The sequence below is a fragment of the Microbulbifer mixtoriginis (SeqCode) genome, assembly GCF_052466865.1.
On record NZ_CP174293.1, the window covers coordinates 4,753,272 to 4,952,500 of the forward strand.

Sequence of the window (199,229 nt, forward strand, 5' to 3'; positions counted from 1 at the left end):
TTCCGCCACGATACCAGCGCTCTGCTCTTCAAGAATATGCAGGACGCGCTTGGCACGAGCATTAACAATGGTGTGCATCAGTACAGTGGGGATAGCCACACACAGACCGAGAACGGTGGTGATCAAGGCAGAGGAAATACCACCAGCCATTGCGCGGGGGTCACCAGCACCAAAGATGGTAATTGCCTGGAAGGTTACGATCATACCGGTAACGGTACCCAACAGACCCAGCAGCGGAGCTACCATGGCAATAATCTTCAGCAGGTTGAGGCCGGACTCGATGGCCGGGCGCTCTTTCAGGACCGCCTCTTCCATCTTCAGCTCGAGAGTTTCACCGTCGACACCTTTGTTCTCTTCCGCAACAGCCAATACACGACCCAGCGGGTTATTGGTGTTCGGGGTAGAAGAGCGCAGCTGAGCACTTACCTTGGCACTCACGCCAGTCAGTACGATCAGGCGGAAGATAGCCAACAGCATGGCGAATACACCAACGGCAGTGATGATATAGCCAACGATGTCACCCTGGTGCCAACGCTCAACAATATCGGGGCTGTTGATCATGGCTTTCAGGTAGGAGCCGCCGGTAGGACCAGTCGGGTCGATACCAAAAGCACTGAAGCCTGCGGTAGAGGCCTGTAAACCTTCCGCCATCTTCTGGAAGCTGGCATCTGGCTGGCGAATCAGCTCGGCCAGCTGGTAGGCGTCGTTCATTTCCAGGTATTTGCCGCTGGAAACCAGGTTGAAGTTACCAACACGGACAACTTCCTGCTGAACCTGCTCACCGTTGGGCTTGATCACGGTAGCGTTGAACTTAACTACTTTGCCGGATTCCACGGTTTCGCGCTGAACCTCAAACCACAGGCGCTCGATTTCCTCGATTGTCGGCAGCTTGGTAGCGCTGTTCATCTTGGCCAGCAGACCGTCGATAAATTCGGTACGGTTGGGGTACTGGGCGGAAACCAGGGAGGAACCGATATTCGCACGCAGATCTGCCGCAGTAGAAGACATATGGCCGAACAGCTCTTTCAGGGAGCCCAGGCGCTCGTCCAATTGCTGGCGTTTCTGATCTACAGCAACTTCCTGCTCCTGGTATTTCTTTTCCAGTTCAGCAGAGCGCTTTTCTTCTGCAGTGCGAGTGTCTTTAGCCTTTTTCAGCAAAGATTGCTGATTGGCCTTTTGGCGACGGAACTCAGCTTCACGCTGCTTGTGCTCTTTGGATTCAGCAACCTTGGATTGTTGAACCATTTTCAGCAGGTCATCGAGAGAAGCTGCTTTTTCCTGGGCGACAGCAGAGAAGCTGATCAGGCCAGCCGCTGCTGCAACTAGTACGCGTTTGGCGATAGAGGATTTCATTGCGCTGCCTCCGGAGCCGCGATCGGCATAGTCATGATATCGATAGTGGCCTGCTTCTTGGCGATTTTCAGACCGTTCATGAGAGCGCGGCGGTATTCGCCAGCATCGATCTCAACCCAGGCTTTCTGGCCTTTGTCATAGGCGAGGGAGATCGAGGAGTCGGTGGTCTGAGCCAGCAGGGCGATACGGCCGATCTGCAGCACGTTCACCTGGCGCTCTTGGCCATTTACGTTCAGGGTATCGCCGTAAGTGTCGATCTTACGCGCGTATTCCGCTTCGAAATTGTACAGCTCCAGTACCTGGCGGAATTTCTCCGCAACAGTAATATCGGAACGATCCATATTGTTCTTAACGCCTTCGAGGTTGGCCATACGCTCGTCCAGCTTGAACGGTGCGTCCAGTTCGATGAACTGCTCCAGGCCGTCCAGCATACGCAAAATCAGCGGCTGGATCTGACGTTCGATTACAGTAACGTTGGCAATGGACTCGTCCAGCTCATTGATCACTTCGAGCTGGTTGGCCAGCTGCTTTTCCAGCTGACGGTTGTACACTCGCAGACCATCGATTTCTTTATTGACCACCTTGAAGTCCTGCAGCAGGCTGCTGGTTTCTTCGGCAATCTTGTCGATGCGTTTTTGCGATGCCTGGGCCGCAGTGGTTTTCTGCTGGCCGACGGCGAGTACGTTATCGAGAGTATCCGCAGTGGCTACGCTGCCGTAGAGCGCGCCGGCAGACAGCGCAGTGGTCAGCGCCACAGCCATGAATCGCTTGGTTTTCATTAGACCCCCCAGTGGGTTCAATATTTCACAACATGGTCGCGATGAGATAGCTGCCACAACGCGGTGTCCTTTTGTTTTAAAAACATTGGTTAGAAGACAGCTAAGAGCCGCACATTGTAAACAGCCGATTTGATTATTCAAATGCCGATTGCCAGCATCGGCCCGCGTGGGTAGCAAAGTAACAACCGGGTAACAAGACCGGGTCGCTTGCACACATTGACGGCGCTATTCCCTGTGTTGGCTGTCGCAGAATTTAACAGATTGATCAACTTTTAATCAAATTGTTTTTATTTAAATCTGTCGTACTGAACTAATGCGTAGTTATACTCATTCTTGTCGCAAGCAGGGTAACACTCTCGTGCAACTTCGACCCATGAGTCATTAACTTCAGGAAAAAATGCATCTCCCGCCACTTCAGCATCTACTTCGGTAACATAGAGCCGCGCGGCATAGGGCATACTGAGGCGATAAATCTGTGCCCCGCCGATCACCATCAGCTCGCCGGCCCCTGCTTCCTGTGCGTGCTTATCGGCAAGTTCCAGTGCGGCTTCCAAGGTGCTTGCCACCTCAACACCGTCGGCCTGCCAATCAGGGTTGCGGGTAATCACGATATTGACACGTCCAGGTAGCGGGCGGCCAATCGACTCAAAGGTCTTACGTCCCATCACCACAGGCTTGCCCATAGTAGTGCGCTTGAAGAACTGCAAGTCGCCAGAAAGACGCCAGGGCAACTCGTTATCTCTGCCAATGGCACCGTTACGGGCCACAGCCGCGATTAAGGCAATCGGGGTATCCACAGTGTCTCTCCTATTCAAACCGCAACTGGAGCCGGAATATGTGGATACGCCTGGTAATCCTGCAGATCGAAATCCTCGAAACGGAAGGCGAACAGGTCTTTGACATCCGGATTGAGGTGCATTGTCGGTAGGGGGTGTGGTTCCCGTTGCAGCTGCAGATCAACCTGCTCCAGATGATTGGAGTAGAGGTGGGCATCGCCAAAAGTATGAATAAACTCACCTGGCTCAAGGTTACACACTTGAGCCAGCATCAACGTTAGCAAGCTGTAGGAGGCAATATTGAAAGGCACCCCAAGGAAGATATCCGCACTGCGCTGGTACAACTGGCAGGATAACTTGCCATCCGCCACATAAAACTGGAACAAGGCGTGGCAAGGGGCGAGCGCCATGCGCCCTTCACGGGCATTTTCCGCCGGGGAGACGCCCTCATCGGGCAGGCCCGCCGGATTCCAGGCACTGATTATCAGACGGCGGGAATCTGGACGGGTTTTCAACTGCTGCACCAGCTCTTCCACCTGGTCAATTTTACGACCATCAGGCGTGGGCCAAGAGCGCCACTGGTGGCCGTAAACTGGCCCCAAATCCCCATCTTCGGTAGCCCATTCATCCCAGATTCGCACCTTGTTTTCCTGCAGGTAGCGAATGTTGGTGTCTCCCTGCAAAAACCACAGCAGCTCGTGAATGATGGAGCGCAAATGACACTTCTTTGTAGTGATTAAGGGGAAACCCTCTGCCAAGTTAAAGCGCATCTGGTGGCCAAATACGCTCAGGGTGCCGGTGCCGGTACGATCCCCTTTTACTGTGCCGTTTTCGCGCACATGGCGCATTAGATCGAGGTACTGCTTCATTTCTAACTAGGCTCCGCCATTTACTTGAGAACGGTTTTCTTTGTTTCCACCCTTGCCTCGCCCTTCGGGCAGCGGCTGGGTACGATAGCTCCAAACCAATAGAGCGATACCGGCAATAATCATCGGCAGACTCAAAAGCTGGCCGCGAGTCATCCAGCCGAACAAGTCGAAGCCGATATGACCGTCCGGCTCCCTGACAAATTCCACCAGGAAACGGAAAATACCGTAGAGCAACACAAACATACCGCCAACGGCGAGGCGCGGGCGCGGCTTGCTGGAGAACCACCAGAGCACCGCGAAGAGCACTAGCCCTTCCAGGAAGGCCTGATATAACTGCGACGGATGCCTGGCCAACAGTTCCGGGTCCTTGGGAAAGACCATTCCCCAGGGCCCTTCTGTTGGGCGGCCCCAGAGCTCCTGACCAATAAAGTTACCCAGACGCCCCAGTCCCAGGCCGATAGGTACCAGTGGGGCGACAAAATCAATCAGTGCGGGAAAAGTTGAACCAATTTTTCGGGCATAAATGACGGTGGCCAACATCACGCCAACCAGGCCACCATGGAAACTCATGCCCCCTTCCCAGACTTTGAACAGAGAGAGCGGATTCTCCATCAACTGCGGCAAGTTGTAGAAGAACATGTAGCCGAGGCGCCCACCGACCACCACACCGATAGCGCAGTAGAGAATCAAGTCCTCCACTTCCGATTTAATAACTGGAGACCAGGGCCGAGTGCTACGCCGCAGTGCCAACCACCAGGCAGCAACGAAACCGAACAGGTACATCAGCCCGTACCAATGTACTTTTAAAGGGCCTATAGCAATGGCCACCGGATTGATTTCTGGATAAGTCAGCATGGGGGAATCGAGATTGTTGGCGAAGAGCGTATTATGGTCGCAAAGCGCCCCCCAGCGAAAGAGGCGCGCTAAAAGCCCACCTTCAGGAAAACACTATGTGTCTACTGTTGTTTGCCTACCGTTGCCATCCCGACTACCCGCTGCTACTTATTGCCAATAGGGATGAATTTTATGCTAGGGAGAGTGCCCCCGCCGAACCCTGGAAGAGTGGGCAAAAGGGGAAGCAAATAGTCGCTGGGCGGGATCTGCAGGCTGGCGGAACCTGGGCAGGGATCTCTGCGCGGCGGGTGGCCGCAGTGACCAATATCCGCGAGCCCGGAAGGGCAGAGCCCGAAAATGTCCTATCTCGCGGGGAAATTCCTTATAAATTCCTAACCGGCGATGATTCCCCCGAGCAGTTCGCAGGAGAACTCGAAGGACAGCACTATCGGGGCTTTAATGCGCTGCTATTCGCACTGGATAAAGCCCCCCCCCTCTACTGCGCGGGCAATAGGCATAAGCCCTTCGCTTTCTCTGCCGGAGTACACGGTATCTCCAATGGCGCACCCGATGCTCCCTGGCCTAAGGTGGAAAAGGGCAAGGCGGAGCTGGCACAAATTACACGGCAAATTGAAGGCCCCATTGGCCGGGAGAACTTTATTGAACCGGCCTTCAACCTTCTGCAGGACAGGGCCCCCGCTGCAGATGCGGAGCTGCCAGATACCGGCGTGAGTTTGTCAATGGAGCGCGCCCTGTCGCCAATATTTGTGCAGATATCCCAGAGAAAGAATCAACTGCCAGGCGGGCAAGATTTAAGCGACACTCAGCAAGGCTATGGCACTCGTGCCAGCACCCTCATAGCAGTTCACAGGGATGGCCAGACCCAGTTATGGGAACAGAGCTTTTCCCAGGGCAATCCGTATGGGCCAATTCGCCACTTTTCCATCCCCTGAATCCTTTATCCCAAGCCCCTGAAATCTGTAGGGTTTTTAGGGGTTATTGAAAAAATTGGCCGTATCTAATCGCCCAAGCCCCGAAGCCATAGCAGACAAATTTCTGTCAATAACAGAACCATATCGCGGTAAGGGCTAAGATTTGCGTGCCTTCATCACAGATTACCAAGCCTCATATCCTCAGAGGAAAGAAACGCCAAGCAAATTCCGCATTTATTGCCATACTTAGTTTCACAGGCTGGAATTGGTTGAGTTTCGCGCAAGCGTGACGCCAATTGTGGTCTTACATTAGAGGAAGTCGCGCGGGACGCATGACAAGTGCGAGTCAACGCTAGACACCTAACAGTCTCTGGATGGGCTCGCCACAGGTTCGGAAGGTATGAACGATCTGGCGTCCGGCATTATCCACAAGACAACACCGGGCCCCTGCAGTATCGCTGAGGTACCATGTCTTACTTCAACCCAGAGCAGCGCAAACGCAAATCATTACTGCCCCTGCTGGTGCTAGGCAGTCTCTGTGTCTCCATCCTCTATTACGCCTTTTCCGCTAACCAGAAAACGGTGCCAGTATTGCCGGAGAGTGCAGTACGCCCACATTTGGTGCACTGGCTGGAGGAAAACCCAGACGCATGGCCGGCCCAAGATCCCATTTTCAACCCGGCGGCAGTGCGCAGGATTTACCAGCGTACTAATTATCGTCTGCTGTGGTTTGATAATTACAACCTGAGTGACAGCGCCAATGATCTCCTCAAGCAGCTAACAGCTGCCAGCTCTGGCAATCCAAGCAGCATGGTGGATTATCGTTACCACCTGGGGTACTTCGACCGCACCTTGCGGGACACTCCCCAGCGCCTGCAAATGGCCGCAGTATTGGATATTCTGCTGACAGACGCCTTCGTCTCTTACGCACAGGATACCCAGCTCGACAGAATCACCCCCAAGAGCCGTCCGCGCCGAGGAATTACACCGGTTCTGCGGGAGCACCAAGGATTTCGCATGGTCGCCTTCGGCAATGCCCCACAGCAGGCATCCAACGAGCCCAGCGGACGCAAGTACTTTCGCGGCTATGATCGGGCGCGCATGATCGGCAGTAAACCACGCAGTCGCTATTACTCCCGCGACTACAACACTGACAACGAACGCAGCTCTTCAAGGCCTTCCGACACTCGTCGCTATCGCACGCGCTACAACACCTCCAGTGACAGTGGTTCCTCTGGAGCGACGAGAGGCGGCAGCAGGGTTTACTACAATCAGGGCCGCAATAGTCATCCCCAGGAAAGAACCAGGGCAGCTCGCTCAGAAAACAGTGAGGGGCCCTATTTCGAAGAAAACACGCCTTACGGTAGCGACGTCTATGCCCTGCGAAACGAGCTGGAACGCCTGCGCAGAATCTCCGACAGTGGCCGCTGGCGCCCGATACCTCCGGGGCCGGTGATGACGATGGGTGCTCGCCACCCCCATGTGGCCCGCCTGAGAGAATTGCTCACCCTCTACGGGGACTATCAGAGCCGCTACAGCTATGGCGGAGGAGACCCCAACCGCTTTGACCGGGGCCTGCATGAAGCGCTATTGCGCTTCCAGAAGCGCCACGGCCTTAAGCCTGACGGAATTGTGGGCCGCGGCACACGCAAGCGACTCAACTTATCCCCCTCAGCGCGAGCAAAAATTGTTGAGATGAATATCCTGCGCAGGGAAGAGCTTCCCGCCAGCCTTGGGGATCGCTTTATCCAGGTGAATATACCCGCGTACCGCCTCCAGTATGTGGAGAACAACCGGGTAAAACTGGCCATGAATGTGGTCGTGGGCAAGAAGAAACACGCTACTCCCGAGATCACCACCCGGGTCAGCAAGGTGGTATTCAACCCCACCTGGACAGTGCCACGCAGTATCCTGGTGAATGAAATTCTGCCCAAGGCACGCAAGAATCCTGCGGGCATGGAGAACATGGGTTACCGAGTCGTCAATGGCAGAGGGGAACACCTGCCGCTGACCGCTAGTAACTTGTCAGCCGCCGGAGCTGGGTCTTTCCTTATGCGCCAGATGGGTGGAGAGGAAAATATTTTGGGGCGAGTGAAATTCGAAATTCCCAACAAGCACGATATTTACCTGCACGATACTCGCGCCCGCACTCTCTTCTCTCTCACAGACCGGGATTACAGCCACGGCTGTATCCGCCTGGAAAAACCCCGCCACCTGGCTGAGGCTCTTCTGCGCCCTCAGGGGGACTGGGACCAGTGGCGCATCGACCAGCTCACTGTCGGAGAGAAGACCACCGAGGTCGACTTAGTCCGCTTGGTTAAGGTCTATATCACCTACTGGACTGCCTGGGTGGACGGAAAGGGCCGGCTGAATTTTCGCCCCGATATCTATCGCAAGGATGGTTTGAGCGACAATCAATTTTGAGCAAGTATGGGGCGGCCTTCGGGGCCGTCCCTTAGCCTCCAATAATAACCCCCCATAGTCTTTTTCCTTGGCGCATAGCCCCGATCCATTCCTCAAAATTATTTAGGGCTCAAGAGTCACAAGTTACCAATGTGAGCAGGGTGATCAGTCTCTCTGATCCGATTTCGCTTACTGGGGTGACTTATGGGTGCTGGCTATCTCTCCTCCTTGCAGAGCAAATCAATCCACAGTGGCACCATGGCTTTTATATTGGCCCTTGTGCTGGGGTTTGATAGCTCCCCATCCTCGGCGAGCGCAGGGGCAGACCTTGATTTGCCTGTGCCAGGGAGAGATCCCTTTTCCCCCTATGGCAGGCAGTACACTCTTCTCAGTGAGGAGCTGGCTCGCTACCAGACACTGGCCGAGGGGGATCATTGGCAACCGCTGGATGGCGGACAGCCAATCACTCCGGGAAGCCGGGGACCGAGAGTAGCTCAGTTGCGCAGCTTATTAATGCTTTACGGCGATTTCCGCCCCAGGGATTTTCCCAGCAAAGGTTCCAAAGAAACACTTACAGGTGACGTCTACGACAAGCCCCTCCAAGAGGCTGTGCGCCGATTCCAGCGCCGCCACGGCCTGAAAGGGGATGCCCTGGTGGATGAGCGCACCCGCAGTCGCCTCAACACTAACCCGGATAAGCTGGTTCGGATTCTGGCAGCCAATATTAAACGCTGGGAAAACCTCCCAAAGGATTTAGGGCCCCGTTATATCGTCGTTAATGTTCCCGAGTTCAACTTGCGCTTGATCGACGACGAGCGCGAGCAATTCCGTATGAAAGTGGTGGTGGGCAAGCCCAAGCACAAGACCCCACAGTTGACCACGCGCATGACACGCCTGGAATTCAATCCAGTTTGGCGAGTCCCCCCCAATATCGCCTTACGGGAGCTTCTGCCAAAGGGCAGCTCGGCGCTGAGTGCCAAGGGCTACCGCTTAATCAATCATCGCGGCCGGGCAGTACCTTTCACCCGTGGAAATGTCGCCGCAGTGCGCCGGGGCCAGGTAACCCTGCAGCAAAAAGGAGGACCGGGAAATGCGCTGGGGCGGGTCAAATTTGTGATACCCAACCGTCACGCCATTTACCTGCACGATACCAACAGCAAGCACCTGTTCAAGAAATCTCAGCGCGCTTTCAGCCACGGCTGCATACGCCTGGAAAAACCCCTGAAATTTGCTCGCATGATGCTCGCCCAACAAAACCGCTGGAACAACGCCCGCATTGAACGAGCGCTGATGAGCGGTCGTACCCATGGCGTAGCGCTGAAAAACCCTTTACCGGTATACATCGCCTACTGGACTGCCTGGGTGGATGAAAACGGCCAACTGCAGTTCCGCCCGGATATCTATCAACGGGACAAAGCCGGAAAAGGAACCAATCGTGGCTGAGTATCATCAATCTGGTGGGAGTTCACTATGGCTTGGTATCCCCGCCATCTAGGGTTAGCTGCCCTCCTGACAGTGGCCATTGCCTCGGCCGCCTCAATAAGCGGCGGCCAGTCTTCCAAGGGTGCTGCAGCTCTGGATATTGCCCTTATGGGAGACCAGCTTCGCAGCGAAGCCCTGCATTACAGAAACCTAGCCAAACATTGGCGCCCTATCCCCCAGGGTGGCCCCCTGCAAGCCGGAGATAAGAATGAGCGGGTGCTGCAATTGCGAAAACTGCTCGAACTATACGGCGATTATCGTGGACAACCCGGCCCGATATCTTCTCCACAGAAGGACCCTATGCGCTTCGACAGCGCATTGCAGTCGGCACTTGAGCGCTTCCAGCGCCGCCACGGCTTGGTGCCAAGTGGTGTTGCCGAGGGAGAAACCCTCACGGCCCTGTCGGTTTCCCCCATCGAGAGAGCTGAACAGATGGTTAGAAATGCACAGCGTTGGGACAAGCTCCCCTCTCAGAAAGAAGGGCGCTATGTGCTGGTAAATGTGCCCAACTACCGCCTGCAATTGGTGGAAGATGGACGTATCAAGCTGGATATGAAAACCGTGGTGGGCAAGAACAGCAGCCGCACACCCAATTTACACACCCGCATTACCAGTGTGGTATTCAACCCCACCTGGACAGTGCCGCGCAGTATCCTCATCACAGAGTTACTCCCCAAAGCACGGCACAACCCTGCAGCCATGCACCGCCGCGGTTATCGGGTCATCCAGTATCGCGGTGGCAAAACTTCCCCGATCACCGATGAAAGCTTGGAGAGGGCCGCAGGTGGCCACGCCACCATGCGCCAGGTCAGCGGGCCAGATAACACCCTAGGTAAAGTGAAGTTCGTTATTCCCAATAAGCAGGCCATATTCCTACACGACACCCAGGCGCAAAGCCTGTTCACGGAGCACCATAGAGCTTTTAGTCACGGCTGTGTGCGCCTGCATCAACCCGAGGAATTGGCCTATAACCTGCTAGAAACCCAGGGGTGGGACAGGACCCGCATCGCCGAGGCCGCAACCGGGGACGAACCTCTAAAAGTAGCCATCAAACCCGCCCCTAAACTCTTTATCGTTTATATGACAGCTTGGATAGACGCCGAAGGGCGCCCTCAATTCCGCCGGGATATTTATCACAGGGATAAATAGGTCAATGCCCCAGGCGCCCCCCAAAAAAGTGCCCCTGCTTTAGGAAAAAAACTGAATAGTCGCAAAAAAAATGATTTTTTAAGCATGCCCACTGAATGACAACGCTGTCTCCTGTTTCTAATGCTAATTCCCCCGCCAGCAGCTACGAGAACGCAATGGGAGTAGCATCCGTAAAAAAATTTACCAACGAAAGCCTTCAAATATTTCCTAATTAGCAGGTCACAATTTGTAACAAATGGTTATTTTTTGTACATTTTCCGCCGTACCCGGATGCGCTCAATCAAGGGCACACCGAAGAGATTTAACGACGAGGCGGAATTATGAAGAATCCATCCAGACGTCGATTCCTGGCAGTGACCTGCGCAACTGCGGCGGCGGTCAGCGCCGGACCGACTTTCGCGAAAGTAGGTAGCTCCCGCACCCTGAAGATGCGCAACCTGCACACAGGGGAGAAGCTGGAGGCCGCCTACTGGAGCAACGGAAACTACAGCAACGGTGGTTTGAAACAGTTCAATAAGCTGCTGCGGGACCACCGAGCTAACGAAGTGACCCGCATGGACCCGAAACTATTTGATATCGTGTATAAGCTGAAGGAAAAGTTCAATTACACCGGTACCATCGAGATTATCTCCGGGTACCGTTCGCCCAAGACCAATGCGAAGTTACGCGCTGCGGGTCGGGGCGTGGCCAAGCGCAGCTACCATACCCGCGGTATGGCCTTGGATATCCGCATGCCCGGTGTACCCCTGTCAAAACTGAGGCAGGCGGCGCTGAACCTAAAGGCAGGTGGTGTCGGCTATTACCCGAAGAGTAACTTCGTGCACGTGGACACAGGCCCTGTACGTCGCTGGTAAGCTTATAGACATCTTACAAAAAACCCCGGCTATTGCCGGGGTTTTTTATTTCCTTTAGCCCTCAACGGCCGGTAAAGACACCGGCATCACATCCTTCTCCGATACTGGCACCTCTGTGGTACCAGTCATCAAACCTGCCATCCGCTCCAGCAACTTGCGCGCTTTGGCCAGCTGCCCAAGCTCTGCCAACTCGAATGGATCCTCCATCTTTAACAATAGGGCCTCAAAATCTGAAAAGGCCTCCTCCAAAGCATTGACCTGATGGCGGTCAAGAAGCACCTCAGCCAGACCACCACCTCCGGAGGGGATCCAGTTAGACTGCAAGGTCGCCATAATTGCCAATAGCGCCTGCTTCGAGTCTGCCGCGCGGCCACTTTCCACATCACTCTCCGAGCCCTCGGGGAGACGGCGTAAAAGCTGCTCATCAATCACCTGGGTATGTGCCGCGCGAATCTGCTGCAATCGCGCTACCGGTCCTAGGGCTAGGTACTCACGGGATAGGTTATTGGCCGAAGTGGGCCAGCGACGTGCCAGCCCGGCCATATCTTCTTCAATCCCCTTGGCAATCAGACTGGTTAGTTCACGGCGACGATTGGCCGCCAGAGCCTCCGGCCTCTCCCCTTCGCTAACAGCCACAAAGTCCTCCGCCATGCGCTCACTTGTGGGGCCCCAGAGCATCACTTCAAGTGCGTGAAAGCCGGTGCTCGCCTCTTCGTGTGCAGTGAGGCGATGTTGTTTGCGCAGGTTTGTCAAAGTCAGTTCGATAGCGGTGTCGTTGACGATGCCGCTATCAGAATAACCCGGCACGGTATCAAGATAACCTGGCTGGGCGGGCCAGCTATCGAGTGCCAATAAGAGCTTGCGACCTTGACTGCGCAGGTCCGAGGGCGAAAAAGCCAGTTGGATATAGGGCAAAGTTGCTGCGAACTCGCGGTGCGCATCCAGCCAGGCGAGCCTGGCCTCCTCCAATTGCTCCTCATCGGGCTGGGCAAGCAAGGCATCGACAGCTCTCCGCAACGTTTCCACGGAGGCATGAGCGTGCAATACCTGAGCCTGTCCCGCCTGCCAGATTGCCAGCGAGAGATCCGAGGCCACCTTTTCATCAACCTGTTGGGCCTCTGGGGCACGCTTCTGTTCCTTTAAAGGCTGAGAGGTTCGCTGTTCGCAGCCAACTACGATAACCAGTACTCCCAGCAATAGGGTTGTGGCCAGAGACCGAAGGCAATATCCGTTCACTCACTTCCTCTTTTCATCTTTTCCAAGGTCGCACTTTTCTCTTGGCCAAAATCGCCATTTAGCCCTGATCGCGCAAGCTAATAATTGGCCATCCACGCACTTGCGCCTCTGCTCGCAGTTGGGCATCTGGGTCAACCGCCACCGGATGCTCCACTTCCGTGAGCAGAGGCAAATCGTTGATGGAATCGCTGTAGAACCATTTCTCCCTACCCGCGTATTCAGGGTTTTGCGCCAGCCATTGGCGCAGGCGCAACACCTTGCCAGCCTGATAACAGGGCTCTCCCACGACACGGCCGGTGAAGTGACCCTCGTGCTCTTCAGGCTCAGTCGCCAACAGGGTATCCACCCCCAGGCGGGCGGCAATCGGCTCCACCACAAAGCGGTTAGTGGCGGTAATAATCATGATGTGGTGTCCTTTGCGACGATGTTCACCGATTAGCTCTTGCGCTGCCGGTAGCCACAACTCACTGATCACCTCCTGCATAAATTCACTTTGCAGATTCTCCAGTTGACCCCGAGAAATTTGTGACAGCGGCTCCAAGGCAAACTCCAGGTAGGCAAAGATATCCAACTCACCCCGCTGGTAGTCCTGATAGAAGCGATCGTTGCTCAAACGATAGCGTTCGCTATCCACATGCTCGCGCTCCACCAGAAACTCACCCCAGGCGTGATCGCTGTCTCCGCCGATCAGCGTGTTGTCGAGATCAAAAATTGCCAAGTGCATCGCCAACTCCCCCGTAAACTATAGATTCGCAAAGGCTATTTCACCGCCAGGGTAAAGCAACCACCACTAGAGTGGCGGTCGATTTTACCGCGCACTCGCCCCTATCACACGGACTGCGTCACTGAATTGCTGTAAACCCACCTCTGTGGAACAATGCGGGACAAGTAAGTGCAGCGCACGGCCGCACACAAAAGTATTGAGGACGGTATTTTGGGCGACGGCAAACCGGCACCTGCCGGGCGAAGAAACCGCCGTAAGCCTGCCAAGCAGTCAAATCGCAGCGACAACCCCAGTAGCAACAATCGCAACCGGGGACAGGGTGGCGACAACAGCAGCAATATAGACTCAGAGGGCTTTCGCCCCAATGTCGGTATCATTGTGCTGAATGCCCGCGGTCAGGCACTGTGGGCTCGGCGGGTAGGTGGCAAGGACGCCTGGCAATTTCCCCAGGGCGGTATAAATCCGGGCGAAACTCCCGAACAGGCACTATATAGGGAGCTATACGAAGAAGTAGGGCTTACACGCGATCAGGTCAGTCTTATCACCTGCACCCGCGGCTGGCTGCGCTATCGCCTGCCGCAGCGCCTGATCCGCCGGCGCTCTGAACCCCTGTGCATTGGCCAGAAACAAAAGTGGTTCTTACTGAAGTTAGAAGCCGAAGAGTCTTGCATCAGCTTCGACAACGGCTATAAGCCCGAATTTGACCACTGGCGCTGGGTGAGCTACTGGCACCCACTCAGTAAAGTGGTGACCTTCAAGCGCGAGGTTTATCGGCGCGCGCTGGCCGAACTGGCCCCACAACAAATTCAGCTGGAAAGGCGCTGGTTGCGCGAGCGGGGCGAGTAATTCCGCAGCATCAGCTGCACTCCAGCACCACCAAGCCCAGGCTCTCCTGGGCCTAATTCATTCTCCGTTGACTGGCGAGGAAAGGCCATTGCTCGGATCTTTGCGCAGTATCGTTCAGGAAGTTAACTCCGCCAGGGACCTGCCGGCGGTGCTTGAAATCATTGTGCGGCGAGTGCGCGAAGTGATGCACACCCGTGTCTGCTCTGTTTACCTTCGCGACAAAGAAACCGGCAACTATGTCCTGATGGCCACCGATGGCCTGCTACCAAGTGCCGTGGGCCAGGTGCAATTAGCACCCGATGAGGGCCTGGTTGGTAATGTGGTCACCCGCGAAGAGCCCATCAATCTAGAAAAGGCCGAGGCACATCCCGCCTACCAATATTTTCCCTCGACCGGTGAGGAGCGATTTAGCGCTTTCCTGGGCACACCGATAATCCACCACCGCGCAGTGCTCGGTGTCCTAGTTGTCCAGCAGGAAGAGCAGCGACGCTTCGATGAAGGTGAAGAAGCTTTTCTCGTCACCCTCTCTGCCCAGCTTGCCGGGGTGATTGCCCACGCCGAAGCCACTGGCATGTTGGCTACCATCCGCCGGCAGCGCCAGGAAACCCACTTCTCCGGTATTCCCGCCTCGCCAGGTGTGGCCATAGGTCGTGCCCATATCGTCACCCCCAGGGCCAACTTGGCTACCGTGCCCTACTCCCTGTGCCTGGACATCGAAGAGGAATTGATTTTGTTCCGGCAAGCGCTCACCTCCGCCAGAGAGGAGATTCGCGAAGTGGGTGAGCGCCTCAAAGACGAACTCAACCGCGAAGAACGCGCACTTTTCGATGCCTATATCAGTATGCTCGACGACGACTCACTCGCCGTAGAGGTTTGCGATCGTATCCAACAGCAGCTGAGCGCCCCCAGGGCCTGGGCCGAAGTCATGCTCGAACACGTACGCCGTTTTGAGGCCATGTCCGACTCCTATTTCCGCGACCGCGCCGCCGACGTGCGAGACCTGGGAGCCCGTGTTCTCACCCATTTACACCAGCAACAGCAGAGCGAGCGCGATTATCCAGACAACACCATTCTGGTTGGGGAAGAGCTCACTGCCGCGGTGCTGGCCGAAGTGCCGCGGGAGAAGCTGATCGGTGCTGTTTCCGTAAAAGGCTCCTCCAACAGCCACATGGCCATCATTGCCCGCGCTATGGGGCTGCCGGCGATTATGGGCGTGCAAGACCTGCCCTACGAAACTATCGACGATGTGGATATGGTGGTGGATGGCTACCGCGGCGACCTGCACATTCATCCTGGCGTAGAGCTCAAACGCCGTTACGACGAGATCGTCGCCGAAGAGCAACAGCTCGCCCACAGTCTGGATCACCTGGCAGAACTACCTGCTGAAACTGCCGATGGACACCGGGTTCACTTGCTGGTCAACACCGGCCTGATGGCTGATGTCACTCGCTCCCTAGAACGCGGGGCCGAGGGTGTCGGCCTGTTCCGCACCGAGGTCCCCTTCCTTCTGCGCGACCGCTTTCCCTCCGAGGAGGAACAGCGGGAAATCTACCGGGAACAACTCGAAGCCTTTGCCCCCATGCCGGTAACCATGCGCACCCTCGATGTAGGCGGCGACAAAGCACTGGCCTACTTTCCCATTGAAGAAACCAACCCATTCCTGGGGTGGCGCGGCATTCGCGTAACCCTCGACCACCCGGAAATTTTCCTGGCGCAAGTGCGCGCCATGATGAAGGCCAGCCAAGGGCTCAACAACCTGCGTATCATGCTGCCCATGATCAGTGGGCTCAATGAACTCGAAGCCGCACGCAAACTGATCGAACGAGCCTACCGGGAACTTCTGGAAGAAGATTATGAAATTGAGATGCCGCCGCTCGGGGTCATGGTGGAGGTGCCCTCGGCGATCTATCAGATTCGCGAATTAGCCGAGCGCGCTGATTTCATCTCAGTGGGCAGCAATGATCTGACTCAGTACTTACTGGCTGTGGATCGCAATAACAGTCGCGTTGCCAATATCTACCACGCCCTACACCCCGCAGTGTTGCGTGCTCTGCAAGAGATTGTCAGCACCGCGCACGCTGAGGGCACCAGAGTCGGCATCTGCGGAGAATTAGCAGGAGAACCCGGGGGCGCCCTGTTGTTGGTGGCCATGGGCTACGACATGCTGTCGATGAACGCCACCAATCTACCGCGAGTAAAGGCAACTCTGCGCGCGGTACGCCAAGCAGATACCAAGTTACTACTGCAACAAGTGATCCAAATGGATTGTGCTGAGGAAATCGAGCACACCGTCGGCGCATTCCTACATAAAATAGGTCTGAAAGGCATCCTTCACCCGGCAAGTACCGAATAAACACCATCTATAAACAAAAAACCGCTGCCAATAGCAGCGGTTTTTGCACTCAGTGAGCGTGAGGAATTAGTCCTCAGACTCCGAGCGATAGGTATCGGCATCCAGCATATTGTCCAGCTCTTTCACATCGCTGGGCTTGATACGGAAAAACCAACCGTCATCGTAAGGAGAGGAGTTCACGGTCTCCGGGGACTCTTCCAGAGTTTCATTCACCTCTACGACCTCACCGGATACCGGGGAGTAGATATCGCTAGCGGCCTTAACAGACTCAACTACACCGGCCTCGTCGCCGGCAGCCAGAGTGCTGCCCACTTCGGGGGTTTCAACATATACCACATCACCCAGAGCGTCCTGGGCATGGTCACTGATGCCGATAGTAACTGTGCCATCCTCTTCCAATCGCGCCCACTCGTGGCTGGAGAGGTATTTTAATTCATTGCGGATTTCGCTCATGCTGTGATCCCTTGATTAAGCATCTGTATATATTGTCTGAATGGCGCTGACACCTGTGGTGCGGCGCTTAAATAACCGATTTGCCGTTGCGCACAAAGCAGGGCTTAACCACCTTGACCGGCTGCAGTTTCTTGCGGATTTCCACTTCGGCGGTATCGCCGACGCTGGCCGGTACCCGCGCCAGGGCGATGGAGTAACCCAGGGTAGGCGAGAAGGTTCCGCTGGTGATGATACCGCGCTCTTCGCTACCGTCCACCATCACATACTGGCCCCCACGCAGAACACCGCGTTCCTCGAGAACCAGCCCGACCAGCTTGTGTTCGATGCCCTTAGCCTTTTCTTCTTCCAGCATTGCGCGGCCGATAAAATTGCGGCTCTCCGGCGCCCAGGCGACGGTCCAGGACATATTGGCGATCAGTGGAGAGGTTTCCTCATCCATTTCATGGCCATACAGGTTCATACCCGCCTCAAGGCGCAGAGTATCCCGCGCACCCAAGCCACAGGGGGCAACGCCAGCCTCGGCCAAAGCGCGCCAGAAACCACTGGCATCTTCGCCGGGCAGCATGATTTCCAGGCCATCTTCACCGGTATAGCCGGTACGCGCCACAAACCACTCGCCGCGGGCCACGCTCTGGAACACTTTCAGCGCATCAATCGCCGCAGTCCAGTCGATGCCCAAAACTTCTTTAGTCTTGCTAAGAGCGTTAGGGCCCTGGATAGCGATCATCGCCAGCTGAGGCCTCTCAGTGAGAGTGACCTCAAAAGATTCCGCCTGCTTGTTCATCCAAGCCAGGTCTTTTTCGCGGGTTGCGCAGTTTACCACCACGCGATAACCGGGGTCGCGCAGGTAGACGATCAGATCGTCAATCACGCCGCCCTTCTCATTCAGCATGCCGGTGTAAAGTGCCTTGCCGGGATTGCCATCGAGCTTGGCCACATCGTTGGCCAGCAGGTAGCGCAAGTAGTCGCGGGCGTCAGCGCCATCGACATCGACCACGGTCATGTGGGAGACATCAAACATTCCCGCATCGGTGCGCACCTTGTTGTGCTCATCCAGCTGCGAACCGTAGTGCAGCGGCATATCCCATCCACCGAAATCCACTATTTTGCCGCCCATAGCGACATGTGTGTCATACAGAGGCGTTCTGTTTCCCATTTTAAAATCTCAGTCCGTCAGGTTCCGAAGCGGCGTATTCTAGCGGCTTGGGCACAGACCTTGCCAGCAGGCAATGGCCTGCGACATATCTGCACAGAAGCCTAGCAGCCATCGGAATCAAAACCTGTAGAGCCCGCCGGAGGCCGTCAAAGATTCCGCCGGGGCCACCGGCAGGGAAAGCACAAGCTATCAGATGTAGAAATTAGCTATCGCGCCCCTCTCGGCCATCACGACCTTCACCAGCCTCCTCAGTATCCTGCTCCTGCTGCGCAGATTCATCCACCTTGAGACCGTATCTCTTTGAGCGCCAGCGCCACAAGCGCTTGGCCAGCTCCTGGCGATCCGGAGTTTTATCCGCTTCATCGACAATCTCTTCGCCGAGCAGAGTCTCGAGAAGATCTTCAAGGGTAACCACCCCTTCCAGGCTGCCGTATTCATCCAATACCGCACTGATCTGCACCCGGCGCGACAGCATTTTCTGGAAGACCTGATATATAGTGGCGGTTTCCGGCAGCATCAACATTTCGCGGCGGAACTCGGACAATTTACGTTCGCCCTCCCCCTTCGCATAGGCGAGCAGTAGTTCCTGTTTAAGTACAAACCCCACCACACAGTCCTGATCGCGGTTTTCATATACCGGGATACGGGAGAAGCGCCCCCTTTCCACCTCCTCGTAGACCTCAGCCAAAGTGGCGTCCTCGGGCAGGGAAAATACCACAGTGCGCGGCGTCATCACCTCGCGTACAGAATGGTCGCGCAGGGTAAAAAACAGGTTGCGCAGAATACTGGACTCACGCTGCTCCAGCTGGCCCTCGGCCTCCCCGATCTCCGCCATAATCGCAAACTCATCGCGGCTGAAGCCCGTAAGGGTGGGTCCGTGCGATAAGCCCCGTGTGAGCCACTCGGACATTTTCACAAAGGGGTAGAGCAACCACACCAGTCCGCGCAACGCGTAGGCAGTAAATGGAGCCAGCTGACGCCAGTAAACCGCCCCTAGGGTTTTAGGAATAATTTCCGAGAACACCAGAATCAACAAGGTGAGGATTGCGGAGGCAATACCCAGGTACTGGTTGCCAAAAACCGCTGCAGCCTGGGCACCAGCACCAGCGGCACCAGCAGTATGGGCAATAGTGTTCAGGGTAAGGATCGCGGCCAGGGGCGCATTGATATCCCCTTTCAGCTTGCGCAACAGAGGCCCCGCTTTGTGCCCTTCCCTCTCAAGAAGTCTCACATAGGGCGTGGTGACGCTGAGAATGACCGACTCGGCAATCGAGCACAAAAAGGAAAAGCCGAGAGCGATAAAAATATAGGTAATTAAGAGAAACATATATCCCTGGTTACAGCAGAATTAGAGCTGAATTCTTGCGCACTGTCCGTGACACAACAAGCCCAGAAAGCATCAAAGCCGCAATAAAAATGAATTTAACCGGCCAATCTTCCCTTGAGAGTAAGGCATTGGCCAGAAAAGCGTTTTATCCAGGACTTATTGCGTATACCTGGAGCCTCATGCCGTTACCGACAGAGGCTCCAGGACAAACCAAGTGGAGAGAAAGCCAACTCTCTCCAGTTGCCAACGAGCTTTACTTCGTTACATTGGCAGAGGCTTCGGTGCCTCTATTAGGTGCGGCAAAGCGCTCAACCCACTCACGCACCTGTCCGTACCAGTGCAACGAATTATTCGGTTTTAGTACCCAATGGTTTTCATCGGGATAGTAAATCAGGCGCGATTCAACACCGCGCTCTTGCAAAGTGCGAAACAACTCGAAGGATTGGCCAACCGGCACTCTCAGATCGTTTTGACCGTGAATAACCAAGCTCGGCGTCTTGAATTGAGCCGCATAAGTATGCGGTGAAATTGAGGGGTAAATCTCCGGGCTCTGCCAATATTCGCCAAAGCGAATCCCGTGTACCGAAAAATCTGCTGCCAGCATGGAGTAGAGGTTATACACCGGAGCATGAATTACCAGGGCATTAAATGGATGTTCGCGACCCAACAGAATACTCGCCAAATAGCCACCGTAACTGCCTCCCGCTGCCACTAACTGATCCTTGTCTATCCAACTCTGCGATTTAAACCAATCGGCTGCAGCGATGGTGTCGGTATACGGCCGACTGAGCCAGTCTGGATTGATGGAATCTGCAAATGCCTGACCAAACCCGGAGGAGCCATGGAAATTAAACCAGGCGGTAACATAGCCCCAAGAGGCAAAGGTTTGCGCATTCCAGCGAAAATGAAAGGTATCGGTGACGGCATTGTGTGGACCGCCGTGGAGTAACAGCATTAATGGATACTTCTGATTCCGATCAAAGCCCGGTGGATAATGCACCCACATCTGAATATCGGCGCCTTCCGCTCCGGTAAATGTCACCGACTCGTAAGTTCCCAGATCGATATTGGCAAATAAATCATCATTAAAGCTATCCAGCCGCTCCACTCCCCCATTTCTTGCATCAATACTGACCACCCTTGGCGGGTAGAGAAAGCTCTGGTTAATACCTACCAGAGTACCATCACTGGCAACAGACAAATTACTAAAGTCGGTCGAATCGGTGATTACTCTTGGGTCGCCATTACCGACGGGCAGATAGTAAATTCGCCGAGTGCCCTGGTCGTCGACTGCGGCATAGAGACCACCCCCACTGGGTGCCCAAACCATACCATCTGTGGATCTATCCCATTCCTCATGTAAAACAGTGTTCTGCCTAGAGCGCAACCTGTGTACCACCAGGCGGCGCGTATCACCATAAAAACCCGATATAAGCTGGCGATTAAAGGCTAACAAACGGCCATCCGGTGAAAACTTTGGATTGAAGTCTGGCGCCTCATTGGCCAAGGTCAAATTTCTGGCTTTAGGGGAACCGGGCTCCAGCAGGAACACATCGAAGTCTGGGCGAGTACCACTTTTCTTGGAATCGGCCACAATAGCGAGGTGTGACTCGTCGGGCGATACGTCATAACTTTCTGCCCCCTGGATCCAGTTGGGAAGCTCTAAACCCGTCCTCAAAGTCAGATTTTCTACCGCACCGCCTTTGGCTGGGATTCTGAATACATGTGCCTGCCGCTGCTCATCTATCCAGCTATCCCAAAAAGAAAAAGGCAATGCGTTCCAGACATAGGCAGACACCTTTTTCTCTTTTTCTTCCTTAACTCGGTCAGCCATTTCTTCCGGCGCTTTATCCGGCCAAATACGCGAGATAAAATAAAGGTGGTCCCCCACCCACTTTATCGATGAGACACCAGCCGGTACCTCACTCAAACGCACCGCCTCTCCGGGAGCAGCCATAGGCAATATCAAAATTTGCTTGATATCGTCATCACTTCGTTTGCCAATAAAAGCCAAATGTTTACCATCTGGGGAAAATACCGGCTCCGAAACACTGAGCCCAACAGCCGTTAATGGCCTCTGGATATCACCATCAGTAGAGAGCAACCACAAGCGGGTTTCCCCCTTATCCTGTTCAAGATCAAAAGTTGTCACAGGGGCTACTACCTGTTCACCAGAGGGAGAAATCACTGGAGTGCCCACGCGCTTTATTTTCCAAAGCACTTCGGCTGACAAGCGCTGAGCCTCTTCAGCTCCAGCAGCCATTGTTAGTAAAAGCGAGGATATCAGTACGAAAATACATCTCATAAGAGTTCCTTCCTGGATTTATTGATATTTTCGGAGGTATATGGGGAACGCTTAGGGCAAGGCGGCGAGAGAGAAAATACCGACTCTTAATCTCAACATTAACAGTCCATGCCTAATGCTGAGTAACAATGCAGAGAGATATTTTATGCCTTTTATATCAAACGCACCCTGGGGAAGATAGAGTACGCAATTATCCACTGGCCCACTATTCCGACCAGCTCTCAGGCCACTCAGCTCGTCTCAATCAATAAGAAAAAAAAGGTTGAATCAGACCAATTCATTGGAACAAAGATTGGGTACTTTTTGTTAATTTTTCCATCCTGAGCCTGAATTCAGATAAACATTAACGATCCCAATAAGACATTTCGATAACCATAAGAGATCGCACTACGCGATAATGGCTTATCATCTCGCTATATTTAAACTATCTACGCGGAGGCAAATCTTCGCGGACCTCCTAATGCGCTGTACACAAGAGCAATTATTAAGCCACTGAGTAACCCACCGATATGAGCGGCGTTAGCTACCCCAACGCCAGTTAATAGAGTCACAACACCCAGAGCGCACAATAACAGCCACACCAGGGCTACAGTGAGAATTCCTGCAGGTATATCCCGCCACAGAGGCTGAAAACGCTGTAAAACCAAGGCGAAACCGACCAAGGCATAAACGACGCCAGACATACCGCCAAAACGAATCCCAGGCTGCCAAAAATACTGGGCCAGATTGGAGGCGGCGGCGCCGAGCAGCACCAATACAACAAATAAAATACTGCCACCACGGGCCTCTATTGGCCTGCCCAGAATCCAGATCCCCAGGGCATTAAACAGTGCATGGGGCAGGGAGAAGTGCACAACTGCTGGCGTGAATATTCTCCACCATTGCCCCCGCTCCAAATGCCAGACCAGTGAGGATTGTGAAAAAGAGTCCGCAGCATTTGGATCGGGGTAAATTAATAAGCCACTGGATAAATTATTAACCTGTAAAAACCAGCCGAAAAAACACAGCGCAATTAATAAAAGGCTGAGTGGAGTCCTGTCCAACGGAAAACTTGGCAGGACAGAGACCGCATCACTATGTTTTTTACCGGGATTATCCCCTGTATTTCCAGGCTGGCTGTCAGTTGCAGCCGCAGAGGTTTGCCCCCCTTCACTGCCAGGCTCTCGCTCCTCTGGCCTCTGCATTTGTACCTGATCGAGATCCAGCTCACCAGAATCCCAACGCTGCAGTAGAGGCTTAAGCATTTCTGCCAAACCAGCATCCGGGCAGAGTAGTAACTGCTGATTTTTTTCCTCGGTGATACGCAAAGGTAACTGGTGGCGCTGGATAAACCGCGCCAGCGCACCGAGATCCTTGGAGAGGGGGAAACTGTAAACAAAAATCCACTGACTCAATTCGGGAAACCCTTAATTCCGGCTTGTGCTACGGAGGTAAATTATCAGCTGGCAGGCAGGCTGCTCTAACGGTTTTATTGATATACCCATCGGCCAGCTTTGGTCTGGCCGATGGGTAATTTAAGACAGATCCGATTTAAACCGCCATGGCCCGCAAGATAATACGCTTCTTTAGCATGGGACTGGCGTCCACCATACTCAAGCCGGTATTACGCAGCCAGCGCCAGTGCAAATCTCCAGCACCAAACAGGGATTTAAAGGCGCTCATGGCCTTTAATGTCGAGGCATTATCTCCACGGCGGCGGCGTTCATAGCGCGCCAATACCGAGGTATGTGCCGGCTCCAGGCCGCGTGACAAAGCGCGATCTATTTCATCGGTGAGTACGCGTACGTCCTGGAAGCCCAGGTTAACCCCCTGCCCCGCAAGTGGGTGAATACTGTGAGCGGCATCCCCAACCAGCACCGCACCGGGTCCGTGGTAGCGCTCTGCATGGCGCGCGCGCAGGGGGAAAGAGAAACGCTCACTGACGGATTCCACTTTACCGAGGCGGCTCTCAATGGCCTTTTCAAGATTGAGGGCAAACGCCTGGTCATCCAGCATCAGCAATTCACGCGCGAGAGAATCATCTGCCGACCAAACCACGGCACAGTGGTTGTCGTCTCCGAGACCGGCCATCGGCAAGAAGGCCAAGGGGCCGCTTTGCATGAAGCGTTGCCAGGCGGTGTGTCGGTGGGACTTCTCACAGCGGGCTACACAGACCAGAGCGGTCTGGTGGTAATCGGTTTCCTGGCAGCGGATGCGCAATAAATCACGAACCTTGGAACGAGCCCCATCAGCGCCGATCAGCAGGCGTGTTTGCACTATCTCAGCCTGCTCGCGCAAACCTTCGACCCCATCATCAGACTGCTCGCCCCGCGGCTGTAAATGCCAAAGTCCACAGTCGCGCCACCAGCTCTCCAAGCGGAAGCTGTTAACCAGCTCAACATTGGGCAGGGCCTCTAGCCGCGCGCGTAAAGCGGCGACGATAATATTGTTCTCGACGATATGCCCCAGATTGGGCAATTGCACATCGCGGCTGTTAAAGCGCACCGAACCAGTACCATCAGCATCCCAAACGCGCATCTCCACGTAGGGGCAGGCCCGTTGCGCGGAGATATCCTCCCAGGCTCCAACCTCTTCGAGCAACTCACGTGACGCCTGGGTAAGCGCCACAACCCGCGGCTCGTAGCTATCGGATTGCTGCACAGTGGTCTCTGGAGAAGCCTCCAACAGCGCCAAGCGCATATTTGGGTGGCGCACAGCGAGCAGTGCTGCCTGAGCCATACCCACCATTCCCGCGCCGACAATGGCAAAGTCCAAACGGTGTCTATTCATATCTAGCCAATTCCACTGTTGTGCCAAATTTAGCGCCCATCGCGGTGCAACGCTTGAAACCCCGCCATTTTGGCTTGGGGTTAAAGCCCAAATCCTGCCGCCTGCCCGGCAAACTGCTGCCGCAGTGGCGGTACCAGTGTAAGGCCAAGCATCCCCAGTTGGCGTACTACTTGCTGGAAAGGGTTAGCCGAGGAAAACAATGCCGGGATTCGGTCACTGAAACCTACGGTTAACTGCTGGTCGAGCCTTCGGTTTTCCCCATAGGCCGCCAGCCACTCCAGCTGCCCCACTGAGCCACTCTGCACTTGCGACCGCGCCAGTGACTGGGCCAGGGCATAACAATCGCGCAGGGTCAGGTTAAACCCCTGACCCGCCACCGGGTGCAAGAAGTGGGCACAATTACCCAACAAAACCAGGTTACGACGCCACTGCTCACGAGCCAGAGAAAGACTGAGAGGATACCCTTGTAGGGCCCCAGCTCTGATAAATCGACCGGCTCGCCACCCAAATTGCTGTTGCAAGCGCTGCAAGCGCTGCTGCTCTGGCAGCGCACAAACTACATCGGCCTCCTCTTCGGCACAGGCCCAAACCACAGCGGCGCGGTGTACTCCCTCACGACGAGGTAGAGGCAACAGCGCCATGGGGCCGGATGCAGTGAAGCGCTCATAGGCAACGCCATCGTGGTCCCGTTGTAGAGCAACAGTAGTGACCAACGCCCTCTGTTGGTACTTTACTGTGTCAATTTCCATGCCCAGCTGCTTGCACAGCGGTGAATCGACACCGTCAGCAACAACCAACAGGTCACATTTCATTACCTGTTCCGAACCGCCATCCACGGCTGTCCAACACAAGTTAGCGCCCTCATTATCCATCTGCACCGAAGTTACCCGAGCTGGGGAGATAAGCCTGACCGCAGTGTCATTTAGAGCATTGTGCAGGATGGGCCCCAGCGCCGCATTTTCGATGACGGCTCCCAGCATTCCAGCAAAACTGGCCTGCTTCTGTGCGCCTGCAGAGAGGGCCGCGCCAAAGGCATGGCCGCGATCACTCACCTGGATACGTTTGATTGGAGCACTGTACTCCCGCACTGCCGGCCAAAGACCCAGCTGCTCAAACAGCTGCAGACTGCCGGCAGCAATCGCTGTGGCGCGGGTATCAAAGCTGGGCAATTGCACACTCGCTGAGGCATTGGGCAGAGACCTCTGCTCCATTAACTGGACACTGAGGTGAGGACAGAAATGTGCCAGCATCAGTGCCAGACTGGCACCGGCCATACCACCACCAACAATGGCCACATCTACCCGCTCTAGCGGCTCACTCATGGAAACCTCCCCTTACCCAGTGGTCTAAATAGCTCTGCCCACTGAATAATAAAATCTCAAATTAAATTAGCGGGTCAGTAAATCCCGCCCATGGCGCATGGTGTACTCAATGTCTGCCACGGCTTTTGGAGCACCCTCAGACAAAACCCTCACACCTTCGGCAGTGAGCGCGACATCGTCTTCAATACGAATCCCCATACCGCGAAATTCCAGAGGTATGCGATCATCGTTTGCCGGAATATAAATACCGGGCTCTATAGTCATCACCATGCCCGCTTTCAATTGCCGCCAAGCGCCCTGTACCCGATAGTCGCCCACATCGTGGACATCCATACCCAACCAGTGCCCAACACGGTGCATATAAAAACGCTGATAGGCACCCGAATCGATCAGTTCACGAAAGTCTCCTTGCAACAGCCCCAAGTCCAGCAAGCCGCGTGTGATTACCTCAACACTGGCACCATGAGGCTGATCCCAGTGGTTGCCGACACAAACCTGCTCCATTGCTGCCGCCTGCGCCGCCAAGACAATTTCATACACTGCTTTTTGCGCATCACTAAAACGGCCATTGACCGGATAGGTTCGGGTAATATCGGCGACGTACCCCCGGTATTCACAACCCGCATCGACCAATACCAAGTCGCCATCGCGCATCCGTGCCTTATTGCTGCAATAGTGCATAATCAGGGCATTGCGACCGCTGCCGACTATTGTCGGGTAGGCAGTTTCCCGGGCACCAGCATCCATAAAGCTATGTAAGAGAGCCGCCTCCAACTGGTATTCGTAAAGTCCCGGCTGGCAGCGCACCATGGCGCAGTGATGTGCAGCAGCGCTAATTTCCCCTGCACGGGCCATCAAATCCAATTCCCGTTCGCTCTTGAGCAGACGCAGCTCGCGCAACTGATAATCCAGGTCAAGCATTTCCGGCGCCCCCTTGCTGGAGGGCGCCTCCTGTATCGCCTGTAGATAAGCGCGCAGCCGTCGATCCAAATGGGCATAGCGCCCCATAGGGAAGTAAATACGCTCTCGCCCTTCCATTAATCCGGGCAGAATATCGTCGAGGTCGCCGATGGGAAAAGCATCCGAAAGACCAAATTGAGCTACTGCGCGTTCTGGTCCCAGACGTGGCCCATCCCAAAGTTCCTTCTCTTTATCGCGCTCGCGACAAAACAGCAACGTGTCTCCCTGACTGCGGCCGGGTAGAAGCACCAGTAATGATTCCGGCTCATCGAATCCGGTTAAATAGAGAAAGTCGCTGTCCTGTCGAAAAGGAAAGTAGGTATCGCGGGAGCGCAGCTGTTCCCCAGCCGATGAGATGATCGCCAGGCTATCCGGGGCCAACCCCGCCATAAGCCGGGCGCGTCGCAGGGCATATTCCGCCCCGCTAATCAGCGGATCTTTTGCGCTTTCGCTGCCGCTCATCAGTGGACGGTGGGGCCGCTGCCGGAGTGGCTGCCGCGCACTTCGGTAAATATGTTGAGCACCGCAACCCGCACATACTCCTGCAACTCAATTAATTGCTGTTCAGCTTCTTCACTCTCTTCAACGTGATCAGCATCAACTTGGGAGATAGCTCCAATATCTTTGAGCGCCTCTTCACTGGTGGGCTGCATCTTTACTTCTGCTCCACCGATGCCAAACCCGTGTAAAAAACCCTCACACCAGTGCCCCAGGGCCAGAGTGCGGCTGACAATATCTTCATCGTCGCAGAGGAGCAGCTGAAAAGAGAAATCCGATCCACCCAGCTGCTTGCGGCTTTCCTCCGCCAATTGCAATAAGTCCCGATCCAGATCTGCGGGTACCGCCTCAAGGTCGAGTAACTCCGCCAGTTCTTTTTGCCAGCGTTTTTTATCCGGTTCGGCGCCAGCAGCCAACACGCCACAGGTAAAGCCGTGTAACTCACTCGGGTCCACCTGACCACCCGCGGAGAGAATGGCATTGGCGAGCTGCTCAAATCGGTTGTTTTCTGAAGTCATGATTACCGCACAGTTTTTCTTAATCGGGATGGATTCGATGCGCTGCGGTGGCAGCAGCAGGCATGAGAATCGGGGTTCTAAGGACAATTTTGTGATTGTCCACGCAGGTGGAGCGATTGACCCACCATTTCGCCGGCAATATAGTAGCGGAATCCCTCGCAGTCTGTCGTGTTGCGAACTCAGACGTAGACCTCAAACGCAGGAAATATGGATAAGCTGCAAGCGTTAGAAAGCACCGTGGATTCACTGATCGCCCGCTGCCAACAGCTGGCTAATGACAATCGTGAACTGCGCCGGCAGGAAGCCGACTGGCTGCGCGAACGCCAGCGCTTAATTAAAAATAATGAGGCCGCCCGTTCGCGGGTTGAAGCCATGATTAATCGTCTCAAAGGGCTTACGCAAGAATCCTGATGGCAGACTCTGCATTAACTTCTGAAACCGTCACCGTTTCCATTCTCGGCAAAGAGTACCGCGTTGCCTGTGCCGACGGCGAGCGTGCGGGACTACAGGCTTCCGCTCAATTACTTAATGAGCGCATGTCTCGAATCCGAACCACCGGCACCGTTATTGGCGTAGAGCGTATTGCCGTGATGGCCGCGCTCAATATTGCCCACGAACTTATCCAAGCGAAAGCGGAATTAAGCAGTATTCCCCTGCAGAAAGAAATCCTGGAACGGCTTCAAAATAAGATGCAAAACGCCCTGGGGGATACCGACCCAGAAAGCGAGGCCCAGTCATAACTTTGCCAGCAGTGCCGCAAAACATCCCAATTTGCGGTTAACAGCCCCCCTTTCAACAAGTTATAATTAGTACATACCCTGGGGTGTTGGCCAGCAGACTATGTCCTTGAGCCGATAATCTTACCCTGGTGGTTTCCAGCGGGTGCTGGTGTGCAGGTCCGCCATGTAGCGGAAAGCCTTATGTACCCCGGAGACTGCCACCTTGAACCTTACGGTTCAAGGCTCCGTCTACAGCCGCACACTCGGGGTTTCCATTTCTTTTTCTATTACTCCCCCAATTCATGAGCGAAAATAAAACGCAGCTGCGACGGCGTATGCGCGCGGGGCGGAGGCAGCTTAGTGCCTACCAACAGCGTCTGCATGGCCGCTCTGCCATCACTTTGCTGAACCGAATTCCGCAGATGAAGCGCGCCCTCCATATTGGTATTTACTGGCCAATGGATGGTGAGTTAGATGTTCGCCCTCTATTACAACGCTTTCCGAAGAAGCGCTTCTACCTGCCAATACTACCGGTGGAACCACACCCACACCTGGGCTTCAAGCAGTGGAATGGCAGCCCGCTACCTTTTCGAAACCGTTTCGATATTCCTGAGCCAGTGCGAAGCCCCAGCCGGGCCGCAGGCATATTAGACCTAGTGCTGGTACCACTGGTGGCTTTCGATCCCAATGGCGCCCGTCTGGGGATGGGCGCGGGTTTTTATGATCGTACCTTTGAACACAAACAATTGCTGCCCGGTAGTGGACCACTGCTAATTGGCGCCGCCCACCAATTGCAATGTGTGGATCAGCTGCCAACGGATAACTGGGATATTCCTCTCGATATGGTGGTGACAGAGAAGCGTATCTATCGTTGCCGGTAATTCGTGAGCAACAACTCTCTGACAAACATCACATAATGCCAAAGTTTTTGAGCACTCACCGGCCTATAAAAAACTAGCTAGGCGCAAAAGCACAAACAAAAAAGGCCGGACACCATAGGTATCCGGCCTTTTTTGTTGTGCTTGGGCAGAGCGCCCCCCGGCATCAGCCTAACGGGTAACCACTCCCTCTTGCAGAGCAGCTGGCGGTTCTTTTTCCGAGGCAAATACCTCGGTCAAACCACTAGTACTCAGCAGAACGCCCGCGACAAAGACAACCACGGCGATTGTCAGCGCATCGGCTTTCATTGGGACCATCCTGTACGATCAATTTTTTTGTTATATGCGTTTCACCCCGCTTATGACCTAAGCCATAGCAAAAGTTCCACGACAAAAGAAGATACTGAACAATCGTCGGAATAGTAACCGTTTATTGAATAATTTCTGCGTTTTTTGTCGCATTTTTGCTCAAGGGGGTTCGACAAAACTTAAACCCTGGTCTACCCGAAAAGAAAGTGAAGAGATACCTTTCTCGCCATGCCCCCAAATTGGGATCAACTACCCAGAAAGAAGCTGTAAGCGGGATTTTCAGTTTCATCCCAAAATGGAAACTGCAGTTGCTCCAACAGATCCAATAACTCCTCGCGCTCAGAGGGGTCAACCTGCATACCCGCTAGGACCCGGCCGTAAGCGGCACCGTGATTGCGGTAGTGAAACAGGGTGATATTCCAGCGGCCTGCTAATTGCTCGAGAAATTTCCGCAGCGCACCGGGGCGCTCCGGAAACTCAAAGCGGTAGACCACCTCGTGGCACAAGCCCGGAACTCTCCCACCGACTAAATGGCGGATATGTAATTTGGCCATTTCATTATCGGTAAGATCTGTCACGCTATAACCTTTGCGCTCCAACTCTTCTACCAACTGGCTGCGGTCGCTGCCGGCAGAAACCTGCAAGCCGACAAAAATATGCGCCTCACCATCGCCTGCATAACGGTAATTAAATTCGGTGATAGCACGGTCCCCAAGATCGCGACAAAAGCGCAGGTAGCTGCCCGGTCGCTCTTCAATACGCACGGCCAGCACCGCTTCGCGTTTCTCACCAATTTCTGTGCGCTCACTGATATAACGCAGCCGGTCAAAATTAATATTGGCGCCACTACACACCGTCGCCAGAGCCACATTGCGGCCACCACTCTGCTCTGCATATTTTTTTAAGCCGGCCAAGCCTACTGCCCCGGCCGGTTCGGCAATTGAGCGAGTGTCTTCAAAAATATCCTTGATCGCCGCGCAAATTTCATCGGTACTAACCGTGATCACGTCATCCACTGTTTCGCGCAACACACGGAAGGTCTCCTTGCCAATTTGTGCCACCGCAACGCCATCGGCAAACAACCCTACCTGCGGCAAGCAGACACGGTCACCACTCTTCAGGGCCGCTTTAAGACAAGCCGCCTCCTCTGGCTCCACGGCATAGACACGGGTCTCCGGCCTCACATATTTAATGTAAGCCGCCATGCCCGCAGCAAGCCCGCCGCCGCCTACCGGGATAAAAACCGCCTCGAGATTACCCGAATGCTGGCGCAATAACTCCATGGCTACGGTGCCCTGTCCGGCGATCACATCCGGATCGTCATAAGGATGTACAAATACCAAGTCGCGTTCATGCACCAGCTGGCGGGCACGGCCGGCCGCCTCATCAAAAGTATCCCCGTACAGCACCACCTCAGCACCGCGCATACGAACGGCGCTGACCTTAATTTGCGGGGTGGTCTTTGGCATCACAATAGTCGCGCGCACCCCCAATTGTGCGGCACCCATTGCCAACCCCTGGGCATGATTTCCCGCAGAGGCAGCAATTACTCCGCGCGCACGTTGCTCCGGGGGCAGTTGCAGTAACTTGTTATAGGCGCCTCGAATCTTGAAGGAAAAAACCGGCTGCAGGTCTTCCCGCTTGAGCAAAATTCGGTTTCCCAGACGGTGGGACAACTGGCACATTGGCTCCAAAGGCGTCTCAATGGCGACATCGTAAATGCGCGCGTCTAAAATGCGCTTGATATAGGACTTGGGCATGGCGTGTATCAACTGCCGTTGCGGTTAATTTCTGTGCGCGACTCAGGCAAGCGTAGTAGCAGGAGTGGGCGGTCATGGAGCCGCCGCAAGCGCAACACCGGCAGGCCAGTCTAAACCTTGATCAGCATAATTGCCATTTTTTTAGATTTATTGCGCTTTTTTTTATCGAAAGAAATAGATAAAGCAGAAATAATTGCACAGGAAACTATCCAGCGTATGACCCAGGATGAACTGAAGCAGGCTACTGCTCGCGCCGCCATCGACTATATCTCCCCGCGCCTGGAGGCCGATTCCATCGTCGGCGTTGGCACCGGCTCCACAGCCAATTTCTTTATCGACTACCTGGCAGAGATCAAAGGCCAATTTGACGGCACCGTCGCCAGCTCTGAAGCCTCCGCACAGAGACTCAAGGCCCACGGTATCCCGGTCTATGAACTGAATAGCGTGGATGGCATGCAGTTTTATGTGGATGGTGCCGATGAGACTAACCCCGCCCTGGAGCTGATCAAAGGCGGTGGTGCGGCCCTGACCCGCGAGAAAATTGTCGCCGCCTGTGCTGAGGAATTTGTTTGTATTGCCGATGACAGTAAGTGGGTAGAGACTTTGGGCGACTTTCCCCTGCCGGTGGAAGTCATTCCCATGGCCCGTTCGCTGGTAGCCCGCGAGCTGGTAAAGCTGGGGGGAGACCCTGTCTATCGCCAGGGTGTGATTACCGATAATGGCAATGCCATCTTGGATGTGTATAACTTGAAGATTGAGCAACCGAAGGATCTGGAAGACGCAATCAACAATATCACTGGCGTTGTCACTAACGGAATCTTTGCCAAGCGCCCAGCGGATGTGCTGCTGCTCGGCACCAGCTCTGGAGTGAAAACCATCACCGCTGGATAATCTAGAGACATTATGGGAAACAAGAATAAGAAACTGCTGGCGGCACTGTTGGGTGCCGTGACACTGAGCGCGGGCTGTGCCACAAGCCCGCCGAGCAACCTCGATAATATCTGCTCTATTTTTCGTGAGAAGAAGAGCTGGTACCGGGAAGCCAAGGCTGCCGAGGAGAAATGGGGATCACCTGTGGCTGTTATGATGGCCATTCTGCACCAAGAGTCGCGCTTTGTGCATGATGCGCGCCCCCCGCGCACCAAGATCCTCGGCTTTATTCCCGGTCCTCGGCCCTCGGATGCCTATGGCTACGCCCAGGCACTCGGCAACACTTGGCGCGGATATCAACGTTCCAGCTTTAACTATGGCGCCGATCGAGATGATTTTGGCGACGCTATCGATTTTGTTGGCTGGTATAACAATACCAGTGCGCGCCGCTGCCAAATCCGCACTCGCGACGCTTACCACCTCTACCTGGCTTACCACGAGGGGCACGGCGGCTTTAATCGGCGTAGTTTTAAAAATAAAACCTGGCTCAAGAAGGTTTCCCACAAGGTTTCTGCAAAAGCGCAGCGCTACCAGCAACAACTCAACAGCTGTGAGCAGTCTCTGCCAAAACGCAGGAAGTTCCTCGGCCTGTTTTAGCCCTGAGCCACCGCCGATAAAAATTGCTGCGGTGGCGGGGAATGGCGCCACAGCCGCTCTGAAACTGACTACCCTGAAACTAATGTCTCAGAGTTGATTGCCAACGCTTTCAATTACCGATGGATTCCGCAGCAACACCCAGGCATTTGAGCAGTGTGACTGGGTATTGCTCTGTAGAAGCAAAAGCGCCCCCCAACTTTCAGGAGTGCCCAATGAAATTCCCTTTTAAATATCTCGCTCTTTTCGCCTTGTTGCTCACAGTGCCCTTTGCGACCGCCCAGACAGCAACTTCACAGGCCGAGGCCCCAAAAGTCTCCTTCAGTGAACCTCAGCTCAAGCAGTTTGCTGATGCCTATCGCTCAATCGTGATGTTGAGCCGGGAGTATGCCCCCAAGCTCAAGGCCGCTGCAGATATCAAAGAGGCTGAAGCCCTCAACAAGGAAGCGCAGGGCAAGATGGTCGCAGCTATTGAAAAGGCAGGGTTATCAAAGAGTAAATATCAGGAAATTGCCAGCAGTATTAAATCTAATCCTGCCCTACTGGAAAAGGTCAATAAAATACTGCAACAGGGACATAACCAAAAACCGCAGTAATTCCGACACAATATCTCACTGCACCGCCAATCTGCTCAATTAACAAATAATTGGATTTCGTCGCCGGCCACTGGTCGGCGCAACTTTTCAATTGTGCCTACGTGTTTGTGCTAATTCCGGTCAGCTGGTTTTCAGAATAAATAAGATGCTTTATTGGTGAGTATCCGCGAAGAAAAGGCTATTCGATGCTGACTCCCAGCACCCGACAGATCACCGATAAGTTGCTTTTCACCCAATTGCGGTCGAATGAGCCCCAGTCGTGAAGCCGGTAATAGCCATCATTATGGCGTACCCCCTCCTGAATAAACTCCACCTGTGTGCCGTGGCCTGGTAACCCCTTGGCAATAATGTCCTGAACCGTGCGTCGCGGCCACCCGGTAGCCTCTTCCAGGGCTGGATTGTTGGGGCGGGGAATCTGTTCAATCAGATAGGCGATCAACATACGCCGACAAATAGTCGGATTCAGCTGGCTTTCGACGGATGCTGACGGCATCGGGCCACTCCCTCATTGGCATGTTTAGGTTATTCTTATCTTATCTGACTTTTCAGTCTAATTTATAGCCACCCTACGAGACGCTTTATCCAAAAGCTGATCATTGGGTTTGTTGGACCATTTATACTCCCTACGCCTGGAGAAAAACATAGCCAAATACTGGAGGACTTGCTCCTCACGCAAAGAGCGAAGAAAAGTGATATTGCTACGACCACTTACACTCTATCTGATAAGTGGTGGCGATAAATCAATGAACATACGTCTAACTTCGTGGAAAAAGCTGCAATAGCTACAGTTTTCATTAGCGCTCCTTTACCGTGCAGCTCGCCAGAGTTGCCCTTTTCTTACACCCGCTGGGGATAAACCTGACTTTCACGCTCGCTTTGCGCATAATCTCTGCTTGCACGTAAAAATTACACCCAGCAAACAAGATCACGTTGAGGGCTGAGACAGTGGAAAGCGAGACTCCCAAACTCCGCGATGCGGACCCAGGTATCCTCGCCGCAGTAGTTCGCGCCCAGCTGGTGGGCGCCCAGGCAGCGGGGCTGGATTGCCAACAGTTGCTGCGGGACAGTGGGATAGATCCCGCCCATCTTGAAGATTCCGACAGCCGCATCGGCCGTGAGCAGATGGCCAGTCTACTGCGCCTTGAGTGGGATTTATTGAATGATGAGTCAGGCGGGTTTTTAGCCCGCCCCTGGCTACCGGGTACTTTTGCCATGATGGGCCACGCCTGCATCAGCTGCCCCAACCTGCGGCGGGCTCTATTGCGCTCAGCACGCTTTATCAGCATGGTCAGCGACGACCTGCATATCAAGCTGGTAGAGGATGGCGAAGAGGCCAGGCTGATCATTCATCACAGCAACGAAAAACAGTTGCCTAATCAGATTTTCGTAGAGTCCATTGCCGTTATCTGGCTGCGCTTTTTCAGTTGGCTGATTGATCGCACCATTTTGCTCGAACGGGTGTTATTGGCCTTCCCACCACCGGATTACAATGAGGACTACTGCGATATGTTCCCGTGCCGGCATTACTTCAACCAGGCTGAAACCTGCCTGGTTTTTAATACCCGCTATTTACAAATGCCGCTGGTGCGGGATGAACAGCAACTGGCAGACTTTTTATCCAGAGCACCGGAGTGCCTGCTCACCCAATATAAATCTGACCACAGCTTTACCGGTCGTATACGCCGTATGCTGCAACAACAGAACAGTATTGAAAATCTCTCCCTCGACGATGTGGCTGCACGCCTGTTCACCTCCCCACAAACGCTGCGCCGGCGCCTAAAAGACGAGGGCAACAGCTGGCAGGACATCAAAGACTCTGTACGCCGCGATATGGCCGTGTACCAGCTAAAACAACAGGAAACCGCAGTGGCAGAAATCGCCGAACGACTCGGCTTTTCTGAACCCAGTGCTTTCAATCGCGCATTTAAAAAATGGACCGGCCTCGCCCCCGGCGCCTACCGCGAGAAATTTCGCAGCTGATTGCCAGTATTAAATTTCCAACATTAATGGGCGTTTTTTATCGCTTCACAAAATAAATAGCCCCACAGAAATGTAGGGCTATTTGCTTGCCAAGATTGTGAAAATATCTATTCGGTATTAACCACTCGTACACTAATACGCTCATTGTTCATCGGCTGCGGTGTTGTTTGCCCTGTCTCACTTTCCTGCACAGGTTTAGCGGATCCCATACCGGTGGCCGTCATACGATTAGCCGCAATCCCCTTTTGCAGCAACAGCTCCCGCACAACATCCGCTCTCTCTTGCGAAATTTCCTGCTCTTTAATTTCATTGCCCTCCCCTTGTACATGCCCTTCAATAGCAACCGTAAGCTGTGGGTTTTCCTGCATAATTTGTGCAAGTGCATCAATATCAGCGGACTGGGGATCAAGAATTTTTGCTGTGCCCTTTTCAAACTTCACTCGCAGAATAAATTCCTGGTTCGGGTCCCGATCAAAGCTCTTCAAGTAATCCCGCAAGTTACTAGAGAATTTATCCGGGCCCAACTGAGCCTGGGCGCTATTTTCATTGGGAGGAGTATCGCCAGCAGGCTGTGAGGGCGCTTCCATAAAGGCCTGTTCCTGTGGAGTCTCAAAAGGCTGGCCTGCCGCTTCCTCCTGCCTACCCTTGTCCATGCACATATTTAAGGCATAGAGGGCAATTAGTACCACTAATAACGGAAAAAACCAGCTGCTAAAACTTACGGGCTTTTTCTTTTCCACATGGCCATGCAGGGCTTGTTCCCGAGGTTCCTGAGGCTTGGCATGGCCATGGGTAACCAGGGCGGCCCCCAGATTATCAAACCCTTTTACATCAAGAGCATCCAGGAGTGCATCAGGGACCTTGTTGCGTAAAAACTCTCTCTGACCAATTAAAAATGAAGCCAAGTCAGAGACGTCCATTTTGTTGGCTTTTACCTGAGCGCCTAGCAGGGCCATCACCAGTGGCAGCACCAACTTTAATAGGTGGCCACCTTCATTACCCGGCAGTTCTGTAGTGGCTACTTTGCTCACTTCTTCGACCCGGGTACCAAATACTTTTTGCAGCATGGCATCACCGACTGGCAGTGAGGCTTCCAACTTTGCCTTATCTGCAAACTGCTGCAAAACACTGGGGAGATCCGCAACTTCAGTGTCCGTAACCATATTGAACAAGTAAGCCATACCAGTTTTACTACTGGCTTTATTCAGCATGCCTGCAAGAACAAATGCAATTCCAGTATCCAGTGCTGACTGACCTTTCTCTGCCGGAAGGTTGAGTGCAGATGCCAGGGTACCGATACCCGAGGTGCCCAGTTGGCTCGCCGCCAGTTCCAGTAGATTCTCTGCCATAGTCAATCCTCACTGCCAGACAACCGCAAGCTAAAGCCACTCTTTAAATGGTGTTGGTGATGAATCAACCCAGATAAAGGCTTTTTCCTGTGAGCCAAAACCCACAACTAAATTTTTCGGTGGGGCTATTGCGGCTTAAATACAATCTAATCGGCTGCTATTCGCTGGCCGAAAATAAAAAATAAAGCGCCTTATTTGAGTGTACGGCACACCACTCATCGAGTTAGTTTGATTTGGAATAAGTAAAGTAAAAAGATTCGCTGCATTAATTATCTGAGCTGACAACCACGTCACCCCCCCTGGCGTCTTTCATCATTGCGCCGAAACCCCACACAACTATGGTTGTACCCACAATCAAAAATAAAGAGGCCATAACCGTGCCCAGTGAAGCCTATATCTACGATGCAATCCGCACCCCGCGTGGCAAAGGAAAACCCAGCGGCGCGCTGCACGAAGTCAAACCCATCACCCTGCTCTCCAACCTGCTGCGCGAATTGCAACAGCGCAGCCAACTGGATACGGCCAGGGTCGATGATGTGGTAATGGGGTGCGTAACACCTGTCGGTGAGCAGGGCGCTGACATCGCCAAGGTCGCCACACTCGGTGCCGGTTGGGACTGGGATATTGGCGGCGTCACCTTAAACCGTTTTTGTGCCTCCGGTGCCGAAGCTGTTAATTTAGCCGCCGCCAAGGTCCGCTCTGGCTGGGAACAGCTTGTAGTGGCCGGTGGCGTTGAGTCTATGTCGCGGGTGCCCATGGGCAGTGATGGCGGTGCCTGGGCTATGGACCCACAAACCGCCATAGAAACAGGCTTCGCACCCCAGGGCATCGGAGCCGACCTAATTGCCACGCTGGGGGGCTTTTCCAGGGAAGATGTGGATAACTTTGCTCTGCACTCCCAGCGCAAGGCTGCAAGTGCCTGGCAACGTGGTGCCTTCAACAAATCCGTAATCCCCGTGCGGGACCAGAACGGCCTGTTACTTCTCGATCGCGATCAGTTGGTGCGCCCAGAAACCTCCATGGAGGGGCTTGCCAATCTCTCCCCATCTTTTACTGCCATGGGCGACCTCTGCTTCGATAGCGTAGCGATTTCCCGCTACCCCCAGGTGGAAGCTATCGAACACGTACATACCGCAGGAAACTCCTCAGGCATTGTGGACGGCGCCGCCGCCATTCTTATCGGCAGTGAGCAGGCCGGAAAAGACCTGGGCCTGACACCCCGGGCACGTATCGTCTCCGCCGCAGTCGTCGGCACCGAGCCCACCATCATGCTGACTGGACCCGCTCCCTCCGCTCGCAAAGCCCTCAGGGCTGCGGGCCTAAGTGCCCATGACATAGACCTGTACGAAGTCAACGAAGCCTTCGCTGCAGTAGTGCTGCGCTTCCAACATGAAATGGATATCGACCCGCAGAAAATCAATGTCAACGGCGGAGCTATCGCTATGGGCCATCCTCTCGGCGCCACTGGTGCCATGTTAATTGGCACCGTGCTTGATGAATTAGAGCAACGTCAGTTGCGCTATGGCTTGGTCACCCTATGTGTAGGTGGCGGTATGGGCGTGGCAACTATTATCGAAAGGGTCTAGGGGGAAAATATGAAATCTATACGCTTGGAAAGAGACAGCGATAACATTGTCCACCTGATTATGGACAACCCCAATGCCTCCGCCAATGTAATGGATCGGGATTTTACAGACTCACTACAGGCCGCGGTGGAGGAGATAAAACAGTGGGACTATGCGGGGATTATTGTTCGCTCCACTAAAAAAACATTTTTCGCCGGTGGCGATCTCAAGTCCCTCTATGCCGCAAAGAAAAGTGAGGCTCAGGAGTTTTTTAACTCTTGTGAGGCCCTTAAGGCAAACTTGCGCTGGCTAGAAACTCAGGGCAAACCTGTTGTAGCGGCAATCAATGGTGCCGCTCTCGGCGGCGGCTGGGAAATTGCCCTCAGCTGTCATCATAGGGTCGCCTTGGAAGACAACTCAGTAAAAATAGGGCTACCGGAAGTCACCCTTGGGCTGCTGCCTGGTGGTGGAGGCTGTGTACGTATGCCCCGCTTGCTAGGTATTCAAAATGCACTGCCCTTCCTGCTGGAAGGTAAGCAGATAAAAGCCAAGCAAGCATTGGCAAGTGGTTTAATCCATGAGACAGCCCAAAATGCCGGAGAGCTGCTCAATAAGGCTCGGGACCATATCCTCAGCAACAGTGAACAACCGAGCCTACAGCCCTGGGACCAGCCCGGTTACCGTATGCCCGGCGGTGACGCCAAAAATCCTAAAAATGCCCAGCTGCTGATGATTGCCCCCGCCATGCTGGAAAAGAAAACCCACGGCTGTATGCCCGCTCCTGAAGCGATACTGGCGACGGTTATCGAGGGCGCCCAAGTGGATTTCGACACCGCGACGCGTATCGAATCGCGTTACTTTGTCGACCTCACTTGCGGTCAAGTAGCAAAAAATATGATCGGCACCTTCTGGTTTGCTCTTAATGCCCTGAAGGCCGGCACCTCTCTCCCACCAGCCGCACGCGAATCCAAAACCACTCCGGTTAAAAAGATCGGCATACTCGGGGCTGGAATGATGGGTGCCGGCATTGCCTATGCCTGTGCCAACAAGGGCATTGAGGTTGTGCTGAAAGACATTTCCACCGAGGCAGCCTTAAAAGGTAAAAACTATGCAGAAAAGGCACTGCAAAAACGTCTGGAGCGCGGCCGAACAGACGAGGCACACGTACAGACTATCCTGTCTCATATTCACCCAACAGATAATGCCGCCGACTTGAGCGGTTGTGAGCTGATCATTGAAGCAGTGTTCGAGGACCGAGAGTTAAAAGCCGAAGTTACCCGCGAGGCAGAAGCCCAACTGGATAGCAGTGCTGTCTTCGCCTCCAACACCTCCACACTACCAATTACCGGCCTGGCTCAGGCCTCTGCTCGGCCAGATAACTTTATCGGCCTGCATTTTTTCTCCCCGGCAGACAAAATGCCGCTGGTGGAAATCATCTGTGGTAAGCAAACCAGTGAAGAGACTCTGGCCCAGGCTTTCGCCTTCGTTTTACAAATCGGCAAGACGCCGATTGTTGTTAACGATAGCCGAGGCTTCTTCACCTCTCGAGTATTTGGCTGCTTTACCAATGAGGGAATTGGCATGCTTGGCGAAGGGATAAATCCCGCCACGATTGAAAATGCCGCATCCCTGGCCGGATTCCCAGTAGGGCCTCTAGCTGTGAGTGATGAGGTCTCTCTCACCTTAATGGGAAAGATTCGCCAACAGACGATTAACGACCTGCAGAAGGAGGGTAAAAGTGTCCCCACACATCCTGCAGAATCTGTAATTGATCATATGCTGGAACTTGGCCGCGCCGGCAAGTTGGTGGGTGGCGGTTTTTACAGCTACCCAGAAGGGGGTAAGAAACACCTTTGGCAAGGCCTGCAGCAGGAGTTTCCAGCGGCCAAACAACCCCCTGTTGAGGATATCAAGGAGCGCCTGTTATTTATCATGGCCATAGAGACACTGCGCTGCTACGAAGAAAAAGTGCTACGCAGCGTGCGAGAGGCCAATATCGGCTCAATTTTTGGTATTGGTTTTCCTCCCTGGACCGGCGGAGCCCTGCAATATATTAACCAATATGGCGTTGAAGCTTTTGTACAACGCGCCCAAAAACTTGCCGAAACCTACGGGGACAGATTTTCTCCCCCGGAAACATTAATAGCACTCGCCGAGTCCAGAGAGGAGTTGAAGGATACCCATTAGTCACATAAAGACTACGAAATCGCCGATGAGCGAGAAGACTCAGCAGAATTATCGGGGCTGCCACGGCCGGGCAGTCCCGCAATTGCACAAATGCGAAGAGTCTACAATTCCAGATAATAAAAACGAATGTTGGAGTTCAGAATGATACCGAGAACCGTTTACAACGAAGACCACGAGCATTTTCGCGATACCGTGCGAAAGTTCCTCGAAAACGAGGCCATCCCCTTTCACAGCCAGTGGGAGAAAGATGGGCAGGTCGATCGTGCTCTTTGGAATAAGGCCGGTGAAATGGGCTTTCTCTGCCCTCAAATCTCCGAATCCTACGGCGGCCTTGGGCTGGACTACGGCTATAACTCTATTATCGATGAGGAAATCGCCCGTGCAGGTCTTTCTGGCATCGGCTGGGGGCTGCACTCCAATATTGCCGTACCCTACATTATTAATTACGGCAGTGAAGAGCAAAAAAAGGAGTACTTACCTAAATGTATCAGCGGTGAAATTGTAACGGCCATCGCCATGACAGAGCCCGGCGCGGGTTCCGATCTGCAAGGAGTAAAAACAACCGCAATCAAGCGTGGCGATCACTATCTACTCAATGGTTCCAAGACATTTATAACCAATGGCCAGCACGCCGATCTGGTTATCGTTGTTGCAAAAACAGACCCCAGTGAAGGGGCTTCCGGAGTAAGCCTGTTATTGGTTGATGCCAAATCGGAAGGATTCAAAAGAGGCAATAATCTAGAAAAAATTGGCATGAAAGCTCAGGATACCTCCGAGCTTTTCTTTGATGATGTCAGAGTACCGCAGGAGAATTTACTGGGAGCTGAAGGCCAAGGTTTTGTCTACCTAATGCAGGAATTACCACAAGAAAGACTCAGTGTAGCTATTTTTGCCATTGCCAATGCGGAAGCAGCATTAGGGTGGACTATTGACTATGTACGAGACCGCAAAGCCTTTGGAAAACCGATAGCCGCGTTTCAAAATACACAGTTCAAGCTGGCGGAACTGGACAGTGAACTCTCTGCCCTCAGAGTCTTTGTGGATCGTTGCCTGGAACTCCATTACGAGAAAAAGCTTGATGTAGCCACTGCAGCAAAAGCCAAATTACTCGCTACCGACTTCCAATGTAAGATGCTGGATGAGTGTGTTCAGCTCCATGGTGGATTCGGCTATATGTGGGAGTATCCTATTGCCCGATCCTGGGCTGACGCCAGGGTACAACGTATTTATGCAGGAACGAATGAAATCATGAAACTCATTATTTCCCGTGAAATTCTCCGTGATAACTAAATGCAATAACCCGGCGGTCTACACTATCGCCGGGTTCACCCTGCCACTGTATTAATAAGAGAACAATTAATCGCCGGTCCAATTTACGATTTCAACTACACCAATCTCTATTTGCCATCAACTAATAAATATAACTTTTCCACACAATTTGTTCATACTTGTCATACAAAAGATTAATTACATGTTTAACTTCTGAAAATTCCTTTACGTAAACCTCCAAATAATAATATATAAAATAAGTAATGAATAAATCTATCACCCCCCTGCAAGGCCTACGTATACTCGATTTCACCACCCTGCTTCCAGGTCCATACGCCACTATGTTATTAGCGGACATGGGTGCAGAGGTTCTACGTATAGAGTCGCCGAATCGTCCGGATATGCTTAGGGGGCTTCCACCTATGATCGACAGTGAAGATCCCGTTTCCGCAGCTCATGCAACAATTAATCGCAACAAAAAATCTTTGGCTTTAGATTTAAAAAGCCATGAAGCAAAGAAAATTATTGAAAAACTACTTTCTGAATACGACATTGTTATTGAACAATTCCGCCCAGGAGTCATGGATAAGCTTGGTTTTGGCTATGAAGACCTCAGTGATATACGCACAGATATTATCTATTGTTCAATCACCGGATACGGACAAGATGGCCCTCTTAAAATGCGTGCTGGGCATGATATCAATTATCTTGCACTCTCAGGGCTCGCCAGCTATTCCGGTCGGCAGAGCAGCGGACCCAGTCTGAGTGGTATGCAAGTTGCCGATATTGCCGGTGGATCCCACCATGCAGCCATGGCAATTCTTGCCGCCGTGTATCACCGCCAACAAACAGGCAGCGGCAGCTATATCGATATCAGTATGACCGACTGTGCCTATGCTTTGAATGCCATAAGCGGAGCCAGTGCTCTCGCAAATGGTGGAGATCCTAAGGTGGAAATGGAACTGCTTAACGGTGGAAGTTACTATGATTATTACCGTACAGCCGATGACCGCTATCTATCCGTTGGTAGCCTTGAACCTCAGTTTGCCGAAGCTTTCTTTCAAGGAATTGGGCATCCGGATTGGATGGTTCGGGTACTAGAGAGCGATCAGCAAGAGAGCTTGAAACAAGATATCTCCGAGGTTATACAACAACGTAAGCTGAGTGAATGGATTAATGTTTTCTCTGATCTCGACGCCTGCGTTGAGCCTGTTCTCAACTTTAGTGAAGCAACAGAAAGTAAATTGTTCAAAGAGCGGCAAATGGTTGTAAACGCAAAGACCAAAAGTGACAGCCCTCTCCTACAGATCAACACGCCCTTCAAGTTTAATGGAAAGAAAAATATACAACACCAAGCAGGCTCCAAACTGGGTGCCGATAGCCGATCCCTACTGAGCTCACTAGGGTTTAACACTAAGGACATTGACCGACTAATTGCTCAAAAAGTTATCGCTTAGACAACTCAAAAAACTGCCAGAGGAATAACATGATCCAGAATCGCCCGAATATTCAGATGCATAAGAAATATTTGAAGTAAAGCAGTGAAAGGTATTCGCTGAAGAACTGCTAAGCCCACAATTCAAGTCGTATTTACATCCTTCGGAGATCTTGAGGTTTTGATCAATTGTAAATGGTAGCAGTCAACTTTAAGGACTCTTAGGGTTTATGCCCCTATGCTATTTCTCACTTAAATAGCGTCAATCAATAGGCAAAATAAAGCAACTATAACAATCCTAAACAGTGAACACATACAGTGCACTATAATCATAAAATCAATGACTTTGGCGTAAAAGCGTAACTTCAATCTGCGATGAACTACTAAACTTTAGAAGTTATGAGACCTGAAAAGCATACAAGTAGCTTTACTCTTAACCAAATATAACCTTTTGACAAAAACTGTATTCCAAAAAGGCTTTCCTTTTGAAAACGCTACGATTAATACTCGGCGACCAGCTCAACCATAAGCACTCTTGGTATAAATCAAGCAATCCAGATATTTTCTACCATATTGCCGAGATACGACAGGAGACAGATTACGCCATTCATCATATTCAAAAGGTGGTTGCCTTTTTTGAATCCATGCAAACGTTTGCTGAGTGGCTGAAATCACATGGTCATCAAGTCATTTACTATCAGATTGACTGCAAAGAAAATCGACAAAATCTTAAAGAAAATATTCGACAAATAGTTGCTCAGCTAGATATTCAGAGATTTGAATATCAACTACCTGATGAGTATCGCCTTGAAGAGCAACTAAATACAATAGTTCAAGAGTTGCAGATAGAATATAAAGCCTATGACACAGAACATTTTCTAACCACCAGAAACTACTTGAAGGATTTCTTTAAGGGAAAGAAAACTCTCTTAATGGAAAGCTTCTATCGCCATATGCGCAGGGAAAACAACATACTTGTCGATAAAAAGGGAGATCCTGAAGGAAACCAGTGGAATTTTGATAAAGGTAATCGAAAAAAATGGAATGAAGCCCCTCAAATTCCCCGACAATACCTATTTCGAAAGAATGTGGAAAAAACACTTAAACGTATCCAAGCCGAAAAAATAAAAACGATTGGTGCGATTAATGCCAAGCATTTTACCTGGCCAACAAGTAGAGAAGATAGCCTCAAAGTCCTTAACCATTTTTGTAAATATCTTTTACCACACTTCGGCGATTACCAGGATGCGATGGACCCCAACGAGGCCTACCTTTTTCATAGTCGCCTGAGTTTTTCTCTTAACTGCAAATTACTATCCCCCAATGAAGTTATCAATCACACTATTGATCATTGGAATTCCAACAAGAAGGAAATTCATATGAATCAAATAGAAGGGTTTGTCCGGCAAATTCTTGGCTGGCGGGAGTATATGCGCGGTATTTATTGGCAAGAGATGCCAAACTATACGAAGATCAACAAACTACAAAATCATAATTCGCTGCCCAATTTCTATTGGACAGCGCAAACGGATATGTACTGCCTTAAAAGCGCTATCAAAAACAGCCTTGAGCATGCCTATGCCCACCACATTCAGCGTTTAATGATAACTGGTAACTTTGCTCTTTTAACACAAACCGACCCAGACCAAGTAGATGCATGGTATTTAGGGATATATATCGATGCTATTCAGTGGGTAGAGTTACCGAACACTCGCGGTATGAGTCAATATGCCGATGGCGGACTGGTCGCAACAAAGCCTTATATAAGCAGTGGCTCATATATCAATAAAATGAGCAACTATTGTGATAACTGCCGATACAATGTAAAGAAGAGAGTTGGTGAAGATGCATGTCCCTTCAATAGTCTTTATTGGAATTTTCTCTTAGAAAAGCGCAAATATTTTAAGAAAAACCCAAGAATGTCTATGATGCTCAGCCTCTTAGATAAATTGACAACGAAGGAAAAAAAAGATATCCAAGCTCAAGCCAATAGCTTCATAAATTCTTTAAGCTGCAATTAGAAAATCCTCTCTTCTGCTCCAGCCAAAAAGCTAAAATAAAATAACCTCGCAACCATCAACACTTCAGGCAGTACTTTCACTTATGAGATGGTTTTCAAAAACAACTAAACAATAAAGGTAGGGAAAGAAAGGAAAAAAATAATAGAAGGTAAAAAATTTAAATTAACCCAAGATACAATACAAAAGACCATACGTATGGTACCTCGGGCTAACTCAATGTGTGCTAGCTGTGATCTATAACGCTATTTAAACATCAGCTCTGGATTCACCATAGTTTTCATTTCCAGCACATTACCGTTCGGATCTTCGATAAAGAAGGTTTCCTGTTCGTACTCACTGCCAACGAAGCGACGATATGGCTTATCCAAGTACTCCAGGCCAGCAGCTTCGATACGAGCTTTCAGGGCTTGGAATTCATCATCCGGCAGGTGAATACCGAAATGGGGAACAGCTACCGCTCCCATATCAACCTTATGGCGTACGTTCGGCAGCTTCTCTTCACTCTGATGCAAAGTAAGCTCATTGCCCCAGAAATCGATATCTACCCAGTGCCCTTCTTCGCTGTTTCCAGTTTTACAGCCAAAAACGCCACAGTAAAATTTCTTGGCTACCTCAAGATCCCCTGCGGGGATTGCAAGGTGCAAGCAATTGGATTTCATAAAACCTCCCACTCCCGGCCGCTCTTCTTCATCCCGCTGATTGACATATAATCACAAGCCAACACCCTGGGGGATAGATTTCTCAAGCAACCAATTGGTACATACGGGGTATAGCGACCCCAATTTATTATTAACGCCACCAGGGCCGATCAAGGGCTTCCCAGATGACATCCGGATAACAAAGCAGCTGCCAGAGCCCCGAGAGACACATATTGCACCTATTTATAGGGCGGTTCGTGAGTCTCTCCCACCAAGTGCTCAAAAAAACAACAGAAGGCGTAATCAGGTCACTACTAACCGGCAAGCCTTGAAATATCCTCCTAATTGAGTGCAGTACTTTAACACATGTGTTGCTGGGAAGAACTGACTCTGATTAATAACGAAGTTACTCACAAGTCACTCCTACATCAGGGCCCACTATTAAAAGAAAGCCTTACATAGAATCTTCATTATGCACCTCAATGGTGCATGTTAGTAGGATGACTCGTGCACAAGGTGTACTCAGCTCCGCTTGATACAGTTCCCTCCAGGTCTTTCCACAACGCTTTGCCTTACAAACTCTTGCACCTTATTAGTGCTCCCTATACCGCCTGGCGCCCTATTTGCAGGCAGCAGGTATTGGTCCACAACCTTTCCTTATTAAAAGAATCGGTTCAACGTAACCAAAAATCAGGCCAGCCCTTCAATAGGCCTTTTTCCCGGTTGTAGGCTTACCCAACCGCTAAAAGGTATTTAGTTTTTATTTTTAAAAATTTATTAGTACTTCATTGCTTTAAGGCTACTCACCTAGAGGCTATTGCTGAAAAAAAATACTGGAAAACACTCGGTAAACTCGGGTATATTCCGCGACTATTTTTTAACCAACTGCCGACCCAAGTGTCGGCCGCCAGTGCGGTTTCCGCCTGTCGCTGTAACAGAGGTAATACAATGAAACCAACCAAGCCCCTGCTACTACTGGCCTCCGGCCTGTTGTCTGTAGCTGCCCAAGCAGAAATGACTTGGAGCGATAACAGCCTCAGCCTGTTGTATGGCCGCGACTATGAAATGAACTACAGCCTGACCACCGATGATTCAGAGCGCTCTGTAGTGACCTTTGAACACGCCAGTGGCCACAGCTGGGGAGACCTGTTTATCTTTGCCGACTATCTACATTCAGAAGATGGTTCAAAGGAGCTCTATTCAGAAATTTCTCCGCGCCTGAGCCTGGGGAAGCTCAGCGATCGTGAACTAGCTTGGGGGCCGGTAACCGACGTATTAGTGGCAACCACTGTAGAGCTGGGCAATATGGATGACCCCGATCACCTCACAGCCACAGGCCCGCATTTCACCAACGTTCTGACAGGTCTCGGTTTCGACCTTGCAGTTCCGGGTTTTTCCTTTGTCCAAGTAAACGCTTACCGCCGCGATAACGATGACAAGGCCAGCAACGAGCAGCTGACCCTGGTTTGGGCCATGCCATTTACCCTGGGAGACTCCAGCTTCGTATACGACGGTTTTATCGATTGGACCAGCGCCGCAGAAAATACACACCCAAGTATGAATTTCACTTCCCAGCTCAAATGGGACGTGGGCGCCAACTGGGGTGAGCCGAAAGCCCTGTATGCCGGTATTGAATACGTGCATTGGAATGACAAATTTGGGTTCAAAGATGGAACCTTTAATACCGACTCCAACGAGCGCAATGTTAACCTGCTAGTAAAGTACCACTTCTGATATGAAACCCTCTGATATCCAAACATCAGCGACCCCAGGGTCTGGTATTCCCCAGGCGGGCGGCGACGCCTCTTTATTGGAAAAGCTGTTCAAGCTGTCTGAGCGTCAGACAAATGTTCGCCGGGAAGTGATTGCCGGTGTAACCACTTTCCTGACTATGGCTTACATCATTTTTGTAAACCCCAACATCCTGGCGGCGGCTGGTATGGATAAGGGCGCCGTGTTTATGGCGACCTGTCTTGCTGCTGCGATCGGCTGTCTAATTATGGGGCTGTACGCCAACTACCCCATCGCACTGGCGCCGGGAATGGGCCTCAACGCCTTCTTCGCCTATGTAGTGGTGGGCGAAATGGGCTATAGCTGGCAGGTTGCTCTGGGTGCAGTGTTTATATCAGGGGTAGTGTTCCTACTGCTTAGTATCTTTAAGTTGCGGGAATGGATAATCGACAGTATTCCCACCTCCCTGAGGCAGTCCCTGGCAGCCGGTATTGGACTGTTCCTGGCGATTATCGCCCTGAAGAGCTCAGGGATTGTGGTTGCCAGCCCCGCCACCCTGGTGACCCTGGGGGACCTTAAGTCTGTTGAAGCTATGCTGGCTGCTCTGGGCTTCTTTATTATTGTGGCTTTGTCCTACCGCCGTATGCTCGGCTCGGTAATGATTGGCATTCTCGCAGTCACCGTTATTGCACTGGCTATTGGTAAAGTAGAGTTCACCGGCCTGGTCTCCGCACCACCGAGCCTGGCGCCCACCTACCTCGAACTGGATATCGCCGGGGCATTTGAAGTGGGTATGATCAGTGTAATCTTCGCCTTTCTGTTCGTAGACCTGTTCGATACTGCCGGCACTCTGCTGAGTGTCTCCGACCGCGCCAAGCTTCTCGATGAAAACGGTAAGTTGCCGGGCATGGGCAAAGCCCTGATGGCAGACAGCTCCGCTTCTGTAGTCGGTTCTGTTCTGGGTTCGTCCACTACTACTTGTTACGTTGAGAGCACCGCGGGCATTACCGCAGGCGGACGCACCGGTCTGACTGCAGTGGTCTGCGCTGGTCTGTTCTTGCTGGCAACCTTCTTTTCCCCGCTGATCGGGATGATTCCCGCTTATGCGACTGCCGGAGCTCTGCTGTATGTCGGCGTCCTGATGACCTCCGGTCTGTCTTCCATCGACTGGGATGACATCACCGAAGCCGCTCCGGCGGTGATTGCGGCAGTAATGATGCCGTTATCATTCTCTATTGCTCACGGTATTGCTCTGGGCTTTATTGCCTACGCAGTCATCAAAACACTGAGCGGGCGCAGTAAAGACGTCAGCATCAGTGTCTACGTGTTAGCGGCTCTCTTTATTGCCAAGTTCGCCTTTTTCTGAGGGGTACACAGATGAAAAAGCATTTTATCAGCGCACAGCAACTGCTGATTGATTCCTACGCGCTTGCCGAACAAATCTATCAGAGCGGCTTCCGCCCTAATTACATCGTTGGAGTATGGCGTGGCGGCGCTCCGGTAGGTATCGCAGTACAAGAATTGCTTCATGTGATGGGTGTGGATGCGGACCATATCGCAATCCGAACTTCCTCCTACCTCGGTATCGGCGAGCGCGACAAGAAAGTCCGAGTGCATGGTCTGAACTACCTGATTAAGCGCCTTGAGTCCCACGACTCCCTACTGATCGTTGACGATGTGCACGATTCCGGCCTGAGTATTGAACAAACAATTGAAGACCTGCGCGCAGCCTGTAAAAAGAACACGCCAGAGATTCGTATTGCAACGCCTTACTACAAGCCGAAAAACAACAAAGCGAAGCGCGAGCCGGATTACTTTATCCACAAGACTGAAGAGTGGCTGGTATTCCCTCATGAGATCGACGGCCTCACCCGGGAAGAAATCCTGGAGAACAAGCCCGAACTCGCCCCTTACGTTGACCGGATTGCTACCGCAGTCTGATCCTCTTTGTTACCGGGGACTCAAGTCCCCGGTACTTCCCCTTCTTTATCGTTGAGTTGTCAGTATCCTTACGACTCCTCTCGCTCCACCTCTTCCGGTCTGAAAACTACGCTAGAACCGACAAGCTGCAATCAAGCCCCATACTTCAAACCTTTCTCAAAAGCCCCCACTTATGCAACTAAAGTTAGTTTTAGGCAATTTATTAAATAGAAAAGTTGGTCCAGAATTGGGAGGGCCTTAAATAAATTCACAATGTAGCTTTAGGGCTTCAAGTGGTAACAACGAACTATTTAAAGATTGTCTAAGATAACTGTCCCAATTGTCGGAAAATAAAAATGAACGACAAGCTCGCAGGGCTCAGCCAAACACAACTCGATGCACACTGGATGCCCTACACCGGTAACCGGCAGTTCAAACGAGACCCACGAATTATTACAGCCGCTGATGGATGTTATTTCACCAGCGCTGATGGTCGCCAGATATTCGATGGCCTTTCAGGCCTGTGGACCTGTGGCGCGGGTCATAATCGAAAAGAAATCGCCAAAGCCATTAACCAGCAGTTGGAGACTCTAGACTTCGCCCCCTCCTTTCAGTTTGGCCACCCCGGCTCATTCAAGTTGGCGGAACGAATCACTCGCTTAATGCCGGAGGGCCTCAATCGGGTATTTTTCACCAATTCCGGTTCTGAAGCAGTGGAGACCTCGCTGAAGATTGCCCGTGCCTATTGGCGCAAAAGAGGACTGGCCAGCAAGACCAAACTGATTGGTCGAAGTAAGGGATATCATGGAGTGAATTTTGGTGGAGTTAGTGTCGGCGGCATCGGAGCCAACCGAGCCATCTATGGTCCGGCGCTCTCCACCGCTCACCTCCCCCATACACTACTGCCAGAAAATCGCTTTAGTCGCGGACAGCCTGAATATGGGGCACACCTTGCCGAATCACTATTAGAAATTATTGAGCTACACGATGCTAGCAATATTGCCGCTGTCATCGTTGAGCCAATGGCTGGCTCCGCCGGTATTTTACCCCCACCAGAAGGCTACCTACAGCGACTTAGAGATATTTGCGAGCAACACCAAATCCTACTGATTTTCGACGAAGTAATCACCGCATTTGGCAGACTGGGCACTGCCACAGGTGCAGAGCTTTTTGGCGTAGTTCCAGATATTATCAACATCGCCAAGCAACTCACTAACGGAGTCATCCCCATGGGAGCCACGGTGGTGCAGCAAACGATCTATGAGACGTTTATGCAGCAAGGAGGAGCCGACTACCAGTTGGAGCTGCCCCATGGATACACTTATTCAGCGCACCCAGTAGCCTGTGCAGCAGCACTTGCTACCTTGGATCTTCTAAAGAGAGATAACCTTTTCAAGCACTCAGCAGAGCTTGCCTATCTTCTGGAAGAATATATACATCAGCTGAGCAACTTGCCTCTGGTTTACGATATCCGCAACTGTGGCCTAGCCGCTGCGCTAACGATTGAGAGAGCCCCAGGGGAACCCTTATTACGCCCATTCCGCATTGCCTTAAAGATGTGGGAGAAAGGCTTTTATGTTCGTTATAGCGGAGACACCATTCAATTGGGCATGCCATTTATTACACGCCGTGAAGAGATTGATGGACTGGTAAACGCCCTCGCTGAGTCTGTTCTTGAAGTTGCTAACGGTCAATAGCGTTTTTATTCTGTTAGCGGCTTCCCCCCCTTGCTAAACAGCAATTCACCCCATAAGAACAACCCCTTAACGCTCAAGCCCTGTTAATAAAATAATCCCGAATCTACATGGGATATAATTTTGAAGACTAACCCACTTTAACCGCTTTTTATTTGGGCCATTTCATCTATTTATTGTATAGCACCAATAGTAAGATTCTCGGTGCATACATTGCGGACCAATATAGAATCACAGCAATAACAACTAACCGATCGGTGAGACCACCATGATCAACCAAACCAAGATTAAAAGATTAAGACTTATTACCACTCTCTTGTGCAGTATCATGTTCGCTGCCTGTGAGCAAAAGCCAGGTAGTACAGAAGCCGCACAAACTTCTACAACAAAACCTGTAACAAGAGCGGAGATCGCGGGGCTATCTGAGAAATATGCAAAGCTGAGAAAACAGCAAATTGCAGAGGTAGATTACCAACTGAGTATTCATCTTGATCGCAACGGAGAAAGTTTTTCCGGCACAGTTGTAACTGAAATTGAATTCAACAAACCCTTACAACAGCCTCTAACTGTCGATTTCTCTGGAGGTACTGTTGAAACTGTACAGGTGGATAACCAAAAGACTCCTTTCAGTTACAATGGACATTTTATTCGTATTGATAATACACAGCTGCCCAATAAGAAGCATACAATTACAATAAATTATCGACATCCTTATTCAAATAATGGGTCGGGTCTATACCGATTTAAAGACGCTATAGATGGTAGAGTCTATTTATACACTGATTTTCAACCCTATGACGCCAATCGCCTTTTCCCACATTTTGACCAACCGAACCTTAAAGCTCGCTATACACTAGATGTCACAGCGCCAAAAGAGTGGGAGGTAATCAGTGCGGAGCGGGAACATAGAGTAGAGCACGAGGGTGAAATAAAGCATTGGTTTTTTCCACAAACTCCAAAGTTCTCATCCTACATATTCTCATTACACGCTGGGCCCTACCATATTTGGGAGGATAACGCCAAAGGTATCCCTCTACGCCTGATGGCCCGTCAGAGCCTGGCACAATATGTTAAAACCGAAGACTGGTTTACCTTCACTAAGCAGTCCTTTGCATTTTTCCAACCCTATTTTGGAATAGATTACCCCTTTAATAAGTATGATCAGATCCTGGTACCCGACTTCAATGCGGGTGCCATGGAAAATGTGGGAGCAGTCACTTTTAATGATGCCTACGTATCTCGTGGAGAAAAAACCCAGGCCCAGCGTATGCGCTTGGCCAATGTTATTGCGCACGAATTGGCACATCAGTGGTTTGGCAATCTAGTGACCATGAACTGGTGGGACGATCTTTGGCTAAATGAAAGTTTTGCCACTTATATGGCCAACCTATCTTTAGCAGAGAACAGTGAATTTTCCAATGCCTGGGAAAATTTTTATCTTGGTACTAAACAGTGGGCTTATTACTCCGATCAAAGGCCCACTACTCATGCCATCCAGCTACCAGTAAAAAATACCGAAGAAGCTTTTAGTAATTTTGATGGTATTACCTACGGCAAAGGGGGCTCTATACTCAAACAATTACCCTATTTCCTCGGTAAAGAAAAATTTCGTCAAGGCGTTAGCAGTTACCTGAAAGAGTTTTCTTACAAAAATTCTACACTTGATGATTTTATTAATCATCTGGGCAAGGCCGCCAGCATCAATCTGGAGGAATGGCAACAACAATGGCTTTATCAAGCCGGTCTTAACACTATTGAAGCAAGTTTCGAATGTGAAAATGATCGGATTACCGGCCTTAGTCTGACACAGACAGCTCCAGATGATTACCCAACGCTACGCGAACAACGCACTCAGCTCGGTTTCTATCGCATAAATGAAGGGGTTATGAAACGTTATGCCACCCTGCCGGTAATTTATAGCGGTGAATTAACCAAAATAGAGAGCGCTAAAGGGTTATCCTGCCCTCAGATTCTCTATCCTAACGAGGAAGATTGGGCTTTTGCCAAGGTAACTCTTGACAAAATTACACTGAAAAATGTGGCTCAATACCTCCATGCCATTGAAAATCCTTTCACCCGTCTTATGCTGTGGCAAAGCCTATTCGACAGCGCCTATGATGCAAAGCTCCCCCTTGATGAATACATCAGTTTTGTTATTAATAATGGTGTCGCCGAACAAGATATCAGTGCTATTCGACTCAATGCGCGCTATTTAAATTATGTCCATAGTTATCTAAACCAAGTTCCTATTGATCAACAGCGCCGTAGTAAAATTCTAAAAACCATGGAGGATTTTGCGTGGGAGCGGCTACAGCAGGCACCTGCAGGCAGCGATCAACAAAAGACTTGGTTTGAGCTATTTACCGAAATAGCTCATTCGAACAGCGCGCTCAACAATGCCAAACTATTACTGATGGGTGAGCTCTCAGTTAAAGGACTGATCTTAGATCCGGATATGCGCTGGGATTTAATTCACCTGCAAAATCGCTATTTATATTCTGATTATGAACAAGCTATTGCCCGTGAACTAAGCAAAGATAGCTCAGACAGATCAAAACTGAATGCCATTGCTGCCGAAGCGGTAAGACCTTTACCAGAAATCAAACAAAAATGGCTAGAAAACCTAATTCAGCACAGGGATAACTTCAAGTTGAGTGAACTGCGCAAGGCCTCTTATTCTCTATTTAAAGATGAACAAATCTCCCTATTTAATAATAACAGCGAAAAAATCCTTTACGCACTGGAGCAAATTAATAATGAGGATTCCTCAGAGCTAATCAGTAGCTATACCAATATTTTTCCCCTAATGTGCTCAAATGAGGGCGCTCAAAAAATAAGCACCATTCTTGAAGAAAACCCTCAATTTAAGCCCACACTGGTTAAAGCATTAAAAAATCACCTCTACACCAGTGAACGATGCATCAAAATGGGGCAAGCTTTACTCATCAAGAATAAAGGATAACATCGGATTCTATTTTTATAGATGTCCTGTAGAGTGCACAAAAAAATAAAAGAATCAATACTATAAGAATGTTTAAGGGCCTATGGGCCCTTATTTATTGAACTCGCCTTCCAATGGATAAATGCCTATAAAACAATGAAAACAATTACTACCCAACATAATTTAGACCTGCATAAATTAAACCTCAATGGTATCTATACTTAAAATAAAAAAGGCATCTCTATGTATATAGCGGTTCAAAAAGACGATCTATCAGATGGTACCGTCGTAGAGTTATTGGCGCAGCACCTAAAAGAAATGCAACAGCACTCCCCCCCTGAAAGTGTGCACGCCCTCAAACCAGAAGAGTTAGTTGATCCCAAAATCACCTTCTGGAGCGCAAAGATCAATGGCGTTCTAGCAGGCTGTGGCGCCCTCAAGGAAGTCTCCTCTACTCTGGGAGAAATCAAGTCAATGAAAACCAGCCAATCTTTTCTACGCAAAGGTGTCGCTAAAGCAGTATTACAGGAGATAATAAATGAAGCCAGAAGACGGGGTTACAGTGAGGTAAAGCTTGAAACTGGTAACAGGTTAAATTTTGCTCCAGCAATAGCACTTTACTATCAAAATGGCTTTAAATCCTGCGGGCCATTTTCCAACTATAGAGAGGATCCACACAGTCTATTTTTTACAAAAAAACTTAGGCTGTAAGCAAGCTTTACCATTTAATTTAAGGGAAGATACAAACATATGCCTTACTCTAGAAGAGATTTTTTAAAAATTATCGGAGCGGCACCATTTATACTAGGTGGAATGGAGGGGAAAGCTGGAACATGGCAATCTGCCCATAAACCACGATTCATTAAACTACCAGACTTAAAAACAGCCGTTCAGGAAATATACCCCTCTGTATTCTTTGGAGAAATCTATATTTCAGGTGGTTTTATTCCATCATCTAATTCCATATTTTATGGTCTAGCCCCTACAGATCGCACCTATATATTCTCACCCCAAACCAAAACTTGGCGAGATGGTCCACCACTTCCAGAAGCTATACACCATCTAGGTATGGCTGCAAACTCCAAATATCTTTATGGCATTGGAGGTTTCAATGGAGTAAAAAACAATGCTTGGCAGGCCAAGGCTACTGTTTATAAGCTGTCCAACAGTGAAGATATCTGGACCTCTGGGCCCCGCTTGCCCGCTCCCATGGCCGAAAGCATCTATGCCAACACATCAAAAGGCATCCATGTTATCGGTGGAAAAACACCTAACGACCAACTTAAAAATAGCGATACGAAAAATCATTATATATTGATAGACAATGCCAACTGGGAAACTGCAGCTCCGGCGACTATCAGCCGAAATTCCGCAGCAGGTGCGGCATTAAACAATAGAATCTATGCTATTGGTGGGCGCCAAGCTAGCAATGGAAATAATAAGGCTAGGAATCTCTCCTACGCGGAAGTCTATGATCCCAGCTTGGACAAGTGGAGTAAAATACGACCGCTACCCCAATCACTTGCCGGGCTAACTGCCACACCATTAAAGGGAAAGATAATAGTTACCGGTGGAGAAGCCTTTGGCCCCAACGGTTACTGGAAAACAGGCTCTGCATTTAACTCGATCTGGTCATACAACCCAATTAGTGATCAGTGGAGAAAAGAAATCTCTCTCCCTATAGCTCGCCATGGACACGGTGCTGTTACAATTAACGATGCCATTTATATTATTGGCGGAGCCGCTAAAGTTGGTCCACAAGAGACCTTAGCGTCGACTATAAAAATGAACTGGAAACCATAACCCCTAGATTTTTAATTTTCCGTATAAGCTTGGATTAATTATGCTTAAAAAAAGAGAATATCCCTTTCTACCGTCACAAAAAGGCCCTTATGTACATTCTGTTATCCATGAAAATACGCTCTACATTTCGGGCTTGACCGCACAGGGAACCACTTCTCAGAAAAAAGAATTTTTAGATCAAGCCCAAGAGGTACTCTCTCAGATAGATAATATCCTGGAATACGAGGGGCGGAACAAGTCTGATCTCATTAAGTTAACAATCTTCATAAAGGACATAGAACAGACCAGTAACCTGCGCAAAGCGTTATTTCAGTTTTATGACGGAAACTTGCCAGCCTGTTCACTAGTAGAAGTTTCTAATCTGATTCACCCTGACCTAAAACTAGAGATTGAGGCAATAGCGGCTATGGTATAAGGCCATCAAGGCTAGAATCACCATTCGCCTCCCCTAGGAGGCCCATTACGCTCTACACCGAGATAGCCTATATATCTATCCCGTATCTCCCGCACATACTTAACCGGCTCCCGACCCCGTACATAGCCAAAGCGACTCTGGCGATAGTATTCAGGCTTGGATAACAACAGCATGGCCTGTTCTACATGGCCAAACCATTTATTGGGATCTAATTCCATGCGCTGGGCAAGGGCTATAGCATCACGTACATGGCCATGGCCGGCATTATAAGCAGCCAAAGTAAAGTATATTTTTTGCTCCTGCGAAAGCATCTGTGGGAAGCGTTGATCCAGCCAATCTAGATAGGAGACTCCCGCACGGATGCCATTCTCAGGCTCATAAAGATTATCAACCCCTAATTGGCGAGCAGTACGCGGGAGCACCTGCATCAGACCTTGAGCCCCGGCAAAGGAACGGGCGCGGGGATTGAACTGGCTTTCTTGGTACATCTGAGCAACCACCATGCGCCAGTCACGATCCGTTTTATCCGTATATTTATGGACTATAGGATCGTAGGGTGAAAGTGAATCACTACTACTGCGCAGGCGATTTTCCTGATGGCGAAGAATACGCTTTTTCTCTTTAAAGTACTTATTGTAAGTAACATTAAAAAACAAATCGCGATCGTGTTTATTTAAAAAGTTATTTAATTTTCCCAGCAGTTGGCTTTGATCTGCACGCACAGCCCAGGCTATTTCTCTGACACTGGGCAATTCAGCCACCACCCTAAAATCATCGCGATAAGTGCTCTCGATCGCAACCAGATGAGAATCTGCAATCGTATAGGGAAATAACCCCTGAGCAACGGCATCGATTAAATATTCGGTTGTTGCGCCTAGCTGCTCAGATATCTGAAGTGGGGCGATTCCCTGCTCCCGCTGCAATACCACCATCTCTGAGAGACTCTCACGGTAGCTGGTTTGTGGGTTTACAGCCACCATCTTTCCCGACAGCATTTGCTCTAAGGGCACATCTCCTTGCAGGGAGATATCTTTGCTTGGAGCAATCAGCTGTTCAGTCACCTCAAGGTAGGGGCGTGTAAAAACGAGCCCCTGCTTACGGCGCATCTCGGTAATCGTCAGTGACGAGGCGATCATATCACCCATACCTGCCTGCAGGGCATCTGCTAAATCCATATCCGCATCGGGCACAACCATACTGAGGCGAAGCTTATGGTCACGAGCAAATTTTTTCAGCAGGTCATAGTCGAACCCCATCAATTCTCCACGCCAAATAAAGTAAGAAGCTGGATGATTACGGGTCAGTACTCGCAGAGTGCCATCCGCTAAAATACCCTCCCAATCCCGCATCATTTTATTGGAGTTTTGCCCGGCCAATACCAATTCTGCCGTCAGGAATTCATTGAGCTCACGTCGTAGCTCTGTGGCATTGAGACGCACTGCCCAGGCAATATCTCTGCTGGATTCCAGCTGATCGCTGGCAGCGAGCTGCGGATAATCGGGCAAAAGCGCATCGGCCAAATTACTGTCCATCACGGTTGCCTGATACTTACCTGCGACAACAGCATCTAACAATGCGCTGTTTGCCACCGCACCATCCAAGAGCGTGACCTTATAGGCCTGATCTGTATCTTCACTCAAGGTTTCGGCATAGGCACTGCCACGGCGTACGGCTACCTCCTGTAGCGGGCTATTCAAATCGCGAAGCGTAATTACTAGTTCATTCACCGTTTGTAGCGGCCGTGTGAACGCCACCTGCGAGCGTCTTTTGGCCGTGCGGGAGAAATTAGTGGCGATCACATCACCTCGGCCTTCTGCCAAAGCGGGGACCAAACCGGAAAAGTTATCCACATAAACCCACTGGGGCCTTAGGTTGCGGCTGTAGGCAAATTTTTCTGCAAGCTCCCGCCACTCTCCCTGCGGCAAGCCAGAACGCGGCAGGGCATCCTCCTCAGGGCCTCTGGGAGCAAGTAAGCGCAAGATGCCTCGCTCCTGTAAGGCGGGTAGGTCTCCGAGTTCCGGGTAGTTCGCAAAAACAATTTCAGGTTCTTTAGTGGGTTCAGCGACGACCTGTTGGGGTTCAACCTGCTGTGATTCTACTTGTTGAGAAGAGCGCTTTTCACAGCTTACTGAACACATAAGAGCGACGATCAGAAAAGTTATCGCGACTATTTTTTTATGCACAGTTCAACCTTATTTCAGCGAAATTGTTATTGTTATCCATCCACTTTTGGACTAAATAGCGAATTAGTGCGGCGTAGAGTATTACTGTCGCCGCAAGGCGTCGGCGTCTATAGGTATTTAAAAACAAATTCTGACTTCTGTTCGATGTCTTTCAATAGTTAAAAAGCACCGGGTAAGGCGTCATCGTTATAATGTTAGTAGTTAAGTAGTACTCCCCCTTTATCAGGAAGAAACCCAACATCAGTAACAATAAGCCAAATCGTACCAGTTTTCCGCAGCCTCAATAAAAAAAGCCCGGCAAACCAAATTGCCGGGCAAATATACGTTGGCGACTATGGGTTGTCTCTTACATCAAGTGACAGCCCCTCTATTATTCTGTGAGCATCTTATTGTTATTAGCTGGATTTAGGCTTGCCCTGTAGCTCCGCCAATCTCATTTTTATTTGTCGGTTCTCCTCCTCATCCGGGAGTTCGAACATCAGCGGCTTTGCCACCCGGGCAAAGTATTCCGCATTTTTCTGTTGATAGAGTTCTTCTGCCAGCCACTGAGCAATATGGAGCTCCCGCGGTGCGCGCTTATAAGCTTCTTCAAGCTTGGATAGATATTCCTCACGGGGATAGCTCAACATTTCCATAGCCATGGCCAGACCAAACCAGTGAGAAGCATTCTGAGGCTCTTTATTCACTAGGTAGTCGAACTCTTCACGGGCTTTTTTCAGGCTGCGTAAATCGCGGGCATCGTTGGGCACCGTGGCCTGTTGATTCACCGTCAGCCAGGCGTGGGCACTCAGGTACCAGGGTTGCCGGCGATCCTTTTTTGGCACACTGGCAAGCAAATGACTGGCCTGCGGAAAATCCCCTATACGCAGATCCGCACTCGCCTTAATGGCAGCCAGCTCAGTGCTATAGATCCCTGTGTGGTAGGAATAGGTAATCAGATCGTCGAGGGCTTGTAGGTTGTAACCAGACTGGGCAATAAAGTTCGCCAGTACATTTACTGCTTCCCGCTTTTGCAGGCGCTTCACTCGAGGTGTCACCTCTTTAAAATCAGCAGGGATATCCCCACTGACCACCTCATATTCCCCTGAGTCAAATGCGGCTACATACACTTTTTCAAGCTCTTTTACCGACATTCCCAGGGCTTTCTCCAGTGATTTCACCGGATCTGCACCATCGTTGTAGTCTTTGACAAACTGCTTAAATTCTTCCGCCTTATCGCCCTCCATCATTAACCAGTGGGACAGCAACCAACCACTGGCATAGATATCGGCTTTCTCCTCGGGGTCGGTATCGTACACCGTTGCACGCAGCAGCCGGTCGAGCGGCATCAAGCCGGCATACATCAGAGTCTGAGCGCGCTCCTGGGGAATTTCGCCCAGTTCATAACGTCCCTTTTTAGGGAAGGACATAGTCGCCATAAATTCGGCAAAGCCCTCGCTATACCAGTAGGGGAAATGCGTGGTATTGCCGTTATAGCTAAGGAAATGGGTATATTCGTGAAAGAGAAATTCACGGGCCTTAAGCTGTTTTTTTACACTGCGGCCATCCAGGTTCACCAGGGCATAACTGCCCTCGGCGGAGGTATCAAACAGGCCGTTGGTCATCTCCGCCAACTCAGCCCCAACCAGACCCGCATAGGTTTTGCGGTCCCCGGCCGCATAAATTGTGAGCTTAGGGACGCTGGGGTCTACCTCCAACAGCTCTATAGCCACGGCGCGATAGCGCTCCAGATCGGCCACCAGGGTTTTTACCGCTTTGGGGTCGCCATCGGTAATAACCCGAAAGTTTTTACTGTCTACCTGATACCAGATCTCCTCGCCGAGATAGCGGGATGCAGCATTGGCAGACAGAGAGAAAACGAAAAAAAGTACTAAGAAAACAGCTGAGCGAGAAACCATAGTTCAGGCCACCGAGTCATTGTTGCCGAAGCCCTCCGTGGCCAAATCGTAGAAGCACACATTACCGGTTTTTATTGATCAAAAAAAGATCAATATGAATAAGAAATGAACTTTTTAGGCGATTTTTATGTGACCATCTGGACAAAGTGAATTTAAAAAAGTCGATATAAAAACCTAATGGGGGCAGCGACAAACTACGAGACAAGCGTCTCATTTTTTAATCAAACAGCATACAAATACGCGGCCGGGTTCTATATATTGCGCTCCTGACCAATGTATTAATCATGGTCAAAAAATAAAAATAATTTACTTTGATGAGAGAAAAAAATGAAAACTACACCACTACTGGCGCTGCTTGGCGGCGCTATGATGTCAGCGCATGCCTGGTCGGCCCCTGAATATATTTCCGACCTGGATATTACCTCTTTCGACGGAACGGTACTCGATGCCAACCTGTTTGTGCCGGAAACCCCGGCACCAGCGGAGGGCTACCCTACCGTGATCTTCACCAACAGCTGGGGCTTGGAAAAACGCCAATACCACTTCCAGGCCAAGGAGCTGGCTGAAAATGGATACCTGGTTTTGAGTTACTCCACCCGCGGCTTTGGCCACTCCGGTGGACTGGTGGACGTGGCCGGAGAGAACAGCATTGCCGATGTGGGTGTGCTAATTGATTGGCTCGAATCCAATTACTCCGTGGGCAAACTGGGAATGGCTGGTATTTCTTATGGTGGCGGTATTTCCCTACTAAGCGCCGCGCAAGACTCCCGTATTGATGCGGTTGCTGCGCTGTCCGGCTGGGCCGATGTAGTTGAAGCGCTTTACCCCAATGAAACCGTTAACTTGGTCTGGGGTAGCTTACTTGTCACTACCGCCTTCGATAAAGAAGCTGAACTTGAGCAAGTCTGGGATGACCTGCGCAGCGGCCAGAACATGGAGCAAGTTATAGAGTTCGGCGCCAAACGCTCGGCAATAAGCTATGTCGATCAACTAAATGAAAATGGCACTGCAGTACTAGTATCGAATAACTTTGCCGATTATCTTTTCAAGCCCAACAGCATGACAGACTTCTTCTCCCTACTTGAGGGGCCCAAGAAGCTAATGCTAAACCCTGGTACCCACGCCATTACCGAGACACTCTCTGGCAACGATGGACACATTTGGTCTACCAGCTTCCGCTGGTTCGATCACCACCTGAAGGGCAAAGACAACGGAATCAACCGCGAACCTAAAGTGGACATGACCGTGCGTATCAGCAACAAGCTGGAGCACTATGAGGACTACCCAGTAACCCAAGAGAGCACCACCTGGTATCTACAACCACGCTTTACCATGTTCAATAGCGGCAGTATGGAGAGCGGTAAATATGATGGCTGGAGCTGGAGTAATGAATTCCACGGGGGCTGGGATACCTTTGCTGGTACCGGTATCCCATTGGTTTCCGATGCCTTAGAAGGTTTCGGCATTCCGGTATACGCTCCTATGATGGCAATCAACGGTTACTATGCCATCGAATACAAGTCACCAAGGCAGTCTGAGACCCTGAAAGTCCGCGGCGCACCAAAGCTAGAGATGTGGATCGAGCCCAGTAAGAGCGAGGTTCAAATGAATGTACATCTCTACGATGTCAATTTCTTTGGCCTTGGCCGCCTGATCACCCACGCACCAATTACTGTGCGCACTGAACAGCCAGGTAAGAAGCAAAAAGTGGAGGTTGAACTGTTCACCACCAGCTACGATGTGCCTGCTGGTCACCGAGTAGTTATGGCTATTGATACTCAAGGCCCTATTTACAAGAAGCCACAAGATACCAACTACACCATCACTGTGCCCTATAGCAGCAGCAAGGTTTCCAGTTTAACTGTCCCACACCTGTAAACTTTCACAGCCATCACCATGCCCAGCGCTTGATCGCCGGGCATGGCATTCCCCCTGGATCTATCTCAACGCCCACAGCCCCACGTAATTTTCCGCCAAAGCGGTACAATGGCCTTTTTTTGGCCAAGTACCCCATCGCTCTATGAACAAGAAGATACCGCTCGCCCTGCTGAGCGCGGCGCTGTTATCAGTAACAGTCGCCGGGTGTAACCCGGCGGAAAAGGCCCCGCAGAAAATCGACCAGGAATCCAGCGCTCAAATGACAGCCCTGGACATCAGAGAAGCGCCTGAGGGCAAGCTTCCCCAAGGAGTAAAGCCCAGCGCCTACCACCTGGACCTGACTCTCGATCCTCGCAAAGATACTTTCAGTGGCCGTGTCGCTATCGACATTCAGCTGGACCAGGCCGGCAACCATATCTGGTTGCACGGCAAGAACCTGTCGGTAACCAAAGCCACTGCGCAACTGGCAGACGGGCGTGAGGTGCAAGCCAGCTACCGCGAGGTCCTCGACAGCGGCGTCGCCACGGTTGAATTCTCCGAGCAACTGCCGGCGGGCAGTTTTACTCTGCAGATGGATTACGCCGCGGACTTTGATCGCAACCTGGCCGGCCTGTTTAAAGTGGAAGAGCAGGGCAATGCCTATGCCCTGGCCAAGTCTGAGTCCATCCAGGCGCGCAAATATCTGCCCGGTTTCGACGAACCCGGCCTAAAGGCGCCCTTTTCCATCAGCCTCACTGTGCCCGAGGGCTACGCCGCTATCAGTAATGGGCTGGAATTAAAACGCGAGACTGTGCCGGGCGGCATGGAGAAAGTGACTTTTGCCACCACTCCCCCCATGTCCACTTATCTGCTGTCCCTCTCGGTAGGTCCCTTCGATGTGGTTGAGCGCGCAGCTATTCCACCGAGTAAGTACCGCAAGGACCCGATTCCCCTGCGCGGTTTTGCGCGTCAGGGCCGCGGTGGCGATATGAATTACATCCTCGATATCACCCCCAAAATGGTGGAGACCTTCGAGAATCAACTGCAGCGCCCCTACCCCTTTAAAAAGCTCGATATTATCGCCGCGCCCCAGTGGCCCAGTGGCGCCACCGAATTGTCTGCAGCCATCACTTATCGCGAACAACGCATTCTGGTGGGCGATAACCCCGCTCCCGGCGCGCGGCTGGCTCTGGTAGAGGTACACGCCCATGAAATCGCGCATATGTGGTTTGGCAACCAGGTGACTCCCCCCTGGTGGGACGACCTATGGCTAAAAGAGGGCTTCGCCACCTGGGGCGAACCACTGGCCCTGCGTATTATGGAACCCGAGGGCGGCCACGACCTAAACGCCGCCACCTACGCAATCGGCGCTATGCAGTTGGACTCCCTCGCCAGCACCCGCGCCATTCGCGAGCCTGTTAGCGACAACAACAATATCCGCAACGCCTACGACTCCATCACCTATTCCAAGAGCCTGGGCGTTATCAATATGGTGGATAACTACTTCGGCGCGGAGAAATTCCGTCCGGCCCTGGGCCGCTATCTGGAAGCTTTTAACGGTGGTGAGGCAGACTCCCCTTCTTTCTACAAAGTGATCGGGAAGGAAACCAATACCCCGGAACTGACAGAGACTTTCCGTAGTTTTGTCGAACAAAAAGGTGTACCGCAACTGGAGCTGGCCCTGGACTGCAGCAATCCGGCCCAAGCCAAACTGCATGTCACCCAGAGCCGCTACAAACCCCTTGGCTCCCCTATTGCTACAACCGCACAGCAGTGGAGTATCCCCTTCTGCTTTAGCAGCGACAGCGGCACCCAGCAGTGTCAGATACTGACCGGTAAAAAAGAGACCCTGGAACTCGCTGCAGGCAGCTGCCCCAGCTGGGTAATGCCCAACGCACAGGGCAGCGGCTACTACCGCTGGAACCTGCCCGAGCCCCAGTGGCAGGCCCTTACCGAGCACTTCACCCAGTTCGCCCCTACGGAGCAACTTTCAATTATCGACAGCGCCTTCGCTGCCTTCGAAGCCGGTAAGCTACCTGCTCCCCGCTTGCTCGACGTTGTGCGCCAGTCAGCGAAAGCAGACAAGCGCCAGGTAATTACCATGCCTCTGCGCTACCTGCGTAAGTACCGCGATAATTATCTCGACGATGCCGAGCGCTTGGCTTTCCTAAACTTTGCCCAGAACCTTTATCTGCCACTATTGAGCAACAGCGCGAGCAGCGAAGATGCCGACCAGCAAATGCTGCACAGCGCCCTGCTCGGTTTTATGGCACTGGTGGCAGAAGATCCGGATACCCGCAAACAGTTAATGGAAAAGGCTACAGCCTTTACCGGCTTTAACACCGAGCGCGATCCCCAGGCATTGAACTCCGACCTGTACGAAGCCGCCCTGACCGTGGCTATCCAGGATGCCGGAGAGGACTTCCTCACACACCTGATTAAAGTGCGCACCGAGCTGGATGATCCACGCTTTGAAAACGCCAGTGCCAATGCCATCGGCAGCAGTAATAGCCCCAAGCAAATAGAGACTATCCAAAAGTTAGCACTCAGCGAACAGATGGGTCCGCGGGAGTCTTTTGCAATGATTCGCTACGCCCTGGCGCAGCCGCTGGTGCAGGAGCAACACTGGGCTTGGCTGCGCAATAATTTTGTCCAGGTTGTGGATAAAATCCCCGCGCAGATCCGCCGCCATACACCCGCATTTGCCAATGCCTTCTGCGATAAAAAACAATTGGATGAATTGCAGCAGCTATTCGCCCAGCACGGCAAGCTGACGCCCGGCTACCAGCGCAGCCTGGCGCAGACTGAAGAGCGTATTCAGTTGTGTATGGCATTGCAGGAAAAAGGCCAGTCGCTGATGGAGGCTCTACCAAAATCGGTAGAGCTGGCAAATAAATAAGCCGCTATTTTTTGTTATTTATCCCGTACAGGGTGAGGAAATTTCCCCACCCTGTACACGCTAAACCTTCCAACCAATAACCTGTGCAGACACCCGAATATTGCACCGGTACCCTTCGATAGTTTTTTCAGCTTTCGCTTTTATTGTGCTTGCGCAAGCGGAATGCCAGCCAGATCATGGGCAGGCCAAAGATAATGGCATAGGCCCCGATCACCCACACCAGTGCCAGGGCTCCGGCTCCAGGGCTGACCAATATTGCCAGGCCAAAAATTACCGAGAGTACACCGATCGCAATCAACAACCACTCGTTGTCGATTTCCTTGCGCAGTCGGATCGCTCCAACAATTTCAAATATTCCCCGCACCAATGCCCAGGCACCGATAAAAATCACCAGTACCAAAGCGGTTACCTGGGGAAACATAAAAGTCACAATACCCGCAGCCAGGCTGATCAGGCCGGACACAATCAGCCACCAAAGAGGAGTGCTCGCATGCCGCCCCATAACTGCCGCCACCAAAGAAAAAATACCATCGAGCAGGGCATAGATACCAAAGAGAAAAACCAGAGTGAGTAGTGACAACCCCGGCCAGATAAATGTCAGCACACCGAAGATTACCGCGATAACACCGCGCAACAGCAGTAACCACCAGTTGGCGGAGAGCACCTTCAATATGGGGCCGGCGGGGATAGGAGAAGTATCAGTGGACATAAGCAGTCCCCGGGTTACAGATCAGCATTGAGTGAAGCGCCAGGCTGTGAAGCCTTGCAGAGCCGAACATATTTTCCCTGGAACCAGCAAAAATAAGAGAGCGGCGGCCCACGGCCGCGACCAAATAGTCGACTCTGCAAAGACTATGATCGCGCCGCAGGCCGCTAATTTCAGTGTAGCCCTTAACGACAAATAGGCGCAGAAATCTTGTGAACGGAAAAATCAGGCAAGCGAGTAGTTAGAGGGCGGGTGCTTAGCATGGATGGGTTTTAGCGGGAGAAAAAAGGATTCAGAAAAGGAGACAACCGGCAGCCCTAAGGCTGCCAGCGGAGGGTATGGGTCAGGCCAACTCGCCGATCACACCGCGCAGTTTATCCACAATCGCATCGATCTCGTGTTTTTCGATAATCAGCGGTGGGGACATACACAGGGCATCGCCGATACCACGCGCCATTACCCCAGATTCCCAGGCCTTAAGGGAAGCCTTGCCTCCGAACTTACCTTTAAGGTTTTCAGGGGCACGTAGCTCGATAGCACCAACCAGACCGTAGTTACGCACATCGATCACATTGTCCATATCCGCCAGGCTGTGCAGGGCATTTTCCCAGTGCTGCCCGATTTCACCAGACGCGCGCGTGAGCAGACCTTCGCGCTCGTAAATATCCAGAGTCGCCATACCCGCAGCGCAGGCCACTGGATGTGCGGAATAGGTGTAACCGTGGAAAAATTCCACCATACCTTCGGCGGCTGCATTCATAACAGTGTTATGAATTTCGTCTTTTACAAACACCGCACTCAAAGGCACCGCCGCATTGGTAATACCTTTTGCGGAGGTGATCATATCCGGAGTCACATCGAACTCGATAGAAGCAAAAGCGGAACCGGTGCGGCCCCAACCGGAAATCACCTCATCAAATATCAGCAGCAGATCGTGCTTGTCACAGATCTCGCGCAGGCGCTTCAGGTAACCTTTGGGTGGCAGTACTACACCACCGGCACCGGCAAACGGCTCGACAATGACTGCAGCAATTTGATCGGCACCGTGGAAAGCCACCAGGCGTTCCAGGTCTTCCGCCAGCTCTATACCATGCTCCGGCAAACCGCGACTAAAGGCGTTGCGCTCGATATCCAGAGTGTGACGCATATGGTTCGCTTTCACCGGCTGGCCAAAGCCCTGGTAATTGGGAGCAATACCACCCACGGAAATACCGCCAAAGTTCACCCCGTGGTAGCCCTTTTCGCGACCGATAAACATGGTGCGAGTGCCCTTGCCACGCGCACGCTGGTATTGCAGAGCAATTTTCAGCGCGGTCTCTACGGCCTCGGAACCGGAGTTACCGAAAAATACATGGTCCAGGCCATCGGGAGTGTGCTTCACCAAGCGCTCGGAGTATTCAAAGCCCAACTCGTGACCAAAATTGAAGATGGAGCTGTAGTCCAGGGTTTTCGCCTGATGATAAATGGCTTCGGCAATTTCTGTGCGGCCGTGACCGGCATTACTGCACCAGAGACCGGCGGTGGCATCAATAATCTGGCGACCACCTTTTTCGGTGAGGTAGATACCCTCGGCGCGCTCAACAATCCGCGGGGCAGATTTAAAGGTGCGGTTGGGGGTAAAGGGCATCCAGAAAGCGTTGGTTGGCATTTCAGACATAAACTGTATCTCCGCAAGTTCCCTGAAACTTCAAAATATTTGCGTTGGGGAGCCAGCGACTCCCACGAATTTTTTCAGGCGCTTGTGCAATCTCAGACAAGCGCACGGCACTGCCGTTCGAAACTAAAAATCAGGCGCCGAAGCAGCAGTATTTGGTTTCGTAGAATTCGGCCATGCCTTCGACACCGCCCTCGCGGCCGATACCGGATTCTTTGTTGCCGCCAAAAGGCGCTACGGTGGTGGAGAATACCCCGGTGTTACAGGCAATCATGCCGTAATCCAGCGCTTCCACCACACGGTTCGCGCGGCGAATGTTCTCGCTCATCACATAGGCAGCCAAACCGTAAGGAGTATCGTTGGCACGGCGGATCACATCGGCTTCATCGGTAAACTTCTGTACTGCGGCGATAGGACCAAAGTTCTCCTCCTGAGCCACTCGCATAGCATCCGTGACGCCGGTCAGCAGAGTGGGGGCGAAATAGTTTTCTCCATTGGGCAGCTGCTCACCGCCAATCTCAATTTTCGCCCCGGCTTCTACCGCATCCTGTACCAGGTCCTGTACCCGATCCACCGCGCGGCGATAAATCATCGGCCCCATGCTGACACCTTCTTCAGAGCCATGGCCGATTTTCAGTGCGGCCACTTCGGCACGCAGCTTTTCCACAAACTCATCGTGTACCGACTCGTGCACATAAATGCGATTGGTGGCCACACACACCTGGCCGGCGTTGCGGAATTTGGTCGCCACGCAGGCCTGCACCGCCGTCTCCATATCCGCATCGTCGAATACGATAAAGGGCGCATTGCCGCCTAGTTCCATGGACATCTTCTTCACGGTACTGGCGCACTGCGCCATCAGCAGCTTGCCCACGGCGGTGGAGCCGGTGAAGGTAAATTTAGCCACGCGCGGGTCCTGGGTCAGTACCTTGCCGATGCCCGGTGAATCGCTGCCGGTCACTACATTGATGGTGCCCTTGGGAAGACCCGCCTCCTCTGCCAGCTGGCACAATGCCAATGCGGACAGTGGAGTCTCTAGTGCCGGCTTGATCACCACAGTACAGCCGGCTGCCAGCGCCGGTGCCGCCTTACGGGTAATCATGGCGTTGGGGAAGTTCCAGGGGGTGATGCAGGTCACCACACCCACCGGCTGGCGGATGGTGCTCAGGCGCATCGCCGGATTGTGGGTAGGGATCGTCTGGCCGTAGGCTCGGCGACACTCTTCAGCAAACCACTCGATAAAAGAGGCGCCATAAATAATTTCCCCCTTGGCCTCCGCCAGCGGCTTGCCCTGCTCGAAAGTGAGGAGACGCGCTAAATCATCGCTGTTATCCATAATCAACTGGTACCAGCGCTTGAGGATGGCGGCACGTTCGCCGGCGGTGCGGCGGCTCCACTCCGGGAATGCGGCGCTGGCTGCGGCTACCGCCGCCTCTGCATCCTCCGCTGAACCATCGGCCACTAAGCCCAGTACTTCGCCATTGGCCGGATCGCGCACCTCTGCGGTGCCCGCAGCATCCCGCCACTCTCCATCGATATAGTTCTGAGACTTCAACAGGTTTGGATTCGCCAGTTCCACCGGAAAACTCCTGATAATTTGCTGTTATTAATGGTATTGCGGCGATTCTGGCCGCAGCAGCCCAGGGAGAATAGTAGTATTTTTCGAACTAAAGTTTATATTTATCAAACTTAAGGGTGAAGTGGCTTGTCCACTCCAATCCCCACTCCGCTGGCAGTGCCTAAGCTACGGCAAACTAACTCAAATAACACGGGATAAATCGGCAGATGGGCAAGACAAAAAGCGCCTTGGGCGGGCGCCTCAGCGATATAGACCTTCGCCTGTTGCGCGTTTTCCGTGAAGTGGTGCGCGCCGGTGGCCTGGCGCCTGCAGAGGTAGCGCTCAATATCGGCCGCTCCACCATTAGCGTACATATTTCCGACCTGGAAGCCCGCCTGGGTATGCAATTGTGCCTGCGCTCCCGCGGCCGTGCCGACTTCAAACTGACACCTGAGGGGGAGTCACTCTTCGAGGCCATCCTCGAATTGGATGGCCACCTGGAAGCCTTTAAAAGCCAGGTGAATGCCATTCAGTCTCACCTCACCGGAAATCTGCGTCTGGTGATGCCAGACGATGTGCTGGAGATACCACAACTGGATTTGCCGGCAACCATTGCCCACCTTCGCCAACAGGCCCCCCAGCTACACCTGGAGGTACAACTTGCCGCACCCCAGGAACTGGAGCTGGAGATACTCGCCGGCCGCGCCGATGTGGGGATTAACCCCCTGCACACACGTCGACCTGGCTTGGAATACCAGCCGCTATTCCACCACCAATCCACACTCTACTGTGGCGCCCAACACCCATGTGCCCAAGCGGATCAGGTCAGCGAGGAATTACTTACCCAGCAGGAACTGACAGCCCCAAGTCATGCCGTGCTCTCTGGCGCGGCTCACCTTTACCGATTATTTCCCAACCGTTCCACCGCTAACCATATGGCTGCGAGGCTAGCGATGATTCTATCCGGCTGTTTTGTGGGCTTTCTACCGGATTATCTCGCACAAAAATATGTGGCGTGCGGCAAACTGAAGCCGCTATTGGCCGAGCGTTTTCACTACCGCATTCAGAATGCTGCCACTTTTAAAAAGAATGCAGTAGACCACCCGGCTGTGCAGCTATTTTTGCGGGCTTTAGTAATTAAAAACTAACTATCGGCAAAGCCACAGAAGCCTAAATTAGTCTAACTTACTGCTTCCCAGACGAAAGACCTATAAGCCATTAATGACTGGCAACAAACCCTAAGGTTTGCACTGTTATAAAAATGCAGCATATATACAATAACTGCGTGTCAAAATGAATCACATGGAAGCTTTATGATCGACTTTGAAAGTTCACCCCTCTTCAAACTGAAGCCTATTGATATCTCCGAGGCTAGAGATGATTTCAATAAATTTCTAATTGAAGGTGAATCTATCTTCGCAGGGTTCAAAACCATTCGCGATCAGGTGGTTTTTACCAACAAAAGAATTATCGCAGCCAACGTCCAGGGAATTACCGGCTCCAAGGTCGACTACACATCTCTGCCCTACAGTAAAATACAGGCGTTTTCTGTAGAAAGCTCTGGCACCTTTGACCTGGACTGTGAAATCGTGGTGTATCTCAGCGAGGTGGGAAAGGTCAAATTTGAAATCAAAGGATCTTTTGATCTTATCCAATTTAATCAATATATCAGTAAGTATGTACTGGCTTAACAATATTGAAGGACGTCACAATTTAGGCCTTCAATTTTAATGTTAAGTCGGTATATTTAAGCCACCACAGATTTTATACACAAGAGAGGGAAGTTCATGTCACACATGTGGTTAGAAAGTTTGATTACCGAGAATGCACAGCAAGGGTTTGAATTGGCCATGAAACTATCCAGAATGGGAGTGAAATACACCCAACCTTCGGATGAGGTCAGAGGCAAGTTGAGAGCTTCCTACGAGGAAAACGCAGATAGCTTGATCGCCTCATCCCAGGTAGTTGCCATCAACTTTCAGACAGTAGCTGCCGCCAATAACTACTGGCGCGGTTAAGAGATTTCAGCGCTTTATATTGAATTTGAAAATTAGCTAAAAGTTCTGTAAAGCGCCTCTCCCCTTTCCTCACCATAAATATCCAGTCAAACTTTACCTAAATAAAACCAGTCCCCTGGCTGATATTCAACAGAATTCACTATAAACATCAAGAAACACCAGCATCCCCAATTCTTCAATCTATATTGCAACTATTCTTTCTTTTGGATGCCCGTGGCAGAGAAACCTTGATCTAGACATTGGTATAGATATCGATAAAGGTAAGGCTCTATTGAGCGGATCACATTGCCATTGGTACCTATCTCCTTTTGGAATATGGAGTGGTAATAGACATGAGTGAGCAAGAAGAACGACTTGTTACGGTCTGGGAAACCCATACAGCAGCCGAGTTTGAGCTAAAGGATGCTGATGCTGCTATCGCCACTATGACCGACAACCCTGTTTTAATTCACGTCCCGGTAAACACAGGTGCAACCGGAAAGGAACCGCTGAGGAACTTCTATCGGGATATTTTTATACCGCAGATGCCGGCCGATGTTAGCCTGGAGCTACTGACTCGCACAGTAGGAAAACACAGAGTTATCGATGAGTTTATCCTGCATTTGACACACTCCCTGCGTATGGATTGGTTCGCTCCAGGTATCGAAGCCACGGGAAGGAAACTGTCTGTTCCCCATGTTGCAGTAATTGACTTTGACGGCGATAAGATCAGCTCAGAACATATCTATTGGGATCAAGCCACTGTACTTAAACAAATGGGATTTTTGGATAACCAACTGCCAATTATTGGCAAGAGTCAATGCGAGCGGCTACTGAATGCCAATGCCCAAACTAACGAACTCATCCCATAAAGTATAAAAGCTAATAAACGGTAATCCTTAGCAGTATTGGGCTTTCTTCTAGTGCGCTCACCTCTCTTTCGCCAGCCGGTGAGATTGACCACTCTATACCAGCCATTGTGCTTCATTCAAATTTTTGCCCTAATGCATCTATAGAAGCTCTCTACCGCGTCAGAGTGGTATGGGCATATCAAAAGGGGGTAGATATCGCCTTTCTAGGTGCCGCTTGGCAAGGTTTTAGCCCTGGTACCTGAACAGCAACTGCATTAAGTCCCCACAATAACTCTCGAGGAAGTAAGTGTGCGAACCCTGGGCAATTTCTTATGGTTTATTCTTGGCGGAGTCTTTATGGGACTTTGCTGGTGGTTTTTTGCACTAATCGCCTTTGTCAGCATTGTCGGTATTCCCTGGGGTAGGGCCTGCTTTGTAATGGGCAAGTTCTCATTCTTTCCCTTTGGACGTGAGGCTATTTCACGCAAGGAGCTGACCCTAAACGAAGATATTGGGACCAGTGGACTTGGCTTGATCGGCAATATCATCTGGTTCCTATTTGCCGGAATTTGGCTGGCGATTGGTCATTTGGTACATGCTATTGCCTGCTTTGTAACCATCATTGGTATCCCTTTCGCCATTCAACACTTAAAGCTTGCAGGTATATCCTTATCACCAATTGGAAAAACGATTGTAGTGACAGAAGTAGCCCAAGCTGCAAGGATGAAAAATGCTGAGACGATAGTTTCAAGAATGAGAGGAAACATCTAGCCATTTAAGAATAAGGCCTTTCTGTTAAATGGTTTCAATGAGACAGGGTGATCGATGAACCTTTAAGCCATTAGTACCAGATAGCTTTATTTAAATAGCAGACAATAAATTTATTAATACTGCATCTCCCTGTGATTCTACAGCGTCTTACCGTGAGTGACATAACAACCGTCACTCATTTTAATGAACACAGGGAGTATAACAATGAGAAAACTTACCTTAATTTTAGCTGGTACATTTGCTTTAGCTGTCAACTCTATTGGCTACGCCACTGAAAAACCCATAATGCCAGAGCAGGACACACCAGCAGCCCAAGTAATGCTATTTGGTGTTTTTCATTTTCATAATCCTGGATTGGATTCAGTAAAGTCAGAGGTAATCAACGTACTGACCCCCAATAACCAGCGCTATTTGGAGCAACTTACTAGCAAGCTTGCAGATGAGGGGCCCACCCACGTATTAATTGAATGCCCGCCGACATATCAAAAAACAATAAATCGCAAGTTCAATTCTTATAAAAATGGCAACCATGACCTCAGCATAAATGAGAATCAGCAACTGGGATTTCGTATAGCGGAAAAAGCAGGACTGGATAAGGTACTTTGTTATGACGAAAGAAATGTTCATTGGAAAGGTGCTGAACTAAGAGATTATATGACCAAAGAAACACCGGAGAGAAAAAGAATTCATGACAAACTTATAGAGAAAATCGGCAAGGATACGTCTCTCAGGCACAGCACTTTATCTTTAGGTCAATTACTGCAATTCCATAATAGCTCAAAGGAAGATCAAGATAATATGAATCTCTATATTATGGAAAATGATATAGGTGCAGGTAAAGGTTTTATTGGGGCCGATGCAGCAGCAAGCTGGTGGCACCGTAATTTTCGTATGTACGCTAATATACAGGCCAAAGCCCAGCCAGGAACTAAAGTAATTGCTATCGGTGGCTCAGGTCATACTGCTATCCTAAAGACCCTTCTAGAGGTTGACAAAAGTCGCCGGGCTTGGAATGTTAATGAATACTTATAAAAAATATAAGAAATAAAGAATGGAGAATTAGGGGAACAATGAGAAATATTATAAAGCTCTTGAGCAGTATCATAGCCCTGGCTTCTTGCTCAAGTTGGGCTGCAGAAAAAGAAGTATCATCCAGCCCTGAAGTAGCGCAGGCCCAGGTAATGCTATTCGGTACCTTTCATTTTGCGAACCCTGGCCGGGATACAGTAAAGTTAAATGTTATCGATGTGCTAACGCCAGAAAATCAAGCCTATTTGGAGCAATTAACCGAGAAACTAGCCGGTGAATCCCCCACCCATGTAATGCTAGAGTGTGACCCAAGTAAACAGGAAAATATTGATAAAAAATTTCAATCTTACCTGAATGGAAAACATAAACTCGAAGTTAATGAGCACCAACAGCTGGGTTTTCGCATTGCAGCCAAAGCGAAACTGAATGGTGTTATTTGCTATGATGAAAATCAAGTACATTGGAATGGGGCAAAACTCATGAGCTATATGAGTACCAATGCACCTGTAAGAAAAAAAATGTTTGATGCCGAAATAGCAGATTTTGGGAGTTTAGCTAGTAAGCAACACAAAACACTCCCCTTACGACAGTTGCTCCAAATTGATAACTCTCTTGAGAGAGACAGAAAAAATATGAATTTATATCTTATGGTAAATGATATTGATTCTGGTGAGGGTTTCTTAGGAGCAGATGCGTCAGTCAGTTGGTGGCATAGGAATTTTCGCATGTATGCCAACATCCAAGCTAAGGCTCAACCAGGAACCAAGGTTATCGCAATTGCGGGTTCAGGTCATACCGCACTTATGAAAACACTTCTGGCCACCGATCTTCAGCGCAAGGCTTGGGATATTAATGATTATCTCTAGAATTCCTACCCGGCTTATTTATCACTAACAATTGAGAGTAATACTCATTCCAATCCATACCCTTGGATATCACACTACATATAGTGTGATATCCAAGCTTAGCAAAAAATAGACACACAAGAAATTTTAACTTTAGTTTTCCCTCCCTAACTACGTGTAAGATAATTTATTTTCAGCTCAGGAATTACCATACAAAAACAAGATTACATCCACCTTAATAATCATACCTATGATTTTGCTATCAATATTTCTATCTAGCTTTTGGAATAAATTCTTTCTCTAGAGCACTCCGATCCCACCCTCCAGTGCTCGCTGCAGCTTCATAGGTACTCTGCAGAAAAGCCAATAATGTTTCATCTGGTGCAGTAGACTTCCTCACCTCACCATAAGGAAGGATAAATTCAGACAGCTCCTTTGAATAAAACGCAGAATCCGGACTAACCTCTTGACCCGAAAATTTATCAGATGCAGGATACGTATAAGAATAAAATGCAGCATCTTTATAACCTCCTCCGCCGGGCCAAAACCCAGCACTACTGACTTCATGAGAGTATGCCTCTTGAGCAGCCCAGTCAGGGAAATTTGGAACGCCTCCAGGATGCAGAGGTGCCTCTCTGCCAGAGAAACGTGTAACCGCTAAATCAAAACTTCCCCAGAAAAAATGTACAGGACTGCATTTCCCTATAAAACGGGAACGAAACTCTTTAAAAACTCTATCTATTTGCACTAGCGCCTGCGAAAAACGGGTTGCAAACCTTGAGTCATAATGACAATGATTCCTATCCTCTTCAAAGGGGATACCATTGGCAATCTCACTAGGTGTGGTATAGATTTCAACTGAAAGACCAAGATCCCTCATTACATTTATAACCGCCATATAGAAATCAGCAACGCACATTGGCGTTAACGGTATGATACGCCTGCCACCATCACTGACCAATATTGAAAGTTGATGCTCAAGAAGATCAAATTCAATAGAAAAAGCTCTTCCATCATAGGGGATCAGAGAGGTATTCAATCCCCTTGCTGATATATAAAAAGGCACATGCCAGGAGTGATTTGTCCAAGGTGTCTGAACCAAGCGAATCTTACCAATGATCTGTGTCCACAGATGTAATGTGGCCACTGTGTCTGACCAATCTTGAAAGTGAAGTTCAGGCCAATCTGAATTCTTAGAACGATTTGAAGGCATCTTCATATTTCACTCCGATCACTCACAACAAATAAAATAAAAGGCTACTGCCTCAGCAAAAAAATAAGCAGCATTCGGAAAAATCCACAACAGTAACATTATCGACACCAAATGATTCTCTACATGCCAACATAACTTACAAATACATTATTAGTGTCACCAAGCAAATTCCCACGCCTTTGACTTGCAAACTACACTCTTCAGTCGAGAAACTAATAAGTTAATCGCGTTACCCCAAACATACCAACTCTAAACAACTGAATACCTGTCACGCATGAGCCGCAAAAGCCATACTGTTCTATTAGTCCCCGGGATTTTTGACCGGGGTACCTCTCTGTTAAAAATGCAACGTATACTTTCTGAAGCAGGCTATAACACACATTACATTCACTTGCGTTACAACTCAGGTTGGCACGGTATGGAGCATTTATCCGCTCAATTAATGGCAAAGATGGAGAATATACTTAAGGGAGAGGAGACTTGTACGTTGATAGGATTTAGCATGGGGGGAATTGTCGCGCGCTATTACCTACAAGCCATGAGCGGTATTGATAAGGTGCATAAATTTATCTCTATTGCCTCTCCACACCATGGTAGCTATTGGGCAAATTTTCTGCCATATAAAGGAGGGAAACAGCTACGCGTGGGTAGTGACTTCTTAAAATCTTTAAACAAGTCAATACACCTCTTGGAACAAACCCAACCTGTCTCAATTTGGACTAAATACGACATCACCATAATGCCACACAGCAGTGCCCAGCTGGGAATTGGTGTATCTTATGAGGTTCCGGTTATCTTACATAGATTAATGCCAATGAGTACTAAAGTTATTTCATTGATGAAAAATGAAGTCATAACAGGTATGGAGTAAATATATTTTATGAATAGCCTCATTAAGAAATTCTAAATGTTTAATATGCCTAGCCTACTTTCACAGGCAATTAACTATGAGTAATTCAGATAAAGAGACCGCCAAGCCAGAAAGTGCCATCCAGAATTATTACCGTAAATTCGAAAGCTTTATTGCACTACTTCTCACCTTTATCATTATTGTAATTGTTATTATCGCCATTAGCCGTCTTGCCTATTCTGTATACTCCATGCTATTGATCGGCATGAAAGATCCTCTTGATCACAAAGTATTCCAGACTATTTTCGGTGAGATTATTACCTTACTGATTGCACTGGAGTTCAGCCACACCCTGCAATATGTGGTAACCAAGCAGCAGAGTATTATTCAAACTACCGTTGTAGTCTTAATTGCTATACTGGCGCTTGCGCGTAAGTTTATAATTCTGGATCTGGATAAAGTCAGTGCGGGAGAATTAATCGGGCTGGCAGCTGCAACTCTAGCACTAGGATTAACCTACCTAATACTGAAAAACAAAAGAAGTAATTACTAATTTTTACAGTATATTAGTCACTTTAAATTGGGCGAAGTGCTGATTCACCATTCGCCCAATTAAGACTGGATTTATATACTAGTTATCACTCTCACGTAATGCATGATGTAACCGCACCGGCTTTGTTTTGCGCTCTTTCTTACTACGTAGGCGCAAATTAAGCATCTCCACTGCCATCGAGAATGCCATGGCAAAATAGATATACCCCTTGGGTACATGCACATCAAAACCTTCTACCACCAGGGTAAGTCCAACCATAATCAAAAATGCCAGCGCGAGAATTTTAACCGTTGGATGGCGATCGACGAAGTCACCTATTGGTTTAGCGGCCACCAGCATAACCATTACTGCTAGGACAATGGCGACAGCCATAATGGAGATTTCATCCACCAGACCTACGGCAGTAATCACAGAATCGAGTGAAAATACGATGTCGAGAATGGCAATTTGCAGAAGCACCATGCCAAAGCCGGCGGTCCCCAGTGAGGCCGAATCAGTCTCAGCACCCTCCAAGCTGTTGTGTATTTCATGTGTGGCTTTAGCGATCAGGAACAAGCCGCCTCCCACTAAAATGATATCGCGACCAGATATCTCCATTGAAAAAATACTAAACAGTGGCTCTACCAGCCCCATAATCCAGACGATGGAAAACAATAATGCTAGGCGCATTACCATAGCAAGGGTCAGGCCAATAAAACGAGCCGGTTCCCGCTGATGGGGCGGAAGGCGCCCAACGAGAATAGAAATAAAAATAATATTATCGATACCCAGAACTATTTCCAGCGCTGCCAATGTAGCCAGAGCAACCCAGGCTTCCGGGCTGGCTATCCACTCGAACATAAAAATTCCTTATCCATTAATTATTCTGAAATGCTCTTCCCGTAACTAGGGGAGGCCAATATGGCACAGTCAGCGCCAAACTTTATCTTTTGTAGTCACCTGACATCTCTACTAACTCAGTGTTCAGAAGAGAGTGTCAGGAAGTAGGCCATATTAAGCTACTCTATTCGCCTTGACGCAACCAGATCATGGCCTTATCTTCAGAATCAAATACTTTATACTCACCGCTGATAAACCAGCTCCCCACTTTACTAGCTATTTTCATCCAGCGCTTATCAGAGATTACCGCAATCCGATTAAACTCACGGCCATGAGATAACCCTAACTTTAAATCGTCCCAAGCAGCGCGCGGCTCCCAACCCTGTAACTCCTTGGCATCCATTAGACAATCAATCTTGGGGTTTTCTACACCGGCAATAGCGGAGTTGAGCATGGGTACCATGGTCTGGTAATCCTCATGCGTCAGTTTTCCGCGAGCTCGCAGAGTCAAAAAGAAGTGATTGCCTTGTTGCTCCAAACCGATAGAAACACCGTGAGGTTGATCGCTCATAGGTCACCCTTAACTGACGTTTTCTACACAGGATAAGTTAGCTTTCAATACACACTCTAAATAAACATTTAGAAGTCGTTGCGCCAAAAATTAATGCTTTATTTTTATCAGGCTAAGAACATTACTTCTGCTTGAAGGAATACAATTTGGACACATGAAAATAGCTATTCTTCACAGGCTACCGGCCGTGATTTTCCGCATTGCCAACAATAGTCAAAGGCCGCCCCGTTCTCTTCACCACAGCTGGGGCAGGTCCAGCCTCTCTGTTCAGCTTCGGCATCCTGTAATAGCTGACAGGCCCGCTCATAATCTCGGTCTCGCTCCAACCAAAGTTCCGCCCAAGCTTGGTTCGGGGCCAGCTCTCCAGATGCACCCTGGGCAAATTCATTTTTCAGTTTGACCGCTATACCGGCAACTTCCAGGCGACTTTTAACCAGCTCCACCAGGAGGCGGTTTTCATGGGTATAAATGAGTTTCATGAGGTAAGAGGCCCTGCTCCAGAACCCCCAGAATACCCACAACCAGTAGATGAACCCAATAGATCAGCTCTATTCCTCTGTCGCAGCTGTGCAATCTACATGTCGACAATATTCTTCATGGGGGACCGTGATGATTTCCAGAACACTTTCTACGGTATTCAGTGCTGCCCGGCTATTAATAAGTACCCGCCCGGAACGACTGGCAATATATTCCAACACAGCCCTCCCCCTAGTACTTTTGTAAACCGCCAAAAGTTGCCCCTTTTCCACCGCATCGCCATGCCGGACAAATACTTCCATCCAATTGCCAATCAAACTGTGGACCTGTGTGGTGCGCATTGCCTGGGCATATATTCGCTCCACACTGACTAGCCCCGCAATTTCTCCAAACCTGGGGGCCTCCGCTGCCCGTAGAGGTGTTATTCCGCTGACAGCCAGGATAACGACAAACAGGCAGATTTTTCTCAAGCCAATTCTCCTCAAGCTGGTTTTTCCACAGACTCCAGCCCAGTTTATGGGCCATGTCGCCGAAGGCATTTTTAAAAGGCGATAACTTAGGTATAGCTGACTAGATAATTCACGCCAGATTGAATAGCTAGGTGACAGGAAAATAAAAGGGGTGATAAATAAACTAGCGAGGCAAAGAAAGGGCCACTATTTGTGGCCCTTTTGTAAATTTATGCTACTAGGATGCAGGAAGAGTGAATCTAGCTGAGATCTATCCAAGTGGATTTTAATTCACAGTACTTATCCAAGGCGTGCAGGGACTTATCCCGGCCGTTGCCCGACTGTTTGAAGCCACCAAATGGGACAGTGATATCCCCGCCAAAGTAGTTATTGACCCACACAGAGCCCGCATAGATATCGCGGGCCATCCGATGGGCGCGGCCCAAGTTGTTGGTCCAGATACCTGCCGCCAGCCCGTAGATGGAATCATTGGCTATGGCGAGCGCCTCCTCCTCTGTTTCAAATTCGATCACCGACAGTACCGGGCCAAAAATCTCTTCGCGGGCGATGGTCATTTCGCCAGTCACATTGCGAAATACGGTCGGCTCATAATAGTAACCGCCAGTCACCTCATCCACCGGCTGACCACCACATACCAGCTGCGCGCCCTGCTCCAGGCCCTTGGCCACATAGAATTCAACCGTATCGAACTGACTGCGATCGATCAGCGCACCCATTGCGGTATTGGGATCTTGTGGGTGGCCGGGCTTAAAGCGCTCAGCAGCCTTGCTTACCTTTTGAATAAACTCATCAGCGATGCTCTTTTCTACCAGCAGGCGTGAACCCGCAGTACAAGTTTCCCCCTGGTTATAGAAAATGGCCAGTGCTGCTGCATCGGCGGCCTTATCCAAGTCGGCATCAGCAAAGACAATATTCGGGCTCTTTCCACCCAACTCCAGGAAAGTACGCTTCAAGTTTGACTGACCGGAATACTCGGTGAGGGTCTTGCCTACTTCGGTGGAACCGGTGAAGGTGAGGCAGTCGATATCCATATGCAGGCCCAGCGCCTTACCCAAGCTACTACCTGGTCCCGGTAATACATTCAGTACGCCATCGGGCAGACCTGCTTTCTTGGCCAAACCAGCCAATTTAATCGCTGTCAGCGGGGTATTGGAGGCCGGCTTCAGAATCACGCTATTGCCAGTGGCCAACGCCGGCCCCAACTTCCAAGCGGTGGTGGACAATGGGAAATTCCAGGGCACGATTGCCGCCACCACCCCCAGCGGCATGCGGGTTACCAGACCAAGCTCACCCGGGCCTGTAGGAGCAACTTCATCGTAGATCTTGTCGATGGCCTCACCACTCCAACGAATAGTGGTGGCTGCCCCGGGAACATCCACGGCCATGGTATCGCCAATGGGCTTACCCGCATCCAGGCTCTCCAACAGGGCAATTTCCACTAAGTGTTCTTCGATCAGTTCGGCAAATCGCACCAGAATTTTTTTGCGCTGCATCGGCGGCATTTTCGACCAGACACCGGACTCAAAAGTCTCGCGTGCTACATTGACTGCCAGATCGGCATCCTGTGGACCGCAACTGGCGATCTGCGCCAACTCTTCACCATTGGCGGGGTTATAGGTGGCACGAGTTTCCCCAGATAGAGCATCTACATACTCGCCATTGATAAAGGCTCGGCCTTCAATCTTGAGTGAGGCCGCCAGAGCCTGCCACTCCTGCAGGTTTTGCGGGATGTTATTTTCTTCTTTCATGGCACACCTCGTCTGAGACTATTAGTTTTTTCAGGTTATATCGAAAATGTGATCACAAATCAAAGGGGTTGCTGGCATCCGGCTAATTGTGGCTTGGCAAGTACATTAAGGGGCCCCAAGAGGCAGGCCCCTAAGTAGAATTACACGACCTCAGTCTCCACCTGTAACCAATCATCCTGTAACTGCATCATCAGCTTGTCGCCGTGATGCAGCTCACCGACGCCCGCTGGGGTGCCAGTCAACACCACGTCGCCGGGTTCAAGAGTAAAGTAACTGCTGATATAGGCCACCAAATCGAGTATCGGGGTGAGCATATGCTCAGTTTTACCACACTGGCGTTGCTCGCCGTTTAGCCACAGCGAATAACTAAGCTTGTCCCAATCCGGCAACCAGTCCAATTTGACGAAAGAAGAAAGGGGGCAGGAATTATCAAAGCCCTTGGCCTTTTCCCAGGGGTGCCCGGCTTGCTTAAGTTGTGACTGTAAATCACGCAAAGTGAGATCCAGCGAGAGACCCAGCCCAGCAATTGCCGGGGGAACTTCTGTCGCATTGGCGTCGGTCAATTTCTTACCGATCAGCAGTGCCAACTCACCCTCGAAGTGACAGCTGCCACGTCCCGTGGGCAGGTGAATAGGTTTGGCCATTTCTACTGCCGCAGTAGCCGGTTTGATAAACAGCAAAGGCTCCTCAGGTACCGGATTATTCAACTCGGCGGCGTGGTCGGCATAGTTGCGCCCCACACAGATAATCTTGCCCAGCTTGTAAGGAACTTCACTGCCACAGGTAAATTGGTGTTGGTACATAAATAAATAAGATAGTTAGGATAGGAATTTCGAATAAAGCGATATAACCAGCATGTGCTATGATCGCGCCTTCGCCTGACTTCGGCACCTCTTAGAAGTGGCAAAGCACTTTTTACATCGCGTTACCCGCACTCAGTGAAGAGATAGTTTATGGCTCCGCACAATTCCGATCAAAGAAAGTCCCTGCAAAAAGACAAGATTCGCATCCTGCTGCTGGAAGGTGTACACCAGTCGGCTATTGATCTGTTGGCCTCCCGTGGCTACACCAACGTAGAGTTTCTAAAAACTTCCCTGCCCGAAGATCAGTTGATCGAGAAGATCGCGGATGCCCATTTTATCGGTATTCGCTCCCGCACCCAGCTGACCCGCAAGGTGCTAGAAAATGCCCCAAAACTGGTTGCCGTTGGCTGTTTCTGTATCGGAACCAACCAAGTGGACCTGCAAGCGGCCACTGAGCTCGGTGTTGCCGTATTTAACGCGCCTTATTCCAATACCCGCAGCGTGGCGGAACTGATTATCGCCGAGACCATCTTCATGCTGCGCGGTATCCCAGAGAAAAATGCTGTGTGCCATCGCGGTGGCTGGCTCAAATCCGCAGTGGGCTCCTTCGAAGCCCGCGGTAAAACCCTGGGGCTTATCGGTTACGGTGCTATTGGCTCGCAGGTATCAGTCATGGCTGAGGCCATCGGTATGCGGGTGAAATTTTATGATGTCATCACCAAGCTACCGTTGGGCAACGCCAGCCAGGTAGGCTCTTTGCAGGAGTTACTGCGCGAGTCCGATGTCGTTTCCTTGCATGTACCCGAGCTGCCCTCGACCAAAATGATGATGGGTGCCGAAGAAATCGCACAAATGAAGCCCGGCGCCATACTGCTAAACGCCTCCCGTGGCACCGTGGTGAATATTGAAGCCCTGGCAGAAGCCCTCAATAGTAAGCACCTGGCCGGTGCCGCTATCGATGTATTCCCGGTAGAGCCACGCGGCAATGACGATGAATTTCTCTCCCCACTGCGCGGCATCGACAACGCCCTGCTGACTCCCCACGTGGGCGGCTCCACCATGGAAGCCCAGGAAAATATCGGCACCGAGGTGGCGGAAAAACTGGCGCACTACTCCGATAACGGTACCACCACCAGCTCTGTGAATTTCCCCGAGGTGGCACTGCCAGGACACGCCGGTACCCATCGCCTGCTGCATATCCACAAAAATGTCCCCGGTGTATTGAGTGCCATTAACCAGGTGTTCTCAGATAATGCCATCAACATCTCTGCCCAATACCTGCAGACTAACGAGACAGTGGGTTATGTGGTGATTGATGTGGATGCGGCTTACTCGGACCTAGCGCTGGAAAAACTGAAGAATATCCCCGGCACCCTGCGCTGCCGCGTGTTGTTCTAGCTCCCTAGAAAGCCCTCTATGGACGGGTGTGCAACTCCTCTGCCACCCGTCTTTCTGCGCCCTCAGCTGATCGATAAAAGGATTGATCCACCATGGCGCTCACTTCTACAATAGCAGCTCCTATTCTGTTGGTTCAGTCCCACACGCACCCTCTCGCGTGACCGGGCCCAAGCCAACATCGCATTTTCCATAGCAGGTGTTCCCTTGCGCAACAACGATACCGCCACTACCGGCTTTCTCGCCGGCGTTGCCGCCTTCCTTATTTGGGGGCTGGCCCCAATTTACTTTAATCAGCTACAAGGCATTCCCGCAGCTGAGATCCTCGCCCACCGCAGTATCTGGTCCTTCGCGCTGGCGCTGCTGATTATGTTACTGCTGGGCAAATTGCCCGATCTTATCCGCACTCTGCGCGACCACAAGAAAATGCGGGTGTTGGCCCTTACTACCGCACTGATTGGCGGTAACTGGCTGGTATTTATTTGGGCTATTAACAATGGCCATCTGCTGGAAAGTAGTCTCGGCTACTACATCAACCCATTAATCAATATTGTCCTGGGGGTTTTATTCCTAGGAGAAAAATTGCGGCGCCTACAATGGTTGGCGGTGGCGCTTGCCGCCATGGGTATTGTCCACGAACTCTGGCAGTTCGGCCGTGTGCCGGTCATCGCCCTATTCCTGGCTGGGTCTTTCGCCCTCTATGGGCTTGCGCGCAAACGTGCGCCGGTGGAAAGCCTTACCGGGCTGGCCATAGAGACTCTGTATATGTTGCCGGTAGCCTTGATCTACCTGCTTTGGAGCGCCAGCCCCACCAGTAACTTATTGAACAACGGCTGGGAACTAAACAGTCTGTTGGTACTGGCCGGCCCCGTCACCCTAGTGCCACTGCTGTTATTCACTATTGCTGCGCGCAGGCTGAACTTATCCACGGTGGGATTCCTGCAGTACATCGGGCCCTCACTAATGCTGGTGGTCGCCACCCAAATGCTTGGTGAGCCATTTAGCGAGGGCAAACTCACTACCTTTATGTTTGTATGGATGGGTCTAGCGCTCTACTCAATGGATGCCCTGGCGCAAAGACGCAAACTCCATTTGCAGGGCAAGGCCTCACTTTAAGGATAAGCTTCGCCAGCCCAGTGTGTGAAAATGGCGGCTACGGATAAGGATTAAGTACCGCCATGCACCAACCCCCTCGACTTTCAATCGATAAGTTGCCGCTTGGCCGGCAGCAGTTACTTACGGTGCTAATCGCCATACTGGCTTGGACCCTGCTCCTAGGACTTTACTGGAAAGGTACTTATCCAGAACTGCTGGTGCGCACCAGCAGTTCCGCACTGGCCGCGCTGCTGTCTTACAGACTGTTGGAACATTGGCCCCAAAAGTTACCGCAATCATTACCGCGCTGGGCCCTTCAAGTTGTTGGGGTAGCTCTATCCATACCCTTGGCCTTGCTGACCGTCTACATGGGCACAGCAGAAGAAGGTGGACCCTCATTTTGGCAAAACCACGACCAGCACCTGGGCTTTCTTGCCATTATGGTAACCGGTGTATTGTTTGCCCCCTGGATCGCCATGTCCGCCCTATTGCGCCAGCGAGATGAAATAGTACGCGAGCAGGCCAGACAATTTGAACGTGCGCGGGGCGCACTGGAGCGGCAGGCACTGGATAGTCGCTTGCGATTGTTACAGTCCCAGGTAACGCCACACTTCCTTTTTAATACGCTCGCCAATGTGCGCGAGTTGGTGGATTCCGCCTCTCCACAGGCACCAGCACTACTGGACAGCCTGATCACCTATCTGCGTGCAACCATTCCACAGTTGGATTCAAGCCAGAGCACTCTTGGCCAAGAACTGTCCCTGGTCAAAGCTTACCTGTCCCTGATGAAAATGCGCATGCCCGATCGCCTGCATTTTTCTATCAATGCCGATGAAGAGGTTCACTCACTACCCTGCCCTTCTTTGGCCTTATTGACCCTTGTTGAAAATGCCGTTCGCCATGGCATAGATCCCAGCGAAAGCGGCGGTGAAATAAAAATACGTGTACTCCTACATAAAGGTATGTGCAGGGTAAAAGTTCAAGATACCGGGGTGGGCATGCAAGGTAAAACCAGCGGAATGGGGACAGGACTTTCAACATTGCGAGAACGTTTACGCCTTATTTTTGGGGAAACGGCTTCGCTGGAATTATCGGCCCTACAACCTCGGGGAATGCTCGCAGAAATCCACTACCCTATCGCCAGGAAACAACACCTATGACACTGTGCACTGCTACCGCCCTGGTCGCCGATGATGAGCCCCTACTGCGTCAAGCCCTTATTCGCAAACTTGCCGCCCAATGGCCCGAATTGGAAGTTGTGGCGGAGGCGCGCAATGGCCGAGAAGCCATAGAGTTATTTGAACTCCACCAGCCGGATATTTGCTTTCTCGATATCCAAATGCCGGGCATTTCCGGCGTTGAGGCAGCACAGGAAATTGGCCGCCGCGCCCATTTGGTCTTTATTACCGCCTACGATCAATATGCCGTGAAGGCCTTCCAGCAAGAAGCCCTGGATTATCTGGTTAAGCCTGTGGAAAACGACCGACTAGCCAACACCGTGTCTCGTCTGCAAGAACGCCTGCAAATGACAAGCTCAGTAAGAAACAGCCTTCAGTCGTTGGAACAAATTACCGAGTAGTTTCAAAAGACGCAACCAAGCACTTATTTGCGCTGGATTAAAGCCTCTATTGGAAACACCCTGCGTTTAATCGCGGTAGAGGATATCCACTATTTACGTTCCGATGAAAAATATACGCTAATAGCCTGGAGTGAATCACATGGGAAGACATCTGAAGCACTGATTAAAACACCTCTAAAAGACCTTTCTGCCCAGCTGGACCCACAACATTTCGTACAAGTACATCGCTCAGTAGTCGTTAACTTTAAAGCCATTCAACATGTCATCCGAGACGGAGATACAGCTCAAATACATTTAAAATATTGCCAGGAAGTTTTGCCTGTCAGCAGACGCTATATGCACTTATTTAAGCAAATGTAACCAAAGCAAAGACTGGTTTTATACCTCGGTAATTAAAAGAACTTAAAAAGATAAGATCTGAAGTCTAGGGATGAACAAAATGGAAGTTTTATAGATCCGGGCTTACTCTTGGTTTATCTCCAAGATCAACGATTGGCAAAAAAATGCTGAAAGTTTTCACCAAACTTTTCCTGGCCATTCTACTCTTCTCAATTCTGTCTTCTCATTCGACAGCCAAACAACCTGAATCCCTTCGTCACTATCCTCCCTATGTGGAAGACGATGGCAAGATGCATATTTACTTCTGTGGCACCGGAACCCCGGACCCGGCCTATCAATGGCTGCGCCATCCTGCCTGTGTAGCAATACGCAGTAGTGGAAAATTATTCCTAGTTGATGCGGGTGAAGGTACGACAGCGCGTATCGGCCAGCTGGATCTTAACTTGGCTCAAGTGGACCCTATATTTATTACTCACTGGCACTCCGATCATTTTGGGGGGCTGGCAATGGTGATTAATGAATCCTGGTTTGTAGGCGCCAGCAAACCGATCAACGTTTATGGGCCCTATGGTATTTTCAACATTATGGAGGGGATCAGGAAGAGTTTTGGACCCGATATTCTCTTTAGATCAGCAAATAGACAAGGGATACTCGATCCCGTTTTAGCTGTTGCCACTCCACACCTAATAAATATTGCCGGAGATCAATCGGAAGTTATTCAGGAAGTCTGGCACCATGGAAACACTACGGTTTCTGTCTTTGCCGTACATCATGAACCCGTATTTCCAGCATTTGGCTATGAGATACGTTTCGGTCCCTGTAAAGTCATTATCACCGGAGATACCCATGTATTCGATGGCCTGGAAAATATTGAACGTGACGCGGATTTATTAATTTCTGAAGCCCTCAGCTATGCTCAATACATTAGTAAACTCAAGCAAACGGGGAACAATCGCAGGGCACGACTTCGCTATGAAAAAGCGGATCAAATCATTCATTATCACTCTAACACCCTGGATATTGCCAAAATGGCAACTAAAGCTGGAGTAAAATCTGTAGCTTTGACTCATCTTATTCCACCCCCGGTAACGGAAGCCGATAAAAAGGAATTTATTGCCGGCATGAGCAACTATTACACGGGCCCTATCAGAGTAATGGATGACTTAGATAAAATAACACTTGCAGATAGTGGACGCGGACAATGTAGGGTGGAGTATCCATCAGACAGCAAGAACAATAAAGCAAGTAAAAAACCCACAAATAAGCAAGACATACAACATAAGCAATCAACAGAAAATAGCGGCTCTAAACTCTAACCTGAAAATCATATGGAAACTCCTTATGAAGTCTCTTCAAACTATGATTCTTGTATCTGCTTGCCTAACACTTCCCTTAAGTGCTAAGGGAGAGGCAGATATTGGTGGTGTAACGTTCGAAAAATTAGTGGCTTCAAGCAAAGACTGGGAGGGGCATAAACTCCCTGAAATGAAACCGGGTCAACAAGAGCTAACTATTGTTCGCGTAAAAATCCCCCCAGGAAAGCAAATGCCAGTACACAAACATCCTGTTTTAAACGGTGTGTATATTGAGAAAGGCACGTTGACTATTGTTCTTCCTGGACAAAAAGAAACACTAACTCTCGGAGAGGGAAAAGCTTTTATTGAGGTCACCAATAAATGGCATTATGGTCGCAACGATGGTAGTGAACCAGTAACTATCATTCTTTTCTACTCTGGCCCTGAAGGGGAACCAACAACCATTTTCAAAAATCCAGAAGAAAAAATAAATTAAGGCAACATAAAAAATAAAATTTAATGGCTACTCACATTAGCCTGTCTCGTTAGCGCACCAAGAATCGCCAGCACACTTAAGGCTGGCGATTCTATCAAATCAGAAACTTTACCCCACCCGATGTAAGGCACAAATTTTATTTCCTGCAGGATCACGCAAATAGGCAATATACAATTTGCCAGCTACACCCTCACGTATTCCAGGAGGATCTTCACAAGCAACCCCGCCATTAGCAAGACCTGCTTGATGCCAAGCATCAGCTTCTTCAGTACTCTTTGCACTAAAACCTATAGTACCGCCATTGGCATGAGAAGCTACTTCCCCATCAATAGGCTTGGAAATAGCAAAGACACCGGTTTTAGTGAAGTAAAAGCAGCGACCTTTTTCATCAATAACACCTGGCTCATACCCCAGAGCACCTAAAACAGCATCATAAAATGCTTTAGACCGCTGAACATCATTAGCACCAACCATGATATGACTAAACATTACACCCTCCTGTTCAATAGTAAATGACAAGACAACCTGTAAGGTTATCTAGGTAGTAATAACTGAGTTCCTCTTACTCCACGTCTTCTCCAGTATGACTATCATCTACCCCGACTAAAAATTGGTCAACACTTTATCGCTGCATACTGCCATTCAACGCTCTCATTCAGCATTCCGTCAATCTCCAGATAGCAACACTAATAGCCTAAACATAAACTCTCGAACAAAAGGAGGCATAGAGGATAAATATTAATCAACTATCAGAAGATGAAGTTTAGATTAAATGCTAGAGGGGAAAAGTCGATATCAGCTGTTATAGGCAACATCAAATCATATAGGGCAAGCGAAGACGAAGAATATGTGGGCTAATCTGAAAACACAATGTTAATGGCACCATCTAATAATATCCTTATTGCATGATAATGCTCTATGTATAGGACTCAAATAACGTTTTTTAGGAAAACAAAATGACTCAAATAAAGTATGCCAAGAATTGAAACCAACTCAAGTAAAGAAGCAGTCGTACATAAAGTCTAGAGGACATCATGAGTAACAAAAAAGAAACACGAAAAACCACAGTCAGTTTATCTGAACCTTATGTAAATGTGAAAATTAAAATATCTGCTTTGTGGGCATCAGTATTATTTTGTTATATATATGGAGATTTCTTTGGACTGTTCAAGATAGGAAAAATTGAGAGAATTATAGAGGGATTTGGCCCATTCGGTGCAGTTACTCAAGGTTCACTGCTTTCAGTGGCGATAATAGTATCAATACCATGCATTATGGTTGCACTAACCTTAATGCTAAAGCCGAAGATTTGCCAATGGCTTAATATAATTGTTGCCACAATATTTATTATATTCTTGGGTGCCACAATGCTCATGTCATCATGGTACTTCTATTTTTATCTAGGCTTTATTGAAATCACTCTTAAGTTAGTAATTATTTGGCTGGCTTGGAAGTGGCCTAAAGAAGAAACATGATAATAAGCAGAATAATCAATAAGAACGCAAGATAGAAAATATAATTCCACCTCAAACTTTTCATACCTTGATTTCAACATGCTTGACCTGGACCCAAAATATCGATCCAGGTCAAGTAGGCAGATCCTACATACAACCGCCATCAACAAGCACTTTAACTATCACCAATATAGTTGTTTTTCTCAAAAACAGGGTATTTCTTCAACCTTATATTTCACTTCAGATATTTTAGGCCTTACTAAATTTTTTAGTGCAACTCCAAAAAAATTACTTTATAAAAATTAACAACCCATTCAATTTTTTCAGAATTAAAATACACCTACAACGGGCCTTTCTGTTTAAGCCACAAGATCCCAACAACAATCCATCATAATTTTTCAGCCATGGAATAGTGTCCGTAGACTGCTGGCATTCCACAGGATTGTAAATACTTATGATTTTTCCTTAGGGGCTGAAATAAAGTACATATTACTTGAGAAAGAAATTCGCCTCTCTCGACACCCCCCCTCAATCATTTTCTAACCCTTGTTCACCTCCCTAATTACCGGAGAAATCCTTTGGTAAGAATCTCCCTCTCACTTTGAAAAAACATGAAACATATGATGGAAGGCTCAATCAATAGAATTACCGAGCTCAATAAAGCCTCTCAATTTAATAATATGAGAAGATCAGTGGAAAATTAGCATAGATAAAACTGGAGAACGAGAGGCTCTCTTAGCCTATCTATTTAACCAGTCATCCATAGCAGCCAGTATCTGATGCCTATAGGGCTGGGTTTCATTGATCATTTGGTGGCGGGCACCGCGAATTAATACTCGGTGGCAATGCGGAAAACGATCGCGAATTGCACGCATATCATAGCGCCAATCCACCGTGCCATCACCGGTGCCCTGTACCACCAAGATCTTGCGTGGATTGCGTGCGCTTTTGGGGAAAGTCTTGATCCAATCCACCATGGCGCCGAGCCAACACATGGAAATTACCCTGGATTGCAGGGGGTCGCGCAGGGCCTGGCGCCGGGAGAATTCGGCATCGTGGGTATTAATCGTGAACTCTCGACTGGGTTCACTAATAAACAAGCGTCCCAGATAGTACTTCCATTTCACCAGAAGCCAATTGGCCGGGCGCACCAGAGGAGCCAACAGAAAAACCTTATCTAGTGGCTGTTTACGACTGTATTGCAAGTGCGCTAATAAGGCGGCACCACCAGTACTTTGCCCCAGGGCGTGCCAAGGCTTGGGTAGTTTCCCTTCGGCAACCGATAAAAGACGATCAAATACCTGGCGGTATTGCAGGAAAGTCTGAATAGCCACCCGCTCGCCGCTGGAGAGGCCGTGACCAGGAAAATCGAAAATCACCACATTGAGATTGCGCTCGAGGCCAAAACGAATCGCTGGTCCATAAATACCGGTGTGATCGAAATAACCATGGCAGATAAACAAGGTACCGCGTGGTTTTTCAACCAGCCAATATTGGGACACCAGCTCAAAGCCCGCCGCAGTAAAAGTGCCGACACCGGTTTTATAGGAGAGAGGAAAATGTAAGTCGTAAAAATTTCGGTAGTCTTGCATCTCAGTCAGCAACGGTGCCGTATCATTGGCAAAGTCCAGCTGCGGCAGCTTTTGCCGCAATGCCGAGTAGTCCGGGCGCTGAATTACCGGGCTACTTTCGTAGGTGTTGATGTCTTGCAAGGTTTCCATTGAACCAATGGTACTGCATTTTCACTGGGTGGGAAGAGACTGGCTGAGTGAATGGTGACTTAAATATGAAAAAGGCGGACACAATGGCCGCCTTTCTTCACTGCAAAATAAGTAAGCGCTTACTTGATTTGCGGTTCCAAATCGCCAGCGGCATAACGCTCACTCATGGCATCGAGGCTGAGCGGACGAATCTTGCTGGCCTGACCGGCAGTACCGAAGGCTTCGTAACGCGCAACACAAATTTCCTTCATAGCTTGCATAGCAGCCTTGTAGAATTTGCGTGGGTCAAATTCTGACGGGTTCTCGGCCAGGAAACGACGGGTGGCGCCGGTGGAGGCGAGACGCAGGTCAGTATCAATATTGACCTTACGCACACCGTGCTTGATGCCTTCGCAAATCTGCTCTACCGGCACGCCGTAAGTTTCGGGGATTTCACCACCGAACTCATTGATTACCGCCAGCCACTCCTGAGGCACAGAGGAAGAACCGTGCATCACCAAGTGGGTGCCTGGGATACGCGCGTGGATTTCCTTGATACGGTCAATAGCAAGGATGTCACCAGTAGGCGGGCGGGTAAATTTATAGGCACCGTGGCTGGTACCACAGGCGATTGCCAGGGCATCCACCTTAGTTTTTTGTACAAAGTCCGCAGCCTCTTCCGGATCGGTCAGCAGCTGATCATGGGATAGCTTGCCCTCAGCACCAACACCGTCCTCTTCACCGGCCATACCGGTTTCCAGGGAACCCAGGCAACCCAGTTCACCCTCAACAGAAACACCACAGGCGTGTGCCATATCTACTGCGCGCTGAGTAACATCAACGTTGTATTCGTAGGAAGCCGGGGTTTTGCCGTCCTCACGCAAGGAACCATCCATCATCACGGAGCTGAAACCCAGTTGGATAGAACGCTGGCACACTGCCGGACTGGTGCCGTGGTCCTGGTGCATTACCACTGGAATTTCAGGGAATTCCTCAATGGCGGCCAGGATCAGATGACGCAGGAAGGGCGCACCGGCGTATTTACGCGCACCGGCGGAGGCCTGCACGATAACTGGGGAGTCGGTTTCCTTGGCCGCCTCCATAATCGCGCGCATCTGTTCCAAATTGTTTACGTTGAAGGCCGGTACGCCGTAACCATGCTCGGCAGCGTGGTCCAGCAATTGGCGTAGGCTGATAAGAGCCATATTAAATTCCTTTCTCGTCTACTCGTCGTATTTGTAATTTTTTGCTTTTATTGCCTTCCACATTTAAGAGGAGGGCATTATTGGGTACTCAGTCTTCGCCGCGGGACTCCAGGATGGCTACCGCGGGCAGCTTCTTGCCTTCAACATATTCCAAGAAGGCACCACCGCCCGTGGAAATATAAGATACCTTATCGGCAATACCATATTTATCCACAGCCGCAAGGGTGTCGCCGCCGCCGGCAATAGAAAAGGCATCACTATCGGCAATGGCCTTAGACAGATGTTCAGTGCCAGCGCCAAACTGATCGAATTCGAATACGCCTACAGGGCCATTCCAGATAATGGTTTTCGCGCCCTTAAGAATCTCCGCCAGCATTGCAGAAGATTGTGGACCAATATCAAAAATCATATCGTCTTCAGCCACGGCATCGGCGGCCTTGGTTTCCGCTACAGCTGCTTCGCTGAATTCCTTACCGGTCACAACATCAACGGGCACAGGAATATCGCACTTCTGCATCAAACTCTTAGCGGTATCCACCAAGTCGTGCTCACAGAGAGACTTGCCCACCGGCTTGCCGCTAGCGGCAAGGAAAGTATTGGCGATACCACCACCCACAATCAGCTGGTCTACTTTATCCGCCAGACTCTCCAATACGGTGAGCTTGGTAGACACTTTAGAACCACCCACTATCGCTACCAATGGGCGGGCTGGCTCGGCCAGTGCCTTCTCCAGAGCATCAAGTTCGGCTGCCAGTAATGGACCGGCGCAAGCGACTGGAGCAAACTTGGCCACACCGTGTGTGGAAGCCTGAGCGCGGTGCGCAGTGCCAAAGGCATCCATTACAAAAATATCGCAGAGTGACGCGTAAGCTTTAGCCAGCTCTTCGCTGTCTTTTTTCTCGCCGGCATTGAAACGCACGTTCTCCAGCAACGCCACATCGCCCTCAGCCAGCTCGACGCCATCGCGCCACTCTTTGATCAGGGCCACTTCGCGACCGAGTAGTTCACTTAAATGCGCAGCTACCGGAGCCAGGGAGAATTCATCCGCATACTCCCCCTCTGTAGGACGGCCCAAGTGGGACATCAGCAGTACTTTGGCACCAGCATCAATGGCGGCCTGGATAGTGGGAAGCGCCGCGCGAATACGGGCGTCAGAAGTTACCCGGCCATCTTTCACCGGTACATTCAAGTCCTCGCGAATTAGTAGGCGCTTACCCGCAAGCTCCAGATCTGTCATCAATTTGACCGCCATTCGCCAATCCTCTTCTACTTCGATTAACTGAAATTGTGGGCGCGGAGTATATCAACTGCGCCGCACCACTGCCGACAGTTAAACAAGGAAAAACATGGCAGTTTTAATGTCAGAGCCAGAAAAGATCGAAATTCACTCTAAGCCTGTTTGGCAGAAGCACCTGTAGACACCTAATGCCAAACTTATAGCCGCGCTCATATAAACTCCTAACTCCATACGCGAGCTAGGTATTTGGCAGAGAAGCTGCACGAAAGACTCAACTAGAACCTATGGCTTGAGAGATCCAGCCTCACCCTTACGACTCGTGTTCTCTTGCCTCTCTGCTCTGTAAGCCATTGATGCAAAAGTTCTTTTCGCTGAAAAGCCACACCGCTAGAATCGCCGACCCCATCGAATAAGCACTACTACACAAGACCCGGCGTATACCACGGTAGCGGCGGGGCACATATGGAGATTTCTTACCTATGGAACAATCCGACAGCGATATAGTCTTTCAAAGTTACGGACGCTGCTGCAACAATGAGGAATTCTTTAAGGACTTTTACGATCGCTTTATGGGCAGCTCCGCGGATATTCGCAATCTGTTTGCCAATACAGATATGAAGGCCCAGCGGCATTTGTTGCGTAACGGCATTATGCAATTAGTGCTTTACTCCCGTGGTTTGTCTGACACCAAGCTGCGCGCCCTGGGTAAAAGCCACGACCGCACTGGCTATAATATTCGCCCAGAATGGTACCGCCTGTGGCTGGATGCCCTGATAGCCACCCTACGCCAACATGACAGTGCGTTCTCCCCTGAGATCGAAGCGGCATGGAACCGTGCCATCACACCAGGAATCGATATCATTCGCCAAGCCTACTAAGTCATTAGGCTTTTTATTGGGAGCCACCTACGCGTAAAGCAGCGTATTTGCCAGGTGCTCCCTCGCCCGCTATAAGAACTCAGTAATAAAGCTCAATTCATCGTGCATCAATATAGGTCTACAGCAGACCCACTAACTCTTTAGATCGTATTGCACAGGTAACTCCTCCATGAACTAGTGTCGTATTCATGGAGAAAGCAGCAAACAATTAGCCAATCTGTTTTCAGAAAAAATTTTATAATAAGAAACTCATAAGAGACTCAGCGTTAATTGCCTGCCACTCAAAAGCGCCCCCAATACCGATTATTAGGATTATTCGACAAGGAAATACTATGAAAATTGTACGAAAGTACAGTGTACCCCTGACACTGATTCTGGCTATATCTGCCTGCGGAAAAGCACCAGAAAATAATAATCACGAACAAAACTCTCTCAGCTCAGCATTAACCTCCACAGCAAGTGCTACAGCTCCGCTTTCCATCAATTTCGAGAAATTTACCCTGCCGAATGGCCTGCGCGTTATCGTTCATGAAGATCGCAAAGCTCCCATTGTTTCCGTGGGAGTCTGGTATCACGTTGGTTCCAAGGATGAAAAACCTGGGCGCACAGGCTTTGCCCATTTATTTGAGCACTTGATGTTCAGCGGCTCAGAAAATTACAACGATGAGTATTTCAAACCTTTTGAGCAGGCCGGTGCCACAGGAATGAACGGCACTACCTGGCTAGACCGTACCAATTACTTTGAAACTGTACCGACCAACGCACTGGACATGGCCCTTTGGATGGAATCCGATCGAATGGGCCACTTACTGGGAGTGATTACCCAGGAAAAGCTCGATGAGCAACGCGGGGTGGTACAGAATGAAAAGCGCCAAGGGCAAAACCAACCCTACGGCAAAGTTTGGGAGCGTATGCAAAAAGCGATCTTTCCCGCCAATCATCCCTACTCCTGGACCACCATCGGCTCGATGGAAGACCTCAATGCCGCAACCCTTGAGGATGTGCATGAATGGTTCAAACAATACTATGGTGCAGCTAATACCGTATTGGTCCTAGCTGGCGATATCGACGTGGAAACGGCCAAGGCTAAAGTGAGCCACTACTTTGGCGATATCCCCGCCGGCCCTCCCCTAATAAAGAAAAAGGCCTGGATTGCAAAACGGGATCAATCCAGCCGCGAGCAAATGTTCGACCGCGTAGCCCAGCCCCGCCTGTATAAAGTCTGGAATACTCCCAACCTCACCCACGAAGACGCCAATGCTATTGCTCTGGCCGCGGCAGTGCTCGGTGACGGCAAGAATTCACGCCTGTATAAGCGTCTGGTTTACAAGGACCAAATCGCTACCAATATCAGCGTGGGCCTGCATGAATTCGAACTCTCCTCCATCTTCCCTATTACCGCAGACGTCAAGCCCGGTGTAGCGCCTGCTAAGGTGGAGGCCGCCATTGAGGAAGAGCTGGAGAAATTCCTTGCCGAAGGGCCAACCGAGGAGGAGCTGGCCAGGGTAAATATGAGCGAATACGCCTCAATGGTGCGCAGCCTCGAGCAAGTCGGAGGCTGGAGCGGTAAAGGGGTACTCCTTGCCCGTGGCGAACTCTATAAAAGCAGCCCCAATGCCTATCTGGATGCACTGAGTGAGAAACAAAAAATCACCCCACAAAAGGTTCGTGAAGCTGCACAGAAATGGTTGTCCAGTGGTGATTACAATCTTGAGGTTCTGCCCTTCCCCGAATACAAAGCAACCAAAAGCGGGGCTGACCGCAGCAAACTACCTGAGACGGGCAATTTCCCCAGTGTACCCTTCCCCAAGCTACAAACAGCCGAGCTTTCTAACGGACTTAAAGTAGTCCTGGCTGAACGAAACTCTGTACCTGTCGTGGATCTACGCCTGCAGTTTGATGCCGGATATGCCGCAGATCAAGGCAACAAATTGGGCACATCCAGCTATGCGATGTCCATGCTGAAAGAGGGCACCAGCAAACTGGATGCACTGCAGATCAGTGCGAGAGAGGAAATACTGGGTGCTCATATTGGCGCAGGAGCCGACATCGACACTTCTACCGTGCGCCTCAATGCCTTGAAAACCAACTTAGATGATTCCCTAGCGCTATTCGCCGACATTGTTATGCACCCGGCTTTCTCAGAAGAGGAAATTGAACGTAAACGGTCGCGCTGGATCGCTGCTATTCAACAAGAAAAAACTCGTCCAGTACAAATGGCGTTACGCAGCTTACCGCCATTACTTTATGGAGAGGGCCATGCCTACGGCGTACCATTTACCGGCTCCGGTACAGAGACTTCTATAGAGTCATTAAATCGTGATGACTTGGTGGACTACCATAAAACTTGGCTGCGCCCAGACAATGCCACCCTAGTTGCTGTTGGTGATATCACCCTCGAGGTATTAACACAGAAATTGGAACAGCATTTTGCCGATTGGAGCGCACCAGAAAGTCCCCTGCCCCAGAAAAACCTTACACGAGTAGCACATCCTCAAAAAGCCAGTGTCTATCTAATTAACAAGCCTGACGCAGAACAAAGTATTATTATTGGCGGCTTGCTGGCGCCCTCCGAAAAGATTGCTGAGCGCGATGCGATGCATATGATGAATGATATTTTTGGCGGCACATTCACCGCTCGCCTAAATATGAACCTGCGCGAAGATAAGCATTGGGCTTATGGGGCTTATTCCTTTTTAACGGGAGCGAAAGGCCAGCAGCCATTAATGATCTATGCACCGGTACAAACAGATAAAACCAGAGAATCCCTGCTAGAACTGCAGACTGAGTTGCGCAGTTATATCAGCAACAAACCAGCTCAGGAAAACGAGTTGCAAAAAGTAAAAAATAAAAGTGTCAATGAGTTACCAGGTAGCTTTGAAACCATTAAAGCTGTTTCCAGTGCAGTTTCGAGCATAATCACTTATGACCGACCTCTGGATTATATGGATAGCTATGCAGAAAAAATCCGCAATGTAAACCTGCAGGCAATACACAAATTGGCCCAGGACACTATCAAGCCAGATCAGTTTATCTGGGTGATTGTTGGTGATAAAAGCAAAATAGAAAACGGTATTCTTGAACTTAACATTGGTCAGATTATTGAACTCGACACCAATGGCAATCCGATAGAAAAAACAACCCTGAACTAGCCCCCTAATACTGACCAGGCACACAAAAGTGTGCCTGGCTTCTAATTCACACACCTTTAAAACTAAACTTAAATACTTAAGTATTATTTTTTATTTTTATACCCGCCGTAAAGAAACGTTTTCAAATGAAAACCTTTCAATGAAAAAACCGCCAATTTTTAACCAGCTATTAAAAATATATTTTTTTAAATAAAAAACACGTTTTTGATTCCTCAAAAACTAAAAGGTTGTTATTTTTCATGACGGGGAAAGGCGGGATTTGCTTCCCGTAAGGATTTCCTTTCCCCAAAAATAAAATAATATCTGTTAAGGAGTAACTCATGAAAAAGGCCCTTTCGATATTTGCCAGCGGCGCCCTGGCATTAAGCCTAGCGACATCTGCCACTGCCGAAGACAAGCGCTATATCGTTACATTCAAAGAAGGCAAGGGGGAGTCCGTCAGGTCTCTGGTTCAGCAAAACGGCGGCCGTAAAGCGCTTGACGTTCGCAACCATAACGCTATGGCTGCACACCTGCCGGCAAAAGCATTAATGGCACTACGCAGGAACCCCAATGTCGCCTTTATTGAAGAGGATCTGAAACGTTATCCACTGTCTCAGGAAGTACCTTACGGTATCACTATGGTGCAGGCAGACCAGCTCAGCGATTTACAAGCTGGCAACCGCACCGTATGTATCATTGATTCCGGTTACGACCTGGCCCACGAAGACCTGTCAGGCAATGCCGTTACTGGTAGTAACGATCCAGAGGGTACTGGCAACTGGTATGAAGATCAAAATGGCCATGGTACCCATGTAGCCGGCACTATTGCCGCCATGAATAATAACGCTGGCGTTGTGGGGGTAATGCCTAACAGCAATATCAATCTGCACATCGTCAAAGTATTTGGTGCTGATGGCTGGGCTTACTCTTCATCCCTGATTGCCGCTGCAGAAGATTGTGCAGCGAATGGTGCAAATGTAATTAATATGAGCCTCGGTGGTGACAGAGCCAGCTTCTTTGAGAGACGCGGTTTCGACAATCTCAATAAACGCGGCATTCTCTCAATTGCCGCCGCTGGTAATGATGGCAATACCCGTCATAACTACCCTGCCTCTTACAACTCCGTTGTCTCCGTAGCAGCGATCGACAGCAACAAAAACATCGCAGGTTTCTCCCAGCAAACCAATCAGGTTGAACTCGCCGGGCCTGGCGTGCAGGTATTGTCCTCCATCCCCACTGGCAGCGGCCAGGCAGCCACCCTGGAAGTAGCAGGGGCTGAAGTCGAAGCTGCTGCTATGACTGGTACTCCTATTGGGACGATTACCGGAGCCTTGGAAGATTGTGGTACCGCTGAATCTGCCTGCGTAAGCGCAGCAGGTAAAATCTGTTTAATTCAACGTGGCAATATCAGCTTTGCTGATAAAGTTCTGAACTGCGAAGCCGGTGGTGGTGTTGGAGCGATCATCTACAACAACGTACCCGGAATGCTTTACGGTACCCATGGTGGCGTGGAGACTCATATTCCTTCCGTAGGTATTTCCGATGCGGATGGCAGCGCTTTATTAACCCAGCTGGGTGCCAGTGCCACTATCGAGACCGAAGCACAGGATTACGCCTACTTTAATGGCACCTCCATGGCGACCCCACATGTTGCTGGTGTAGCTGCTCTGGTTTGGAGCCACTACCCGAACTGTAGCAACAGCGAAATTCGCATAGCCCTGCATGCTACGGCAGAGGATCTGGGTGATGCAGGCCGTGACAATGCCTATGGTTATGGCTTGGTTCAAGCCAAAGCCGCATTTGATTACCTGGCGGCCAATGGTTGCACCGGCTCCATGTAATTCTGATTGAACCTTCTCAGATGGGGGGCCTATTGCTCCCCCTTTGGGAAGGATTTATCCTCTGATTAAAATTAGCAGTCAGCAGCTAAAATAATATGGCCTGTTATTGCGGGAACAGCCAAGTGTGCTCTGAGCTATAGCTTTCCAGAAATAGAAGCTCTAAATACTTACATAATGTTTAATATTTTATAAGTATCCAATTTCCCCAACAAAAATCTGCTCGCCAGGTTATAAAAGGTCAGAAGTTGCTTCCAGCCTTTATCTGCAAACACTATTTACCAGCCACCTGCTTTACTTGATCATTAAGGACCGCGTGTTGCATGCCGATGGTCCCCAATGCCTCTACAGGCAAAAATACCTTGTTGTTTGACTCAGCCATTTTATCGAGGACTTCCAAGGTTCTATAAGCCAGATATTTATCCGTCACCGATTTGGCAAGCAGATCATTGACCTCTTTCTGTCCAATCGCTTTTTCACGGGCAATGGCACGATTCATTTTTTCCCTCTCCAAATCGCGCTCCATCTGTATCTTCTGAATCTGAAATTGAGCCTTTTCCTGCTCTATGAGTTCACGTCGCTCGGCCGCACGCTCTTTAGCCTGAGTGATGACCTTAGGAAATTGGATATCCGCAAGTCCCAAACGCTTAATCTCTATGGGTGTGCCTTTTAGGGCTTTGGATACCTCATTGAACAGCTCGTGGCTCAGAGACTCCCGGCTTGAAGCAATCTCATTGATGGAGTACTTGGCTACAACACGGCGTACCACATCTCTAATTACCGGCTGTGCATAAGTACCATAAACGCGATTTACCGAAATATTGTCATTGTCAGGCGGAATACGGTCGAAAACACTATCGATAGCCTCTCTACTGATGGCACCGGTCATACGTACATCAAAGCTCATATTAAGCTGATCTTTGGGCATAAAGACTTTAAATTTTTCCAAATGACCAAAGTCTGCAATTGTCATTGTGACCAATTTGTCACAATAAAACATACACATATCCAAGCGAAACTTGGAAGGTGGTACCACTTCGGGCTTGTAGCCACTCTCCGTTAACACCTTGCCAACATGTGCAGGCGGCACTTCTACCCGCTCACCACAAGCGGACAACATAAAAAGGGAAGCCGCCAGGCCCGCAACTGAAATAAAACGCATTTTCAACACCAATCAATGAAAAAAACAAGATATTGTATTTACTCACATACAACAAGACAGAGAAATTAAGTGAAAGATGATATAATCGGTAAAATTTAAATCTGATTTATCGAAATAAAAATATGCAATTAGAATTTATAACCGCAACACTATTCAATCTCGGCATCAACCTAATCTACACAGTTTTGGCTCTTTTTATTGGAATAATCGCCTTAATAACAATCGACAAAAAACTGCTACGTACAGTAGACATCGAAGGTGAATTGAAAAATGGCAATATCGCAGTTTCTATCTTTGCGTCCACAATTCTGATTTTTGTTGCCATCATTATTTCTTTCGGATTGAAAGGGTAAAAACGTGTATAAAGGGATTGTCCCCTTGCTTATTTTCTCTGTGCTGTTAACACTGCCAGAAATTCTACGCAATACAATTCAAGAGCCTGAATTAAAACCTTCGTCGGAGCAGCCCCTCAATTCAGCAAGTAGGGCCTATGGTTCTACTAACGCTGATACCATAGATCGCCAAAATGGGGTGGTAAGAGTAGTGGGTACCAGCTATCCACTATCGGAAGAAACAATCCAACAGGTAGTGGCCAAGCGTTCTCTTGAGGAGAGCGCACAGGTTTCCATCTGGAACTGGCAAGGGCTGGAGGCAGTCACAGCTACTGCAAGAGGGCTGGATAAACAGCACCATTTTGCCAATAGCTACCTGGTGGGCTTCAAGCCTTTCCAAACCCGCGAGCTTTGGGTACCGCTATATACTTTGGCGATGCAAAAGGAGTATCAGTACGACCATCTGCAGTATGCCGGACTTTCCGATATCTGGCAGACATCCCGTCAGGCTTATTATCAAAAGCGCGGCGACTGCGAAGATCATGCCATCTTACTGGCCGACTGGCTGATTGAGCTGGGCGTGGACGCGCGAGTAGCACTAGGGACACACAAAGGCCAGGGACACGCCTGGGTAGTTGCCATATTGGATGGCCAGGAGTACCTACTGGAAGCCACCAGCAAGCGGCGTCAGACCAGCTGGCAAGCGATGCCATTGGCAGCCCTGGCAGAAGGTTATGAAGTAGAGTTCCAGTTTAATCGCCATTTCTTCTGGGCAAAACGCAATTCCGCCTCTACGAGAAAGTATCGCGGCAGTCACTGGATAAAAAAATCTCAGTTCATTCGCAGCTGATCTTGCCTGGGATCGCCCGGCAATTATTCCGGGTGATCTCAGGCTTAATCTCAAACGCGACAAGACTCAGATTGGTGAGCCCGGTGGCATCGCTTTAATGTCCCCGGCTTTTACTTCAAGTTCACCGCGCATGAAAGATTCAATGCGTTTGGCTTGGAAATAATAATGGGCATTGTATCCCAGCGAATCTTCACCAAATAATTTTTTCTGCCCAAGTGCCAATTGGAATTTGGCCAGCTGTAATTGTGCCTTGGCTCGTATCGATTCAGCGGCAGTGCGATCACTAGCAAGCAGCATCAGCTTCTGGATGTATACATGGTTGATACGCTGGTGAATTGACGCGTGTAAACCGGAATACTGTTCATTATTTAGAGCTCCCGTCGTAAGCCTCTCTAATAGGCTATCGAATGCGGGAATTTCACTACTACGTGCATTCTGCTGATCCATACGTGCCGCCCGCTGTGGGTCCATCAGGATCGACAGGGTGTGACCCGCTGCTGCTTCGGCCAAAGCCACTGCGTCGAAGGCAACACCGGTGTGAGAGGGGAAACTCTCCCTGGTGCGTTCATAACCATAGGATTTGGGGGGAATTAGCTGAAGAACCTGTTCTGACAATGCCAAAAATTCTGGCGACAGAGTTTCAACTAGCGCATCCATGGCTTGCTGTTGGCGCTCAGCCAGTACTAGCGTGTAGCTATTCTGCTCAGCGCCGTTATATAAGTAATCGTAATCCAGCCCACCAATCAACTTGCCCACGGCTTCGGCCTGATAGCGATGCCCGTAGTAAACTGGCACCAGGGTCTCCTCCAGGTCAGAGCGAGGCGCGGATTTGGGATTTGCCGCGCGAGAGAAATTATCCAGAGCATGGCGGCGCAGCTCGGTCAAACGGCTGAACTCTTCCAGGGGATCCCTGCCGTTATCCCATAAATGAGAGGCTGCATGAGCATTGTTTATCGCGCGGGAATCGGGGTCAGAAATAAAGCGCAGCTTTTGCTTCTCCGCTTCTTCGATGATGTTATCCAGATAGGACTGTTCCTCCCCACTGTTTCCATAGCCATAACGAATTGCTAACTTATCCCAATCGCCAATACCAGTGGCATATGCCTCGGAGAAATCCAGCTCGGTGTCCAACAGGGCAATCAGCGGCGCCGGATAATCCATCACGGAAGCGCGCTCTACGGCACTCGCGGCAAAATTATGCGCAAGACCCAGGGTATGCCCCACTTCGTGAGCAGACAGCTGACGAATTCGAGCTAACGCCATCGCCTGCAAGGCCTGAGTATTAGCAGATATATCGGAATAGGGCTGCAAAAGCCCCTGGGCGATTAGAAAGTCCTGGCGTACACGCAGGGAGCCCAGAGTTACATTACCCTTGAGAATCTCGCCGGTACGGGGGTCAAAAACAGAATACCCATAGGACCAACCGCGGGTGGAGCGGTGTACCCAATTGATTACGTTGTAACGCACATCCAGCGGATCTACACCTTCCGGCAAGATTTCCACGCGGAAGGCATCCTTATAACCGGCTACAGTAAAAGCCTGGTTCCACCAACTGGCTCCCTCTACCAACGCGCTGCGTACAGGCTCCGGCACACCGGAGTCCACGTAATAAACAATAGGCTCAACCACTTCATCACTACCCGGTTTTTTCTCCAGGCGGTGCCGGTAGATAAGGCGCTGATCCAGAGGCTGGTCAATTGCCGTAGCGTAATCACGGAAAGTGAAGGGGAAATAACCGCTGCGGCTGTGAAATACCCGCGGCTGGTACTGTTTATCAGGAAGCTCTATTAGAGAGATATGCTGACGCAGCGAAACCAGAGTGGGAGTTGGCACCACTTCACGCAAATACTTACCAGGCTTGCTACCAGAAAAAGTCAGTTGAGCCTCAAACTCACTGTTCTTGGGGAAATTTTTGGTGCGGGGCAAGTAGATTGCAGACTTGGACTTATCCACAGAGTAATTGCCTTGCTCCGCCTGTTTCAAGCGAGCACTAATACCGTGCTGATCGCTGAGCAGGAAAGGCGTAAAGTCCACCAGGGCAACGCCACCCTCCTGTGCCAAGGTTTCAAAGCCCCAGAGCACAGAAGAGGCAAAAGCCTCCTCCACCGCGCGGCGTTCTGCCAGGTTTTCTGACTCAGCGCGATAGTTGGCATTCACTTGGTGCATTAGCACCCTGTTACCCACACGTTGGAACTTAACCAAACGGCTCTCGCCTATCTGGTTGCGGTCCAGACCCACAGGGTTGGATCCAAGCCCCTGGGCCAGACCAGTGAGAAGCAGCAGTTCACGCTCAAACTCATCAATCTGCAACAGCACCCGACCGCTGTTTTCATCCCAGTAGAAATCGTGATAACCACTGTACTTGCGCATATCCGCCGTGTACTCGGCGATATCCCCAGACCGAGCCACTGTGCTTAACAACACTAAGCACAAAGCCATCAACTGCCTGCTGAATGACATTTGCCATCCCCCAATTCTTAATTATTTAGAGCCAATACCCTGCAGCACCATCACCGCATTGGACCGCGGCCTAGGGTAGCACTTAGAGAAGTCCCGATCTGTATAAAAAATAACCTGCAATTTTTTTCCTATTCTCTGCATCTATTCACAGCCCCTACCTCGTCTCAATGGGAAAGGTACAATACAGAGATATAAATATGTGGAAGCCACTTGCGATATCAGCCCTGATCAGCCTGGGTGGAGCCAGCCAAGTTATGGCACTTGAGTCCATTCATATCGATACTGACAACTGTGAGTCCACCCTGGATTACACCGTAAAAGTGGGGTCCGATTTTTTCGAAATACACGAGGATAGCGATAAGCAGCAATTGGTGTCTTTCCACTCACCTGCACAGCTAATAGTAAATGGAGACATGATCACCCTGGATGATCAACAACAAGAGCTGTTACAGGAATATCGCCAAAAACTGCATGCAGCCGGCCGTGATACCTTACTAGTCACTTTAGAGGCCGTAGATATCGCTATGGATGGCTTATCTATTGCTATTAGCGCCCTGGCCGGGCCAGATCATCCTGAAAATCAGGAGCTTAAGCAGTTCTCTGCAGATTTAATCCAGCGCACCGAAGACCGTCTCAATCGCGAGGGAGAAATCTACTATCTCGGCGATACTGAGATTGGTAACTTTATCGACGAGACGATTTCTGAAGAATTTGAGCCCCGCATCGAACGCTTGGCCAAGGATGCCGCAGGAACTATTGCCTGGCACGCACTCAAAGCAGCCTTCACTGGCGGTCAGAGTATTGAAGAGCGTGTTACCGAGGAAGCGGAAGAACTACTGGAACAACGCGCTGAGCAAATTGAACACACTGCGGAGCAGCTATGTGCTTCCCTGCAATCCATCGACCGACTGGAATCAAAAATTCACCTGACAGTGCCCGCATTGGGTGATTACGACTTGGTTAAAATAAAATAATTCTACCTCTTTTATCCCCCCAAACCTGGCCGCTATGCGGCCCTTTTTTATCTAAGGAAAACTCCCTCGATTTGCTATAAAAAGCAAAGACCATCCTCATCTAATGAGGAAGCACTTGAAAATATTCTGTAGGTAAATCCAACTTGAACATCCCATTAAAATTATTTTTTATGCAATAACCAGTCAACACTCAACAGTAAAAATATAAAAGTACTATTAAGCCAGTAAAATTTTTAAGCAATTATGAATTGAGAGCTTGAACTCCACCATATATTGGCTTCCCCCGCCCTCAAATCATATTAACTTTTACTCTTCACTAATTTGAATTAGTACTTACATCCAAATAAGCAGGCAAGCCTTCCTGACCAGCATGGTCTACCGCAATGATTTTATATCGATAAGTAGCATCCTGCTCCACATCAGAATCCCTATAGGATAATTGACGCGTTTTATCTATAAGTTCCTCTCCACGAAAGATATTATAATGATGCACACCACCATTCCTGATGGTTTCATTCCAGGACAAATTTACCTGCCAATCAGAGACCGTATATTTGAACCCCGTAACTTGAGCGGGTGGAGGATGGTTACCATAATTACAGGGTACTATATCCCTACCTAAGCCATCGGTACATTGATCAATATTCTTATTTTTCTTCTCAGAAGCATTCCAGTTTTTGGCTATTCCTCCGGTACACATATTGTCTACACAGAAAGGAAGGTCATAATTAAGACACGTCCTGCAAGTTTTAAATCCATATCCATCAGTGAAAGGAATATCACCTTTATTCAACGAAGGAAAGTAATTACAGACCAGCACATGTGCGCCATCGTTGTAGGCAGGATTATTAGAACCAACAATACTATCGCATTCCGCTACAGCACAGCCTACATAGCGGGTTTCTCCATGGCATACCTGAGCCCAATGTCCGCATGTTTCATCATGACAAAATTTCATATCCCAATCATAAGAATTACTTTCAGCGTACCAGGATTCAACTGAACCAGCCCATGTTTCAGCGCTATATTGCGATGCCGGCGGATTAAAAATATTGATTGAAACATTCTCTCCAATTTCAATATTACCTGCAGGCAACACAAAGGAAACTTCATCTTTAACTTTATCGAAAGATTGCCTAATTCCCTCCGCTTCATTGAAGTGTCCAAAATAACACGCAGAAGCTCTCTCCTTCGCCATCTTGGCCAAAGCCTCATCCCAGAAAAGTGTCTGCATATTACCGGAACTCTCTGGGCCGTTACCCTCTCCAGCTTCTCCCATAGCACACCTTTGGCGATACTCATTGTGGGTATCCAGCATTACGCGCTTTTGTTCCAAAGAGAGCTCAAAGGATCCATTGCCATTAGGGTCAACAGTAACAACAGAAAAATTAACAGATTTTTCAGCACCATCAGTTAATGTGAAAGTGACGGTATCTGTGACCGCATCCCCTGAACTGAGACTCTGCGCTGTGTCATTCAAGGTATATTTCCAGTCACCGACGTCGGTAATACTAAAATCACCATAATTCCCAGCAATGCTACTCTCAACAAATCCTGGGGTATTGCTGTCGACATCTATGATTTTCAGAGTACCCTTGGCTTCTTCACTGCTCCCCACGAGTAAAGTAGCAAGAGGGGATTCAGGGCTAAAAGTGTAAGCATCATCCGCACCTGTCACCTGAATAGTAATTAATGTGATGTCATCACCTATTCCAACACCAACCATAAATTCATCAATTACCAATTCATCAGCGCTCAAGGGGTCAGCCAGGCCCGCATCCAGGGTATAGCTCCAGGTACCATCAAGAGAAACATCAAGCAGACCGTATTTTCCCCATTCGTTAAGCCTTCCAAAAGTTTGCTCGGCATCAACGCTATCAATCAACTTGCCAGAGGTAGACGTCTCATTATCCTCGCTAACGCTACCTTCACCGCCACTAATAGTATCGGGGCTAGGGTCGGGATCGGGATCGGGATCAGGATCAGGATCAGGATCAGGATCGGGATCGGGATCGGGATCAGAGGTCCCACTGCCATTATTATCAATAATCCCAGGATTATTATCTTTCTCACTATCAGAGCTGCCTCCGCCCCCCCCACAGGCAACCAGAAATGCGGATAAAGAAATAGCTGTGATCAGCTTAAATAGCTCACTCATATCAGTCTCGGTGAATATAGTTGTGCTTGGTATAAATCCCGGCGGATTATATTAATGATGGCCCTCTATTCTGTGAAATCTATTAGATATTATTGTTTCAATATTGGCTTAACTTTGTTTCCAATTAACGAACAATAGAAAAAGATAAATCACATGAACGAGAAAAAAGAACGCTGCTTAATAGAGATCCCACCCACACATCTTACTCATCAAATGCACACCTTTAAAAAAATATAAATAGATAGAAAACTTTTAGCTTTTAATTAAACCCTTCAACTTATAAACTCATTTGGTATACAGATATCATATAAATTTCAAAGAGCTTTCACTTTCAAAAAGAAAACAAAAACGATACATGCTCACATTATAAAGAGAGCTTAGACCTCATAAAAAATTGGCACTTATTTACCTTTAACTTACTTAACCTAAGGCAAGCACTTTCTCAATTTATTCAGGGAGCATATCCAGACAACCAGAAGGCCTCTCTTATCCAGCATGGTCTACAGCAATTATTCTATAGCGACAGTTTGTATTATTTCGCTTCTAAATCACTGTAACTTAGACGGCGAGTTCTGCCAGGAAATCCTCATCACGAAATATCTTATAGTGATGCACACCACCATTCTTGATATATTAAATCCAGGGTAAATTATCTTGTTGTCAGCTAAACTATATTTAAATTCAGTCACTTGTAGTGATGGTCGCCAAGGGTTATAAACAATCCAAGGCACAATACCTCCATCCAAACCATCGCCATAATGATCTACAAAATTATTTTTTTCTGAAACATTCCAATCTTTGGCTCTCCCCCTGTACACATATTGTCAACGCAAGAGCAAACAGCATAATTCTGGCAGATTCTAAAATCTTCACAGCTTAAACCATTAACTAATGAAATACGGTGTCTTTTATCTACCAAGGAAAAATAATTACACACCACAATATGTGCGCCATTGTTATAGGTAGGATTACTAGAAACAACAATATTATCGCATTCCGCCACAGTACAGCCCGCATAGCGGATTCCCCCATGACAAAGCGGTGCCTAATAACCACGCGTCTCCGCATGACAAAATTCACTATCCCAAACATATCCATAGCTTTCATAGCACCAATACTTTACTGAGCCAATCCAAGTCTTGGGCCATATTGCGATGGGGGAAAATTAATAGGATTAACTGAAGAACTTTCTCCAATTCCAACATTGCCAGCATCTAGTACAAATATATTTCACCTTTAACTTTTTATTTATTCTTATCAAAAACTGAACTTCAGCAGGCAAACAATCCAAGTGGATATTTAATCTACCATTAAAATAAATATAAATTCCAGGTAGGCACCCACTAAATTTTTTGTTGTTTTTCACTTTAGCAAAAATCACTACAACCCTTTGATAAATTTAATTGCATCATCGGCACTGGTTTTTGCATTTTCAACATGAACCATATGCCCAATATTTTCATACGCTATCAATTGACTGCCAGATATTTTACCTGAAAAATAGCGACCCACCTCCAAGGGAATAATGTGGTCATCCGCACCCCAAATAAACAGAGTGGGAGTCTTGATATTTTCAAGACCGTTAAGTGGTTGAAAATTTACAGTGGCATTAGCCACCAAATTAAGAACTGTTCCCCGGTTTTTTTTATAACGGGAGAGGAGGTAGATACGTTCCACCATTTTTTCAGGCAGCGCCGCTGGGTTGTAGAAAAACCGTGCTTTTAACATTCTTCTAAGCAACCCACGGCTACCCAGATGAGAGACAAAGCGTCGCCCCCAGTGACTAAGTATAAATCGTGCCATAGCCGGAGGCATTTCCAACCCCTTGCCACATTGGTAACCACCCGGTGCAATCAAGATGGCAGCCTCTGCAGCATCGGGATGTTCAATCAAGTATCGCAATACTGCGTTGCCTCCAAAGGAATGGCCAACCAACACAAACTTTTCTAAGCCCATTGCCTCAATGAAGCGCCCAATAAAATCCGCCAGGTGTTTGGGGGTATAGGTGCCCCCCGGCAAGGGATCTGTGAGCCCATGGCCAGGGAGATCCACCAATATCAGGTGGTAATCCCTAGCCAAAACTTTTGCCCACTCTCCCCACCCCCCTAAGGAATCACCACCACCGTGAAAGCACAACAGCAACGGACGCCCCTCCCTACCAACTTCCCGATAATTCACCGAGAAACCATCGGCAAAAGCCAACTGGTTGTAGGAAAAATTGGACAATTCATTACGGTTCAGATTTGGGCTAAAAAAAGCGATCCCCAGTAACCAGACAAAAATCAGTAAAAGTATTAAAACAATCCAGAATGTCATACTCACGACAGGGTCTCCCTGGCCCGTGCTGCTTGTCTATAAAAACGGTGTGATCTGATAAAGGATCAATTCATCGAAGTGAAAGTCAGTCCTTTAAGACTGGTCGAAGCAACAGCCACATAAAAGTGCATCAATAAAATCATAAATAGGCCGCCGGCCAGGGTAAGCCAAAACCGGTTATAGCCCAGACGACGCATAGACAGAAACCAGGCGCCAAGATTTAATAACTGCAATACTGCAGATAAGCCAGCCAGCAGTGCCGCTTCGGTATAGGCCAACCAATTGAGATTAAATGCAAGAGAGGGAGCCTGAATAATCACCGCTGCGGCCCCCAGCAAGGCTGCAGCCAAGCCAACATTGCGCACCGAATCGAAGGTGATTTCCAGTGCTCTAGGGTAATCGCTCATCTGCTCCATGCGCCAATGTTCTCAGTTCAACCCACTTTAAAATTCATGGGCCAACCAGAAGGATAGACTGCATTCAGCAGTGGAGTTCTGAATCCTCTAGGGGAAACTAGCACAACGCTTAGTCAGTATTGCCACCGCACAGAGTGGCAACGCCCAAAAGTTGATCTCTCCAAGCGGGAATTAGAATCACTTGGCCTCAAGCACCTGTTCCATTGCTCGGCGAATAGAATCCAGTGACAAAGCAATATCCTCTGCCGAAGTTGCCCAGGACGAGACGCTGAGACGTAGCGCCACTCTACCCTGCCACACAGTAGTACCAAACCAGCACACACCCTCCTCCTGCACTATACGCACAATCTGTTGCAAAGCGGATTCGTCATTGATACTGGCCACTACCTGATTCAGCACTACCTCATTGAGAATTTCAAAGCCTAATTTGGCCAGTCCATCAGCAAACTGACGGGCAAATCCACAGCACCGCTCCACCAGAGCGGCCACCCCCTCGCTGCCCATCTCCTGAATTGCCGCCCAGACTTCAACACCTCGGGCACGGCGGGAAAATTCGGGAACCATATCCTTCGGTGGCACCTGAACCCCAGCCTGTAAATATGGCGCCTGAGTAGTCATAACACGATGTACCATCTGGGCTTCACTACAGATAGCAACACCACAATCGTAGGGTGTATTTAGCCATTTGTGCCCATCCACCGCCCAGGAGTCGGCTAACGCCACTCCCGCAGTCAGGTGCCGCTGCTTGGGTGATGCCGCCGCCCACAAGCCAAAGGCGCCATCTACATGTACCCAGGCCCCGGCCGCCCTGGCCATCGGGATAATTTCTTTAAAGGGGTCGAAATGACCAGAGTTCACGTTACCTGCCTGCAAGCACACGATGGTGGTTTCATCCAGCTCGGGAAAAGTGTCCACCCGCACACGGCCCTGATTGTCACAAGGAGCCTTCACCAATTGATCCTTGCCAATACCGAGAATCGAAAGGGCTTTATGCACTGTGACATGTGATTCTGCAGAGACGACAATCCTCAGCGGTGGGGCTCCGGCGAGCCCCGTTCTCGCCAAATCAATATCCATTCTCTCATATTGACGGTTGCGCGCTGCAGCCAAACACACCATGTTTGCCATAGAGGAACCAGTGGTAAATCCAACACTACTTTCTTCTGGCAACGCTAATAATTGCAGCAGCCACTGGGCGGCTATTCGCTCCAAGTAAATGGCCGATGGTGCCGATGATTCGAGTACCGCTACCTGGTCCCAGGCCGCATTCAAAATAGAGGCCCCCATTGCCGCAGGTGTGGAACCTCCAACCACCAAACCAAAAAAGCGACCACCGGTACTCGCCACAGTGGCGGGGGAGGCGTAATGATGGAGATCTGCAATCACTTGCTGAGCATCCTGTCCCTTGTTAGGCAGGGAGGAGTTTAATCTTTCCAACTCAGCCAACTCCAAAGATGATGGGCTGACTCTTTGTTCTCGAATACCAGAAATATACTCCTCAGCACACCGCGCTGCCTCAGATAGAGCTTTCAACGATTCTAAATTACTGGTGACTTTATTGTTTCCCATCTATCCACCTCATACTTCCTTTTATCAAATTTCTTCAACATTCTTAGGCGACAATGGAAATTTCGCAACAAAAATTAAAAATATCGATCAGATATAAACCGTTGAAAGAACTTCAACGCATATCTAATCAAAGTAGGCATTCTATAAATAATTTCTCGAAATAAAATCCCAGGTTTGCTTACAAAGTAACTGATGCCCAGCCGGGTTAGCATGGAGACCATCCTCAGAAAGCAGTGGAATAATCTCAAGTGCGCACCATAAACTTTCAAAATCCAGCACAGGGACTCCCTCATTAAAGGCAACTTCTCTCACCACCTGACTATAAAGCTGTGCATCTTTACGAAAGAAATAACTATCACTGTCACGATAAGGCGTTGTTCTCTGCTCATCGAAAGGAATACCCGTCATTACAAAGCTGGGGGCAATCGAATTAGATGCTTGCAGTAGCTCTAACATCGCTTGACGAAAAAAATCTAGAGTTACCGTATTCTGTGCTTCTGCCCCACCAATGCGACAAATATCATTAAAACCGGGGTAAAGCCCTATTAAATGTGGCCTTCTCACAGAAAGTTCCAATGATACCCGCTGAGTAAGCGATACAACATTTTCACCAAATATTCCCAGGGCGTAGACTAGGTTTTTGGGATTCAAAGGTTCGAAGCGGAAACGAATCCTTTGCACGAAACCGCCCAACTCGGTATCACCTCGACCATAGATAGAACTGGAACCAATAAAAGCGATTTTTTTGGGTACTCTTCTATTCACAGGAATAACCTATAAGGTAAATTAACTTATATATTCGCTAGAGGTCATCACCAATAAAAAATAGAGCTCCAACAATATATGAAACAAGGTCTTAAAGAGCCGCCATTCAAAATAGCATTAAATTTATAATTTAACAGGCGGTTAATATACCCTCTTACCGCCTGCACCAAGATTCAACAATCAAATGATATTCGATAGTTATGCAGGAATTTCTTAAGCCCAAGGCTCGAGAAATCGATCACACGAGAATCCACCCTCCTTCGTGCCCATTTTTTTCGAAATGCATCCTCTAATATCCATTGACCCAGGGTGCCAGCCAGATGATTGCGCCTCTCACTCCAGTCTAGACAAGACTTGCATAATGGACGCCGAGTATTTTTCAATCCACCAATATCAACACCTAGATTACGGAAAAATTTCTTGCCGTTTTCAGTCAATTTCGTACTCTGAAATTCTTCGATGATGACACTTTCTGCCACTAGAGAGTCGTATAGGGCTACGCCGAGACTTCCTGCCAGGTGATCGTAACAAATTCGAGCTTTCCTAACATCGGGGTCTTTAGGACCAGTATCAATACTTCCTTGCATCGGAGTACTACCGATATTAAGTAGTTTCTCTAGTAACTCTGCTACCTCATAATCGCGCAATTGAAAATACTTATGACGCCCTTGTTTACGCACCACCAGTAAACCCCCTTCGGTGAGTTTGGATAAATGCGTACTCGCTGTCTGAGCACTGATATCAGCTTCACAGGCCAACTCAGTTGCCGTCAGAGCTTTGCCACCCATCAGTGCCATTAGCATTTTCGAGCGAGTCTTATCACCAATCAAACCCGCCACCAGAGATATATCAGGCTCCATAGACACACCAGATAGTTCGTTGTAGATCGAAGCATAAAAAAATTAGTGTCATAGAATGCAATGAATTCCAAACAGAGGCAAAACCTATGACGATCACCTGTTTTATCGAGTATCGTATTAATCCCTATCAGCTCGATAAATTTAGACAGTATGCGGAGAACTGGGGCAAAATTATCCCTGAATGTGGAGGAGAGCTAATAGGCTATTTTCTACCCTATGAAGGCACCAATAACCGTGCATTTGGCCTGATTAGTTTCGATAGTCTGGCGAGCTATGAGAAATATAGAATACGACTGAAATCATCGGAAGGTGGCCATGACAATTTTCTATTTGCTCAAAATCAACAATTTATCCTGGAGGAAAAGCGCTCATTCCTTACAGCAGTTCCATCTACTTATATACGCTTGAGGGGAGGATAAACTGGTGATCGCGGTAATTTTTGAAGTTAAACCTAAAAATGACAGCAAAGAAGTCTACTTTTCCAAGGCCCGGGAACTGAGAAAGTATCTCAAAAATATAAATGGATTTATCTCGGTGGAGAGATTCCAGAGCCTCAACTACCCAGACAACTTTCTCTCACTTTCTTTTTGGCGGGACGAGCAAGCCGTACAATCCTGGAAGCGCCAGAACCAACATCGGGAAGCTCAGAAATTGGGTAGAGTCAGTTTCTTTGATCACTACCGGATACGGATTGCCACAGTAATAAAGGATTACGATATTCATCGAGCCGATGATCAGTAATTGGCTCTTTTCTTCCAAATTCAACCACTATCCTCAATGGGAGAGCATACTCTCCCATTGAGGGGGGTTTTAAAATATCAAATGCGCACAGTCCAGAAGAGACGAATAACATTCGCAGAGAAACTATAGGCAGGTTCACTTCCCGGAGTAATAGCCGTACTATCAGCATGCACCGTAACATCGAGGAAATCCTCGTAGTCAAATAGAATATGATCCCAGTAGAAACTGATGTTATTCTTTCGATTGAATAAAGACCAACGCTGCGGTAGCTCATAGGAAACCCCCAAACCAAAGGCCAAGGTGGTAAAGTTACTCATCTCCTTATCTCGCGCGCGAAAATTAGTGGCGTTCAGATAGGGAAATAAGTCGCTATAAAAATCGGCACTGGTTTGTTGGTAATAGCGTATCTTACCTTCAAAAATCCATTCATCACGCTCTTTCAGTGGGTGGGTGTAACGGAACTCGACATTATCCGCCGTTATTCCCCAGCTATCCGCATAGCGGCGATATTCCCCTTTTAATGATGCACGGTAAGGCAGCCGATATTTAGCCCGGATAGAAACGGCATCACTGTTGCGTGTTCTTGGGTAGAGTTCAGGCTGGTAACTAAACCCAGTACCAGAAGCTGGGTCCAAGTAGCGTACACTGCGGTAAGGGTTATTGAGAAATCCCTCGTCGGAGACCGTCTCAACGCCCACTTCAGCAATCAACTTTTGTGAAAGTATCTGGTTCCAACTGAGAGCATAGCGACGATGTTCTGCTTCATCAGCAAAATTTTCATCACCGTTTCGATATACATCATCGCTACCATAGCTAATACGAAGATCAATAGTACTTAGGTCGCCAAAGAATCCCTGGCTGATACCAAAAGCAACTGTTTCTGCTTCATAATCATTCTCCGAGCTATTGGTATAACCAACACTAATTGTTGTTTTATCTACCAAGTAGTCTGCACCGAGGGAATATTGATCTCGTTGCTCAGAATATTCACTCGCGGTTGCCTCCACATCAATAGAGGCCCCAGAAATCATATCCACATAGTAATTAGCAGAAAAGGAAACATTGTTGCCGATATTCTTTCGAATTAACACTGAAGGGCCATCAATGGTTACCCCTCCACCACTATAGGCATGATACAGATTATCAGCTCGCTCCTCAGGTAACACGGCAGCAAAAGCGTAAGTAGGCAAAAATAACCCTACTGTAAAGAAATAACGTAACAACTTAGTTACAACCACATCCGCCTCCACTACCACCTTCGGCTCCCCTGGCCGCTTCGCGGGCTTCATAAACATGGTTCATATAGCTGGCGGCAACTGGATCTCTCTCAAAACCCATAATCGGGTCCGCCAGATATTGACGCTCATAAGGAGCCACCCAGGGCGTTACTGTGCAGCCACTGAATAGCGATACCGCCAACAGCGGCAACAAGTAGCGCAACATTCTATTACTCCCGGATTAATTCCTTAATGATTTTCTTATAAGCTGCCTCATCGCCATCGCGATAGCCTTTATGGATATGGCGAACATTGCCATCTCTGTCGATAAAAACAGTACTCGGCATAGCATCAATACCGTACATTTTGCTCACCTCACTGGTGCTATCGAATAAGATGGGGAAGTCCACCGGTATTTTTCCCAGTAATTTCTCTGCATCAGATCGATGTGCATCTACGTTTACGCCCCAAACCTGGAATCCAGCGGCGGAATAACGCTCGTGCAACTGATCTAGTAAAGGCATTTCCTGACGGCATGGCCCACACCAAGATGCCCAGAAATTCAGCATAATTACTTCACCGCGCTGCTCCGCCAGGCGCAGGTTGGCGCCTTGGTTAGAAGCCAGCGTAAAATCTCGGGAGGGTTCTGCGGCACTAATACCTATCGACGATATTAGTAATATAAAAGCAGCAACGAGTCGTAACATATTAAAAATCCTTATTAACTATTCTTTTAAAAAAACTAGAAAAATACAGTAAAACCTAATTGGGTAGACAAATTATGAGTGGATTGTGCCTCACCAAATAATTCATGTTCAAATACGTGATCACGTACATCGAAGCGTAATGCCAACCAATCATTAGCCAACAAGCGCACTCCAGCACCAAAGTTGTAGGTAAAATGCTCTTCATCTGCAAAAGAGGTATTGCCGGCACCGCTCACCAGATAAAAATCCGTATTGAATGCCCAATCATCTGAAATGAAGTACTCTCCTTGAAAAATATTCCAACCCAAAGAGAAATTGTAATAGCTAAGTTCCCTTTGCTCATCGGTCAACAGAGGAGCAGCACCACTTAAACGCTCAAAGCTGGATTCACCCAACTCAGTTTGCGCATAGGTGCCTTCCATAAAGATATCTTCAGTAATATGGTAGGAAACAGAGGTGCCATAGAGGGCATTAGATCCAAAGTCTTCTACATTGATAACTCCGGCAAAGATGCCCAATTCAATATTTTCACTGTCGATCAGTGCATCACGTACCTCTCGACGCTCCAAGTCTGAAACGACAATATCTGCAATAACGTCTTCACCTTGCTGGGCGACACAGGCCTGAGCACTGAACAGCGCGGATAGGGTTGCAGTGCCTACAGATATACGTCGAAACCAAGTTTCCACTCGACTATCTCCTGATTATTTTCCCGCGAGGTGAGCAGGTAGTGGTTTGTGTATTCCGCTTTTATGGCAAAGCGGCGCGATAGATACGTTTTTATGCCTATGCCTGCCAGCATTACTGTGTCCTGACGATCTTCCGTAGCAATAATGGTTGCGTTAGGTGATGTGATATTTAGACCAGCACCAAGTAGAAAATAGGGGGATAATCGCCAACGCGGGAACGGCTGATGCAGTATTGCCATTTGATAAACCTGGCTATCTGAAAATTCACCAACAGCCTGAGTAGCACGCAATTCGGTAGCTAAATTAGAGGTAAATTGGTAACCGATTCTTGTCGCCAAGGAATTAGCTCCGGCAAAATCGCCATAGGATAAGCCCAGATAAAAGAAACCCGCCTGCACATTTCTAAAATCGGGAAGGGAAACCCGCACCAGCTCACCCTCCTCACCATAAATGTCTTGCAAATCCGCAACTCGTACCCAGCCAGTCTTATTGTGCGCAGCCAATACCTTTACCCAATCAGTACGACGTTTAAGCAGCCAAATTTTTTCACCATATTCAGCCACATGAAAAATCGGATAACCGCGGCCAGGACCTCGATACATATTGATAAATGCATTACCAACGGTAACTTGCTCTGCGTCATCCGGTATCTTGCTGACCAAATTAATCGCAGTTGGAATTACCGCTTCTGATTTTTCCTCTACCGTGAGAAATTCCTCAGAGATATCTCCCGAAGATTCACCGACTTTCAGACTCTCGTTCGCCTGTGTTACGCCAACTTCCTCTGCAAATACAAAGGAAGAAAGGAAGTTGGCTCCGAACAGCAGGAAAATAAAAAGATATTTCTTTAAAATAGACATGGATCAGTCAGCCGGTGCCGCAAAAGGATCGTTATAGTACTGAGCGCCGATATCCAGCCACTCTGCAATTAAACGTAGTTCGGCCGGATTTAAGAGTCCCGTATGCGCACCACCGGTCGAAAAGATAGGAAAAAAAGCACTTTCTGCCGCAGTTTCAGCCATGACAGAAGAAGTAGTTACAACGATCATCACCGGTATAGGATTTCCATTGACATCGAGAATCAAGTTACCATCTTCATCAGTTTCAAATACCGGGTTGCCCTGGTTATCCGTCTCCTGCCTCAGCCGTGGAGTTAAAATTCCACCGACAAGATCCAATATCGGGCTATCAACTAGTAGTTCAGCATAGGAGGTAAACCAAGCATCGTTCACAGAAGACGCGCTTGCGGTCAGATCCAGCTGCGCGGCGGGAACTCGTGTAGCACCAGCGGCATCTACTGGTGAATGACAGGCAGTACAGGTGTTATCACTAATTACCGTACCGGTATTATCTACAACTTGACGTGGCAGATCCCAGATTGGCTGAATATGCTGCTCGTAATGAATAGCACTGCGGCAACTGCTCCCCCAATTATCCAGGCAGGCTAATGGAGCGGGGATTTCAGTCAATAAATCAGCGTAAGCCAGAGAAATATCAGTGTCTTTAACGCGAACTGCTGGATCGGTCCAGACATCAGAAAAGTGTATATCCCCTTTTAATCCAGCTTCTCCAACAATCCGAGCCAATAACTGCGCCATGGTTTCACCCATTTCCGCCAGTAATGCAGGCTCGGTATTTACAAATGGCGCCGCTGAAGTAGGAGCCCCACTCCAGGCAGATTCCAGCTCCATATCAACGCGACCATGAGCCACTTCACTCTCACTGGTATGGCAGCCCACACAGCTGCGTACCTCACCGGGTCGTAACTGTAACCAGTTATTGTGTTGTTCAAAAATTCTCTTACCCTCGGCATCTATCACTGAAATTGCAAAGGGAGTATCGGCAGGTATTTTGACCCGTACCGAACCATCCGGTTGAATAGGCGTATAGCCCAGGATTTCACGCATACCCTGACTGCGATTGCGACCAAAAGCCGAACCGTCAAAGTCCAGGGTGTCGTCATCTGGGATCGCTACAGCTTTTACAATACGGAGAAAACGTGCGGGACGCTCATCGGCAGTAGTCATAGCAGGATCAGCGAGAGTTTCTATTCCCGCTATATCCTCACCATCAAAATCGTAGACGCTACGGATATCCAAAATACCCACAGATTCCTGCACTAGATCGCCATCTACGTCTATTCCAGGAATTGGGTCGGGAATATAAGCCGGCTCCGTGCGGGGCTCCAGTGTCACCCCCTCGGAAATCATTTCACCCTCTTCCGCGACGATAATAGGTAGTTGAGTACCTGCCACGTAGTCATAAATCCACAGGCCGTAAAGAGGATCAGCTAATACCGGTTCCTCTTCTTCCCCTAAGGTTTCTGGGCAGGGTCGTAGCAGTTCCGTCTCTTCCTCCACAATGCGGCATTCACTCCAAGATACCAACAACCTGCTGGTACCATCGTAGAAAGGCCAAGCTGTGGAGAATGTGCCATGGGGAGAGAGGGTTCCATCAGTTGTGACCTCAGCAAAGGCGATAGAGGCCTGACCAACCAGATCCCCCTCACCGCCGGCTTCACTATAGGCTTCGCTGTAATTGATTCCATCAATAGCCACCAGATCGCCGCCATAACTTACTCCCGAAGGCGAACGTAGGTTAACCAGTAAACGGCCATCAGGCATTTCACGCGGCCTGGAGAAACTGGCTAGTGAATTTTCAGTGCCGGTCTCTTGGCTGTGATAACCATAATGAAAAGATAAGTCACTACCATCCGGTTTAATGGTATATAGGCTTAAGCGGTCTACACCGGCGGCATTATCCCAACGATTAAACAGGATACGTCCATTATTCAGTACTGTGGGATTGAGATCGTGGCTCTGATTGAAAGAGATCTGACGAATATCACTGCCATCCGCCTCCATCACATGCAAAACAAAAGCGGGCTCATCCTGATCATCTGTCAGGGCAGAAAACTGTGGCTTATTATCATCCAATAACAAAGCGCGGGCACGACGCTGGCGACTAGAGGAAAATACAATACGCCCATCAGGCAAAAATGCCGGGGCAACATCCTGCCCTTCCTCCGCAATCAGATCGGACTGTATGACTCTTTTCAGCTCTTTGGTTTCAAGATCATATAACCAAATATTCCAGGTAGGCTGTTCATCGTCATCAACATTTTCTAATTCTGGTGCGCGCATGGCAAATACCAAACGCTGTCCATCTGCGGAGGTATTGAGATCTTTAACATCGTAATCACCGGTAAAAATTTCTGCGGTAATTACTGTCTCTGCAGCACTTGCTGTAGCACGATCTTTCAGAATCAGTTCAGCACCAGGGAAAAAATCCTGGGGCTGGTATTGGTTATCTTGCTCTAGGGCTCCTTCATCATCCTTATTAAGCTGGCGACGCACGAAGGCAATAGGGTAATCCACCACTACAGGATCTTCCGCCTGCTCCCCACTACTAGAGGAACCGCCACCACCACTACAAGCAGCCACCAACAGTAGTAGTGGCACTGCACGCAAAGATTTCATTATTTTTTCTACCCAGCATAGGCACCAGCAACATGCCGGTAATATTTGCAGAAGGCCCTTCATTATTTCTGTGTGCGGTTTTTACCGCCGAGGGTAATTCTCGCAAGTTGCGCACAAAAAGTTTGCCAACTGGGACGCAAATATTAAAAGTCATTCTGACAGTCCTGAAATTCGCTTTTAGTATGCCTTGACATACCCCACTGACCCCATCGACAAAATAAACCAATGAAAAATAATTCGTCTCGAGCGCGTGTGATCCAGCTCACAGTGGTAGGCGCAATAATCGGGGCCGGCCTTTGGAGTGCCCCAGCCCTTGCGGCCCCTCAGGATCAGGCTTTGCAAATTCACAGCCGTATCACCGGCACAATTCCCTCTGAAAGTGTATTGCTGGATATGGCCGAGGACATCGCCAATGGCGATCCTGCCAGTGCTGCCTATACGGCAATGCAACACGATGACTTTTACAATGTGACCCTGAAAAACCTGGCCACACCTTGGACTAACGAGGAACAGGATGTGTTTGCGCCGTTAAATGATTACAGCGCAACCGTTATTGGTATGGTCCGGGACGATATGGATTTTCGCCAATTACTGTCAGCAAATATTCTGTATACCGGAAATGTCTCCGGGCTGCCAAGTTACAGTACCAGCAACAATAATCACTACGAAGCTCTGGAAGCTGGTGGTTATTCCCTGAAAGAAAATCTCACCAGACAAAGTCAGTCTTCCCTTAATGGGCTTCCGGCCGATGCTACTGCCGGTGTGATTACCAGTCGTGCCGCAGCAAAGGCCTTTTTTAGTGCTGGCACCAACCGCGCCATGTTCCGTTTTACCATGCTCAACCATATGTGCCGGGATATGGAGCAGGTGCAAGACAGCACACGTTCACCGGATCGAATTCGCCAGGATGTCAGTCGCAGTCCAGGGGGGGATAGCCGGGTATTTCAAAACAACTGCGTCAGCTGTCACAGCGGTATGGACCCTATGGCCCAAGCCTTCGCCTATTACGATTATGTCTACGATGCAGACAATGACCCAGAGGGCAACAACGGGGCACTCGACTATAACGATGCAGGAGATACAGATCCGGAAACCGGCAGTCGCGTGAAAGCTAAAAACCACATTAATGCGGCAAACTTTCCCCACGGATACCAGCTTCCCGACGATCGCTGGGACAACTATTGGCGTGAGGGCCCCAACCTGCATCTTGGATGGAATAGTGCCCTATCCGGTAGCGGTAATGGGGCAAAGTCTCTCGGTGAGGAGTTGGCCAACAGTCGTGCTTTCGCCAGCTGCCAAGTCACTAAAGTATTTCGCCAGGTGTGTTTGCGTGATCCTGAAGATGCCAATGATCGTGCACGTATAGAAGCCATCACTAACAACTTCAGCAGCTCCGGTTACAAACTGAAGCAGGTATACGCCGATACTGCGGTTTATTGCGCGGGAGATTAATAACAATGAAAATTTTTAAGAACCTGCAAATATCTACCCTTTTATGTACAGCAGCATTCCTTGCCGCCTGTAGTGGCGGCAGTGGCAAAGATACAGAAGAGCAGCCAAATACGAACCAATCCAATAACGGCACCAGCTATTCAGGCCCAGCACCGGAAACTGAAGATGTCAAACAGTACAAGCGCTATATCTGGGATAACCTGGCCGAACAGAATCGCTGTGGTAGTTGCCACGTAGAGGGCGCGCAGAGCCCCCATTTCGTACGCGGTGACGATATTAATGCAGCTTACGATGAAGGTCGTGAACTGGTAAACCTAAGCCTCCCGGAAGAGTCACGCCTGGTAACCAAGGTGGGCGGCGGGCACAACTGTTGGCTCTCCAGCGACGATGCCTGCGCTGAAATTATTACCAATTATATTGAAGAATGGGCTCGAGCCAGCGGCGGTCTCAGTAATACAGTCACACTAACTGCCCCAATTGAACGCGATGTGGGCGCGAGCAAGAGCTTCCCTGTCTCCAGTAGTAACTTCGGCACTACCGTTTACCCAGTATTGCGTAACTACTGTGCCAGTTGCCACAGCGAAGATGCCGCGCTCACACAAAAACCCTACTTTGCTAGCTCTGATGTGGATCTCGCCTACGAGGCGGCGAAAAGCAAAATGAACCTGGATACCCCTGCGGATTCACGCTTCTCTGTACGCCTGGGTAGTGAATTTCACAATTGCTGGGATAACTGCTCTAGCAACGCAGCGGAAATGACGGCGGCTATCCAAGCCTTTGCCGACAGCATTGCCCCTACTGAAGTCAATCCGAATTGGATCCTTAGTAAGGCTCTGCTTCTCACCGATGGTATTGTCGCCAGCAGTGGTGGCCGTATAGAAAATAATGCAATCGCCCTATATGAATTTAAAACCGGTAGTGGCACTACGGCTTATGACACTTCCGGGGTAAATCCAGCCATTGATTTGGCTCTTTCAGGCGATGTGGAGTGGATTGAGTCCTGGGGTTTGCAGCTTAAAGGTGGTAAAGCCCAGGGCGCTACGGCAACCAGCCGTAAGTTATACGAAACTCTCACTGCCACCGGCGAATACTCTATTGAGGTTTGGGCTGCACCAGCCAATGTCACCCAGGAAGGTCCCGCACGTTTGGTTACCTATTCCGGCGGTGACGATATTCGCAACCTCACCCTAGGGCAGGCGCAGTACAGCTACATATTCCAGAACCGCAGTGACAGTACCGATGCGGATGGAATGCCAGCTCTGATGACTGATGATGCAGACCAGCTGGTACAGGCGAGTTTGCAGCACGTGGTCGCGACCTTTGACCCGATCAACGGCCGTAAACTCTTTGTAAACGGCGCAGATACTGGGGAAATGGACCCCAGCGAAGCGGGGCTTTTGAGCACTTGGGACGACACCTTTGCCCTAGCGGTTGGTAGTGAAGTAAGTAACGGAAATAGCTGGCAGGGTTCTATCCGCATGCTGGCGATTCACTCTCGCGCACTCTCTGCCGATGATGTTGCCACCAACTATGAAGTAGGTGTCGGAGAAAAATACTTCCTGCTGTTTAAAGTTGAAGAACACACCGGCATTGCCGAAAGCTACGTAATGTTTACCGTTCAGCAGTTCGACAACTATGCCTACCTGTTCAGTGAACCTACCTTTATCAGCCTGGATGAAAGTGTCGATCCGAAAGGTATCGCTATCGAAGGCATGCGTATCGGTATTAATGGTCGCGAAGCGGAAGTGGGCCAGTCTTGGGCTAAATTATCCGCCGAAATCGATGATAGTTATGTGCCCCTGCAAGGCCAGCAGCTGTCGAGGCTTGGCACTATCATTACCCTCGATAAAGGCCCCCTGGAAGATGAATTTTTCCTTACTTTCGAGCGTATCGGCAACGCTAGCTTTACTCGTGTAGAGCCCACACCTGCCGCACCACCGGAGCCAGCAGACCTGGAGGCCCAACCGCGTATTGGCCTGCGCCGCTTCGAGCAGATTAACGCCAGCCTCTCTCGCGCCACCGGCATTTCCAGCGCCCACCCGGATGTGATGGAAACCTGGGAAGCCGTGAAGCGCCAGCTACCTGTCTCCAGTGATATCAGCGGATTCCTGGCGGCACAACAAATGGGTATCACCCAGCTTGCCGTGAAATACTGCAGCACCCTGGTGGATTCCAATGCGCGCGGAAGTTATTTCCCAGGTTTTGATTTTAATGCTCCTGCCAATACAGCTTTTGACAGCGCTAGTAAACGAGCACTGGTGATTGATCCATTAATGGAAAGCCTATTGGGCCACGAAATGAACTGGCATGACGGCAGCCACTCGCAGCTGTCTAGTGCACCAGACCTGGGCACCGTAGAAGCAGAATTAAACAGCCTGATCAACACCATGACTGCCTGTGGCAATGGTTGTGAAGCAGATCGCACCGAGACCACGGTCAAAGCCGTATGCGCCGCCGCCATGGGCAGCGCTATGATCCTGATTCACTGATTAAAAAAACGGGCTGCCGCCCAGGTACGGTTTTAAACACCGTACCTGGGAAGATTAATCACAGCCTAGACAAGATTGTCGAAAGAAAATTTTCAACAATCTGCTAAAAATTTAAAAAATAATTTACCGGCACATCGGATAAAAAATCCGCAAAAAACTATGAGCAAGAAAAAATATTTTGAGCTGGACCAGCCCCTACGCCACCCGGATCACCACCGCCCGGTAACCCGTCGTGATTTTCTCGCCCAGGGCTTCCGCGCGGGTATGGCGACAGTATTAGGTGGCTCTGTATTCAGTATGTTTGCCAACCCACATAATGCCCACGCAGCTCTGTCTGCCGACCTGGAAGACCTGCGCAAGAGTAACGGCGGCCCCTGTGATGTTAGCGCTTTTGGCGCCGGTAAAATCCCATTTATCTGTTTCGACCTCGCCGGTGGAGCCAATATCGCTGGCTCCAATGTATTGGTAGGTAAACAGGGTGGTCAGATGGATTTTCTCGGTACGGCCGGCTACAACAAACAGGGGCTGCCGGGCGATATGATCCCCTCAGCCGGAGAAGGATTTGTTAACACCGACCTGGGCCTTGCTTTCCATAGCGACAGCGGCATGTTGCGCGGTATCTTGGAAAAAGTGAGCTCCGGCACTGCTACCGCTACCAACGGTGCGGTGATCCCGGCACGCTCGGAAAACGATACCGGCAACAATCCTCACAACCCCATGTACGGAATCAACAAGGCCGGGGCCAATGGTTCCCTACTGGCCCTGATCGGCTCTCGCTCCAGTGATTCCGGTGGTAACTCCATGGCTCCGTCGGCAATGATCAACCCTGAAGTTCGCCCAACCAAAGTGGACAGGCCTTCTGATGTTACCGGCCTCGTAGATGTGGGCGACCTGGTGGGCCTGCTCAGCCAGGAAGACACGGTTGCAGTGATGGAATCCATGTACCGTATTTCTGATGCCAAGCTGGGTAAGGTAAACACTCGCGTGGGAGCCGATGCGATTATCAAGGATATGGTGCGCTGCGGTTATATGAAGAGCGCCGACCTGGCGGATCGCTTCGGTAATCCCGCCGATCTAAACCCCGAAGCCGACCCGGATATTGTCGGTCCCTCCGGTATTTTTACCAGTGCTGAACTGAGTGGGGATGGAGAATTCCGCAAAACCGCTTCAACGATGAAACTAGTGGTGAATGGCTATGCCGGTGCCGGCACTATCACCATGGGCGGCTACGACTACCATACCGGCGACCGCGCCACCGGCGAGATGCGCGACCTGCGTGCCGGTCGCTGTATTGGCGCCTGCCTGGAGTATGCTGCACGTCGTAACCAGCCACTGATGATTTATGTCTTCAGCGATGGTTCGGTTTTCTCCAACGGAATGATCGACGACTCTGTCGAAGGTCGTGGCAAGGGTGTATGGACCGGAGACAATCAGCAAACCGCTGCTTCTTTCTTCCTGGTATACAACCCTGCCGGGCGTCCGCAATTACTCGGTGGCAGCGTCGACGAGCAGGCAAGGCATCAGCAGCTGGGTTATATGCGTTCCTCCGGGGACGTGGAAACGTCTTCAAGTCCCGCCGCCAACAACGTTAATCTACTGGTAGAAACGGTAGTCATGAATTACCTGGCTTTACATGGTGAACAAGATAACTTTGAAAAAATCTTTCCCAACCACGGTCTCGGTAGCGTTACCCTCAGGGACAGCATGACCGCTTTTGCCCCCATAAGATAATGTGATACCGAGATGTTGCGTTTTATTCGATCTCTTCTGTTAGGTGGTGCCGCCCTCTGTGCGGCACCAGTATTGGCCGAATGGCATTATGCCGAGCGTGCAATCATGGGCACTGAAGTCCATCTTCAGCTCTGGCACGAGAATGCCAGTGAGGCTGAATACCTGATCGAAAAGGTAATGGCAGAATTCCATCGCTTAGATAACCAGTTGTCACCCTACAAGCCAGAAAGCGAGCTATCCCTCGTTAATCGGGAGGCAGGCAAAACCGCAGTCAATATTTCCGATGAGCTGCTTTCTCTGGTGGATAAGTCTCTCTGGTTCAGCCACCTGACCGGTGGAGCCTTTGATATCAGCTACGCTACTCTCGGCAAACACTATGATTTCCGCAACAGAAAACAGGCAGACTCCGCCCTTACTGACTCTCTAATTGAGGCGCTGAACTACCGTCACTTACATTTGAATAAAAAGTCCAAGACCCTGCGGTTTGGTCACAGCGAAACAAAAATTGACCTGGGTGGAATTGCCAAGGGGTATGCTGTGGATAAAGCCATTCAGATTCTCGAACAGGCTGAAATCTGCTGTGCCAGTGTCAGCGCCGGTGGCGATGCACGTATGCTAGGCGATAAACGCGGTGAACCTTGGCTGGTAGGCATTCGTCACCCGCGAGAAAAAAGCAAAAGTGCCGCAGTAATCCCCCTGAGCGACATTGCCATTTCAACTTCCGGTGACTACGAGCGCTTTTTTATTGATGAACAGCAAGAGCGTGTACATCATATTTTCAATCCAAATACCGGAAAGCCCGCAGACACAGCTGTTGGAGACAGCGATAAATTAATCAGTGTCAGTATTATCGGCCCAAGGGGTTTTGATACCGATCCACTTTCCACCAGTGTATTTGTGCTGGGTAAGAAAAAAGGACTGGCACTCATTGATCGCCTGCCCCAATTTGAAGCAGTGGTTATCGACAGTAACAAACGTCTGTTCTTCAGTAAGGGACTGGCAAATCCACAATAATCGTTACAACGTCGTAAAAAATTTGCCAACGGGATCACACCAGATAGCTGCGCCCCTGACATAATTTGCGCCCATTACACAATAAAGCCAAAAGCAAGCGAAAGGCCTTCCATGGGACGCGTTCTCCAGTTGTTTATTTTCTCACTCGCCCTCTTCACAGGCGCAGCGTCTCAGGCTCAGCAAGAGTCTTTTTCTGCTGAAAAGCTGGAAAATCTAAAGCGTGATGTTATTAAGTTAAACCGGGATTTGTTAATCCTGGAAGAGGACCTGCTCTACCCGGCACAAAGCCAAGTGGCTTTTTATGTTTCTGTGGATGTCGGTCACTATTTTCAGTTGGACGCTGTTAAATTACATATCGACAATAAACTCACAGCTAGCCACCTGTATACCGATCATCAGCGCAGTGCTCTTGTACGCGGTGGTATCCAACCCCTACACAAAGGCAACCTGAAATCTGGTAACTACACCATTTCCGCTTTCTTTACCGGTCTTGGACCAGAGGGACGCGAATATAAGCGGGGCGCGACTCTAGAGTTGGAAAAGACCGATGAGCCCGTTGTTATCGAATTGCGCATCTCAGATAAAACCGGCAAACAACAGCCGGACTTTGAACTCATTCAATGGCCCACGCCCTGATTACCCATGAGCTACCGGCCCCTCTCCCGCATAATATCCCTCAGTGTCGCTTTGCTAGGTGCCAGTTTGCCTGCTTATGGCACCGAGACCGAAGTTACCTCGGAAGGAACAGCGCCTCAGGAAAAGACGCAATCCGAAGACAAAAAGTATCGCCAAGCTCAGGATATGTCCTACGGGGCAACCCTGTATGAGTACTTTCAAGGCAATCATTTCGATGCCCTCAGCACCCTGCTTGTCGCCAAGCAACGTGATTCAATTAAAGTTCACCGCGACAGTGCCGCGTTGATCGAAGGGGGAGTCAGCCTCAGTTTTGGTCTGCATCGGCGCGCTGCCGAACTTTTCGAACTACAGCTTCAAACCGGCAACCAAGATACAGATTCCAAACTGCACCAGGCAGCCTGGCTGAAACTGGCAGAGCTGAACTATTTGCAGGGTGACTTTTCCTTAGCGGCAAAAAATCTGGAAAAGTCTGGAGCCATAGATTCCTCTACCCTCCCCCTTAACCTGGCCTTGCGCAGTGAAGAAATCTCCACAGCCCAGGAATTCCTTAAAAGAGCCGATCTGCCGCTGTCAGAGCGCCTACTCGGGCGTATCAATCTAGGCGCAGCCTTAGCCCGAAGAGGAGAGTTAGTTGCCGCCGCCGAGGAATATCACTTCGCAAGCACACTGGCGACTGAGCAAGATGAACCCTCAGAGGATATCCTGATACTCGCGGACAAAGCGCATATCGGCGCTGGCTACGCTATGGCATTGTCAGAGCAGTTTTCCCAGGCCCAAGCTGAATTTTCCCAAGTGCGCCTGCACACCCCCTGGGCAACCAAAGCTCTACTCGGGCTCGCTTGGTCTTCGATCAACAGCGAGCAATACCAGGAGGGGGTAGATGCCCTACGTTTTTTATTGGCAGAACACCAACACAGTCCCGCCGCACGGGAGGCCAGGGTCGCCCTGCCCTATGCCTATGAAAAGCAGGCTGAACGCAATAAAGCCCTAAGCGCCTATAGTGATGCAGCCACATATTTCGAGAGTACATTGCAGCAGCTGCAACACTTACAGCGGAAGCTGTCTTCAGAACCGCTGGCGGACGCCAGTCAATTTAGCCAGTCACAACGCTACGGCTGGCTACAACTGGCTCAAGCCGCACCCTTACTGCGGAACAACCAGCATTTTCTCTTACCCATTTTACAGAGCGATCAATTCCAGCTGCGCCTTTCGGAGCTGCGCGACCTGCAGCAGATGGATAGAGTACTCAATGACTGGTCACAAAAAATTCCACAATTGCATTCATTGATCGAAGAGCGTCACCAAAGGCGCTCCGGCATCATCGGGCAGTACCAGAGCGCAGAGTTTGACCAGCAACTGCAAATCGCCAAGCAACACTACCGCAATCTCAACGATGCCCTGGCCCAAATAGAAGGGGAGCGTGACGCACTGACTCTGCTCGAAGCTACCAGCAACGGGGAGGGTGGAAATAACAGTGAGATATTCGAAATGCTGGAGATACTCCAGGGCGCTGAGCAACGCTATCAACTACTGCGCAGTAACGGTAAGGGGTCCAACTACCAGGGCGAGACCCTAGCTAAGGCCCGTGGCATTTTATTATGGCAAGCCAGCGAACAGTATCATCACCGCTTGTGGCAACAGCGCAAAACTCTGGAACTACTCGAATCCAGCTTACGCGATGGTGAGAAGCAACTAGGTAAAACCTCTGTAGAAGTGGGCCGCGCTCCGCAATTGACCCAGCTAACAGAGCGTCTGGCTAGCACTGCGGCGCAATTATCCGGCCAACGCGCAGCCATAGCCAAAACGGCTTCAAAGGTCGAGGCTGCCCTACGCCGGGATATTATTGCTGAGCTGGAGCGAGAGCAGTCGCGGATTCACAGTTACCAGGCCCACACCCGCCTCGCTATCGCGCGCTTACAGGATGCCTCCATGCTAGAGGCCGCCAGCCAGCCTCCGCCAAAAAGCCCTGAGAAAAATACTCAGGTGGAAACGCAAGATGGCGAAAATACTCACGAAAAAGGCAATGCCACAGTAGAGAAAATAACTGAGGAAAAGACCGCAGAAGCTCTATTGCCCGATAATGAAGGGGGGCAGAGTGAATAGGTTTGATTCCAGAAGCTTTTCCCTGCGTCTGCTCACTGCCGCTATCTGCTGTATCAGTACCGCCTGCAGCAATCAGTCCGCACTGACACTTGCAGATCTGCCCACGGCCACGGCTGCTTCCACTGAAGAACCTGTATCAGCTCCCCCTGAGTTGATATCGGTTGATCTCGCCACTCTCGTACAGAGCTATCAACAAGCACTGGCCAGCCAGCCAGACCCGCAGATTCGCGCACAGATTCGTTTGCGCCTGGCCGATCTGGAAATGGAGCGACTGGAGCAACATCAGGCGGATAACCCGGAAGTTTCAGTCGGTTTTGCCAGTGCGGTGCAGCACTACCAGACACTCGCCAAAGAGAGCCCTCGAGACGACTATATTCTCTATCGTCTGGCGCGAGCTCGTGCTATGGATGGCGAAATGCCAGGCGCACTGCAAGCACTGGAGCGCATCGCCCAGGGCGCGCCTGACTCACCGTTTATGGGGGAGGTTTTATTCCGCCGAGGCGAAGCGGCTTTCAATCGCAAGGAGTATTCGGCAGCGGCACGGGACTTCCGCGCATTGCTGGAGAAGGGCGAAAGTCCATTTTCCGATAATGCCCGCTATATGCTCGCCTGGTCAGAGTTTAAGTCCAGCAATTACCGTCGTTCCACGGAGATATTTCTCGAGTCTCTGGATATTCTGCAGCAGCGTGCCAGCGAAGCAGAATTACCTCTGGGCCAGAAGCGCCTGCGCGAGGATAGCCTTCGTAGCCTGGCCCTGAATTTTAGTTACCTGGGCGGTGCCGAAGCTATCGAGTCCTTTAATCCCGATGGCAAACCACGAGGTTATCAGCACCTGCTGTACAGCGCTCTGGGCAATTGGTATCGAGAGAAAGAGTTATTCCGCAACAGCGCGGATACCTATCTGGCTTTTGTTAAGCACTACCCCAATAGCACTGAAGCGCCATCATTACATTTGCAAGCTATTGAAACACTGCAAAATGGCGGCTTACACGATGAGGTGCTTCCAACCAAGCGGGAATTTGTACAGCGCTATGGTATTCGCAGTGAGTATTGGCAGCAGGCAGAGGCAAGTCAGCGCGAAGCCCTGGCACAATCACTGCGCCCCTGGCTTGAAGAGTTAGCCCAATTTGACCACGCGCGCGCGCAGGAACTTGCTCAGCTAGCAAGCAAGGCACCGGCTAATAAAAGTAAACAAAAACAGCAGCTCAAAGCTCAGTCTCGCAAAGCTTACCTAGCGGCAGCGGAACTCTACCGGCAGTTTTCACAGACTTTTCCACAGGACCCCCGCACTCCACCAATGGTCTTCCTGATGGCCGAATGTCTCGAGCAGGCTGGCGACTACGCTGGAGCCTGGCGCGCATACAGCCAGGTAGCCTGGGAACACCAAGACAAGAAGCATGGTGCGGAGGCTGGTTATGCAGCCATTCTTAGCTCTGCACAAGTGCATAAAGAAACACCGGACCAGGATGCCGAGCAAAAAATCCTGTGGCTGGATCGCAACATTGAGGCCAGCCTTAAATTTGCCCAGAGCTGGCCACAGGATAAAAGAGCCTTACCAGTACAACTATCTGCCGCAGATAAGCTGCTACAACAGTCACGTTTTGCCGAGGCTATTGCCGCTGCACAAGCTGCAGATCAGTGGCAGCCACCAGCGAATAAGGCTCAGCAATTAAATATCGCGATGATCCTGGCTCACTGTCACTTTTCATTGAAAGATTATATGGCTGCGGAAGAAGCCTATACCCGTGCGCTGAATATACAGCCTAAGGACAGCCATTTGCGCGAGGACACACGCAAGCAACTTCAACTTTCCATCTATAGGCAGGCAGAGTTGGCACTTGCGCAACCAGCACTCACCGAGGATGGCAGAGAGATTCCCAGTGAGGAGGCGTTGCACCACCTGCTGCGAATCAGGGAGAGTGGACGCAGCGAAATTGCAGCCACCGCCCAGTATGACGCGATCAATTACCTGATGGAATTACAGCAGTGGCAGCGTGCCAGTGCTGAACTTGCAGACTTCCGGAGTTTCTATCCTGCACATCAGCTGGCACCTACCCTCGCCGCCAAGGCGGTAGTTATTTTTGAAGCCTTGAAAATGCCTGCCGCTGCAGCCGGCGAATTACTGCAACTTGCACAAAATGATCCCGACCGAGAAGTACGTCGCCAATCCTTATTCCTCGCGGCGGAAAGCTTGCAAAAAGCAGGTGAGCATCAAGGTGCCATTGAGAGTTACCGTAACTACAACAAGCTCTGGCCAAAGCCTGCTGAACAACGTCTGGAAGCGCAATATCAGTTAGTGCAACTCTACGGGCAAACCAATCAACGTAATAAACAGAATTATTGGCTACAGCAATTAGCAAAAAATTCAGAAAAATCCCCTCGGGGCCGCTACCTGTCCGCCTATTCCCAAAGCGCATTGGCAGAGCAGAGCTATGAAAAATTCGCTTCATTAAAATTGCACCTGCCGCTAAAAACCAGTCTCGCCAATAAAAAGCGCGCGATGAAAACCACCGTGGCCGATTATCGCAAGGTTCTCGAGCTGGAAATTGCGGAATTCACCACCCAGGCCAATTTCCGTTTAGCTGAAGTTTATCGACAGCTCAGCCATGACCTGATGGAATCTCAACGCCCCAAAAACCTGAATGACCTTGAGTTGGAGCAGTACGAAATCCTACTGGAAGAACAGGCCTTCCCCTTCGAGGAAAAGGCTATAGAGCTGCATCAGGCCAATATTCAGCGAACCAGTGATGGAATTTACGACGACTGGGTCAAACGTAGTTTTGCCTCACTCGGCGAACTGTTACCTGCACGCTACAAAAAACCGGAAGCAACCCTGGAGTGGAGCCATGCACTGCATTGATTTGCGCAATTGCCCCAGTGGTATTTTTCGCCTCACAGCAACACTACTGATTCTGTCGACACTCAGCGCCTGTGGCAGCCTTCCACTTGGTAAAAATGCTCAACAGAAGGACGCCTCAACTGAGCATGTAATTACGGAAAACCCCTATTTGGCGGATGCCAAGCGGGTTCCCAAAGAGGCCAGCGTCGCTATGGCTCAGGCACACGAGAGCTTTAACAACGGAGATAGCTCAACCGCAGTGCAGCAGCTACAGCAGGTCATTGAACGCTGGCCAGAGCTCTCTGGCCCCTGGCTAAACCTCGGGATAGTACAGCAGAAAAGTGAACAGGCCGAGAATGCGGAAAATAGCTTTCGCAAGGCGATTGAGGTCAATGGCGGTAATGTATTTGCCTGGAATCAGTTGGCTGCCCTACTGCGCGACGCTGGCCGTTTCGAAGAGGCCGAACAGTGCTACCTGCAGGCGCTGAACCTTTGGCCCGACTTTAGCGATGCGCACCGCAATCTGGGTATTCTCTATGACCTCTATCTAAACAGGCCGGAAGAGGCATTACAGCAATACCGTTTGGCCCAGAGCAGTCGAGAACAAGAAGACAAATTGCTCGGCGCTTGGATACTGGAACTGGAGCGTAGACTCTGATGCGAGATAAATTAATCATCCTAATGTCCGTAATATGCACCGGCTTCACCGCCCGTGCCGAAGAAATCACCACACTGAAATCCACGGTAATCGGTAGTCAGGAACAGCCTAAGGTGCTGTATATCATCCCTTGGAAGCAAGCCGACAGCCTGCAGCGCCTTGATAGTTCTCTGGCCCAAAATTTTAATACCGTTTTCAAGCACCAGGAGCTCTCAGAATTCAAACGGGAAATTCAACTGCTCAGTGCCAAGCCGGTTGTTGAAGAAAAAAATGAATAGAAAAAATAATAATACTCATAAAGCACCACAAACTAATGTAATCGTGCTTTTTTGCTGAAACTCAGTACTCCAGTGGTGCAGGGATAAGCCACCGCAGGTATTTCACTTATCAGGAGTTTATTGTAGAGCCCTCATCCGACTCCACAATATTCATCATCATGCCCAATGACCATGGAATGGCCGTTTGGCAAAAAAATATCGCTAATTAAACACTTACTTCTGTGGAGACACTCATCATGGAATTTACTCAGGCGTTATTGCGCTTTTTCCAGACTGGCGGCCCTTTTATGTACCCTATTGCCCTGGTGCTGGTTATCGGCCTCGCCATGGTAGTGGAACGCTGGATTTTTCTTTCCCGCGCTAAGAGCGCCAATCGCCGCGCTTATCTGCAGGTATTACCGCTACTGCAAAAACGCAGTTACCAGAATGTATTGCAACTGGCCCGGGACAACGATGCTGCAATGGGTCGCATTGCCGCCGCCGGTATTAATACCCTGCAATTCGCCAAGCGCGAGGAAAATATTGCATTGGCAATCGAAGAGGGCATCCTCGAAGCAGTACCGCGCCTGGAAAAGCGCACTAACTACCTGGCTACCCTGGCCAATATTGCTACCCTACTCGGTTTGTTAGGCACCATTATGGGCCTTATCGCAGCGTTCACCGCTGTAGCCGCTGCCGACCCTGCGGAAAAAGCCACTATGTTGTCTACCAGTATCTCCGTAGCAATGAATACCACCGCATTCGGGCTTATCTCAGCAATTCCCCTTCTGCTATTTAATTCCATGCTACAAAACAAGACCAATGAAATTGTAGATAGCCTGCAGATGGCCGGAGTAAAGTTCCTAAACCTGTTGACTATGGGCCGCCCACAAAAAACGGAACAGCAGCGCGCAGTGAATGCCTGAGGGCTCTCGCCATGTTGAAATTAAATATTCGTCGCCGTGGACACGAGGAAGCAGAGCTGGACATCACCTCTTTTATGAGCCTGATGACTATCCTGGTTCCTGTACTGCTGCTCAATATGGTGTTTTCCCATATCTCAGTTTTAAAACTCAATCTTCCTGGCATCAGTGATGGAAGCAGTAGTGCAACTGAACAGGAAAATCGACAGTTGGAACTGGTATTACGCACCGCACATGTTGATATCAATTACCCGGCCGGGCAACTAGTCAGGCGAGTGGAGAATACTGATGGTGAACCAGATATGGAAACGGTTTCCCTGATACTGCAGCAGATAAAGCGTAACTTAAGGGAAAAATCCATCGAGAAAGACGACTTGGTCATTCTCTCGGAAAAAGGTACATCCTACAAAACCCTGGTGGCAGCTATGGATACCGCACGCAGCTATCGAGCAGTAGTTGCCGCATCAGTCGTCGATGCCGAGTTGTTTCCACAGATTTCCCTGGGCGATGCCCCCCAGCAAACAACCGTAGTGGGGAAATAAAATGATGCTTAACGCAGCCGCCAAATTACAGGAGCGGCGTCAGCGACAGAAACGACAGCAATCGAAGCTCAATCTGGTTTCTCTAATGGACATTTTCACCATTCTGGTATTTTTCCTGTTGGTGAACTCCACTAGCGATGTACAGGTTTTGCAAACAGATAAAACCATCAAGCTACCCAAGTCCACTTCTCAGCAAAAGCCGGAAGTTACTACGGTCGTGAGGGTCAATAATCAGCAATTATTCGTTGGTGATCGCATGATCGTGGGCATTAACGATATTGACGCTGGTAAGGAAAATATCGAGCCCCTCTTGAAGGAACTGGAGTACCGCGCCGAACGCGCCGGTGAACTCAGCGACGAGCAAAAGCAAAGGGGACGCTCGGTCACCATTATGGGTGACGAGCAGGTTCCCTATGAGTTGCTCAAAAAGATTATGCAGACCTGCGCCCAGGCAGATTACCGCGATATCTCTTTTGCTGTTGAGCAGACAGCACCAATAGATCCCGCGGGGGTGGAAAGCTGATATGAGCACTGCAACCAGCCGCTATGCCCCCTGGCAACTACAGGAAACCCTGTTGCCCTGGTCTGCTTCCAACCAGGAAGACCAGCGCTTTATAAAGTTCCTGCGTGCAGGGCTTATTGTCTTCGCCGTTTGCGGTTCCATCGTTACCTTTGCTCCAGTGCCGGAGCTGACCCGGGAACAGGCAGAGCGAGTGCCACCACAACTGGCCAAGGTTATCCTGGAGAAAAAGGAGCTCCCCAAGCCGAAGCCCAAACCCAAGGCCAAACCGAAGCCTAAGGAAAAAAAACCTGACGCAGAGAAACCCAAAGAAAAACCAGAACCTAAAAAAGTCGAGAAGGAAAAGCCGAAACCGGCTCCGAAACCCGAGCCCAGTAAAGTAGAGACACCCCCTGTTGCCACTATACAAAAAGCGCGGGAAAAAGCGGCGAGCAGCGGCATCAATGCCCTGGCCGACGATTTATTGGATATGCGTGAGAGTTTTGATACGGGTGAAGTTACCCGCGGTCAGCTCAGTGCCGGCAGCGCCACTGCTGCACAAACACAGCGCAATATGATCAGCGACAAATCCAAAACTTCGAGCGGCGGTGTCAGGGCCGGGAGCATCAGCACTGACACGGGAGGCGTATCACTGGCGGGCCGACAAACCACCCGGGTTGAGCAGGCTCAGGCGCAAGGCTCCGCCAACCAGGCGGCCAGGAGAGTCAGAGGTGAGAAGTTGGCGCGAACTGACAATGCCATTCGCGGCATAATGGAGGCCAATAAGGCGGCAATCAATGCGATCTATGACCGTGCCTTACGCCGTGATCCCACCCTGCAGGGTAAAATTACCGTGCAGCTGGTGATTGAAGCAAACGGCACTATTTCGTCCATCAAGTTGATTGAGAGTGAGCTGAACAACCCCGCCCTGGAGCGCAAGCTGCTGGCGAGGATCCGCATGATTAACTTTGGTTCTGCGGATGTTAAAGCCACAACCCGCAATTACTCCATCGACTTCCTGCCATCCTGATTGGGGTTTTGGATAAATGACATTGGCACAGCGGAGCAACCCTTTACAGCTTGCTCGCTGTGCCAATTTCTCTTCCGCACTGATTAATTCAAATCTGCAGCGTATTGTCGCAGTAGCTGTAGAGATACTATCTCTAGAGCTTTCACATGGGTACGCTGTAAAAAAACTCTCGGTGCCCTATCCTGCTGCTGGGCCTCCAACCAGCGGGCGGCGCACAGGCACCAGCGGTCTCCCGGAGCCAACCCCGGAAACCCGTACTCCTCAATCGGCGTACTCAGGTCGTTGCCACGGCTGCGGGAAAATGCCAAGAACTCATCATTTACTTCCACACAAACCGTGTGGGAGCCTTGATCCTCTTTGCAGGTGTTGCAGCAGCCGTCGCGAAAAAAACCGGTCATTGGTGCCAGGCTGCAGGGAATAAGTGCATCGCCAAACACATTAACCGAACTATCCATCTCCATTATCAACCTTCCCCCTCGGTGCCATTGAGTAATTCGATATCCACCAGCTGCCAATGCAGCCCATTGCGCTGCATAATCAACCGCAGTTCTGCCCGGTTGGCCTCCCCATAATCCGCACTCAGGTGGTTAATATCGGTAAAACGCCATTTGAGACGTCTCCAACTGCTCTCAGGCTTTTCTTCAGAATCTTGCCGGGTCTGCGGATAGGAATCTGCCTGGGGTGCTGTGTCCTGGCCAAACAACTTTCGTTCCATCCCCTGTAAGTCCTCACCGCCACGCAACAGGGCTGCGACCCCCTCTGGGGTTACAAACTGTTGCATTAATGGCCCCATGACAAAATTCGCACCGGCGGTTAGTAGCTCATCAAATTCCTGTGGAATTGAATTGCCTATAGAAGAGCGCAGCTGTTCCTGTAAACGAACCCTTAAATTGTCACGTAATACCGGAAAGTCCACGTAGCGTTCCAGCGTATCGATACTCTCTCGCCTTTTTTCTGGCTCTTGCGCACCCGCCATTTGCGCCGCACGCTGCAACTGTTCCATTGCATAAAAGGGCAGTGCCACATATCCAGCTGTGATAACCATTATTATCACAGCCCCCGCCCATAGAAATTTCTTCATTATTACCTTTCCTCTTTACGTCTAAGGGGAATTTTATGCTGAGAAAGATTCATCACCTAATTTGCCGCTGTACTGGCGTGGCATTGTTCCCACAACGCGCCTGTGCGATATTCGTCTTCAAGGCTCTGCACATCCCAATCCGTTAACTTTTAATAAGGAAATCAAACAGGATGAGTGATATTTATAAAGCTCCCGAGTCCCAACTTGCCGAAAATAGTGAAGCTGGCGATTTTGGATCACTCGAGAAAGGCATTGCCGGTGATTATTCCTTTTCTATTGGCGAAGCCATCAATGAGGGCTGGCAGCTGTCGAAAGGCAAAAAGCGCACAGTTTGGTTTGCCATTATTCTTTATATCATCGCAATTGCTGCAACCAGTTTTGTTGCCGGTCTACTAACTGGCTACCCAGCATTTGATCTGACAGGGGCCGCTAGTGCATCCCTCTCATCAACGATCATTTATAACTTGATAACCGGAATCGTAGGGGTTCCCCTAGCTGTGGGGATGATGATGGTGGGCATCAAGATCGCCAGAAAAGAAGAAACCTCTGGTACTGAGGTTTTTGCGCACTTCGATAAAATAGTACCCTTATGTGTGACTTATATCATCATGAGCATATTAGTGGGTATTGGTTTCCTTCTACTGGTAATCCCAGGAATTTATCTGGTCATTGCCTATATGCTGGCTCTCCCCTTGGTAGCTGACCAAAATTTAGGCCCCTGGAAAGCTCTGGAAGCATCCCGCAAAGCCATTACCAGCAACTGGTTTGCTTTTTTGGGCTTCTTTATTGTGTTAATTCTTATCTATCTTGTAGGTGGCTTGGCACTGTTGATAGGCCTTATCTGGGCTCTCCCATTAGCTTCTATTGCATACGGCGTCGCCTACCGCAAAGTTTTTGGTGGCCCTCAAGGTTCCTAATTTGTAGCATCTAACAGGAGTGGTAGCTTGCTGGATACCACCTACAACGTCGAAACCCCTGAGGGTATCGATCTGCGTGCACGGGCTGCAGGGCCTGTGCCGCGCATCCTCGCCTTTGCCGTGGATGTGTTTTACCGCACCCTGATACTGACCGCTCTGGGAATAGGTTTGGCCTTTGCCGAAACCGCCGGTATAGGAATCTGGCTGGTCTGCTCCTTCCTGCTGGAGTGGTTCTACCCGGTGTTTTTCGAAGTGCTGCGCGGCGGCCAGACACCGGGTAAGAAGGCCTTCGGCCTGATGGTAGTCAACGACAATCTCACCCCCATCTCCTGGGGTGCTTCCATAGTGCGCAACCTTTTGCGCTTTGCCGACTTTCTCCCTTTCGCTTACGCCACCGGCGTTATTGCCATGACCCTCGGGCGACACTTCCAGCGTCTCGGTGACTTGGCCGCCGGTACCCTGGTGATCTACAAGGACGAGGACAAGGTGCCTGTAGCCCTGCCGGATACAACGCCTCTTCCACCACCGCGCAATTTCAAACAACAGGACCAGCTGGCCCTGATCAGTTTACTGGAACGCCACGAAGACCTGAGCGAAGCGCGCCAACAAGAGCTGGCCAATTTACTCGAACCCGTTACCGAGAAGAGAGATAGCGCAGCGCTGGAATACCTGCGCTCTGTGGGTAGTTGGTTATTGGGCGGCAGGGGCTGAGGGGTTATGAGACAGAGAGATTTTGAGAATCGCTACCGCGACGGCTGGGCACAGCTGGAAGCCTGGCTGAAAAGTGATAGCAAAAGTACCCAGGCGAGCGCCCTGGATCTTCCGGTCGCCTACCGGGAGCTGTGTCAGCAACTGGCGGTGGCCAAAGAGCGTCAATATACCAGCCGCCTGATCGACCACCTCAACAAGCTGGTTACAGCGGCCCACCACCGGGTTTACCGCCAGCAAACTCTACGCCGCAAAGGTTGGCTGCACTATCTGTTGGCCGGATTTCCCCAGGCGGTGCGCGCCAATGGCCGCGTAGTGTTGTTGGCAACGGCACTGTTTTTACTGCCCGCCCTAGTGATGGGCATCGGCACCTACAATAACGACGCACTGATTTATGCGGTGATGTCGCCAGGAGACGTATTATCCTTGGAGTCGATGTACGATCCCGGCAACCGCGTGCTGGGGCGCGAGCGCGGCTCCGATACCGATCTGGCCATGTTTGGCTTCTACATCAAGAACAATATTGGCATTGCTTTCCGAACTTTTGCCGGGGGCATATTGTTCGGACTCGGCTCCATCTTTTTCCTGGTCTTTAATGGGCTATTTATCGGTGCGGCTTTTGGGCATATCACGCGAGTGGGATTTGTCTCCACATTTTACCCATTTGTGATCGGTCACGGCGCCTTTGAGCTGACCGCCATAGTACTGGCCGGCGCCGCCGGCCTGTTGTTAGGGCGCTCGCTGGTAGACCCGGGACAACACCGCCGTTCTGTGGCGCTGCGCCTGGCCAGTGTCGAGGCCATGAAAATCATGTACGGCACTTTCCTGATGCTGGTGATCGCCGCCTTCCTCGAAGCCTTCTGGTCCTCCAGTGCTACCACGCCCATAACAATTAAGTTAGGTTTCGGCGCCCTACTGTGGCTGCTGGTATTCGCCTACTTCGCCTTGGCCGGGCGCGGGGATTCCAGCCATGCAAGTTAAAAATATGGCGGTACGGGCACGCCTGCGCTCGCCCTGGGAATCCATCGATCTGGGTGTCGCCCTGGCCCGCAAGCACTGGCTTCCGATGTTTCTGGTCTGGTTGTTGCCGGCAGCTTTGGTACTGGGTGCCTTGGCCTGGTTCTTCCCGGCTCATCCCGGCTGGTCACTGTTCGCTCTCTGGTGGTTAAAACCGGTGTTTGACCGCCTGCCGCTGTTCATGATCAGCCGCACTCTGTTCGGCGCGCCGGTATCTGCACTGGCAGCACTCAAAGAGTTTTTCCGCCACAACCGCACCGACTGGCTCGCCTGGATCACCCTCCGTCGCCTGAGCCCGACTCGCTCTTTTGATATGCCGGTCACCGTATTGGAGCAATCCAAAGGCACGGCTCGTAGCGCGCGTATCGGTGTACTGCACCGCAAAAACTCCGGTGCGGCCACCTGGCTGACCTTGACCGGTATTCACCTGGAATCCTTCTTCCTGATCGCAGCCTTTATCTTGATTTATCTGTTTATTCCCGAGCAGATTGTGGCAAATATCCAATGGATTCCACTGATTCGCGGCGAGACCCTGGCGCTGGAATGGGCATCCAATATTCTCTGTTTACTTATTATGGCGGCGGTGGCGCCGTTTTATATCGTCAGCGGCTTTTGCCTGTATATCGGCCGGCGCATCGAGCTAGAAGGCTGGGATATCGAGATTCAATTCCGCGATTTGGTCGAGCGCTACCGACACACTCAGCGGGCTGGTAAAAAGACCGCCACTAGCACCTCCCCCCTAGCCGCTCTGTTGTTACTGTGTGTCCTGGCCGGCACCTCCTTGGGACCGGCGCCACAGGCCTATGCGGAAACGTTGCAAACCCCAGCTCAAGCGCAACAACACATTGACGAGATTCTCGCCGGAGAGGATTTTCACAGCATTGAGCAGGAGAGTGGCTGGCGCCTGAAAAAAATTGAAGAAGAGCGAGGAAAAATTCCCGAGTGGATCATTGAGCTATTCGAATGGCTATTCAAATGGCTTATGCAAAACTCTCAGGAGGCTGATGATTCCTCAGACATCAACTGGGGAGCACTGCTCGCCAAGCCCCTTGAGTTACTACTGTGGATTGGCGTGATTGCCGGCTTGCTCTATCTGGGGTGGCGCCACCGCGAAGCCATCCTCAACAGCTTGCGCTGGCAACACAAACCCAAAACAAAACCGGTAGCGCCAGAAACCCTGTTCGGACTCGATGTACGTCAGTCCAGCCTGCCCGACGACGTATGCGCGGAAGTAATGCGCCTGTGGCGGACCGGCGATCAACGCGCCGGTCTCGGCCTCCTGTATCGTTCCACCCTGTCCCATTTAATTGAGGATTTCCAGTTCCAGTTTGGCGACCACCTTACCGAAAGCGAGTGTGCCCAGCTGGTAAGCCAGCGCCAGCGATCACCACAGGAAGCGCTGCGCCCAGTCGGCGCCCCACTGAGCCAGTTTGTGCAGCAACTCACCGGCAGTTGGCAACAGCTGGCCTATGCTCATCGGCCCCCCGCCGATGAGCAGCTGGGCGGCCTGTGCCAACAGTGGCAGGAGGTGTTCGGCAATGACCGTTAAACGTCTAGTAATTGGCTTCGCCCTGCTGCTCTGTGCGGCACTGGTATGGTTATTTCTCACCTTTTTTGAACACTACACAGAAGAAAAGGATCGCGGTTGGGGGCCGGAGGCGCGGCGCAATCTGTTTCTGGCCGCCGAGCACTACTTGGCGCAAGTGGGGCTGGAACCGCGCCAGGCAGAAAATATCTCCGTCCTGAATGGGCTATCCCCAAATGCGACTCTGTTTATCGCTAACTCCAGCCAAGCTTACAACTCCCAGCGGGTTGAGGAGTTACTGCAATGGGTGGAAAGCGGGGGGCACGCCATCGTAGTGGCACGTACTGCAGGGTTCGATTCCGAGAAAGGAGGCAGTGCCGAACGCGACTGGCTGCTGGAAAACCTGGGTGTCTCCATCGTAGAAGGCCACGAGGAATATCGCTTTGAGCATCCCCTGCAGCCACTGTTGGGCGAAGATGCCGAACTGAGCCCGGAGCAGAGCCCCGGTGAGGCCATGCGCGAATACAATCGCAAAATCGACGAAGCCGAAGAGCAGGCCGAGACCAAAGAGAAAAAACCCCGCAACCCAGATGTTGAAACGGAAGACTTGATCACTCTGCCTACCGCCGGTGGGGCTGAGATTCAATTACATTTCGACGCAGGCCAACTGCTCTATCACGAGGGGATCGATAACAGCAGCGCTGAGGGCGCCCCGGTATTTTTCGCCAAGGTATGGCGCGAAGACGAAGCCGTGCCTTTTATGCAATTTGAGCGGGGTCAAGGGGTTATCACCCTGCTGACCGATAACACTATCTGGCAATCCCACCGCATCGGCCATTTCGACCACGCCTATTTCCTGCAGCTTTTGGCCGGAAGTGGCGATTTCGTCTTTCTGACCCGCCCGCGTTTCGACTCCCTGGGTTTTCTAGCGAAAAAGTACGCTTCTGAGTTTTTTATCTCCGGCCTACTCGCCTTGCTCGGCTGGCTGGTTCTACGTGCGCGTCGCTTTGGCCCGTTACAACCTCCGCCTGAAATTGCCCGGCGCTCACTGTTGGAGCATATCTCCGCCTGTGGCCACTACTACTGGCGCGACGACCAGTGCGAAGGGTTACTGCGCGGCCAGCGCGAAGAGCTGCTACGCCGGCTCGGCGCTGCGGACGCCAACGCCAAGACCAAGCGCAAACTGTGCCAGCACCTCAGTGATGCCACCGGCCTCAGTGAAACCAAACTGGCCGCCTGCCTTTGGGGCACACCGGCGACCAGCGAAGAAACCTTTACCGAACAAATGCGCAATCTGCAGCGTATAGAGGCAGCCCTATGAGTGATACCACCCTGAACCCAGAACCAAAAACCCACACCGAGGCACCGGACTGGCAGGCTGCCTCAGCCCAAGTGCAACTGCTACGCAACAATATCAACCGCCTGCTGATCGGTCAGGAGCAGGTCGTCGAACAGGTGTTGGTGGCCTTGCTGGCTTCCGGCCACGTATTGCTGGAAGGCGTACCCGGCCTTGGCAAAACCCTGTTGGTGCGCACCCTGGCCAGCTGCTTTGGCGGTCACTTCCGCCGCATCCAATTTACCCCGGACCTGATGCCTGCTGACGTGACTGGCCACGCCATGTACAACATGGGCGAGAGCCGCTTCGAAGTGCGCCGCGGCCCGGTATTTACCAACTTACTGCTGGCGGATGAAATCAACCGCGCCCCGGCCAAAACCCAGGCAGCCCTGCTAGAGGTGATGCAGGAGAAGCAGGTCACAATCGATGGCAAGGCATTTCCCGTACCTAGCCCCTTTATGGTGCTGGCCACCCAGAACCCTATTGAGCAAGAGGGCACCTATCCACTGCCGGAGGCGGAGCTGGACCGCTTCCTACTCAAAGTTCTGATCGACTACCCCAGCCTGGAGGCCGAGCTGAAACTGGCCGCAGCCGCCAGCAGCGGCCGTATCGAGCAGCACCTGAGAGAGAAATCCGCCGGCGAGATAACCGTGGAGCAACTGCAACAACTGCAAGCCCTGGTACCCCAGGTAGCCCTGGACCAGCAGGTGCTGGATTACGCCGTGCGCCTAGTGCGCGCCACCCGTGACGCCAGCCAGTTGCGCAGCTCAGCGGGTCCCCGCGCCAGTATCGGCCTGTTGCAGGCCGCACGTGCCAGCGCCCTGTTGCAGGGGCGGGAGTTTGTGCTGCCCGACGATATCAAGGCGATGGCGATACCCGTCATGCGCCACCGCGTGAGCCTGTCCCCAGATATGGAAATCGATGGCGAGACCACCGACAGTGCTCTGGCCATGATTATCGATAGCGTCGAGGCACCGCGACTGTGACACAGGATGTCGCTGCGACAGAGGTTCCATACGCAAAACCTCAGCTCGGAAGGCCCGGGCCCAGCCACCGTCTGGTGAAGCTCCTCGGCTACTGGTGCCTGGCTGCGCTTGCGGTGAGCGCCGCGCGCATCTGGGCACCCCAATCTGCGGAGCTGTTGCAGTCCCTCTGGTGGACAGTTGGGGGGCTACTGATCGGCGCAGCGCTGTTGGATTTCCTCACCGGACGCAGGATTCTGGGCCTGGAGGGCCAGCGCAAACTGCCCGCTAATTTGGCCCTGGGCATGCGCAACTGCGTTCATTTGAAGTTGCGCAACCATGGCCAGAGGGCCCTGAAGCTATCGGTATGTGACAACGTACCGCAACAGCTGGGCAGCAACGGATTACCACGCCAGGCGCTGCTGAAGCCTGATCAGGAGGTTGCCATTGAGTACAGTCTGGTACCCCATCGCCGTGGCAGCGCCGAGTTTGGCCGAATCGAGGTACTCGCCGACTCACCCTGGGGCCTCTGGCAAACACGCCTGTGGCTCGGCCGCGAACAGTCGGTAAAGGTCTACCCCAATTTTCTCGGCATCTCCTCCCTACAAGCGCTCTCCACCGAGCAAACCCTGCGCCACCTCGGCCTGCATCAGCAGCAGCGCCGCGGCGAAGGCATGGATTTTCGCCAGCTGCGCGAATATCGCCAGGGCGATAGCCAGCGCCAGGTAGACTGGCGCGCGAGTTCACGCCTGCACAAACTGATCAGCCGTGAATACCAGGACGAGCGCGATCAGGAAATTATTTATATGCTCGACTGCGGTCGGCGCATGCGCGCCAAAGATGGCGAACTGAGTCACTTTGATCATGCCCTCAATGGCCTGCTGCTATCAGCCTATGTGGCGATAAAGCAGGGCGACGCCGTGGGTCTGCAGGCCTTCGCCGCCGCACAGGACAGCTCCGGCGGGCAACTGCCACCGGTAAAGGGTGAGAGCGCCATCAACCTGTTGCTGAACAATGTCTACGATCTGCACTCCGGCACTGGCAGCGCTGACTACAGCGGCGCCGCCCAGCAACTGCTGGCCGCCCACAAGCGCCGCGCACTGGTGATCCTAATTACTAACCTGCGCGATGAAGACAGCAGTGAACTGCTCACCGCAGTGCGGCTGCTCACTCGCAATCACTTAGTGATGGTGGCAAGCCTGCGGGAGACCGCCGTAGACCGAATGGCACAAAAGCCTATCGGGGATTTTTCCGAGGCCGTCGAAGGCGCAGCCGCACGGGATTTTCTTCGTCGCCGTGCGCGCATATTGCAACAGTTACAAGCCTGTAATGTACTAGTGGTGGATTCCCGTCCGGAGCTTTTGCACCAGGCGCTGGTGGAAGCCTACTGGCGTTTGAAACGCAGCGGCAAAATCTAACCGGTAATGAAAGCCGGGAATTCAAAGTATTTGATGTAAGAGGTAACCGAAGAGTGATGTTAACGATGTCCTAAAAAAATAATCCCACAGTATAGGGAGCTTAAATTGACCATGTCCCAAATCACTATCGAGCGACTCAGCAGTGCCGAAGTAAAGACTTCCCCTTTCCCCCATTTCTACCTAGAGCGCTCCCTGGCCTCCGATGAGGCCAGGGCCCTGATCGCAGACTTCCCTCCTCTAGACAAAGGCGGCAGCTTCAATATCGAGGATGTCAAAACTTCGGAACGCCTGCGCAGTTTTGTCGAACAATTTGGCAGCACAGAGGTGCGAGGTATTCTCGGTGAAAAATTTGCACTGGATCTATCTGATAAACCGATGATGGCCACCCTGCGCGGATACTCCCGAGCCAAAGATGGGCGTATCCATACGGACTCCAAAACCAAACTCATTACCGTACTGATCTATCTGAACAACGACTGGTCTGCGCCCACTGGACGCCTGCGTATCCTGCGCAGCGGCAAGAGCCTGGACGACTACAGTGATGAACTACTACCGGGACCGGGCTCTCTGGTGGCCTTTAAGGTAACGGATAATTGTTGGCATGGTTACCCTAGTTTTGTCGGCAAACGACAGGCGATCCAAATCAATTTTTTAAGCGGTGATAAAGCGAAGAAAAAACATCAGTTTTTTCATGGCATCAGCGCACGCTTAAAATCTCTTTTGCGTTAAAAAAATCGGATAATAGTTTTATCCGAATGCGACTGTACAAATTAATTAACTTGCAAACAGAAAAATTTGTTACCGATAGTGGCACTTTTTACAGCCAGCGGGTAATCTGTTGCCACTTGCCTTCGGGAATTTATTAAGTCTATCCCGGTAACTTCAAGAACCTTATTTATGAGTCGCCCGCGCACCCGTAAAAACCGCCCCCACCTGCCACAGTGGCAGGCACTGCTGCTTTTACTGGTGTTTCTCAGTGCCCGTGGTTTGGTTCCCGCAGGGTTTATGCCCGCCGCTTTTTCTGCGGGCACCCCCTACGATTTTTGCCACGGCGACAGCCGCAGTGCTCTGTTATTAAATGCCCTGGCCAGCCAGGCTCAGGACCATCATCACAGCCATGGTGGTGGGCACAGTGGGCACAACCACGATGCACTGACCGCGCATTCTTTTGCCGACAATCACTGTAATTTTTCCGCCGCTGCCAGTCTTGTCCATGTACCTGCTTTAGACCTGCATTTCGCCAGCGAGGGGAATATTCTCCCCCTTTTCAGCAACGGCATTAACACCGCTCTTTCTTTATACTACAGCCGTCCCCTTATCCGCGCCCCTCCAGTTTAAAACCTCGGTTTTCTTATTTTTCAAAAACTAAATAGTCGAAGCCTGTTTCTGCGCTTCGCTGCACTACCTTTGCCGGTAATTTTTCTGGTTGGGATATTGCAACAGCTGTAGACCCGCTTCACTAAAAAAACTGGAATTCCCGCTGCTTAGCCGGCGGGAATAAACCCGTGCGCGCTATTTTTACCGCGCTCCCCATGGCCGTGCCTGACCTTCGGCCCAGAAACGGATAAGTCACAATGCGAAAAGTTAAACTCCAAAAGAAAAAGCCATTACACACACCACTGAGCCTGGCAATTATTGCTGGTTGCACCTTTCCATTTTCCCTAATGGCCAGTGAGGGAAATGAAAAAAAAGAGGGGGAAATGGAGCAGATGGTGGTCACCGGAGTAAAAACCGAACTGCCGCTCAACCTACTGACGGACCCGAAAATGCCTCGACAGCCCCTACCAGCTAACGACGGCGCCGATTACCTAAAAACCATTCCCGGCTTTTCCGTGGTGCGCAAAGGCGGCACCAGTGGCGATCCGCTGTTGCGCGGTATGGGGGGCTCGCGCCTGGGCATGTTATTGGATGGAGAGTCTCTTATGGGTGGCTGCCCCGGCCGTATGGACCCACCTACCGCCTATATTTTCCCCGAAAGCCTCGACGAAGTAGAGGTAATTAAAGGCCCCCAGAGCGTCACTCACGGACCGGGCAATTCCGCCGGGGTAGTGCTGTTCAACCAACAGCGGGAGCGCCCCAGCGAACCCGAATGGGATATGCATGCGAGCCTGCTTGGCGGCAGCGCCGATCGAAATGACGGGCTCTTTGACCTGGCTTACAAAACTCCAGAATTTTCCCTGCGCGGTTCGGCGACCTCAGCCTCTGCGAATGATTATGAGGATGGCGACGGCAATCGGGTGCACTCCGGTTATGAGCGCTGGAGTGGCAAAGCCAATCTGGCCTGGACCCCCGACGATGACAACCGCCTGGAATTCGAAACAGCTTTTAGCGATGCCGAAGCGGCCTATGCCGACCGTGGAGTAGATGGCAGTAAATTTGCACGCGAGAGCTACAAAGCCAAATACCGGCGCAGCAATATCGGCGCTCTGCTGAATACCATCGAAGTGCAGATCTATTACAACTATGTCGATCACATCATGGATAATTACAGCCTGCGTAATCCCTCGGGAATGGCCGCCAACCCAGTCGTCATGAATTTAGACAGCGAAACCATTGGTGCCAAGCTGAGTCTGCAGCTGAATCCTGCGGATAACTTTGAGCTGACAGCAGGCCTGGATGCCTGGGAAAACCGTCACCGCGGACGCATGAGCATGAACCAGACGATGGTTGATTACCGCCAGCGCAACTGGAATACGGATGCGGAATTTTCCCAACTGGGCATTTTCTCCGAAGCCAGCTGGCAATTCGCTCCGGATCAACGCTGGATCGCCGGCGCCAGACTGGATGACTGGGAAGTGCGCGACCTGCGCGAGACGATTTCGCTATCGATGATGTCCTCGGTCGATAACCCCACCGCTGGTGAGAGCCGCTCAGAACAACTGCCCAGCGGTTTTATACGCTATGAATTGGCGCTGCCAAGTACCTCCACGAGCTCTGCCACCCTCTACGCCGGGCTCGGCTACAGTGAGCGCTTCCCGGATTACTGGGAAATATTTTCCCGCGAAGCAGCAGATTCCTATAGCGCACTCAATATAGAGTCAGAAAAAACCAGTCAACTGGATATCGGCACTATCTATCGCACTGAAAAATTGTCTGCCAGTATTTCCGCTTTCGCCAGTGATGTCCGCGACTACCTGTTAGTACAGAATGATTACCAGAAGGCTGCGGTGATGTCAGGCATGGGCACCATGTCCTCGATGGGCAACGCAATGGATATGGGGGAGCCTGGGGATAAGCGTACCGCTGCGGTAATTCGCAATATTCAGGCGCGCACCTGGGGAGTAGAACTAGATGCCAGCTATCAATTAAACGAAAATTGGCGCACCGAATTTACGGTCACTTCAGTGCGTGGTGCCAACGACACAGACAATACCACCCTGGCCCAACTGCCCCCACTGGAAACACGCCTGGGGCTGCACTATGAGCAAGCCCAGTGGTCGGCGGGTATTCTGTGGCGGGCTATTGCCAGCCAGGATCGCGTCGATATCGGCAAGGGTAACATTATCGGACAGGACTTCGGGCCCACAGATTCCGCCGACGTACTGTCAATTAACGCAGGTTGGCGCCCAAGCCAGCGGCTGCTATTCACTGCAGGGGTCGATAACTTACTAGATGAAACTTATGCAGAACATATCAGCCGTGCAGGTGCAGAAATTCCCAACTTCCCACAGTTGGATAGGGTTAATGAGCCCGGCAGGACCTTATGGATAAAAACCATTTACCGTATTTAAAACACGATGACTAATTAACTGGTCTGAAAAACCGGACATAGTATGTTAAGCGGGAAACACCTCAAATTTTCCGCTTAACATAAATTTATAGTTAAAAGCGATAGGAAAAATTAAGACTTAAAGTACGCAAGTGCCCAAGGTTCACTCGGTAGACAGAATTAATATCGTTGTAGTTGTATTCTATGGAAGTATCAAAATCCTGGTTCCACATAAACCGATAGCCAACCCCAAGGTTCCAGAAAGAATCGCTGCCACTGGCATCGATCACATGGTAATAATGGCCGTCGTAATACCAGTCTTTATCCTTGTCATAAATATCATACAGGTGCCACTTGTCTTTATTGTGATACCAATAACCATATTTACGCACATCATTCAGATCAACATCGGCATAATTCCACCCCGCCATCCAGTAGAGACACTGAACGTAACAATTCAGGGTAAAATCCACTTTAAAATTGAGCCCCACCTGATTAATTCGCACATGATTATCATCAAAGCGGGAGAATTGTAAATTCACCTGCCAAACACCCACGGCGGGTGTCACGCCAACGCTGACATAACCAAAAAAATCCCGCTGATCATTGAGCTGTAATTCCCCTGAACCCAGTCCCAGCGTGGTAATAATTCGATATTCACCCGACTCAATACCATCGAAAGGATTATTCCATTCGACTGCAGTGGCCACTGGTGATAACAGTAAGGCCAAGACACATAACACCGTCTTCATTACATCCATCCTTGCAGCACGACGCTTTTTAATTCATCCCCCTTACCAAAGCTTAGCTGTCATGGTTATCCACCTCAGAAACTTATCCGAATCGAATGCCAAATTTATATGGATAATGATCCTTAAAGGCTTTCCACATCAATGATGGCCCAGATACCACCGGCAAATGCTGGGTTATCCCGCAAATTGTCGACGTCTTGAGGCTGCGGCATCGGCTCTCCGGCTTGCCGTAATTCTTCCAGGCGCTGAAAAATAGTCTCCGCCATTTTTTGTAGAGCGGCATCCAGAGTTTCGGCATAGCAGTGACAATGCGGCAGGTCGGGTGCTATGGCACCAAAGCCGGCGTATTCAATGTTGTGAAGCACAACCGGATAGCGCATTAGAAAATTCTCTTATACATTAGCTTTCCCAAGCGTAGACGGGTTTCAAAACTGCGAACGAAATATGGCAAGGAAAATCAACAAATTCCCCAATAAAATAAACCCTGCGCAACCGCACCTATTACTTCAGAATAAACCGAAAGCTGAATAATTAATTTTTGAATTTATTGTCTAGTTGAACCTCATTGCGAGGGATTGCATTATTTAACCGGAATGGATATTGGAGGGACCACGTCAAACAACCTAACCACTGCGACATTTAAACCTTATCAAGGTGCGAAAGACAAAAATTTAGCGCGGCATTCTTCCGAGAAGTGCCCTACGGGAAAAAATCATGCCGTTAAGTGTGCGCCATAGGAATTTTTGATTTTCTGCGTCCGGCTCCACCAAGGCATCCTGCTGCCGCTGTAACCAGGCAATCTCCTGTTCCAGCTGCCTGCGTAAACAGCGGGTTTCATTCAGATCTGAAGCTTTGCGGCTCACCTGAAGAGGCATAGCGCCGGCCTTTTGTGCTGGTTTTAAAGGTCGATAAAAAATAAATAGAACCCCCACCGAAGTGGGGGCATGGCAAGCTTAGTTCACTGGAGACTCTGCATTAAGCAAATCCTGCCAATCGTAAGATGCATCACCGATCACATAGAAAAACGGATTCAGCAAAGAATCTTTGCTGTTATAACGCAGCAGCTTGAAGGAATCGTCCACCACTGTGCCACCGGCAGCTTCAACCACCGCCTGGGCCGCGGCTGTATCCCACTCACAAGTGGGTGCGAGCCGCGGGTAGAGATCAGCGGCCCCTTCAGCCACCAGACACAGTTTGAGAGAGCTACCCATGTTTTTACAGACCACCGCACCCAATTTGGATTCGATACGCTCTACCAGTTGATCCACGGCGCCGGCACCATGGCTGCGGCTAGCAACCAATTCCACTGCATCGCCAGCTTCCAGGCGCGGTTTAAGCGGGCGCACATGAATTTCTGTATCGCCGGATACTGTGCGCTTAAAGGCACCATCACCCTTGCCGCCAGCATAGGTGATATCCAGCACCGGCACATGCACCACCCCTAGCACAGGTTCGCCATTTTCAATAAGGGCCACATTAACGGTGAACTCACCAGTGCGACGAATAAATTCCTTGGTGCCATCCAGCGGGTCCACAATCCAGTACCGCTGCCACTGGCTGCGCTCGGCAAATGATGGCATTTCCTGCTCTTCCGATAATACCGGTACACCGTCAATCAGCTGCGCCAGAGCAGGGGCTAAAATTTTGTGTGCCGCTAAATCCGCGGCTGTAACCGGCGAGTCATCCGCTTTGGTGTCCACCTCCAGCTCAGCACTGCTGTGATAAACCTCCAAGATAGCTTCACCGGCGTTTTTGCAGATTGCAATCACCTGCTCCAATAATGCCTTATTCATTAAAACTCCCTTATTTTTCAGGTGGTGAGTATAAAGTCTCAGGAGGGGAAAAGGTCCTTCACCGACAAGTAGCGCTCACCGCTGTCATAACTAAAAATCAATACGCGGCTACCGGGTGCAAATTCGCCCTCGCGCTTTTTCAGCGCAGCCAGGCTCGCTCCAGAGGAAATACCCACAAAAATCCCCTCCTTCAAAGCGCACTTACGCGCCATTTCAAAACTGTCTTCTCCATTTACCAAAATGGTGCCATCCAGCATTTTGGTATTGAGTATCTCGGGAATAAAACCGGCACCAATCCCCTGCAAGCGGTGCAGCCCTTTATCACCACCGCTGATCACTGGAGAATTTTCCGGTTCGACGGCAAAAACCTGCAACTTGGGAAAGGATTCCTTCAGTACCTCTCCACAACCGGTGATGTGGCCACCGGTGCCAACCCCAGTAATCAGGTAATCGAGCCCCTCGGGGAAATCTGCGAGGATTTCTTTGGCAGTGGTGTCACGATGCACCTGGGCATTGGCACGGTTACAGAACTGCTGCGGCATCCAGCTGTTTTCATGCTGCGCCAATAGTTCCTCCGCTTTGGCGATAGCCCCGCCCATACCCTGCTCCTTGGGAGTAAGCACCAACTCAGCCCCCATAGCTTTCATCACTTGGCGCCGCTCCAAAGACATAGATTCCGGCATGGTGAGAATCAATCGATACCCCTTAACCACTGCCACCATGGCCAATCCGATGCCCGTGTTGCCGGAGGTGGGCTCGATAATCACACCACCGGGCTGCAAAGCACCGCGGCGCTCTGCATCCTCAATCATCGCCAGGGCAATACGGTCCTTGATACTGCTGCCGGGGTTAAAACGCTCTACCTTCATCCACACTTCGATATCTGGGCGAAACAGATGATTGATACGCACATGCGGGGTATTGCCGATGGTTTCCAGAATATTGGCTGCCTTCATTGATGAAGCTCTCCGTTAATGGCTCTCACGGCAGACAGGCAGTCCACCGATTAATATTTTCCTGTGCGCAGATAGTAACCCAGATGTGCTCTGCCCCAAGAGACCCACAAGGAACTGGTTTCACACGGAGCTGTGAATTCATGGCGATCCGGTTGGTGGTAACACGTCTTTGTGCCACATTTAGTGACTGGCTTCTTTCCGATAAACATAAAACCAAAAATAAAGGCGCTGCCATGAATCCGAATATGACCTCCGATGCCCATGATGCAACTCATGCAAGCCTATTTATGCCTGTAGCATTTATATTCTTTGCTGCTCTTTTTATGCTCCTCGACAGCATGGCAATTCAAGGGCTGTGGATGGCTTCGCTGAAAGCGCTGCCAATCGCCATTCTCGCCCTGATGGCGATGCGGCACCTGGATGGGCTCACTCGCACTCTGACACTTGCGGCCCTGGCTTTTTCCGCACTCGGCGATGTACTCCTGGAAATGAGATTTGCCCACCAGTTTATCTTTGGCCTGGGTGCTTTCCTGGTGGCACAACTTCTCTACGCGGCCAATTTCCTGCGTTTTGCCGACTTCCGCAAGCGCCGCAGTCTGATACGTATCTTGCCTGTTCTGCTGGCCGCAGTGGGACTGGCCCGCTGGATACTTCCCTCTGCGGGGGAGCTGGCGCCAGCAGTGCTTCTTTACTTGCTTGCCATTGTCGCCATGGCCCTAGGCGCCGGGGCTCATCGGGGAAATTCCGGGCTGCTATTAGCCGGTGCACTCACTTTTATGCTGTCCGACGCATTGATCGCTGTGAATAAGTTCATAGCACCGCTACCTCTAGCCGACACAGCAATTATGCTCAGCTATTACGGTGCTCAGTTTGCCATCCTGTACGGCATACGCCGTGCCCAGGCATAATGCCCACCTTCATACTGGGGATATTTTGGGAAGGCTACAATTTGGCTTCCCACCCCCACCACAGAGAGGTAGACAGGCCCCATGCTCGACTGGCGAAGTATCGACACCGTACTGCTGGATATGGACGGCACCCTGCTGGACTTGCACTACGACAACCATTTCTGGCTCGACCATCTACCCAAACGCTACGCCGAAGTACACGGTCTCGATCCCGAGCGGGCCCAAATAGAGCTGCAGCGGGAAATTGATGCACGCCGCGGCACTCTGGAGTGGTACTGCCTGGACTTTTGGGCGGAAACTCTAAAGCTGGATATCCTCGCGATACTGCGCGAGATCGAAGAGCGCATCGCCCTGCGCCCCCATACCGAGGCCTTCCTGCAGGGACTGCGACAACTGCGTAAGCCCACCTATCTGGTCACTAATGCACACCGCCATGGACTCGACCACAAACTGCAAATTACCGGCCTCGAGCCATGGTTTGACGACATCATTTCCTCCCACGATTATGGACATGCCAAAGAGAGTGGAAGCTTCTGGCACGCCCTGCGCGAGGAGGTGGCCTTCGACCCGGAGCGCACGCTGTTTGTTGACGACAACCAGAGTGTGTTGGCCGCCGCACAGGACTATGGCATCGCCCACCTGTTGTGTATCCGCCAGCCGGACAGCCGCGGCCCCAAACGGCAGATCAGCGACTTCCCGGCGATTCATCACTTCGATGAAATTATGTCACTGCAACGCAGTAACAAAGCGCAGTAACAATAAGCCCGCATAACCCGGGCCCAAGTTTATATTGATCAACAGGATTCGATGGAAAAAGTACGTATCGACAAGTGGCTCTGGGCCGCACGCTTCTTTAAGACCCGCAGTATCGCCAAACAGGCTATCGAAGGTGGTAAAGTGCACGCCGATGGACAGCGGGTCAAAGCCAGCAAAGATCTCACCGTGGGCGCGCTTTTGAGTATCCGCCAAGGCTGGGACTTAATTGAGGTGGAGGTTATTGCCCTCTCCGACCAGCGTCGCGGTGCCGATATTGCCCGCACCCTGTACCGCGAGACCGAGGACAGTATTGCCCGGCGCGAAAAGGAGCGCACTGAACGCCAGGCAGCCAATGCGGGGATTCAGCGCGAGCGACCCAATAAAAAGCAGCGCCGCCAGATCCACCGCTTCCTACGCGAGCAGGAGTAGGTTCAAATGACAAAAGTGGTGAAAATTCCGCCATTTTTGTCTATAGCTGCTAAACTGCCCCCACTTAACCCGATAGAAAACAGCCACGATGAAACGACTGATCGCCATCTCCCTGCTGCTTCTGCTCGGAATGCAGACGGCCCTCGCCGATAGCCGCGAACACGAGCAGCTCAAGCGTTCGATAATCAAAATTTACACCACTGCCGCCGCCCCGGACTACTTCAATCCCTGGGCGTTGCTTAACCCCAAGCAGTTATCTGGCTCCGGCGCGGTTATCCGCAACAAGCAGATCCTCACCAACGCCCACGTGGTGGCCAACGGTAGCTTTATTCAGGTGCAACGCCACGGCGACGCCAAGAAATTCCGCGCCCGAGTGAAGTTTGTCTCCCACGACGCCGACCTGGCTCTGCTCACCGTGGATGATGACAGCTTCTTCAAAGACACCCGCCCACTGACACTGGGTACACTGCCGGACCTGCAAGAAGAGGTCACCGTGTACGGCTACCCCATTGGCGGCAAGTCCCTGTCGATCACCCGCGGCGTACTGTCCAGAGTGGAACACCAGTACTATGCCCACGCCGAGAGCTATCTGATGGCCGGCCAGATCGACGCGGCCATTAACCCCGGCAATAGCGGCGGCCCGGTCATTTCCGGTGGTCGCATCGTCGGTGTGGCCATGCAGACCAACCAGAGCGCCGAAAACCTGGGTTATTTTGTGCCTCCCAGCGTAATCGCCCATGTACTCGAAGACGCCAAAGACGGCGAACACCAGGGCTTCCCCGAGTTGGGCCTGGTGACCCAAAGCCTGGAGAGCCCTTCCATGAAGAAGGCTGCCGGTCTCAGCGAGGACCAGGACGGCGCAATGATCGTCAAGGTATTTAGCGACTCCCCCGCAGCTGAAATTTTCCAACCCGGCGACGTGTTGCTGGAAGTTGATGGCTTCGAGGTTGCCGCCGATCGCACCGTCGAATGGCGTGAAAACCAGCGCACTAACTACCACTACGCGGTGGACCGCCATCATGTCGGCGACAAATTACCGGTGCGCTTTTCCCGCAACGGTGAAGAAAAAAGTGCGCAAGTGGCCCTGGCAGCACCGCCACCCTCCCGCGCCCTGGTGGTGGGTGAGCAATTTGACCAGCAGCCGCGCTATTACATTTATGGCGGCGTGGTCTTCGTGCCTCTGAACATGAACCTGATCAAGCGTTGGGGCAAGAGCTGGCATTCCAAGGCACCAATCGATTATCTCTATGCACGCAACCAGTGGAGTGACGAGAGCCGCCGCGAGCTGGTGGTTGCGCTCAAGGTCCTGCCCGCCAACGTCAACCTGGGCTACCACGATTGGAAAAACTGGATTATCGATTCGGTGAATGGCCACAGTGTCGCGGACTTTGACGAGTTTGCCCAATTGATGGAAACCAACAAGGAAAACTTTGTAGAGCTGCGCGATCGCTCCGGCTATCGCATGGTGCTAGATCACGCCGAAGCTCAAGAACAAGAAGCAATGATTCTGCAGACCTACCATATCCCCCAGCGCCACTCGCAGGGGCTGTTCAGCAGACTGGCCAATAAAGAGGAGTAAGGCCCGCTGTATGGGCTATGGAGAAGCCGTGAAACAACTTAGAGGAATCCTAGTTGGCAGCCTATTGCTGGCTGCCCACACCAGCGCCGGTGAGCTCTATCGCTGGGTCGATGCCGATGGCCGTGTGCACTTCAGTGATCGCCCCCCGGCCGAGGGCAAGGCCCAGGATATTTCCGGACAATTGGGCCCAATCAATGCCGCTGAGGCTACTAAGAAGAGGCCGAGTCTAATCACTTCCTCGGCCGCTGCCCCTGAGCGGGAATACCAGCAGCGCCAGCAACAAGAGCAATACGCACGCCAACAGGAGCAACAGCGTATTTGCACGAAAGCACGCCAGCGGCTGCATTCGCTTAATGGACGGGTGGCCTTTATCGACAAAAATGGCAAAGAGGTGCGCTATTCAGAGCGGGAGCGCCAGAGAATGGCCGAACAGCTCAAGCGGGAAATCGCCAATCGCTGCGGGTAACCCTTCCCCAGCCAACCTTAGTATCCGGTGCCGGCGCCACAATTACCCACGCCGGCTACCATTTAGATATATCCACCTCTAAAATCCCGCGGTTTTAATACCGAGGCACTCGATCTATGTCCGATCAGCTGGAACGCTTTATCTTTTCCCAACACGATATTCGCGGGCAGATGGTGACCCTCACCGACGCCTACCGCGAAGTGCTCAAGCACAATCCACTGCCTGCACCGGTAGCGCATTTGCTGGGAGAGTTTCTCGCAGCCGCCTGCCTACTCTCCACCACCCTGAAATTCGAGGGCATATTGAGCCTGCAGGCCCGCGGTGAGGGCGATGTGCCGCTGATTATGGCCGAGTGTACCCACCACAGTGATCTGCGCGGCATTGCCCGTGTCGCCGGTGGCGCCCAAATCAGTGAAGAGGCCAGCCTAAGCGATATGATCGGTCCCCGCGGCGTCATCGCTATTACTCTGGAGCCCAAGCGTGGCGAGCGCTACCAGGGGGTGGTCCCGCTGGAAAAAGAGAGCCTGGCCGGATGTCTGGAAGATTACTTTGCCCAGTCGGAACAACTGGAGACACGCTTCTGGCTGGAGTGCGATGGCAGCAACGTGGGTGGTATTATGCTGCAGGTGCTACCCGGTAATAATGCCGCCAGCGCCGAGGAAAACAGCGACGCCTGGGAAACCGCCCTGCACCTGGCAAATACCGTGACCGCCCAAGAGCTGTTCGACGTGCCCCACGACGAGCTGATTCACCGCCTGTTCCACCAGCTGAAACCGGCTACCCTGGGCACCGACACTATTCGCTTCAAATGCAGTTGCTCACGGGAGCGCAGCGCACGCGCCCTGGTCTCTCTCGGTGCTGAAGACGTGTACAAATTACTGGAAGAACAAAATGGCGAAATCATCAGCGATTGCCAGTTTTGTAATGCCCAATACCGCTTTGATCGCGAGCAGGTAGAGTCACTGCTCAATGCCCCACCCCACACCCTGCACTAGGGAGATTATTGCCAGTGCTGAGCAGCCTCAGCTACTGGCAATTCGCAACTTAGAACACAAAAATTCACAAAATCTATAAGGTAAAAATACTACATAGATCTTATGAATCCAAAATGCCTTAATTTAGAGTGACAGCGCTGTCAAAGCGCAAAAAGTGACCGTGTTTGCTACCCGCTTATTTTGAATTTTGCCATAATGCGCCCCCCAAATTTTGCCTGGCTGTCTAATACTTGGACGGCTCCTATTTTTTACTATCCAACATAACATTCACGGGTAATCGACGAATGGCACAGATCGACGACACCGCGCTGGTTTATAAAAACCTTTCACCAGCAAAATTGGTAGAGCTGGCTCTTAAGCGCGGCGAGGGTAAACTTTCCGACACCGGCGCGCTGGTGGCTGAAACTGGTGCCCGCACCGGCCGCTCCCCGGCGGACCGCTTTGTTGTAGAAGAGCCCTCCACCGCCGATAGCATCGCCTGGGGCAATGTGAACCGCCCCTTCCCACAGGACAAGTTCGACGCACTGTGGGACCGCGTAGAAGCATTTGTAGCCGGTGACGACACCTTCGTGCAGCACCTGCACGTCGGCCAGGACGAAGACCACTACCTGCCGGTTGTTGTAACTACCCAGACCGCTTGGCACAACCTGTTCGGCCGCAACATGTTTATCCGCGCCGAAAAGTACAACCCCAAGGCGAAGGAAGAGTGGCGCATCCTGCACGCTCCCAACTTCGTTTGTGAGCCAGAGCGCGACGGCACCAATTCCGAAGGCTGCGTCATCATCAACTTCGGCCAGCGCCGCGTGCTGCTGGCAGGTATGCGTTACGCCGGTGAGATGAAGAAGGCGATGTTCTCCGTGCAGAACTTCCTGCTGCCGGAAAAAGACGTGATGCCGATGCACTGTGCCGCCAACGTTGGCAAAGACGGCGATACCTGCCTGTTCTTTGGCCTGTCCGGCACCGGCAAGACCACCCTGTCCGCAGACCCTGAGCGCTACCTGATCGGTGACGACGAACACGGCTGGAGCAAAGGTGCAGTATTCAATATGGAAGGTGGCTGCTACGCCAAAACCATCGACCTGAGCCAAAAGAATGAGCCGGTAATCTGGGACGCTATTCGTTTCGGCGCTATCGTTGAGAACGTAGTCACCAACGAGAATGGTACCGCCGACTACTGTGACACCAGCCTCACCGAGAACGGCCGCTGCTCCTACCCGCTGGAGCACGTAGAGATGCGCCAGCTGGAAAACCGCGCCGGCGAGCCGAAGAACGTCGTCTTCCTCACCTGCGATGTATCCGGTGTACTGCCCCCGGTATCCATCCTCTCCAAAGAGGCTGCGGCATACCACTTCCTGTCTGGTTACACCGCGCGCGTAGGCTCTACCGAGCTGGGTGCAGAGGCCGGTATTCACCCGACTTTCTCCACCTGCTTCGGCGCTCCGTTTATGCCGCGCGCCCCGCGTGAATATGCGGACTTGCTGATGAAGCGCATCGAGGACTTCGGCTCCAAGGTATACCTGGTAAACACTGGCTGGACCGGCGGCTCTGGTGACAACGGCAAGCGTTTCCCGATCCCTGTAACCCGCGCAGTAGTTGCGGCTATCCAGAGCGGCGCACTGGAAGGTACTGCCACCGAGCATCTGGAAACCCTGAACCTGGATATTCCTCTGGAAGTACCGGGCGTCGACAAGTCCTACCTGAACCCGCGCGAAGCCTGGGAAGACAAGGCTGCCTACGACGACCAGGCCGGTAAACTGGCCAAGCTGTTCGCCGAAAACATTGAAAAATTCAATGTCAGCGATGATGTGAAAAACGCCGGCCCCAAGGCCTGATCGGCTTGATATAGCCTTTTTTTAGAGGCGCAAAAGCCCCGCCACCGCAAGGTGCCGGGGCTTTTTTTGTTTTTCAATCCCCCAGTAAGAGGTCGATTTTTGCGGCTATAGTGTTTAAAGAAGCGCCGACGAAATAGGCGTCGGCACGAAGACTTTCATGTCCCAGGCATATTTCGGAGCTGTAGCCGCACCCCATGACTGAAGGCAACTCTTTTACCCACTTCAGGACACTCTACCCCCACCGGCCGCCCGGCCGGCGAATCAATTTTGTGGTGGTGGCCAGCCTGACGCTGCTACTCGCCGCAGTGTTGGCTGCATTGTGGCTGTGGCTATGGCTGAAGTCGCAGGAGAAACCCTATGTCGAAACCCGCGGTTATCGTATCGCCAGTGAAGAGAGCTTCAATCATTTCTTACGCAATGGTGAAAACCGTACGCGGGTACAGGCACTCAGTGACTACCTAAAGAACCAAGGGGTAGGCGAAGTGACTGCAGTGAGCAACCTCCTACGCCAGGGTCGCGAATGGCTGGAGCTCGAGAAGCCACCATTCGCACTTCCGCCGCAGGGTGAGTGGGCCAACATGGTCTCCACTTTGAAACTACTGCGCGATGAGATAGTGCCTTTAATCGGTCCAGTGGCGGTAATTTCCGGCTTCCGTAGCGACAGCTACAACCGCGAGCTGGAACACACCGACAAATCTCGCCACCGGGCATTCTGCGCCCTCGACCTGATTCCAACCTCCCACATTAGCCAAGGTGAACTCGCGGAAGAACTACAAGCTCTGCATGCACGCCTGGGTCCGGAGAGCAATTTCGGCCTGGGTCTCGGTAAAGAGCTGCTCTTCCATATCGACACCTGTGGCTACCGCACATGGCAACTGGTGGATTGAAGCATGGCTATACAAGACAACTGTGATCATCCGACGGGCAATATACGAAACCAACGGCGCAGGTTAATAATTCTGGGAGGGCTACTGCTCATCGCCATTATTATTGTGCTGTTATTCACCTCGGAGAAAACACGGGATCTGGGAGAACGGCTCATCAGTCCTATCGAACTCCTGCCGCTGCCGGGGATCCCCGAGGTTTACGATATCCAGGGCTACCCAGCTGCCTCCGAGCGAGTGTTCAGCCGCTTCCTAAAACAAAATGCAAACCAGGCTCTGTTCGACAAGCTAAAGAACTTTCTACAGATCAACCGAGTGGACCAGGTAGTAAGCCCGTTTGAGCTCCTGCGCCAGGGCAGCGACTGGCGGGATCTGGATGAGCCCCCTTTCGCTATTCCTCCGGTGGAAAACTGGGGCTCAATGATTTACACCCTCAGGGTGCTGCAGCGGGAGATAGTACCGCGTATCGGCCCTGTTACAGTGGTCTCTGGCTGGCGTACCACCAGTTACAACAGTAAGGCCGGTGGCTCCAAAGGCAGTAAACATTTGCGCTTTTGTGGCTTGGACGTAGTGCCGCAAAATAAATTTACCCGCGAGCAGTTGGTTCCTGTCTTGAGAGATATCCACAAGCACAAAGGCAAGGAATGGAATATGGGGCTGGGAATCTATAAAGGTATCCGCTTTCACGTTGACACCTGCGGTTACAGGCGCTGGTAAATCCCCCCTACTTCTGCTTAGATAGATCGCAAATTAGGCGCCCGATACCACAGGGCTTTGCAGAAGTAGAGGGAATCCCAGTGCAGGAAAAATTAGAAAGGCGCTCATTTATTCTTTCGCTGATACTAGTATCAATAGCTTTTTTAGTATTGATTAAGCCCTTCTTTACGCCAATTTTTTGGGCTTGTGCCATCGCGCTGATCTTTTATCCCGTCTACCGGCTGTTGATGCAGCGCTTTCCCAATTCCCCCAATTCTATGGCTCTGCTGACGCTTTTTATGTGCGTCATATTGTTGGTAATACCGGTGCTGGTGGTGGCCACTTCTTTTATCAATGAAGCAGTGACCCTCTATCAAAAGGTACAGGAAGGGCAAATTGATGTCTCTAAATCCCTGGAGCAAGTGCGCAATGCCTTCCCACGAGTGAACGATATGCTCGAGGGTATCGGTGTAGACATCGATGAGGCAAAACAGCGTCTTCTCGGTGGCGTGATGAATGCCGGCAGCTTTATTGCAAAAAATGCCATAGAAGTTGGGCAGAACACCGTTAACTTTTTTGTCATGCTCGGCCTGATGCTCTACCTCACCTTCTTTTTGATTCGCGATGGCGACAGGCTGGTCAATTTAATCATTCATGCACTGCCCCTTGGGGATGAGCGCGAGCATCTACTGCTGGCCAAATTTGCCGAAGTCACTCGCGCCACAATTAAAGGCAATCTGGTTGTCGCGATTACCCAGGGCAGCTTAGGCGGTATTATTTTCTGGGTCCTCGACCTGCCCGCGCCACTGCTTTGGGGCGTACTGATGACCCTGTTGTCGCTGTTACCCGCCGTTGGCGCAGCACTCATCTGGTTTCCCGCAGCGATCTATCTGTACGGTATCGGTGAGCCGGTTAAGGCGACCATTCTGTTAGCTTATGGGTTTACCGTTATCAGCCTGGTCGACAACCTGTTGCGCCCTATTCTAGTGGGGCGGGACACCAAGCTGCCAGATTACCTGGTGCTATTTTCCACCGTGGGCGGCCTGATATTGTTTGGTATCAGTGGCTTCGCCATGGGCCCCCTGTTAGCAGCCCTGTTTCTGGCTTTCTGGGAAATTTTTATGCGGGAGTTTGTCCATCCGGAAGATATGCTGATGCCCCCTAAACCGGAAAGCAAAGATATGCTGATGCAGCATAAAAAAGATAATGCGTAATTAGGGCTTTCTTATTATTAGTGCGCTGCGAGAATCCTGGACCGGTCTTCTCGCAGCGCCCTGAGACACAGGTTGAGCTTACTCATCGGTCCCTGATCCACCATCTGCGCGCCTTCATTAGCATTTTTCAGGTCCGCAATCAACAAAATCATCTTGGCAAAAGTCAGCGCCATAGCCAGCACCACCCGATCCGAACCAGCACGGCAAGTTCCCAACTAAAAACCAATAACAAGCATTGCTAGTACAGTCATAAAGTACAATCCCAACCACAGTGGTGCGGGAATTCACCACTGCAACCCCACTACCAGTCAGACGCGGAGTAGCTCGAAAATAGTCGGCCTTATAGCTCCTGGTAATATGATTCTGTACTAACTGCCAAAGCTAAGGCGAAGAACACTAGCCGCACGATAAACAGCTAAAGCAGCGACAGGGAAAGTCCATAAGCCTTATCGCACAAATGCATAAGACCTCCCCCTCCATATCAGAAAAGTCTGGCTCACACAGTAGGCACTTCTCAGTCACTCTTGGCAAAGATGACAGTTACAGAGGGTCCTCACCCTGCAAGCGTCATATAATTGTTGGAAGCACACAGCGGCAATAGCATAGACGCCACCTTTGCCGGAGCGGATGACCCTATGAAATATTGGCTTACCCTGATTGTCGCCATAATACTCAGCGTACCGCTGATGGCGTTAGAGGTCGGGCAAAAAGCTCCCGAATTCTCCTTAAAGGGCACAGATGGAAAAACCCACTCGCTACAGGACTACGTTGGAAAAAGTGCGGTAGTAATCGCCTGGTATCCCAGAGTCTTTACCAAGAACTGCACAATAGAATGTAGATCCCTAGTTAAACACGGTGAGCAAATTCGTTCCTTTAACGTTGCCTATTTTATGGCTAGCACCGATGAACTCGATGAGAAAGTCCGGTTTGCCAAGTACAATTCTGCTGACTTCCCCCTACTAAGCGACCCCACGGGAGAAGTCGCCAAAGCCTACGATGTCTTAATACCCTTTATAAAACTCGCCCGGCGAGTGAATGTATACATAGGTAAAGATGGCACCATTCTGAAAATAGACAGAGATATCAACCCCGCCACTACGGCTGAAGATATCGTCAAAAACCTAGAGAAACTCGGCGTGGAAAAAGCAGAAAGAGCAGAACAGTAATTAAGTTGTTTGCCAGGGCAGCTCCGGATTGCTTATAAAATCCAGATTTTTATAACTGTCTTTGAATAATTCACTCAATAAAAAAGAGACTCCAGAGCAACACTGCTACCCCCCAATATCATCATCGAGTCAACTTTAAATACCTCAAAAGACCCCAGGCTTTTTTATAAAAAAACCAACTAGATAAAGCTCAACACATTCAAGTAGCCTTCAGCTTAACACAATCATCACATATCTAAGACTGCTACCTATTTGGCTCCCTCATCATTTCATAATTTATAACTCTCAGATTAAGCAATCTATAAAAACACTTTTTTCCATAATTTCCCCACACCCATAGTTCAGAGAAATGTTTAAAAAAATCTCAGAAGCCATAGTAAAGACTCACAAACGGTCACTACGCTGATACACCTACTAACGCCATATCGAACTACATCATTAGAAGCACCTCTGTACCAACTTCAAAGGTGAATATTTAAATAAAAAATGTATTATGCGAAAAATTTTTCACAACCAACTGGAAGTTTATGTATGAAAAGGATAACCAACCTCTATAGAACACTACTTATTTCTACGGTATTAATTAGTGCATGCAGTGGAGGTGGAAGCAAAAGTGGCGATTCATCTGAGCCAACCCCAAGTCAATCTACACCATCCACACCTTCAACCGGTGGCGACACCTCAGGCCAGCCCTCCTCCCCATCAGCAATCACTCTACATGGTATTTTCACCGAGGACTTTAAAGACTTTCCTGTCGTAACTGTCAGAATTGGTGAGAAAGAATATATTGCCGACCAAAAAAATAATAATGAATTTAGTGTTGAAGTCGACTCTAGTCACGAAAATGAACTGGTAACTTTTTCGGCCAAGGGTTCTATGCCCAACGACTGGGATTTCGAATTTCGCTCATATGCCGGATCATTTTCAGACATAAAAGATAAAGCCATTAATAATGAAGTAAGTTATTTAAATAATAACCCTGCATTTGCAATAGGAACTTTCACTGGTGTCATGGCAGACCTTATTGACTTGGCAAACAATGGAGAACTCATTACTTCAGTCGAGGATTTAAAAAAATATACTTTCGAAGTCCCACTGGATGAAGCCATACAGCTAGCCGCCTATATGAAGGCCACTATTTCTAGCGCCACAACAGATAAAAACAACTACTATTTTCCTGTTGATAAATACTCCAACACCAAAGATTTCATCAAAGACTTTCAATTTTCCATACAGAAATCTGAAGATATAATTAATCAAAGCAAAAATACTCATGATATCTATTTAAAATCTATTAATCATTTACTAGAAAATAAATATTTGCGAGATCAAAGCTACAAACTCAATGCATCTGAAGAAATAATTTTTTCTACAAGAAGAACTGATTCAGATGCTATTCTAGATACCGGCCTCATTGAGCTAAGCACACAACACCAAACTAGTGGATCAGCAGAATTATCGGAAGTAGGAAAGTTTACTCTAAGCACGGATGAATTTGGCAATATAAGCGGCTCTCTCATCGGAGACTCTACATGGGAATACTATATAGAAGAGAGCTGCGTAAATATGCGGGATAGAGAGTTAGAAGCGAAACATGCTTTCACAACACCTTATAGCCAAATAGTAAAAATCGACTTTAAAGGTATGTGTGAAGGCCCTGATGGGGACTACGAGAGCACTGAGAGCAGATACTTTCATGTAACTGACACTAAGCTAACTTTCCCTTGGGACTCCCTACCAGAGGAATTTTATGCAGCCTCTTATCACCCAGAAACATATCAAAACTGTGACTGCGACATATTTCCTGCAAAGTTCACTAATAAAACTGAGAGCACCGGGGAAATAGTTTATGGTGTATCCTCAGAAAATAGTGAAAAGTATTCATATTCCTTTGGTAAAGATCTAAGAGTGAAGTATGAGGGGGGCACTGAAGTCCGCTACATTCCACTTGGGTTTTTCAACAAAACACTGAGGTTTATTGGTATAGGCAATAACCCTAATACCGATAAAAAGAAAATATTCTCTGGATTTATGATGGAGAAAGTATCTAAAAACATACCTACTCCTATTAGGCTTGAATACAATGCACCCTTTCTCACTGACTATAACTATGCACTAACCTATAAAGATAACGGAATTTTTCATATCGAAACGTTGTATCAGGAACAACCACTGACAGAATCCAAATGGAGCATCAGCCCTCTAATAGGTTCATGGAAGAAAACTGAAAATGACACTCTTATAACAAAACATTATTACGATCCATCACTGGACACTGAAGAAAGTGGAACTCTTCCTTATCTAGCCTCTTGTGAAGGCCAATCTGACGAATGTGTTTTATGGAGAGAGAGAGACACAGAGCTGCTAGACATCGATGAGAATTTTTATTATATCCGAGTGACTCAAAACGCTCTCTTTTCCATCCCAGATTCCAGCAGGATAGACTACCGGGGCGGCTATATCGGCCGATTTAAAAAAACCGATATAGAAAATTAGTTTCATCAAATACTTTAAGCTCGTTGAATCCCAGGACTTATAACTATTGACTCCTGGGATTTAGCCACAATCACTTTCAAATTAAAATCGGCAAGAATCTTGTACATTACCGACCTTATGATGATAAACAAGAATAGGAACCTTGAACTAAAACAACACGGATATTACGAGGCCACTACCAATTTGACCACCCCACTTTAACAAACCTCAAGTCACTCGATAACAAAAGAGATCCCAAAACAACACTGCTGCCCCTCAAAATCATCGAGCCACTTACAAACGCTAAGGGTTTCCTCACCCTTGCTGGATTTCACCACATGCTCAAGTAAATAATCAGGCTCACCGGAATTAAAAACGCGAATATCTGCCGCCTTCAGTGCTGAGGCATTTTCAGCCCAAACCAGCTGGTCATCGGTCTTTCCCACTACATCCTCACCAGCCAATTCACAAATTTTTCGATTTCCCCATAAATACTTCTCATCTCTACTTTTTACCCAGAACAGAAACGGCACACTATCGAGAACACTTAACTCATCAGCAGTCATAAACTTTCTCCAGGCTTCTACCAATACATTTAAGTGGAATAAATAAATATTGGTAGAGAACCCAAAAAAAAGTATGTACTTATTCAGCGATTAAGATTTAAAAGAAATATCCGCTTAATTATTTATAAAGCTATTCCTTAAGCTAAGCGCTGAGCAATTCTTAACTTCCATTAATTTCTAACTCCTTTAACTTCCTCGTCAGAGTATTGCGGCCCCAACCCAGTAGATCCGCAGCATCCCGCTTGCGTCCAGCGGTGTGCTTTAAGGCGATTTCTATCAGGGCCTTCTCGAAGGCCGGTACGGCCTCACTGAGAATTTCCTTGCGCCCGGCGCTCAGTGCCTGATCGGCCCAGATACGCAGGGCTTTTTGCCAGTCCAGTGGCGTTTCGATTTCATTACCCTGCTGATGCAATTCCTGCGGAAGGTCTTCAATATGCACTTCACGGCCGGAGGCCATCACGGTAATCCAGCGGCAGGTATTTTCCAGCTGGCGCACATTGCCGGGCCAGTCGAGACCGGAGAGGTATTCCTCCGCATCTTTGCTGAGAATTTTCGGCTCTACGCCGAGATCGGCGGCGGCGGCATTAAAGAAGTGACGTACCAACCGTGGAATATCCTCGCGCCTGTCCGCAAGGCGCGGGATATGAATCCGAATCACATTCAGGCGGTGGAACAAATCCTCGCGGAATTTATGCTCGCGCACCAACTCCTCCAGGTTTTGGTGAGTGGCGGCGATAATACGCACATCCACTTTTACCGGTGTATGGCCGCCTACTCGATAAAATTCACCATCTGCCAGCACACGCAACAGACGCGTCTGTGTATCCGCTGGCATATCGCCAATTTCATCCAAAAACAGGGTGCCACTATTGGCTTGCTCGAAGCGACCTGCCCGCTGAGCGCTGGCGCCGGTAAAAGCACCCTTCTCGTGTCCGAATAGCTCCGACTCCATCAGGTCTTTGGGAATAGCGGCCATATTGAGGGCAATAAACGGCTTGTTACGACGCGGGCTGTGATTGTGCAGGGCCTGGGCCACCAGCTCCTTACCGGTTCCCGATTCACCGTTGATTAACACGGTAATATTGGAATGAGAAAGGCGCCCAATAGCACGAAATACCTCCTGCATAGCTGGCGCTTCGCCAATAATTTCTTTGTTGCTTGCGCCATTTTCCGGCTCCGCACGCTCTTCCTGGGCCTGTTCCTTGGCGTGCGCCAGCGCGCGACGGGTAACCGCTACCGCTTCATCGATATCGAACGGCTTGGGTAAATATTCGAAGGCTCCACCCTGATAGGCAGCCACGGCGCTGTCGAGGTCCGAGTGTGCGGTCATGATAATAATCGGCAGGCCCGGCCGTTCCGCCTGGAATCTCTCCAGTAATTTGAAGCCATCGGAGCCCGGCATGCGGATATCGCTGATCACCACATCCGGGGAGTCGCTGTAAAAATCGTCCAGTGCGCGATCACCACTCTCGTAGCACTGGGTCTCAATCCCCTCCCGTGACAGCGCTCGCTCCAGTACCCAGCGGATTGATCGGTCATCGTCAATAATCCAAACGCGATTGCCCATTCTCTAGGTTCCTGTATTGGCTGATTCGGTAACAAGTGGCAGATAAATCTGGAATACACTGCGGCCCGGTCGGCTGTCGCATTTAATTAAGCCACGGTGTTGGTTGATGACGTTTTGCGAGATAGACAACCCCAGCCCCGAGCCTTCGGCGCGCCCAGAAATCATCGGGAAAAAAATACGCTCGCGGATCTCCTCGGCAATGCCGGGGCCGTTATCTTCTATTTCGATACGGCAAACCAGCGGGCAGTGACGGCGGCCAATCGTGAACTGGCGCTGTACCCGCGTACGCAACACCATTTCGCCATTGGTGAGACCAATACTTTCATCGATGGCCTGCATGGCATTGCGGGCGATATTCAACAAGGCCTGGATCAACTGCTCGGGGTCTGCCGGCACATCGGGGATAGAGGGGTCGTAATCCCGGCGAATCAGTAGTTCACCCCCACATTCGGCCTCGACCAGTTGTGCCACCCGCTCTAGGATCTCGTGCACATTGCTGGGCACCAGCTGTACCGGCTGGCGCGGTCCAAGCAAGCGATCAACCAGATTACGCAGGCGATCCACCTCCTCAATGATGATCTGGGTGTATTCCTCGAGGGAGGCATCAGGTAGTTCACGCTGCAGCAGCTGCGCGGCACCGCGAATCCCTCCGAGGGGGTTCTTTACCTCATGAGCCATACCCCGCACCAAGTTGCGTGCGGTCTCCTGGGTACTGAGCAACGCATCCTCGCGCGCAATGCGCAACAGACGATCCATCGGCTGCACTTCCACCAGTAGCACCCCCAGCTCCGGTACGGGGCTGACGGAGTAATCTACAGTGCGCGTTTTTAGGTTGTGCAAGCGCCAGTGGGCGCGCCGCACCGTGAATTTTTCCCCAGTGAGGAGCGCATTATGCAGTGCTTTTAGTGCGGCGTTAGATTCCCTCACCACCTCCTGCAGAGGTATACCCTCAACCCGTGCATTGGAGGCAGCCAACAGATCCTCGGCGGCGTTATTCAGGTAGCAAAGCGATAACTGGTCATCCAGTACCAGTACCGCTGAAGTTAGGCTGTCTAGTAGCTGACGCAACTGGCGATCATTGAGCATTCAATCGTTTCCGCTTTTCATCGAGGGGCCGGGACAATCTCCTATGCCCGGCGCGATAACCCCTTGTATCTAGCCAGTGCAAAAAGCAAACCAAAATGGCGCACGGAATTAATGGGAGGCACTGCCCAACCCACTTGTTCTTAGGAGTTTTAAACGATTCAGCTGACACATGCACCGAAGCACTTGAGATAGCTTACCCCTATGCGCACCATTTTAGTGCGTAGAGCAAAATTCAACCAGCAAGGATAAAAACGGCGACCCCCACGAAAAAAGAAGTTATCGGTGAGGGCCTTGAGGGCGGGGCAAATTTAGGGGCTGGGCTGGGCTTGGGGAATACCCGGCCCAACCGGGGCCCTGGGGGCTTGCGGTGCACGCGGTGCCGAGTTGTCAGGCAATCTGCCACCCGGACGTTTCACATAGAGAGTAACCACCTGAGATTGTGCCAATACCTGGCCCTTGGAGTCGGTGAGTACCGCCTGCACAGTATGAGTGCCGCGCTCGAGCAGGGAGATATCCAGGCCCGCTCCAGAAGAGCTGCCCTGCCAAGGTTTGCCATCTACCACCGCAAAGAAACTCGCCCCCTCTGGATACACCGGTTGCACGTCTACCTGTAGTGGAATAAAGCGCTGTCCCGGCGGGATGGTGGCGCCATCCAGGGGGCTCACTATCTGGATAGAAACCGGGCCTGTATAGCCCTCCTTGCCGGTGTCAGTCTCATCTTTTGGAGACAATTTACGAGTTGGCAGGGTTCGCGGCAGGGCAATGGGCTGAACATTGATGGGAGCCAATTGCACCTCCTGCGCCTGCCCATTGGGTGGTGGCGTATCGCTGAAAGTTACCTGACCATCGGGGCCGACGACCTTGTAAATAGTACTGGAGGTATTCCCACCATCGGTGCCGGCAAAGGCCACCAGGGGAACAGCAAGGAAAAGGGCCTGAAGCAGTTTCATATTTTCCATCACTCACTCAGCCGCGAAGCGGTAGTCCTTGTCTCAACCCAATACGCGGGCCGCAGTCTCAAAGGGGCGGGCTTTTGGGTCCAAGAGATACAAAATCGACCATAGACGGCAAAAGCAACCAACCCAATCAGTGTACCTCCAATAAAAAAGCCCGCACCAGTAGGGTGCGGGCTTTTCGAGAACGGCTCGACGGCATCGGCGTGATGCCGCTCGCCATTACACGGAGTAGTACATATCAAACTCGACCGGGTGCGTGGTCATGTTCAGGCGCTCTACTTCTTCGCGCTTCAGGTCGATGTAAGCATCGATGGCGTCGTCGGTGAATACACCACCTTCGGTGAGGAAGGCACGATCCTGATCCAGAGCATCCAGGGCGCCTTCCAGACTCGCCGCAACGGTCGGGTACTCGGCCAACTCTTCCGGCGGCAGATCGTAGAGATCCTTGTCGGCGGCATCGCCGGGGTGGATCTTATTCTTGATACCGTCCAGGCCCGCCATCAACAGCGCAGCAAACGCCAGATAGGGGTTGGCGGTCGGATCCGGGAAGCGGGTCTCGATACGCTTGCCCTTAGGAGAAGTCACGTAAGGGATACGGATAGACGCAGAGCGGTTGCGCGCGGAGTACGCCAGGATAACCGGGGCTTCGAAGCCGGGAACCAGACGCTTGTATGAGTTGGTAGATGCGTTACAGATCGCATTCAGGGCGCGCGCGTGCTTCACGATACCGCCGATGTAGTACAGGGCAGTCTCGGACAGGCCCGCGTAGGCATCACCGGCAAACTGGTTAACGCCATCCTTGGTGAAGGACTGGTGCACGTGCATACCGGAGCCGTTATCGCCTACCAGCGGCTTCGGCATAAAGGTCGCGGTCTTGCCGTAGGCGTGGGCCACATTGTGTACGGCGTATTTGAGGATCTGCACCTCATCCGCTTTCTTGGTCAGGGTGTTGGCGGCAACGCCGATCTCACACTGGCCAGCGGTGCCCACTTCGTGGTGGTGTACTTCAACACGCAAACCCATCTGCTCCATAGCAGAACACATAGCGGCGCGCACATCGTGCAGAGAGTCAACCGGGGGCACCGGGAAGTAACCGCCTTTCACTCCGGGGCGGTGACCAATATTGCCCTCACTGAAGTTATGACCGGAAGACCAAGCCGCCTCTTCGGAGTTGATCTTGTAGAAGGCGCCACCCATTTCGGCACCCCAGGTAATATCGTCGAAGACGAAAAACTCGGGCTCTGGGCCGAACAGTGCGGTGTCACCCAGACCGGTGGACTTCAGGTATTCCTCGGCGCGCAGCGCGATGGAACGCGGGTCGCGCTCGTAGCCCTGACCGGTGATCGGGTCGACGATATTACAGCGAATAATTACGGTACTTTCGTCGGTGAAGGGATCGAGGAAAGCGGTATCGTCATCCGGCATCAGGATCATGTCGGACTCGTTAATGCCCTTCCAGCCAGCGATAGAGGAGCCATCGAACATCTTGCCCTCTTCGAAGAACTCGTCGTCAATCTCTGACACGGGCACAGATACGTGCTGTTCTTTACCCTTGGTGTCGGTGAAGCGCAGGTCTATCCACTTAGCTTCACTCTCATTAATCAAACCGAGCGTTTTCGCTGACATTGCTGTCCTCCAGGTCTTGAAAAGTATTTGGTCGCTATGCCCATACTGCTGGCATTCGCTCTTTACCTGGCGTGAAATAAAGCAAAGAGTGTGCCAAATTAGGGCAGTGGCGTCGCAGCGGCGGCTGGTGCCGGTGCGGGCCCCAGTACTGGGCCGACTGGGGCAGGATAGATGTATTGTGGCTGTGCAGCCATAACTAAATGCACCACAATGGCACATTTATACTCCGGCTTGCTCACAAACAGTGCACAACCAACTTGCGTCCGGCTAGTTTATAATGCCGCACCTTCTATCAACATGCGGTACCCCACGGATTCCCATGCACTTTGTCGTCAAATTTTTTCCCGAGATCACCATCAAGAGTAATCCGGTGCGCAAACGTATGTCGCGCCAGCTCAAGGACAACCTACAGCGCCTGCTGCGCCAGCTGGACGACCGTATCCAGGTGCGCAAAGACTGGGAAAAGATCGATGTGATCGCCCCGGACGCCGTGGCCCACCTTGGCAGCCGCATTGAAGAGGTGCTCTCTCACACCCCCGGCATTGCCAACTTCTCCCGCGTGCGCCAGTTCCCCCTGAGCGACCTGCACGATATGTACGAGAAGACCCTGTCGGTGTGGGGCCCAGCCCTCAAGGACAAGACCTTCTGCGTGCGGGTAAAACGCACCGGCGACCACGACTTCAAATCTCTCGATGTGGAGCAGTACGTAGGCGGCGGCCTCAACAAGAATACCGGGGCGGCCGGGGTGAAACTGAAAAACCCGGATATCACGGTCAAGCTGGAAATCCGCCACGACAAACTCAACGTGATCGAGGAACAGCACCCCGGCCTCGGCGGCTTCCCCCTGGGTACCCAGGACCCGGTGCTATCGCTGGTCTCCGGCGGTTTCGATTCCACCGTGGCCAGCTACCTGACCATGAAACGCGGTATCCGCACTCACTTCCTGTTCTTCAACCTGGGCGGGCGCCAACACGAACTGGGCGTTAAGGAAGTGGCCTACTACCTGTGGAACAAATACGGCGCCTCCCACCGGGTGCGTTTTGTCACCGTGCCCTTCGACGAAGTGGTGGCAGAAATTCTCGAGCGCGTAGACGACTCCCACATGGGCGTGATTCTCAAGCGTATGATGCTGCGCGCCGCAGACGTTATCGCGAAAGAGCTGGAAGTGGATGCAGTAGTAACCGGTGAGGCCATCGCCCAGGTTTCCAGCCAGACCCTGAAGAATCTGTCAGTAATCGATAGCGTCACCAACACCCTGGTACTGCGACCACTGATCACTACCGATAAGACCGATATTATCCGTACCTCCCGGGCCATTGGCACCGAGGAATTCGCCGCCAATATGCCGGAGTACTGCGGTGTAATTTCGGTGAAACCCACCACCCGAGCCAAGATCGAGAAAGTGGAATCCGAGGAAAACCGCTTCGACTTCACTATTCTTGACCGCGCCATCGGCAACCGATCGATTCAGAATATCGACGAGGTCATCGAAGAAGTGGACGGCGAGGCGCCGGAAGTGGAGATCCGTGAGGAGGCCGGCAACGCAGTAATCATCGATATCCGCCACCCGGATGAAGAAGAAATGGACCCGCTGGAGCTAGAAGGCGTCGAAGTAGAGACTATCCCCTTCTACCGCCTCAATAACAGCTTCGCCAAGCTGGATCAGGAGCGCGAGTACCTGCTTTACTGTGCGCGCGGTGTGATGAGCCGACTACATGCCTCTCACTTGCTAGATGAAGGCTTCCGTAATGTGGGCGTATTGCGCCCACAGATCCCGCACCGCCCCGACGGCATCAAGAAGTAATTGCCCGGCGCGGGCGGCAGATTCGCCCGCGCCCTCCCTGCTCTCTTCTTCTGGTCGCCATTCTGAACGCGACCGGTGATTTTTTACTCAAAATCACTCCCAATTGTCATGCGGCCCCCCTATAATCGCCGCCTTTGGCCGGAATGCTGCTGTAGAAACCCCGCAGGCCCCCGCCCCGATTTACCAAGATTTAACGCCCAGAGGCCCCCAGTGATAGAGAATCTGCGCAATATTGCGATTATTGCCCACGTAGACCACGGCAAAACCACCCTGGTGGACAAGCTGCTGTCCCAGTCCGGCACACTCGACCGTCGCGACGAAGGCGCCGAGCGGGTCATGGACTCCAATGACCAGGAGAGAGAGCGCGGCATTACCATCCTCGCCAAGAACACCGCCATTCGCTGGAACGACTACCGCATCAACATCGTCGACACCCCAGGGCACGCCGACTTTGGCGGTGAGGTAGAGCGCGTACTGTCCATGGTCGACTCCGTATTGCTGTTGGTAGATGCGGTGGACGGCCCCATGCCGCAAACCCGCTTCGTTACCCAAAAGGCGTTTGAGCAGGGCCTCAACCCCATCGTGGTGATCAACAAGATCGACCGCCCCGGCGCACGCCCAGACTGGGTGATGGATCAGGTCTTCGACCTGTTCGACAGCCTCGGCGCCACCGATGAGCAACTGGACTTCCCGGTTGTTTACGCCTCCGCTCTGAACGGCATCGCCGGCCTCGACGATACCGATATGGCCGACGATATGACGCCGCTGTTCCAGATGATCGTGGACAAGGTTGAGCCGCCCAAGGTAGACCCAAAAGGCGCCTTCCAGATGCAGATTTCCGCCCTGGATTACTCTAGCTATGTCGGTGTTATCGGTGTTGGCCGTATCACCCGTGGCACCCTGGCCCCCAACCAGCAGGTGGTGGTACTGGACCGCGAAGGCAACTCCCGCAAGGCCAAGGTTCTGCAGGTGATGGGCTACCTGGGCCTTGAGCGCACCGAAGTGGAACTGGCCAGCGCCGGCGACATTGTGTGTATTACCGGTGTGGGCGAACTGAATATCTCCGATACCCTGTGCGACCCAGACACTCCAGAGGCCCTGCCGGCCCTGAGCGTGGATGAGCCCACCGTGAGTATGACCTTCCAGGTGAACGACTCGCCTTTTGCCGGCCAGGATGGCAAGTTCGTTACCTCGCGCAATATCAAGGAGCGCCTGGATCAAGAGCTGATCCACAACGTAGCCCTGCGCGTTGAGCAAGGTGATTCCCCGGACAAATTCCGCGTATCCGGTCGCGGCGAACTGCACCTGTCGGTACTGATCGAAACCATGCGTCGCGAAGGCTTCGAGCTGGGCGTCTCCCGTCCGGAAGTGGTGCAGAAAGAAGTGGACGGCGAGATCCAGGAGCCCTACGAAGAGGTGGTGATCGACGTTGAAGACCAGCACCAGGGCCCGATTATGGAAGAGCTGGGTCTACGCAAAGCCGAACTGACCAATATGGAGCCGGACGGCAAAGGCCGTGTGCGCCTGACCTTTATCGTGCCCTCGCGCGGTATGATCGGTTTCCGCAACCAGTTCCTGACCCTGACCAGCGGCTCCGGCATCATGACCAGCATCTTCGACCACTACGGCCCGGTAAAACAGGGTGAAGTGGCCAAGCGCATCAACGGCGTACTGGTATCCATGGTGAACGGCAAGACTCTGGCCTACGCTCTGTTCGCCCTGCAGGACCGTGGACGCCTGTTCCTCGGCCACGGCGAAGATATCTACGAAGGCCAGGTTATCGGTATCCACTCCCGCGGCAACGACCTAGTGGTAAACCCCACCAAGGGTAAGCAGCTCACCAATATTCGCGCCGCCGGCACCGACGAAGCCCTGACCCTCACTCCGCCCATCCGCCATACCCTGGAGCAGGCGCTGGAGTTTATCGAAGAGGACGAGTTGGTTGAGGTGACTCCCAACCATATCCGCATACGCAAAAAAATCCTGCAGGAAAATATGCGTAAGCGCACGAAGAAATAATTAAAATTTTCTTCAGTTTAAAAAGGGCCCTATAGGGCCCTTTTTTATTTTTCACACTTGGTGACAACCTACACCGAAAACTTAAGCAATCTAGAAAAAATACTTTATCCGGGCAGCCAGCGCTTATTGCTATTTATTTTTGGAAAGCGCTGACAGCGACACCTAGGCAACTGCCCTTGGGTATTTTCCAGACCAATACCATTTTTATTTTTTTTGCTCACATCATAAAAATTAATTCTTAAATAACTCTAATAATTCGACCATCACCACCAAGTATTAATCACATTACCCCTATGTGATAGAAACTGATTTTATCCTGTAAAGAGCGGTTTACATCTTGATTCTTTCACTTTTCTTGCACAATTTGTCGGGAAAAATGAGTTAGTTACGATGGGGCTCTCAGTTTCAGATGGAACTTTTATCCCCCAGTTTTTTTCCAACTTCCTCAACTATAAAGTTTAGTTTTATAACGCTAAGTTTCATCGTAATTAAGGCCCATGGGAGGTCACTGTAATGTTTTCTTTCCTGCAATTTCAGGATCGAACAGGGATGTTAGTGGGGTGCCGCAATGAGCGCGGATTTGGATTAAAAAAAGTAGCAACGCTTGCTGCGGCATTCGTGCTGAGTGCCAATGTCAGCGCCCAGGAAACCAAACGTGTTTCCGCTTACTGGGCCGACTGGGAGTATTGGGCCGACTCCTCCTTCACCCACGACAATGTGGATTTTTCCAAACTGACCCATGTGCAATACGCCTTTGCCTGGAATGACGAAGAGGGCACCATCTACTTTACTGATCCCTATGTCTTTTACGGAATGGGGGCTCAATCTTTCTCCGGCGGCGCCGGCAATGGTCCGGTCAAGTGCTCACCGCCGTTCTGGCATCCCTACAGCCAGTACGATCCAAGCAAGCAGGACGCAGTCTGCCAGAGCTGGAACGATCACGAATCCGGTTTCGTAAAGTCGGTACACGACGATGGTGCCAAGGCGATTCTCTCCGTAGGTGGCTGGACTCTCTCCCATAAAGTCTCTGAGATGATGGAAAGCGCCAACACACGTGCAGCATTTATCGAAAATGCGGTAACCCTACTAACCGACTGGGACTTCGATGGACTCGACCTCGACTTCGAATATCCGGGCTATGCACCCAACGGTGGCCGTTCGATCGACAAAGAAAATTTCACCACACTACTGAAGGAGCTGCGTGCGCGCTTCGATGAAGTCGAAGCCGAGACCGGCAAGCGCTTGGAGCTAACCGCCGCCGTCGCTTGCGGCCCATCGATTGCACAAGAAGGCTACGATTTTGCCGAGGTCGGTGCAACGCTCGACTACGTCAACCTGATGACCTACGACTTCGGTGGCGACTGGGATTCAGTAGCCCAGCACACCTCGCCACTTTACCCCTATGCCGGCCAGGTCAACGAAGGCTTCGACGCGGACAGCTGCCGCAATATGTGGATGACTGAAGGCAATATCCCGTCAGAAAAAATCATCCTGGGTATGTCTCACTACGGCCGCAGTGTCGCCGGCGCCACCGCGATCGGCGAAGCCGCATCGGGGCAGGATGTCGCTCACTGGGGTTCCGACACCGAGACGCGTTACTACCAGATCGTTGAGAAAATGCAGAGCGACGCATCATTCCAGACCGCCTATGACCCAGAAGCAGTCACTCACTATGGGTGGTTCCCAGATGGCGGCTTCATTTCCTTCGAGGACACCACCTCAATCGCCGAGCGGTCCCGTTACGTGGTCGAGCAAGACCTGGGCGGTGTAATGATCTGGCAGCTCCGGGGCGGTATGCTGCGCGAGAATAACCAATACCAGTATCCACTTCTGGATGCGGCGCTGGAGGTCTTCGGGCAAGGCGGATCGAGCTCTGGGGATGATGGCAACGGAGACACTGGAAGTACTGGCGACACGGGTGATACTGGAAATACCGGCGACAGTGGGGATACCGGGGACACCGGCGATAGCGGCAACACAGGGAATACTGGAGACACTGGCGATAGCGGCAGCACCGGAAACTCTGCCTGCGAGGCGTTTGAGCAGCCCTATGCTGGCGATCCAGGCTATGCGGTCGGTGATGTTGTTGTCTTCGAAGGTGTCGCCTACGAATCCACTCATGCGCCAAACTGGTGGTCTCCGAGTGCGGCACCATCGCTGTGGAGTGAAACCACCTGTCAAACAAGCGGCGGCGACTCTGGCAACGATTCCGGTACAGGGTCAGGCGATAACAGCGGCACCAATAATGGATCTGGCGACAATACAGATAACGGTTCCGGTGACAACACAGACGGAAATTCTGATGGCAACAATGGCGATGAGGGCTCGGCAGATTCCTGCCCAGTGTTCCAACAGCCCTACGCGGGTGATGCGGGCTACGAAGTTGGCGATAAGGTAACTTTCGAAGGCCAGGTATACGTCTCTACCTTCGGACCCAACTGGTGGTCTCCGGCTGCAGCGCCGCAGTACTGGGAAGCGAGCTCCTGTCAGTAAATATCTTTAAGATTTTACTTTTCCAGGAAATAAAAGGGCCTTCGGGTCCTTTTATTTTTTACATAAAATATTCAGACCTTTTTCTTAGCCCTCCCTTTTCAGACCTCAGCTTCCAACCCTTTTCTTCTCCACACTCTGTTGCCTAGGCACCATTAGCCCAGCTTTTCAGCCAATCACGGTAGTGCCTGTAAGCTTCAGGATTAAAATTTTCAGAACAACTATTCATAAATCCATGAGAAAACTGTGTTTTATGTAAAGTCACCATCGGTATATTGGAGAGTTCGCGGGAGAACTCCAAAACATTAAAGGAGGGCTCTTTATTTGCCAGAAAAAAGTCTACACTTCGGGTTGGCCTCTCATTGAGAAGATAGCGAACCCTGGAACCATAGAAGCAGGCTGTTTTTTTAATAAATTCAGCTTGATCACTACAGGCTAACATCCAAGCGACGGTTGCTCCCACACTAAATCCCAGCAGATTATAACTATAACGCTGCTCTTTAATGTAACTGCTTACATAGGAATAGTACCTTTCCAGGCCGCATTCGTTGATAAAATATTTATATGCATCCCCCTCGATCTCAAAGTTCATCTCACTACCGGAGTATGGATCCAGGATTGTATAATCCTCAAAAGTTCGCAAACAAAGGGCGTCCAAGGCTTCTGTCCGCCCCCAAATATCAGAAACAACAATTACCTTCATTAATATTAATACCTTGTAGTTTTTACAATTTCCGAGGCAGCTGCCTTCCCGACAACAATAAATTAAAACTAAGCCCCATGAAGATACTTAAATTTAATGAAAGCACCAAAGAATCAAAGGTACTTGCTATTCACTATGCCAAAAAACTCGAAAATAACCTTCTTCTAGAGTTTGTATCATCCAGAAAAGAAATAGAGTCCTCTGGGGAAGCCACCCTAGTAGCCCTGGGATTTTGGGATATGACCGACTTGTCAATTGAAGACCATGCCAGTCATAAATCCATTGAAGGTGTTGATAATGTCGAGTTTTGGATGCACAAACTTTTTAACAAAGTGTACGATTATATGGTTAAAAACCCAGTGGCAAGAAATATCTAACAAGAGATAATCGATCATCAGATTCATTTAAACTGACTTAACCGCCAGCCATCCGAATTTGCTACAGGGTATAATTTCAGCTCCAGGAATCAACCTGGAAATTTGTACCCTGCTGTAATGAGAGGACTCCACACCTTTGTCTGTAAGAATGGAGTTCTCTGAAACCCGCTTTATACCAAAACCAATTTTCTGATAAAACACCACTCTTTCTTCGATAGATTGTTCTGAGAAAACGCTTACAATCAATTTCCCTTTACGCTGGCATACGCTCTGCATTACTTCGATGACTCTACTCGCTGGGTAAATATTACCAACCGTGTTATACATAGATATGGCGATAGAGTACCTACGCTCCGATGTAAATGTCTTGGCATCTGCAAGTAAAAATTGAAGGTTTCTTATTCCTTTACTCAAATTTCGTGCACTCGCAATATGCCCATGGTCATTATCTATTCCCAATCCGAGTTCAAGACGATCGTTTAATAGCCTGAGATGACGACCATTACCGCAACCAAAATCTATAAGCGTTGATCCCTCGGAAACCAGATTTCTTAGAAAACGATTCTCCTCATCAAGATAATTACCCAAATCAGAGTATTTATATACCTTGCGAATAATGTCATCAATTTCGTATGGAACCGACTTAATTGCCATGCAATAACACATTAAAATAACTTCACTGCTTTTATTTTAAGGTGTCTATATCACTTTTCTGAGAGCTACAGATACACTTTACTTTTACTTGAGAAAACGCTTCAACCCTGTATCAGGATGACAGCCCTGATAAAAAGCCCGCCCCTTGCCATGCGGCACTACTGCCACTTCGTGACTCAACAAAAGTTGCATCCCAGAGGCGAAGCGACTCGCATAACACTGCGCAGCCGCATAAATAGCTTTATGGGTAGGGTGGTGATGTACCCAGTTTTCCAAATCCGCCAGGGATGCAAACCAAGCAATAGTTTCAGTGTCCGGCCTGCCCAGTGCAGGATGCTCATCATTTAACAGGCGAGCACTAAGACAGCGCGATTCTATTGGGTTTGACTGCAAATAATGCACCCCCTGTTCATACTCGGAACACAGAGATTCCCGGTAGGCATGCCGCTCCGCGGAACTGGCTGCCGAGTACCCTTGAACTGTACGAATCATACATAAATTACCGGGAAGAGATATTTCTGTATCTGACTGTTTCCCAACCGGTATTGCCCGCAAGGTTTGCAGTTGACCCGGAAGCCCATCATTCTCCGCCGCACTAATTCGATCCCGCATCGCACCCCAGTAAGCGTGTTCATGCTGCTCACAAATATCAAAGTGGCGAAAAATCCCCCAGTCAGCCACAGGTGTGGAGGAAGATACTTCAAAGTGTGAGCGTGGAGCGGCTAACGCCTCATACCAAAATCCCGACTTACTCTGAATAATTTCCCGTAACTCAGTAGCTTCTTCCCTAAGCCATTTCCCCATTGATTCATCGTTGTCCCAATAGGCTATAGCAATATCGTTATAAGCTCCCTGAACATCGATGTGTCCCGCCCGCTCAAAGTGCAGCAAGCCTTTAGCACTGGATAAAAACCTGGCCAACAATCGGAATAGCGAATCGTCACGTTGTCCACTCGCAAACTGTAAGCCAACCTGGCACTGGACATACCAATGGTTAGAGGGAAGCTCTAGCTCCCATGCGGGGTAGGGAGGCTTGAAATTCACGGGGCGATTTTTCAAGCTTTATTCTCTCCTCGTGCTCAGCTTTGTAAGTGCCTAACTTCTAGTTAAGGCACAACTTCTTCAGCCTTCTTCAAGGCATTGTGAAAAGGCTTAATTAGCCCTTACTAAATAAGCACGACAGTACACTTTTGCAATCAGGTAATCTCACACCGTGTAGAAACGCCGCTCAACCCTCTCCCACTCTCCAAGAGCAGCGGGAGAATGTAAACAAACCGTCAGTTGATCAAATTCACCGGAATACTCATTGAGAACTTCCAGGGCCTGGTGTGCGGAAATGGCATGGGGAAATCGATTGGTACCCGCACCCAATGCGGGAAAGAGAATTCGCTTCAACCCCTTCTCCCTCGCAAGGCACAATACACTCTCATAACAGCGCCGTAGCTGGCCAATGGCCAAAGCGCCCCATTGATCACCACTGCTCCACTGCGGCGTAACCGTGTGCAGCAGATAATCCACCGGCAGATGGTAGGCATTAGTTAGCCGCGCCTCACCTACGGCACATTTCAGCTGCCTACCACACTGAGTCGCAAGCTCAACGCCACCCTGTGCATAAATCTGCGCCGAAAGGCCGCGTCCGCGAATAAGATGTTTGTGCGCGGGGCACACCAGTGCGTCCCCACGTAATGTCAGGATATTGCCCCAAGTCAGATGAATTTGTGTCACGGTTTCTCAGTTCTAACGTTTGCTTTACAGATACTGTAGCTCGCGGCTTTGGTCATCGGGCGAATCCTCCTATACTCGGCGCAGCTTCACTCTGCCGGTGAATTAAGTGACAGGAATCGCGCTTACGACCGACGGAAGTTGCAGTCTGTACAGGAACAGAGACGACTATGAACTCAGGGTATAACAAGCATCACACCGCACTAGACACACCGGTGGCGGAGCTGGAGCGCATCGACCTGCGCCGCCGTATCATGGCCTCCTCCTACATGTTAATTTTTGCCATGGCAGTAACCGGTGCCATGGCGGTTATTGCCCTGAGCGCCGCCGATATTCTGCAGGCCACGACCCTTTCCGCCGCCGCAGTAGTGATACTCTGCTCCTATGTCACCATCAATGTGATGGGCCCCAGCCAAAAAACACCGCTGCTGGTAGGCATTCTTTTATTGGTACTCTACTTTTATCTGCTGTTATCCGGTGGGGTTAACAACACTGGCCTAATGTGGGCGGTGATGTTGGTGCCAGGATTTATCAATTTATACGGCTATAAGACCGGCACAGTGGCGCTGATCGCCATCGGCCTAGTCACCGCTACGGCTCTTTTCTACCCGGACTTCCCCGGCCTGAAGGCGGAATATGACACCGCCTATCGCGCACGTTTTATTGCGGTTTTTGGCGCTCTTACCGCTCTCACCGCACTACTCGACAGCAGTCGCCACCACACCCAACAGCTACTCGAACGCCTCACCGGTGAACTGGAAAAAAGCGCCTCCACCGATGCTCTCACCGGGCTGGCGAACCGCCGAGAGGCCTACCGGGCTATCCACGATATGGAACGGCGCAACAAGGAGTTACAGGGCCGCTACGTGATACTGATTGGCGACCTGGACAACTTTAAAAGCATTAACGATACCTACGGCCACGGCTTTGGCGACCGCATCTTGCAGGATGTAGCGAAAATCCTCGGGGAAAACACCCGCGCAGAGGATGTTGTTGCACGCTGGGGCGGAGAGGAATTTCTGTTGCTGTTGCCCAATACCGATGTGCGCGGCGGCAGGGTGCTGGCAGAAAAACTGCGTCGCAAGGTCGAGGCCCTGAGCCGCCGCTACGTACAGCCGGTAAAAGTTTCCATCAGTTTTGGCGTGGTAGAGGGGAGCGGCAACCCTCACAACCAACTGCTGGCGGAGGCAGACAAGCGTATGTACCGGGCAAAGAACAGCGGCCGCAACCGGGTAGTAGCCGCCTAGGTCAAGTGATAAGGTCGCGCAGGAAGAAACCTACGGCGAATGCCAGCGCGGCGGCACCGCCACCAAATACCAGGGTCTTGAAGCCCGCCATCCAAACCTTTTGGGAGAATACCAGGCCCTTGCACAGACCGATGGCAAAGAAGGTTAATGCCGCCAGAATAACGCTGCCGTAGAACTGTTGTGACGAGTTCAGTGGCGAGAGAAGGTAGGGCAACAGCGGCACGGTACCCATGCCAATAAATGCGAAGAAGGTCACCAAAGCACTGCCCAGAGGTTTGCGTTTGGTGCGGCTGATACCGTATTCCTCCGCCAACATGGTCTCAATCCATAGCTGGCGATTGGCGGTAATGGTAGTGACGATCTCATCCAGCACCTGCCCGCGAAATCCCTTGCGATGGAATATCTGGCGAATCTCCTCTCGCTCTCCCTCGGGTACCAGTGCGATATGCTCGCGTTCGATACGTGTGGCCGCCGCAGCTTGTTCACGCTCCACGCTGACGGCCTCATAATTGCTCACCGCCATACTGAAGCCATCCGCAATCAGGTTGGCGAACCCCATGACCAACACCACCGACTCGGAAAAACCCGCGCCGAAGGCACCGGCCACTATGGCAAAGGTGGTAACGCAGCCATCGATGGCCCCCAGAACAAAATCGGAGACCCGTTGAGATTTCGGCTCTCGCCCCAGGCGAGCGTGGATCCGTTCTGGGCGGTGCTCCTCAAGCAACTCGCGCCGAGACAGCGCTCCCTTTTGCTCACGCCCCGTCATAGCAGAGGCCCAGCAGGAGCACCTGACCGGGAATTACAGCGGAGCTATAAAAGCCGGGGACTCGCGTATTCATACCACGCATAAACACCTCATAGTCCCCTATCCGATTTCCGCTCATTGCCTTGGCCCCGGCCAATCCAGTTTATTTCACGATAAAACTGCCCCTATCGACACCGGTATTTCCGGTTTTAGCGTCATAAGCGTAAACCAGAATTTCGTAGACGCCGGGTAAATCCGTGGCGAAGGGCGCACTAAAGGTATTCATAGTGTCCTGGATTTTCAGTGGCACTGTGGCAAATTCGCCTCCTTTTCGCTTCACTATTGCAGTGACTTCAATCTTGCTGCCATCCCATAAGCCACCATCGGTGAAGGAACAGCCACACATCATCACCACATTGGCGCGGATCTCGAATGGACTCTTATCCAAACCGGTGTAAAGGTGAGTCTGAGGACTGAGCAGGTCCACCACCATGCCGGGGATTTCCACAATCAAGCCCTCGCCACCAATAGGCTTGCCGGGCACCAACCAGGTCTGGGTCTGCGCCACCACGCGGGCCTGTTTTTTGATGTAAGGGGCCAGAACCTCAATGGTAAGGAAAACTGGCTCACTAATATCCAGATTAGCGGTGAATTTAGCGGCCCCCTCGGCAATAGGCACATAGCGCTCACGCGGGGTCTTCATGATCTTACCAGTATCGCCGGTGCTCCCCTGGGTCAAGCCCTGTGCGAGAATTTCTCCAGTATCTGCCACACGGATAATGACCATGGCCCCCCCAATGGAGGAACCGATAAATTTGGCATCCTTAGCTTTGGCACGCACGGTAATTTCGGTAGAAACCACCTTAGTATCCGTCTTGGCCCAAAGTGGAACAGCAACTAATTGGGCAATTAAAAAACATAAAATAATAATAATTTTTTTCATACTCAGCCTTTTTTTAAGCTCTAATTCCTTCCATAAGCTAGACACCTTACTTCCAACAGGTGATATCAAAAGACATTCTCCTCTTTGGGGCCATATAAATCAAAACCAAACGATTTTCAAATTAGGTATAAATTTTACATTACAATAGTTTTCGCGGTGAGAAAGGTGCATTGCTTAAGGACTAGTTACTGAACAAACATGGTTTCTTTTTATGTTGAAACTAGCCGGTCAGCTAACAAAAAAGCTATTCTTCACCTTAACAGCTTTATCTGGAGCTTACGCCCTTACGGCCTATATTTATAACAAATGCTTTCCTCAGTCAGTCACCTTTAACAGAGAATTTATCTCAAAAAGATTTGTTAGAAACTTAGATCATCTACAAGATAAAGACACAATCAAAGTACTAATCATTACGGGTGGGGGCGTTCGCGGACTTATCCCCCTCTATGTCCTGCAATATATCGAGAAAAACCTAGGAAAACCGATTAATGAAGTATTTGATGTTTTTGCCGGAGTATCCACTGGAGCCTTTATAACAACATAACAACTGGAATCAACATCCCAGGTACTGCTATTCCAGACCACTATGGCAAGAATATTTCTCACCTAGACTACCTAATCAATATTTATAAAGATGAAACGACTTATATCTTTAAATCCCCCTGGTATCACAAGCTGCTCACTGGGGCTGGGCTCTTCTCACCAGCCTATTTCGGCAGACGCCTACATGAGATCATGGAAAAATACTATACAAAAGATCTAAAATTTAATGATTTAGATAACTACGTTATTATTCCAACGTTAAACATAGATAGCGGAGAAATATTTTTATTCAAAAATCGAGGAGATGCGGCTCTAGATTTACCCACTAATAGCCTATACCAACTGGTAACAGCTGCTGCTAGTGCCGAGACGGCTTTCCCTCCAGTCTCTTTTGAATCGATGAAGTCCAACGTTCAATCTTCCTTCAGAATTTACCCAGCAGCTAAAGAAAAGGATATTTGTTGTGTATTTGCAGATGCGGCTATAGCTATAAACAACCCGTCTAGTTTAATTCTGAGAGACATTATTCATGAATTCCCAGAAAAAAAATACTACATACTGGTCTTGTGCTCTGGATATCCAAAACTACTAAGCTCAAGTATGAAGTACCACTCGCTGAGAAAATGGGGACGCATTCACTGGGCTCATGATGCTTTTACCAACATGCAGCGCTCTATGGATAAAAACCAACTTTACACTCTAGAGATTGCCAAAATTCTTTCCAAGAAGGGGCGTATCGAATACGATTTTCTCAACGTGGATATTGACCAACCTTTCGTGGGCATATTCGACTATGACCTGTTGCATCACCTAAAATATTATTCAGAAAAATTAATCAACGAGAATAAATGCAGCATAAGAAACATTATCCGACACCTCAGCCGCATGGATTAACGTCGATCTTAAAAAACTAAAAAGCTGAGAAAATCTTAAGTCAACCTAATCATTCCGGGAAAACAATTCTTTAACTCCCACCACCCCATATAGTTTATTATCAAACTTTCCCAACTGTTTTGGCTTGAAAATTTACCCAGCAGTTCCGATGCACTCTTAAGGTTTAATGAATAATGAGAGCTTTAATTTTTTCTCTTTGGCCAAAAAATTAAAAAACGGGGAAGGTAAGAGTCACCCTCATAAAAAAAGCCGGGCAATGCCCGGCTTTAATTCAATAACCAAGTTAGCTTTTAAGCGCTCTTAATTGAGTCTACCCAAGCAGTCACTCGGCTCTCCAGGACTGGGACCGGCAGTGCACCGCCACCCAGTACGGTGTCGTGGAAACCGCGGATATCGAATTTGTCGCCCAGCTGCTCCTCGGCCTGCTTGCGCAGCTCCTGAATCTTCAGCATCCCGATCTTGTAGGCGGTAGCCTGACCCGGCCACACCAGATAGCGGCGTACTTCGGAGCGCACGGCTGTTTCAGGAATCGCAGAGTTTTCCAGGAAGTATTCTACCGCCTGCTCCTCGCTCCAACCCTTGGCATGCATGCCGGTATCCACTACCAAGCGGATAGCGCGCCACATTTCTGCGGTCAGATGGCCAAACAGGTTGTAGGGGTCCTCGAATGCACCCATCTCCTTAGCCAGTTTTTCAGAGTACAGGGCCCAGCCTTCGACATATACGGTGAAGTGCGCCTGGGTACGAAACTGTGGGATATCCTCCAGTTCCTGCGCGATGGAAATCTGCATATGGTGGCCGGGGTTGCCCTCGTGGTAAGCCACAGTTTCCATATCGGTCGTGGAGTAGGCGCTCATGTCAGACAGGTGCGCATAGTAGATGCCAGGGCGAGAACCGTCTGGAGTGCCCGGGTAGTAGTGCTGGGCACCACCATCCTGCTCGCGGAAAGATTCCACCCGCTTAACCACCAGCTCCGCCTTGGGCAGCAGGCCGAAGTAGTCCGGCAGTTTCTTGGTGATGTCGTCGAGGAAAGCCGTGGAATCATCCAGGTAACCCTGGCGGCCTTCGTCAGTATTGGGGTAGTAGAACTGGCCATCTTCACGGATAAAGGTGAAGAACTCCTGCAGGTTGCCCTCGTAGCCCACCTGCTTCTTGATGGTCTCCATCTCGCTGCGAATACGCGCTACTTCCTTCAGGCCGATATTGTGGATTTCATCGGCGGTCAGGCTGGTAGTGGTGGTATTTGCCAGGCGCTGGTTATAGTAGGCCATACCATTCGGCAGACTGCTGGCACCCTGAGGCTCTGCAGAGGCCTTCTGCACATCTTTCTCCAGCCAGGTAATCAGGGTCTTATAGGCTGGCAGGAACTCAATCTCCAGGGCCTTGCGCGCGTCTGCGGTCAGCTTATCGGCCTGCTTCTGGTCAATCTTGCCGGCTTCCAACAGTTCAGCGACTTTGCCTTTGGCTCCGGCCCATAGGGGGGCGTCCTCACCATCGGTGAAGGGAGCACCGTCGATCAGCTTGCTGGACTGCTCGATCGCGCCCTCGTAAGCGAAGCGCGGTGGGCGAATGCCCTCTTTGGCAGACTGCTCAGCGCGCTCGCGCAGCTGATTGATAGCCCGGGAAATACCGCCGATACGGGCGATATACGACTGCATATCCTCGATATTGTCCACCTTGTGGAAGTTCAGCAGAAAGTTGGGCAGTTGCGACTGCACGCCGCCCATCTGCTCGAAAATATAGCCATGGCGCTTAAAGGGCTCGGCGGCTTTGGCCTGCTCAAACTGGTAAACCCAGATATCGTAGGACGTTTTCCCTTCTTGACTCAGCTTGTCGTAGTCGAAGTTCTTCTTCAGCTCTGCAACGGCCTTTTCCATCCAGGCCAGCTGGCGCGCCTCAGCGGCTTCGCTCATATCGTCGATCTGGTCGTACTGCTCCTTGCGGCCGAGATAGGACAGCTGCATGGGGCTGAACTGCAGCTGCTCTTCGTAACGCGCATCCAGCCATTCGGTCAGACGCTTGGTCTCAGCCACCGCATCAACGGTTACAGGGGCCTCGGCAACGGCACTTTGAGCTTTATCGGCATTCGCTCCTGCTTGAGCGCTCTTATCGCCCTGACAGCCCGCAAGGATAGCGACAGCCAGCAGGCTGGGGATCAAAGGGTTGTTCAGCTTAATCGGCATTTTCCTATCTCGGTCAAAAGTTGTACAAAAAAACGCCGCTAACTTTGACACGAAATCTTTGAACTGTCGATTCGAGCTCTTTCAAACGCTATATCTGCGCGTCGAGACGAGCAGTCTTGGTGAGGGTTTCGCCTAAAATGGCGGATCATTGGGACTCTGTGTTATGTCTTCGGCTCGGGGGAGCTGGGATCGGGCCACTCGGGCTTCTGCACAATATGCAGCTCCCGCTGGGGGAAGGGGATCGTTAAACCCGCGCCCTCCAGGGCGGGTTTCAAGCGCTTCATGAGAGTCCAATAGACATCCCAGTACTCAACAGTCGGTGTCCAAATCCGAACTTGCAGGTTCACCGCACTATCCCCCAGTGCGCGAACCGCGAAGCTCGGCTGCGGCTCCGATAGAATTCGCGGTTCATCTGCCACTAGTCGGCGCAATACTTGTATACCCGCCTCGATATCGTCTCCGTAGGCGATGCTCGCCACTATTTCGACACGACGAGTCTGATTGTGGCTGTAATTGGTGAGGGTCTGCCCCCAAATGGTGCTGTTCGGTGCTGTAATTCGCAGGCCATCGCTAGTATCCAACGCAGTGGTAAAAAGACCCACCTGACGCACTGTGCCCATGGTCTGGCCAAACTGAATCACATCGCCGACACGAAAGGGGCGCAAACTCAGCAAAATAAAACCGGCCGCAATATTTTGCAGGGTATCCTTTAAGGCCAGTCCCACCGCCAAACCGGTAGCACCGAGTAAGGCGATCAGACTCGTGGTATTGATCCCAAACACATCCAGAACCACCAGCGCCCCGACAATATAAATAGCCCAGGTCGCAATATTGCGCAGCACCGGCACGAGTGTCGCATCGAGCCGGCTGGTTAATCGATTTATAGCGCTTCGCGCCAGGTGGGCCACCCCCAGAGTCACTGCAATAACCAGCATTGCGGCCGCAATCCGTAAAAAGCCAGCAGTGAAGAGAGGCCAGTAACTTTCACCAATACCATCAAGGCTCATAGGGGTCCTCCTGTTCATTGGCAAATGCGCTGATAAAAAAAATCGGAACCGGCTAACCACAGCGGTTATTTGCTTTCTAAAGTAGTCCCGCCGCCTCGGCTTCATCCAGGCAGCGCTGACGCGCAGGGCAAGTGTGCAAATGGTCATTAACCATACCCGTGGCCTGCATATGGGCGTACATAATGGTAGAGCCAACAAAACTAAAGCCGGCTTTTTTAAGCGCCTTGCTCATCACATCAGATTCCGCTGTACTGGCCGGTACCTGCTTGAGGGAACGGGGTTTATTCACGATCACCTTGCCGTCGGTAAATTGCCAGAGAAAGTCAGAGAGCGTTTGCCCTTTCTCTCGCAGTGCCAGTGTTGCGCGGGCATTTTTAACCGCAGACTCCACTTTGAGACGGTTGCGTATGATCCCCGGGTCCTGTAGTAACTTTTCTATCTTGCGCGGCGTATAGCGCGCAATTTTTTCTGCATTGAAATTATCGAAAAGACGGCGGTAGTTATCCCGCTTATTTAATACGGTTATCCATGACAACCCGGCCTGGGCCCCCTCCAACAGCAGAAACTCAAACAGGGTGGCCTCATCGGTTACCGGGCGACCCCATTCCTCATCGTGGTAGCTTTGATATAGCGGGGTGGACAGGCACCAGCCACAGCGTTTCTCTTCCATAATAGGTTCCTAAAACTTATTTTCCTTAATCTCAAGCAGTGACGGCGCTCGGTAACAATACCGAGCACAGCCAGCAAAAAGGAGAGGACTAGTGCTATTGGGCTCCGGAAAAGAAATAGTGCTGAATCAACTGCAGAACCAACAACAAGGAAACCAGGATAAAAATAATATTACTGCGATTCACTTTATCTCCAATAATTTTTGCTCTACTAACCAGTCGCGACATTCGCACAACATGGCATCCAATGTCACCTCTGATTGATAGCCGAGTTCGCGTTCTGCCTTGGAGCTGCTAGCTACAACCCGGCGCGTCACCAGGGTGGCCTTTTCCGGGGTAATTACCGGTTCCTTACCACTCACACGCGACCATACATCAGAGAACCAGGCGATAGACTGAATAACGAAGGCGGGAGTTGTACGCTTGGGCACAGGCTTGTGCAGCAGCTCGGCTATTTTGCCAAAAAATTCCAGAAAACTGGCATCGGTGCCGGCGAGGATATAATTCTCTCCACAGCGACCCTTTTCGACCGCCTCGATATGCGCCCGAGCCACCGCCCCGGCATGACAGAAAGACCCCCAACCCGGCGGCACGCCAGGCAATTGGTTTTTATCGATTAGAAAAAATGTCTGCGCCCAACTACTGGTGTCGAATTTCCCCACGATTGCACAAGGATTGAGAAATACCGCATCCAATCCCTTGTCAATCTCTTTGCGCACCGCTATTTCTTCACGCTTTTTGGTATACAGATAATGATGGCGGGGATCGTCTGCACGCTTTTCACTCTCTTCGGTGATCGTATCCCTGTGGTAACCGTAGGCGGAGATCGAACTGGTCACGATCATACGGCCAACATTTTTCTCCCTCGCAACCTTTGCAATATTCGCCGCCCCCTCCACATTGTCCTTCCACTGCTGTGCATTGCCACCGCGCCACATACTGGTATTGGCCGCCATATGGAAAAGGGCATCGACATCGTCAGGAATAGCTGAGCGCAGTGAGTCTGAATCGTTCAGGGAGGCCTCAACCAGCTCCACCCCCATGTTGCGCAGCCTCTCTGTGTTGGAGGTCTTGCGATGCATGGCAGTTACCCGCCAGCCATCGGTTTTCAGTTGCTCGACAAGGTTGGCACCGAGGAAGCCGCTGCCCCCGGTCACGAATGCATGTTTCATAGATCCACCGGATGATTATTTTTTGTTATTCATACCCAGTGATAGCCTCTGCCAAGACTTCCGCACCCCGGGAGGGTAAACCGCAGGCAGTACAACAATCTCGACAGGGTGGGCTGTGCACCAACACTGTTGCTGATGCAGCCCCAGGGTTAAACCCAATCCGCAGTGTCTGAACGGGGGCACCAACACGGCCCCCACTATCTACACATTGAGTCGATGGGAAAGGTTACTCGATTTTCATTCCCAGCTGGTGGGCGAGGAAGCTCCATTGGTTGGCGAAGTCCTCCACCTGCATCCACACCGGCTTGCCGGCACCGTGGCCAGCCCGGGTCTCCACCGCGAGCCATATCGGCTTTTCACAGCCCTGATCCCGCTGCAGCGCGGCCGCAAACTTGTAGCTGTGCCAGGGCACTACACGATCATCGCGGTCGGCGGTGGTGATCAGGGTGGCAGGGTAGCAAGAGCCCTCGCGGGTATTATGAACCGGGGAGTATGCATGCAACGCCTTAAATTCCTCGCGGTTTTCGCTCAGACCGTAGTCACTGGACCACTGGCGTGCGTTGGCGGAAGCGGTGTGGTAACGCAGCATATCGAGCACACCCACTACCGGCAGTGCCGCGGCAAACAAGTCCGGACGCTGCACCAGGGTCGCGCCGGCGAGTAATCCACCATTGGAGCGCCCACTGATACCCAGCTTCTCTGGAGAGGTAACTTTCTCCGCGATTAGCCACTCGGCTGCGGCGATAAAGTCATCGAAGACATTCTGCTTCTGGGTCTTGGTACCCGCCTGATGCCAGGCATCACCGTACTCGCTACCCCCACGCAGGTTGGCCAGCGCCAGGGTACCGCCCATATCCAACCAACCCACAAAGCGGTTGTAAAAGCGCGGCAACTGAGCGGAGTTGAAACCACCATAACCATACAGCAGTGTGGGGTTGGAGCCATCGCGCTTCATACCCTTCTTATGCACCAGGAATAAAGGTACACGGGTGCCGTCTTTGCTCTTATAGAAGTGCTGGCTCACGGTTAAGTCAGAGAAGTCTGCAGCGTATTTCGGCTGCTTAAATATTTTGCTTTCACCGGTCTGCACATTCAGGTGATAAATACTCGGTGGGGTAATGAAATTGGAGAAAGAATAAAAGGTCTCCACTTCATCCGGCTCACCGTAAAAACCCTTCACAGAGCCCACGCCGGGCAATTTCAGCTCGTACTGCTTCTTACCATTGGTGTCAGTCACCAGCACTCGCGACTTGGCATCTTTTAAATAGTGCAGGACGAATCGGTCCCCAATATAGCTGGCACTCTGCAGGGCGCTGCCTCCCTGCGGCACCAGGTCACGCCAGTATTTCCGTTGTGGCTTCGCCAGGTCGATCGCAATTATCCGGCCCAGCGGTGCGCCCGCACTGGTCTCGAAGAAGAAGGTACTGCCCTTATTACCGAGAAACTGATAGAGGCCATCCCAGTCATCCAACAGCTTGATGACCCTGCCGGTGTCATCGCGTAAGTCTCGATAGTAAAAGCCGTTGGAATCATAACCATCGAAAATGGTGAACAGCAGATAATTGCCATCATCGCTTACCTCGGCATCAGGGTTGCGAGTGGGATGGTCGGTAATACGGTATACCAATTGGTCGCGCTCCTGGGAGTCTCCCAGGCGATGGAAATAGACAGCGACCTGCTTGCTATCATCGGCACTGCCATCCTTGTTGAATGGGTAACGACTGTAATAGAAGCCCGATTCATCTGGGGCCCAGCTGGCATCACTGAACTTGATCCCAGTCAGTTGCTCCTTTAGGTCCTTGCCGGTCTTTAAGTCGCGAATACGGTAGTCTGTCCAGTCCGTGCCACCATCCGAAATTCCATAGGCCAGGTAACGCCCCTTGGGGCTGACCTTAAGTCGTTTCGCTGCGATGGTGCCATCCTCACTCAAGCTGCGTGGGTCCAGCATAGGCTTGCCATCCTGGGCAAGCTCCCCGGCGCGGTAGAAAATGTTCTGATCCCAGTCGCCGTTGTTGTAATCGTAGTAGTAGTTATCGCCTTTCTTATAGGGCACCCCATAGCGCTCGTAGCGCCACAATTCAGTGAGGCGATCGTTGATCTTCTGCCAGCCTGGCAGATCCTTCAGGCGAGGTAACGCATGCTTGTTCTGTGCCTTGACCCACTCCTTAACCTCTTCATTAGACATATCCTCCATCCAACGAAAGGGGTCGGATACCTCAACACCGAAGTATTCATCTATGTGCTCAATAGTCTGACTCTTTGGGTAGGTTTCCACCGCCTGCACAGCGGCTGTGGCCAGAGCCCCAACCAGGAGTGCCATTAACTGTTTCTTCATACGGTATTCTCGGTTTCTCTGCATGAATCAGTCCGCTAATCTAGGCGATTTACTCGCAGGGTTCCAGAGAGACAGAGAGGTCTGAGATGAAAGGATTAATCCAACGGGTTAGCCACGCCCGCGTAGAGGTGTCTGGCCAGTCGGTGGGTGCTATTGAGCACGGTATACTCTTGCTGTTGGGAGTGGAGTCTAAAGACAACCGTGAAAGCGCAGACAAATTACTGCATAAGGTACTGAATTATCGGATTTTTCCCGATGAAAACGGCCGTATGAACCACAATGTGCAACAGGCCGCTGGTGGGCTCCTTGTCGTGAGCCAGTTTACCCTAGTCGCTGAAACTGAACGCGGCCTTCGACCCAGCTTCAGTCGCGGCGCCAGCCCACAACATGCCGAGGGCCTGTACGATTATTTTCTTGAGCGTGCTAATGCCGAATTTACACCGGTAGCCAGCGGAATCTTCGCCGCAGATATGCAAGTGTCTCTTCTCAATGACGGCCCGGTTACCTTTATGCTGGAAACCTAAAGTCCTTAAGGGTTTCATTCGCTAAGTCTGAAGTGCCGGGGCAAATCCTCGTAAACTTATTAAGTAAAAACTGCATTTTTATAAAATCGTCTCACTTGAAAGATTCCACCACCAAGGAGAAAAACCGCATGCGGTTAACGGTAACAGAAGATATTTATCTGGAATTTCTACAGGAGAAAGATTCCCAGGAGCTTTTTTATCTAATAGAAGATAACCGCCCACTTTTGGAAAAATATTTGTACTGGGCAAAGTCTGTACAGGATATCGTGTCGACCAAACAATATATTTGCCAGCGTATTTATAGCAAACACAATGGCTCTGCCTGGTACAAGATCATTTTTAATGACCAACTCTCCGGAATAATCGGTGTCAAAGAAGTTGATCAGAAAAACAAGAGTGCCGAAATTGGCTACTGGCTCTCGGCTCACTGCCAGGGCAAAGGTATAATGGCGAAAGTTGTGGCAAGGATTTGCGAAGAACTAAAAAGACAAGCTGGTGTAGCCCAGATAAAAATACACTGCCTTTCAGAAAATACCGCTAGCATTGCGGTTGCAAGACGGGCCGGTGGAATCCACAGTAGCACCATCCCCGCATACCTTACGATCGATGGAAAGTCCCAGGATCTAATGATCTACACCGTCGCCCTCTAACAACATCCACCATTAAAAAATATTATATAGAATTTACTCGGGCTGAATCGTTACCGGACTCCACTCCAAGCCATCAGCCCCCTGACCAGCCTTAAAAATTCTCTTGATTTCCCACTTGTCGGTATCTATTTCGACCACCTTCCCGTCTCTCTGTGATCCGGCATATAGATACTTACCATCGGGGGTAAAGAGTAATGAAGCCGGTTCCCGTGCAGAGGCGGCGCCTAAGTCAATACTCTTAAGCTCTTTGCGGGTTGCCGCATCGTAAATCACCACCCGGTTTCCCTGTAGATCCGCAACTGCAACCAGCTTCCCTTCGGGATGGAAACTTATGCGAATGGGAAGGTAACCAACATCAATGACATCCTTCTTTTTTAAACTAGCCGTGTCAAAGATGAAAATATTTTTTGAGCGATTATTACCTATCCATAGCTCTTTCCCATCGGGACTGACCCATACCGCCTCAGGACCATCACCGGCCGGAAGAGTCTTTTTTAAGGTCATAGTGTCCGTATCGATCACGCTGAAAGTATCCGAACCACGACTGGTAACATATGCAGTTTTAGTATCCGGAGATAAAGCCAGCAGGTGACTTCCTATCTGGTCTGTTGATACAGAACCGAGCACCTTGCCCGCGACAGTATCAACTTTAATCACATCATGAGTTTCTTCCGTGGTCACGATAAGGTCATCACCGCTTCCCAGCCAAGCAATTCCATGAGGGCCCATATGCGGGCTAATATCGATAATGCTCAAGCGTTTGCCCGTAGCCACATCAAAGACATTTAACTCTTCGCCAACGTAGCCATCTTCCAAATAGGAAACCACCACAACCTTTGATTTATCTGGGGACAAAATAAGTTCGTGTGGGGAGCCACCAGTTTCCGTTCGCTTGATTTCCTTCCCATTTTCCAAGTCAATAAAGCTGACTGTCCCTTCATATTTATTTCCCACTATTAGGGTACTCGCAAAAGTGAAACTACCCAGAAACAGGCTCAGGAGAATCAAGCTAGAAAGAATCGACCAGCGCATTAGAGCACCTCACCACTTGGTCCCAACTGGAAGTTATTCACACGGCACAACTATTTAGGCGCCTATGACCTGTCAGTATAGTTAAAAGTGCAAGACACCCTCTGGCTAGGGTCTAGAAACAGGCTCTGACTGTATAGTTTTATAAGTTCTAGTGTTATTTGAGCTAATTACTAACAGAATCCATGGATAGAGCTGTGTATAACTCAGGGATATCCACGCTCAGGCCCCTGTTTCCGCGGGGCTCTTTTCAACGGGCAAAAAAACACCAGCCATTTATCCACTTTCCAGCGCTTGGCGTTATTAACAGAAAGTCTGGATAGACTTGTGCATAACTGCGGTATATCCGCGCCAGGCCCCGTGGTTGCACAGGTTCATTAAAACGTGCAAAAAATCACCGGTATTTTTATTGGTATTTCTGCGCCGTTTTTTTCAACGCAATAATTTTTCTAGGCTAAAGAGCACTTTTTAATTTCAGGTGTTTTTTTGGTGGTGCTTGAGGGGCAGATTAAATAAAACGCGTTATTTTTTTGTATTTCCACTTTTTCCTTACAGAAAAAATTTAAGAAAGCGCTTCATTTATAGGAGGGAAGGCTCCTCGGAGCTTTTTAGAGCCTGCGCTTTTTTCATTGGCTTTTACCGAGTTGGATTTTTCGGCGGGAGTGTTGCGAGTAAAAATTCGATTGGGCTTTTTATTTTTTCTGTATTTTGAATTTATTTTTTTATTCTCTGTTTTTATTTTTTTATGCATTCAATATTTTTTTGCACATAAAAAAAGGGCCACCCTATTGGGTGGCCCTTTTCGGATTAGAAGCCTGACGATGACCTACTCTCACATGGGGAAGCCCCACACTACCATCGGCGATGTTGCGTTTCACTTCTGAGTTCGGCAAGGGATCAGGTGGTTCCACAACTCTATTGTCGTCAGGCAAACTGGCTTGGGTTGGCGTTGGTCTTATAAGCAATCTGCTTGGCCTGCCGTGTTATCGCTGTTTGCCTCGGTCTGCTGACCGGCGATAACCCCAAATAAGTCGGTAAAACAATCTGTAGTAATACACCGCAAGCGATCATTGTGTGTCTTTCATTCCACAATCCGCTAGCTTAGCTAGTCGTTAGTAACCATCTCTGTTGTATGGTCAAGCCGCACGGGCAATTAGTACTGGTTAGCTCAACGCCTCACAACGCTTCCACACCCAGCCTATCAACGTGGTAGTCTTCCACGGCCCTTTAGGACTCTCAAGGAGTCAGGGAAATCTAATCTTGAAGGAGGCTTCCCGCTTAGATGCTTTCAGCGGTTATCCCGTCCGAACATAGCTACCGGGCAATGCCACTGGCGTGACAACCCGAACACCAGAGGTTCGTTCACTCCGGTCCTCTCGTACTAGGAGCAACTCTTCTCAAATTTCCAACGCCCACGGCAGATAGGGACCGAACTGTCTCACGACGTTCTAAACCCAGCTCGCGTACCACTTTAAATGGCGAACAGCCATACCCTTGGGACCGGCTTCAGCCCCAGGATGTGATGAGCCGACATCGAGGTGCCAAACACCGCCGTCGATGTGAACTCTTGGGCGGTATCAGCCTGTTATCCCCGGAGTACCTTTTATCCGTTGAGCGATGGCCCTTCCATACAGAACCACCGGATCACTATGACCTACTTTCGTACCTGCTCGACATGTCTGTCTCGCAGTCAAGCGCACTTATACCATTATGCTCATTGCATGATTTCCGACCATGCTGAGTGCACCTTCGTACTCCTCCGTTACTCTTTGGGAGGAGACCGCCCCAGTCAAACTACCCACCATACACTGTCCTCGATCCGGATAACGGACCAGAGTTAGAACCTCAAACATACCAGGGTGGTATTTCAAGGACGGCTCCACAGTAACTAGCGTTACTGCTTCAAAGCCTCCCACCTATCCTACACAAGTAGGCTCAAAGTTCAGTGCAAAGCTGTAGTAAAGGTTCACGGGGTCTTTCCGTCTAGCCGCGGGTACACTGCATCTTAACAGCGATTTCAATTTCACTGAGTCTCTGGTGGAGACAGCGTGGCCATCGTTACGCCATTCGTGCAGGTCGGAACTTACCCGACAAGGAATTTCGCTACCTTAGGACCGTTATAGTTACGGCCGCCGTTTACCGGGGCTTCGATCAAGAGCTTCGCCGAAGCTAACCCCATCAATTAACCTTCCGGCACCGGGCAGGCGTCACACCCTATACGTCCTCTTACGAGTTTGCAGAGTGCTATGTTTTTAATAAACAGTCGCAGCCACCTGGTCACTTCGACCGGCCTCAGCTTAGGGAGCAAGTCCCATCACCAAAACCGGCGTACCTTCTCCCGAAGTTACGGTACCATTTTGCCTAGTTCCTTCACCAGAGTTCTCTCAAGCGCCTTGGTATTCTCTACCTGACCACCTGTGTCGGTTTAGAGTACGATTCACTATTGCCTGAAGCTTAGAAGTTTTTCCTGGAAGCAGGGCATCAACCACTTCACCCACTAAGTGGGCTTCGTCATCAGTTCTCAGCCTTAGGGACCCGGATTTGCCTAAGTCCCCAGCCTACAACCTTAAACATGGACAACCAATCGCCATGCTGGCCTAGCCTTCTCCGTCACTCCGTCGCAGCAATAGCGAGTACAGGAATATTAACCTGTTTCCCATCGACTACGGCTTTCGCCCTCGCCTTAGGGGTCGACTAACCCTGTCCCGATTAGCGTTGGACAGGAACCCTTGGTCTTCCGGCGGGGAGGTTTTTCACCTCCCTTGTCGTTACTCATGTCAGCATTCGCACTTGTGATACCTCCAGCAGACCTCCCGATCCACCTTCAACGGCTTACACAACGCTCCTCTACCATGCTCCTAAGAGCATCCGCAGCTTCGGTTACCAGTTTTAGCCCCGGTATATCTTCCGCGCAGGCCGACTCGACTAGTGAGCTATTACGCTTTCTTTAAAGGATGGCTGCTTCTAAGCCAACCTCCTAGCTGTCTGGGCCTTCCCACATCGTTTCCCACTTAACTGGTATTTGGGACCTTAGCTGGCGGTCTGGGTTGTTTCCCTTTCCACGACGGACGTTAGCACCCGCCGTGTGTCTCCCGCGATTGCACTCCTCGGTATTCGGAGTTTGCATGGGGTTGGTAAGTCGGGATGACCCCCTAGCCCAAACAGTGCTCTACCCCCGAGGGTGAGACGCGAGGCGCTACCTAAATAGCTTTCGAGGAGAACCAGCTATCTCCCGGCTTGATTAG

General features: G+C 50.6%; 176 protein-coding genes, 2 rRNA genes and 1 other RNA gene (2 of these 179 cut by a window edge). 99 read left to right on the plus strand and 80 right to left on the minus strand.

Annotation, left to right across the window (positions count from 1 at the left end; translation table 11 throughout):
- The 5 genes from ACJJJA_RS21185 to lgt all read right to left on the minus strand — a co-directional run.
- A protein-coding gene (locus ACJJJA_RS21185; protein WP_444882981.1) for a MotA/TolQ/ExbB proton channel family protein crosses the window boundary here: on the minus strand, positions 1 to 1,353 show its 5' portion. It extends 18 nt beyond the left edge of the window; only the first 1,353 of its 1,371 coding nucleotides appear in the window; the start codon lies at positions 1,351 to 1,353; its stop codon lies off the left edge, out of view.
- Positions 1,350 to 2,132, minus strand: a complete 783-nt coding sequence (locus ACJJJA_RS21190; protein ID WP_252083573.1) for a DUF3450 domain-containing protein — start codon at positions 2,130 to 2,132, stop codon at positions 1,350 to 1,352. The genes ACJJJA_RS21185 and ACJJJA_RS21190 overlap by 4 nt, the downstream gene beginning before the upstream one ends.
- Positions 2,133 to 2,419: 287 nt before the next feature.
- On the minus strand, positions 2,420 to 2,929 hold the full coding sequence (locus ACJJJA_RS21195; protein ID WP_444882982.1) for a dihydrofolate reductase: 510 nt from the start codon (positions 2,927 to 2,929) through the stop codon (positions 2,420 to 2,422).
- A gap of 14 nt (positions 2,930 to 2,943) precedes the next feature.
- Positions 2,944 to 3,777 carry a thymidylate synthase gene (locus ACJJJA_RS21200; RefSeq protein WP_444903306.1) on the minus strand — a complete coding sequence of 278 codons (834 nt, stop codon included), beginning with the start codon at positions 3,775 to 3,777 and terminating at the stop codon, positions 2,944 to 2,946.
- Positions 3,778 to 3,783: 6 nt separating this feature from the next.
- Positions 3,784 to 4,632, minus strand: a complete 849-nt coding sequence (gene lgt / locus ACJJJA_RS21205) for a prolipoprotein diacylglyceryl transferase (protein ID WP_252083576.1) — start codon at positions 4,630 to 4,632, stop codon at positions 3,784 to 3,786.
- Between the two features lie 95 nt (positions 4,633 to 4,727).
- Between lgt and ACJJJA_RS21210 the strand changes: the two genes are divergently transcribed.
- From ACJJJA_RS21210 to mepK, 5 genes are all read left to right on the plus strand, one after another.
- Complete coding sequence (locus ACJJJA_RS21210; protein ID WP_444903307.1) at positions 4,728 to 5,564, plus strand: NRDE family protein; 837 nt, start codon at positions 4,728 to 4,730, stop codon at positions 5,562 to 5,564.
- Positions 5,565 to 6,011: 447 nt separating this feature from the next.
- Positions 6,012 to 7,967 carry a L,D-transpeptidase family protein gene (locus ACJJJA_RS21215; RefSeq protein ID WP_444887395.1) on the plus strand — a complete coding sequence of 652 codons (1,956 nt, stop codon included), beginning with the start codon at positions 6,012 to 6,014 and terminating at the stop codon, positions 7,965 to 7,967.
- Positions 7,968 to 8,150: 183 nt separating this feature from the next.
- Positions 8,151 to 9,389 (plus strand): L,D-transpeptidase family protein, encoded by a 1,239-nt coding sequence (locus ACJJJA_RS21220; RefSeq protein WP_444903308.1) that lies wholly within the window; start codon positions 8,151 to 8,153, stop codon positions 9,387 to 9,389.
- A 27-nt stretch (positions 9,390 to 9,416) separates the two neighbouring features.
- The gene (locus tag ACJJJA_RS21225) at positions 9,417 to 10,577 is read left to right on the plus strand and encodes a L,D-transpeptidase family protein (protein ID WP_444903309.1); all 1,161 of its coding nucleotides are present in this window, start codon (positions 9,417 to 9,419) and stop codon (positions 10,575 to 10,577) included.
- Between the two features lie 320 nt (positions 10,578 to 10,897).
- Positions 10,898 to 11,431, plus strand: a complete 534-nt coding sequence (gene mepK, locus ACJJJA_RS21230; protein ID WP_252083581.1) for a peptidoglycan L,D-endopeptidase MepK — start codon at positions 10,898 to 10,900, stop codon at positions 11,429 to 11,431.
- Between the two features lie 54 nt (positions 11,432 to 11,485).
- Here the strand turns inward: mepK and ACJJJA_RS21235 are convergent, their stop codons facing one another.
- Positions 11,486 to 12,667: an imelysin family protein gene (locus ACJJJA_RS21235; RefSeq protein ID WP_444903310.1), complete on the minus strand. Its 1,182-nt coding sequence runs from the start codon at positions 12,665 to 12,667 to the stop codon at positions 11,486 to 11,488.
- Between the two features lie 58 nt (positions 12,668 to 12,725).
- Positions 12,726 to 13,391: a histidinol-phosphatase gene (locus ACJJJA_RS21240; protein ID WP_444882987.1), complete on the minus strand. Its 666-nt coding sequence runs from the start codon at positions 13,389 to 13,391 to the stop codon at positions 12,726 to 12,728.
- 339 nt (positions 13,392 to 13,730) lie between these two features.
- Between ACJJJA_RS21240 and ACJJJA_RS21245 the strand changes: the two genes are divergently transcribed.
- Both ACJJJA_RS21245 and ptsP read left to right on the plus strand, forming a co-directional pair.
- Positions 13,731 to 14,237, plus strand: coding sequence for an RNA pyrophosphohydrolase (locus ACJJJA_RS21245; RefSeq protein WP_252086035.1), 507 nt, complete (start codon positions 13,731 to 13,733; stop codon positions 14,235 to 14,237).
- 88 nt (positions 14,238 to 14,325) lie between these two features.
- Positions 14,326 to 16,590, plus strand: a complete 2,265-nt coding sequence (gene ptsP, locus ACJJJA_RS21250; protein ID WP_444882988.1) for a phosphoenolpyruvate--protein phosphotransferase — start codon at positions 14,326 to 14,328, stop codon at positions 16,588 to 16,590.
- A 66-nt stretch (positions 16,591 to 16,656) separates the two neighbouring features.
- Here the strand turns inward: ptsP and gcvH are convergent, their stop codons facing one another.
- The 9 genes from gcvH to ACJJJA_RS21295 all read right to left on the minus strand — a co-directional run bounded on the left by gcvH (position 16,657) and on the right by ACJJJA_RS21295 (position 27,985).
- Positions 16,657 to 17,043: a glycine cleavage system protein GcvH gene (gene gcvH / locus ACJJJA_RS21255; protein ID WP_252083585.1), complete on the minus strand. Its 387-nt coding sequence runs from the start codon at positions 17,041 to 17,043 to the stop codon at positions 16,657 to 16,659.
- Between the two features lie 67 nt (positions 17,044 to 17,110).
- Positions 17,111 to 18,199 (minus strand): glycine cleavage system aminomethyltransferase GcvT, encoded by a 1,089-nt coding sequence (gene gcvT / locus ACJJJA_RS21260; RefSeq protein ID WP_444903311.1) that lies wholly within the window; start codon positions 18,197 to 18,199, stop codon positions 17,111 to 17,113.
- A gap of 202 nt (positions 18,200 to 18,401) precedes the next feature.
- Entirely contained in the window at positions 18,402 to 19,526 is a 1,125-nt protein-coding gene (locus tag ACJJJA_RS21265) for a CNNM domain-containing protein (protein WP_444903312.1), read from the minus strand.
- A 253-nt stretch (positions 19,527 to 19,779) separates the two neighbouring features.
- A complete protein-coding gene (locus ACJJJA_RS21270; RefSeq protein ID WP_444903313.1) occupies positions 19,780 to 21,831 on the minus strand; it encodes an alpha/beta hydrolase family protein in 2,052 nt (683 codons plus the stop codon).
- Between the two features lie 428 nt (positions 21,832 to 22,259).
- Positions 22,260 to 23,225, minus strand: coding sequence for a rhomboid family intramembrane serine protease (locus ACJJJA_RS21275; RefSeq protein ID WP_444903314.1), 966 nt, complete (start codon positions 23,223 to 23,225; stop codon positions 22,260 to 22,262).
- 136 nt (positions 23,226 to 23,361) lie between these two features.
- On the minus strand, positions 23,362 to 24,600 hold the full coding sequence (locus ACJJJA_RS21280; RefSeq protein WP_252083590.1) for a UbiH/UbiF/VisC/COQ6 family ubiquinone biosynthesis hydroxylase: 1,239 nt from the start codon (positions 24,598 to 24,600) through the stop codon (positions 23,362 to 23,364).
- An 80-nt stretch (positions 24,601 to 24,680) separates the two neighbouring features.
- Entirely contained in the window at positions 24,681 to 25,922 is a 1,242-nt protein-coding gene (gene ubiH, locus ACJJJA_RS21285) for a 2-octaprenyl-6-methoxyphenyl hydroxylase (RefSeq protein ID WP_444903315.1), read from the minus strand.
- A gap of 66 nt (positions 25,923 to 25,988) precedes the next feature.
- The gene (locus ACJJJA_RS21290; RefSeq protein ID WP_444903316.1) at positions 25,989 to 27,344 is read right to left on the minus strand and encodes an aminopeptidase P N-terminal domain-containing protein; all 1,356 of its coding nucleotides are present in this window, start codon (positions 27,342 to 27,344) and stop codon (positions 25,989 to 25,991) included.
- Positions 27,344 to 27,985: a UPF0149 family protein gene (locus ACJJJA_RS21295; RefSeq protein ID WP_444882995.1), complete on the minus strand. Its 642-nt coding sequence runs from the start codon at positions 27,983 to 27,985 to the stop codon at positions 27,344 to 27,346. Before ACJJJA_RS21295 ends, ACJJJA_RS21290 begins: the two co-directional genes overlap by 1 nt.
- Before the next feature lie 120 nt (positions 27,986 to 28,105).
- Between ACJJJA_RS21295 and ACJJJA_RS21300 the strand changes: the two genes are divergently transcribed.
- From ACJJJA_RS21300 to ACJJJA_RS21315, 4 genes are all read left to right on the plus strand, one after another.
- The gene (locus ACJJJA_RS21300; RefSeq protein WP_152455364.1) at positions 28,106 to 28,309 is read left to right on the plus strand and encodes a TIGR02449 family protein; all 204 of its coding nucleotides are present in this window, start codon (positions 28,106 to 28,108) and stop codon (positions 28,307 to 28,309) included.
- Positions 28,309 to 28,638 carry a cell division protein ZapA gene (locus tag ACJJJA_RS21305; RefSeq protein WP_252083593.1) on the plus strand — a complete coding sequence of 110 codons (330 nt, stop codon included), beginning with the start codon at positions 28,309 to 28,311 and terminating at the stop codon, positions 28,636 to 28,638. Before ACJJJA_RS21300 ends, ACJJJA_RS21305 begins: the two co-directional genes overlap by 1 nt.
- A 72-nt stretch (positions 28,639 to 28,710) precedes the next feature.
- A non-coding RNA gene (gene ssrS, locus ACJJJA_RS21310) (6S RNA) lies at positions 28,711 to 28,891 on the plus strand.
- A 28-nt stretch (positions 28,892 to 28,919) separates the two neighbouring features.
- Positions 28,920 to 29,498, plus strand: coding sequence for a 5-formyltetrahydrofolate cyclo-ligase (locus ACJJJA_RS21315; protein ID WP_444882996.1), 579 nt, complete (start codon positions 28,920 to 28,922; stop codon positions 29,496 to 29,498).
- A 168-nt stretch (positions 29,499 to 29,666) separates the two neighbouring features.
- Here the strand turns inward: ACJJJA_RS21315 and ACJJJA_RS21320 are convergent, their stop codons facing one another.
- Both ACJJJA_RS21320 and ilvA read right to left on the minus strand, forming a co-directional pair.
- Positions 29,667 to 29,804: a hypothetical protein gene (locus tag ACJJJA_RS21320; protein WP_252083595.1), complete on the minus strand. Its 138-nt coding sequence runs from the start codon at positions 29,802 to 29,804 to the stop codon at positions 29,667 to 29,669.
- 245 nt (positions 29,805 to 30,049) lie between these two features.
- On the minus strand, positions 30,050 to 31,564 hold the full coding sequence (gene ilvA, locus ACJJJA_RS21325) for a threonine ammonia-lyase, biosynthetic (protein WP_444903317.1): 1,515 nt from the start codon (positions 31,562 to 31,564) through the stop codon (positions 30,050 to 30,052).
- A gap of 216 nt (positions 31,565 to 31,780) precedes the next feature.
- Between ilvA and rpiA the strand changes: the two genes are divergently transcribed.
- The 3 genes from rpiA (at position 31,781) to ACJJJA_RS21340 (ending at position 33,684) form a co-directional block, all read left to right on the plus strand.
- Positions 31,781 to 32,455, plus strand: coding sequence for a ribose-5-phosphate isomerase RpiA (rpiA, locus tag ACJJJA_RS21330; protein WP_252083597.1), 675 nt, complete (start codon positions 31,781 to 31,783; stop codon positions 32,453 to 32,455).
- A 12-nt stretch (positions 32,456 to 32,467) separates the two neighbouring features.
- Complete coding sequence (locus ACJJJA_RS21335; protein ID WP_444903318.1) at positions 32,468 to 33,091, plus strand: transglycosylase SLT domain-containing protein; 624 nt, start codon at positions 32,468 to 32,470, stop codon at positions 33,089 to 33,091.
- A gap of 212 nt (positions 33,092 to 33,303) precedes the next feature.
- Positions 33,304 to 33,684, plus strand: coding sequence for a DUF4168 domain-containing protein (locus ACJJJA_RS21340; protein WP_252083599.1), 381 nt, complete (start codon positions 33,304 to 33,306; stop codon positions 33,682 to 33,684).
- A gap of 178 nt (positions 33,685 to 33,862) precedes the next feature.
- On the opposite strand, the gene ACJJJA_RS21345 is transcribed toward ACJJJA_RS21340, so the two are convergent.
- Complete coding sequence (locus tag ACJJJA_RS21345) at positions 33,863 to 34,177, minus strand: helix-turn-helix domain-containing protein (RefSeq protein ID WP_444883000.1); 315 nt, start codon at positions 34,175 to 34,177, stop codon at positions 33,863 to 33,865.
- A gap of 452 nt (positions 34,178 to 34,629) precedes the next feature.
- Between ACJJJA_RS21345 and ACJJJA_RS21350 the strand changes: the two genes are divergently transcribed.
- A complete protein-coding gene (locus ACJJJA_RS21350) occupies positions 34,630 to 35,664 on the plus strand; it encodes an AraC family transcriptional regulator (RefSeq protein ID WP_444887405.1) in 1,035 nt (344 codons plus the stop codon).
- Between the two features lie 107 nt (positions 35,665 to 35,771).
- On the opposite strand, the gene ACJJJA_RS21355 is transcribed toward ACJJJA_RS21350, so the two are convergent.
- The gene (locus tag ACJJJA_RS21355) at positions 35,772 to 37,013 is read right to left on the minus strand and encodes an OmpA family protein (RefSeq protein WP_444883002.1); all 1,242 of its coding nucleotides are present in this window, start codon (positions 37,011 to 37,013) and stop codon (positions 35,772 to 35,774) included.
- Positions 37,014 to 37,390: 377 nt separating this feature from the next.
- Between ACJJJA_RS21355 and ACJJJA_RS21360 the strand changes: the two genes are divergently transcribed.
- From ACJJJA_RS21360 to ACJJJA_RS21380, 5 genes are all read left to right on the plus strand, one after another.
- Positions 37,391 to 38,599 carry an acetyl-CoA C-acetyltransferase gene (locus ACJJJA_RS21360; RefSeq protein WP_444903319.1) on the plus strand — a complete coding sequence of 403 codons (1,209 nt, stop codon included), beginning with the start codon at positions 37,391 to 37,393 and terminating at the stop codon, positions 38,597 to 38,599.
- 9 nt (positions 38,600 to 38,608) lie between these two features.
- Positions 38,609 to 40,765 carry a 3-hydroxyacyl-CoA dehydrogenase NAD-binding domain-containing protein gene (locus ACJJJA_RS21365; RefSeq protein WP_444903320.1) on the plus strand — a complete coding sequence of 719 codons (2,157 nt, stop codon included), beginning with the start codon at positions 38,609 to 38,611 and terminating at the stop codon, positions 40,763 to 40,765.
- Between the two features lie 141 nt (positions 40,766 to 40,906).
- Positions 40,907 to 42,055, plus strand: coding sequence for an acyl-CoA dehydrogenase family protein (locus ACJJJA_RS21370; protein WP_444883005.1), 1,149 nt, complete (start codon positions 40,907 to 40,909; stop codon positions 42,053 to 42,055).
- Between the two features lie 242 nt (positions 42,056 to 42,297).
- On the plus strand, positions 42,298 to 43,491 hold the full coding sequence (locus ACJJJA_RS21375; protein WP_444899626.1) for a CaiB/BaiF CoA transferase family protein: 1,194 nt from the start codon (positions 42,298 to 42,300) through the stop codon (positions 43,489 to 43,491).
- A gap of 463 nt (positions 43,492 to 43,954) precedes the next feature.
- Positions 43,955 to 45,490 (plus strand): cryptochrome/photolyase family protein, encoded by a 1,536-nt coding sequence (locus ACJJJA_RS21380; RefSeq protein WP_444903321.1) that lies wholly within the window; start codon positions 43,955 to 43,957, stop codon positions 45,488 to 45,490.
- A gap of 242 nt (positions 45,491 to 45,732) precedes the next feature.
- On the opposite strand, the gene ACJJJA_RS21385 is transcribed toward ACJJJA_RS21380, so the two are convergent.
- Entirely contained in the window at positions 45,733 to 46,149 is a 417-nt protein-coding gene (locus tag ACJJJA_RS21385) for a VOC family protein (protein WP_444903322.1), read from the minus strand.
- Between the two features lie 927 nt (positions 46,150 to 47,076).
- On the opposite strand from ACJJJA_RS21385, the gene ACJJJA_RS21390 reads away from it, so the two are divergent.
- The 8 genes from ACJJJA_RS21390 (at position 47,077) to ACJJJA_RS21425 (ending at position 56,632) form a co-directional block, all read left to right on the plus strand.
- Positions 47,077 to 47,862 carry an outer membrane protein OmpK gene (locus ACJJJA_RS21390; protein ID WP_444887412.1) on the plus strand — a complete coding sequence of 262 codons (786 nt, stop codon included), beginning with the start codon at positions 47,077 to 47,079 and terminating at the stop codon, positions 47,860 to 47,862.
- A gap of 1 nt (position 47,863) precedes the next feature.
- Positions 47,864 to 49,225, plus strand: coding sequence for an NCS2 family permease (locus ACJJJA_RS21395; protein WP_252083609.1), 1,362 nt, complete (start codon positions 47,864 to 47,866; stop codon positions 49,223 to 49,225).
- A gap of 11 nt (positions 49,226 to 49,236) precedes the next feature.
- A complete protein-coding gene (locus tag ACJJJA_RS21400; protein ID WP_252083610.1) occupies positions 49,237 to 49,800 on the plus strand; it encodes a phosphoribosyltransferase in 564 nt (187 codons plus the stop codon).
- A gap of 335 nt (positions 49,801 to 50,135) precedes the next feature.
- A complete protein-coding gene (gene aptA / locus ACJJJA_RS21405; protein WP_444903323.1) occupies positions 50,136 to 51,476 on the plus strand; it encodes an omega-aminotransferase AptA in 1,341 nt (446 codons plus the stop codon).
- 325 nt (positions 51,477 to 51,801) lie between these two features.
- Positions 51,802 to 54,435, plus strand: coding sequence for an aminopeptidase N (gene pepN / locus ACJJJA_RS21410; RefSeq protein WP_444925251.1), 2,634 nt, complete (start codon positions 51,802 to 51,804; stop codon positions 54,433 to 54,435).
- 222 nt (positions 54,436 to 54,657) lie between these two features.
- A complete protein-coding gene (locus ACJJJA_RS21415; protein ID WP_252083613.1) occupies positions 54,658 to 55,125 on the plus strand; it encodes a GNAT family N-acetyltransferase in 468 nt (155 codons plus the stop codon).
- Positions 55,126 to 55,164: 39 nt separating this feature from the next.
- Positions 55,165 to 56,217: a Kelch repeat-containing protein gene (locus ACJJJA_RS21420; protein WP_444903325.1), complete on the plus strand. Its 1,053-nt coding sequence runs from the start codon at positions 55,165 to 55,167 to the stop codon at positions 56,215 to 56,217.
- A 40-nt stretch (positions 56,218 to 56,257) separates the two neighbouring features.
- On the plus strand, positions 56,258 to 56,632 hold the full coding sequence (locus ACJJJA_RS21425) for a RidA family protein (RefSeq protein ID WP_444887416.1): 375 nt from the start codon (positions 56,258 to 56,260) through the stop codon (positions 56,630 to 56,632).
- Between the two features lie 17 nt (positions 56,633 to 56,649).
- Here ACJJJA_RS21425 and ACJJJA_RS21430 read toward each other — a convergent pair whose 3' ends face one another.
- Entirely contained in the window at positions 56,650 to 58,815 is a 2,166-nt protein-coding gene (locus ACJJJA_RS21430) for an MltF family protein (RefSeq protein ID WP_444903326.1), read from the minus strand.
- Between the two features lie 395 nt (positions 58,816 to 59,210).
- On the minus strand, positions 59,211 to 60,713 hold the full coding sequence (locus tag ACJJJA_RS21435; RefSeq protein WP_444883016.1) for a hypothetical protein: 1,503 nt from the start codon (positions 60,711 to 60,713) through the stop codon (positions 59,211 to 59,213).
- A 327-nt stretch (positions 60,714 to 61,040) separates the two neighbouring features.
- On the opposite strand from ACJJJA_RS21435, the gene ACJJJA_RS21440 reads away from it, so the two are divergent.
- Entirely contained in the window at positions 61,041 to 62,591 is a 1,551-nt protein-coding gene (locus ACJJJA_RS21440) for a CocE/NonD family hydrolase (RefSeq protein WP_252083618.1), read from the plus strand.
- A gap of 142 nt (positions 62,592 to 62,733) precedes the next feature.
- Positions 62,734 to 65,469 carry a M1 family metallopeptidase gene (locus tag ACJJJA_RS21445; protein ID WP_444903327.1) on the plus strand — a complete coding sequence of 912 codons (2,736 nt, stop codon included), beginning with the start codon at positions 62,734 to 62,736 and terminating at the stop codon, positions 65,467 to 65,469.
- 127 nt (positions 65,470 to 65,596) lie between these two features.
- Here ACJJJA_RS21445 and ACJJJA_RS21450 read toward each other — a convergent pair whose 3' ends face one another.
- The 3 genes from ACJJJA_RS21450 to ACJJJA_RS21460 all read right to left on the minus strand — a co-directional run bounded on the left by ACJJJA_RS21450 (position 65,597) and on the right by ACJJJA_RS21460 (position 69,408).
- The gene (locus ACJJJA_RS21450) at positions 65,597 to 66,178 is read right to left on the minus strand and encodes an HdeD family acid-resistance protein (RefSeq protein ID WP_444883019.1); all 582 of its coding nucleotides are present in this window, start codon (positions 66,176 to 66,178) and stop codon (positions 65,597 to 65,599) included.
- A gap of 340 nt (positions 66,179 to 66,518) precedes the next feature.
- A complete protein-coding gene (gene aptA, locus ACJJJA_RS21455; RefSeq protein ID WP_444887420.1) occupies positions 66,519 to 67,832 on the minus strand; it encodes an omega-aminotransferase AptA in 1,314 nt (437 codons plus the stop codon).
- Positions 67,833 to 67,962: 130 nt separating this feature from the next.
- On the minus strand, positions 67,963 to 69,408 hold the full coding sequence (locus ACJJJA_RS21460) for an NAD-dependent succinate-semialdehyde dehydrogenase (RefSeq protein ID WP_444903328.1): 1,446 nt from the start codon (positions 69,406 to 69,408) through the stop codon (positions 67,963 to 67,965).
- Between the two features lie 206 nt (positions 69,409 to 69,614).
- Here ACJJJA_RS21460 and ACJJJA_RS21465 point away from each other — a divergent pair, with 206 nt between their 5' ends.
- The 7 genes from ACJJJA_RS21465 to ACJJJA_RS21495 all read left to right on the plus strand — a co-directional run bounded on the left by ACJJJA_RS21465 (position 69,615) and on the right by ACJJJA_RS21495 (position 74,901).
- Positions 69,615 to 70,535: a LysR family transcriptional regulator gene (locus ACJJJA_RS21465; RefSeq protein WP_444903329.1), complete on the plus strand. Its 921-nt coding sequence runs from the start codon at positions 69,615 to 69,617 to the stop codon at positions 70,533 to 70,535.
- A gap of 165 nt (positions 70,536 to 70,700) precedes the next feature.
- A complete protein-coding gene (locus ACJJJA_RS21470) occupies positions 70,701 to 71,078 on the plus strand; it encodes a PH domain-containing protein (RefSeq protein ID WP_444903330.1) in 378 nt (125 codons plus the stop codon).
- A 96-nt stretch (positions 71,079 to 71,174) separates the two neighbouring features.
- Positions 71,175 to 71,405, plus strand: a complete 231-nt coding sequence (locus ACJJJA_RS21475; protein ID WP_152455425.1) for a hexameric tyrosine-coordinated heme protein — start codon at positions 71,175 to 71,177, stop codon at positions 71,403 to 71,405.
- A gap of 332 nt (positions 71,406 to 71,737) precedes the next feature.
- Positions 71,738 to 72,256: a nuclear transport factor 2 family protein gene (locus tag ACJJJA_RS21480; protein WP_444903331.1), complete on the plus strand. Its 519-nt coding sequence runs from the start codon at positions 71,738 to 71,740 to the stop codon at positions 72,254 to 72,256.
- Between the two features lie 288 nt (positions 72,257 to 72,544).
- A complete protein-coding gene (locus ACJJJA_RS21485; RefSeq protein WP_444903332.1) occupies positions 72,545 to 73,006 on the plus strand; it encodes a YccF domain-containing protein in 462 nt (153 codons plus the stop codon).
- Positions 73,007 to 73,210: 204 nt separating this feature from the next.
- On the plus strand, positions 73,211 to 74,038 hold the full coding sequence (locus ACJJJA_RS21490; protein WP_444903333.1) for a DUF5694 domain-containing protein: 828 nt from the start codon (positions 73,211 to 73,213) through the stop codon (positions 74,036 to 74,038).
- A 38-nt stretch (positions 74,039 to 74,076) separates the two neighbouring features.
- On the plus strand, positions 74,077 to 74,901 hold the full coding sequence (locus ACJJJA_RS21495) for a DUF5694 domain-containing protein (protein WP_444903334.1): 825 nt from the start codon (positions 74,077 to 74,079) through the stop codon (positions 74,899 to 74,901).
- Positions 74,902 to 75,151: 250 nt separating this feature from the next.
- Here ACJJJA_RS21495 and ACJJJA_RS21500 read toward each other — a convergent pair whose 3' ends face one another.
- Positions 75,152 to 76,099, minus strand: coding sequence for a DUF5996 family protein (locus ACJJJA_RS21500; RefSeq protein WP_444903335.1), 948 nt, complete (start codon positions 76,097 to 76,099; stop codon positions 75,152 to 75,154).
- A gap of 268 nt (positions 76,100 to 76,367) precedes the next feature.
- Here ACJJJA_RS21500 and ACJJJA_RS21505 point away from each other — a divergent pair, with 268 nt between their 5' ends.
- Both ACJJJA_RS21505 and ACJJJA_RS21510 read left to right on the plus strand, forming a co-directional pair.
- Complete coding sequence (locus ACJJJA_RS21505) at positions 76,368 to 76,964, plus strand: esterase/lipase family protein (RefSeq protein ID WP_252083637.1); 597 nt, start codon at positions 76,368 to 76,370, stop codon at positions 76,962 to 76,964.
- Between the two features lie 76 nt (positions 76,965 to 77,040).
- Positions 77,041 to 77,496, plus strand: a complete 456-nt coding sequence (locus ACJJJA_RS21510; protein ID WP_444883029.1) for a phosphate-starvation-inducible PsiE family protein — start codon at positions 77,041 to 77,043, stop codon at positions 77,494 to 77,496.
- A gap of 78 nt (positions 77,497 to 77,574) precedes the next feature.
- Here ACJJJA_RS21510 and ACJJJA_RS21515 read toward each other — a convergent pair whose 3' ends face one another.
- From ACJJJA_RS21515 to ACJJJA_RS21540, 6 genes are all read right to left on the minus strand, one after another.
- Entirely contained in the window at positions 77,575 to 78,336 is a 762-nt protein-coding gene (locus ACJJJA_RS21515; protein ID WP_444887426.1) for a TerC family protein, read from the minus strand.
- Between the two features lie 163 nt (positions 78,337 to 78,499).
- Positions 78,500 to 78,886 (minus strand): SpoIIAA family protein, encoded by a 387-nt coding sequence (locus tag ACJJJA_RS21520; protein WP_444883031.1) that lies wholly within the window; start codon positions 78,884 to 78,886, stop codon positions 78,500 to 78,502.
- A gap of 164 nt (positions 78,887 to 79,050) precedes the next feature.
- Complete coding sequence (locus ACJJJA_RS21525; RefSeq protein ID WP_252083641.1) at positions 79,051 to 79,365, minus strand: putative signal transducing protein; 315 nt, start codon at positions 79,363 to 79,365, stop codon at positions 79,051 to 79,053.
- 69 nt (positions 79,366 to 79,434) lie between these two features.
- Positions 79,435 to 79,833 carry a biotin/lipoyl attachment domain-containing protein gene (locus tag ACJJJA_RS21530; protein ID WP_252083642.1) on the minus strand — a complete coding sequence of 133 codons (399 nt, stop codon included), beginning with the start codon at positions 79,831 to 79,833 and terminating at the stop codon, positions 79,435 to 79,437.
- Between the two features lie 239 nt (positions 79,834 to 80,072).
- Positions 80,073 to 81,581 (minus strand): aldehyde dehydrogenase, encoded by a 1,509-nt coding sequence (locus ACJJJA_RS21535; protein ID WP_444903336.1) that lies wholly within the window; start codon positions 81,579 to 81,581, stop codon positions 80,073 to 80,075.
- A gap of 140 nt (positions 81,582 to 81,721) precedes the next feature.
- Positions 81,722 to 82,384 (minus strand): fumarylacetoacetate hydrolase family protein, encoded by a 663-nt coding sequence (locus ACJJJA_RS21540; RefSeq protein ID WP_444903337.1) that lies wholly within the window; start codon positions 82,382 to 82,384, stop codon positions 81,722 to 81,724.
- Between the two features lie 150 nt (positions 82,385 to 82,534).
- On the opposite strand from ACJJJA_RS21540, the gene serA reads away from it, so the two are divergent.
- The 7 genes from serA to ACJJJA_RS21575 all read left to right on the plus strand — a co-directional run bounded on the left by serA (position 82,535) and on the right by ACJJJA_RS21575 (position 88,583).
- Entirely contained in the window at positions 82,535 to 83,782 is a 1,248-nt protein-coding gene (gene serA / locus ACJJJA_RS21545) for a phosphoglycerate dehydrogenase (protein ID WP_444903338.1), read from the plus strand.
- 204 nt (positions 83,783 to 83,986) lie between these two features.
- Positions 83,987 to 84,895 (plus strand): EamA family transporter RarD, encoded by a 909-nt coding sequence (gene rarD, locus ACJJJA_RS21550; RefSeq protein ID WP_444883034.1) that lies wholly within the window; start codon positions 83,987 to 83,989, stop codon positions 84,893 to 84,895.
- Positions 84,896 to 84,957: 62 nt separating this feature from the next.
- Positions 84,958 to 86,034: a sensor histidine kinase gene (locus tag ACJJJA_RS21555; protein ID WP_444903339.1), complete on the plus strand. Its 1,077-nt coding sequence runs from the start codon at positions 84,958 to 84,960 to the stop codon at positions 86,032 to 86,034.
- Complete coding sequence (locus tag ACJJJA_RS21560) at positions 86,031 to 86,453, plus strand: LytR/AlgR family response regulator transcription factor (protein WP_444903340.1); 423 nt, start codon at positions 86,031 to 86,033, stop codon at positions 86,451 to 86,453. The genes ACJJJA_RS21555 and ACJJJA_RS21560 overlap by 4 nt, the downstream gene beginning before the upstream one ends.
- 27 nt (positions 86,454 to 86,480) lie before the next feature.
- Positions 86,481 to 86,813: a LytR/AlgR family response regulator transcription factor gene (locus ACJJJA_RS21565; RefSeq protein ID WP_444903341.1), complete on the plus strand. Its 333-nt coding sequence runs from the start codon at positions 86,481 to 86,483 to the stop codon at positions 86,811 to 86,813.
- Between the two features lie 143 nt (positions 86,814 to 86,956).
- Positions 86,957 to 88,108: an MBL fold metallo-hydrolase gene (locus tag ACJJJA_RS21570; protein ID WP_444903342.1), complete on the plus strand. Its 1,152-nt coding sequence runs from the start codon at positions 86,957 to 86,959 to the stop codon at positions 88,106 to 88,108.
- A 25-nt stretch (positions 88,109 to 88,133) separates the two neighbouring features.
- Positions 88,134 to 88,583, plus strand: a complete 450-nt coding sequence (locus ACJJJA_RS21575) for a cupin domain-containing protein (RefSeq protein WP_252083650.1) — start codon at positions 88,134 to 88,136, stop codon at positions 88,581 to 88,583.
- A gap of 108 nt (positions 88,584 to 88,691) precedes the next feature.
- Here the strand turns inward: ACJJJA_RS21575 and ACJJJA_RS21580 are convergent, their stop codons facing one another.
- Positions 88,692 to 89,072 carry a VOC family protein gene (locus ACJJJA_RS21580; RefSeq protein ID WP_252083651.1) on the minus strand — a complete coding sequence of 127 codons (381 nt, stop codon included), beginning with the start codon at positions 89,070 to 89,072 and terminating at the stop codon, positions 88,692 to 88,694.
- Between the two features lie 545 nt (positions 89,073 to 89,617).
- On the opposite strand from ACJJJA_RS21580, the gene ACJJJA_RS21585 reads away from it, so the two are divergent.
- Complete coding sequence (locus tag ACJJJA_RS21585) at positions 89,618 to 90,058, plus strand: DUF6326 family protein (protein WP_444903343.1); 441 nt, start codon at positions 89,618 to 89,620, stop codon at positions 90,056 to 90,058.
- Positions 90,059 to 90,777: 719 nt separating this feature from the next.
- Here ACJJJA_RS21585 and ACJJJA_RS21590 read toward each other — a convergent pair.
- The 3 genes from ACJJJA_RS21590 to ACJJJA_RS21600 form a co-directional block, all read right to left on the minus strand.
- Positions 90,778 to 91,758 carry an alpha/beta hydrolase gene (locus ACJJJA_RS21590; RefSeq protein ID WP_252083653.1) on the minus strand — a complete coding sequence of 327 codons (981 nt, stop codon included), beginning with the start codon at positions 91,756 to 91,758 and terminating at the stop codon, positions 90,778 to 90,780.
- A 119-nt stretch (positions 91,759 to 91,877) separates the two neighbouring features.
- The gene (fba, locus tag ACJJJA_RS21595) at positions 91,878 to 92,942 is read right to left on the minus strand and encodes a class II fructose-bisphosphate aldolase (RefSeq protein ID WP_252083654.1); all 1,065 of its coding nucleotides are present in this window, start codon (positions 92,940 to 92,942) and stop codon (positions 91,878 to 91,880) included.
- A gap of 88 nt (positions 92,943 to 93,030) precedes the next feature.
- The gene (locus ACJJJA_RS21600) at positions 93,031 to 94,194 is read right to left on the minus strand and encodes a phosphoglycerate kinase (protein WP_444889171.1); all 1,164 of its coding nucleotides are present in this window, start codon (positions 94,192 to 94,194) and stop codon (positions 93,031 to 93,033) included.
- 464 nt (positions 94,195 to 94,658) lie between these two features.
- Between ACJJJA_RS21600 and ACJJJA_RS21605 the strand changes: the two genes are divergently transcribed.
- From ACJJJA_RS21605 to ACJJJA_RS21615, 3 genes are all read left to right on the plus strand, one after another.
- Entirely contained in the window at positions 94,659 to 95,057 is a 399-nt protein-coding gene (locus ACJJJA_RS21605) for a globin domain-containing protein (protein WP_444903344.1), read from the plus strand.
- 332 nt (positions 95,058 to 95,389) lie between these two features.
- On the plus strand, positions 95,390 to 98,209 hold the full coding sequence (locus tag ACJJJA_RS21610) for a M16 family metallopeptidase (protein WP_444903345.1): 2,820 nt from the start codon (positions 95,390 to 95,392) through the stop codon (positions 98,207 to 98,209).
- A gap of 320 nt (positions 98,210 to 98,529) precedes the next feature.
- A complete protein-coding gene (locus ACJJJA_RS21615; RefSeq protein WP_444903346.1) occupies positions 98,530 to 100,032 on the plus strand; it encodes a S8 family serine peptidase in 1,503 nt (500 codons plus the stop codon).
- A gap of 271 nt (positions 100,033 to 100,303) precedes the next feature.
- Here ACJJJA_RS21615 and ACJJJA_RS21620 read toward each other — a convergent pair whose 3' ends face one another.
- The gene (locus tag ACJJJA_RS21620; RefSeq protein WP_444903347.1) at positions 100,304 to 101,191 is read right to left on the minus strand and encodes an SPFH domain-containing protein; all 888 of its coding nucleotides are present in this window, start codon (positions 101,189 to 101,191) and stop codon (positions 100,304 to 100,306) included.
- A 122-nt stretch (positions 101,192 to 101,313) separates the two neighbouring features.
- Between ACJJJA_RS21620 and ACJJJA_RS21625 the strand changes: the two genes are divergently transcribed.
- Together ACJJJA_RS21625 and ACJJJA_RS21630 are read left to right on the plus strand one after the other, a co-directional pair.
- On the plus strand, positions 101,314 to 101,544 hold the full coding sequence (locus tag ACJJJA_RS21625) for a DUF350 domain-containing protein (protein WP_252083660.1): 231 nt from the start codon (positions 101,314 to 101,316) through the stop codon (positions 101,542 to 101,544).
- 4 nt (positions 101,545 to 101,548) lie between these two features.
- Positions 101,549 to 102,373 (plus strand): transglutaminase domain-containing protein, encoded by an 825-nt coding sequence (locus ACJJJA_RS21630; RefSeq protein WP_444925252.1) that lies wholly within the window; start codon positions 101,549 to 101,551, stop codon positions 102,371 to 102,373.
- Positions 102,374 to 102,439: 66 nt separating this feature from the next.
- Here the strand turns inward: ACJJJA_RS21630 and ACJJJA_RS21635 are convergent, their stop codons facing one another.
- Positions 102,440 to 104,833 carry a zinc-dependent metalloprotease gene (locus ACJJJA_RS21635; protein WP_444903349.1) on the minus strand — a complete coding sequence of 798 codons (2,394 nt, stop codon included), beginning with the start codon at positions 104,831 to 104,833 and terminating at the stop codon, positions 102,440 to 102,442.
- A gap of 197 nt (positions 104,834 to 105,030) precedes the next feature.
- Between ACJJJA_RS21635 and ACJJJA_RS21640 the strand changes: the two genes are divergently transcribed.
- Positions 105,031 to 105,807 (plus strand): DUF2884 family protein, encoded by a 777-nt coding sequence (locus ACJJJA_RS21640; RefSeq protein ID WP_444903350.1) that lies wholly within the window; start codon positions 105,031 to 105,033, stop codon positions 105,805 to 105,807.
- Positions 105,808 to 106,123: 316 nt separating this feature from the next.
- On the opposite strand, the gene ACJJJA_RS21645 is transcribed toward ACJJJA_RS21640, so the two are convergent.
- The 6 genes from ACJJJA_RS21645 to ACJJJA_RS21670 form a co-directional block, all read right to left on the minus strand.
- Positions 106,124 to 107,965, minus strand: a complete 1,842-nt coding sequence (locus tag ACJJJA_RS21645) for a VCBS domain-containing protein (RefSeq protein ID WP_444903351.1) — start codon at positions 107,963 to 107,965, stop codon at positions 106,124 to 106,126.
- 1,380 nt (positions 107,966 to 109,345) lie between these two features.
- Positions 109,346 to 110,281 carry an alpha/beta fold hydrolase gene (locus tag ACJJJA_RS21650; protein ID WP_444905270.1) on the minus strand — a complete coding sequence of 312 codons (936 nt, stop codon included), beginning with the start codon at positions 110,279 to 110,281 and terminating at the stop codon, positions 109,346 to 109,348.
- Between the two features lie 65 nt (positions 110,282 to 110,346).
- Positions 110,347 to 110,688 carry a hypothetical protein gene (locus ACJJJA_RS21655; protein WP_252083666.1) on the minus strand — a complete coding sequence of 114 codons (342 nt, stop codon included), beginning with the start codon at positions 110,686 to 110,688 and terminating at the stop codon, positions 110,347 to 110,349.
- Between the two features lie 186 nt (positions 110,689 to 110,874).
- A complete protein-coding gene (locus tag ACJJJA_RS21660; RefSeq protein ID WP_444903352.1) occupies positions 110,875 to 112,266 on the minus strand; it encodes a pyridoxal phosphate-dependent decarboxylase family protein in 1,392 nt (463 codons plus the stop codon).
- A 141-nt stretch (positions 112,267 to 112,407) separates the two neighbouring features.
- Positions 112,408 to 113,031 (minus strand): GDSL-type esterase/lipase family protein, encoded by a 624-nt coding sequence (locus ACJJJA_RS21665; RefSeq protein WP_444903353.1) that lies wholly within the window; start codon positions 113,029 to 113,031, stop codon positions 112,408 to 112,410.
- A gap of 173 nt (positions 113,032 to 113,204) precedes the next feature.
- Complete coding sequence (locus ACJJJA_RS21670; RefSeq protein ID WP_252083669.1) at positions 113,205 to 113,891, minus strand: ArsR/SmtB family transcription factor; 687 nt, start codon at positions 113,889 to 113,891, stop codon at positions 113,205 to 113,207.
- A gap of 86 nt (positions 113,892 to 113,977) precedes the next feature.
- On the opposite strand from ACJJJA_RS21670, the gene ACJJJA_RS21675 reads away from it, so the two are divergent.
- Together ACJJJA_RS21675 and ACJJJA_RS21680 are read left to right on the plus strand one after the other, a co-directional pair.
- The gene (locus tag ACJJJA_RS21675; RefSeq protein ID WP_444887444.1) at positions 113,978 to 114,310 is read left to right on the plus strand and encodes an NIPSNAP family protein; all 333 of its coding nucleotides are present in this window, start codon (positions 113,978 to 113,980) and stop codon (positions 114,308 to 114,310) included.
- A 4-nt stretch (positions 114,311 to 114,314) separates the two neighbouring features.
- Positions 114,315 to 114,632: an antibiotic biosynthesis monooxygenase family protein gene (locus ACJJJA_RS21680; RefSeq protein ID WP_444903354.1), complete on the plus strand. Its 318-nt coding sequence runs from the start codon at positions 114,315 to 114,317 to the stop codon at positions 114,630 to 114,632.
- A 77-nt stretch (positions 114,633 to 114,709) separates the two neighbouring features.
- Here the strand turns inward: ACJJJA_RS21680 and ACJJJA_RS21685 are convergent, their stop codons facing one another.
- The 6 genes from ACJJJA_RS21685 to ACJJJA_RS21710 are packed head-to-tail and all read right to left on the minus strand — an operon-like array spanning position 114,710 to position 120,724.
- Positions 114,710 to 115,870 (minus strand): DUF3570 domain-containing protein, encoded by a 1,161-nt coding sequence (locus ACJJJA_RS21685; RefSeq protein WP_444903355.1) that lies wholly within the window; start codon positions 115,868 to 115,870, stop codon positions 114,710 to 114,712.
- The gene (locus ACJJJA_RS21690; protein WP_020414172.1) at positions 115,857 to 116,075 is read right to left on the minus strand and encodes a DUF4266 domain-containing protein; all 219 of its coding nucleotides are present in this window, start codon (positions 116,073 to 116,075) and stop codon (positions 115,857 to 115,859) included. The genes ACJJJA_RS21685 and ACJJJA_RS21690 overlap by 14 nt, the downstream gene beginning before the upstream one ends.
- Before the next feature lie 4 nt (positions 116,076 to 116,079).
- Positions 116,080 to 116,556 carry a TlpA family protein disulfide reductase gene (locus ACJJJA_RS21695; protein ID WP_444883052.1) on the minus strand — a complete coding sequence of 159 codons (477 nt, stop codon included), beginning with the start codon at positions 116,554 to 116,556 and terminating at the stop codon, positions 116,080 to 116,082.
- A 35-nt stretch (positions 116,557 to 116,591) separates the two neighbouring features.
- A complete protein-coding gene (locus ACJJJA_RS21700; RefSeq protein WP_252083674.1) occupies positions 116,592 to 117,245 on the minus strand; it encodes an outer membrane beta-barrel domain-containing protein in 654 nt (217 codons plus the stop codon).
- On the minus strand, positions 117,215 to 118,105 hold the full coding sequence (locus ACJJJA_RS21705) for an SH3 domain-containing protein (protein WP_444883053.1): 891 nt from the start codon (positions 118,103 to 118,105) through the stop codon (positions 117,215 to 117,217). Before ACJJJA_RS21705 ends, ACJJJA_RS21700 begins: the two co-directional genes overlap by 31 nt.
- A 3-nt stretch (positions 118,106 to 118,108) precedes the next feature.
- Entirely contained in the window at positions 118,109 to 120,724 is a 2,616-nt protein-coding gene (locus tag ACJJJA_RS21710) for an HzsA-related protein (RefSeq protein ID WP_444903356.1), read from the minus strand.
- A 225-nt stretch (positions 120,725 to 120,949) separates the two neighbouring features.
- Between ACJJJA_RS21710 and ACJJJA_RS21715 the strand changes: the two genes are divergently transcribed.
- The 13 genes from ACJJJA_RS21715 to ACJJJA_RS21775 all read left to right on the plus strand — a co-directional run bounded on the left by ACJJJA_RS21715 (position 120,950) and on the right by ACJJJA_RS21775 (position 136,897).
- Positions 120,950 to 122,176 carry a hypothetical protein gene (locus ACJJJA_RS21715; RefSeq protein WP_444903357.1) on the plus strand — a complete coding sequence of 409 codons (1,227 nt, stop codon included), beginning with the start codon at positions 120,950 to 120,952 and terminating at the stop codon, positions 122,174 to 122,176.
- Positions 122,177 to 122,181: 5 nt separating this feature from the next.
- Complete coding sequence (locus tag ACJJJA_RS21720) at positions 122,182 to 124,665, plus strand: LamG domain-containing protein (RefSeq protein WP_444903358.1); 2,484 nt, start codon at positions 122,182 to 122,184, stop codon at positions 124,663 to 124,665.
- Positions 124,666 to 124,824: 159 nt separating this feature from the next.
- Positions 124,825 to 126,396, plus strand: a complete 1,572-nt coding sequence (locus ACJJJA_RS21725) for a hypothetical protein (protein ID WP_444903359.1) — start codon at positions 124,825 to 124,827, stop codon at positions 126,394 to 126,396.
- A gap of 12 nt (positions 126,397 to 126,408) precedes the next feature.
- Positions 126,409 to 127,410 carry an FAD:protein FMN transferase gene (locus ACJJJA_RS21730; protein WP_444903360.1) on the plus strand — a complete coding sequence of 334 codons (1,002 nt, stop codon included), beginning with the start codon at positions 126,409 to 126,411 and terminating at the stop codon, positions 127,408 to 127,410.
- Between the two features lie 111 nt (positions 127,411 to 127,521).
- Positions 127,522 to 128,046: an AraC family transcriptional regulator gene (locus ACJJJA_RS21735; RefSeq protein ID WP_444899595.1), complete on the plus strand. Its 525-nt coding sequence runs from the start codon at positions 127,522 to 127,524 to the stop codon at positions 128,044 to 128,046.
- Positions 128,047 to 128,052: 6 nt separating this feature from the next.
- A complete protein-coding gene (locus tag ACJJJA_RS21740) occupies positions 128,053 to 130,149 on the plus strand; it encodes a tetratricopeptide repeat protein (RefSeq protein WP_444903361.1) in 2,097 nt (698 codons plus the stop codon).
- The gene (locus tag ACJJJA_RS21745; protein ID WP_444903362.1) at positions 130,142 to 133,009 is read left to right on the plus strand and encodes a tetratricopeptide repeat protein; all 2,868 of its coding nucleotides are present in this window, start codon (positions 130,142 to 130,144) and stop codon (positions 133,007 to 133,009) included. The genes ACJJJA_RS21740 and ACJJJA_RS21745 overlap by 8 nt, the downstream gene beginning before the upstream one ends.
- Complete coding sequence (locus ACJJJA_RS21750) at positions 132,996 to 133,646, plus strand: tetratricopeptide repeat protein (RefSeq protein ID WP_444903363.1); 651 nt, start codon at positions 132,996 to 132,998, stop codon at positions 133,644 to 133,646. Before ACJJJA_RS21745 ends, ACJJJA_RS21750 begins: the two co-directional genes overlap by 14 nt.
- Positions 133,646 to 133,924: a hypothetical protein gene (locus ACJJJA_RS21755; protein ID WP_444903364.1), complete on the plus strand. Its 279-nt coding sequence runs from the start codon at positions 133,646 to 133,648 to the stop codon at positions 133,922 to 133,924. The genes ACJJJA_RS21750 and ACJJJA_RS21755 overlap by 1 nt, the downstream gene beginning before the upstream one ends.
- A gap of 236 nt (positions 133,925 to 134,160) precedes the next feature.
- Positions 134,161 to 134,829, plus strand: a complete 669-nt coding sequence (locus ACJJJA_RS21760; RefSeq protein ID WP_252083686.1) for a MotA/TolQ/ExbB proton channel family protein — start codon at positions 134,161 to 134,163, stop codon at positions 134,827 to 134,829.
- 11 nt (positions 134,830 to 134,840) lie between these two features.
- Complete coding sequence (locus ACJJJA_RS21765; RefSeq protein WP_252083687.1) at positions 134,841 to 135,368, plus strand: ExbD/TolR family protein; 528 nt, start codon at positions 134,841 to 134,843, stop codon at positions 135,366 to 135,368.
- 1 nt (position 135,369) lies between these two features.
- A complete protein-coding gene (locus tag ACJJJA_RS21770; protein WP_444903365.1) occupies positions 135,370 to 135,891 on the plus strand; it encodes an ExbD/TolR family protein in 522 nt (173 codons plus the stop codon).
- A 1-nt stretch (position 135,892) separates the two neighbouring features.
- Entirely contained in the window at positions 135,893 to 136,897 is a 1,005-nt protein-coding gene (locus ACJJJA_RS21775; protein ID WP_444903366.1) for an AgmX/PglI C-terminal domain-containing protein, read from the plus strand.
- An 83-nt stretch (positions 136,898 to 136,980) separates the two neighbouring features.
- Here the strand turns inward: ACJJJA_RS21775 and ACJJJA_RS21780 are convergent, their stop codons facing one another.
- Together ACJJJA_RS21780 and ACJJJA_RS21785 are read right to left on the minus strand one after the other, a co-directional pair.
- A complete protein-coding gene (locus tag ACJJJA_RS21780; protein WP_444903367.1) occupies positions 136,981 to 137,358 on the minus strand; it encodes a DUF2237 family protein in 378 nt (125 codons plus the stop codon).
- A 2-nt stretch (positions 137,359 to 137,360) separates the two neighbouring features.
- Positions 137,361 to 137,978, minus strand: coding sequence for a DUF2939 domain-containing protein (locus ACJJJA_RS21785; protein WP_444899588.1), 618 nt, complete (start codon positions 137,976 to 137,978; stop codon positions 137,361 to 137,363).
- 170 nt (positions 137,979 to 138,148) lie between these two features.
- On the opposite strand from ACJJJA_RS21785, the gene ACJJJA_RS21790 reads away from it, so the two are divergent.
- From ACJJJA_RS21790 to ACJJJA_RS21835, 10 genes are all read left to right on the plus strand, one after another.
- Positions 138,149 to 138,895 (plus strand): DUF2189 domain-containing protein, encoded by a 747-nt coding sequence (locus ACJJJA_RS21790; RefSeq protein WP_444903368.1) that lies wholly within the window; start codon positions 138,149 to 138,151, stop codon positions 138,893 to 138,895.
- Positions 138,896 to 138,922: 27 nt separating this feature from the next.
- A complete protein-coding gene (locus tag ACJJJA_RS21795; protein ID WP_444903369.1) occupies positions 138,923 to 139,606 on the plus strand; it encodes an RDD family protein in 684 nt (227 codons plus the stop codon).
- A 6-nt stretch (positions 139,607 to 139,612) separates the two neighbouring features.
- Positions 139,613 to 140,584: a stage II sporulation protein M gene (locus ACJJJA_RS21800; RefSeq protein ID WP_444903370.1), complete on the plus strand. Its 972-nt coding sequence runs from the start codon at positions 139,613 to 139,615 to the stop codon at positions 140,582 to 140,584.
- Entirely contained in the window at positions 140,574 to 142,169 is a 1,596-nt protein-coding gene (locus tag ACJJJA_RS21805; protein WP_444903371.1) for a DUF4129 domain-containing protein, read from the plus strand. Before ACJJJA_RS21800 ends, ACJJJA_RS21805 begins: the two co-directional genes overlap by 11 nt.
- Entirely contained in the window at positions 142,159 to 143,466 is a 1,308-nt protein-coding gene (locus ACJJJA_RS21810; RefSeq protein ID WP_444903372.1) for a DUF4350 domain-containing protein, read from the plus strand. The genes ACJJJA_RS21805 and ACJJJA_RS21810 overlap by 11 nt, the downstream gene beginning before the upstream one ends.
- Complete coding sequence (locus ACJJJA_RS21815) at positions 143,463 to 144,467, plus strand: AAA family ATPase (protein ID WP_444903373.1); 1,005 nt, start codon at positions 143,463 to 143,465, stop codon at positions 144,465 to 144,467. The genes ACJJJA_RS21810 and ACJJJA_RS21815 overlap by 4 nt, the downstream gene beginning before the upstream one ends.
- Complete coding sequence (locus tag ACJJJA_RS21820) at positions 144,464 to 145,861, plus strand: DUF58 domain-containing protein (protein WP_444903374.1); 1,398 nt, start codon at positions 144,464 to 144,466, stop codon at positions 145,859 to 145,861. The genes ACJJJA_RS21815 and ACJJJA_RS21820 overlap by 4 nt, the downstream gene beginning before the upstream one ends.
- 111 nt (positions 145,862 to 145,972) lie before the next feature.
- Positions 145,973 to 146,590, plus strand: coding sequence for a 2OG-Fe(II) oxygenase (locus tag ACJJJA_RS21825; protein WP_444889139.1), 618 nt, complete (start codon positions 145,973 to 145,975; stop codon positions 146,588 to 146,590).
- 168 nt (positions 146,591 to 146,758) lie between these two features.
- Entirely contained in the window at positions 146,759 to 147,199 is a 441-nt protein-coding gene (locus ACJJJA_RS21830) for a hypothetical protein (RefSeq protein ID WP_444903375.1), read from the plus strand.
- Between the two features lie 236 nt (positions 147,200 to 147,435).
- Positions 147,436 to 149,592, plus strand: coding sequence for a TonB-dependent copper receptor (locus ACJJJA_RS21835; protein ID WP_444903376.1), 2,157 nt, complete (start codon positions 147,436 to 147,438; stop codon positions 149,590 to 149,592).
- A 91-nt stretch (positions 149,593 to 149,683) separates the two neighbouring features.
- Here the strand turns inward: ACJJJA_RS21835 and ACJJJA_RS21840 are convergent, their stop codons facing one another.
- The 5 genes from ACJJJA_RS21840 to cysK all read right to left on the minus strand — a co-directional run bounded on the left by ACJJJA_RS21840 (position 149,684) and on the right by cysK (position 153,071).
- A complete protein-coding gene (locus ACJJJA_RS21840; RefSeq protein WP_444883075.1) occupies positions 149,684 to 150,322 on the minus strand; it encodes an outer membrane beta-barrel protein in 639 nt (212 codons plus the stop codon).
- Positions 150,323 to 150,444: 122 nt separating this feature from the next.
- On the minus strand, positions 150,445 to 150,702 hold the full coding sequence (locus ACJJJA_RS21845; protein WP_252083702.1) for a type II toxin-antitoxin system HicB family antitoxin: 258 nt from the start codon (positions 150,700 to 150,702) through the stop codon (positions 150,445 to 150,447).
- A gap of 291 nt (positions 150,703 to 150,993) precedes the next feature.
- Positions 150,994 to 151,197, minus strand: coding sequence for a hypothetical protein (locus ACJJJA_RS21850; RefSeq protein WP_444883076.1), 204 nt, complete (start codon positions 151,195 to 151,197; stop codon positions 150,994 to 150,996).
- 78 nt (positions 151,198 to 151,275) lie between these two features.
- A complete protein-coding gene (gene cysQ, locus ACJJJA_RS21855) occupies positions 151,276 to 152,115 on the minus strand; it encodes a 3'(2'),5'-bisphosphate nucleotidase CysQ (RefSeq protein ID WP_444903377.1) in 840 nt (279 codons plus the stop codon).
- A gap of 38 nt (positions 152,116 to 152,153) precedes the next feature.
- Positions 152,154 to 153,071 carry a cysteine synthase A gene (cysK, locus tag ACJJJA_RS21860; protein WP_252083705.1) on the minus strand — a complete coding sequence of 306 codons (918 nt, stop codon included), beginning with the start codon at positions 153,069 to 153,071 and terminating at the stop codon, positions 152,154 to 152,156.
- A 140-nt stretch (positions 153,072 to 153,211) separates the two neighbouring features.
- Here cysK and ACJJJA_RS21865 point away from each other — a divergent pair, with 140 nt between their 5' ends.
- The 10 genes from ACJJJA_RS21865 to ACJJJA_RS21910 all read left to right on the plus strand — a co-directional run bounded on the left by ACJJJA_RS21865 (position 153,212) and on the right by ACJJJA_RS21910 (position 162,830).
- Entirely contained in the window at positions 153,212 to 153,979 is a 768-nt protein-coding gene (locus tag ACJJJA_RS21865; protein ID WP_444903378.1) for a lysoplasmalogenase, read from the plus strand.
- A gap of 81 nt (positions 153,980 to 154,060) precedes the next feature.
- Positions 154,061 to 154,735: a GMP/IMP nucleotidase gene (gene yrfG / locus ACJJJA_RS21870; RefSeq protein WP_444903379.1), complete on the plus strand. Its 675-nt coding sequence runs from the start codon at positions 154,061 to 154,063 to the stop codon at positions 154,733 to 154,735.
- Between the two features lie 51 nt (positions 154,736 to 154,786).
- On the plus strand, positions 154,787 to 155,164 hold the full coding sequence (locus tag ACJJJA_RS21875) for an Hsp15 family ribosome-associated heat shock protein (protein ID WP_444887474.1): 378 nt from the start codon (positions 154,787 to 154,789) through the stop codon (positions 155,162 to 155,164).
- Between the two features lie 130 nt (positions 155,165 to 155,294).
- The gene (locus ACJJJA_RS21880; RefSeq protein WP_444903380.1) at positions 155,295 to 156,743 is read left to right on the plus strand and encodes a S1C family serine protease; all 1,449 of its coding nucleotides are present in this window, start codon (positions 155,295 to 155,297) and stop codon (positions 156,741 to 156,743) included.
- A 28-nt stretch (positions 156,744 to 156,771) separates the two neighbouring features.
- Positions 156,772 to 157,209: a DUF4124 domain-containing protein gene (locus ACJJJA_RS21885; RefSeq protein ID WP_444903381.1), complete on the plus strand. Its 438-nt coding sequence runs from the start codon at positions 156,772 to 156,774 to the stop codon at positions 157,207 to 157,209.
- A 116-nt stretch (positions 157,210 to 157,325) separates the two neighbouring features.
- Positions 157,326 to 158,204 (plus strand): Hsp33 family molecular chaperone HslO, encoded by an 879-nt coding sequence (hslO, locus tag ACJJJA_RS21890; RefSeq protein WP_444903382.1) that lies wholly within the window; start codon positions 157,326 to 157,328, stop codon positions 158,202 to 158,204.
- A 284-nt stretch (positions 158,205 to 158,488) separates the two neighbouring features.
- The gene (locus ACJJJA_RS21895; RefSeq protein ID WP_444903383.1) at positions 158,489 to 160,036 is read left to right on the plus strand and encodes a phosphoenolpyruvate carboxykinase; all 1,548 of its coding nucleotides are present in this window, start codon (positions 158,489 to 158,491) and stop codon (positions 160,034 to 160,036) included.
- 194 nt (positions 160,037 to 160,230) lie between these two features.
- The gene (locus ACJJJA_RS21900; protein WP_444903384.1) at positions 160,231 to 160,923 is read left to right on the plus strand and encodes a M15 family metallopeptidase domain-containing protein; all 693 of its coding nucleotides are present in this window, start codon (positions 160,231 to 160,233) and stop codon (positions 160,921 to 160,923) included.
- 3 nt (positions 160,924 to 160,926) lie between these two features.
- Positions 160,927 to 161,637, plus strand: coding sequence for a D-Ala-D-Ala carboxypeptidase family metallohydrolase (locus ACJJJA_RS21905; RefSeq protein ID WP_444903385.1), 711 nt, complete (start codon positions 160,927 to 160,929; stop codon positions 161,635 to 161,637).
- A gap of 80 nt (positions 161,638 to 161,717) precedes the next feature.
- A complete protein-coding gene (locus ACJJJA_RS21910) occupies positions 161,718 to 162,830 on the plus strand; it encodes an AI-2E family transporter (protein ID WP_444883088.1) in 1,113 nt (370 codons plus the stop codon).
- A 17-nt stretch (positions 162,831 to 162,847) separates the two neighbouring features.
- On the opposite strand, the gene ACJJJA_RS21915 is transcribed toward ACJJJA_RS21910, so the two are convergent.
- Positions 162,848 to 163,045 (minus strand): hypothetical protein, encoded by a 198-nt coding sequence (locus ACJJJA_RS21915; protein ID WP_444903386.1) that lies wholly within the window; start codon positions 163,043 to 163,045, stop codon positions 162,848 to 162,850.
- Between the two features lie 420 nt (positions 163,046 to 163,465).
- Between ACJJJA_RS21915 and ACJJJA_RS21920 the strand changes: the two genes are divergently transcribed.
- Positions 163,466 to 163,996 carry a peroxiredoxin family protein gene (locus ACJJJA_RS21920; RefSeq protein WP_444883089.1) on the plus strand — a complete coding sequence of 177 codons (531 nt, stop codon included), beginning with the start codon at positions 163,466 to 163,468 and terminating at the stop codon, positions 163,994 to 163,996.
- A gap of 531 nt (positions 163,997 to 164,527) precedes the next feature.
- Positions 164,528 to 166,492 carry a hypothetical protein gene (locus ACJJJA_RS21925; RefSeq protein ID WP_444903387.1) on the plus strand — a complete coding sequence of 655 codons (1,965 nt, stop codon included), beginning with the start codon at positions 164,528 to 164,530 and terminating at the stop codon, positions 166,490 to 166,492.
- A gap of 212 nt (positions 166,493 to 166,704) precedes the next feature.
- Here the strand turns inward: ACJJJA_RS21925 and ACJJJA_RS21930 are convergent, their stop codons facing one another.
- From ACJJJA_RS21930 to glnA, 5 genes are all read right to left on the minus strand, one after another.
- Positions 166,705 to 167,037 (minus strand): PAS domain-containing protein, encoded by a 333-nt coding sequence (locus tag ACJJJA_RS21930; protein WP_444903388.1) that lies wholly within the window; start codon positions 167,035 to 167,037, stop codon positions 166,705 to 166,707.
- A 160-nt stretch (positions 167,038 to 167,197) separates the two neighbouring features.
- Entirely contained in the window at positions 167,198 to 168,604 is a 1,407-nt protein-coding gene (gene ntrC / locus ACJJJA_RS21935) for a nitrogen regulation protein NR(I) (protein ID WP_444903389.1), read from the minus strand.
- A 3-nt stretch (positions 168,605 to 168,607) separates the two neighbouring features.
- Positions 168,608 to 169,690 (minus strand): nitrogen regulation protein NR(II), encoded by a 1,083-nt coding sequence (glnL, locus tag ACJJJA_RS21940; RefSeq protein WP_444903390.1) that lies wholly within the window; start codon positions 169,688 to 169,690, stop codon positions 168,608 to 168,610.
- A 308-nt stretch (positions 169,691 to 169,998) separates the two neighbouring features.
- The gene (locus ACJJJA_RS21945) at positions 169,999 to 170,640 is read right to left on the minus strand and encodes a DUF4124 domain-containing protein (RefSeq protein ID WP_252083723.1); all 642 of its coding nucleotides are present in this window, start codon (positions 170,638 to 170,640) and stop codon (positions 169,999 to 170,001) included.
- Between the two features lie 225 nt (positions 170,641 to 170,865).
- On the minus strand, positions 170,866 to 172,272 hold the full coding sequence (gene glnA, locus ACJJJA_RS21950) for a glutamate--ammonia ligase (protein WP_252086040.1): 1,407 nt from the start codon (positions 172,270 to 172,272) through the stop codon (positions 170,866 to 170,868).
- A gap of 319 nt (positions 172,273 to 172,591) precedes the next feature.
- Here glnA and thiI point away from each other — a divergent pair, with 319 nt between their 5' ends.
- From thiI to ACJJJA_RS21965, 3 genes are all read left to right on the plus strand, one after another.
- Positions 172,592 to 174,076: a tRNA uracil 4-sulfurtransferase ThiI gene (gene thiI, locus ACJJJA_RS21955; RefSeq protein ID WP_444903391.1), complete on the plus strand. Its 1,485-nt coding sequence runs from the start codon at positions 172,592 to 172,594 to the stop codon at positions 174,074 to 174,076.
- A 210-nt stretch (positions 174,077 to 174,286) separates the two neighbouring features.
- Positions 174,287 to 176,095, plus strand: a complete 1,809-nt coding sequence (gene typA / locus ACJJJA_RS21960) for a translational GTPase TypA (protein WP_252083725.1) — start codon at positions 174,287 to 174,289, stop codon at positions 176,093 to 176,095.
- Positions 176,096 to 176,608: 513 nt separating this feature from the next.
- Positions 176,609 to 178,588: a glycosyl hydrolase family 18 protein gene (locus ACJJJA_RS21965; protein ID WP_444903392.1), complete on the plus strand. Its 1,980-nt coding sequence runs from the start codon at positions 176,609 to 176,611 to the stop codon at positions 178,586 to 178,588.
- Positions 178,589 to 178,730: 142 nt separating this feature from the next.
- Here the strand turns inward: ACJJJA_RS21965 and ACJJJA_RS21970 are convergent, their stop codons facing one another.
- Entirely contained in the window at positions 178,731 to 179,288 is a 558-nt protein-coding gene (locus ACJJJA_RS21970) for a dienelactone hydrolase family protein (protein WP_444887485.1), read from the minus strand.
- A 77-nt stretch (positions 179,289 to 179,365) separates the two neighbouring features.
- Between ACJJJA_RS21970 and ACJJJA_RS21975 the strand changes: the two genes are divergently transcribed.
- Positions 179,366 to 179,665 (plus strand): hypothetical protein, encoded by a 300-nt coding sequence (locus tag ACJJJA_RS21975; RefSeq protein ID WP_444903393.1) that lies wholly within the window; start codon positions 179,366 to 179,368, stop codon positions 179,663 to 179,665.
- A gap of 27 nt (positions 179,666 to 179,692) precedes the next feature.
- On the opposite strand, the gene ACJJJA_RS21980 is transcribed toward ACJJJA_RS21975, so the two are convergent.
- The 3 genes from ACJJJA_RS21980 to ACJJJA_RS21990 all read right to left on the minus strand — a co-directional run bounded on the left by ACJJJA_RS21980 (position 179,693) and on the right by ACJJJA_RS21990 (position 182,044).
- Complete coding sequence (locus ACJJJA_RS21980) at positions 179,693 to 180,319, minus strand: class I SAM-dependent methyltransferase (protein WP_444887487.1); 627 nt, start codon at positions 180,317 to 180,319, stop codon at positions 179,693 to 179,695.
- A gap of 84 nt (positions 180,320 to 180,403) precedes the next feature.
- Positions 180,404 to 181,378, minus strand: coding sequence for a phenylacetaldoxime dehydratase family protein (locus tag ACJJJA_RS21985; protein ID WP_444903394.1), 975 nt, complete (start codon positions 181,376 to 181,378; stop codon positions 180,404 to 180,406).
- Positions 181,379 to 181,525: 147 nt separating this feature from the next.
- Complete coding sequence (locus ACJJJA_RS21990) at positions 181,526 to 182,044, minus strand: macro domain-containing protein (RefSeq protein ID WP_252083731.1); 519 nt, start codon at positions 182,042 to 182,044, stop codon at positions 181,526 to 181,528.
- A gap of 167 nt (positions 182,045 to 182,211) precedes the next feature.
- Between ACJJJA_RS21990 and ACJJJA_RS21995 the strand changes: the two genes are divergently transcribed.
- Positions 182,212 to 183,288 carry a GGDEF domain-containing protein gene (locus ACJJJA_RS21995; protein WP_444903395.1) on the plus strand — a complete coding sequence of 359 codons (1,077 nt, stop codon included), beginning with the start codon at positions 182,212 to 182,214 and terminating at the stop codon, positions 183,286 to 183,288.
- Position 183,289: 1 nt separating this feature from the next.
- Here the strand turns inward: ACJJJA_RS21995 and ACJJJA_RS22000 are convergent, their stop codons facing one another.
- Genes ACJJJA_RS22000 through ACJJJA_RS22010 form a run of 3 tightly spaced genes read right to left on the minus strand, consistent with a single transcriptional unit; the run spans position 183,290 to position 184,979 of the window.
- The gene (locus ACJJJA_RS22000; RefSeq protein WP_444903396.1) at positions 183,290 to 184,057 is read right to left on the minus strand and encodes a VIT1/CCC1 transporter family protein; all 768 of its coding nucleotides are present in this window, start codon (positions 184,055 to 184,057) and stop codon (positions 183,290 to 183,292) included.
- Positions 184,044 to 184,175, minus strand: a complete 132-nt coding sequence (locus tag ACJJJA_RS22005) for a hypothetical protein (protein ID WP_444903397.1) — start codon at positions 184,173 to 184,175, stop codon at positions 184,044 to 184,046. Before ACJJJA_RS22005 ends, ACJJJA_RS22000 begins: the two co-directional genes overlap by 14 nt.
- Positions 184,176 to 184,199: 24 nt before the next feature.
- A complete protein-coding gene (locus tag ACJJJA_RS22010) occupies positions 184,200 to 184,979 on the minus strand; it encodes a hypothetical protein (protein WP_444903398.1) in 780 nt (259 codons plus the stop codon).
- Positions 184,980 to 185,190: 211 nt separating this feature from the next.
- Here ACJJJA_RS22010 and ACJJJA_RS22015 point away from each other — a divergent pair, with 211 nt between their 5' ends.
- Positions 185,191 to 185,523, plus strand: a complete 333-nt coding sequence (locus tag ACJJJA_RS22015) for a patatin-like phospholipase family protein (RefSeq protein WP_444903399.1) — start codon at positions 185,191 to 185,193, stop codon at positions 185,521 to 185,523.
- A gap of 191 nt (positions 185,524 to 185,714) precedes the next feature.
- Positions 185,715 to 186,416 (plus strand): patatin-like phospholipase domain-containing protein, encoded by a 702-nt coding sequence (locus ACJJJA_RS22020; RefSeq protein WP_444903400.1) that lies wholly within the window; start codon positions 185,715 to 185,717, stop codon positions 186,414 to 186,416.
- Positions 186,417 to 186,706: 290 nt separating this feature from the next.
- Here the strand turns inward: ACJJJA_RS22020 and ACJJJA_RS22025 are convergent, their stop codons facing one another.
- The 5 genes from ACJJJA_RS22025 to ACJJJA_RS22045 form a co-directional block, all read right to left on the minus strand.
- On the minus strand, positions 186,707 to 188,599 hold the full coding sequence (locus tag ACJJJA_RS22025; RefSeq protein WP_444903401.1) for a DUF885 domain-containing protein: 1,893 nt from the start codon (positions 188,597 to 188,599) through the stop codon (positions 186,707 to 186,709).
- 161 nt (positions 188,600 to 188,760) lie between these two features.
- Positions 188,761 to 189,606, minus strand: a complete 846-nt coding sequence (locus tag ACJJJA_RS22030) for a mechanosensitive ion channel family protein (RefSeq protein WP_444903402.1) — start codon at positions 189,604 to 189,606, stop codon at positions 188,761 to 188,763.
- A 76-nt stretch (positions 189,607 to 189,682) separates the two neighbouring features.
- Positions 189,683 to 190,276, minus strand: coding sequence for a DNA-3-methyladenine glycosylase I (locus ACJJJA_RS22035; RefSeq protein ID WP_444883106.1), 594 nt, complete (start codon positions 190,274 to 190,276; stop codon positions 189,683 to 189,685).
- 180 nt (positions 190,277 to 190,456) lie between these two features.
- A complete protein-coding gene (locus ACJJJA_RS22040; protein WP_444887497.1) occupies positions 190,457 to 191,446 on the minus strand; it encodes an SDR family oxidoreductase in 990 nt (329 codons plus the stop codon).
- Between the two features lie 226 nt (positions 191,447 to 191,672).
- Positions 191,673 to 193,805, minus strand: coding sequence for a prolyl oligopeptidase family serine peptidase (locus ACJJJA_RS22045; RefSeq protein ID WP_444903403.1), 2,133 nt, complete (start codon positions 193,803 to 193,805; stop codon positions 191,673 to 191,675).
- A gap of 62 nt (positions 193,806 to 193,867) precedes the next feature.
- On the opposite strand from ACJJJA_RS22045, the gene dtd reads away from it, so the two are divergent.
- Both dtd and ACJJJA_RS22055 read left to right on the plus strand, forming a co-directional pair.
- The gene (dtd, locus tag ACJJJA_RS22050; protein ID WP_252083741.1) at positions 193,868 to 194,305 is read left to right on the plus strand and encodes a D-aminoacyl-tRNA deacylase; all 438 of its coding nucleotides are present in this window, start codon (positions 193,868 to 193,870) and stop codon (positions 194,303 to 194,305) included.
- A 128-nt stretch (positions 194,306 to 194,433) separates the two neighbouring features.
- Positions 194,434 to 194,955: a GNAT family N-acetyltransferase gene (locus ACJJJA_RS22055; RefSeq protein WP_444903404.1), complete on the plus strand. Its 522-nt coding sequence runs from the start codon at positions 194,434 to 194,436 to the stop codon at positions 194,953 to 194,955.
- A gap of 33 nt (positions 194,956 to 194,988) precedes the next feature.
- Here ACJJJA_RS22055 and ACJJJA_RS22060 read toward each other — a convergent pair whose 3' ends face one another.
- The 4 genes from ACJJJA_RS22060 to ACJJJA_RS22075 form a co-directional block, all read right to left on the minus strand.
- Positions 194,989 to 195,987 (minus strand): YncE family protein, encoded by a 999-nt coding sequence (locus tag ACJJJA_RS22060; protein WP_444899552.1) that lies wholly within the window; start codon positions 195,985 to 195,987, stop codon positions 194,989 to 194,991.
- 559 nt (positions 195,988 to 196,546) lie between these two features.
- Positions 196,547 to 196,735 (minus strand): hypothetical protein, encoded by a 189-nt coding sequence (locus tag ACJJJA_RS22065; RefSeq protein WP_444903405.1) that lies wholly within the window; start codon positions 196,733 to 196,735, stop codon positions 196,547 to 196,549.
- Between the two features lie 62 nt (positions 196,736 to 196,797).
- Positions 196,798 to 196,913: ribosomal RNA gene (gene rrf, locus ACJJJA_RS22070) — 5S ribosomal RNA — on the minus strand.
- A 203-nt stretch (positions 196,914 to 197,116) separates the two neighbouring features.
- Positions 197,117 to 199,229 (minus strand): 23S ribosomal RNA (locus ACJJJA_RS22075); it runs 769 nt beyond the window's last position.

Coding starts and splice junctions, on each gene's coding strand:
- ACJJJA_RS21520 (WP_444883031.1), bottom strand. CDS start 78,886: ATGAGCGATCAACCTCACGGTGTTTCTATCGGTTTGGAGCAACAAGGC.
- lgt (WP_252083576.1), bottom strand. CDS start 4,632: ATGCTGACTTATCCAGAAATCAATCCGGTGGCCATTGCTATAGGCCCT.
- ACJJJA_RS21970 (WP_444887485.1), bottom strand. CDS start 179,288: ATGAAGGTAATTGTTGTTTCTGATATTTGGGGGCGGACAGAAGCCTTG.
- ACJJJA_RS21215 (WP_444887395.1), top strand. CDS start 6,012: ATGTCTTACTTCAACCCAGAGCAGCGCAAACGCAAATCATTACTGCCC.
- ACJJJA_RS21240 (WP_444882987.1), bottom strand. CDS start 13,391: ATGCACTTGGCAATTTTTGATCTCGACAACACGCTGATCGGCGGAGAC.
- hslO (WP_444903382.1), top strand. CDS start 157,326: ATGTCCGATCAGCTGGAACGCTTTATCTTTTCCCAACACGATATTCGC.
- ACJJJA_RS21220 (WP_444903308.1), top strand. CDS start 8,151: ATGGGTGCTGGCTATCTCTCCTCCTTGCAGAGCAAATCAATCCACAGT.
- ubiH (WP_444903315.1), bottom strand. CDS start 25,922: ATGAGTGAGCCGCTAGAGCGGGTAGATGTGGCCATTGTTGGTGGTGGT.
- ACJJJA_RS21435 (WP_444883016.1), bottom strand. CDS start 60,713: ATGGTTTCTCGCTCAGCTGTTTTCTTAGTACTTTTTTTCGTTTTCTCT.
- ACJJJA_RS21750 (WP_444903363.1), top strand. CDS start 132,996: ATGCACTGCATTGATTTGCGCAATTGCCCCAGTGGTATTTTTCGCCTC.
- mepK (WP_252083581.1), top strand. CDS start 10,898: ATGAAGAATCCATCCAGACGTCGATTCCTGGCAGTGACCTGCGCAACT.
- ACJJJA_RS21805 (WP_444903371.1), top strand. CDS start 140,574: ATGCAAGTTAAAAATATGGCGGTACGGGCACGCCTGCGCTCGCCCTGG.
- ACJJJA_RS21675 (WP_444887444.1), top strand. CDS start 113,978: ATGACGATCACCTGTTTTATCGAGTATCGTATTAATCCCTATCAGCTC.
- ACJJJA_RS22010 (WP_444903398.1), bottom strand. CDS start 184,979: ATGAAAAAAATTATTATTATTTTATGTTTTTTAATTGCCCAATTAGTT.
- ACJJJA_RS21850 (WP_444883076.1), bottom strand. CDS start 151,197: ATGCCTCTTCAGGTGAGCCGCAAAGCTTCAGATCTGAATGAAACCCGC.
- ACJJJA_RS21300 (WP_152455364.1), top strand. CDS start 28,106: ATGGATAAGCTGCAAGCGTTAGAAAGCACCGTGGATTCACTGATCGCC.
- ACJJJA_RS21920 (WP_444883089.1), top strand. CDS start 163,466: ATGAAATATTGGCTTACCCTGATTGTCGCCATAATACTCAGCGTACCG.
- ACJJJA_RS21305 (WP_252083593.1), top strand. CDS start 28,309: ATGGCAGACTCTGCATTAACTTCTGAAACCGTCACCGTTTCCATTCTC.
- thiI (WP_444903391.1), top strand. CDS start 172,592: ATGCACTTTGTCGTCAAATTTTTTCCCGAGATCACCATCAAGAGTAAT.
- ACJJJA_RS21425 (WP_444887416.1), top strand. CDS start 56,258: ATGCTTAAAAAAAGAGAATATCCCTTTCTACCGTCACAAAAAGGCCCT.
- ACJJJA_RS21720 (WP_444903358.1), top strand. CDS start 122,182: ATGAAAATTTTTAAGAACCTGCAAATATCTACCCTTTTATGTACAGCA.
- ACJJJA_RS22020 (WP_444903400.1), top strand. CDS start 185,715: ATGGAAAAATACTATACAAAAGATCTAAAATTTAATGATTTAGATAAC.
- ACJJJA_RS21880 (WP_444903380.1), top strand. CDS start 155,295: ATGCAGACGGCCCTCGCCGATAGCCGCGAACACGAGCAGCTCAAGCGT.
- ACJJJA_RS22060 (WP_444899552.1), bottom strand. CDS start 195,987: ATGCGCTGGTCGATTCTTTCTAGCTTGATTCTCCTGAGCCTGTTTCTG.
- fba (WP_252083654.1), bottom strand. CDS start 92,942: ATGGCTCTTATCAGCCTACGCCAATTGCTGGACCACGCTGCCGAGCAT.
- ACJJJA_RS21390 (WP_444887412.1), top strand. CDS start 47,077: ATGAAACCAACCAAGCCCCTGCTACTACTGGCCTCCGGCCTGTTGTCT.
- ACJJJA_RS21925 (WP_444903387.1), top strand. CDS start 164,528: ATGAAAAGGATAACCAACCTCTATAGAACACTACTTATTTCTACGGTA.
- ACJJJA_RS21930 (WP_444903388.1), bottom strand. CDS start 167,037: ATGACTGCTGATGAGTTAAGTGTTCTCGATAGTGTGCCGTTTCTGTTC.
- aptA (WP_444903323.1), top strand. CDS start 50,136: ATGAACGACAAGCTCGCAGGGCTCAGCCAAACACAACTCGATGCACAC.
- ACJJJA_RS21670 (WP_252083669.1), bottom strand. CDS start 113,891: ATGGAGCCTGATATATCTCTGGTGGCGGGTTTGATTGGTGATAAGACT.
- ACJJJA_RS21660 (WP_444903352.1), bottom strand. CDS start 112,266: ATGGGAAACAATAAAGTCACCAGTAATTTAGAATCGTTGAAAGCTCTA.
- dtd (WP_252083741.1), top strand. CDS start 193,868: ATGAAAGGATTAATCCAACGGGTTAGCCACGCCCGCGTAGAGGTGTCT.
- pepN (WP_444925251.1), top strand. CDS start 51,802: ATGTTCGCTGCCTGTGAGCAAAAGCCAGGTAGTACAGAAGCCGCACAA.
- glnL (WP_444903390.1), bottom strand. CDS start 169,690: ATGCTCAATGATCGCCAGTTGCGTCAGCTACTAGACAGCCTAACTTCA.
- ACJJJA_RS21730 (WP_444903360.1), top strand. CDS start 126,409: ATGTTGCGTTTTATTCGATCTCTTCTGTTAGGTGGTGCCGCCCTCTGT.
- ACJJJA_RS22030 (WP_444903402.1), bottom strand. CDS start 189,606: ATGAGCCTTGATGGTATTGGTGAAAGTTACTGGCCTCTCTTCACTGCT.
- glnA (WP_252086040.1), bottom strand. CDS start 172,272: ATGTCAGCGAAAACGCTCGGTTTGATTAATGAGAGTGAAGCTAAGTGG.
- ACJJJA_RS21825 (WP_444889139.1), top strand. CDS start 145,973: ATGTCCCAAATCACTATCGAGCGACTCAGCAGTGCCGAAGTAAAGACT.
- ACJJJA_RS21995 (WP_444903395.1), top strand. CDS start 182,212: ATGAACTCAGGGTATAACAAGCATCACACCGCACTAGACACACCGGTG.
- ACJJJA_RS21505 (WP_252083637.1), top strand. CDS start 76,368: ATGAGCCGCAAAAGCCATACTGTTCTATTAGTCCCCGGGATTTTTGAC.
- ACJJJA_RS21635 (WP_444903349.1), bottom strand. CDS start 104,833: ATGTCATTCAGCAGGCAGTTGATGGCTTTGTGCTTAGTGTTGTTAAGC.
- ACJJJA_RS21335 (WP_444903318.1), top strand. CDS start 32,468: ATGGGAAACAAGAATAAGAAACTGCTGGCGGCACTGTTGGGTGCCGTG.
- ACJJJA_RS21495 (WP_444903334.1), top strand. CDS start 74,077: ATGAGAAATATTATAAAGCTCTTGAGCAGTATCATAGCCCTGGCTTCT.
- ACJJJA_RS22040 (WP_444887497.1), bottom strand. CDS start 191,446: ATGAAACATGCATTCGTGACCGGGGGCAGCGGCTTCCTCGGTGCCAAC.
- cysK (WP_252083705.1), bottom strand. CDS start 153,071: ATGAAGGCAGCCAATATTCTGGAAACCATCGGCAATACCCCGCATGTG.
- yrfG (WP_444903379.1), top strand. CDS start 154,061: ATGCTCGACTGGCGAAGTATCGACACCGTACTGCTGGATATGGACGGC.
- ACJJJA_RS21600 (WP_444889171.1), bottom strand. CDS start 94,194: ATGGCGGTCAAATTGATGACAGATCTGGAGCTTGCGGGTAAGCGCCTA.
- ACJJJA_RS21845 (WP_252083702.1), bottom strand. CDS start 150,702: ATGCGCTATCCGGTTGTGCTTCACAACATTGAATACGCCGGCTTTGGT.
- ACJJJA_RS21560 (WP_444903340.1), top strand. CDS start 86,031: ATGACACTGTGCACTGCTACCGCCCTGGTCGCCGATGATGAGCCCCTA.
- gcvT (WP_444903311.1), bottom strand. CDS start 18,199: ATGGGAAACAGAACGCCTCTGTATGACACACATGTCGCTATGGGCGGC.
- ACJJJA_RS21760 (WP_252083686.1), top strand. CDS start 134,161: ATGGAATTTACTCAGGCGTTATTGCGCTTTTTCCAGACTGGCGGCCCT.
- rpiA (WP_252083597.1), top strand. CDS start 31,781: ATGACCCAGGATGAACTGAAGCAGGCTACTGCTCGCGCCGCCATCGAC.
- ACJJJA_RS21865 (WP_444903378.1), top strand. CDS start 153,212: ATGGCGATCCGGTTGGTGGTAACACGTCTTTGTGCCACATTTAGTGAC.
- ACJJJA_RS21465 (WP_444903329.1), top strand. CDS start 69,615: ATGGGCAAGACAAAAAGCGCCTTGGGCGGGCGCCTCAGCGATATAGAC.
- ACJJJA_RS21395 (WP_252083609.1), top strand. CDS start 47,864: ATGAAACCCTCTGATATCCAAACATCAGCGACCCCAGGGTCTGGTATT.
- ACJJJA_RS21535 (WP_444903336.1), bottom strand. CDS start 81,581: ATGAAAGAAGAAAATAACATCCCGCAAAACCTGCAGGAGTGGCAGGCT.
- ACJJJA_RS21695 (WP_444883052.1), bottom strand. CDS start 116,556: ATGTTACGACTCGTTGCTGCTTTTATATTACTAATATCGTCGATAGGT.
- cysQ (WP_444903377.1), bottom strand. CDS start 152,115: ATGAATAAGGCATTATTGGAGCAGGTGATTGCAATCTGCAAAAACGCC.
- ACJJJA_RS21510 (WP_444883029.1), top strand. CDS start 77,041: ATGAGTAATTCAGATAAAGAGACCGCCAAGCCAGAAAGTGCCATCCAG.
- ACJJJA_RS21450 (WP_444883019.1), bottom strand. CDS start 66,178: ATGTCCACTGATACTTCTCCTATCCCCGCCGGCCCCATATTGAAGGTG.
- ACJJJA_RS21375 (WP_444899626.1), top strand. CDS start 42,298: ATGAATAAATCTATCACCCCCCTGCAAGGCCTACGTATACTCGATTTC.
- ACJJJA_RS21420 (WP_444903325.1), top strand. CDS start 55,165: ATGCCTTACTCTAGAAGAGATTTTTTAAAAATTATCGGAGCGGCACCA.
- ACJJJA_RS21480 (WP_444903331.1), top strand. CDS start 71,738: ATGAGTGAGCAAGAAGAACGACTTGTTACGGTCTGGGAAACCCATACA.
- ACJJJA_RS21265 (WP_444903312.1), bottom strand. CDS start 19,526: ATGTTTCTCTTAATTACCTATATTTTTATCGCTCTCGGCTTTTCCTTT.
- ACJJJA_RS21965 (WP_444903392.1), top strand. CDS start 176,609: ATGTTTTCTTTCCTGCAATTTCAGGATCGAACAGGGATGTTAGTGGGG.
- ACJJJA_RS21555 (WP_444903339.1), top strand. CDS start 84,958: ATGCACCAACCCCCTCGACTTTCAATCGATAAGTTGCCGCTTGGCCGG.
- ACJJJA_RS22015 (WP_444903399.1), top strand. CDS start 185,191: ATGTTGAAACTAGCCGGTCAGCTAACAAAAAAGCTATTCTTCACCTTA.
- serA (WP_444903338.1), top strand. CDS start 82,535: ATGGCTCCGCACAATTCCGATCAAAGAAAGTCCCTGCAAAAAGACAAG.
- ACJJJA_RS21365 (WP_444903320.1), top strand. CDS start 38,609: ATGAAATCTATACGCTTGGAAAGAGACAGCGATAACATTGTCCACCTG.
- ACJJJA_RS21625 (WP_252083660.1), top strand. CDS start 101,314: ATGCAATTAGAATTTATAACCGCAACACTATTCAATCTCGGCATCAAC.
- ACJJJA_RS21790 (WP_444903368.1), top strand. CDS start 138,149: ATGAGTGATATTTATAAAGCTCCCGAGTCCCAACTTGCCGAAAATAGT.
- aptA (WP_444887420.1), bottom strand. CDS start 67,832: ATGTCTGAAATGCCAACCAACGCTTTCTGGATGCCCTTTACCCCCAAC.
- ACJJJA_RS21775 (WP_444903366.1), top strand. CDS start 135,893: ATGAGCACTGCAACCAGCCGCTATGCCCCCTGGCAACTACAGGAAACC.
- gcvH (WP_252083585.1), bottom strand. CDS start 17,043: ATGAGCGAAATCCGCAATGAATTAAAATACCTCTCCAGCCACGAGTGG.
- ACJJJA_RS21540 (WP_444903337.1), bottom strand. CDS start 82,384: ATGTACCAACACCAATTTACCTGTGGCAGTGAAGTTCCTTACAAGCTG.
- ACJJJA_RS21340 (WP_252083599.1), top strand. CDS start 33,304: ATGAAATTCCCTTTTAAATATCTCGCTCTTTTCGCCTTGTTGCTCACA.
- ACJJJA_RS21225 (WP_444903309.1), top strand. CDS start 9,417: ATGGCTTGGTATCCCCGCCATCTAGGGTTAGCTGCCCTCCTGACAGTG.
- ACJJJA_RS21640 (WP_444903350.1), top strand. CDS start 105,031: ATGTGGAAGCCACTTGCGATATCAGCCCTGATCAGCCTGGGTGGAGCC.
- ACJJJA_RS21605 (WP_444903344.1), top strand. CDS start 94,659: ATGGAACAATCCGACAGCGATATAGTCTTTCAAAGTTACGGACGCTGC.
- ACJJJA_RS21370 (WP_444883005.1), top strand. CDS start 40,907: ATGATACCGAGAACCGTTTACAACGAAGACCACGAGCATTTTCGCGAT.
- ACJJJA_RS21690 (WP_020414172.1), bottom strand. CDS start 116,075: ATGTTGCGCTACTTGTTGCCGCTGTTGGCGGTATCGCTATTCAGTGGC.
- ACJJJA_RS21575 (WP_252083650.1), top strand. CDS start 88,134: ATGAAGTCTCTTCAAACTATGATTCTTGTATCTGCTTGCCTAACACTT.
- ilvA (WP_444903317.1), bottom strand. CDS start 31,564: ATGCCCAAGTCCTATATCAAGCGCATTTTAGACGCGCGCATTTACGAT.
- ACJJJA_RS21655 (WP_252083666.1), bottom strand. CDS start 110,688: ATGAGCGATTACCCTAGAGCACTGGAAATCACCTTCGATTCGGTGCGC.
- ACJJJA_RS21840 (WP_444883075.1), bottom strand. CDS start 150,322: ATGAAGACGGTGTTATGTGTCTTGGCCTTACTGTTATCACCAGTGGCC.
- ACJJJA_RS21320 (WP_252083595.1), bottom strand. CDS start 29,804: ATGAAAGCCGATGCGCTGACAATCGCCGTGGTTGTCTTTGTCGCGGGC.
- ACJJJA_RS21570 (WP_444903342.1), top strand. CDS start 86,957: ATGCTGAAAGTTTTCACCAAACTTTTCCTGGCCATTCTACTCTTCTCA.
- ACJJJA_RS21715 (WP_444903357.1), top strand. CDS start 120,950: ATGAAAAATAATTCGTCTCGAGCGCGTGTGATCCAGCTCACAGTGGTA.
- ACJJJA_RS21770 (WP_444903365.1), top strand. CDS start 135,370: ATGATGCTTAACGCAGCCGCCAAATTACAGGAGCGGCGTCAGCGACAG.
- ACJJJA_RS21585 (WP_444903343.1), top strand. CDS start 89,618: ATGAGTAACAAAAAAGAAACACGAAAAACCACAGTCAGTTTATCTGAA.
- ACJJJA_RS21900 (WP_444903384.1), top strand. CDS start 160,231: ATGACTGAAGGCAACTCTTTTACCCACTTCAGGACACTCTACCCCCAC.
- ACJJJA_RS21315 (WP_444882996.1), top strand. CDS start 28,920: ATGAGCGAAAATAAAACGCAGCTGCGACGGCGTATGCGCGCGGGGCGG.
- ACJJJA_RS21345 (WP_444883000.1), bottom strand. CDS start 34,177: ATGCCGTCAGCATCCGTCGAAAGCCAGCTGAATCCGACTATTTGTCGG.
- ACJJJA_RS21945 (WP_252083723.1), bottom strand. CDS start 170,640: ATGAAACTGCTTCAGGCCCTTTTCCTTGCTGTTCCCCTGGTGGCCTTT.
- ACJJJA_RS21645 (WP_444903351.1), bottom strand. CDS start 107,965: ATGAGTGAGCTATTTAAGCTGATCACAGCTATTTCTTTATCCGCATTT.
- ACJJJA_RS21190 (WP_252083573.1), bottom strand. CDS start 2,132: ATGAAAACCAAGCGATTCATGGCTGTGGCGCTGACCACTGCGCTGTCT.
- ACJJJA_RS21830 (WP_444903375.1), top strand. CDS start 146,759: ATGAGTCGCCCGCGCACCCGTAAAAACCGCCCCCACCTGCCACAGTGG.
- ACJJJA_RS21780 (WP_444903367.1), bottom strand. CDS start 137,358: ATGGAGATGGATAGTTCGGTTAATGTGTTTGGCGATGCACTTATTCCC.
- ACJJJA_RS21755 (WP_444903364.1), top strand. CDS start 133,646: ATGCGAGATAAATTAATCATCCTAATGTCCGTAATATGCACCGGCTTC.
- ACJJJA_RS21815 (WP_444903373.1), top strand. CDS start 143,463: ATGAGTGATACCACCCTGAACCCAGAACCAAAAACCCACACCGAGGCA.
- ACJJJA_RS21905 (WP_444903385.1), top strand. CDS start 160,927: ATGGCTATACAAGACAACTGTGATCATCCGACGGGCAATATACGAAAC.
- ACJJJA_RS22000 (WP_444903396.1), bottom strand. CDS start 184,057: ATGACGGGGCGTGAGCAAAAGGGAGCGCTGTCTCGGCGCGAGTTGCTT.
- ACJJJA_RS21475 (WP_152455425.1), top strand. CDS start 71,175: ATGTCACACATGTGGTTAGAAAGTTTGATTACCGAGAATGCACAGCAA.
- ACJJJA_RS22005 (WP_444903397.1), bottom strand. CDS start 184,175: ATGAGCGGAAATCGGATAGGGGACTATGAGGTGTTTATGCGTGGTATG.
- ACJJJA_RS21725 (WP_444903359.1), top strand. CDS start 124,825: ATGAGCAAGAAAAAATATTTTGAGCTGGACCAGCCCCTACGCCACCCG.
- ACJJJA_RS21290 (WP_444903316.1), bottom strand. CDS start 27,344: ATGAGCGGCAGCGAAAGCGCAAAAGATCCGCTGATTAGCGGGGCGGAA.
- ACJJJA_RS21525 (WP_252083641.1), bottom strand. CDS start 79,365: ATGAAACTCATTTATACCCATGAAAACCGCCTCCTGGTGGAGCTGGTT.
- ACJJJA_RS21590 (WP_252083653.1), bottom strand. CDS start 91,758: ATGGAAACCTTGCAAGACATCAACACCTACGAAAGTAGCCCGGTAATT.
- ACJJJA_RS21895 (WP_444903383.1), top strand. CDS start 158,489: ATGGCACAGATCGACGACACCGCGCTGGTTTATAAAAACCTTTCACCA.
- ACJJJA_RS21445 (WP_444903327.1), top strand. CDS start 62,734: ATGAACAAGAAGATACCGCTCGCCCTGCTGAGCGCGGCGCTGTTATCA.
- ACJJJA_RS21490 (WP_444903333.1), top strand. CDS start 73,211: ATGAGAAAACTTACCTTAATTTTAGCTGGTACATTTGCTTTAGCTGTC.
- ACJJJA_RS21355 (WP_444883002.1), bottom strand. CDS start 37,013: ATGGCAGAGAATCTACTGGAACTGGCGGCGAGCCAACTGGGCACCTCG.
- ACJJJA_RS21705 (WP_444883053.1), bottom strand. CDS start 118,105: ATGTCTATTTTAAAGAAATATCTTTTTATTTTCCTGCTGTTCGGAGCC.
- ACJJJA_RS21270 (WP_444903313.1), bottom strand. CDS start 21,831: ATGAGATGTATTTTCGTACTGATATCCTCGCTTTTACTAACAATGGCT.
- ACJJJA_RS22045 (WP_444903403.1), bottom strand. CDS start 193,805: ATGCAGAGAAACCGAGAATACCGTATGAAGAAACAGTTAATGGCACTC.
- ntrC (WP_444903389.1), bottom strand. CDS start 168,604: ATGGGCAATCGCGTTTGGATTATTGACGATGACCGATCAATCCGCTGG.
- ACJJJA_RS21610 (WP_444903345.1), top strand. CDS start 95,390: ATGAAAATTGTACGAAAGTACAGTGTACCCCTGACACTGATTCTGGCT.
- ACJJJA_RS22055 (WP_444903404.1), top strand. CDS start 194,434: ATGCGGTTAACGGTAACAGAAGATATTTATCTGGAATTTCTACAGGAG.
- ACJJJA_RS21800 (WP_444903370.1), top strand. CDS start 139,613: ATGAGACAGAGAGATTTTGAGAATCGCTACCGCGACGGCTGGGCACAG.
- ACJJJA_RS21400 (WP_252083610.1), top strand. CDS start 49,237: ATGAAAAAGCATTTTATCAGCGCACAGCAACTGCTGATTGATTCCTAC.
- ACJJJA_RS21980 (WP_444887487.1), bottom strand. CDS start 180,319: ATGGCAATTAAGTCGGTTCCATACGAAATTGATGACATTATTCGCAAG.
- ACJJJA_RS21580 (WP_252083651.1), bottom strand. CDS start 89,072: ATGTTTAGTCATATCATGGTTGGTGCTAATGATGTTCAGCGGTCTAAA.
- ACJJJA_RS21785 (WP_444899588.1), bottom strand. CDS start 137,978: ATGAAGAAATTTCTATGGGCGGGGGCTGTGATAATAATGGTTATCACA.
- ACJJJA_RS21975 (WP_444903393.1), top strand. CDS start 179,366: ATGAAGATACTTAAATTTAATGAAAGCACCAAAGAATCAAAGGTACTT.
- ACJJJA_RS21810 (WP_444903372.1), top strand. CDS start 142,159: ATGACCGTTAAACGTCTAGTAATTGGCTTCGCCCTGCTGCTCTGTGCG.
- ACJJJA_RS21710 (WP_444903356.1), bottom strand. CDS start 120,724: ATGAAATCTTTGCGTGCAGTGCCACTACTACTGTTGGTGGCTGCTTGT.
- ACJJJA_RS21875 (WP_444887474.1), top strand. CDS start 154,787: ATGGAAAAAGTACGTATCGACAAGTGGCTCTGGGCCGCACGCTTCTTT.
- ACJJJA_RS21280 (WP_252083590.1), bottom strand. CDS start 24,600: ATGAATAGACACCGTTTGGACTTTGCCATTGTCGGCGCGGGAATGGTG.
- ACJJJA_RS22025 (WP_444903401.1), bottom strand. CDS start 188,599: ATGCCGATTAAGCTGAACAACCCTTTGATCCCCAGCCTGCTGGCTGTC.
- ACJJJA_RS21385 (WP_444903322.1), bottom strand. CDS start 46,149: ATGAAATCCAATTGCTTGCACCTTGCAATCCCCGCAGGGGATCTTGAG.
- ACJJJA_RS22035 (WP_444883106.1), bottom strand. CDS start 190,276: ATGGAAGAGAAACGCTGTGGCTGGTGCCTGTCCACCCCGCTATATCAA.
- ACJJJA_RS21740 (WP_444903361.1), top strand. CDS start 128,053: ATGAGCTACCGGCCCCTCTCCCGCATAATATCCCTCAGTGTCGCTTTG.
- ACJJJA_RS21470 (WP_444903330.1), top strand. CDS start 70,701: ATGATCGACTTTGAAAGTTCACCCCTCTTCAAACTGAAGCCTATTGAT.
- ACJJJA_RS22065 (WP_444903405.1), bottom strand. CDS start 196,735: ATGCATAAAAAAATAAAAACAGAGAATAAAAAAATAAATTCAAAATAC.
- ACJJJA_RS21735 (WP_444899595.1), top strand. CDS start 127,522: ATGGGACGCGTTCTCCAGTTGTTTATTTTCTCACTCGCCCTCTTCACA.
- ACJJJA_RS21765 (WP_252083687.1), top strand. CDS start 134,841: ATGTTGAAATTAAATATTCGTCGCCGTGGACACGAGGAAGCAGAGCTG.
- ACJJJA_RS21650 (WP_444905270.1), bottom strand. CDS start 110,281: ATGACATTCTGGATTGTTTTAATACTTTTACTGATTTTTGTCTGGTTA.
- ACJJJA_RS21515 (WP_444887426.1), bottom strand. CDS start 78,336: ATGTTCGAGTGGATAGCCAGCCCGGAAGCCTGGGTTGCTCTGGCTACA.
- ACJJJA_RS21210 (WP_444903307.1), top strand. CDS start 4,728: ATGTGTCTACTGTTGTTTGCCTACCGTTGCCATCCCGACTACCCGCTG.
- ACJJJA_RS21835 (WP_444903376.1), top strand. CDS start 147,436: ATGCGAAAAGTTAAACTCCAAAAGAAAAAGCCATTACACACACCACTG.
- ACJJJA_RS21620 (WP_444903347.1), bottom strand. CDS start 101,191: ATGCGTTTTATTTCAGTTGCGGGCCTGGCGGCTTCCCTTTTTATGTTG.
- ACJJJA_RS21200 (WP_444903306.1), bottom strand. CDS start 3,777: ATGAAGCAGTACCTCGATCTAATGCGCCATGTGCGCGAAAACGGCACA.
- ACJJJA_RS21615 (WP_444903346.1), top strand. CDS start 98,530: ATGAAAAAGGCCCTTTCGATATTTGCCAGCGGCGCCCTGGCATTAAGC.
- ACJJJA_RS21440 (WP_252083618.1), top strand. CDS start 61,041: ATGAAAACTACACCACTACTGGCGCTGCTTGGCGGCGCTATGATGTCA.
- ACJJJA_RS21500 (WP_444903335.1), bottom strand. CDS start 76,099: ATGAAGATGCCTTCAAATCGTTCTAAGAATTCAGATTGGCCTGAACTT.
- ACJJJA_RS21415 (WP_252083613.1), top strand. CDS start 54,658: ATGTATATAGCGGTTCAAAAAGACGATCTATCAGATGGTACCGTCGTA.